The sequence below is a fragment of the Aliiglaciecola sp. 2_MG-2023 genome, from assembly GCF_030548145.1.
Classification (GTDB): Bacteria; Pseudomonadota; Gammaproteobacteria; order Enterobacterales; family Alteromonadaceae; genus Aliiglaciecola; species Aliiglaciecola lipolytica_A.
The window spans coordinates 1-230,686 of the sequence record NZ_JAUORY010000005.1 but is presented as its reverse complement, the minus strand read 5'-3'; the positions used below and the strand labels follow the sequence as shown (position 1 = coordinate 230,686).

At 39.7% G+C, this 230,686-nt stretch carries 190 protein-coding genes and 2 tRNA genes (1 of these 192 cut by a window edge); 65 read left to right on the top strand and 127 right to left on the bottom strand.

The window, feature by feature from the left end; translation table 11 throughout:
* Both ccoO and ccoN read right to left on the bottom strand, forming a co-directional pair.
* Positions 1-328: the 5' portion of a cytochrome-c oxidase, cbb3-type subunit II gene (gene ccoO, locus Q4567_RS07535; protein ID WP_216046633.1), read on the bottom strand. 278 nt of this gene lie to the left of the window's left edge; only the first 328 of its 606 coding nucleotides appear in the window; the start codon lies at positions 326-328; its stop codon lies beyond the left edge, outside the window.
* Positions 329-339: 11 nt separating this feature from the next.
* The gene (ccoN, locus tag Q4567_RS07530) at positions 340-1,785 is read right to left on the bottom strand and encodes a cytochrome-c oxidase, cbb3-type subunit I (RefSeq protein ID WP_216046632.1); all 1,446 of its coding nucleotides are present in this window, start codon (positions 1,783-1,785) and stop codon (positions 340-342) included.
* Between the two features lie 451 nt (positions 1,786-2,236).
* On the opposite strand from ccoN, the gene Q4567_RS07525 reads away from it, so the two are divergent.
* A complete protein-coding gene (locus Q4567_RS07525; protein WP_216046631.1) occupies positions 2,237-2,545 on the top strand; it encodes a hypothetical protein in 309 nt (102 codons plus the stop codon).
* A 12-nt stretch (positions 2,546-2,557) separates the two neighbouring features.
* Here Q4567_RS07525 and bfr (Q4567_RS07520) read toward each other — a convergent pair whose 3' ends face one another.
* The 3 genes from bfr (Q4567_RS07520) to Q4567_RS07510 form a co-directional block, all read right to left on the bottom strand.
* Positions 2,558-3,025, bottom strand: coding sequence for a bacterioferritin (gene bfr / locus Q4567_RS07520; protein WP_216046630.1), 468 nt, complete (start codon positions 3,023-3,025; stop codon positions 2,558-2,560).
* A 3-nt stretch (positions 3,026-3,028) separates the two neighbouring features.
* A complete protein-coding gene (bfr, locus tag Q4567_RS07515) occupies positions 3,029-3,505 on the bottom strand; it encodes a bacterioferritin (protein ID WP_216046629.1) in 477 nt (158 codons plus the stop codon).
* A 120-nt stretch (positions 3,506-3,625) separates the two neighbouring features.
* Positions 3,626-5,200 carry a cation:proton antiporter family protein gene (locus tag Q4567_RS07510; RefSeq protein WP_216046628.1) on the bottom strand — a complete coding sequence of 525 codons (1,575 nt, stop codon included), beginning with the start codon at positions 5,198-5,200 and terminating at the stop codon, positions 3,626-3,628.
* 455 nt (positions 5,201-5,655) lie between these two features.
* Here Q4567_RS07510 and Q4567_RS07505 point away from each other — a divergent pair, with 455 nt between their 5' ends.
* From Q4567_RS07505 to glgC, 4 genes are all read left to right on the top strand, one after another.
* The gene (locus tag Q4567_RS07505) at positions 5,656-6,078 is read left to right on the top strand and encodes a hypothetical protein (RefSeq protein WP_216046627.1); all 423 of its coding nucleotides are present in this window, start codon (positions 5,656-5,658) and stop codon (positions 6,076-6,078) included.
* Positions 6,079-6,253: 175 nt separating this feature from the next.
* The gene (locus Q4567_RS07500; protein ID WP_303499957.1) at positions 6,254-8,659 is read left to right on the top strand and encodes a PAS domain S-box protein; all 2,406 of its coding nucleotides are present in this window, start codon (positions 6,254-6,256) and stop codon (positions 8,657-8,659) included.
* Positions 8,652-9,260, top strand: coding sequence for a response regulator transcription factor (locus tag Q4567_RS07495; RefSeq protein ID WP_216046625.1), 609 nt, complete (start codon positions 8,652-8,654; stop codon positions 9,258-9,260). Before Q4567_RS07500 ends, Q4567_RS07495 begins: the two co-directional genes overlap by 8 nt.
* A gap of 540 nt (positions 9,261-9,800) precedes the next feature.
* A complete protein-coding gene (gene glgC / locus Q4567_RS07490) occupies positions 9,801-11,108 on the top strand; it encodes a glucose-1-phosphate adenylyltransferase (RefSeq protein ID WP_216046624.1) in 1,308 nt (435 codons plus the stop codon).
* Positions 11,109-11,158: 50 nt separating this feature from the next.
* On the opposite strand, the gene Q4567_RS07485 is transcribed toward glgC, so the two are convergent.
* Positions 11,159-11,686: a GNAT family N-acetyltransferase gene (locus tag Q4567_RS07485; protein WP_216046623.1), complete on the bottom strand. Its 528-nt coding sequence runs from the start codon at positions 11,684-11,686 to the stop codon at positions 11,159-11,161.
* A gap of 589 nt (positions 11,687-12,275) precedes the next feature.
* Here Q4567_RS07485 and Q4567_RS07480 point away from each other — a divergent pair.
* The 6 genes from Q4567_RS07480 (at position 12,276) to Q4567_RS07455 (ending at position 22,087) form a co-directional block, all read left to right on the top strand.
* The gene (locus tag Q4567_RS07480; protein WP_303499954.1) at positions 12,276-13,313 is read left to right on the top strand and encodes an HlyD family secretion protein; all 1,038 of its coding nucleotides are present in this window, start codon (positions 12,276-12,278) and stop codon (positions 13,311-13,313) included.
* A complete protein-coding gene (gene rbbA, locus Q4567_RS07475; RefSeq protein WP_303499952.1) occupies positions 13,300-16,071 on the top strand; it encodes a ribosome-associated ATPase/putative transporter RbbA in 2,772 nt (923 codons plus the stop codon). The genes Q4567_RS07480 and rbbA overlap by 14 nt, the downstream gene beginning before the upstream one ends.
* A 3-nt stretch (positions 16,072-16,074) precedes the next feature.
* Positions 16,075-17,199, top strand: coding sequence for an ABC transporter permease (locus Q4567_RS07470; RefSeq protein WP_303499950.1), 1,125 nt, complete (start codon positions 16,075-16,077; stop codon positions 17,197-17,199).
* Between the two features lie 160 nt (positions 17,200-17,359).
* Positions 17,360-19,102, top strand: coding sequence for a potassium/proton antiporter (locus Q4567_RS07465; RefSeq protein WP_216046619.1), 1,743 nt, complete (start codon positions 17,360-17,362; stop codon positions 19,100-19,102).
* Between the two features lie 326 nt (positions 19,103-19,428).
* The gene (locus Q4567_RS07460; protein WP_368509177.1) at positions 19,429-21,147 is read left to right on the top strand and encodes a cation:proton antiporter; all 1,719 of its coding nucleotides are present in this window, start codon (positions 19,429-19,431) and stop codon (positions 21,145-21,147) included.
* Complete coding sequence (locus Q4567_RS07455; RefSeq protein WP_216046618.1) at positions 21,134-22,087, top strand: universal stress protein; 954 nt, start codon at positions 21,134-21,136, stop codon at positions 22,085-22,087. Before Q4567_RS07460 ends, Q4567_RS07455 begins: the two co-directional genes overlap by 14 nt.
* A 111-nt stretch (positions 22,088-22,198) precedes the next feature.
* Here Q4567_RS07455 and Q4567_RS07450 read toward each other — a convergent pair whose 3' ends face one another.
* The 5 genes from Q4567_RS07450 to Q4567_RS07430 form a co-directional block, all read right to left on the bottom strand.
* On the bottom strand, positions 22,199-24,919 hold the full coding sequence (locus Q4567_RS07450) for a cation-transporting P-type ATPase (protein WP_303499947.1): 2,721 nt from the start codon (positions 24,917-24,919) through the stop codon (positions 22,199-22,201).
* A 213-nt stretch (positions 24,920-25,132) separates the two neighbouring features.
* Positions 25,133-25,723: a hypothetical protein gene (locus Q4567_RS07445; RefSeq protein ID WP_303499945.1), complete on the bottom strand. Its 591-nt coding sequence runs from the start codon at positions 25,721-25,723 to the stop codon at positions 25,133-25,135.
* 105 nt (positions 25,724-25,828) lie between these two features.
* Complete coding sequence (locus Q4567_RS07440; protein ID WP_216046615.1) at positions 25,829-26,149, bottom strand: YdbL family protein; 321 nt, start codon at positions 26,147-26,149, stop codon at positions 25,829-25,831.
* A 6-nt stretch (positions 26,150-26,155) separates the two neighbouring features.
* The gene (locus Q4567_RS07435; RefSeq protein ID WP_216046757.1) at positions 26,156-26,305 is read right to left on the bottom strand and encodes a YnbE family lipoprotein; all 150 of its coding nucleotides are present in this window, start codon (positions 26,303-26,305) and stop codon (positions 26,156-26,158) included.
* 26 nt (positions 26,306-26,331) lie between these two features.
* Positions 26,332-28,932 carry a YdbH domain-containing protein gene (locus Q4567_RS07430; RefSeq protein WP_303499943.1) on the bottom strand — a complete coding sequence of 867 codons (2,601 nt, stop codon included), beginning with the start codon at positions 28,930-28,932 and terminating at the stop codon, positions 26,332-26,334.
* 274 nt (positions 28,933-29,206) lie between these two features.
* Between Q4567_RS07430 and Q4567_RS07425 the strand changes: the two genes are divergently transcribed.
* A complete protein-coding gene (locus Q4567_RS07425) occupies positions 29,207-29,788 on the top strand; it encodes a 3'-5' exonuclease (protein WP_303499941.1) in 582 nt (193 codons plus the stop codon).
* A gap of 96 nt (positions 29,789-29,884) precedes the next feature.
* Here the strand turns inward: Q4567_RS07425 and Q4567_RS07420 are convergent, their stop codons facing one another.
* The 3 genes from Q4567_RS07420 to Q4567_RS07410 form a co-directional block, all read right to left on the bottom strand.
* Positions 29,885-30,379 (bottom strand): DUF3592 domain-containing protein, encoded by a 495-nt coding sequence (locus tag Q4567_RS07420; protein ID WP_216046612.1) that lies wholly within the window; start codon positions 30,377-30,379, stop codon positions 29,885-29,887.
* 8 nt (positions 30,380-30,387) lie between these two features.
* Entirely contained in the window at positions 30,388-30,768 is a 381-nt protein-coding gene (locus Q4567_RS07415) for a hypothetical protein (RefSeq protein ID WP_303499940.1), read from the bottom strand.
* A gap of 1,223 nt (positions 30,769-31,991) precedes the next feature.
* Positions 31,992-32,186, bottom strand: coding sequence for a CsbD family protein (locus tag Q4567_RS07410; protein ID WP_216046610.1), 195 nt, complete (start codon positions 32,184-32,186; stop codon positions 31,992-31,994).
* Between the two features lie 307 nt (positions 32,187-32,493).
* Here Q4567_RS07410 and Q4567_RS07405 point away from each other — a divergent pair, with 307 nt between their 5' ends.
* Positions 32,494-34,083 carry a Na/Pi cotransporter family protein gene (locus Q4567_RS07405; RefSeq protein ID WP_216046609.1) on the top strand — a complete coding sequence of 530 codons (1,590 nt, stop codon included), beginning with the start codon at positions 32,494-32,496 and terminating at the stop codon, positions 34,081-34,083.
* Between the two features lie 11 nt (positions 34,084-34,094).
* On the opposite strand, the gene Q4567_RS07400 is transcribed toward Q4567_RS07405, so the two are convergent.
* Complete coding sequence (locus tag Q4567_RS07400) at positions 34,095-35,189, bottom strand: glycerol dehydrogenase (protein ID WP_303499938.1); 1,095 nt, start codon at positions 35,187-35,189, stop codon at positions 34,095-34,097.
* A gap of 240 nt (positions 35,190-35,429) precedes the next feature.
* On the opposite strand from Q4567_RS07400, the gene Q4567_RS07395 reads away from it, so the two are divergent.
* Together Q4567_RS07395 and Q4567_RS07390 are read left to right on the top strand one after the other, a co-directional pair.
* Positions 35,430-36,377, top strand: a complete 948-nt coding sequence (locus Q4567_RS07395) for a DnaJ C-terminal domain-containing protein (protein WP_303499937.1) — start codon at positions 35,430-35,432, stop codon at positions 36,375-36,377.
* A gap of 1 nt (position 36,378) precedes the next feature.
* Complete coding sequence (locus Q4567_RS07390) at positions 36,379-36,678, top strand: chaperone modulator CbpM (RefSeq protein ID WP_216046606.1); 300 nt, start codon at positions 36,379-36,381, stop codon at positions 36,676-36,678.
* 481 nt (positions 36,679-37,159) lie between these two features.
* On the opposite strand, the gene Q4567_RS07385 is transcribed toward Q4567_RS07390, so the two are convergent.
* The 6 genes from Q4567_RS07385 to Q4567_RS07360 form a co-directional block, all read right to left on the bottom strand.
* Positions 37,160-37,966 (bottom strand): DUF1080 domain-containing protein, encoded by an 807-nt coding sequence (locus tag Q4567_RS07385; RefSeq protein WP_303499935.1) that lies wholly within the window; start codon positions 37,964-37,966, stop codon positions 37,160-37,162.
* Positions 37,954-38,535, bottom strand: a complete 582-nt coding sequence (locus Q4567_RS07380; RefSeq protein ID WP_303499933.1) for a gluconate 2-dehydrogenase subunit 3 family protein — start codon at positions 38,533-38,535, stop codon at positions 37,954-37,956. The genes Q4567_RS07385 and Q4567_RS07380 overlap by 13 nt, the downstream gene beginning before the upstream one ends.
* Complete coding sequence (locus tag Q4567_RS07375) at positions 38,535-40,220, bottom strand: GMC oxidoreductase (protein ID WP_303499931.1); 1,686 nt, start codon at positions 40,218-40,220, stop codon at positions 38,535-38,537. The genes Q4567_RS07380 and Q4567_RS07375 overlap by 1 nt, the downstream gene beginning before the upstream one ends.
* 265 nt (positions 40,221-40,485) lie before the next feature.
* Complete coding sequence (gene acnA / locus Q4567_RS07370; RefSeq protein ID WP_303499930.1) at positions 40,486-43,215, bottom strand: aconitate hydratase AcnA; 2,730 nt, start codon at positions 43,213-43,215, stop codon at positions 40,486-40,488.
* A gap of 268 nt (positions 43,216-43,483) precedes the next feature.
* Positions 43,484-44,155 (bottom strand): ABC transporter substrate-binding protein, encoded by a 672-nt coding sequence (locus Q4567_RS07365; protein WP_303499929.1) that lies wholly within the window; start codon positions 44,153-44,155, stop codon positions 43,484-43,486.
* 145 nt (positions 44,156-44,300) lie between these two features.
* The gene (locus Q4567_RS07360; protein WP_216046601.1) at positions 44,301-44,555 is read right to left on the bottom strand and encodes a hypothetical protein; all 255 of its coding nucleotides are present in this window, start codon (positions 44,553-44,555) and stop codon (positions 44,301-44,303) included.
* A 136-nt stretch (positions 44,556-44,691) separates the two neighbouring features.
* Between Q4567_RS07360 and fabA the strand changes: the two genes are divergently transcribed.
* A complete protein-coding gene (gene fabA / locus Q4567_RS07355; protein ID WP_216046600.1) occupies positions 44,692-45,210 on the top strand; it encodes a 3-hydroxyacyl-[acyl-carrier-protein] dehydratase FabA in 519 nt (172 codons plus the stop codon).
* A gap of 51 nt (positions 45,211-45,261) precedes the next feature.
* Here the strand turns inward: fabA and rmf are convergent, their stop codons facing one another.
* The 33 genes from rmf to Q4567_RS07190 form a co-directional block, all read right to left on the bottom strand.
* Complete coding sequence (rmf, locus tag Q4567_RS07350) at positions 45,262-45,438, bottom strand: ribosome modulation factor (protein WP_216046599.1); 177 nt, start codon at positions 45,436-45,438, stop codon at positions 45,262-45,264.
* A 311-nt stretch (positions 45,439-45,749) separates the two neighbouring features.
* Positions 45,750-47,504 carry a DUF3466 family protein gene (locus Q4567_RS07345; protein ID WP_303499926.1) on the bottom strand — a complete coding sequence of 585 codons (1,755 nt, stop codon included), beginning with the start codon at positions 47,502-47,504 and terminating at the stop codon, positions 45,750-45,752.
* A gap of 70 nt (positions 47,505-47,574) precedes the next feature.
* Positions 47,575-49,464 (bottom strand): ABC transporter ATP-binding protein, encoded by a 1,890-nt coding sequence (locus Q4567_RS07340; RefSeq protein WP_303499925.1) that lies wholly within the window; start codon positions 49,462-49,464, stop codon positions 47,575-47,577.
* On the bottom strand, positions 49,461-49,694 hold the full coding sequence (locus Q4567_RS07335; protein WP_216046596.1) for a glutaredoxin family protein: 234 nt from the start codon (positions 49,692-49,694) through the stop codon (positions 49,461-49,463). The genes Q4567_RS07340 and Q4567_RS07335 overlap by 4 nt, the downstream gene beginning before the upstream one ends.
* A 20-nt stretch (positions 49,695-49,714) precedes the next feature.
* Complete coding sequence (gene rlmKL, locus Q4567_RS07330; RefSeq protein ID WP_303499924.1) at positions 49,715-51,814, bottom strand: bifunctional 23S rRNA (guanine(2069)-N(7))-methyltransferase RlmK/23S rRNA (guanine(2445)-N(2))-methyltransferase RlmL; 2,100 nt, start codon at positions 51,812-51,814, stop codon at positions 49,715-49,717.
* A gap of 102 nt (positions 51,815-51,916) precedes the next feature.
* The gene (locus Q4567_RS07325) at positions 51,917-52,471 is read right to left on the bottom strand and encodes a cell division protein ZapC domain-containing protein (RefSeq protein WP_216046594.1); all 555 of its coding nucleotides are present in this window, start codon (positions 52,469-52,471) and stop codon (positions 51,917-51,919) included.
* 59 nt (positions 52,472-52,530) lie between these two features.
* Positions 52,531-53,541 (bottom strand): quinone-dependent dihydroorotate dehydrogenase, encoded by a 1,011-nt coding sequence (gene pyrD, locus Q4567_RS07320; RefSeq protein WP_303499921.1) that lies wholly within the window; start codon positions 53,539-53,541, stop codon positions 52,531-52,533.
* Positions 53,542-53,620: 79 nt separating this feature from the next.
* A complete protein-coding gene (locus Q4567_RS07315; protein WP_216046592.1) occupies positions 53,621-58,459 on the bottom strand; it encodes an NAD-glutamate dehydrogenase in 4,839 nt (1,612 codons plus the stop codon).
* Between the two features lie 251 nt (positions 58,460-58,710).
* Positions 58,711-61,026, bottom strand: coding sequence for an RND family transporter (locus Q4567_RS07310; RefSeq protein WP_216046591.1), 2,316 nt, complete (start codon positions 61,024-61,026; stop codon positions 58,711-58,713).
* Positions 61,023-62,054, bottom strand: a complete 1,032-nt coding sequence (locus Q4567_RS07305; protein WP_216046590.1) for a YCF48-related protein — start codon at positions 62,052-62,054, stop codon at positions 61,023-61,025. Before Q4567_RS07305 ends, Q4567_RS07310 begins: the two co-directional genes overlap by 4 nt.
* Before the next feature lie 62 nt (positions 62,055-62,116).
* Positions 62,117-63,484, bottom strand: a complete 1,368-nt coding sequence (locus tag Q4567_RS07300) for a DUF1329 domain-containing protein (RefSeq protein WP_216046589.1) — start codon at positions 63,482-63,484, stop codon at positions 62,117-62,119.
* Between the two features lie 12 nt (positions 63,485-63,496).
* On the bottom strand, positions 63,497-65,575 hold the full coding sequence (locus Q4567_RS07295) for a DUF1302 domain-containing protein (RefSeq protein WP_216046588.1): 2,079 nt from the start codon (positions 65,573-65,575) through the stop codon (positions 63,497-63,499).
* A gap of 178 nt (positions 65,576-65,753) precedes the next feature.
* Positions 65,754-65,975, bottom strand: a complete 222-nt coding sequence (locus tag Q4567_RS07290; RefSeq protein WP_216046587.1) for a DUF2835 family protein — start codon at positions 65,973-65,975, stop codon at positions 65,754-65,756.
* A 4-nt stretch (positions 65,976-65,979) separates the two neighbouring features.
* Entirely contained in the window at positions 65,980-68,571 is a 2,592-nt protein-coding gene (gene pepN, locus Q4567_RS07285) for an aminopeptidase N (protein WP_216046586.1), read from the bottom strand.
* A 50-nt stretch (positions 68,572-68,621) separates the two neighbouring features.
* Entirely contained in the window at positions 68,622-70,109 is a 1,488-nt protein-coding gene (gene nhaC / locus Q4567_RS07280; RefSeq protein ID WP_216046585.1) for a Na+/H+ antiporter NhaC, read from the bottom strand.
* Positions 70,110-70,122: 13 nt separating this feature from the next.
* Positions 70,123-71,460, bottom strand: a complete 1,338-nt coding sequence (locus tag Q4567_RS07275; RefSeq protein ID WP_303499917.1) for a sodium-dependent transporter — start codon at positions 71,458-71,460, stop codon at positions 70,123-70,125.
* 261 nt (positions 71,461-71,721) lie between these two features.
* Entirely contained in the window at positions 71,722-73,767 is a 2,046-nt protein-coding gene (gene prc / locus Q4567_RS07270; protein WP_216046583.1) for a carboxy terminal-processing peptidase, read from the bottom strand.
* Positions 73,768-73,771: 4 nt separating this feature from the next.
* On the bottom strand, positions 73,772-74,422 hold the full coding sequence (gene proQ, locus Q4567_RS07265; protein WP_216046582.1) for an RNA chaperone ProQ: 651 nt from the start codon (positions 74,420-74,422) through the stop codon (positions 73,772-73,774).
* 12 nt (positions 74,423-74,434) lie between these two features.
* Positions 74,435-74,737, bottom strand: a complete 303-nt coding sequence (locus Q4567_RS07260; protein WP_216046581.1) for a hypothetical protein — start codon at positions 74,735-74,737, stop codon at positions 74,435-74,437.
* Positions 74,734-75,204 (bottom strand): GAF domain-containing protein, encoded by a 471-nt coding sequence (locus Q4567_RS07255; RefSeq protein WP_252728702.1) that lies wholly within the window; start codon positions 75,202-75,204, stop codon positions 74,734-74,736. The genes Q4567_RS07260 and Q4567_RS07255 overlap by 4 nt, the downstream gene beginning before the upstream one ends.
* A gap of 203 nt (positions 75,205-75,407) precedes the next feature.
* Positions 75,408-76,091 (bottom strand): SIMPL domain-containing protein, encoded by a 684-nt coding sequence (locus tag Q4567_RS07250; RefSeq protein ID WP_216046580.1) that lies wholly within the window; start codon positions 76,089-76,091, stop codon positions 75,408-75,410.
* 1 nt (position 76,092) lies between these two features.
* Positions 76,093-76,350 (bottom strand): DUF3862 domain-containing protein, encoded by a 258-nt coding sequence (locus Q4567_RS07245; protein ID WP_216046579.1) that lies wholly within the window; start codon positions 76,348-76,350, stop codon positions 76,093-76,095.
* Positions 76,351-76,392: 42 nt separating this feature from the next.
* Entirely contained in the window at positions 76,393-77,622 is a 1,230-nt protein-coding gene (locus Q4567_RS07240; RefSeq protein WP_216046578.1) for a nucleoside recognition domain-containing protein, read from the bottom strand.
* Between the two features lie 134 nt (positions 77,623-77,756).
* Positions 77,757-78,890, bottom strand: coding sequence for an alanine--glyoxylate aminotransferase family protein (locus tag Q4567_RS07235; protein WP_216046577.1), 1,134 nt, complete (start codon positions 78,888-78,890; stop codon positions 77,757-77,759).
* Between the two features lie 488 nt (positions 78,891-79,378).
* On the bottom strand, positions 79,379-79,897 hold the full coding sequence (locus Q4567_RS07230) for a gamma carbonic anhydrase family protein (RefSeq protein WP_216046576.1): 519 nt from the start codon (positions 79,895-79,897) through the stop codon (positions 79,379-79,381).
* 28 nt (positions 79,898-79,925) lie between these two features.
* The gene (locus tag Q4567_RS07225) at positions 79,926-80,786 is read right to left on the bottom strand and encodes an acyl-CoA thioesterase II (RefSeq protein WP_303499912.1); all 861 of its coding nucleotides are present in this window, start codon (positions 80,784-80,786) and stop codon (positions 79,926-79,928) included.
* Between the two features lie 20 nt (positions 80,787-80,806).
* Positions 80,807-82,639 carry a protein kinase gene (locus tag Q4567_RS07220; protein ID WP_216046574.1) on the bottom strand — a complete coding sequence of 611 codons (1,833 nt, stop codon included), beginning with the start codon at positions 82,637-82,639 and terminating at the stop codon, positions 80,807-80,809.
* A 15-nt stretch (positions 82,640-82,654) separates the two neighbouring features.
* Positions 82,655-83,521, bottom strand: coding sequence for a 23S rRNA (adenine(2030)-N(6))-methyltransferase RlmJ (locus tag Q4567_RS07215; protein WP_303499910.1), 867 nt, complete (start codon positions 83,519-83,521; stop codon positions 82,655-82,657).
* A gap of 110 nt (positions 83,522-83,631) precedes the next feature.
* Entirely contained in the window at positions 83,632-85,221 is a 1,590-nt protein-coding gene (locus tag Q4567_RS07210) for a dihydrolipoyllysine-residue acetyltransferase (RefSeq protein WP_303499908.1), read from the bottom strand.
* 13 nt (positions 85,222-85,234) lie between these two features.
* Entirely contained in the window at positions 85,235-86,212 is a 978-nt protein-coding gene (locus Q4567_RS07205; protein ID WP_216046571.1) for an alpha-ketoacid dehydrogenase subunit beta, read from the bottom strand.
* Positions 86,205-87,398: a thiamine pyrophosphate-dependent dehydrogenase E1 component subunit alpha gene (locus Q4567_RS07200; protein ID WP_303499906.1), complete on the bottom strand. Its 1,194-nt coding sequence runs from the start codon at positions 87,396-87,398 to the stop codon at positions 86,205-86,207. Before Q4567_RS07200 ends, Q4567_RS07205 begins: the two co-directional genes overlap by 8 nt.
* A 335-nt stretch (positions 87,399-87,733) precedes the next feature.
* Positions 87,734-88,528 (bottom strand): DUF2189 domain-containing protein, encoded by a 795-nt coding sequence (locus Q4567_RS07195; protein WP_216046569.1) that lies wholly within the window; start codon positions 88,526-88,528, stop codon positions 87,734-87,736.
* A 222-nt stretch (positions 88,529-88,750) separates the two neighbouring features.
* Positions 88,751-89,278 (bottom strand): hypothetical protein, encoded by a 528-nt coding sequence (locus Q4567_RS07190; protein ID WP_216046568.1) that lies wholly within the window; start codon positions 89,276-89,278, stop codon positions 88,751-88,753.
* Positions 89,279-89,466: 188 nt separating this feature from the next.
* On the opposite strand from Q4567_RS07190, the gene Q4567_RS07185 reads away from it, so the two are divergent.
* The 11 genes from Q4567_RS07185 (at position 89,467) to Q4567_RS07135 (ending at position 103,759) form a co-directional block, all read left to right on the top strand.
* The gene (locus Q4567_RS07185) at positions 89,467-90,684 is read left to right on the top strand and encodes a pyridoxal phosphate-dependent aminotransferase (RefSeq protein ID WP_216046567.1); all 1,218 of its coding nucleotides are present in this window, start codon (positions 89,467-89,469) and stop codon (positions 90,682-90,684) included.
* Positions 90,685-90,899: 215 nt separating this feature from the next.
* Positions 90,900-91,502, top strand: coding sequence for a 5'-deoxynucleotidase (yfbR, locus tag Q4567_RS07180; RefSeq protein WP_303499903.1), 603 nt, complete (start codon positions 90,900-90,902; stop codon positions 91,500-91,502).
* 280 nt (positions 91,503-91,782) lie between these two features.
* Complete coding sequence (locus tag Q4567_RS07175) at positions 91,783-93,948, top strand: TonB-dependent receptor (RefSeq protein ID WP_303499901.1); 2,166 nt, start codon at positions 91,783-91,785, stop codon at positions 93,946-93,948.
* Positions 93,949-94,304: 356 nt separating this feature from the next.
* Positions 94,305-95,630, top strand: a complete 1,326-nt coding sequence (locus Q4567_RS07170; protein WP_303499900.1) for a sensor histidine kinase — start codon at positions 94,305-94,307, stop codon at positions 95,628-95,630.
* Entirely contained in the window at positions 95,630-96,277 is a 648-nt protein-coding gene (locus tag Q4567_RS07165) for a response regulator transcription factor (protein ID WP_216046563.1), read from the top strand. Before Q4567_RS07170 ends, Q4567_RS07165 begins: the two co-directional genes overlap by 1 nt.
* A 366-nt stretch (positions 96,278-96,643) precedes the next feature.
* Positions 96,644-97,963 carry an anti-phage deoxyguanosine triphosphatase gene (locus Q4567_RS07160; RefSeq protein WP_303499899.1) on the top strand — a complete coding sequence of 440 codons (1,320 nt, stop codon included), beginning with the start codon at positions 96,644-96,646 and terminating at the stop codon, positions 97,961-97,963.
* A 95-nt stretch (positions 97,964-98,058) separates the two neighbouring features.
* The gene (gene msrP, locus Q4567_RS07155; RefSeq protein ID WP_216046561.1) at positions 98,059-99,060 is read left to right on the top strand and encodes a protein-methionine-sulfoxide reductase catalytic subunit MsrP; all 1,002 of its coding nucleotides are present in this window, start codon (positions 98,059-98,061) and stop codon (positions 99,058-99,060) included.
* 11 nt (positions 99,061-99,071) lie between these two features.
* On the top strand, positions 99,072-99,695 hold the full coding sequence (gene msrQ, locus Q4567_RS07150; protein WP_303499897.1) for a protein-methionine-sulfoxide reductase heme-binding subunit MsrQ: 624 nt from the start codon (positions 99,072-99,074) through the stop codon (positions 99,693-99,695).
* 62 nt (positions 99,696-99,757) lie between these two features.
* A complete protein-coding gene (locus Q4567_RS07145; RefSeq protein WP_216046559.1) occupies positions 99,758-100,138 on the top strand; it encodes a hypothetical protein in 381 nt (126 codons plus the stop codon).
* 171 nt (positions 100,139-100,309) lie between these two features.
* Positions 100,310-100,780, top strand: coding sequence for a YchJ family protein (locus Q4567_RS07140; RefSeq protein WP_303499896.1), 471 nt, complete (start codon positions 100,310-100,312; stop codon positions 100,778-100,780).
* A 444-nt stretch (positions 100,781-101,224) separates the two neighbouring features.
* On the top strand, positions 101,225-103,759 hold the full coding sequence (locus Q4567_RS07135; RefSeq protein WP_303499894.1) for a TonB-dependent siderophore receptor: 2,535 nt from the start codon (positions 101,225-101,227) through the stop codon (positions 103,757-103,759).
* A 390-nt stretch (positions 103,760-104,149) separates the two neighbouring features.
* On the opposite strand, the gene Q4567_RS07130 is transcribed toward Q4567_RS07135, so the two are convergent.
* From Q4567_RS07130 to yceD, 18 genes are all read right to left on the bottom strand, one after another.
* Positions 104,150-106,033, bottom strand: coding sequence for a DUF885 family protein (locus tag Q4567_RS07130; RefSeq protein ID WP_216046557.1), 1,884 nt, complete (start codon positions 106,031-106,033; stop codon positions 104,150-104,152).
* Positions 106,034-106,119: 86 nt separating this feature from the next.
* Positions 106,120-107,571 (bottom strand): amidohydrolase, encoded by a 1,452-nt coding sequence (locus Q4567_RS07125; RefSeq protein ID WP_303499891.1) that lies wholly within the window; start codon positions 107,569-107,571, stop codon positions 106,120-106,122.
* A 2-nt stretch (positions 107,572-107,573) separates the two neighbouring features.
* Positions 107,574-108,746, bottom strand: a complete 1,173-nt coding sequence (locus Q4567_RS07120; protein ID WP_216046555.1) for a M14-type cytosolic carboxypeptidase — start codon at positions 108,744-108,746, stop codon at positions 107,574-107,576.
* A 216-nt stretch (positions 108,747-108,962) separates the two neighbouring features.
* The gene (locus tag Q4567_RS07115; protein ID WP_303499889.1) at positions 108,963-109,808 is read right to left on the bottom strand and encodes a 5'-nucleotidase, lipoprotein e(P4) family; all 846 of its coding nucleotides are present in this window, start codon (positions 109,806-109,808) and stop codon (positions 108,963-108,965) included.
* A 47-nt stretch (positions 109,809-109,855) separates the two neighbouring features.
* Positions 109,856-110,629, bottom strand: coding sequence for a glycoside hydrolase family 75 protein (locus Q4567_RS07110; RefSeq protein ID WP_303499887.1), 774 nt, complete (start codon positions 110,627-110,629; stop codon positions 109,856-109,858).
* 73 nt (positions 110,630-110,702) lie between these two features.
* On the bottom strand, positions 110,703-111,476 hold the full coding sequence (locus Q4567_RS07105) for a TatD family hydrolase (RefSeq protein WP_216046552.1): 774 nt from the start codon (positions 111,474-111,476) through the stop codon (positions 110,703-110,705).
* Positions 111,477-111,498: 22 nt separating this feature from the next.
* A complete protein-coding gene (holB, locus tag Q4567_RS07100; RefSeq protein ID WP_216046551.1) occupies positions 111,499-112,386 on the bottom strand; it encodes a DNA polymerase III subunit delta' in 888 nt (295 codons plus the stop codon).
* The gene (gene tmk / locus Q4567_RS07095) at positions 112,371-113,009 is read right to left on the bottom strand and encodes a dTMP kinase (protein ID WP_303499886.1); all 639 of its coding nucleotides are present in this window, start codon (positions 113,007-113,009) and stop codon (positions 112,371-112,373) included. The genes holB and tmk overlap by 16 nt, the downstream gene beginning before the upstream one ends.
* A gap of 20 nt (positions 113,010-113,029) precedes the next feature.
* Positions 113,030-114,028, bottom strand: coding sequence for an endolytic transglycosylase MltG (gene mltG, locus Q4567_RS07090; RefSeq protein ID WP_216046549.1), 999 nt, complete (start codon positions 114,026-114,028; stop codon positions 113,030-113,032).
* Positions 114,021-114,854: an aminodeoxychorismate lyase gene (pabC, locus tag Q4567_RS07085; RefSeq protein ID WP_303499885.1), complete on the bottom strand. Its 834-nt coding sequence runs from the start codon at positions 114,852-114,854 to the stop codon at positions 114,021-114,023. The genes mltG and pabC overlap by 8 nt, the downstream gene beginning before the upstream one ends.
* An 86-nt stretch (positions 114,855-114,940) precedes the next feature.
* Positions 114,941-116,179 (bottom strand): beta-ketoacyl-ACP synthase II, encoded by a 1,239-nt coding sequence (gene fabF, locus Q4567_RS07080; RefSeq protein WP_303499884.1) that lies wholly within the window; start codon positions 116,177-116,179, stop codon positions 114,941-114,943.
* Between the two features lie 77 nt (positions 116,180-116,256).
* Complete coding sequence (acpP, locus tag Q4567_RS07075) at positions 116,257-116,496, bottom strand: acyl carrier protein (RefSeq protein ID WP_008844663.1); 240 nt, start codon at positions 116,494-116,496, stop codon at positions 116,257-116,259.
* A gap of 178 nt (positions 116,497-116,674) precedes the next feature.
* Positions 116,675-117,415 (bottom strand): 3-oxoacyl-ACP reductase FabG, encoded by a 741-nt coding sequence (fabG, locus tag Q4567_RS07070; protein WP_216046546.1) that lies wholly within the window; start codon positions 117,413-117,415, stop codon positions 116,675-116,677.
* Positions 117,416-117,427: 12 nt separating this feature from the next.
* On the bottom strand, positions 117,428-118,357 hold the full coding sequence (fabD, locus tag Q4567_RS07065) for an ACP S-malonyltransferase (RefSeq protein WP_216046545.1): 930 nt from the start codon (positions 118,355-118,357) through the stop codon (positions 117,428-117,430).
* Between the two features lie 34 nt (positions 118,358-118,391).
* Complete coding sequence (locus tag Q4567_RS07060) at positions 118,392-119,351, bottom strand: beta-ketoacyl-ACP synthase III (RefSeq protein WP_303499883.1); 960 nt, start codon at positions 119,349-119,351, stop codon at positions 118,392-118,394.
* 3 nt (positions 119,352-119,354) lie between these two features.
* Positions 119,355-120,386 (bottom strand): phosphate acyltransferase PlsX, encoded by a 1,032-nt coding sequence (plsX, locus tag Q4567_RS07055; protein ID WP_216046543.1) that lies wholly within the window; start codon positions 120,384-120,386, stop codon positions 119,355-119,357.
* Positions 120,387-120,388: 2 nt separating this feature from the next.
* Positions 120,389-120,559 carry a 50S ribosomal protein L32 gene (gene rpmF, locus Q4567_RS07050; RefSeq protein WP_216046542.1) on the bottom strand — a complete coding sequence of 57 codons (171 nt, stop codon included), beginning with the start codon at positions 120,557-120,559 and terminating at the stop codon, positions 120,389-120,391.
* Positions 120,560-120,569: 10 nt separating this feature from the next.
* Entirely contained in the window at positions 120,570-121,103 is a 534-nt protein-coding gene (gene yceD / locus Q4567_RS07045; RefSeq protein WP_216046541.1) for a 23S rRNA accumulation protein YceD, read from the bottom strand.
* Between the two features lie 108 nt (positions 121,104-121,211).
* On the opposite strand from yceD, the gene Q4567_RS07040 reads away from it, so the two are divergent.
* Positions 121,212-121,805, top strand: coding sequence for a nucleoside triphosphate pyrophosphatase (locus Q4567_RS07040; protein ID WP_303499881.1), 594 nt, complete (start codon positions 121,212-121,214; stop codon positions 121,803-121,805).
* 23 nt (positions 121,806-121,828) lie between these two features.
* On the opposite strand, the gene rluC is transcribed toward Q4567_RS07040, so the two are convergent.
* On the bottom strand, positions 121,829-122,788 hold the full coding sequence (gene rluC, locus Q4567_RS07035; RefSeq protein WP_216046540.1) for a 23S rRNA pseudouridine(955/2504/2580) synthase RluC: 960 nt from the start codon (positions 122,786-122,788) through the stop codon (positions 121,829-121,831).
* A 723-nt stretch (positions 122,789-123,511) separates the two neighbouring features.
* Here rluC and rne point away from each other — a divergent pair.
* Positions 123,512-126,493 carry a ribonuclease E gene (gene rne, locus Q4567_RS07030; RefSeq protein WP_303499998.1) on the top strand — a complete coding sequence of 994 codons (2,982 nt, stop codon included), beginning with the start codon at positions 123,512-123,514 and terminating at the stop codon, positions 126,491-126,493.
* Between the two features lie 105 nt (positions 126,494-126,598).
* On the opposite strand, the gene Q4567_RS07025 is transcribed toward rne, so the two are convergent.
* Genes Q4567_RS07025 through Q4567_RS06985 form a run of 9 tightly spaced genes read right to left on the bottom strand, consistent with a single transcriptional unit; the run spans position 126,599 to position 135,339 of the window.
* Positions 126,599-127,060 (bottom strand): thioesterase family protein, encoded by a 462-nt coding sequence (locus tag Q4567_RS07025; RefSeq protein ID WP_216046539.1) that lies wholly within the window; start codon positions 127,058-127,060, stop codon positions 126,599-126,601.
* Complete coding sequence (locus Q4567_RS07020; protein WP_216046538.1) at positions 127,061-127,807, bottom strand: rhomboid family intramembrane serine protease; 747 nt, start codon at positions 127,805-127,807, stop codon at positions 127,061-127,063.
* A gap of 58 nt (positions 127,808-127,865) precedes the next feature.
* On the bottom strand, positions 127,866-130,109 hold the full coding sequence (locus tag Q4567_RS07015; RefSeq protein WP_303499879.1) for a molybdopterin cofactor-binding domain-containing protein: 2,244 nt from the start codon (positions 130,107-130,109) through the stop codon (positions 127,866-127,868).
* Positions 130,106-130,588 (bottom strand): (2Fe-2S)-binding protein, encoded by a 483-nt coding sequence (locus tag Q4567_RS07010; RefSeq protein ID WP_216046536.1) that lies wholly within the window; start codon positions 130,586-130,588, stop codon positions 130,106-130,108. The genes Q4567_RS07015 and Q4567_RS07010 overlap by 4 nt, the downstream gene beginning before the upstream one ends.
* A 15-nt stretch (positions 130,589-130,603) precedes the next feature.
* Positions 130,604-131,215, bottom strand: a complete 612-nt coding sequence (locus Q4567_RS07005) for an NTP transferase domain-containing protein (protein WP_216046535.1) — start codon at positions 131,213-131,215, stop codon at positions 130,604-130,606.
* Entirely contained in the window at positions 131,212-132,222 is a 1,011-nt protein-coding gene (locus Q4567_RS07000; RefSeq protein WP_303499877.1) for an XdhC family protein, read from the bottom strand. Before Q4567_RS07000 ends, Q4567_RS07005 begins: the two co-directional genes overlap by 4 nt.
* A 9-nt stretch (positions 132,223-132,231) precedes the next feature.
* A complete protein-coding gene (locus tag Q4567_RS06995; RefSeq protein WP_303499876.1) occupies positions 132,232-133,320 on the bottom strand; it encodes an RDD family protein in 1,089 nt (362 codons plus the stop codon).
* A 4-nt stretch (positions 133,321-133,324) separates the two neighbouring features.
* Complete coding sequence (locus Q4567_RS06990; RefSeq protein ID WP_216046532.1) at positions 133,325-134,503, bottom strand: VWA domain-containing protein; 1,179 nt, start codon at positions 134,501-134,503, stop codon at positions 133,325-133,327.
* Positions 134,503-135,339, bottom strand: a complete 837-nt coding sequence (locus Q4567_RS06985) for a MoxR family ATPase (protein ID WP_303499875.1) — start codon at positions 135,337-135,339, stop codon at positions 134,503-134,505. Before Q4567_RS06985 ends, Q4567_RS06990 begins: the two co-directional genes overlap by 1 nt.
* Before the next feature lie 246 nt (positions 135,340-135,585).
* Between Q4567_RS06985 and cysK the strand changes: the two genes are divergently transcribed.
* The 3 genes from cysK to Q4567_RS06970 all read left to right on the top strand — a co-directional run bounded on the left by cysK (position 135,586) and on the right by Q4567_RS06970 (position 137,782).
* Positions 135,586-136,554, top strand: coding sequence for a cysteine synthase A (gene cysK / locus Q4567_RS06980; protein ID WP_216046530.1), 969 nt, complete (start codon positions 135,586-135,588; stop codon positions 136,552-136,554).
* Between the two features lie 213 nt (positions 136,555-136,767).
* Positions 136,768-137,130: a hypothetical protein gene (locus tag Q4567_RS06975; protein WP_252728701.1), complete on the top strand. Its 363-nt coding sequence runs from the start codon at positions 136,768-136,770 to the stop codon at positions 137,128-137,130.
* Between the two features lie 13 nt (positions 137,131-137,143).
* On the top strand, positions 137,144-137,782 hold the full coding sequence (locus Q4567_RS06970; protein ID WP_303499872.1) for an NUDIX hydrolase: 639 nt from the start codon (positions 137,144-137,146) through the stop codon (positions 137,780-137,782).
* A 26-nt stretch (positions 137,783-137,808) separates the two neighbouring features.
* On the opposite strand, the gene Q4567_RS06965 is transcribed toward Q4567_RS06970, so the two are convergent.
* The 4 genes from Q4567_RS06965 to ggt all read right to left on the bottom strand — a co-directional run bounded on the left by Q4567_RS06965 (position 137,809) and on the right by ggt (position 141,279).
* Positions 137,809-138,168: a Fis family transcriptional regulator gene (locus Q4567_RS06965; protein ID WP_216046527.1), complete on the bottom strand. Its 360-nt coding sequence runs from the start codon at positions 138,166-138,168 to the stop codon at positions 137,809-137,811.
* Between the two features lie 85 nt (positions 138,169-138,253).
* Positions 138,254-138,538, bottom strand: coding sequence for a pyrimidine/purine nucleoside phosphorylase (locus tag Q4567_RS06960; protein ID WP_216046526.1), 285 nt, complete (start codon positions 138,536-138,538; stop codon positions 138,254-138,256).
* Between the two features lie 270 nt (positions 138,539-138,808).
* Positions 138,809-139,426, bottom strand: a complete 618-nt coding sequence (locus tag Q4567_RS06955) for a hypothetical protein (protein WP_303499870.1) — start codon at positions 139,424-139,426, stop codon at positions 138,809-138,811.
* Between the two features lie 104 nt (positions 139,427-139,530).
* The gene (gene ggt, locus Q4567_RS06950) at positions 139,531-141,279 is read right to left on the bottom strand and encodes a gamma-glutamyltransferase (RefSeq protein ID WP_303499868.1); all 1,749 of its coding nucleotides are present in this window, start codon (positions 141,277-141,279) and stop codon (positions 139,531-139,533) included.
* Between the two features lie 102 nt (positions 141,280-141,381).
* Between ggt and rrtA the strand changes: the two genes are divergently transcribed.
* Positions 141,382-142,029 carry a rhombosortase gene (gene rrtA / locus Q4567_RS06945; protein WP_303499867.1) on the top strand — a complete coding sequence of 216 codons (648 nt, stop codon included), beginning with the start codon at positions 141,382-141,384 and terminating at the stop codon, positions 142,027-142,029.
* Positions 142,030-142,051: 22 nt separating this feature from the next.
* Here rrtA and Q4567_RS06940 read toward each other — a convergent pair whose 3' ends face one another.
* Entirely contained in the window at positions 142,052-144,556 is a 2,505-nt protein-coding gene (locus Q4567_RS06940) for a prolyl oligopeptidase family serine peptidase (protein WP_303499866.1), read from the bottom strand.
* A gap of 154 nt (positions 144,557-144,710) precedes the next feature.
* Here Q4567_RS06940 and Q4567_RS06935 point away from each other — a divergent pair, with 154 nt between their 5' ends.
* Complete coding sequence (locus Q4567_RS06935) at positions 144,711-145,253, top strand: glutathione peroxidase (RefSeq protein WP_303499865.1); 543 nt, start codon at positions 144,711-144,713, stop codon at positions 145,251-145,253.
* Between the two features lie 244 nt (positions 145,254-145,497).
* Here Q4567_RS06935 and Q4567_RS06930 read toward each other — a convergent pair whose 3' ends face one another.
* Together Q4567_RS06930 and Q4567_RS06925 are read right to left on the bottom strand one after the other, a co-directional pair.
* Complete coding sequence (locus tag Q4567_RS06930) at positions 145,498-146,739, bottom strand: cystathionine gamma-synthase family protein (protein WP_303499864.1); 1,242 nt, start codon at positions 146,737-146,739, stop codon at positions 145,498-145,500.
* Positions 146,729-147,355 (bottom strand): 1-acyl-sn-glycerol-3-phosphate acyltransferase, encoded by a 627-nt coding sequence (locus Q4567_RS06925; RefSeq protein WP_216046519.1) that lies wholly within the window; start codon positions 147,353-147,355, stop codon positions 146,729-146,731. Before Q4567_RS06925 ends, Q4567_RS06930 begins: the two co-directional genes overlap by 11 nt.
* 274 nt (positions 147,356-147,629) lie before the next feature.
* Here Q4567_RS06925 and Q4567_RS06920 point away from each other — a divergent pair, with 274 nt between their 5' ends.
* The 5 genes from Q4567_RS06920 to Q4567_RS06900 all read left to right on the top strand — a co-directional run bounded on the left by Q4567_RS06920 (position 147,630) and on the right by Q4567_RS06900 (position 153,297).
* Positions 147,630-148,883: a serine protease gene (locus Q4567_RS06920; protein WP_342808129.1), complete on the top strand. Its 1,254-nt coding sequence runs from the start codon at positions 147,630-147,632 to the stop codon at positions 148,881-148,883.
* The gene (locus tag Q4567_RS06915; RefSeq protein WP_303499861.1) at positions 148,874-149,839 is read left to right on the top strand and encodes an FHA domain-containing protein; all 966 of its coding nucleotides are present in this window, start codon (positions 148,874-148,876) and stop codon (positions 149,837-149,839) included. Before Q4567_RS06920 ends, Q4567_RS06915 begins: the two co-directional genes overlap by 10 nt.
* A gap of 3 nt (positions 149,840-149,842) precedes the next feature.
* On the top strand, positions 149,843-150,610 hold the full coding sequence (locus tag Q4567_RS06910) for an NRDE family protein (protein ID WP_216046516.1): 768 nt from the start codon (positions 149,843-149,845) through the stop codon (positions 150,608-150,610).
* Between the two features lie 82 nt (positions 150,611-150,692).
* Entirely contained in the window at positions 150,693-151,883 is a 1,191-nt protein-coding gene (locus Q4567_RS06905; protein WP_216046515.1) for an amino acid aminotransferase, read from the top strand.
* 175 nt (positions 151,884-152,058) lie between these two features.
* The gene (locus tag Q4567_RS06900; protein ID WP_216046514.1) at positions 152,059-153,297 is read left to right on the top strand and encodes a DEAD/DEAH box helicase; all 1,239 of its coding nucleotides are present in this window, start codon (positions 152,059-152,061) and stop codon (positions 153,295-153,297) included.
* On the opposite strand, the gene Q4567_RS06895 is transcribed toward Q4567_RS06900, so the two are convergent.
* The 3 genes from Q4567_RS06895 to topA form a co-directional block, all read right to left on the bottom strand.
* Positions 153,294-153,749, bottom strand: a complete 456-nt coding sequence (locus Q4567_RS06895) for a YaiI/YqxD family protein (protein ID WP_303499858.1) — start codon at positions 153,747-153,749, stop codon at positions 153,294-153,296. The two genes, Q4567_RS06900 and Q4567_RS06895, sit on opposite strands and share 4 nt — an antisense overlap.
* A 54-nt stretch (positions 153,750-153,803) precedes the next feature.
* On the bottom strand, positions 153,804-154,367 hold the full coding sequence (locus Q4567_RS06890; protein WP_216046512.1) for a DUF2058 domain-containing protein: 564 nt from the start codon (positions 154,365-154,367) through the stop codon (positions 153,804-153,806).
* A gap of 76 nt (positions 154,368-154,443) precedes the next feature.
* Positions 154,444-157,080 carry a type I DNA topoisomerase gene (gene topA, locus Q4567_RS06885; protein WP_216046511.1) on the bottom strand — a complete coding sequence of 879 codons (2,637 nt, stop codon included), beginning with the start codon at positions 157,078-157,080 and terminating at the stop codon, positions 154,444-154,446.
* Between the two features lie 334 nt (positions 157,081-157,414).
* On the opposite strand from topA, the gene astB reads away from it, so the two are divergent.
* Positions 157,415-158,755, top strand: a complete 1,341-nt coding sequence (gene astB / locus Q4567_RS06880; protein ID WP_216046510.1) for an N-succinylarginine dihydrolase — start codon at positions 157,415-157,417, stop codon at positions 158,753-158,755.
* 62 nt (positions 158,756-158,817) lie between these two features.
* Here the strand turns inward: astB and Q4567_RS06875 are convergent, their stop codons facing one another.
* Complete coding sequence (locus Q4567_RS06875; protein WP_216046509.1) at positions 158,818-160,992, bottom strand: Ig-like domain-containing protein; 2,175 nt, start codon at positions 160,990-160,992, stop codon at positions 158,818-158,820.
* A 122-nt stretch (positions 160,993-161,114) separates the two neighbouring features.
* On the opposite strand from Q4567_RS06875, the gene Q4567_RS06870 reads away from it, so the two are divergent.
* The gene (locus tag Q4567_RS06870) at positions 161,115-162,476 is read left to right on the top strand and encodes a dicarboxylate/amino acid:cation symporter (RefSeq protein ID WP_216046508.1); all 1,362 of its coding nucleotides are present in this window, start codon (positions 161,115-161,117) and stop codon (positions 162,474-162,476) included.
* 52 nt (positions 162,477-162,528) lie between these two features.
* Here Q4567_RS06870 and Q4567_RS06865 read toward each other — a convergent pair whose 3' ends face one another.
* From Q4567_RS06865 to pnp, 7 genes are all read right to left on the bottom strand, one after another.
* Positions 162,529-163,770 carry a lipoprotein-releasing ABC transporter permease subunit gene (locus Q4567_RS06865; RefSeq protein ID WP_303499854.1) on the bottom strand — a complete coding sequence of 414 codons (1,242 nt, stop codon included), beginning with the start codon at positions 163,768-163,770 and terminating at the stop codon, positions 162,529-162,531.
* On the bottom strand, positions 163,767-164,456 hold the full coding sequence (lolD, locus tag Q4567_RS06860; RefSeq protein WP_216046506.1) for a lipoprotein-releasing ABC transporter ATP-binding protein LolD: 690 nt from the start codon (positions 164,454-164,456) through the stop codon (positions 163,767-163,769). Before lolD ends, Q4567_RS06865 begins: the two co-directional genes overlap by 4 nt.
* A gap of 10 nt (positions 164,457-164,466) precedes the next feature.
* Entirely contained in the window at positions 164,467-165,525 is a 1,059-nt protein-coding gene (locus tag Q4567_RS06855; protein ID WP_216046505.1) for a CNNM domain-containing protein, read from the bottom strand.
* Positions 165,526-165,530: 5 nt separating this feature from the next.
* A complete protein-coding gene (locus tag Q4567_RS06850; protein WP_303499997.1) occupies positions 165,531-167,561 on the bottom strand; it encodes a S9 family peptidase in 2,031 nt (676 codons plus the stop codon).
* Between the two features lie 189 nt (positions 167,562-167,750).
* Positions 167,751-169,088, bottom strand: coding sequence for a M14 family zinc carboxypeptidase (locus tag Q4567_RS06845; RefSeq protein WP_303499852.1), 1,338 nt, complete (start codon positions 169,086-169,088; stop codon positions 167,751-167,753).
* 126 nt (positions 169,089-169,214) lie between these two features.
* Positions 169,215-169,523, bottom strand: coding sequence for a DUF1244 domain-containing protein (locus Q4567_RS06840; protein ID WP_216046502.1), 309 nt, complete (start codon positions 169,521-169,523; stop codon positions 169,215-169,217).
* Between the two features lie 85 nt (positions 169,524-169,608).
* Positions 169,609-171,720, bottom strand: coding sequence for a polyribonucleotide nucleotidyltransferase (pnp, locus tag Q4567_RS06835; RefSeq protein WP_216046501.1), 2,112 nt, complete (start codon positions 171,718-171,720; stop codon positions 169,609-169,611).
* A 310-nt stretch (positions 171,721-172,030) separates the two neighbouring features.
* Here pnp and Q4567_RS06830 point away from each other — a divergent pair, with 310 nt between their 5' ends.
* Positions 172,031-172,765 (top strand): transporter, encoded by a 735-nt coding sequence (locus Q4567_RS06830; RefSeq protein WP_216046500.1) that lies wholly within the window; start codon positions 172,031-172,033, stop codon positions 172,763-172,765.
* A gap of 171 nt (positions 172,766-172,936) precedes the next feature.
* Positions 172,937-174,208 (top strand): O-acetylhomoserine aminocarboxypropyltransferase/cysteine synthase family protein, encoded by a 1,272-nt coding sequence (locus tag Q4567_RS06825; protein ID WP_303499850.1) that lies wholly within the window; start codon positions 172,937-172,939, stop codon positions 174,206-174,208.
* Positions 174,209-174,341: 133 nt separating this feature from the next.
* Here Q4567_RS06825 and Q4567_RS06820 read toward each other — a convergent pair.
* The 7 genes from Q4567_RS06820 to Q4567_RS06790 all read right to left on the bottom strand — a co-directional run bounded on the left by Q4567_RS06820 (position 174,342) and on the right by Q4567_RS06790 (position 180,593).
* A tRNA-Leu gene (locus Q4567_RS06820) sits at positions 174,342-174,426 on the bottom strand.
* 22 nt (positions 174,427-174,448) lie between these two features.
* Positions 174,449-174,796, bottom strand: coding sequence for a preprotein translocase subunit SecG (secG, locus tag Q4567_RS06815; RefSeq protein ID WP_216046498.1), 348 nt, complete (start codon positions 174,794-174,796; stop codon positions 174,449-174,451).
* A gap of 9 nt (positions 174,797-174,805) precedes the next feature.
* A complete protein-coding gene (gene tpiA / locus Q4567_RS06810) occupies positions 174,806-175,531 on the bottom strand; it encodes a triose-phosphate isomerase (RefSeq protein WP_216046751.1) in 726 nt (241 codons plus the stop codon).
* A 118-nt stretch (positions 175,532-175,649) separates the two neighbouring features.
* The gene (gene glmM / locus Q4567_RS06805) at positions 175,650-176,990 is read right to left on the bottom strand and encodes a phosphoglucosamine mutase (RefSeq protein WP_216046497.1); all 1,341 of its coding nucleotides are present in this window, start codon (positions 176,988-176,990) and stop codon (positions 175,650-175,652) included.
* A 4-nt stretch (positions 176,991-176,994) separates the two neighbouring features.
* On the bottom strand, positions 176,995-177,822 hold the full coding sequence (gene folP, locus Q4567_RS06800) for a dihydropteroate synthase (protein WP_303499848.1): 828 nt from the start codon (positions 177,820-177,822) through the stop codon (positions 176,995-176,997).
* A 93-nt stretch (positions 177,823-177,915) separates the two neighbouring features.
* Positions 177,916-179,859 carry an ATP-dependent zinc metalloprotease FtsH gene (gene ftsH, locus Q4567_RS06795; RefSeq protein ID WP_216046495.1) on the bottom strand — a complete coding sequence of 648 codons (1,944 nt, stop codon included), beginning with the start codon at positions 179,857-179,859 and terminating at the stop codon, positions 177,916-177,918.
* Between the two features lie 104 nt (positions 179,860-179,963).
* Positions 179,964-180,593, bottom strand: coding sequence for an SAM-dependent methyltransferase (locus Q4567_RS06790; protein ID WP_303499846.1), 630 nt, complete (start codon positions 180,591-180,593; stop codon positions 179,964-179,966).
* 94 nt (positions 180,594-180,687) lie between these two features.
* Here Q4567_RS06790 and yhbY point away from each other — a divergent pair, with 94 nt between their 5' ends.
* From yhbY to Q4567_RS06765, 5 genes are all read left to right on the top strand, one after another.
* Positions 180,688-180,984: a ribosome assembly RNA-binding protein YhbY gene (gene yhbY, locus Q4567_RS06785; RefSeq protein ID WP_216046493.1), complete on the top strand. Its 297-nt coding sequence runs from the start codon at positions 180,688-180,690 to the stop codon at positions 180,982-180,984.
* Positions 180,985-181,208: 224 nt separating this feature from the next.
* Complete coding sequence (locus tag Q4567_RS06780; RefSeq protein ID WP_354667853.1) at positions 181,209-181,769, top strand: GNAT family N-acetyltransferase; 561 nt, start codon at positions 181,209-181,211, stop codon at positions 181,767-181,769.
* Complete coding sequence (locus Q4567_RS06775; protein WP_303499844.1) at positions 181,756-182,562, top strand: SAM-dependent methyltransferase; 807 nt, start codon at positions 181,756-181,758, stop codon at positions 182,560-182,562. The genes Q4567_RS06780 and Q4567_RS06775 overlap by 14 nt, the downstream gene beginning before the upstream one ends.
* Positions 182,563-182,676: 114 nt before the next feature.
* Positions 182,677-182,898 (top strand): hypothetical protein, encoded by a 222-nt coding sequence (locus Q4567_RS06770; protein ID WP_216046490.1) that lies wholly within the window; start codon positions 182,677-182,679, stop codon positions 182,896-182,898.
* Between the two features lie 2 nt (positions 182,899-182,900).
* Entirely contained in the window at positions 182,901-184,622 is a 1,722-nt protein-coding gene (locus Q4567_RS06765; protein WP_303499843.1) for a GGDEF domain-containing protein, read from the top strand.
* A 51-nt stretch (positions 184,623-184,673) separates the two neighbouring features.
* Here Q4567_RS06765 and Q4567_RS06760 read toward each other — a convergent pair whose 3' ends face one another.
* The 3 genes from Q4567_RS06760 to Q4567_RS06750 all read right to left on the bottom strand — a co-directional run bounded on the left by Q4567_RS06760 (position 184,674) and on the right by Q4567_RS06750 (position 188,559).
* A complete protein-coding gene (locus Q4567_RS06760) occupies positions 184,674-185,462 on the bottom strand; it encodes a peptidoglycan-binding protein (RefSeq protein ID WP_216046488.1) in 789 nt (262 codons plus the stop codon).
* Between the two features lie 199 nt (positions 185,463-185,661).
* Positions 185,662-186,144: a peptidylprolyl isomerase gene (locus tag Q4567_RS06755; RefSeq protein ID WP_303499840.1), complete on the bottom strand. Its 483-nt coding sequence runs from the start codon at positions 186,142-186,144 to the stop codon at positions 185,662-185,664.
* A 27-nt stretch (positions 186,145-186,171) separates the two neighbouring features.
* Positions 186,172-188,559 carry a Lon protease family protein gene (locus Q4567_RS06750; RefSeq protein WP_216046486.1) on the bottom strand — a complete coding sequence of 796 codons (2,388 nt, stop codon included), beginning with the start codon at positions 188,557-188,559 and terminating at the stop codon, positions 186,172-186,174.
* 244 nt (positions 188,560-188,803) lie between these two features.
* On the opposite strand from Q4567_RS06750, the gene leuS reads away from it, so the two are divergent.
* The 14 genes from leuS (at position 188,804) to Q4567_RS06680 (ending at position 203,103) form a co-directional block, all read left to right on the top strand.
* The gene (gene leuS, locus Q4567_RS06745) at positions 188,804-191,407 is read left to right on the top strand and encodes a leucine--tRNA ligase (protein ID WP_303499839.1); all 2,604 of its coding nucleotides are present in this window, start codon (positions 188,804-188,806) and stop codon (positions 191,405-191,407) included.
* A gap of 4 nt (positions 191,408-191,411) precedes the next feature.
* The gene (lptE, locus tag Q4567_RS06740) at positions 191,412-191,927 is read left to right on the top strand and encodes an LPS assembly lipoprotein LptE (protein WP_216046484.1); all 516 of its coding nucleotides are present in this window, start codon (positions 191,412-191,414) and stop codon (positions 191,925-191,927) included.
* Complete coding sequence (holA, locus tag Q4567_RS06735; protein ID WP_303499838.1) at positions 191,927-192,949, top strand: DNA polymerase III subunit delta; 1,023 nt, start codon at positions 191,927-191,929, stop codon at positions 192,947-192,949. Before lptE ends, holA begins: the two co-directional genes overlap by 1 nt.
* 119 nt (positions 192,950-193,068) lie before the next feature.
* A complete protein-coding gene (gene rsfS, locus Q4567_RS06730) occupies positions 193,069-193,386 on the top strand; it encodes a ribosome silencing factor (RefSeq protein WP_216046482.1) in 318 nt (105 codons plus the stop codon).
* Positions 193,387-193,417: 31 nt separating this feature from the next.
* Entirely contained in the window at positions 193,418-193,888 is a 471-nt protein-coding gene (gene rlmH, locus Q4567_RS06725; RefSeq protein WP_216046481.1) for a 23S rRNA (pseudouridine(1915)-N(3))-methyltransferase RlmH, read from the top strand.
* Positions 193,889-193,890: 2 nt separating this feature from the next.
* Positions 193,891-195,804, top strand: coding sequence for a penicillin-binding protein 2 (gene mrdA / locus Q4567_RS06720; protein WP_216046480.1), 1,914 nt, complete (start codon positions 193,891-193,893; stop codon positions 195,802-195,804).
* A 9-nt stretch (positions 195,805-195,813) separates the two neighbouring features.
* Positions 195,814-196,932, top strand: coding sequence for a rod shape-determining protein RodA (gene rodA, locus Q4567_RS06715; RefSeq protein ID WP_216046479.1), 1,119 nt, complete (start codon positions 195,814-195,816; stop codon positions 196,930-196,932).
* A 95-nt stretch (positions 196,933-197,027) separates the two neighbouring features.
* Complete coding sequence (mltB, locus tag Q4567_RS06710; protein ID WP_303499995.1) at positions 197,028-197,987, top strand: lytic murein transglycosylase B; 960 nt, start codon at positions 197,028-197,030, stop codon at positions 197,985-197,987.
* The gene (locus Q4567_RS06705) at positions 197,984-198,805 is read left to right on the top strand and encodes a septal ring lytic transglycosylase RlpA family protein (RefSeq protein WP_216046477.1); all 822 of its coding nucleotides are present in this window, start codon (positions 197,984-197,986) and stop codon (positions 198,803-198,805) included. Before mltB ends, Q4567_RS06705 begins: the two co-directional genes overlap by 4 nt.
* Positions 198,806-199,064: 259 nt before the next feature.
* Complete coding sequence (locus Q4567_RS06700) at positions 199,065-200,237, top strand: serine hydrolase (protein WP_216046476.1); 1,173 nt, start codon at positions 199,065-199,067, stop codon at positions 200,235-200,237.
* 45 nt (positions 200,238-200,282) lie between these two features.
* The gene (gene ybeD, locus Q4567_RS06695) at positions 200,283-200,546 is read left to right on the top strand and encodes a DUF493 family protein YbeD (protein ID WP_216046475.1); all 264 of its coding nucleotides are present in this window, start codon (positions 200,283-200,285) and stop codon (positions 200,544-200,546) included.
* Between the two features lie 27 nt (positions 200,547-200,573).
* On the top strand, positions 200,574-201,215 hold the full coding sequence (gene lipB / locus Q4567_RS06690) for a lipoyl(octanoyl) transferase LipB (RefSeq protein WP_216046474.1): 642 nt from the start codon (positions 200,574-200,576) through the stop codon (positions 201,213-201,215).
* On the top strand, positions 201,208-202,170 hold the full coding sequence (gene lipA / locus Q4567_RS06685; protein ID WP_216046473.1) for a lipoyl synthase: 963 nt from the start codon (positions 201,208-201,210) through the stop codon (positions 202,168-202,170). The genes lipB and lipA overlap by 8 nt, the downstream gene beginning before the upstream one ends.
* 81 nt (positions 202,171-202,251) lie before the next feature.
* On the top strand, positions 202,252-203,103 hold the full coding sequence (locus tag Q4567_RS06680) for a peptidylprolyl isomerase (RefSeq protein ID WP_216046472.1): 852 nt from the start codon (positions 202,252-202,254) through the stop codon (positions 203,101-203,103).
* A gap of 9 nt (positions 203,104-203,112) precedes the next feature.
* Here the strand turns inward: Q4567_RS06680 and Q4567_RS06675 are convergent, their stop codons facing one another.
* From Q4567_RS06675 to Q4567_RS06650, 6 genes are all read right to left on the bottom strand, one after another.
* A complete protein-coding gene (locus tag Q4567_RS06675; protein ID WP_216046471.1) occupies positions 203,113-203,550 on the bottom strand; it encodes a MarR family winged helix-turn-helix transcriptional regulator in 438 nt (145 codons plus the stop codon).
* Between the two features lie 18 nt (positions 203,551-203,568).
* Complete coding sequence (locus Q4567_RS06670; RefSeq protein WP_303499836.1) at positions 203,569-203,853, bottom strand: putative quinol monooxygenase; 285 nt, start codon at positions 203,851-203,853, stop codon at positions 203,569-203,571.
* 113 nt (positions 203,854-203,966) lie between these two features.
* Positions 203,967-207,029, bottom strand: a complete 3,063-nt coding sequence (locus tag Q4567_RS06665) for an SMC family ATPase (RefSeq protein WP_303499835.1) — start codon at positions 207,027-207,029, stop codon at positions 203,967-203,969.
* A 10-nt stretch (positions 207,030-207,039) separates the two neighbouring features.
* The gene (locus tag Q4567_RS06660) at positions 207,040-208,167 is read right to left on the bottom strand and encodes an exonuclease SbcCD subunit D (RefSeq protein ID WP_303499834.1); all 1,128 of its coding nucleotides are present in this window, start codon (positions 208,165-208,167) and stop codon (positions 207,040-207,042) included.
* A 130-nt stretch (positions 208,168-208,297) separates the two neighbouring features.
* The gene (locus Q4567_RS06655; RefSeq protein ID WP_303499833.1) at positions 208,298-210,145 is read right to left on the bottom strand and encodes a DUF885 family protein; all 1,848 of its coding nucleotides are present in this window, start codon (positions 210,143-210,145) and stop codon (positions 208,298-208,300) included.
* A gap of 127 nt (positions 210,146-210,272) precedes the next feature.
* Entirely contained in the window at positions 210,273-211,607 is a 1,335-nt protein-coding gene (locus Q4567_RS06650) for a M24 family metallopeptidase (RefSeq protein ID WP_303499994.1), read from the bottom strand.
* A gap of 164 nt (positions 211,608-211,771) precedes the next feature.
* On the opposite strand from Q4567_RS06650, the gene ansA reads away from it, so the two are divergent.
* Positions 211,772-212,785: an asparaginase gene (gene ansA, locus Q4567_RS06645; RefSeq protein ID WP_303499832.1), complete on the top strand. Its 1,014-nt coding sequence runs from the start codon at positions 211,772-211,774 to the stop codon at positions 212,783-212,785.
* Between the two features lie 25 nt (positions 212,786-212,810).
* On the opposite strand, the gene Q4567_RS06640 is transcribed toward ansA, so the two are convergent.
* From Q4567_RS06640 to malQ, 10 genes are all read right to left on the bottom strand, one after another.
* Positions 212,811-215,621 carry a DUF349 domain-containing protein gene (locus Q4567_RS06640; RefSeq protein WP_303499830.1) on the bottom strand — a complete coding sequence of 937 codons (2,811 nt, stop codon included), beginning with the start codon at positions 215,619-215,621 and terminating at the stop codon, positions 212,811-212,813.
* The gene (locus Q4567_RS06635) at positions 215,611-215,892 is read right to left on the bottom strand and encodes a YeaC family protein (protein ID WP_216046465.1); all 282 of its coding nucleotides are present in this window, start codon (positions 215,890-215,892) and stop codon (positions 215,611-215,613) included. Before Q4567_RS06635 ends, Q4567_RS06640 begins: the two co-directional genes overlap by 11 nt.
* Positions 215,892-216,218, bottom strand: a complete 327-nt coding sequence (locus Q4567_RS06630) for a hypothetical protein (RefSeq protein ID WP_216046464.1) — start codon at positions 216,216-216,218, stop codon at positions 215,892-215,894. The genes Q4567_RS06635 and Q4567_RS06630 overlap by 1 nt, the downstream gene beginning before the upstream one ends.
* Before the next feature lie 85 nt (positions 216,219-216,303).
* The gene (locus tag Q4567_RS06625; protein WP_216046463.1) at positions 216,304-217,977 is read right to left on the bottom strand and encodes a sodium:alanine symporter family protein; all 1,674 of its coding nucleotides are present in this window, start codon (positions 217,975-217,977) and stop codon (positions 216,304-216,306) included.
* 64 nt (positions 217,978-218,041) lie between these two features.
* On the bottom strand, positions 218,042-219,169 hold the full coding sequence (locus tag Q4567_RS06620) for a M14-type cytosolic carboxypeptidase (RefSeq protein WP_303499993.1): 1,128 nt from the start codon (positions 219,167-219,169) through the stop codon (positions 218,042-218,044).
* Between the two features lie 218 nt (positions 219,170-219,387).
* Positions 219,388-220,833, bottom strand: coding sequence for a glyceraldehyde-3-phosphate dehydrogenase (locus Q4567_RS06615; RefSeq protein ID WP_303499829.1), 1,446 nt, complete (start codon positions 220,831-220,833; stop codon positions 219,388-219,390).
* A gap of 247 nt (positions 220,834-221,080) precedes the next feature.
* Positions 221,081-221,473 (bottom strand): peptide-methionine (R)-S-oxide reductase MsrB, encoded by a 393-nt coding sequence (gene msrB, locus Q4567_RS06610; RefSeq protein ID WP_216046461.1) that lies wholly within the window; start codon positions 221,471-221,473, stop codon positions 221,081-221,083.
* A 30-nt stretch (positions 221,474-221,503) separates the two neighbouring features.
* Positions 221,504-223,579, bottom strand: coding sequence for a glycogen debranching protein GlgX (gene glgX, locus Q4567_RS06605; protein WP_216046460.1), 2,076 nt, complete (start codon positions 223,577-223,579; stop codon positions 221,504-221,506).
* Positions 223,580-223,583: 4 nt separating this feature from the next.
* Complete coding sequence (glgB, locus tag Q4567_RS06600) at positions 223,584-225,767, bottom strand: 1,4-alpha-glucan branching protein GlgB (protein WP_303499826.1); 2,184 nt, start codon at positions 225,765-225,767, stop codon at positions 223,584-223,586.
* A 73-nt stretch (positions 225,768-225,840) separates the two neighbouring features.
* Positions 225,841-228,036 (bottom strand): 4-alpha-glucanotransferase, encoded by a 2,196-nt coding sequence (gene malQ / locus Q4567_RS06595; RefSeq protein ID WP_303499824.1) that lies wholly within the window; start codon positions 228,034-228,036, stop codon positions 225,841-225,843.
* A 451-nt stretch (positions 228,037-228,487) separates the two neighbouring features.
* Here malQ and gap point away from each other — a divergent pair, with 451 nt between their 5' ends.
* Positions 228,488-229,483: a type I glyceraldehyde-3-phosphate dehydrogenase gene (gene gap / locus Q4567_RS06590; RefSeq protein ID WP_216046457.1), complete on the top strand. Its 996-nt coding sequence runs from the start codon at positions 228,488-228,490 to the stop codon at positions 229,481-229,483.
* A 151-nt stretch (positions 229,484-229,634) separates the two neighbouring features.
* Positions 229,635-230,477 carry a D-hexose-6-phosphate mutarotase gene (locus tag Q4567_RS06585; RefSeq protein ID WP_303499823.1) on the top strand — a complete coding sequence of 281 codons (843 nt, stop codon included), beginning with the start codon at positions 229,635-229,637 and terminating at the stop codon, positions 230,475-230,477.
* Between the two features lie 132 nt (positions 230,478-230,609).
* On the opposite strand, the gene Q4567_RS06580 is transcribed toward Q4567_RS06585, so the two are convergent.
* Positions 230,610-230,686, bottom strand: a tRNA-Asp gene (locus Q4567_RS06580).

The following is a 230,686-nucleotide window of genomic DNA, read 5'->3' as shown; positions in this document are numbered from 1 at the left end:
AGTCAGGACCAGTTCGTTTTGAACCCCATAAAAATGGGTGTTCCCAAACTGATTCACCTGCGACAGAGTAGTGTCCGTAGCGTTCTGTTTCTGCTCTAAATGGACGAATCATCTGGCTATGACAACCAACACAACCCTCGCGAATATAAATATCTCGACCTTCCATTTGCAAAGCAGTGTAAGGCTTAAGACCTTCTACTTTTTCCATTGTTTGTTGTTGGAACATTAGTGGTGTAATTTCAACCATGGCACCAAAACTAATCGCGATTAGAATAAATATCGCCATCAATCCAATATTCTTCTCAACCAGCTCGTGAACGTTCTTCATCTCAAATCTCCTTATGCTGCTTGAGGTTGAGGTGAGTTTTCAGGATCTTTAGAAAACTCTTCATTAGGTGTACGTACGGTTTTGTAAACGTTGTATGCCATCAATAACATACCGGCTACTACGAACACACCACCAATAAAGCGAACAAAATAGAAAGGCTTAGATGCTTGTAGAGATTCAACAAAACTGTAAGTTAGAGTGCCGTCTGGGTTTACCGCGCGCCACATCAAACCTTGCAATACGCCTGACATCCACATAGCGACTATGTATAACACCACGCCAATTGTTGCTAACCAAAAATGCACGTTAATCCATTTAACGCTATACATAGCAGGTTTATTAAACAACACAGGGATAAGGTGATAAATCGAACCGATTGAAACCATTGCTACCCAGCCTAACGCACCAGAGTGAACATGTCCTATTGTCCAATCCGTATAATGTGATAGGGCATTAACTGTTTTAATAGCCATCATCGGACCTTCGAAAGTCGACATGCCGTAGAATGAAAGGGAAACAATTAAGAAGCGTAAAATTGGGTCGGTACGCAACTTATGCCAAGCGCCTGACAACGTCATAATACCGTTGATCATGCCACCCCAAGAAGGTACAAATAGGATGATTGACATTACCATTCCAAGAGACTGTGTCCAGTCTGGCAATGCTGTGTAGTGTAAGTGGTGAGGACCGGCCCAAATATAAAGTGAGGTAAGTGCCCAGAAGTGAACAACAGACAGACGATAAGAGTATACTGGTCTGCCGGCTTGTTTCGGTACGAAGTAGTACATCATACCCAAGAAACCTGCGGTTAAGAAGAAACCTACGGCGTTATGTCCATACCACCACTGCATCATAGCATCTACAGCACCAGCGTAAATCGAGTAGGATTTAAACAGTGATACTGGTATAGCCATACTGTTACCGATGTGCAATACCGCAACGGTTAACATGAATGCGCCGAAGAACCAGTTAGCTACATATATATGCGAAACTTTTCGGATAACTATAGTACCGAAGAAGTTGATAATGTACGCCACCCAAACCAAAGTGATTAAAATATCGATTGGCCACTCTAATTCTGCGTATTCTTTGGTAGTCGTTAAACCTAGTGGAAGAGTGATTGCCGCTGAAACAATAACCGCTTGCCATCCCCAAAACGTAAATGAGGCCAACTTATCACTGAATATCCTAGCTTGTGATGTTCGCTGCACTACATAATAAGAAGTGGCAAACAGCGCACATCCACCAAATGCAAATATAACTGCATTAGTGTGTAAAGGACGCAATCGAGAAAAGGTGAGGTAAGGAATGTCAAAATTTAAGGCTGGCCAGTAGAGTTGTGCTGCGATAAACACACCTACTGCCATCCCAATAATTCCCCATACGACAGTCATTATGGCAAACTGCCTAACGACTTTATAGTTGTATTCCGGATGTACTTGGCTGGCTACGCTCATATCAATGGATCTTCCACATCATTATTTATGACAAAAATAATTAACTATTTTTGTATTGTTTTGTTATGTGTATGTGACACTATTGTCACGGTTTTTACATTTCATTAACTAAGTCCCTGAATTCACTTCGGAACTTAGATTTTGCAGACGGGATCATAAAGTTTTTGCTTTGAAAAAGATAGCATAAACACCATTAGCTTGATCTTAATCAATAGATTTTCAGCATTTCTTGTTTTTATAGTAGTGATCATTCAAACTGACTTTCAATAAATCTCATAAACAGACAGTTAATAGGCACAACACTCTGATTAAACGCACCTTTCCTATTATAGTTGTGATTTTGATTCTTTCCGTTGTTTATTCATTAAATAATCAAAAAGACTCAATTTTAACTAAAAATCTTTGTTATCTCGAAGCGCAGTCCTGTCGAATTGAATTAGACGATTCAATAATGCAGGTGAGTTTTTCTGACTTTCCTATTCAGATTGAAGAGATGCTTAATTTATCGATAATTTACGATACGCATTACGTGGTTAGGCGAGGGTGGCTTGAAGGTACTAATATGTATATGGGTAAAACCCCATTGTTTTTGAAAACAAGTCGAATAGACAAGTTAAATAATCAAGTGAACTTAGATGCAGAGTTGTTTATTGGTGCTTGTAGTGAGTCGAATATGAGATGGAAATTAACCATAGAGTTGGAAGATATACAAACCAGTGATTTAAAAACGGTTTCAGTATTCTTCCAAACCCATGCTTAAGTAGAGATCTAATTACATTTGTGACTGCAAGTAGTTAGGTAAGCCAAGACGTTTGATTAGGCCTATTTGTTGTTCTAACCAATGTGCATGATCCATTTCGGTGTCTTCTAATAAGACCATTAGCATATCTCTGGTCACATAATCTTTTTCCGCTTCACACAGGGCGATTGTTTTCTTTAGTTCGTCTGTAACCGTGTATTCAACGCGCAAATCACTTTCCAACATTTCAAGCACGTCTTTACCGACTTTGAATCCTGAACGCACTGTCATGTCGGGAGTGCCTTCTAAAAATAACATACGTTCAATTAGCTTAGTGGCGTGACCCTTTTCATCATCAAATTCATGGGCAATACGCTCATGAAGTTTAGTTAATCCCCAATCGTCATACATTTGAGAATGGATGAAGTATTGATCCATTGCTGCCAATTCATAGGCTAACAAGCCATTTAATGAATCTATTATTATTTGATTACCTTTCATAACTTAATCTCCCGAGCCCACTTGCGTTTGCAAGTAATTTTCCAAACCTAACGCTGAAATTTGGTATTCTTGTGTTTCTAACCAATCCAAATGCGCTTCTTCATATTCCAATATTTCTTCTAATAAATCGCGAGATACGTAATCTTGTTCAGATTCGCAAAGAGCAATCACATTTTTCAGCTTGGGAATTTGTTCTAATTGAAACTTACTGTCGCACTGCAACATTTCAACGGTTTCTTCACCAATATATAGCTTTCCAAGCATTTGCAAGTTAGGCAGACCTTCTAGAAACAAAATACGTTCAATTAACTCGTCGGCTTGTTTCATGTCTTTTATAGACTTTTTATAACAAACTGAATTCAGTTTTTCTAATCCCCAATTTTTATACATCCTCGCATGCAAAAAATATTGGTTGATAGACGTAAGCTCAGTGGTTAGCACCTCATTCAGAGCTGCTAATATATTGGCTTGACCTTTCATTTCAAAATTCTCCTAAAACAGTATGTGGCAAGTATAGACCAACAATCCATGAAATGTAATATTTTCCTTAAAAAACAAATGGATACCCAATGCTAACAATTATCATTTTTGATTCCCTTATTACTTACTGGAAAGGGATAACATTTGTAAGCTCTCTTCAGCGAAACCCGTACCTGCCTCTGTGAAGAAGTTGAATACCTTGTCTGCCCCCGCTTTTTGGAGTAATTCGATTTCATCTTCATAGCGCGCAATGGATGCCACTGTTCCTTGATAATCAGCGTTCCTAAGTTGTTGAGTGATATTACTAATATCTTCTACTGATGGGACCGCCAACATGACGATATCGGTTTGACGTAAATCGAAATTTTCCCAAAAATCTACATCTTCACCGTCACCAACAAATACTTGCATGTCTTGTTTTTGCATTTTGCGTATTCGATTTGGATCAGCATCCATTCCCCAAACTTGTTCTTTCATAACGCTTTCCAATGCCTTATACGCACCTTTACCGACTCGGCCCATTCCAATGATAAGCACACGTGCATTATCTGGTAAGTTATAAATATCTTCTTTTAAGCGTTGCGGATGTTCATAATTTTTAAGTTTGTGTTTGATTCGGTTGTACTGTTGATGCGAAGAACGATAACCAAAACCGGTGAAAAGGAAAGAGATAGACACCGCCAAAGCCAGTACAACCAACCAGTGCTTTTCGACTAAATTTTCATTTACTAATAAGGCAACAACGATAAGTCCAAATTCACTGTAATTGGCCAATACCAAACTCGCTAAATACGAAGTTCTTGCTCGTAGACGTAAACGAGTAAATATACTGAAGAATAGTCCGAATTTAAGTGGAATGAGGCAGCATAGTAATAATGCAGTAAGCAACATTTCTAATGTGGGTAACGCGGTGAAACCGATTGACAAGAAAAAGCCGATAAGAAAAAGATCTTTGAAACTCATTAGTGATTTAGATAATTCAGAGGCTTTTGCTTGATTAGCTAACAACATACCAAGAATAAGCGCACCAAGATCGCCTTTAAGTCCCACTAATTCAAATAATTCATAACCACCAATTGCAATCAGAAACCCCATTAACGGTAATAACTCACCGTGACCGGCTTTATCTAATAACAATGACCAAATTGGTTTTGCTAATAATAATAGAAGCAATAACACCGCCCATATTGAAGGGATTTTACCGGTGGCAATTACCAGGAAAATCACCGCAAAAATATCCTGCATAACCAAAATACCAATCGCGACTTTTCCATGCCTTGTCCGAATTTCACCACTTTCTTCTAGTATTTTTACAATACAAACCGTGCTGCTAAAACTAAGTGAAAAAGCAATGAGAGCACCGGTTACAATATTTATATCCGCAAAATATCCAATTCCTAATGCGGTGAGGAAAACAAAACTCGAAGCGACGATGAGTACCCAAAGCATCATGTGTAAACTGCTGCCCATCCATACTTCTGATTTAATCAGATCTCTAATATTGAGTTTAAGACCTATAGTAAACAGCATTAGGGTAATGCCAAGGCTTGCTAATGTATCTAGAGATGCATCAGGTTCATAACCCATAAAATTTAAGCTAAATCCAGCAACCAAAAATCCAATCAATGGCGGTAAACCTATGATTTTCATAATTAAACCGCATAAAAATGCTACTAGGATGAAAGCGAATTCCATAATACTCCGACAATAGATATGTAATAGATAGATTTAATTAAATAATATACTCAGAGATAAAGATGCATTAAATAAATTAATTGTAATAACTTAGACATTGTTCAGATGGGTTATGTTTGTGTTAACCCTTAACTATTTTTATCTCTATCAAATTGGATACATTATTTAGATGGATTTTGTATAAATGTAGTGATCCCAATGTTTATTTTTTTGGGCGAAAAGCTCGTTATACCAGTTGGGCCCAACTATTTGCTATTGTTTGGCATCTTTAGGTGCACGTCATTTAAGTTGAATATATTAGAGCACAAATTTGATTAAGGTGAAATCTTACATTTATTAGAAAGTTTTATAAAAACTTCAATCACTTACCTTAATTAGCGTTATAATGTATTCAAACTAAGCATCTGCTTAGATATACATTTGCACAAATGGTTTACGACTTTTAAGGTAATTATATGAGTGATGATGCAGCCGCTTTTAAAATCACTCCCATGGGAGATATTCTTTTTATTGTTTTAAAAGGGCTTTGGACCATTCAGGCTGATCTTTCTTATATTAGTGAATTGTCACTATTAACAGGAAAGAAAAAAGGCCGTGATTGGGGGATATGCGTCGACATGACTAATTGGACGATGCCACAAGAAGTGTTTGAATCTCCATTTAAAAGTAAAATATCCTTGAAACGAAGAAATCAAATCGGTGAAAGTTGGGTTACTAAATCTTCAACCCAAGGACAAGAGTTGATGCCCTTTTTCGAAGACGTATCATTTACCCCGCAACGATTTGATGATCTTAACGATGCCTTGTCTTATTTAGAAAATCTTGGGTTGAAAGTGCCTAGTTCTGAATCGGTAAAAAAACACACTTTAATGGATTAGTGATAAAATACAATTTGCTTTACGCTCATTTAAGGCTAAGAAAAATATTCAACACAAGGTATTACAATCAATATATCTAAACGCTAATTTGCATTCCTTTAACTGGTCTCATGCAAGGAGCAATAACAAGTTTTTAAATTTTTACTCGTAAGTGTATTTATAGGCCAATGTTTAAATGGAAAAGAAAATAAACACCAACAAATGGCGTATTAGTTTTTCTCCACAGATCGCTATTCTTATTTATGCGGTTATCGCTGGCGCAGTTACTTCGGCACTAATCGCTTTTCTAATTTTGTACATTGAGACGCAAGAACGTGCTTATATCGACAATGTAACTCAAACTACCGCTAACAAAATTAAAATATTGTTAGAGGAAGATATAAACACACGAATTGTGTCATTGACAGAATTTGCTCAACTATCCAAAATATCGAATAATTTATCCGATGCCGATTGGAATTTAATTGCACAAACTTTGTATGATACGCAACAGGGTTATCAAGCAATTAGCTGGGTTGACAGTACTTTTCAAGTAAAAAAAGTGTTGCCCGTTGAACAGAACGAAATAGCATTAAATATTGATTTAAATGCTGTTTCAGCGTCGTTATCTGCAGCCGTGAAAGCTCAAAATAGCACTCATTCAGCATTCACAATTCCTATTTCTTCAGTGGATGGAAAATCCGGTTTCGGAATATACGCACCGGTTTTTAAAGGTCTTGGCAGCACAAAACAATTACAAGGTTTTATCGGCAGCGTGTTTCTTTTTAACACCTATTTTAAAGAAGTACTGCCTTCTTATTTATTGTCTGACCATCAAATACTGTTGACTGTAGATGGTCTACGTATCTATCCAAATACACTCACTAGTAATTTAATTGATACTCGATGGAATAAACACGCAGCATTTACACTTGAAGGCCAAAATTGGCAAATCAATATTGCACCTACCAATGAGTTTTTAGCCCACAAACATTATCGAATAATCAAAATTTTAACCTTGCTCGGTGTACTGCTCAGCTTTTTTGTGGCACTTGCTTTTTATGCTGTTTTGCTGTCACGCAGAAAAGAAAAATACATAAAGGATGATCGTAAAAAAACTGAGCATTTTTTAAAAATGTTACCAGGGATGGCATATCAATCCTTTAACGAAAAAGGATGGCCAATAATATTGGTAAACGAGGAATGTGAAGAATTAACTGGATATTCTAAAGATGAATTCGCAAGAGATAGCATTATTTGGGGACAAATCATTCATCCCGATGACTATGAACGGATTGTGAAATTAGTCGACAAGGCAGTAAAGCAACAACGACGCTTTGAATTTGAATATCGGATAGTGACAAAAAACAATGAAATTAAGTATGTTTGGGAAAGAGGAGAGCCGGTACGTTCCCATTTAACAGAAGACTTTATATTGGAGGGGTTCATAACCGATATAACTTCTATTAAACAAGCACAAGCTGACTTGATACATAGCCACGCATTTTCTGAGGCAATTGTTAATTCAGTGGTTGAGGCGGTTATTACCATCGACCAAAAGGGCAATATAAAAAGTTTCAATAAAGCTGCCCTCAAGATGTTTGGCTACTCTTTTAAAGAAATCAAAGACAAAAACGTAAAAATTTTAATGCCTCAGCGTCAAAGTGAGCAACATGATCAGTACTTAGCTAAGTACTTAGAAACAAATGAAACTCATATTATTGGAACTGGACGTGTGTTAACGGCCAAGCGCAAAGATGGTTCAATGTTTCCTATTCATTTATCGGTCAGTGAAATTGTTAATCCCGAGGGCAGAGTATTTGTTGGTTTAATTCGAGATATTACCGAGCAAATAGCTTCAGAAGATAAAACTCGTCGATTAACCGAACAATTAGCTCACTTTGATCGCTTAAATGCGTTAGGGGAAATGGCCGTTGCAGTTGCCCATGAAATTAATCAACCACTGACCGCAATAGCATTATTTTCAGCAACTGCTAAAAATATGTGCGAAAAACAAAATTTCGAAATGCTCCCTGAGTTATTAGATAAATTAACTCAACAATCACTTCGTGCTGGCAGTGTTTTGGAGCGTGTGCAAATAATGACTAGAAAAGGCGATAGTCAAAAAGAAGCGGTTGATAGCAATATATTAATCGAAGAGGTCATAAAATTAATTGAACCTATTTCACGCTTACATGAAATATTGATTCAGGTAGAAACGGGTGACCAGCATGTTGCTGTCTTTGTTGACCGAGTACAGATCCAACAAGTGATACTGAATTTATTGCGAAACGCCATGGAATCAATGCAAGCAATTGACTTTAAAAATGGTAATGTATTAACAATTAGAGCGTCTCAAAGCGAAGCAAACACGTTTCAGATTTCGATAGAAGATACAGGGTGTGGTTTATCTCAAAAGTTAAAAGACGAACTTTATACGCCATTTAGCACAACCAAAAAGAATGGAATGGGGATTGGGTTGTCAATTTCCAAATCAATTATTGAAGAACATGGTGGACACTTAATGTTCAAAGATAATAAACCATACGGGACCGTTTTTTATTTTACGCTACCCATTTCAGGAGGAAAAACACATGACTGATCAGCAAACGGTATATATCATCGACGATGACGAAGCTATCCGTGATGGAATGGAAATGTTGCTTGCATCGATTGGACTTAATGCTAAAAGCTTTGTGAATGGCCAGGAGTTTTTGAAAGAGTTCAATGACGACATGAAAGGGTGCATCGTACTCGATATTAGAATGCCGAAAATGAGTGGTTTAGAATTACAATTAAAGCTTAAAGAACTAAATAGTTTGTTACCTATCATTTTTATCACAGGCCATGGTGATATACCGATGGCAGTTGAAGCTATGCGAAACGGTGCTATTGACTTCATCCGAAAACCCTTTAATGATCAAAATTTAATTGACCGAATCAATGAAGCCCTAGCGTTAAACTCCAAACAAAATGCCAGTATTGATAATAAGCAGAAGGAAGTCAGAAAAATCAGTCTTCTGTCTAATCGAGAAAAGGAAGTATTCAATTTAGTTACCGAAGGGGCAATGAATAAAATGATTGCGTCTGAGTTAAATATCAGTGAGCGAACCGTTGAGGTTCATCGCTCCCACGTTATGGAAAAACTTGGCGCAAAAACCTTGGCGCAACTAGTGCGAATAAAAATACTGTCGGAACAGTAAATAAAAAAATGGAGTCCATCTATGGTTGGATGTGATGAACTCCAAAGAGGAACTGAAACCTTTGTTTCAGGTAGTTGCTGTGTATATGTCTACACAGGAATAGCTTAACTACTATCGCTTAATCAGAATATTGGGGGTTACCGCTAAATGCGCGAGACTAACCTGTGGAAATCCCTAATAGATATCGTAAAACTAAATCAACTATTTAGCTGTCGTTTTTAATTCCATGATTACATTAGATAAATTCCCAATTGCGCAAATTGTCTTTAATTTTCGGATGTTTTGGCTTTAATAAGCCGTTTTTTGACAAAAAACGGTTGGTAAAAAATAATCCCCACAAAAACATGATTCAAAAGTACGTATTTCCCACAATTAATTACGAGAAATCTCCAATAACCCAATCCTGATGTGAACCGTAAACTTAGTTTTATTGGCGTTACGACACCCCCTTAAAAAATTAACACTATATCTTCTACAGATGTTAACAACATTTTTCAAAATCCGAGCGTTAACTATATTTTTAGAAATAAAGGAAGGCAGATGGTAATTTCAAATAGTCGGTATGTAAGTCATTTAACACGGGATACGTTAGCTCTGGTTTTAGCTGGAGGGAAGGGAAGTCGTTTATGTGAATTGACACAACATCAGGCAAAACCGGCTGTTCATTTTGGCGGTAAGTTTAGAATTATAGATTTCCCGTTGTCGAATTGTGTTAATTCAGGAATTAGAAAAATAGGTGTAATGACACAATATAAGGCCTATAGCTTATTACGACATCTGGCCAGAGGTTGGGGACATTTGAATAGAGATTTGGGGGAATTTGTAGAATTACTTCCTGCGTCTCAACAATACTCATCAAGTTGGTATGCCGGTACCGCTGATGCACTTTATCAAAATATTCGGTTTATCCGTGAAAACGCCCCAAAATATGTGGTTGTATTATCTGGTGATCATATTTACAAAATGGATTACGGAGACATGCTTGCTCAACACGCACAAAGTGGAGCAGATATGACCATATCTTGTATTGAAATGCCAATTGAAGAAGCCGCAGGTAAATTCGGCGTAATGTCCGTTGATCAAAATAGCAGAATTACTGAGTTTCAAGAAAAACCAATTAATCCTTGGGTTATGAAAAACAAACCAGGTTCAACTTTAGCCTCTATGGGAAATTACGTATTTAGCACTGAGTTTTTGATTGAAAAGCTAATTGAAGATGCAAAAAATAACGAGTCTCAGCACGACTTTGGTCATGATATTATACCGAATGTGATAAAAAATAATCACGTAGAAGCGTTTGTATTCCGCTCAGAAAACCCAAATGAGGCAACTTATTGGCGAGATGTGGGCACTTTAGATTCATTTTGGCAGGCAAATATGGATTTAGTTACAGCAACGCCAGATATTGATTTATACGATAAAGATTGGCCAATATGGACTTATCAGAAACAATCTCCCCCTGCTAAATTTATTTACGATGAAGAAAAACAAAGTGGTTATGCCGTTAATTCCAATGTTTCAGGTGGATGCATAATATCGGGCGCTATTGTCAAACAATCTCTATTGTTTTCTGATGTGCACATAGAAAATAACAGCTTTGTGGAAGATTCGGTAATTCTTCCCCATGTGAAAATTGGTAAAAATGTTAAAATTTACCGAGCTGTTATCGACGCAGATTGTGAGATACCTGATGGTTTTGAAATAGGCATTGACACTAAGTTAGACAAAGCCAGAGGATTTCGAATAAGTCAGGGAGGAGTTGTGTTGGTAACAAGTGATATGTTAAGCGAACTTAATAAAGTCGAAATATATGAACAGAATAACCAACACAAAAGGTTAAGAGCTTAAACAACAGAGTGCTGGTTAGCTTGCATATTGTAAATCCATAGAGCCCCGTTTTAGCAGGGCTCTATACTGTATATAACCAGCGCATCATCTTCTGGATCTAATTCCATTTTCATTCCCACACTTTGTGCGAACTCATGCATTTTGGTATTACTGCGTAAATCAATGGAATACAGTCTTTTAATACAATTTGCTCTAGCATGCACATATAGATGATTAAATAACTCAGCGCCTATACCAAGGTGTTGGTATTTATCGGCTACAACGAGCGCCATTTCCCGTTCATTTTTTTGCTTACCATTCACATAGCGACACACACCAATTTCTGTTTCATTCCCATCTTCTTCAATGGTGGCAATGTAGGCCATATTATTTACATAGTCGATATCACACATTTTTTTCAACATTGATGGAGATAATTCTCTTATCCCTTCCATGAAACGGTTGTGTTTACTTTGCGCAGAAAGATTTTTAACGAATTCAGCTTCTATGTTTTGATCATCAATCGAAATGGGGCGAATTGTGACATCTAGTTTGCCAATTTTTAAATGGGAATGATCGGTGGTAAGTCTTACTGTCATAATTGATACTCTTTGGTAACAAAACACTCTCCTAATCGATTAGTATAGTATAGACCTCAACAGCAACAATAAGGGAATATGCAAAACATATTGTGGTTACTACTTAATACTTTGCTCAATTACCCCTTAAAAATTTCACTTATTAGCATAAATTATGAGCGTAAATTGATGGTTAACTAAGTAAATACGTGAAGTTTGCATAATTTGTTCTCTTCTATACGTAGTTTCCACATTTTAGTAAGAGGAATCGCTAATTTATAAAGGAGCCATTCAATATTAAAATTCCGTACATTAGACAAATTGTTGTTGATCTTTAACTTTGTTTACAGCTTCAATCTTGAGTAGTATCCACAATTATATTTCGCCTATGCACATTAAAACATGCTCAAGACCGTTTCGATTAAAAGCGTGTGAAATCACTCAATTTTCTCTCAACTTTATTGATTTTAAAAATGATAAAACCATGACTTAAACGAGTAGAGCATTGGTGACAAAGTGATTGAAGAACATAAACCACCTTGTAACCAATCTATTTTAGCGCTCCCGCTTGTCTAAGAAAAATTTTAAAAAGTAACGTTAAGGACAAACAATGAAGCAAGGTAATAAATTACCTTTTAGCGCAGTATTATTGGTAATCGTAGCGGTCGCGTTTTGGTTGCTTTGGGATTATATCCAACAACCTTCTTTACCTTCTGATTTCGCTTCAGGTAACGGTCGTATTGAAGCTGTACAAGTGGATATTTCAACCAAGATTGCCGGCCGCGTGCAAGAGGTCATTGCATCTGAAGGTGACCTTGTACAACCTCAACAAGCGTTAGCCCGTATCAATACCGACCAATTGCAAGCCCAATTACTGCGTGCCGAAGCCGATGTGGCTGCAGGTGAGAGTCTAATAGCTTCCGCTAAAGCCTCCATCGCACAAGCTAAAGCCCAACAACTTTTAGCTAAACAAGAGTTATCTCGGGCCAGTGATTTAATTAAAAAATCGGCCATTAGCAAAGAAACATACGACACTCGGGTAAGTGCTTTAGCGGTTGCTGATGCGTCAGTGGAGGCTGCTGATGCGATGCTTATTTCTCGCCAAAGAAATGTGGATGCACTTAAAGCTGGAGTGCATGAAATTCAAACGCAAATTGAAGATGCCACTTTAGTATCACCAAGTATTGGACGAGTGCTTTATCGTCTTGCAGAGCCTGGTGAAGTTTTAGGCAGCGGCGGCAAAGTATTGACCATCATTAATTTAGCAGACGTGTATATGGAGATTTTCTTGCCTTCTAGTCAAGTACATCGTATTGCTATTGGCGCAGAGGCGCGTGTCAAGCTTGATATTCTCGATTATCCTATTCCAGCCACCGTTAGCTTTGTATCTCCGGAGTCTCAATTCACGCCAAAACAAGTAGAAACGCAAAGTGAGCGAGATAAGCTGATGTTTCGGGTGAAAGTAAGAATTCCTCAAGAATTAGTGTTATCCCATATTGAACAAGTTAAAACTGGCGTTCGTGGGGTTGCCTATGTGCGTCTTGCGCCCACTGATAATGAGTCTCCGTCAGAATGGCCTGAGTATTTACAAAACTTTCCACCCGCTTTGAATTTATCTGAAAAAACGGTAACTAATGGAAAGCGCTAAGGCAGACACTCAGTCTACCGTTGCTAAGATTCGGGACGTTAGACATATATATAAAAATACTCTGGCCTTAGATGGTATAGAGTTAGATATTCCATCAGGTGTAGTGATAGGGCTATTAGGCCCTGACGGGGTGGGTAAATCTACCTTGTTAAGTTTAATTGCCGGAGCACGTAAGCTTCAACAAGGACAACTTGAGGTGCTCGGTGGCGATATGGGGTCGCAAGACCATCGCAATAGAGTTGGTCCGCGGATAGCGTTTATGCCTCAAGGATTGGGTAAAAATCTCTATTCAGAACTCAGTATCGAAGAAAATTTAGATTTTTTCGGTAAATTATTTGATTTAAGTGCCGCTCAGCGTAAAAGCCGAATTAAAAAATTAACCCTTGCTACTGGTTTAAATTCTTTTTTAGACAGACCTGCAGGAAAACTATCTGGCGGCATGAAGCAAAAGTTAGGTCTGTGCTGTTCACTAATACATAATCCAGACCTACTCATTTTGGATGAGCCCACCACAGGGGTAGATCCCTTATCACGACGTCAATTTTGGCAACTAATTGCCAATATTCGTCAAGAACGGCCTTCAATGACAGTGGTTGTGTCGACCGCCTATATGGACGAAGCTGAAGGATTTGATTGGCTAGTAGCGATGAATAATGGGGTTATATTAGAAACTGGCACCCCAAACGAACTGAAAACAAAAACCGGTACTGACAATCTTGAAGCCGCATTTGTTAAACTGTTACCAGAAGATATCCAGAAAAAAGACATCGAATTAGTTATTCCACCATTTGAACAATCAGATGCTACGCCGGCTATCGTCGCTGAGGGCTTAACCCGCAAGTTTGGTGATTTTACAGCGGTTAATAAGGTTAGTTTTGATATTCAAGCAGGGGAGATATTTGGCTTTTTAGGTTCAAACGGTTGTGGCAAAACCACCACAATGAAAATGTTAACTGGCTTATTGCCAGCTTCTGAGGGGAAAGCCTTTCTTTTTGGACAAGCTGTAGATGCGTCTGATCTGGAAACCCGTAAACGGGTCGGTTTTATGTCTCAAGGGTTTTCGTTGTATGGCGAACTTAGTATTGAAGAAAACCTCATCCTACACGCTAAATTGTTTCACTTACCTCGTACTAAAATGCGCAACAGAATTGATTCGTTGCTAAAACGTTTTGCATTGGAAGAGTTTAGAGCTTCACAAGCGTCATCATTGCCACTAGGCATACGACAAAGGCTGTCACTTGCTGTGGCTGTTATTCACGAACCAGAGATTCTTATATTAGATGAACCTACCTCAGGAGTAGATCCAGTTGCTCGCGATGGTTTCTGGGAATTGTTAATCGAATTGTCCCGACGTGACAAAGTTACCATCTTTATTTCCACTCACTTTATGAACGAAGCAATGCGCTGTGATCGTATCTCCTTGATGCATGCTGGCCAGGTATTAGTCTGCGATACGCCACAAAATTTGGTTGCTGAAAAAGCCGCAGATTCGTTGGAAGATGCTTTTATTGAGTATATTCAAGCTGCAATAGGCGAGAGCCAGACTAGCGATAAGAATTCAGAAATGGACGTGAAACTGGATATCGCCAGCGACTTGCCTAGTGAGCAAGAAGCCCATGTTCCTCCTAAGAAATTTAGTTTATTTAGGCTATTTGCATATAGTTTTTTAGAAAGCAAACAGGTCATACGTGACCCGATAAGATTAGCTTTTGCTTTTTTAGGCAGTGCGATCTTGTTAGTGGTGATTGCCTATGGCATTTCGCTGGATGTTGAAGACTTAACGTTCGCGGTCCTTGATCACGATCAAACCCCACAAAGTCGTCAATATATTAGTAATTTCCAGGGGTCACGCTATTTTATTGAAAAAGGCGAATTACACACCCAAGAAGAATTGGAATTGCGCTTAAAATCCAATGACATCACCTTGGCCATCGTTATTCCTCCAGGCTTTGGTAGAGACTTAAAAAAAGGTGAAACCCCTAGCGTATCTGCGTGGATAGATGGCGCGAATACCACACGAGCAGGCACCATTGAAGGCTATGTTGCAGGTGGTCATATTAAATACCTAACGTTGCTGGCCACCGAGGCCGGTATTGATGCCTCAGCTTATTACAATGTTACGTTAGAGTCGCGATATCGCTATAACCCTTCGTTTGAGACTATTTATTCTATAGGACCCAAAACGCCGGCAATGTTATTGCTACTTTTTCCGGCAATTCTGATGGCAGTTAGTATTTCCCGCGAGAAAGAAATAGGTACCATTACTAATTTTTATGTAACGCCCACCAGCACACTGGAATTTTTAATTGGCAAGCAATTACCTTACATTTGCATTGGGCTAATCAATTTTTTCATTCTGACATTGATGGTTGTATTCCTACTTCAAGTGCCACTAAAAGGAAGTTTACTGGGCTTGAGCTTAGGCGCGTTATTTTATGTTTGTGCTTCAACCGGTTTTGGATTGTTAATTTCATCAATGACGAAATCACAAGTGGCTGCTATTTTTGCAACCACAGTACTATCGGTAATGCCCACTATCCAATATTCAGGAATAATACAGCCAACCTCGACCTTAGAAGGGATAGGCCAATTTATTGGTTCACTTTGGCCTGCCACTTATTACATGCATATGAGTGTAGCGGCCTTTACCAAAGGTTTAAGCTTCAATGATTTAGCCCAAGATCTTTTTATTCTGGCTATTTTTGGTCCCTTATTTGTATTGATGGCCTCGGTCATATTGAAGAAACAAGAGGCGTAACCGATGAAATTGTGGTCGAACATTTTCTACCTCGGTACTAAAGAATTACGCACAGTCATGCGAGACTTTGTCGTAGTGGGGCTGGTCATCTATTCATTCAGTCTCGATATATACCTACAATCAACAGCCATCAGTGAGTCGGTCAATAACGCATCAGTGGCAATTGTCGATGAAGATAATTCAGCTCTGTCGAGAAGAATTACCAATGCACTCTATCCACCATACTTTAAACAACCAGAACTGATTAGTGCAGATCAGATTGATGAAGCCATGGATCATGATCGTTTTATTTTTGTCGTTACGATCCCGCCAAACTTTGAAGAAGATGTGCGCGGCCATCGACAACCGACTGTGCAAATCGATGTTGACGCAACAGCAGTTTCGCAAGCTAGCCTTGGAAATAGCTATATTCAGACTATTGTGAATAAAGAAGTTAATCATTACGTAAATCGATCGGACCAAGATACAACATATGCGGTGACGTTAGTCTCTCGACGTGCATTTAACGCAAATGGAACTGGTATGTGGTTTGGTGCAATTAATGCGTTACTGAATCAAATTACGATGCTTACAATCATACTCACAGGGGCAGCACTTTTAAGAGAGCGGGAACATGGAACCATTGAACATTTGTTGGTTATGCCTCTCAACTCTTTTCAGATAGCGATGTCTAAAGTGTGGGCAAATGGTCTTATCATTCTGATCGCGTTCTCTATATCTATGTGGTTGGTTGTAAGTACATTATTGGATGTGCCAATTACTGGTTCCCGATGGTTATTGCTTGCCGGTACTACGGTTTATTTATTTGCAGCAGCAGCCATTGGTATTTTCCTTGGTACTATTGCGCGTACTATGGCTCAGTTTGCATTACTGTTAATGATCGTGATTATCCCGATGATGTTACTGTCAGGTGGATTAACCCCCATAGAGAGCCAACCGGATATCATTCAACCTTTTACTATGCTTTTACCGTCTCGACACTATATGGCGTTCGCACAAGCTGTGGTCTTTCGCGGTGCTGACCTAGTCATTGTTTGGCCACAACTGCTATATATGATTGGGCTGGGTTCTGTTTTCTTCTTTTCAAGCTTGGCATTATTTCGCAGAAGCATTGCCGCAGAGCACTAATTCTTTTTGGTTATAAAATTAACCTTTTTCATTTATTATTAAGGAGCACTAGATAATTAAAAAATATGTAAGTGAAAGCGAATTTTAGTAAATTTAGCCTAATAAAATAGCGTTGTTAGGAAACAATACTTATCTGAAGTTTGGGCTAATTAGGAACATTATGACAATAGATCTCATATACCAAAATATATTTGGCGCGGCTATTCTCGCTTTACTTTGTGTTATTGCGACAGTGCTCACTCGTCGCATCGGGGCTCCAATTCTTTTAGTTTTTTTACTGTTAGGCATGCTTGCCGGAGAACAAGGTTTAGGGGGGGTGAAATTTGATGATTTTAGCCTCGCTTTCCTATTTGGAAATGTGGCATTAGCCATTATCATTTTTGACGGTGGTTTAGGTACTCGTAAAGACACTTTTCGTGTAAGCCTCAAGCCAGCGTTATCTTTAGCTACTGTTGGCGTTTTAATTACCGCCGGCATCACCGGTTATGCCGCCCATGCGATTTTAGGATTACCATGGCAAGAAGGTTTACTAATTGGTGCAATTGTTGGTTCTACTGATGCTGCAGCAGTATTCGGCTTATTGAGGAATGCTGGATTAGAACTGAAAGAGCGTACTGGAGCCACCCTCGAAATTGAATCTGGATCAAATGATCCCATGGCCATATTTTTAACCATTACTTTAGTACAAATTATACAACTTAGTGGTGATGGTAGTCAGGGTTGGACAATATTTAATGAGCTTTTCCGTCAAATGGGACTGGGTCTAGCCATAGGTTTTGCAGGCGGTTATGTGCTGTCACAATTGTTAAGACGCGTACCCCTGCCTGTTTCATTGTATCCATTATTGGCGTTAGCTGGCGGTATTAGCCTGTTCGGTTTGACCACACTTTGGGATGGAAGTGGGTTTCTCGCGATCTTTATTGCTGGGGTAATGATTGGTAATACTTCAATTCCTTATAGCAATGATATCCATAGATTTCATGATGGTATCGCTTGGTTGAGTCAAATTGGTATGTTTTTAATGCTAGGCCTTTTGGTTACGCCAAGTAATCTGGTCCCGATCATAATTCCGGCTATGGCAATTGCTTTTGTACTGATATTTATCGCCAGACCATTGGCAGTATTGATTTCGTTACTGCCTTTTCACTTTCCATGGCGGGAACAAACCTTTATTAGTTGGTGTGGGTTACGTGGTGCGGTTCCAATTATCTTAGCGCTATTCCCATCATTGGCCGGATTAGAGCACACACAGACCTATTTTGAATTGGTTTTCTTTGTGGTTTTAATTTCTTTAGTGTTACAAGGTTGGACAATGGCTCCAATGGCGAGATGGTTGCAAATTGAATTGCCGCCAACGGCAAAAGAGCCTGAATATTTACAGTTAAAGATAAAACATGAACAGGATAAAGAACTCCTTATATATCCTGTTCTAGCCGGGAGTCGCGCGGCTGAGTCGACTATTAAACAATTGCCGTCAGCTGAAGGAAGTCAGATTGTTGGGGTTATTCGCAGAGGTATTCTTGCCGATGTTGAAGAGCACGAAAAATTGTTAGGGGATGATCAAGTGATGATTTTGGCTACCAGTAGCGCAAGACCTGCATTTGGCCGTTTTTTCGCTTCTGCTGCGCATTCGTCCTTCTTAGAATCTGACCGTTTCTTTGGGGAGTTTGTTTTGAATCCAGAGGCACGCTTAACCGATATAGCTCACGTCTACGGGTTCGACGTCGCCCCGTCTAATGAAGGCGTCACTATAGAGCGTTACCTTATCAATCATTTTCACGGTAAGCCCGTGGTTGGAGATCATGTAAAACTAGGTCAAGTTAAGCTAATTGTTCGAGAAGTTAATGGCGATCATATTGTATCTGTAGGTTTAAAGTTAAAAGCGGTTGAAGACAAAATTTGACATGAATAAGCCTTCAACCATTATCAATTTACAAACAAAAGAGACGGTTAAAATAATTCTCAATAATGCGTTAGCTGGTATAATTAAAAGCTATTAATGAAACCTTAACTGACTAAAGTTGTTTCACTGAATTGGACAGTTTCTGCCGCTAAAAGCTGCGCTATTACTGGTTGGCATAAATTGCAGATGAAGACTTGATAAAGGGGGGGTTAGGTTTATTAAACTCTCAATGAGCAGCGGTGGTGCGTTGTACATTAAATGGATAAGTCAGGTTACTATCAATTAAATAATGAATCGACACGACTACAAGGAATAGGAATGCTGTTGTGAACATTTTTGATATTATTTCTCGATCATCTTTCGCAGAAATTGCGGCGCTCTTAGTGTTAGCCGCTTTGCTAGGCTTTATCGGCCTGCTTTTGCGGCAACCTCTTATTGTCAGTTTTATTGCTGTAGGTCTAGTCGCTGGCCCATCGGTTTTAGATATCGTCCATTCTCAAGAACAAATTAAACTCTTATCTGAATTGGGTATAGCGGTACTGTTGTTTCTAGTAGGCATCAAACTCGATGTTAAATTGATTAAATCCATTGGCGGGGTATCGGTTTTAACCGGTCTTGGGCAAGTTGCTTTTACTTCTTTAGTGGGATATTACATTGGTTTAGCCATAGGTTTAGATCAGATTACTAGTGTATATGTAGCTGTTTCACTCACTTTTTCATCCACCATAATTATTGTAAAACTTCTGTCAGATAAGCGTGAAATCGACTCCTTACACGGTCAAATTGCGTTAGGGTTTTTGATAGTACAAGATTTGGTCGTAGTGTTAGCTATGATCGTTTTGGCCGCCATCGGTATTGGTTCTGGTCATGGTGGTGATTCATCTGTCTTACAGGTAGCAGCTTCAGGAGTTGGCTTGGTTTGCTTTGTGATCGTTTTTGTTCGCTATATTGCCAATCCCCTTACTGAAATATTAGCAAAAGCCCCAGAATTATTGGTTATTTATGCTATAGCACAAGCAGCGTTATTTGCTGCAATTGGTGATCTAGTGGGGTTGGGCATGGAAGTAGGGGGGTTATTAGCAGGCGTTTCTTTAGCCTCTACGCCATATCGTGAAAGTATTGCGGCTAGACTCGCGCCCTTACGTGATTTTTTATTATTGTTCTTTTTTGTTGCGTTAGGTGCTTCGTTAGATCTGACCCTACTGGGTTCTCATTTTCAAGGCGCAATCCTATTTTCATTGTTTGTGCTTATTGGTAATCCTCTAATTGTTATGATTATTATGGGGATGTTGGGGTATCGCAAAAGGACCGGATTTCTAGCAGGTTTGACAGTGGCACAAATAAGCGAATTCTCATTGATTTTTATTGCTATGGGTATCAGCTTAGGCCATGTACCCTCAGATATTTTAGGATTAGTGACTTTAGTCGGCATTGTCACTATCGCAGCATCAACTTATATGATCACTTATTCCCATCAATTGTATGGATTTTTTGAACCCTTTATTAGTTGGTTTGAGCGTCCTGGGGCACCTCGAGAAAAAGCCACTGAACACCTTTCCGGTGAAGATTACTCGGTGATTATCTTTGGGCTAGGCCGTTTGGGGACCGCTATTGCCATGCGTTTGAAACAGAAAGGAATCAAAGTGTTAGGCGTCGATTTTAATCCTGCTGCGATAAAACGTTGGAATTATCTGGGTCTAAGTACCGAGTATGGCGACGCAACTGATGCCGAATTTATTCTTGAATTACCCCTCAAACGCGCTAAATGGGTGTTGTCAACCATCCCGCATCACCAAACTGGCTTATCAGCAGAAGACACACGAAGAACCATAGTTCAATTAACTCAAGTTGCTGGTTTCACTGGCAAGCTTGGCGCTGTTTCACATAGTAGCGATGATAGCGAAGAGTTAGCCATACTTGGTGTTGAACTGATTTTAGAACCCTTCCAAGATACCGCAGATCGGGCAGCTAGTGTTTTACTCGATGGACTTTATGTGCAATCAAATGAAAATGTAATAGGAGATACTCAATATGAAAAGGTTTAAGAACTTTCTATACGTAATGAGCAATCACATGAACGAACCTTCACCCGCACTAATGCGAACAGTTTCCCTTGCTAAAAACAACCAAGCAGATTTAACCTTGCTTTATGTGCTTCCTAAACTTTCTCTTCCAAAAAGTACAGGTATTGATAAGCACAAACTCGAAGAAAATATCCTCAATAGTGAACTCGAAAATTTACAACAGTTGATTGCTTCCTTGGATAACGAGGTAAACGCAAAAGCTCAAGTCAGAGTAGGTAAAAGGTATTTAGAAAGTATCCGAGCCGTTCTTTCTCAAAAATATGATTTGGTGGTAAAAGAGGCTGATAAAGTTAGCTGGTTAGATCGCTTAATCGGCAGTGATGATATGCAATTACTACGCAATTGTCCTTGCCCAGTGTGGTTAATGAAAAAAGATGAACAGGCTGAATATAAACACGTTATGGCGGCGGTTGATTTTGATTCAGAAGATGATGAAACCTGTAACGATGAATTAAATGACATGATCATTGAACTCGCAGGGTCAATATCCTTGTCTGAATTTGCCACATTGCACGTAGTAAATGCGTATGACGTGCCTGATGCTGGATTTATTAGCCTTTGGGTCGAACAACCAGAAAAAGTTGAAAGAGAATTATACGAGTCGGAGTACCGTAATAGAAAATTTAGGATGGATTCTATATTTGATGAGTTAAAACAAAAAATAGGAGAGGAGGCTTTCAATTTCTTATCCCTTCGCTCACACATAAGTAAAGGCAACCCCGGTCAGGAATTGCCTAAAATAGCCGATAGCATTAAAGCCGATTTAGTGGTTATGGGAACCGTTGCACGGACAGGTATTGCAGGGCTTGTTATTGGAAATACTGCTGAGACTATTCTTTATCAATTACAAAGTTCAGTGTTAGCGATAAAACCTAAAGGCTTTGTATCTCCGGTTTCGTAAGCATTAAAACGGTTATTTAAATGGTGGCTGTTGTTACTAATCTCCTTTACTAAAAATAGCTCTTATTAGTGCAGGAGATTAGCTGAATCAGTGGTTTAGATAATCGTTGAGTTAGTTGCTATTTTTTACTTTTGTAAACGCTAAACGTAGCTGTTTTTCAATTTCAATAATGGTAAATAGTGCAACCCCAACAGCGACAATTATCAGACCATCCCAAAAAGGAATTGCCACAGTATCAAATACAGCTTGTAGTGGTTTTAAGTAAGTGATGGCAAATTGAGCCAGTGTAATGGCTAAAATTACTGACCACACAAATTTCGTGCCGCGAATCGCCTTCCAGGTTAACGATGTGCCATAAATATTACGGATGAAGAAAAGGTGAAAAATTTCCATAACAACCAGCGTATTTAACGCGATAGTGCGAGCCAGTTCAATTGAATAACCTTTTTCAATTGCATATTGATAAATACCGAATACACCGCATAAAAATAACAGCGAGACCAACACCACATGCCAAATTAATCCAGCGTTCAATAGCGGCTCATTGCGGCTTCTTGGGGGTCGCTGCATAGTATCTTCTTCTGTTGGTTCAAAGGCCAATACCACCCCGAGTGTGATTGCCGTAACTAAATTTATCCATAAAATTTGTATTGGGGTGACAGGTAATGTCATTCCCATTAATAAAGCCACAATGATTGTCATGGCTTCACCGGCATTAGTGGGTAACGTCCAGCTAATTACCTTTTTCAAATTATCGTAAACGGTCCGTCCTTCCGCAACAGCTGCGACAATGGAAGAAAAGTTGTCATCAGCTAATACTAGGTCAGCTGCTTCTTTAGCTGCTTCGCTGCCTTTTTGTCCCATCGCAATACCGGCATCCGCGCGCTTAAGGGCAGGGGCATCATTCACCCCATCCCCCGTCATGGCAACTGTCATTCCATGGGATTGTAGGGCCATAACGAGTCGTAGTTTGTGTTCAGGACTTGTACGCGCGAAAATATCACAATCGAGGACGATTTGGCGTAACTGAGTATCATCCAGTTGGTCTAAATCTGCGCCAGTAAGGACCTTTTCAAGGTTGTGCAAACCGATTTGTTTGCCAATAGCCGCCGCAGTTTTAGTATGGTCACCCGTTATCATTTTGACTTGTATACCTGCGCGATGACATTCAGCTACTGCCTCAATTGCCTCTTGCCTAGGGGGATCGATCATGCCAACTAAACCTAATAAGGTTATACTGCCAGTTATATCCTGATGTTCCAGAACGGAATGCTCTGGCGGCATTGATTTTACCGCGAAAGCTAAAACCCGCTGACCTAAAGCTGCGATAGATTCTGATTGTTCATTCCAGTAGTTTTTATCAAGTGGTTCTGTTGAACCATCCGCGCCTCGTTGATTTTCACACATCGCTAATATTTGTTCAGGCGCTCCTTTGATAAATGCAAAAGCGTGTTGTTCGTGATCATGGTTTAGGGTAGCCATAAATCGATGTTTAGCGTCAAACGGAATAGCGTCTGTGCGTGTCCATAGGGCTTTTTCTTGGCGAATATCTAAATCCATTTTCCCAGCGAATGCTAATAAAGCGCCTTCCATAGGATCACCTTCTACCGTCCAGTTATCCCCAACCTCGCGAAGCGCCGCATCGTTACACAGTGTTGATGCTCGAGCTATTTCTTCGAGCATAGAATGTTCATCCAGAGTGACTGTATTGTCGCCTAATTTTAGTGTGCCCCTAGGCTCGTAGCCGTTTCCGGTTAGGGTAAATAAGTGCTTGTTGGTAAGAACAGACGAAACCATCATTTCATTGCGGGTCAGAGTTCCAGTTTTATCGGTACAAATGACAGACACAGAACCCAATGTTTCAATCGCTGGTAGTCGTCGGACGATGGCATTTCGACGAGCCATAGCTTGTACGCCAATAGCAAGTGTAATCGTTAATACCGCTGGTAAACCTTCAGGAATTGCCGCAACGGATAGGCCAACTACAGCCATAAACATTTCAGTAAAATCGTAGTTAGCGACAAAAGTACCAAATACAATTAATAAAGCTGCGATCACCAAAATGAACACCGTTAACCATTTTGCAAATATTCCCATTTGCGTAACTAGGGGAGTGGTTAGCGTTTCAACTTTATTCAATAACCCACTGATGCGTCCTATTTCAGTATCCGGCCCAGTAGCAACGACCACGCCTTTGCATTGTCCACTAGTAACTAATGTTCCTGAAAACGCCATACATGAACGATCGCCTAAGGATGAATTTACATCTACCAGTTGAATGTTTTTTTCTACAGGAACCGATTCACCGGTTAAAATGGCTTCTTGGATATATGCGTTATGCGCGCTGAATAATCTCAAATCGGCAGGGACTTTATCTCCAGCCTCTAAAAGCACGATATCACCAGGCACTAAATTTTCGCCATCAATGGTAATTCGTTCACCGTCGCGAATAACATTCGCCTTAGGTGCTAGCATGTGACGAATAGCATTCATTGCTTGTTCGGCTTTGCCTTCTTGGATATAACCAATAATGGCATTAGCAATCACAACCGTTAATATTACGCCGCTATCTATCCAATGCTCAAGCAACGCAGTAATGATTGCAGAGCCGATTAGTACATATATTAATATGTTGTGAAAGTGTGAAAAGAACCGTAGTAAAGGATTTCGCCCTGAAGTTTGCGGAAGTCGGTTAGGTCCATGATTTTTAAGCCTTTCGATGGCGTCGCTTTGGGTTACGCCTAACTCGTTTGAGTTTAATTTAGCAATAGATTCTTGTGCTGAAATAGTATGCCACAACAACTGAGTCCCAGCGGTTTTTACTTTTTCCATTCTAACCGTCCTTTCCTATTACAAACATCCACACTCTAAGTACAAATCGCTTTTAGGCAATTTGCTTTTAAAATTAGATAGGTGATTTAATGGGGTTAATTTCAGAATGGGGAAGTATAAAGGTTCGAAAAATCAGTCGATATAGGTAATAGTACGTATTATTTTCGTGGTTTCGATCGGAACCTTAAATGTCGAAGTGAGTTGTCTATATAGTTAGTTTTTTTTGCGTTTTCGCTTTCTAACTTGATGCGCAATGAATCTTGGGAGTAAAACAAAATTTAGAAAAATAGAAATAACTAAAATCGTTGCACTGAGAACGATTGTTCCTACCGCAATTATTTCTAATATAAATGGAGGATGATTAAAACCGAACCTCAAAAATTTTGCTAGTTCATAACGGTTAGCCGTGATCAAATCATCAAGCCAAATACCAAGGTAAATTAACCCTAAGCCAGGTAGTAATAGCCACAGGGCGTTGGAGATTACTACCATATAGTTTAATCTAGCATTTACTCTTTGAGCAACGGTTTCCGCGTAAAGAGTCGAGGTATAACTCTTAATTACCAACATTGACCCTAAGCCGACAGTAAAGATCATACACAGTAACCATAAGTGCCGCGTCATCTCTGGTAGTCGATCAGGCTCCCTTGAACTGCTTAAATCCGCAACGAACCAAATAGTAGCTAGATAAATCAGAAAAGCCAAAATAGCGAGTAAAAATATTGGAAAGATCCGTTTATTTTGTTTTTTTAATAATTGCTGATGTTGTTTATTTTTTTCTTCGAGACGTTTTAATGCATCCATGTATAAATCTCTGTTAGTTTGCTCATTGACCATATTGCGGTCGTGCAAGCTGAGGCTTTTGACAATCAAATGATGATATTTAGATAGTCAAAAACCCCCTGACCATTATTTTTTCACCCAATCACCATCATATTTGATGTAGTGGCCCTTAGCGGTTTTTTCGAAGGCTTTTTTAGCGGCTAATTTTTCAACTTGTGCTAAAGATATATTATTTTTATTTGCCAACTCAATGTATTTCGCTTTGCGTTTAACATTGATCTCACCAACTAATTCCATCACATCAGAGCGGTTTACTACCGCGCCTAAATAGCCGTTGTCTTGTTCGCCGACTAAACCACTTTGTTTAGCATCATCTAACTCTAGAGCAAATACAGCGCTACAAAAGAGTAGGGTACTTAACATTGTTATACGTAAAAATTTCATCATAACTCCTTAAAATAATTCACTGTCATCACTGAAGATATCATCTAATTCTTTGTCAACTTTAACCCTAATTTCATGGTCAACTTTAACGTTAATATTAATTGTAATCGGTTCTTTGGTTTCAACTTGCACTGTGTGCGTACAAGCAATGATAAACATTGCAGGAACCAATATGAGCAGTTTTTTCACAGATTCTTATCCTTATTTGATAATCTTTGTTGAATGCGTTTTTCAATGGAATTTTGAACTGAGTTAGTTATTCGCATTGACTTAAATAACGTGAAAATGTTTTCTTTATGGCTGTAATTAAAGTTTATTTCTTGGTTTTTTTCAGGGTTAATTCCATTTATTCCGATTTTCAAATCTAACCAGCCATCATCCGACAGAGATACTTCACTTGAAAGCTTGCTAAATTCGACATTTTCTAAAAAGGCCAATTGATCTTGCTGTTGTTTGATGGCGTTAAAGGCTTCGTTATTGCTTATTTTTAACTTACCAGGCCCATCGTTTAATAATATACCTTTGTCAATTGTGCTGAATCCAGAGTCCCAATAAATGGGTAGATCTCCAGATACTTCACCACTAACTTCGATACCTTCTTGATTTTGTAAATCTACCAGTTGCTTTAAATCAATATCATTAATATCCAGCATAAGTAATTGTTTTCGGTTGTCTAGCCAAAAGTCAGAAAGTGTCACTTGTCCGCCAATAATGTGGGCTTGGGCAAAATCTAACTTAGGCACACTATCGTGCATACTTAAACTTGCGTCAATCTGCGTCATGGGGACACCTACATTAATCTCTTCTATGTTAATTTTGCCATTGTTAAGCTGAATTCCAGATGAATCAAGTAGAAATGGAGCGTCAATTTGTGCATTTATTATCTGATAATCTTGGTATTCGGCGCTCAAATTATTCAGCATAGCCTTACCGTTGAAGTCACTTTCGTCATTTGCCTTTGTTAAACTCACCGCTAGTTTTCCGGTTAATAAATTCAGCTCTGGCGCTAACTGTTTCACAATGGAATTAAGATAGGTTACTGACTGTTCAGGCACTAAAACCGATATATTTTGCTCATCGTGAAATAGATTCCCTAATAAACCAGAAGGCAAAGTAAACTCATGGTTCCCAGCTAACTTGTAGGGTTGAATCTGGCCGTTAACTTGATGGTTAAAATCGATACTACTTATATTGACAGTATTTGCAGTAATGCCTTGTAATTTTGATTTCCCGTTGCCACTGATTTGTTGAAATTCAGCGAAACTAAGGCTTAGATCGTTACTAACCGTTTTCACCGCAAATTTATCATTTTGAATCCCTTGCAGCTTAGTTTTAAGATTAACGGTTAACAGAGCGATTGTGTCTTGCTCAATGTTAAAATCAGTGACCAGAGAACGAATAGTTAATGCTTTATTTGTTAACTCGTTAGCCTGAATCTGACCATTACCACTTGTTTTCCAAGGGCCATCAGCGCTTTTTAATAAAGCGAAATCGAAGCGAGTATTAACGGATTTAATTGTGCCTAAATCGGTTGTTACATCGCTAATCTGAAAAAGGTTCTCAGTACCGCTAATTCGAGTTTCTTCAGCCTCTTTTAAAATACTCCCAGAGGCCGTGATATTTAGTTTTGCGTCAATAGATTGAGCACTATCAGCACTTAAAATAGCGGTTGCATTGGAATTTAGTGTCATCTGATAATTTAATTTCACATCGTTTTGACTACTTATTTGAATATCATTCAACTTAATTTTTACTGGATTTTCCACTGCATTAGACATGAGGTTAATTTCTGGCAGCGTAATACCCGATTGAGATACAGTATTAAGTGCAGGGATGTCTATTAACCAAGAATCTAGATTGACTGCAGTGGTAACCGCTGTCGCCGAACTACATTGACTCGTTGTTACTTGAGTATGTAAAGAGCTGAGGTCTATTTGCAGTTGCAACGATGTCAAAATTAACTGGGTATCTATGACCCCATCAACTTGCAGTGGGATCGCACAATTATCAAATGTAATAACATTGCTGAGGTTAAACTCATGTTGGCTTTGAAGCATTGACCCTGAGTATTGAAAATGGCTTTGAATTGGCATTTCCATCAAACCTTGCCAATCTTTAATATAGCCTTGATAAGGCTGACTCATTATTTCAAGTTGCTGGCTTTGCGATAAAATTAACTTTCCAGACCAATTAAAATCGCCGCTAACATTGCCTTTAGCTATCACCAGATTTGCCTCTATGTCACCTCTAATGGCCAGTTCCGAGCGACTGGGTTGAAAAATGCTAATACTTAAAACGTGTTCAAAAAGATAAGAATCTATATTGATTTGGGCAATTTTAATCAGCGGCAAAAGCTCTGGCAGTGACCATAACTCATTGTTAGCTACTGTTTGCTCAAATGCGACAGGGCTTGCTTCAGGATCAGCGTCTGATGAGTAGGGGATTTGTTGATGGAGTACATCTATGCGTTCGATATTAACATTGGCTTGAGTAATAAAATTGCGTTTAGAAAACTCGCTTGAGGCAATAGTATATTCTGCGTTATTGATTTGAATCTCTATACCTTCGGCCTTGAGACATAATGTTTTGATGACTAATAAAGGATCCATACCAACGTCGAAGTCTAAACATTCTATGGAAACATCCTCTGTTAGCCAAAAGGAACTTACCCATTTTACCAACGAGTTTCTAAACACAAACGAAAACAGCAGCGCTAAAATAAGCACCAAACACAAAACGACGAAAGTTCGTATTACTTTACTGATGGTTGATTTCTTTTGTGTCACTTAGGTTATCTTCCTGATTTCTAATGCACTTTGTTAAGTCATTGTGTTAAATCATTATGCTCAGTCTTTAGATACGAATTTAAACTGAGTTTAGATAATTGAATATTAACATGGACATTACGCAACATAATTAATTCCTTAAGGTTTTTTTATATCTCCTAGATTGGCGCTTTGTAGGTAAGATATTCATTATTTATCGTCGAAGATGAGTTGCCCAAACAGGTGAACTTGATTTACGGTGTACTTCCTAAAACTTTCTAAATAGAGGTACCTAGTGGATAGGCCAACAAAGGATGAAATAAATCAATTACCGATATTTGTCGGCTTACCTGTAGATAAAGTAGAAGTTGTGACTACTGACAAACGAGCAAAACAAGTTTTACAAATACTAGAAGAGCATGTTGCACTTGGTTTTGATACTGAATCTAAACCTGTATTTGTTAAAGGGGAGGTTTCTGATGGCCCTCATTTAATTCAGTTATCCACGCTTAATAATTCATATTTATTTCAAACGCATTTTTTGGACGCGTTAACTGTAATTTTGCCTATTTTGCAAAATCCAGAGATTAAGAAAGTAGGGTTCGGCTTAACCGTTGATCGAAAGTTGTTGCGTAAAAAATTTGCTGTTGAATTGGTCAATACAGAAGAGTTGTCTAGTTCAGTGATGCAACATCTTAATCTAAAGGACAAGGTTGGGGCGAGATTAGCGGTTGCCATGGTACTGCATCAAAAACTCTCGAAATCTGCACAGAAAAGTAATTGGTCAAATATAACGTTAACAACAAAACAAATACTTTATGCATCCAACGATGCTTACGCGAGTTTATGTGTGTATAACAGGCTACAGCAGCATTAAATAAAAAATAGGGAAGGGTTATGGTTGTTGCATAACGCTAAATGAAAATCCACTAAAGTGCTGTTCTGAGGCGATACCTATGTGCTTTTTAAGACCTCAAGCACAGTATTCTTGAAAATATAACAGCAGCGGGATAACCGCGATACCGAAAGTGATAACCATACCAATAACGCCTGGTTTTAATAAATAGCTTTTAGCGGGTGCTTTAGGGTTATAAATTACATTTACGCTGCCATCTTCATTTTTTTTGATCTTATTTAACTGGGTTTTAAGGATGAATTTAGCATTGTGCGAGGCAATTATAATCCATGGAGACACTCGTTTTCCTTGATACACTTTACCTGAGACCTGATACGCATATAACGAGTTCACTTTATATTCTTGGTCGGATAAAAGAATTTGCGGTACTCCCGATTGTTCAACAGAGGCTGTTAATAAAGTACCTTTTGCTACAGGCCACTGTCGTATTAAAATTTGTTTGATAAAAGAATATAAGCACACTATCAACAGGTAGAGGACGACAAAAAAGAGTACACCTTGCTTTTCTCCTTCAGAGGCTAGCCCCCACATTTCTTTTGTATACTCAATCATCTGTTTAATTACCTCAATTGTTGTTTTATATCAGAAACAATTGAAGTGTAGATACGAAATGCCGAATTGCTGTCCTTTTTAGACAACTCCGATACTTTAAACTGGTTCAATCTATACGAGTTACTGTCTAAACTTAAATCCGCTACCAAGTTTGAAATAATGCTTTGATTAAAATCATTAGCAGTAACAATCACTTCACAAATGTCAGACTTAATATTATTTGCTGAACAATAATAAGATATTTGCGTTTGATTACTTTGTTTTATATTTCGGACACAATTGCTGGGCAATTCAATTTCCCGATCAAAAATAGCTATAACGGGTTTTGAATCAGACGCTTCAACACAAAACCCTAAAAATACCAATAAGCTGAGGTACCGTTGTTTCATAAATACTTTTTCACTACAAAAATCTAAATTATTTAGCTATAGCTAACAATAACTAAATAATTTAGCTAAAGGTTAATAAATTCGCAAAATATAACCATGATTCACTTACCACATTGAGAAAAAGTATTTATTTGCAGCTATTTAAACCCATGTAACACTCTAAACAATCACTTCATTTTAGCTATTGCTAGGCTGTCAATTTTCAAATACCAATAAAATGACACTCAATTATTCTTTTAAAATACTAATGTTTGAAATGCTAATCACAAAGTACTGAGATCACAGAGATAAACTAGAATAGGTAATCGAGAAATTTTTAAACAAGACTCGATTAACCACTAACTAGTAAGATTTACTAACTGGGCCTTGGTAGCGTTCAATAATTGAAACGTCAGTCGATGCTTGTAAGTTTCCGAGAAAGAAAAACACTTTCAATTATTAGCCAAAGAGTAATTTCTAGCTGTTTGTAGAAACAAAAGCAAACCATTCAATCAGATCATATTTCAACGATCAGTGTTTAAAAGTATATAGGGCTTTATAAGAAGTGAACCTATTAAATCATAGTATTCAATAATTGCCATTCAACAAGCCAACTCCAATCAAATTAAACGCAAGAGTTCCTACAAAAATAATTTAATTATTAAATTCAAAGAGGGGTGAAAAAATCTCATTTAGCCTCAATACGTCAATTCTGGTGGTGTCGGGCAGCGAGAGTAAGCACTTATTAATAAAACTATATTAAATTTAACATAATATACATTATACGAATAATGGTATTAATGTGGATGAGAGGGCTTCTCGGGCGTTTTTGATAAAATATGGGCTTATTTAACGAGTCTGTGTGCTTCTGCTTTTTGAATTTAACGTACCTAAGTTGTCAGAATTTACGTACGGTGCTGTTACTCTTATTTTTGTTTTGAGCAAACTAGATTCAATTAGAAGATTTGTTTTAGAGGAATTTATTTTCTGTGGCCATTTAATCTTTGTTGGATCATCACTTTATAAGCACTCATCCGTTTAAATTGAGTGTTTAGAGGTTCGAACATACTCTTATAAGATTCAGAGTTTTAAGATTTTGGGAATTGAGATTTAGGGTTTACTCAGGAATGATTCAGGAAGTTATTACATGAAGCTTTTGAAATATGGTTAATGATCGTTTCTTAGTACGGTATAAAAAGTGGTCGGTATTTACCGACCACTAGTTTTTTTAAAGTAACGAAAAATTAGCTATTAAGGAATTGATCGACTTGTTTTTCCGCTTCTTCTTTGGATTTTCCATAGGACTGCTGGACCTTACCAACTAACTCTTTACGAGTACCTTCCATTTTATCAAGGTCATCATTGGTAATCTTTCCCCAGTTCTTCTGTACTTTACCTTTTAACTCTTTCCAGTTGCCTTTAATTTGATCATCATTCATAAAATTCTCCGTTTAGTGTTGAAGTTAAATAAGACGTTTGTTGACTGCACTAGGTATGGAGCAAAGACTGGACCATGTGGACGTGGCAACTCGTTTGGTATGCTCAAATTGGCTAAATGCATTGATTTAAAAGAATTATTTTCTTACCTATCTTTTTTATTGGTTCAAAATTGTGTTTTCTAGACTAATCTAATATCTGCATCTGTGAAAATATTACAGTGTCAGGGTTACAAAATTGCATGATTAGAAGAGTTTCAAGCTGGACACATTGTGTCTCAGTAGCATGGATAACTTATGGGCAAATTGAATGACAGATAAATGGACACTATTTGCAGAGATTTTAGGCGGCGTCGGACTTTTCTTGCTTGGCATGATAGTTATGACTGACGGTTTAAAAGATCTCGCAGGTAAATTAATTAGAGTTCGTTTAATGGAATACACTCGCAGCCCCTACTCTGGCGCACTTTGTGGCGCGTTGAGTACAGCCATTTTACAATCCTCTAGTGCAGTAACTGTGGCAACGGTCGGCTTTGTAAGAGCTGGTTTAATGACTTTTAGTCATTCGCTAGGCGTTATATTTGGCGCTAACATAGGAACAACCATTACCGGATGGTTGGTTTTATTGTTTGGGTTTAAACTTAAACTCGGTGTAATTGCGTTTCCGCTTATTTTTAGTGGCGCTCTTCTTCGTCTGTTTGCTAAAACGAACTTAGCCGCATTAGGGCTAACTATTGCGGGTTTTGGACTTATTTTTGTAGGAATAACTGAACTCCAACAAAGTATGTCTAGCCTGCGAGATTTTTTCTCATTCGAAGGTTTGTCGGTTTCCACCTTATTGCAAAAATTAACGGTTTTAGGTTTTGCTATTCTTTTTACCCTCGTTATCCAATCATCAAGCGCCGGTGTCGCCGCTGCATTAACTGCGCTTTATTCCGATTTAATTGATTTTGAAGTAGCAGCAACCCTGGTGATAGGAATGGACATTGGCACTACTGTAACCGCACTAATGGCAACAACGGGGGCATCTATAGCCGCTAAACGTACTGGCTATTCTCATGTGATTTATAATCTATTTACAGGTGTAACCGCTTTAATGTTTGTTACGCCTTTTGTAGTGGCATGGGAATACCTTACGGCAGAGCCTATCGTTGAACATGCAGAAATAGCGCTAATTACTTTTCATTCGACGTTTAACTTACTCGGGATCATTATTGTTTTACCCTTTAGCAACGTTTTTGCAAAAGTGATAGAACGCTTAATTCGATCTAATCAAAAAACAAATTCAGATCAGTTAGACGACAGCATTCTTAATCAACCTTCAATTGCACTAGATTTAGCGCTGGATTCGTTAAGAAAACAAATGATTTCGTTATTAAAAACCACGTCAGAAATATTGCAAAAAGACACTTCAATGGCCACTAAACTGGTTGAACTACAGACCGATATTGATGTTTCTCGTGAATTTATAGATTCCATCCCGGTTGAAAACAGCGCGCAACAAGAACGTCTATTAAATATGATCCACACTTTGGATCATATGCAAAGGTTACATGAACGATGCGAAGAATTACCCAGTCAAAGGTTTTCTAATTCCCTACCCACTGAACTCAATGATTGGTCTATTAAACTAAACGAGGCAATAACAACATTAGTCAGCGGAATTGAGCAAAACCAATGGTCAACACCAATGAAAAAGGTGACTGAATTATACAAAAAACTCAATTCTGAACATCGGGAATTTAGGCATAATATACTTACAAGAGTAACCAACGATGAGTTTAACATAGTAGATGCGACTAACATGCTGGATGCTTTTCGCTGGTTAGTCCATGTCGCCCAACACATTGAAAGGTGTGCAAACCACTTGTCAGAGTCAAGGGCTTTGACAAATGGTTAACTCTATTAGATTTATAATTTCTTTCTACGTCTACCTTCGGCATCTGCGGCTTTAATGCAATGCATGACTTTTCTATGGGTTACTTCATAAGGCTCATTATGGATAGTTTCACCCTCAGCACATGCTCGTTTAGCAACTTTCATTAGATCATCTTCCGTGGGATCAATCATTCCAATATCCTCAAGACAAATAGGTAAACCGATTGATTGACAAAAATCGAATACTAAATCAATGGTTTTACTGGGCCTATCAGTGAGAAACATCATTGCTTGAAGTCCAATTGCGACTTTTTCACCATGATAATAATTGTGAGTAGCTGCGATAGTCGTTAATCCGTTGTGGATTGCATGTGCTGCTGCCAAACCGCCACTTTCAAAGCCTAATCCACTTAATAACGTATTGGCCTCAACCACATGTTCAAGTGCGGGCGTTACTATGCTGCTTTCACAAGCGCGTTTTGCATATAGACCATATTCAATCAAGATTTCATGACATAACTTAGCTAAGGCATAAGCACTTAATGGCCCTACTCTGCCGGTCATGTTTGTGCCGCGTTTTACTCTGCAATCTTCAGCTTCAAACCAAGTGGTAAATGCATCTCCCATGCCTGCCACTAAAAATCTTACCGGAGCGTGGGTTATGACATTAGTGTCGACTAAAACCACCTCAGGGTTATGTGGCAGTACTTCATATCGATTAAATGAACCATCGGAATTGTATATTACGGATAACGCGCTACATGGTGCGTCAGTAGAGGCAATGGTTGGAATTAAGATGATCGGACAATTTTGTTTGTAGCCGACAACTTTAGCTGTATCAAGTGTTTTACCACCGCCAATACCAATAATCACATCACTGGTGTCACCGGAAAACCGTTCACATAGCTTGGTTATTTCTTGGTCGCAACATTCACCACCAAAAAGCTGTAGTTTAGAATCATTTAATTGACCCAAAGCCTCTTTAAACATTCCATTATTACTATCAGTAACAAATTTATCAGCTATGATAAAAGCTCTCTTGCCGTGTCTTGCTACTTCTTCAGGCAGAATGCTTAGTGCTTGGTCACCTTGAACATAACGACCTGGGAATATCGAAGTGGAAATCATCTGAAAGGCCTCGCTGTTGTTTGAAGATGTATATTAATTTAAAGCAATAGCCACGTTTTATGTTGATCTACATCAACAACATTTGCTTCTTAGGGATACAAACTAGTAATACCATTTATATCGCGATCATGAAGGAACTATAATCAGACTGATACATACAAAATATGTATGAGGTCAAAGAATTATTACGCCGAACGATGTAAACATTATGTCGCTCTAACTATCGGGTAAGGAACATGTATGGATTTTAAAGATTACTATCAAGTTTTAGGTGTCAAAGATGACGCTGATTTAAAAGAGATTAAAAAGGCCTATCGTAAACTTGCACTCAAACTTCATCCCGATATGAATGCTGCTCCAGACGCAGAAGAAAAGTTCAGAGAAGTGGCTGAAGCCTACGAAGTATTGAAAAATGAAAACAAACGAGCCGAGTATGATCAATTAAAACGTTACGGTGCTCAAGGAGGACAAGGGTTTGATGTCCCGCCCGATTGGCAGCCTAGTGGAAACTATGAACATTCACCCGGTTCTGGAAGTGCTGATTTTTCCGACTTTTTTAATTCAATTTTTGGTGGTGCAAATCGTCAACATCGACAATCACGTCAAACAGAGTCTGACTTATTTAAGGGCCAAGATGTTGAATTAGAAGTACCACTGTTTTTGGAAGAATCTGTTAAAGGCATAGTGAAAAGAGTGGAATATACGGTTCCTAATTTAACCGGTAATAGAGTCGAACAGCTGAAGAAGTCACTTGAAGTTAAGATTCCTGAAGGGACCTCTGATGGCGAACGAATTAGAGTTAAAGGTCAAGGAGTACCAGGAAGTGAAAGCAAATTAAATGGCGATTTATATTTACATATTCGTTTAATACCCCACCCTTTATTTGATGTTCAGGGCCATAACCTATTACTTACCTTACCCTTAGCTCCTTGGGAAGCTGCACTTGGTACTAAACTCGAGGTGCCGACGTTGTACGGGAAAATTAGTCTTAATATTCCAGCTAATAGCCGCTCAGGACAAAAGTTACGTGTGAAAGGTAAAGGGCTTAAGCATAAACAGCAGCAAGGTGATCTTTTTGCCGTGATTAAAATAGATATTCCAAGCAAAACAACTCCTGAAACAGAAAAATTGTGGGCTCAATTAGCTGAAGCCGCTAATTTTGATCCTAGAGCAGATTGGAGCAATTAAGATGTCAGAAATTACACTTCACCTTTCAATTCATGAGTTATGTGAATACGACGAAATTACCCAAGACTCGATTTACGCAGTTGTAGAATACGGGATAGCCATACCCATTGAAGGAAATACTATTTCTGAATGGATTTTTGATTTAGACAGCGCTCACTGGATAAAAAAAGCCGTTCGACTTAATCAGCAATTTCAGATTGATTGGGTTGCTACTGCAATGGTCATTGAGTTAATGCGTCAAAAAGAACAATTAGAGAGAGAAAACGACCAACTAAAAACTAGAATAGAGCGTTTGCTTTAGTGTAAATATTTACGGTTTTAATAAGATAAAGGTCAACTATATTTGTAGTTGACCTTGTCTATTTCAATTAAATTGTATCCTCAAAAACGGCCAGTAAATAGAACAAAAAAGCGTTTTTCTGAAGGCGAATTTGCATCAAAGTCATTTAAATAATGCCCTTTTTAAGCACGTCTACTTGACACAAACGGCCCATTTTTATTTATAACTACTCGTTAAAAACAGCACGATAAAACACACTAACAATACGATTTTGAACAATTTGAATTCGAAAACCTATAATCCTTAAGGTCGAAGCAACTTCGCTTTGAATTGTTAGAAATTTCCATGGAAAGAATATTTAATCTATGCTGCTGTTGGCCTGCAAGAGTTACGCATAACCACGCGTAACTTCACATTATCATCAAAATCAAAATAAGACTGTCTAATTTAGTTAAAAAACACACTGTATAGCCTGATATTTGAACAATTTATTAGGCTTTTTTTAAGGTGTATTTTTTAATTCTCTAAGCCAAATATTTCTGAAACTGACTTTATTTCCGTGGTCTTGTAATTGAATTGGTGCGCAGCCATGAGCCTCATAACTTGGTGCTCCAATCCATTCTGTTTTACCTTTTATTTCGGTGTGGTTTTGTACAACAACTCCGTTATGTAAAACCGTAATAAAAGCAGGAGAAGTTAATCTATCCCCATTAAATTTTGGGGCCTTATAAATGATGTCATACACCTGCCATTGACCTGCAGGTCGCATTGCATTAACCAATGGTATACTTTGTTTATAGACGCTAGCTGCTTGTCCATTTACATAAGTTTGATTGTTGTATGAATCTAATATTTGAATTTCATATCTTTGCTGCAAAAAAACACCACTGTTGTGGCGTTGTTGTCCCTCAAGCCCCGCTACTTCTGTTGGCGTTTTCCACTCTAAATGCAATTGAATATCGCAAAATTCTTTTACAGTTTTAATGTCTCCTGCTCCAGGATTAACAGTCAAGCTGCCATTTTCAACTATCCATTTAGCATCTTCATTAGATAAAGATCGCCATCTAGACAAATCAGTCCCGTCAAATAATACAATTGCATCGGAAGGTGGACGATTCTCTGATGCCGAAATAACCTTAGGGACAGGCTTCCAAACCTCGGTTTTTTCAGCTTGTTGCCAAGGTTCAATAGGCGCTTCACCAGCAATACTTTGGCCCCCAGAAAGAGCAAAGCCTATCGCAAGCATTAGGGGGATTTTTGAAAAACAGGAAATGAATAAATATTCTGTTTTTGGGGTCATCTGGCCCATGCTCTATCTCCTTTTTTATAATCCAAATCGCCGTTATAAGATCCTGGGATCGCTACATGGCGTAAGACTTTTGTTGCTCCCAATTCAGAGCTAAAAAAACTAAACAAAACTAATTGTTTGAGCATCGTAAAATAGTGAATAGGAACGGATTTATTCGCTATTTGTTGTTTGTTTTGATGAATATATTGTTTAGCTTCGGTGTCGAGTTTAGTGAGTAACTGCGTTTGCTGATTTGCACTAAGAAGAAGGAAGGCTTGATTAAATTCATCACTAGCTTGTTTTTCAATCTCTATAAGCCCTTTTTTAAATATCTGTTGTTCTTCGGCCATATAACAATCTGTAATTATTATGGCTATGGTTAGACCTACATTGGCTTGCTTCGCGCCAGGAGTATCAGTTTGCGGAATAATGGTTTCTCCCAATTGGTTGAACAAGATAACGTCTTCTTGATTAAAGCTCGTATCAGTTAAAGATACCTTTGGCCGTAAGTCATAAGCCAGAGATTGACCACCAATAAATGCAGTGCCGGTGGCTGCAGCAATCATTTTTAGTAATTCTCGTCTTTGCATTACAAATTCCCTTTTTTAAGTTCTTCCACTGCAAAAGCGGCAGCTCTAGCGGTTAATGCCATATAGGTTAATGACGGATTGACGCAAGATGCAGAAGTCATACATGCTCCATCAGTTACAAACACGTTTAGTGCGTCCCAAACCTGATTATTTCCATTTAACACCGAGGTTTTGGGATCTCTGCCCATACGCGCAGTTCCCATTTCATGAATTCCCATTCCTGGGTAATAGCCTGCATCAAAGCCTTCAATATTCTTTAACTTTGCAGCATCAAAAAAATCGATTGCATCTTGTTGCATGTCTTTGCGCATTCGATACTCATTTTCCTTAATTTCAACGTCCATGGCTAAAACCGGTAACCCCCATTTGTCTGTTACTTTATGGTTTAAATAGATCCGATTTTTATGGTCAGGTAACATTTCTCCGAACGCAGTCATACCGATCCGCCAAGCTCCAGGTTCACTGATTTGTTCTTTTAAATTCGCTCCAATACCCATTTCCGCAACATCCCGCCCCCAGCCTTGACGGCTAGCACCGCCTTGATAACCAAAGCCTCTTAAGTAGTCTCTGCTATCACTCCCCCAATTTCGGTAGCGAGGAACATAAAAGCCACTGGGTCGGCGTCCGTAATAATATTTATCATCGAAACCTTCAACCTCAGCCGAGGCCCCTGCGCGAAAATGATGGTCCATAACATTGTGACCTAATTCACCACTACTGCTGCCAAGTCCTCCCTGCCAAATGTCAGTAGCAGAATTCATTAATAACCAGGCAGAGTTTAGTGCAGATGCATTAACAAACACGATTTTACTGTTGTATTCGATTGTTTGATTAGTCTGGGCATCTATGATCATTACGCCTGTGGCACGTTTTTTATCTTTGTCGTAGATTATTTCTTTTACAATGGAAAATGGGCGCAAAGTTAAATTGCCGGTTTTAACGGCGGCCGGCAATGTTGAAGACTGAGTACTAAAATAGGCACCAAATGGACACCCGTACCAACATTTATTGCGATATTGGCAGCCTGTCCTACCTTCACTGGGTTTCGCTTCTGTCATATTGGCCGTTCTACCGGGAATTAGATGACGAGTTCCTTTAAAAGCTTTTTTAATTCGCTTGGCGACTTCTTTTTCAACACAATTTAACGCCATGGCAGGTTGATATATCCCGTCAGGTAAAACATCTAAACCGTCACGATTTCCGCTAATTCCTGCAAATCTTTCCACATAGTCATACCAATCAGAGAGATCTTCATAACGAATCGGCCAATCCACTGCTACGCCCTCTTTTTGATTGGCTTCGAAGTCTTCTGCATTTAATCGATAACTTTGACGTCCCCACAATAAAGAACGCCCTCCCACATGGTATCCACGAAACCAATCAAACCTTTTATCTTCGGTATAGGGGGCATCTTTCTCATTCGCCCACATACCAAAAGTTGACTCATTTAATGGATAATCACGACTAAGCACCGGGTAGTCTTGTTTCATGTCTTGGGTTGCTAAATCTCTATGGGGGAAGTCCCATACTTCTTTGTGAGCGTTTTTATAGTCTTTGATGTGTTCTACGTTTTTACCTCGTTCTAACATCAAAACCTTTAAACCTTTTTCACACAGTTCTTTGGCCGCCCAACCACCACTAATTCCGGAGCCCACGACTATTGCATCATATTCGTTTGTCTTCATAGTTCGTCCTTTTAAGCTGTAGCTTCTTAGAAGGTAAATTTTTACTGCTTCGACATGACGAATGCACGATTACAAAGCATTTACGTATTATTTACTTATTTGTAATGTTAAACGTTTAAGAAAAGTTTGACTAGGGGGGCAATTCAGAAAATAAACAAGATAGTAAAATTAGTAATATTCTTAGTGGTTTTACTAGTTTTGTTGAAGCAAAAATCGTTTAAGCCAAGCTCCTAATTTAAGAAGCTTGGCCTATTCTTTTTGGGTTTTACAACAGTTTTCTGATCACGAACTGCAGGATTCCGCCATGTTTGAAATATTCAAACTCGTTGGGAGTATCGATGCGAATGTCAGCATCAAAACTAAAGGGTTGTTTATTGGCGCGGTGAACATTGACCACGACACTCTTCTGATCACTGGATATAGCATCAATGTCGTAGGTTTCAGTGCCATCTAGCTTGTAAGTTTCTGCACTTTGTCCTGATTTAAATTGTAATGGTAATATGCCCATTCCAATTAAATTTGATCTATGGATCCGCTCATAACTTTGGGCAATAACGGCTTTGATTCCTAGCATTAAAGGTCCTTTTGCAGCCCAATCTCTAGAACTTCCAGTTCCATATTCCTTGCCTGCAATAACGATAGTTGGCGTTCCACGACTTTTATAAACTTCAGCGGCTTCAAATACGGTCATTTCCTCAGACTCTGGCTGCAAACGAGTCCATCCACCTTCGGTTCCAGGTGCAAGTTGATTTTTTAAACGCACATTTGCAAAGGTGCCTCGCATCATGACCTCATGATTACCACGTCGTGAACCATAGGAATTAAAATCCGTTTTATTGACATTTTGTCGCTGTAGATATTTTGCTGCTGGAGTATCTAATCCAATAGTGCCAGCTGGTGAAATATGATCAGTAGTTACACTATCACCTAATTTTAGAAGACACTTAGCACCTTCAATGGGGTCAATATCGGTAGCCGTCGCTTTCATTTTTTCAAAAAATGGCGGGCGTTTTACATAGGTTGATTCTGGCCAATCATAAATATCGGAATCAACCGCTTCGAGGTCATTCCAAATCTCTCCACCGTCATAGATAGAGCCATACTTTTCAGTAAACATGCTTTTATCCACTACTTTTTCGACAATCTCGGCTATTTCCTCATTACTCGGCCATATATCTCTTAAGTAAATAGGTTTTCCATCTTTGCTGGTGCCTAGGGGTTCTGAGGTCAGATCTATATTCATGTTACCTGCAAGCGCATAAGCAACAACAAGAGGTGGAGATGCTAGATAGTTTGTTTTGACTTCTGGGTGAATGCGACCTTCAAAATTACGGTTGCCTGAAAGAACCGAAGAGACTGTGAGATCCCCTGAAGTGATCGCTTTCGATATAGGATTCGGAAGAGGACCTGAATTGCCGATACAGGTTGTGCAACCATATCCCACAAGGTTAAAGCCTAGTTGATTCAGCTCTTCAGTTAACTCAGCCTTATCTAAATACTCTGTCACAACTTGTGAACCTGGGGCAAAGCTGGTTTTTACCCAAGGATGAACATGCAAGCCCAATTTATTGGCATTTTTAGCCAATAATCCTGCGGCGACTAACACAGATGGATTCGAGGTATTAGTGCAGCTTGTTATTGCTGCGATGACGATAGCACCATCTTCGATGTCAAAGCTTTCACCATTGTATTGGCATTCGACCTTTTTACTAATGGGCTCTTGCCCCTGCCCGCCTTCATTTTCATAGCGGCCTTCGATGGTATCCTTTGGCGCTATTTTCAGATCAGATTGATCCGACACCCATTTTTTAAAGCTACTGGCAGCATCATTAAGGGCAATTCTATCTTGGGGTCTTTTGGGTCCAGCAATAGATGGAACTATGCTGGATAAGTCTAATTGTAATTTATCATGGTATTGGGCTTCACTTAGGCTATCTGAGCCCCACATTTTTTGCGCTTTGTTATATTGCGTAATGTACTCTATCTGTTCTTCGCTGCGACCGGTTAACCTTAAATAGGTTACCGTTTGTTCATCGATTGGAAACAAACCGCATGTGGCTCCGTATTCGGGCGACATATTTGCAATAGTTGCTCTGTCTGCGACCGTCAAATGTTGAATACCTTCACCGATAAACTCTACAAACTTCCCTACCACCCCAAACTCACGCAACTGCTGAGTAACCGCCAAGACCATATCGGTTGCGGTGACCCCAGGTGCAAGCTTGCCGGTCAATTCCATTGCAACGACTTCTGGAATTAGCATTGTCACTGGCTGTCCTAACATGGCAGCCTCTGCTTCTATGCCGCCTACGCCCCAGCCCATGACGCCAAGTCCATTTATCATAGTGGTATGTGAATCGGTGCCAACTAAAGTGTCTGGAAACAGAACTTTATTACTATCATCGGGATTTTCACTATCTTGTGCAAAGGTGACACGAGCCAAATATTCTAGATTGACTTGGTGAACAATGCCTTTTCCTGGCGGCACAACTTTGAAATTGTTAAAAGCTTTTTGTCCCCATTTTAAAAATTGATAGCGCTCTTTGTTTCTTTTTACTTCAATTGCAGTGTTATGTTTAAACGCATCTTTACTGCCGTACTCATCCACCATAATTGAGTGATCGATCACCAAGTCGACCGGCTTTAACGGATTGATTTTTTTAGGATCCCCTCCTAAATCATTCATAGCATCTCGCATTGCAGCTAAATCTACAACAGCTGGAACACCGGTAAAGTCTTGTAAAATCACTCGGGAAGGGACAAAGGCAATCTCGGTGGATGAGGCGGCGTTATTATCCCATTTTATTAAGGCATCAATATCTTCTGTTTGTACAAAATCGTTATGACTATGCCGGAGTAGATTCTCCAGAAGCAACTTTGCAGTTAATGGAAGGCGTTGAAGTTGTTCAGCTGAACCAGCTTTATTAATGTCGTAAAAAAGGTAATTTTTACCGTCAACAGAAAGAGTAGATTGATACTTTGAAGATGAATCCATGGTGCTTCCTTTTGTGTGCATTTAAAAATGGTACTTTGAAAGACTGAGAATTAAATCTAATAGCTTTTAGAGCGGGTTCCCATCAAAATCGTTCCATTAAATAAAATATTCTTTGTTTATGTTCTTTGAGTAATTCAAAGCAATTTGTTAGCCAATTCGGCAATGGCCATTTCTAGGGGAAGATAGAAAGGAAGAGTGTTTAAAGTGTATAAAAATTTTTCACCCATTGTAAAAATTACATTTTCCACAAAGGGTATATAAGTTGAAGTTAATCAGCGTAATATTGTTCTCTGATTCTTTTAAAATCTCCGTTTTGTTTAGCTGTTCTAATTATTTGTTCAATCTCTGCTTGTCTTTCGGTAAATTTAGAAGATTTACTTAGCCCAAAAAAGTAATTGCGCTGAGCTTCTGGCTGATAGAGTGCAGGTACAATAGTTACTTCACTTTTTACGGTTTCCAATAACTTATTGGTACTGTGAGCAAAATGCACAAAACCGTCTACCCTCCCTTTTTCTAGTAAACCTATTTTTTGTTTTAATGTAGATACTTTTACTGTTTGCGGCCTTTCAGTTAAGCTCAGTTCAGGAAAATAATTCCCGCGAATAGTAACCGCAAAAGTGGATTGTTTAAATTCCTCAAAAGAAGATAATCGATATTTATCTTCTAACTTCACGAATAAGGTGTTTTGAATTGATTCGTAACTCGGTTGCAAAATAATGAAGCCCTGATCCGGCGCAGCATAATGGTGGACTCCAACCACTAAATCTAAATGACCATTCCTGAGTTCAACTAATCGACGACCAAAAGATAATGGTGTTATGACAAGATCGGCATTCAATTTATCCGCCATATAATGTAAATACTGTGCATGCAATCCGTTGGGAAATTCTGGCGAAACGGAAGAGTGTAATATATCTTTCGCTGTGCTCTTTGTTGCCATCGTTAAACAGCTAAGCAGGATAAAACAAAACAATTGAAACTTTTTAATAACGAAATCCTTAGTACTCGAAACTACTTTGACTAATTTAAATTTTATTATCCGTTAACTATGCACAGATTTTTAAGTAATTTATGGCTATTTCTGATTAACGCTTATGATCTTTTAGCCATTCATTTAATAATTTAATTTGACCGCATTTATAAGCAGCATAAGTTATCCGCAGTGCATTAGACAAAACCTCATTGTCGGTCCATTTGGTTTTATCGCGGATTTCGTTGTAACAGCTCATCGCATCTTTGGTTACGTAACCACGAACTTGTTTATGACCCAACTCTTTTTGTCGTTGTCGATAGCGTTTTTGCTTTTCTGCGTTTGCGACTTTTTTCTGGTTTTTTTGCATTTAATATAATATCAATAAAATTTAACGTTAGAATAGCTACAAAATAACAGTTTGTTTGGAAAATTTCACTGTTCAGAGTTGTTTAGCTTACAAGTGTTCGCTAAATTAGACACTTTATAAACTAGAAGAAGCCTAAATGAGTAATTTTAAATCAAGTTTTAGCCGTGAAGATCTCTTAGCATGTAGTCAAGGGGAGCTTTTCGGGCCAGGTAATAGTCAATTACCCGCTCCGAATATGCTTATGATGGACCGTATTGTAACGATAAGCGAAACAGGCGGAAAATACGATAAAGGGTATATTTTAGCCGAGTTAGATATTTCTCCTGATCTTTGGTTTTTCGATTGTCACTTTCCTGGTGATCCAGTTATGCCTGGTTGCTTAGGACTCGATGCAATGTGGCAGTTAGTTGGATTTTTCTTAGGATGGTGTGGCGGACCAGGTAAAGGACGTGCCTTAGGTGTTGGTGAAGTCAAATTTACTGGGCAAATTCTTCCTACAGCCAAAAAAGTTACCTATAAAATTAATATGAAGCGGGTAATAAAACGTAAATTGTATATGGGAATGGCTGACGGTGTTGTTGAGGTGGATGGCAGAGAAATCTACGCTGCTGAAAACCTAAAAGTTGGTTTATTTCAAGACACTAGTAGTTTCTAAGTATTTTAAGAACCCACTAAAATACAAAAGCCCCTTTCGGGGCTCATTTTCCTAACGGCTGTTTAAACCAATATTACGGTCTTCGATAGCCTCTCGCCATCCTCCTAACCACTCGGAACGAGATTCAGTTGTTTGAAATGGACAGATTTCTTTAGAACGTCCTGAAATACCTGCTTGATAGCCTTTTGAATGAGCACGGGAAAGTTTGTCGCGTTTTTGTCTTTTCATTGAGTGACCTCTTGTTTAAACAAATACATGTGATTATCTGAACCACAATACTGAGACTATCTGAAACACAAAAGGGTTCAATATGTTACTGCATAAAAATTCCCAATTTATTAATAAATATATGATTAGTTTAGGTTTTTATCTTTACACCAATTTTGAATATAGGTTTGTTTTTTAAGACCAAATTAATATTTCAATTTTGTGACGTCAACGAATGCGCGGTCTAGATTGAAGTTAATCAAAAATCATAAAAAAGCCCCGAAACAAATGTCGGGGCTCAAAGTTAATTTTTGTTTAGCTCTAAAAGATGATTAGGCTTTAAATTTTTGTCTTAATCGACCACCGAAGACGAACAAAGCAAGTCCCAATATATAATATAAACTGCCACCTTTACGCTCAACAGTCTCTTTAACTAAATGACAATCATCTATACTACCGCCTGGAATAGGCACTAATTTAACTGCCACAGACATATTCTGGAAAATCGTATTACCACGAGCATCTAGTGCTAACTCGCCATTAATGGCGGTGCGCTCGCGATATATCACTGCTGTTGCGGTAATTTCATCGTTATCGTTAATATCAATGCCTTGCACGATGGTATAAGGGGTATCACAGCTTAATAAATCGTTTATATTGGTAAACTCTTCAGTATTGATATCGTAAAGAAAAGCTTCTTTTCGACGGCTACCGATCAAATCTGTGTCTACCTCACCTTCCCCAACAACTAAACCATTGTTGTTGATGCCTCTGGCAATACTTGACGAGCTTTCAAAGAAGTCGTCCGGGAAACTAAGAACGTCACCACGATAATCATAAACAAAAAATTTATTACGAGTCGCTGAGGTGATAATTTTATTGGCATAACCAACGACAACGTCATTATCATTTATATCTAAAGCGGTACTTTCTAAATATTCTTCATCACTGATGAATCCATGCACATCGTCTCCATCAAAAACAGCAGCTTTGTTTATCACTACCGTCTGTGAATCCTGATAAAAGTCATTAGAAACGCCTACTGCGATGCCATTATTATTGATGGCATTAGCGCGGCTTTCATAGAACCTAGTATCACCAGGTGCAGGTTCTAATATTGTGCCCAGCTCTCTACTATTTAGAAGTTCTCCGCTTGAACTAAACTCCCAAATGATCGCCCTACGCAAAAATGTTTCGTCAACTGGATCGCGATTACCCAAGGAATTAGCGAGTTTTGACCGCACTCTGCCTTGATATTCATCACGGAGTTGCCTTAAACAGTATTCTTGAGGAATGTCGCCTCTAGCTTCTTTGTCGTCACATAAATCCACAACGTCATCAAAGCCGTCGATAACATCCACAGATCCATATCCAGCGACTTCAAAACTATCATTGATATCATTTGCAACACTTATCCCTCCCAACAGATCTTCAATGGGAGGAACTTCGATTGTGACACCGTTGATATCCATAAAACCACGAACGAGGAAATCTTGAACGTGGTATTTTAGGTTCAAGCCGTTTTCATTTCGGTAGTTGATTTTTTGGAATGGAGCTTCTCCAAAACCTACGATAGCAGAAAAGTTATTAATTCCGGTGGCCAAAGTATCAGCACTTTTTGTTAAACCTTGAAGATCTTGTTCGATGACATCGAAGCCAATTTTTTCTTCTACTTCAGTATTTTCCAATACATAACTTTGCACAGTTGCAATTTGTTGTAGAAAGGGATTGGTTGAATCATTACTTTGTGGGTAAAAGATGTTAGTCGTTGTAGCGTCGGAAGTGATGAAACTATATAAAATCAGTAAGTCATCATCATTAATATTGCCCACAGATGCGCCATCTGCATCTGTTAACGTATTAATTAATGCTTCGCTTTCAAAGTTAATTAAATCAACATCTATTGGCGGATTAAAAGGATTAGCAATCGATGCTGCGACTTCACCTCGATCATTAATTGCTCTAGCATAGCTGTTAATCCCTTTATCTCTTAAAGGTAATTCCACAACTGTATATTTTGCTGCTTGCGCTGAACAAATGGTTAGCGCACAAAGGGTTAGCCCAGAGGCCAGCCGATTCATTTTCATTACGTATCCTGTAAATTACTACTTAATTAGCTAATTTCGGTATTTTGATATAGCAAATACATTTGGGTATCTACATACCTTCTAGCTCATCCCATCGTGCATACGCTTTTTCCAGCGAACTTTCACAATCTGCTAGTTCATTGATTGCGGTATTAAATTCATCTTGGGACTGCTTAAAAAATTCCGGATCATTTATTTTACTTTGTAAAGCTTGGACTTCATTTTCCAGCTTTTCTATTTCTAGTGGTAAAGAATCTAGCTCTAATTGATGTTTATAAGACAACTTTTTTGTCTTTTTTATTACCGGTTGAGACTTAGGACTCGCTGATTTTACAGAAGTTTCGTCTTCTGTGGTTTTTTTTTCTGTTTGATACCAAGTTTCGATATCAGTATAACCACCAACAAACTCTTTAAGCTTACCATTGCCCTCAAAAAACAGGCTAGATGTTACGACATTATCAACAAATTCTCTATCATGACTTACTAAAATAACAGTGCCTTGGTAACCGGAAATTAAATCTTCAAGTAACTCCAAAGTTTCCACATCTAAATCATTTGTTGGTTCATCTAGAATTAGTATATTTGAGGGCTTTAACAATAGCTTAGCCAACAATAATCTATTTTTTTCTCCGCCAGAAAGTGACCTAACCGGTGCGTTAACTCTATCTGGCGTAAACAAATAGTCCTGTAAATAACTCATAACATGCTTGTATTGGCCATTAACCAACAAATCACGCTTTCCGTCACCCACTACATCAATAACACTTTTATCTAAATCTAAGGCTAATCGGTGTTGGTCAAAATAGGCAACTTCTAGATTAGCTCCTTGTTTTACAGAACCCGACTGGGGTTGCAAACTACCTAATAACAAACGTATCAGGGTACTTTTACCACAGCCGTTGGGGCCGATTAAGGCAAGTTTATCGCCTCTAAATACATTTAATTCTAAATTATTAACAATAACTTTATTGTCAATTTCATAGTGCAAGTCGACGGCTTCAAACACAATCTTGCCGGAAGAGTTACTGGCACTAACGGTAGCTTTCGCTCTGCCTTGCAATTTATTCCTTTGCGAATGCTCTTGGCGCAGTGCTTTAAGCGCTCTTACCCGACCTTCATTACGAGTACGACGTGCTTTTATTCCTTGTCTAATCCATTGCTCTTCTTGGGATAATTTTTTATCAAACTCAGCGTTAGCATTTTCTTCGTTTTTAAGATCTTCGGCTTTTTTATCTAAATAGGTTTGATAGTTACCAGGATAACTGGTGAGGTTACCGCGGTCTAAATCGATAATTCTGGATGCCACAGCGCGGATAAATGCTCGGTCGTGACTGACAAAAACTACCGCGCCTTTGTATTCCTTAACAATTCCTTCAAGCCACTTAATCATGTGAATGTCTAAATGGTTGGTTGGCTCATCTAGCAATAATATGTCTGGGTTCCCCACCAAGGCTCTAGCTAGCGCGGCTTTTCGACGCCAACCACCAGATAAAGAAGATAATTGCTGATTACCATCCAAATCCAATAAAGTCAGTACCTGACTAATTTGTTGCTCAAATTGCCAAGCATCTTGATGCTCTAACTTATGTTGAAGCTGCTCTAAAACTTGTAGATTTTTATCAGATGGATCGGTAGTCACTAAATTTATTTGGTGGAAATAGGCCTTTAATAACTCACCTGTTTCAGCCATACCTTCAGCGACATAATCAAATAGTGTTGACTCAACACTTTCCGGCGGATCTTGCGGAAGACGAGATATTTTAACGTTAGGTGAAATAATTCGTTGGCCATCATCTAATGGCTGGTCACCTTCTAAGACTTTTAGTAACGTGGACTTACCACAACCATTACGGCCTACTAAACAAATACGTTCGCCAGGGTGAACCACTAATTCGCCTTTGTTTAAAATGGCAGGATGTCCAAACGACAGTTGAGCATTTTTTAATTGTAATAAGCTCAAGCTAAAAACTCCTTCAGTTGCATTAAATCAAATGGCCAGCCTAATTCTTTCTGGTTGTCTTGGCGTTGGATAACCGGAATTCGTGCGCCATATAAATGGTATAACTGATGGTCTGATTTCACGTCAACAGTGGTAACTTCCAAGTCATAACTTGTTGCTACTTCTGCTAACAAAGCATGAGCTAAGTCACACAAATGACACTGTTTTCCAGAATAGAATTTTAACTGCATGTATCAATTATCTCGTTTATCTAGTCTTGCTTGGTAAATATCCAGCAGTGGTGAATTTTAGGATTACGTTTGAAGTCTTCAGGCAATGTTTTTTGACTTATATTATCCACCGATAGCCCCAGTGACTTAACGGCACTTTCATCCAATTTAAAACTGCGTAGATTATTAGAAAAAATAATCTCACCCTTTGGATTTAAGCGCTGGTAGGCATGTTCAAGCAGTTGCATATAATCACGCTGAACATCCCAAGTTGAATCCATTCTTTTAGAATTAGAAAATGACGGAGGATCGATAAATATTAAGTCATAAGTTTGCTGATGGTCGGTTAGCCAATTAATACAATCCGCTTGAATAAATTGATTTGCGCAATTGATGTTGTTCAACTGAACGTTTTGTTTCGCCCAGCTAATATAGGTTTTCGACATATCAACTGTGGTCACTGATTTTGCACCACCTAATCCAGCGTGCACAGAGACACTTCCGGTATAGGCAAAAAGATTCAACACATCTTTATTGCTTGATCGTTGTTGCACAATTTGGCGGGTAATTCGATGATCTAAGAACAGTCCCGTATCAAGGTAATCAGACAGGTTAACTAAAAACTTAGCCCCATTTTCGTAAACCTCTAAAGTAACTTTCTTTTCAGCTACCTTTTGATACTGTTCACTGCCTTTTTGCTTTTGGCGTGTTTTCACTACAATTTGCGTTGAATTCACCCCAGTCACTTCGGGTAATGCCAAGAGTACGTCATGCAAGCGTTTACGGGTCTTTTGCTCTGGAATATCTTTTGGCGCAGCGTACTCTTGCACAACTAACCAATCAGCGTAACGATCTATTGCCACGTTGTATTCGGGCAAATCGGCATCATACAAACGATAACAGTTAGTATTTTGTTTGTTGAGCCAACGAGATAGGGACTTAATATTTTTAGCTAAGCGATTGGCAAAATCGGATTGCGGCTTCACCGACTCTTTAACAATGACATTCTTTTCATCTAATACGTAATTAACCAACTGACACTCAATAGCCCCGTTCATTAATTTGTAATCTTTATTGGCAACCAATTTCAGCTGTTTAAACAGGTCTCTATTAGCAGTGAGTAAACTTACTCGCCAACCTTGAAAGTGTTGTTTTAAATGTTCGCCCCATGATTGGAACACTGGTAATAGTTCAGTCAGCTCATTTAATCTTTCCCCGTAAGGTGGGTTAGACACTATGTAACCGGCTTCGCAATCAACTTGTAATTTAGTCGCATCAGAATTGAAAAAAGTAATGTGCTCAAGCATTCGGGCTGAATCGGCATTTTGTTTTGCAGTGTTTAAAACTCTTCTATCCAGATCATTAGCATATATTTTTGCCTCAGGCTGTACTTGAGCATCCAGTGCCTCATCAACTAATACTTGCCAAAGTTCAGCTTGATGTAATTTCCAATTGCTGAAGCCCCAGTGCTGTCTACCTAAGCCAGGAGCAATATTACATGCCATCAATGCCGCTTCGATGGCAATGGTTCCTGAACCACACATTGGATCAAATAATGGCTTAGAGCGATCATTATTCCAACCACTACGTAATAACATCGCACAGGCTAAATGTTCTTTTAAAGGAGCTTGTCCCGTTTGCTGACGATAGTGACGTTGGTGTAAGCTGCGGCCCGAAATATCCACGTATACCGCAAAATTTTCTCTGCGTACTCGAGCATGAATTCTTATATCTGGCTGAACTTTACTGATCGACGGTCTTTCGCCAAAATGATGGCTAAAGGTATCAACAATTGCGTCTTTAACCTTTAAAGCACCAAACTGGGTGTTATTAATCGTTCTATTGGTACCCACAAAATCAACCACAAAGGTATTTGAAACGCTAAAGTGATCCTGCCACGGCACAGTTGCAACAATATCATACAGCTCTTCGGCAGTATCTATTTTGCCTTCGGCCAATTGCACAAGAACACGATTCGCTAACCGAGACCACAGACAAACTTGGTATACATCTTTTAGCTCACCACTAAAATACACCTGACCAGGTCGCATTTTTAAACTGCTATTCGGTAATAAAGTCGTTAACTCGTCAAGCAATAGCCCATCGAGTCCCCTTGAGGTTGTAACTAGAATTTCAAACATGTATGTACCAGAAAATAAAATCTCGGCGATTATACGGGATAAAGGCAGAGGGTATAAGGGTTATTATTGAATAGCGGATTATATTTGTATAAAAAATGAAGATTAAAAATAAGAAAAATTGTCTGATTGTTCGTCGCTGTCATCTTCAAGTTGCTCTAAGCTCAACAATCTATCGGACAGCACATTTATTAACGAAAACTGACTATGTACTTTATTATCGGAGGTTGTAAACTCTTCAGATAAATTTAAACACAATACTGAACTACCCTGTTGTTGCAGAGTAAGCATCAGGTAACTTTCACCATTGCAGCTTAACCAAGCCAGTTGCTGCTCTTCACTATGCAAACAACAACTATTTTTTTGGTATAACCAGCTTTTGTTTAAAACCGGTTTATGAAAGCACTTCGCAGCAGTTGCGTTTAATGCAATTTGAGTCTTCACACTATCTTCGAAGGGTACATTGGAGTTATTTACCGCTTCAAGTGATTCAATGAAACATTGAGAATGCTGAATTTCAAAGTACAAATTCTCTGGAATCAGCTTTAACTGAGAATCCAAATAAGCAGTTTGAAACGATAATCCAGCATTTAACTCAATCATCAAAAAATGTGACTGTTTATCTATAAACCATTTCCAATGACCTGATGGCAACAACATAGAATATAAACTTCAGTAAAGGCTATTTTATCTAGTGTGAATTTATCACAATTACAGCCTTATACTAATCCTTTCACTATTTGTTTTATCAGTGGAGGTCCCTGATAAATAAAGCTGGAATATATTTGAACTAAACTGGCTCCCGCACTTAGTCTCTCATTTGCAGTAGCACTAGAATGAATCCCACCTACGCCAATGATAGGCATTGCACCATCTAAGTATTGCGCTAGTTTCTTAGTTATATGCAGGCTCTTATCAGTTAGCACTTCTCCACTTAACCCGCCAGCTTCTTTTGCATAGCGCAAGCCTTCTACAACAGAACGATCTAGCGTGGTATTGGTGGCTATGACCCCATCAATTCCGGTTTTAACTAAAGATGCAGCAATGCCCTGCACTTCCTCATCGGTTAAATCAGGCGCTATTTTGACCACAAGTGGCACATATTTACCGTGAAATTGGGATAATTGCTGTTGTTCATTTTTTAGGCCCAACAGTAAGTGATCTAATGCTTCACCATATTGCAACGATCTTAACCCTGGCGTATTGGGAGAAGAAATATTAACTGTGACATAATCTGCATAGGCGTAAACTTTTTTCAAACAGATTAAATAATCATCTAGGGCGTTCTTTTCTTCTGTTTGTTTATTTTTACCAATATTAATACCTAAAACCCCATCATATTGGGACTGTTTCACCTGCTCAACTAGATAATCAACACCTTTATTGTTAAATCCCATGCGATTAATGATAGCTTTCGCATCAGGCAATCTGAACATGCGTGGTTTTTCGTTACCAGGCTGTGCTAGAGGGGTTACGGTGCCAACTTCGATAAAGCCAAATCCCATGGCAGAAAATGCATCAATACATTCGCCATTCTTATCTAAGCCTGCGGCAAGGCCTAATGGATTTTTGAAGGTTAATCCTAAACATTTAACTGGATGGTCTTCTACCGTCTGCTGATAGGTTAGCTTTAATAAATTATGTTGAGAACGTTTCAAATAGTTTAACGTGAAGTCATGACTCCATTCTGGGTCACATTGAAATAGTGCTTTTTGCACAAGTGGATACATAAAAAGACCTCAACAAAAAGCCCTGATTAGCAGGGCTTTATTATTAAAAACAACTGGATATTAGTTTACCAATACCCCATTAACTGCTCGCGTTTATGCTAAGCAACATCAATTCTCTTAGTGCCACAGAGAATTTAGCAAATTCATGAGAATTACTGGTTTTGAATTCTGACATCATATGATACCAGCGTTCCAACAATATGGTATTGTTCTCCATCCATTTATTCAAAATTTCTTCAGGATCATTGTTATCTGGTGCACCTGATAACAATACAGTAGTAAGCGATCGTTGCTGCCAATCTAACTCTTCACGATAAGAGGCTCTGGCGAGTGCTTGCCAATGGTTGCTTACTGTTTGGTTGTTAATTTGATCAAGGAACCAATGTAACTGCAATTTTGAACCTAAATTGAAGTATAAGCTTGCTGCCACATCCAATTTTCGGTTTTCTGATTGGGTCATTTGGGCCAAATCTAAACTGCAGAACATATTGCTCAAACTAGCGACTTTGTAGGCAATATTTTTAGGAACACCTTGCGCTACATAATCTGAAGTGGATTTTTCCAATTGGCTATATTCTGTATCAACTAAGTAGTTTTCTAAGTTTTCACTTAACGCGCTAAAAGTAGAAACGTACAAGTTAACTGACTCGGTGATAGACAGATTTTTTTCACCGTGGCGCAAGAACCAACGTGATGCTCTGCGCATTGTTCTACGCATTAGATCGAGCATTCCCAATTGGGTTTTTGCTGAAACCTTGTTGTCTAAACTTTCTATTTCTTGCCACAATGCATCGATACCAAATACAGCTTTAACAACCGAGTATGCCGTCGCCACTTCTTCCACTGCAGCACCGGTTTCTTCTTGCATCCTAAACACAAAATTAAGCCCCATATCATTAACCATATTGTTGGTTAATTTAGTGGCGATAATCTCAGCTCGCAGCGGATGGAATTCCATCTGCGGTACAAACCTGTCTTGCAGTTTCTGCGGGAAGGCACTAACCAGTAATTGCTCATGGAAAGGATTGTTAGTGATCTGTTCGATATTTAACTTCTGTTTTAAAACCATTTTGCCGTAAGCTATCAATACCGATAGTTCTGGTCGTGTTAAGCCTTTACCCAAAGCTTGTCTATCCGATAATTCATCGTCAGATGGAATAAATTCGAGTTCTCGATTTAACGCCCCTTCTCGTTCTAAACCATGTATGAATCGCAGTTGCTCTTTAAGTAGCGTAGGACCGCCATATTCAGTAATGGATATTGATTGAGTTTGACGATAGCAATCTTGTATCACTAACTCGGCAACATCATCGGTCATAGAGTAAAGTAACTCATTGCGTTGTTTACTGGTTAAATCACCGGCGCGAACCAAAGCATTCAGTAAGATTTTTATGTTCACTTCGTTATCTGAACAATCAACCCCACCTACGTTATCGATAAAGTCGGTATTTACCCTACCGCCTTGAGATGCATATTCGATTCGGCCCATTTGGGTTAACCCTAAGTTACCCCCTTCACCAATAATTTTGGCGCGGACATCTTTACCATTTACGCGAGTATCATCATTGGCGCGGTCCCCAACTTCACTGTGGGTTTCTTTGCTACCTTTGACGTATGTTCCAATCCCGCCGTTCCAAATCAAATCAACCTGCATTTTTAATGCATTGTGAATAAGTTCATTAGGAGTCATAGCTGCCTGAGTCGTACCTAACCATTTTTTCATTTCATTGGTTAATTTGATCGACTTCGAGGCGCGACTAAAGATACCGCCGCCTTTAGAGATTAGCGATTTATCGTAGTCATCCCAGGTCAGAGATGGATTTTCAAACAAACGTTTTCGTTCTGCATAACTGTTTGCGGTGTTTGGATCAGGATCAAAGAATATGTGTAAGTGGTTAAACGCACAGATTAAACGTGTGTGTTTTGATAACAACATTCCGTTACCAAACACGTCACCTGCCATATCGCCGATGGCAACACAGGTAAAATCAGTGGTTTGACAATCAATATCAATTTCACGGAAGTGACGTTTTACTGATTCCCATGCACCTCTAGCGGTAATACCCATCTTCTTGTGGTCGTAACCGATACTGCCACCTGAAGCAAAGGCGTCACCAAGCCAAAAATTGTATTCATCGGAAATGCTGTTCGCAATGTCAGAGAAGGTCGCCGTTCCTTTATCTGCCGCCACAACCAAATAAGGGTCATCTTCATCAAGTCTAACCACATTTTTAGGCGGTACGACTTCACCATCAATAATGTTGTCAGTGATATCTAATAGGCTGCGGATAAATATGCGATAGCAAGCCTGCCCTTCTTTTTGAATCGCGTCTCTACCTTGATCCATGGGTAAGTTTTTACAAACAAATCCACCTTTAGCGCCCACGGGTACTATTACCGTATTCTTAACTTGTTGGGCTTTAACCAATCCAAGTACTTCGGTTCTAAAGTCTTCTCTTCTGTCAGACCAGCGCAAACCGCCTCGTGCTACTTTGCCACCGCGTAAATGCACACCTTCAATTCGAGGGGAATACACAAATATTTCATATTTTGGCAAAGGAAGAGGCATGTCTGGAATTAATTCAGGCAGCAACTTAAATGACATATAAGGTTTTTCGTTGCCATCTTCATCAGGTTGATAGAAGTTGGTTCGCAAAGTGGCCAAAATCATGTCTAAATAACGGCGAATAATTCGATCATCATCTAGATTAGATACTTGGTCTAGGCGCTCTTTAATATCACTTAAAATACTGTCGTTTTTCTTTTCACTGCGTTTTTTATTTGGATTGAATCTATTGGCAAATAATTCAATTAGTTTTTTTGCAATACTTGGGTAATTAGCCAGTGTGTTTGCCATGTAAGTCAAACTAAACGAACTTCCGGTTTGACGCATATATTTTGCGTAGGCCCGCAATATAGTGACGTTCCGTCCGGTTAAACCGGCACCTAAAACCAACCTATTAAATGGGTCGTCTTCTAAGGTGTTGTGCCATACTTTGGCAAACGCATCTTGAAACAATGCTTGCGCTGCTTCCATGTCTAAGTTTTGACTATTACTGTGCAGCATTGAAAAGTCCATAATCCAATGCACATCGCCATTTTGGCATTTTATTTTATAGGGACTTTCATCAATTACCCGCAAACCAAAGTGTTCAAGCATTGGCAATACAGCAGACAAATGAATGGGTTCCTTACGGTGAAACAGTTTTAGTTTAACCGCTTTAGAGTCGTGACCTTCTTCTTGAGGTCGATAAAACAACATATCCAGGGTATGAGATTCGGTAAGTTGTTCAAGCTTACTGATATCGACTAATGCAACGCTTGGTAAGTTTTGTTCTGTATAACTGCGAGAAAATGCATTACCGTACATTTGTTCTATGGCTTTACCAGCTGCTTCACCATAGGTTGCGCTAATAGAAGCTGCCAACCTGTCATTCCAACTTTTGGTTAGCTCGATAATATTCTTTTCAATTTCCTTCACATTAAATTCCGCATTGTTATCTTTCACTCGTGCAATGTAGTGAGTACGCGCATAAACAGACTCAGAAAAATAAGTAGTAAACTCTACTTGTTCTGTACTATTAAAAGACTTTTGTAATAATTCTTGGGTCTCTTTACGTAACTGCGTGTTGTAGCGTTCCCGCGGAACATAAACCATACAACTAATAAAACGACCAAATGCATCTTTACGTACGAATAATTTAGATATTCCACGTTCCTGCATTTGAAAAATGCCCAATATTATCTTGCCTAACTCTTCATCATCACCTTGTAGCAACTCGTCACGAGGATAAGTTTCGATAATATTGACGAATGCTTTGTACGCGTGTGAGTTTTTATCAAAACCGGAATGTCCACAAATGCGTTCAATTTTGCGTTGTAAAACAGGCAACTGTGTAGCGCTGCTATTGTAGAATGAAGCTGCATACAATCCTAAGAAGCGGTGTTCGCCAATTACATTACCGGCCTTGTCGAAACATTTAATACCTACATAGTCCATATACGCGGGACGACTTACTCGCGCCCTGCTGTTGGTTTTAGTTAAAATAAGCGGGTTTTTACTTAATGCTTCTTTTTGCGCCGATTGTGGCATATTAGATAAAATTCTATCGCGGTCGCTTATTGAATTTTTCATCAAACCGAGACTGGTTTCGTTTTTAGGCGTCCAACGATGATCACCTTCGATAGCGTTTACGTCATAGTAGCGATAGCCCATTAACGTAAAGTTATGATCATTTAACCAAGTTAAAAACTCCATGGCCTGAGTTTGTTCGTCTTTGCTGACGGGGCAATTTGATGAAGGAAATTCATCAATTATGCTGTTTAATTTGTCGCGCATTGACTCCCAATCTGAAACCGCTAATGATACTTCACCGACCACAGACAGTAGTTCACTGGTTAGTTTATTCAGCGCTTCTCTAGTGACTTGCCTATCAACTTCAATTAAAAAAACAGTTTCACGTATTTTTTGCTTAACTCGGCTTTTGCTAGATAAAAATGTATCTACTTCACCTTTATCATTTCGCTTTAGACTAATAGGACTATGTAACAATAAATGTGAGGTTATATTCAGGCGATTTAGAGTCATCCTGACAGAATCAACTAAAAACGGCATGTCCCTAACAATGATCTCAACGATAGTGTGAGAGGATTGCCAACCGTGTTTAGATATTTCTGGATTAAACACACGAATTTTTGGCTGTTGACCGTCATATTTAACAAACTCATTCCACAGACTTAATGTCGCACCATATAAATCGCTGTCATTGCGATTTTCTAAGTCGTCTATCGAAATATTCTTAAATAGTAAACGAGAAAATTGCTCCACTAATTCGGCATTGGATTTATCGATTTTTTTATTAATCAGTTTAAATACGTTTTCTAGCAGTACTGAATGTTGGCTATTGGCAACCGTCATTTTATTACCTTGTAATGATAAAAGTGCTAATTTTTCTTAACACAATAAATAGGTTCTTTTTAGATTAGTCAAAATGCTGAGATATATACAGTTTTTGACAATTTAGTTGCTCTATTTTCGCTAAAAATTGAAGCCTTTAAAAGGATTAAATTAACTATAAATTTACAATAAATATAAATATGCAAGGAATCTAATTAAAAAAGGGCCGAATGGCCCTTTCATTGAAGTTTAAGCAAATAATTATGCAAAAATTATTTTTGTTTTCGCCAGAAAACAGCGGCTAAAGCCGGTAAAACTACGATAGCACCCAACATATTTACGACAAACATGAAGGTTAATAGTATACCCATATCCATTTGGAACTTGAGAGAAGAGAATACCCAAGTACTCACACCTACCGCAAGCGTAATACCAGTAAAGAGAACGGCACTACCTCTTTCTTTCAATGCTTCAAAATAAGCCTGTCTAACCGGCATGCCTGATTTGAGCTTAATGTTCATGGTCGATAATATGTAAATACCGTAATCCACACCAATACCTACACCTAAAGCAATGACCGGTAATGTAGACACAGTAAGTCCAATTTCTAAAAATGTCATCAATGCCTGGGCTAATACTGAAACAACATACAGAGGAATAACCACTGACATTGTAGCCCGTAAAGAACGGAAGCTCAGTAGACATAAAATAATCACTGCACCAAACACATACATCATCATTGGATTCTGAGCATCATCGACAGCTTCGTTTTTAGCCGCCATTACGCCAACAGGGCCAGATGCCAAACTAAATTTAAGCTCATCTGTTTCGTAATCCTGTCTGAAGACTTTAACCGCATCAACCACGCGTTTAATGGTTTCTGCTTTGTGATCTTCCATAAACAAGATGATCGGCATAACTGAACAATTAGTATTGAGCAAACCAGAAGACGTTGGGATTTGTGCAATTGCCTGCACCAAGGTTTGCTGATTACGCGGAATAACACGCCATTTAGGATTACCTTCGTTGTAACCTGCGTTGACTAATTTCGCCACCGATGGGAGGCTAACAGTTGATTGTACTCCTTCAATGTTGCCCATTTTCCACTGCAATTCATCAATCGCATTCATTACTTCATAGGAAGTACATGCCTCAGGCGTTGTTTCTACTAAAATGGAGATGTAATCGACACTGATGGCGTACTTATCGGTTATCAAAAATGTATCTTGATTGTAGCGACTACTTTCGTGCAGCGCAGGCGCACCTGCATGCAAGTCACCAATTTTCATTTTTGACGATTGAAGCCAACCAAATACAAACAAAACGGCGGTCACAATTAAGATTAAATATGCCACTTTAGGAGTCGAACAATGAGCAATCGTATTCCAAAATTTATCGGAACGATTTTCTTTGTTCTTAAATTTGTTTTTATATGAATCACTAAATTTCACATAAGACATCAGCACCGGCAATAGGATCAGGTTGGTCAATATAATGACTGCAACACCCAAACTAGCGGTTATTGCTAACTCTCTGATGATACCAATATCGATCACTAACAGGGTCATAAAACCGACGGTATCAGATAGCAACGCAATACCACCAGGAATCAGTAAAGTTCTAAACGCACTTTCAGCTGCAAATAGCGCAGTTCCGCCTTCAACAACACGTTTGCCTACTGCATTAATCATTTGCACACCGTGGCTTACGCCTATGGCAAAGACTAAGAATGGTACTAAAATCGACATAGGATCTAAGCCAAACCCTAGAATGGTTAGCAAACCTAATTGCCAGACAACGGCTATCACTGAACACAGTAAAGGCAATATGGTGAGCATGATTGATTTGGAAAAGAAATAAACCATTACGGCAGTAATTGCTAATGCAATGGCAAAAAACAACAGTACGTCTTTGGCACCATTGGCAACATCGCCAATCATTTTGGCAAAACCAATTATATGAATAGTGGTATTTTCGTTTTCGAATTTACCCCGTAATTGCTCTTCTAATTGATCAGCCAGTACTAGGGTATCTAATTTTTCGCCCGTTGCTGGGTCAATATTAAGTAACTGCGCAGAAACCATGGCACATTTGAAATCATCTGAGACCAATTGCCCAACTATGCCGGCCTTATCGATGTTTTGAGAAACTAAGGCTAACGCGTCTGGGTTTGTTGAATCAAAGTCTGCAGGGATCACTGGACCACCAGAAAACCCACCTTCAACAATTTCAGTAAAACGAGTGGAGGACGAAAATAATGATTTAACTAAAGAACGTTCAACGCCGTTAATGAAAAACAACTGGTCATGTACGTTTTTCAGCGTATCGAAGAATTCGGTGTTAAAAATATCACTATCTTTATCACATACTGATACCAATATACTGTTAGCACCGCCAAAATCTTTAGCATGCTTCATATAGTTGACCATGTATTCATGATTCAACGGTATATTTTTAGTGAAGCCTGCGTCTAATTTAAGTTGCGAAGATTGGTAACCTAAAAACGCAGTGGTTAACGCAAACAGTATTATTACAATAATCCGATTTCGAAAAATTGTGTTTACACAAAAATCTATCAATTTAGTCATAGGTCTTTACTAATTCCTTCGCAAACTGACTCGCCTTCGTTATACAAAACACTTTTAATTCCTTCAGCTGTGGCCAAAAGAATATGGTTTTGAAAAGAAACAGCAGCATTTATCGCTTTGCCATCATCAAAATGTGCATTTGAAACATTTGTATCATCAACACACACAACGTTACCGCTATTACCCATCGCCACAAACTGGGATTGAGAAATAGGCATAATCACATTTAATGAGGAAGTTATCCCTGAGTGGATGGTCATCCAGTTTCCATCATTAGCAGTCATTCTGAAAATGTTGCCACGCAAACCAACTGCAACAATATCGCCATTATTCAACTGCTGTATATCGAAGAACGAACCATAATAGTTTACGTCCATACGCTGCCAAGTGTGTCCTTTGTCTTCGCTTTTAGCCAATAACCCAGACTCCCCAGCAATATAAATGACATCATCAACCACTAATATTTTATTTAGGTGAGGTAAAATAGAGACCAATTCAGATTGATAAAACTCTTCATCTTCTAAGCGAATTTCTTCTAAATAGTCAATATCATCTGGATGGAGGAAACCCTGGTGAACTTCTTTTTTCCAAGTAACTCCGCCATCAACGGTGCGCATGAAAGTGCCGTATGCACCAATGGCTAAACCTTCTTTAACATCTAAAAATGTTACATCTAAAAGTGGTTTCTCCAACTCCGGGGCAAACATTTGAATTTCCCAAGGTTGGCCTTTTTCCGACTGATGTAAAATGACCGCATCATGTCCCACTGCCCATAATTTATTCTCAATGGCAGTCACCGCGGTAAGAGTAGATAAGGTTGGAATTGCTTGCTGTTGCCATTTTTCACCATCCTCTGAAATCAGAACATGGCCACGCTCGCCAACAGCGACAATGCGTTGCGCGGTTTTAGTGACATCTAATAATAGCGATTCTTTTGCTAAAGGAGCCATATAAGACTCTTCAGAAGACGCTGAGAATGCACTTAAAGAACTCACAAACAAAATTGTTAAAATTTTACTTCGATTCATTTTCTTCTTTTCATCTTCAGTTACAAAAACGGCTGGCAGAGCCAACCGTTTTTTTTTGCTAGTTAGCGTATCCCTTCTCGCCTAAGGGCTTGGGCGGTAAACTCTTTCTCACTAGGTCTAACAGAGAAATCGTAGACTTTATCTTCATTATCAAGTCCTAATGCCAAATAACGTCTTGAATTAAGATCATGATATACATCTAGCGTAGACCAATGTGTGGGAACATCGTAGTAATTTAATCCATGAGCAACTGCTACCTTGTACAAATCGCCACGGTTGTCATACATATCCACGACTTGTACTTGCCAACTATCTTCGTCAATGAAAAATACTCGTTTAGAATATACGTGACGGAAACCTTCTTTTAAAGTAGCTTCAACAACCCATACACGGTGTTTTTCATAACGAGTTAAATCAGGATTGATATGTCCAGGTGTTAAAATTTCTTCGTACTTCACTTTATCACTATGCAGCGCATAGCTATTATACGCGACGTACATTTCTTTTTTACCTTTTAATTCCCAGTTATAGCGGTCAGGTGCACCGTTAAACATATCGAAATCGTCGGTTGTACGCAATCCATCTGACGCAGTTCCTGGCGCATCATAAGCAATATTAGGTGCCCGTCTAACACGACGTTGCCCTGTATTGTACGTCCAAGCTTGACGTGGCTCACGCACCTGATCCATGGTTTCATGCACTAACAATGCTGTTCCGGCTAAACGAGCTGGTGAAGTAATCGACTGTTTGAACTTCATTAACATGTTGTTTTCTAACAGTGCTTCAGGTGTTGCATCACGTTTTGCATATTCAACTAATAGTATTTCATCGAATCCTATTACCGTGTAATCACCAGAAGCTGTCGGTGCTGCTTGCCCACCATTTCGTTCAATGCCTTCGCCACGAAAACGTAAAATATGGTTCCAAATTGCTTCTACACCCGTTTGTGGAATTGGAAAAGGTACACCAATAGCGGCATTCTTTATTCCGTTTCCGCCTTGCACTAGCTCCGCCCGTGATGCGTTCGCTTTAGCAGCATCGTAAACATATTGAGGGTTAGAGGCAGTACGACGAGTTTGATATACGGGCATTTCGTATGTTTCTGGGTAAGTTTCAAAAAGTTTGATTTGCCCAGCACTCAAAAAGTCAGCATATTCTTTGTAATTTTTACCTGTAATGGTAAATAAAACCTTATCTCCTGGAAAAGGGTCAGGATGAAAGTCTCCCGGTGTATAACCTGCAGGAGGTGTTGTAATTCCACCATCCCAAGCTGGAATGCTGCCATCAGCATTACCCGCTTTTTCTCCGCCAAGTGGCGTGAGTTCAGTGCCAAGTTTCGCTGCTTGCTCTTGAGATACTTTCGCATGAGCAAACGAAACACTTAGTGCCAATGCCAAAGCAGAGGTTGTTACTACTAAATTCTTAATCATTTCGTTTTTCTCTTAAATCGAGTATTTAAAGTTGACTGAAACAAAGTCGCGATCTGAAAGTGCGTTCGAATTACCGATTCCACCCCAGAAACTGCTGTACCCTACCGCAGCTGAGAATTTACTCAAATAATCAAACTCGAAAGTTAAATTAGCTGATTTCACATCTTCGGTGAACAGGAACAATGGATCAGGTGTTGTACCCTCTACGTCATGAGAGAATGTCGCCCGTGTTCTGAGGTTTACTCCGGAAAACACGTTATTGAAGTCCGCTACCGCTAAGATCCGATATCCCCAAGCATAATCCGTTGGAAATGGATTTGTTTCAGGACCATTTGACAATCCAATGTGTAGACCTTCTCGGGTGGAAATAATATTACCACTTTCATCCCGTAAAGGCTCTAACGAAGGTGTTCTTGATGTGCCAGGTCCATTTAATCGTATAATGCTTGGATCAGGCATATCTTCAATGCTCACATAGCCTACTTCACCAAGTAATATTAAATTATCGGTTCCAAAGGCTGGCCCAAATACATGGGTTGTAGTTAATTGCATCTGAATAGTATCAGATAACACAAAACCTTCTGCTGTTTCGCCAGGACCAACCGAGCGACCGATATTACCCATCTGCGAGATACCCGCAAAATCTGGGCGTATACCTGCATTTGCCAACTGCTCAGGCATCGCGGTGTAAAGTAGTTCTACATCATCAATTTGTAATGGTTCATCAACACGATAAGCGATTTCACCAGCAACAGCAGTTTCACCAACGTTGGTGTTAAAACTGAAACCATACAACTTAATATCTTCAGGATACATAAATTGGCTTTCTGTGAAGGCGTCTAACGAGGTAATGTTGTCACGTGTGATTTCATTAGCGGCTAAGTAAGCAATATCTTGTGCAATACCTTCGGCAGTAAAATCGGATGTTGTACCGGAAATTAGCGGACGCTGACTATGGTAATTTATATGATAAATACTGAATTCCGTATCATTTAAATCAGCAGAATAGTAAGACATTTTAAAACCGTATTGACCTTGGTCATCGGCGTCGGTATGAGCTGCGTCACTATATCCTCTTACCGCTACTTTAGTAGGATAAGCCAAATAAGCAGCTGCAATTTGAGTCGAATCAGCACCGGCCAATAATGCCGAACGTAATCCATTTAGGCTCTCTAATAAGAAATCTAAATTAATATCTGGGTTACCGCTGAAGCCCAATTGAATATTTTGAGCCTGCCCGCCCTCACCTGCAAAATCATTAGTCGCAAAGTAACTACCTGCTTGCGGTAATCTACTGCGCTCCCACTCATACTGATAATACATCGACATACTTAAGTTTTCGGTTAAACCGAAGGAGGCGAAAACCATGCCGACAGGAATGAAAACTTCTTTTAGCTCTGCACCTGGAGCTTGTGCACGAGTCACATCCACAGGGTTAGTGGTGTTTATACCGTGTTGGATGAAAGTACTTTCCCCCCAACTAACTACCTGGTTACCAATACGCAAGGTGACAGGTACGTCACCAATATCGAAGTCCGCATAGAAAAATGCGTCTAACAATCTTACATCTGAACATAATTCTTCTGATGCTTGAGATGCAGCACATGGATCTTGGGTTTGACCGGTAATCGGATTCGCCCAATCTCTAGAGCTGTCGTTTAAAGCAAAATCGTAAAAATAGAGTCCGCGAGCAAAAAATCCCATATTGTCATAACGGATATCTAATTCATGGGTGCCTTTGAAAACCGTCGAAAAGGCTTCACCTTTATCAAAATTTAAATTTCCTAAGTCACCATTTGTTGAATAAGAGCCATCAGCGCTTGCCCACACATCAGATGATGGATAAATAACATTGGTAGCCGCATTATAACCTGTCCAATCAAAATTAGGGTGATTGCTGTTACCAATCAAAGAAAAGTCCCGCTCTTCAACTCGAATGCTCGTTCCTAGCGAAAAGTTTGAGTCAAAGTTTACTGACCAATCTCCACTCTCCCATGACGCGGCGTAAAGATTTGCGGAAGTCATAACAGAAACGGCGGCTATGCTAAGTGCAAGCGGTGACTTTTTAAACTTCAAAGGTCCACACTTCATATTTTAGTTCTCCCTAGTCGTCAGAAAATACAGACGACGTTTATTTAGTAGCAAATTATTCACAAAATCATTACATCATTTCGACCTGATAGCAAGAAGAAATCGTACCAGTTAACAATTTGTAAAAATCTACCATTTTCAATAGGTTGAAAATCAATCAATCGTTAACAAGGGTAAATTAGCTCACTTTTTCAAATGAAAAGACTTTATTTTCAGGAGTAATTATAAGACGAAAACGCCCATTTAACCCGAGTCGGGTTACAAATGGTCGTAAATTAAAGGTGGGAAGTTGAACACTCTCGCCGTTCTCAGAATAAAGAATAACGGCATTATTAGATGATAGATAAAGCTTCTCACACATTTCGTAAGAAGCTTTTAAATTAAAATAATATGTTCGCATAGTGTCATTGATAGCTAAGGCTTTTGCTCACTTTTTCAAATACGTCTTTACTTAAATTGGGAAGCGCCATTAATCGCGTTAATTGGTACTTCATTAAATCAGCCCGTATATCATCCATTTTACGCCATTGGGTTAAAGGCGTAACAATTCTAGCGGCTACCTGCGGATTTCTTGCATCTAACTTAAGTAAATAATCGGTTATATATTTATAGCCTGAACCGTCAATCGCGTGAAAACCAGTAGCGTTGTAGAACGCAAAAGTACCGATAACTGATCGAACTCGGTTTGGATTATCATGATTAAACTGTTTGTGACTCAATAATAAATCTAGACGCGCTAAAATATCTGGAACCTCACAACTTGCGTGCAACGCAAACCACTTATCCAGAACTAAGGGGTCATCAGACCATTTTTGTTCAAATTTACCCATTAGAATTTCAAAACAAGGAAGCACTGCAGATTGAGCGGCTTTAAGTGCGCCTAGTGTGTCAGTCATATTGTCTGATGATTCAAACTGTTTAGTTACTAGGCTATTACCTTGCTCAGTTTTGGCTAAATAATATAAACACAAATTGCGTAACTTACGCTTATTAACTTGTTCAGATTCATAGTCATAACCAGATTGTTGGGTCGTTTGATAAACAGTTGCAAAATACTCTGAAAACGTTTTGGCGATATAAATTTCCAGTTCTTTTCTAGCCTGATTTAACTCCACCACATAATAACGTGGGACTTGCTGGGCTAACGTTTCGATACTCGGTAGGGTTAACATTTCAGCGATCAACGCTAAGTCAGAGGATGCTTTTATGTCCTTCAGCAATCCATCGACGAGTTTATCAATGGCCTTATAATTAACACTCAATTTAGAACTTGCTGGCGTTTTGCCGTGTAAATATTCACTAAAAAGGGTTTGAGCAGCATCCCAACGAGAAAACCCATCTTGGCTAGATAAGGCGATTTGCAATAAAGCGTCGACTGAATAGTTAAATTCGAGTTTAACTGGGGCGGAGAAATCAGCTAATAATGCAACTGTCGGTTTTTGTTCAAACCCAGACTTAACTAGTGACTGTTGATTGAGTTTAAGATTGAACAGTTCAACCGTTGTTTCCCCGCCTTTAGTAATCAATTCTAAACGGATAGGTATGTGTAAATCTTGTTTGTCTTTTTGATCGGCGGTTGGATTATTGATTTGTTTGAACTCAAGAGCATACTCTCCTTTTTCAGCATCAAAACTCTCAGTAACATTCACAATAGGCGTGCCTGACTGTCCGTACCAACGTTTGAATTGTGACAAATCAACTTGATTAGCGTCTTGCATTGCGCTCACAAAATCATCGCAAGTAACAGCTTGTCCATCATGTCGTTTAAAATACAAGTCAATGCCATTTTTAAACCCTTCCTGACCCAACAAAGTGTGCATCATGCGGATTACTTCAGCACCTTTGTCGTAGACAGTGACAGTATAGAAATTATTCATTTCAATAACTTCGTCAGGTCGAATAGGATGAGACATGGCGCTGGCATCTTCGGCAAATTGATGTTCTCTCATCACTTTGACATTTTTTATCCGATTCACCACTGGAGAACTCATATCTGCACTAAACTGTTGATCGCGAAAAACCGTTAACCCTTCTTTTAAACTGAGTTGGAACCAATCTCTACAGGTCACACGATTACCTGTCCAATTATGGAAGTATTCGTGGGCTATCACAGACTCAATATTGAAAAAATCTTCATCTGTTGCCGAGGCACTATCGGCTAAAACATATTTACTATTGAATACATTTAAGCCTTTATTTTCCATCGCTCCCATGTTGAAAAAGTCCACGGCAACGATCATATAGATATCAAGATCGTATTCTAAATCAAAAACTTGTTCATCCCATGCCATCGCTTTCTTAAGGGAAGCCAATGCATGATGACCACGACTCGATTTACCTTTATCAACAAAAAGCTGTAATAAAATTTTTCTACCAGAAGCCGTTTTATAGTGATCCTCGAGGAGGTCAAAGTCTCCAGCAACCAAAGCAAATAAATAGCAAGGTTTCTTGAATGGGTCATGCCATTTAACCCAATGACGGCCATCTTCAAGCTTACCGCTGTCAACTTTATTACCGTTAGATAATAAGAATGGATAATTCTTCTGATCAGCATAGATAGTAACTGTATATTCAGCCAAAACGTCAGGTCTATCGATAAAATAGGTTATTTTGCGGAAACCTTCAGCTTCACACTGAGTGCAATAGGCGTTAGCAGTTTTGTACAACCCTTCTAACGAACTATTCGCAGCCGGATTAAGTTCTGTAAATATTTCTAAATAGAAGTCTTCAGGGACATTTTCAATTATTAACGACGTTGATGTTTGCTGATACTTTTCAACGCTTTTACCATTTAATTTAACATCGATCAGTTCTAACTCTTCACCATCCAAAACAAGTGGATGTTGATGTTCACCGTTACGCTTAATACGCAACTGACTCTTAACTTGAGTTTTTGGCTCTTCAAGTTTTACCGATAAATCTACCGTGCTAATGAAAAAATGGGGAGCTTGATAATCTAAACGGCGTTTTGCTTTGATAACACTATTGTCGGACATACTTTGACCTAATTGAAAATATAAAAATACCGAATTGCGCTCAGCAAAAGCTAACTTTTACTGGCAACCGGCTCTGCGTATGCAGGAATTGGTACTCTGAGAATTTTAATCCCTAAATAGGCATACACGATAGCTAAAATAGGATTAATCAGATTAAAAAAGGCATAAATAGCGTAATCTAGCGCACCGACCCCTAAAACACCGCCCATGTAGGCACCACACGTATTCCAAGGTATTAGAGGCGAGGTTAAGGTTCCGCCATCTTCTAAACTACGAGATAGGTTTAATTGATGCAAACCACGCTTTTCATACTCATTCTTATACATGCGCCCAGGCATCACTATAGCCATATACTGATCCGCCGTAATCACGTTAGTAGCAAAGCAGGTCAATATAGTTCTGGAGATCATGTCACCAGCCGATGTAGCACCTTTTAAGATAGCGCTGACAATTCGTTTTAATAGCCCGACTTTCTCCAGTACGGCACCAAAGGTAAGTGCGCACATAATTAGCCATATAGTATTGAGCATGCTAGACATTCCGCCACGACTTAACAAGTCATTCAACACATCACTATCGGTACTAAAATTAACCCCTGCATAAAGCGCTGTCCAAACAACAGTGATACTGGCAACGATTCCTTCGCGTTCATCTGTAGCAAAGCTTTGAACGACTTCCGGTTGAAAGGCAGCAGCCCAAATCCCCCCTAAAATGGCGCCAATAGATACCGCAGGGAAAGCTGGCACTTTTTTCAGTGCTAAAACAAGCAGCACGGCTAACGGGATAAGTAAATGTAATCCCAAGTTAAATTCAGACTCCAGCAGATTTTGCATATCCACAATACCTTGTGCTGATGCCTCTTGACTTGAGTTAAAGCCTAAAACCGTAAATATTATTAAAGTGATTATTATGCTTGGAACAACTGTCCACAGCATATATTGAATGTGTTCAAATAAATTTGTCCCGGCAATTGCTGGCGCTAAGTTAGTGGTTTCCGACAAAGGAGAAATTTTATCGCCAAAATAAGCGCCAGATACCACAGCACCAGCAGTAACAGCTTCCGACATCCCCATGCCATTGGCGACTCCCATCAAGGCAACACCAACAGTAGCGGCAGTTGTCCAACTACTGCCAATACTCATGGCTACAACAGAACAAATTAAACATGTTGCTGCATAGAACAGTGATGGGTTGAGTAGTTCTAATCCATAGTAGATTAAGGTTGGAACTGTACCAGATAACATCCATGAACCAATTAAAGCACCCACGGCCAATAAGATTAAGATCGCACCAAGGGATAATGAAATTCCACTGACAATACCCTTTTCTATTTCCTTCCAGGTATAGCCATTTTTAATCCCTATCATGGAAGCAATGAACATCGCGAATATCAAAGCGATTTGATTGGGACCGAAAGAAGAATCACTGCCGTACCAATAAACCGACGAAAATAACAAACAAATTAAGATTACGATCGGTATTAATGCATCGAGAATTGTCGCTTCTTTTATGACTTTTTTATTATTATTGTTGTCCATTGGATTGATTTCCTTATCCTGTCACTGAACGATAAAACATGATGAAAATGACCACAGGACATATAAATTTCACATACCAAGGCCAAATTTTCCAAAATAACGAATGTTCGACCTCTTCATCCCCTTTGCGAAGCTCAGTTAATATATGATCCCGACGCCATACCCAACCTGCAAATATACATAAAGCGAGACCTAATAGAGGTTGGCTATATTTAGTTGTTAAGCTGATCACCAGACCAAACAAACTTGAGAAATTAAAGATGATAATCGAACTTGCGACAAAAACGCATATCGCTAACAACCAAACCGCTTTGGTGCGCTTAACGCCTTTACTCTCCACGACATAGGCGACGGGCACTTCAAGCATTGAAATGGATGAGGTTAAGGCGGCAATTACCATCAATGCAAAAAATGCGAAAGCCACAAAAATGCCCACTGATCCCATAGTATCAAATAGTGCAGGCAACACGGTAAAGATGAGGCTATCACCTTCAATTAACGCACCGTTTTTAGAAAATATTTGTACACCGTTATGCAAGGCGACATACATAGAAGGGATAATTAGCATCCCAGCAAGTACTGCCACGCCAATGTCGACTAACGCAACTGAGGCGCCAAGTGACGGTAAACGTTCATTTTTACTCACATATGAACCGTAAACTAGCATAGTACCAACACCAAGAGACATAGAGAAAAACGCCTGTCCCATCGCATTAATAAGTAACCCTGGATCCATAATTCGGCTGAAATCAGGAACTAAATAAGCCTTCCAGCCCTCAATCGCACCATCTTGCAATGAAACGTAACCAATGAGTAATACAATAATAATCATTAGCGTTGGCATAAGTCTCACTGACCAACGTTCAATTCCTTTGCTAACACCTCCGGTTACAATAGCAGCGGTGAGAATAAGAAATGCACCAGAAAAGACTAAATTTCGGAAAATGGATTGGCTCGTCAACCAATTTGATAACGTATCTAGAGCGAAGAAATGGGTGACTGTTTCTAGGAAAAAAGCCAACATCCAACCGGCCACAATGGCGTAGAATGCCAGAATTAATGAAACCGTTATAAACCCCCAGACGCCAGTAGCTCGACCTAGTTTACTACCAGATATTTGCCCAAGGGCATCTACCATATTAGCTCTGGTAGCACGACCGATGATTAATTCAGCCATTAAAACCGGATAAGCCAAAAGGAAAGCTAAGACTATATAAACCAATACAAAAGCGGCTCCCCCATTACTGGCTACTTGGGTAGGAAACCCCCAAATATTACCTAATCCAACAGCTGAACCAGCTGCAGCGAGTATAAATCCAAGTCGAGAAGAAAACTCTCCACGTGCGTTCATTCCGTACCCTTTTATTATTATTGTGTTTAGCTAACTTTTTTAGCCATTTTGGGAATACTATACTATACCGCTATGACCTCAAAATACCCATATTTTGCAATTGATTATCCTACTTAAAAATAGCATTAAATGTCGTGAGTGACGATTTGCATAAATTTAAGTTCAGCTTGCAAGGTCTAATATTTTTTCGTATCGAAAAATAATTTATTGATGTTATAAAAAAAGGGCTATTAAAAATAGCCCTTTAATAGTAACTAAAAATTACTTTTTTGCTGAATGAGAAGCGTACATCCCAGATGATACTAAATCGAATGTGATATTAGCTGCTTCATCTAGGAATGGATCAATTTCATCCATGTCTTCTGGTAAATCATCAAGTTTTTCAACTTTTTCTTTGCCTGCTCTGACCAAGCGTTCATTCGCTCTTTTAAGACGCATAGCTTCTTGTTCGTCTTTTTCTTTTATCCGTTCAGATTCAACCAAAGAAATCGTCTTTTTATCTTTTTCTTTTTGATATCGTTGAATGTCTTCAAATATATAAGCAAATTCAGGATCATTTTGAATACGCTTCAAATGATTCTGTTCCATCACCGTGAGTACATTAGAAGTGTCACCGAAGGTGGAATAATTCACCCGCTCAATACTATCCCAAGGAAGCGCATTTTCTTCTTGGCTTTCGCCCCAATCTTCAGGATTAATTGCTGACGGAAATTTGATATCTGGAACAACACCCATGTTTTGAGTACTGCCACCGTTTATCCGATAAAACTTCGCAATTGTGTATTGAATACTCCCCAATGGATTGCTGTACAAATCGTAAATACGACCAAGTGGACGATGACGTTGCACCGTTCCTTTACCAAAGGTCTGTTCGCCTAGTACGACTGCACGACCGTAATCTTGCATAGCTGCAGCAAATATTTCTGAAGCCGATGCACTGTAGCGATCGACAAGTACGGTTAAAGGACCTTCATAATAGGTAATCCCATCGGTATCTTTCTCAGTTCTTGTGCGCCCTGAAGCATCATGTATCTGAACTACTGGACCTTGATCAAAAAACAATCCAGAAAGTAAGGTTGCCTCAGTTAACGAACCGCCACCATTACCGCGTAAATCGACAACAATTCCTCGTACCCCTTTTTCTTTTAAATCTGCCAACTCTTTCTTAACGTCGGTATGCAGATTGTTGTAGAACGAAGGTATGGTAATGACGCCAAGTTTTTCACCAGCGTGATTACCTGTTTCTGGTACATAAACCTCTGATTTAGCAGCTCTATCTTCTAGCTTAATTTTATCACGGGTCAAACTAACCACTTCTGGCACATTAGACTCAGAAGCACCTTTTAACACTTGCAGCTTAACCACACTTCCTTTTGGACCTTTGATTAATTCCACGACTTCATCTAAACGCCAGCCAATAATGTCAACAAAATCATCTTCGTCTTGGGCTACACCGACAATTTTATCTTCTGGCTTTATTTTTTTGGATAATTCAGCTGGACCACCAGGAACAACACTGCGAATAACAGTGTAATCGTCTTCGCTTTGCAGCACGGCACCTATCCCTTCAAAAGATAGATTCATTTCCATATCAAAACGATCTGTACTTTGCGGAGATAAATAACTTGTATGTGCATCGACACTACGAGCAAAAGAATGCATTACAGTTTGGAATACATCTTCGCTTTTAGTTTGTGATAAACGTTTAATTGCACGTTCATAACGTTTGGTTAAAAGATCTTTAATCTCTTCAGCTGTTTTACCTGCTAATTTTAAGTTTAAAGCATCATATTTAACTCTTTGACGCCATAACTCATTCAATTCTGCGGTAGATGCAGCCCAAGGCGCGTCTTCACGATCGAACTCTAATGAATCGCCCTTTTTCTCAAAGTCGAAAGGCTTATCAAGTAGCGTAATCGCATATTTAAAACGCTCTAAGCGGCGGTTTAAATTTATCGAATATACTTTGTACGCGTCATTTAAATTGCCTTGGGCGATAGCTTCATCGAAATTTAAACGATACTTTTCCATCTCTTCAATATCCGACTTCAAAAAGAAATTACGATTGAAGTCTAATGTTCTGATGTATCGATCAAAGGTTTTCGCTGACAAGCTATCATCAATTTTAATTGGCTTATAATGCGAGCGTAACAAGTGGGAGCTTATTCGTTTAGCTGAAGCTGAGTGCTGAGATTCCTGCTCTAGACTAGGAATATTGATCGCTTCACTCGAAGAATTAACCGCGATTGCACCAGCACTCAAACAAAACAATGCGCTACATACAGAAACGCGTACAAATTTATTCATATTACTACCTCTTTGGTCGAGCTAGGCGCAAATTATCTGCTTGCACTTTCACTATCATACCTGTTTGCAGTTGGACGTGAACTTCATCTTTTGAAATATCGGTAATGGTCGCAGGAAGTGGACTCTTTCCAACCTTAACGGTAACTTCGGTCCCTACCACTAAATTTGATTCAGTCAATTTTTCCGGTGGTGGTTGCTTTATTGGTTTATTTTTTGGAACTTTAGTTCCCTTAAATTGCGTTTGATTTGATTTTTCACGCTTTTCTTTGTGATTTTTCTTATCAGCGGCAGTCTTAGACGGATTATTTAGTTTGCGTTTTTCCGCTACCTTGGCCTTACTTTCAGCTAATTGTTTTATCGCATGATCAGCATGCTCTTTTTCAATTGCATCGCCTTGATTGCCATCTAAGTCAATTCGAAAGCTCCCCTCTTTGACACTGTGCAAATAACGCCAGCTATTTGTGTAATGTCTAAGTGATGCGCGTAATAATGTTTTACTAACCCTTTCATCGTCTTTCAAACGCTCGGAAAGCTCTTGAAAAATACCTATTTTTAAAGGTTTCGCTTCACCTTCTAAGGAAAAACATTTTGGGAAAGTTTGTGCCAAAAAAGTAATGACTTCTTTGCTGTTTGAAAATTTTTGTTGGTTTTCCATTCAATCTACTAATTAATAATTTTGTTCATAATCTTCATCGTGTTCTGCATCATCCCAAGTTGCCAACAGTTGGTCAACCCAGTCGTGCAAATCCGCGTCGTCGATTTCCAAGAGATAACTGTCTTCGTGCCAGTTTACCCATATATGATGTAGTATTTTTTCCAAGCGACTCGTGTCTATGTCTTCATCAGCAAGATCATAAGCCAAATGCAAAATCGTATTTAATCGTTCCGCTGCTTCTTCAGCGTCTTCATCCCAGTTTTCGAGATCCGCTGGCGTAGCCAACACAACATGAACATCTACAAGACTTTTCAAATGATAGTCTCTTGTAAAATATCAACGATCTGTTGTAAACCTAGCCCATCTACAGAATCGAAACGAGCTAATGAGGGACTATCTATATCTAACACACCAACTAAGCGCCTTCCTGATAAAATAGGTATGACTATTTCAGAATTACTCGCTGCATCACAGGCAATATGCCCTTCAAACTGATGCACATCGGTAATGATTTGCGTGGTTCTATTCATAGCTGCCGTTCCGCAGACACCGACTCCCATAGGAATTCGTATACAAGCAGGTTTGCCCTGAAACGGTCCTAACACTAATTCATCGTCTTCAAAAAGATAGAATCCTGCCCAATTAATGTCTTCTAAACTCATAAATAATAGCGCACTTAAATTTGCTAAATTTGCAATTAAGTTACGCTCATCACCTATCAAGGCTTGTGCTTGCTTTGCAAGGCTTTGATAAAAATCAGTTTTTTCTATATCTTTTGACATCTTTACCTTCAGGCTATCGGCTTATTTTTACAACGAGTCGTTATTTAAAGGGATTTTAACCTTCAATCACCAGAATTTCAGCGATTTTTTTAAGCTTTGTGATTTATAAACCATAGATAGCGGCTTGTTGAGAGATAAATTTGCTTAATCTCTCAACAAGCGCGGCGATAAATGTAAGTTAAAATGACGTGGGGATAAGGAGGCTATTTGGCAATACTAAATGACAGTGTCACACTCGCATTTATTTCATTTAATCCTGGTAAATATTGCGCCGCCTCATTAAAAACTGACAGTGAACGAGCAGATGGTTGTGGCGCAGGTTGATAACTCGATGTTTCCTCAACATTCACCACTGAGCCCAATCTGATCTGCAAATTCTTAGCTAAATGTTTGGCGCGCTCGTGACCGTCAGCGATCGCCGCTTCTAACGCATTCAGATAAGCTTGTTGTTGATCTTCTACTTCATAACGAAAGCCATCAATTCTGCTAACTTTCAAGGCAAATAGATCATCTAAAATTGCGGGGTAGTTTTTAAAATTTCGCAACGTAACATTAATATTACGATTGAACACATAGCCTTTTTGAATGTTTGATTGTCTCTCACGCTCATACCAAGGGTATAGACTCAAAGACATTGCTTGGATATCTTGTTCAGCAATTTTGTGTTTAGTTAACACCGACAATATCTTTTGCGTTTTTGAACTGACTAAATCATTTAAAGCCGCAGAATTATCACCTTTCTCCTCTACCGCAATCGTAAATTTTAGAATGTCTGGAGCTTGAAATATGCTGCCCTGCCCTCTAACTGTAATAATGTCACTGCGTGACTCATGGGCGGATATGGCAAAACTAGTTAATAATAAAAAACAAACAACAAATATACGCATTTTATTTTAATCCTTTTTGTGTAATCACAGCGGCTCTATCCATAATGAAGCTGACCTTGATATATTTGTCCTCTTCATTTCCCCATATACATGAGTGTGTGCCAATAACAGCCTCACAGTTATCGGCTTTTCCTAAAATCATTTCTACATCCGATTTTATCATGCCCATTTCAACTCTATCGTAATTTGCATATGTGACTTTTGAGCAACCCGCCAAAAAAACACAGACAATTGAAAACATGATTAGTTTACGTAACATACCTTTACCTTCTATAAAAATGTCTAATACCTAACCGTTAGTTTAACCAAAAAACCAATAGGCCACCAAAATTGCAGTAACAATACCTGCAAAATCAGCAGCAAGGCAGCAAGCAACGGCATAGCGACTATGCTTAATGCCTACAGCCCCTAAATACACGGCTAGAATATAAAACGTGGTTTCTGTTGAACCTTGCAACACCGAAGCAAGTCGCCCCGCAAAAGAGTCAGCTCCATGGTGTTGCATTGTTTCAATCATTAAAGCTCTGGCACCAGAACCGCTTAAAGGTTTCATCAATGCATTAGGTATTGCATCAACAAAACGATTATCGATACCGATGAAGTTTACACCATTGGCAATTATTCCCATCAAGATGTCTAACAAGCCGCTCGCTCTGAGCATTCCTATCGCAAATAACATAGCGATTAAATAAGGAATTAGTGAAATAGCTAATTCAAATCCTTTTTTAGCCCCCTCGACAAACAACTCATAGCAATTGAGCTTTTTATGCGCACCAACACTTAATACTATGACAATAAAAGTTAATAGCAATCCATTTGCAACTATAGAAGATTGCGCAGCCATTTGCTGAGCACCTAAAGAGGAGAAGTACAGAATTACGGCCGCAATTACGGAAATAATAGCAGCGCCATAAAAGAAGATTACACGGTTAAATAAATTAATTTTTTGTACCCAAGATGTGACCAATAAGCCAACCAATGTGGAAGCAAAAGTAGCCAATAAAATAGGGATAAATACATCCGTAGGGTTAAGCGCTCCTTGTTCTGCTCGGTATAGAAACACAGCGATTGGAAACAACGTCACCGAAGAGGTGTTCATCACTAAAAATATTATTTGCGCGTTGGTCAGACGTGATTGCTGAGTATTAAGGCTTTGCATATCTTGCATTGCTTTTATACCAAAAGGCGTCGCAGCGTTATCTAATCCCAAAACGTTAGCGGATATGTTCATAGTAATACTGCCGATGGCAGGATGCCCTTTAGGGATTTCGGGCATTAAGCGGCACAGCAAGGGCTCCAACACTACCGACAACTTAGTGACTAAACCAGAGCGTTCGGCTACTTGAAAAATCCCTAACCAGAAAGCAAGTACACCTATTAACCCAATGGAAATATCAACGCTCAATTTCGCCATCGAATAAACGGCGTCCATCACGTCTTTAAAACTGCCAATGTGATCATTAAAAATAACTTGCCAGAGTGTGGCGATGAATGCTGACAAAATGAACGCTAGCCAAATTCTATGTAACATAAGTAAGTATCGTATTTAGTAATACCAAGTAAATTACCATAGAATCAATAGGCTGTGAGCAAATCCTGTTTATTAGCTTTTAATAAACAGGACTTTTTATTGAGTTTGGGACTGAGAGTTGCGTCTTTTAGCGATTAATCGCTAGCATTAAGAACTGCTCTTAAACTATCGATGCAATAGTTCACGTTTTGTATATTTGAACCATATCCCATCAGACCAATTCGCCAAACTTTTCCAGCCAATGAGCCTAATCCTGCACCAATTTCTAAGTTGTATTCGTTAAGTAAGGTTTCTCTTACTTTGGCGTCATCAACACCATCGGGAATACTCACGGTATTGAGTTGCGGTAAACGATACTTTTCTTCAACAATGAACTTTAAGCCTAACGCTTGCAGTCCATCTCTTAGTTTAATGTGCATTTCTTGATGACGCTTCCAAGCGGCTTCTAGCCCCTCTTGTTGCAATATCAAAAGCGCTTCATGCAATGCATATAAACTGTTTACCGGTGCAGTATGGTGGTAGGCCCGTTTAGCACCTTTACCCCAATACCCCATAACCAACTCCATGTCGAGGAACCAGCTTTGAATCGGCGTTTTTCTAGCTTTAATGGCGTCGATCGCTAGCTGACTGAACGAAACGGGAGACAAGCCTGGCACGCATGACAAGCATTTTTGTGTACCTGAATAAATCGCATCGATTTGCCAATCATCCACTCTAAGTTCACAGCCACCTAGGGAAGTAACGGCATCCACTAAGGTTAAACAATTATACTGTTTCGCAAGTTTACACAACGCTTGGGCATCATTCTTAACCCCTGTTGAGGTCTCAGCATGTACAAATGCGACAATTTTAGTGTCTTTATTTTCTTCCAATGCTTGTTCTAGTTTTTTTATGTCCGTTGGTTTACCCCATTCGTCTTCAACCATTACGGCGATACCACCACAACGAATCACGTTTTCTTTCATACGCCCACCAAAAACCCCATTTTGGCAGACGATCACTTTGTCACCTGGCTCAACTAAATTAGCAAAGCAGGCTTCCATACCAGCAGAACCTGGCGCTGAAACTGGCATAGTTAATTGATTCTTTGTTTGAAATGCATATTGTAGGAGAGATTTAATCTCATCCATTAGATCAATAAATTGCGGATCTAAATGCCCAATAGTCGGTCTAGATAGCGCCGTCAGTATTCTTGGGTCAACATCTGAAGGTCCAGGCCCCATGAGAGTACGAACCGTTGGTATAAATGATGTAGCTAGTGAAGTCATAAATTACATTCTCAAAAGGTTAAAACTGCCTTAGTGTTACAGGTGACTGACTAAACGACAAGATCAGCATATCCACTATTCATAAAAAGAATGTATTTAGCCAACTGTATTCCCCATATTTCTTTTAATTAGCCAAAATATTGTTCAGTTCACACCAATGATCTGTGGATAAGCTGTAGACAAGGACTGTATAAAGTGTGGTTTAGGTGTTGATAAAGGATGGAAGTCATTTGTTTTTGTGATGCAGGACACTGATTTTAAGACGTTTTTAAATTTAGTTTCAAATTTGTTTAATTTTTGTGCAAAGTTGTTCTAAAATAAATATTCGAATCAATAATTTTGATTTTGAAGACTTCTCCCTGAAGAAGTTGAGTTAGCGCAAGGCTCTTTCCAAGAGCCATTCCCCTAAGCCCGGAACTAGTGATAGTACCGGGCCTTTTTTATAAGGGGGAAAAAAACCGCCAAAAAAGCAGTGTAAAATGCCTATACTATTCTTCGATCAGCTCACTCATGTAGCGTTTCGCATTATTCACGTAATGTTCGGCAGAGCCTTTTAACATTGCTTGCTGTTGCTCATTTAGGGTCTTAATAATTTTGGCTGGGCTTCCCATTACAAGGGAACCATCTGGTATTTCCATGTTTTCAGTAACCAAGCTATTTGCGCCAATTAAGCAATAACGACCAATCTTCGCCCCATTTAACACAACAGCATTGATGCCAATTAGGCTGTAGTCACCTATTTCACACCCATGCAACATCACTTTGTGTCCTACCGTTACACCTTTGCCTAGAATTAAGGGGATATCGTAATCCGTGTGCAAAACAGAGCCGTCCTGAATATTCGTATCTGGCCCCACTGTTATCTCGTCACAATCACCACGAATAACAACATTAAACCAAACGCTGCTATTTTCTGCCAAATTAACCGAACCAATCACATGACTACCAGGCGCGATAAACGCGCTCTTTGCAACAACGGCTTTGCGTTTTCCGATTGAATAAATCACATTAACTCTCCTTTAGCCTTTAGTCGCTTCACTTTTTAACTTGTCGCATTAGCCCTTCTTGCATGGTTGAAGCCACAAGAACCCCTTTTTGATTAAAGAACTGACCGCGAACTAACCCTCGTACGCCACCAGTAAATGGACTTTCAGCGACATATAATAACCATTCGTCAAATTTGAATGGGTGATGAAACCACATTGCATGATCTATGGTTGCCATTCTAAGTTGTTTATTTCTAACCGAAATTCCATGGGGCTGCAAACAAGTACCCAGAAAATGGTAATCTGATGCATAGGCCAGCATGGCATGATTTAAGTTTAAATTATCCGCTATGATTTCTTGTGCGCGCATCCATATATAACGCTTCGGCTCCGATTTAACCGGTTCCAAGGGATCTATGGTTTGTACAGTCCTGCTATCGATTGGCTTATGATAACTAATTGCTTCTTGCATTCGCTCAGATATTTGATCCAATGTACTTTCAAAAAAAGTTAAATCAGATTTCACTTCCTGCGGTGGCGGAACATCTGGCATATCGGCAAACTGATGCTCTAAGCCTTTCTCGGGTGTTTGAAAAGACGCAGTCAAATAGAATATGTTTTTGCCATTTTGTATTGCTTTTACGCGACGGGTTGAAAAGCTTCTACCATCTCTGACATTTTCCACATCATATAACACTGGATGGTTTGCATCACCGGGTAATAAAAAGTAAGAATGAAAGGAATGAGAAACTCTACCTTCTGGCAAGGTGTTATGGGCTGCGGCTAACGCTTGTCCCATAACCTGTCCGCCAAATAGCGCGCGGAATCCCAGATCCCAGCTTTGTCCTCTGTAGAGCGAATCTTCGATTTTTTCTAACTGCAATAATGACTTTAATGTCACTTCTGCCATGTACTACTCCCCGTATATTTTTAGCGCTTATTTGTTTTTAATTTTTTTGGATGAAACTTCTCTGGTAAACCCGAAGCATGTTCAAAGTAACGAGTGTCTTTATACGGCAATTTCATAAATCCTGAAATCCCCAACCCTTTAATTTCTGAAACTAAGTCGATAATTTTATTTAATAATGCCTTAAATTCACTCTCCATACTGTGATCCAGTAATGTGTAATAACTATGAATTTTAAGATGTGTAGGTAAAGCTTCAAATATAATGCAACCGGTATGATGAATACTATTTAATTGCCGAATAATTACCATCATATTGTCAGGAAGGGCTAATAACTCATCAGGATCTTCGCCATCTTCAAAATAAGAATGGTTACGACTCTGATCTTCTGTAATGGATGTTTGGCTCAATTCGTAAGGTATTTGCATATGGATATTGGGTTGGTAGGGTAAGTTTTCGTCTTCCCGTTCAATGTGTAAGGTATCTCGCGCATTAAACATACAGCTTTTAAACACCCCTACTCTATGAATCGCTCTTGCTAAAGTAACGACATTGTTCACAGAAACATCAAATGAACGTTTTAATGTTGGATTAAAAAGATTCAAACTAGAATCAATATAAACCCCTTCTGGCAGCCACCTAACTACTAATCCGCCAACAACGGGATATTTACCTAATCTACCCACCGCAGATATAAATGCTTTTTCTGTCTCTCCCATACCTTGCATGTAGTTTTTATAATAACGTTCAAACTGAGCGTCATTTACATAATGTAGGTCGGAAGTAATGTCGTTATTTTCTAGTTTTAAGAATGAGCGTCTAGAACTGTAAACTACCGTATCAATTTCTTTTTTCTTGGCAAAACTCCAAGTAGGAATAAGTGCAACATGATCTTCGACGTCTGTTTCACAAAAGACAATATTTTTCATGAATTTCATGTTTTTAATAAAATAGTCGCCACCCAATTTACGTTGTTTAGGATCTTCACTTAACATCGCGCTAAGCACTTCAGATAATTCCTTGGGTAAGCCGAGGGAATTTGGTTTTATAATGTGTCTACCGAAGCGGCTTGACTGACCTGACGCTAATGCATATAAGGTACTTGCCAGCCCTTGTTCATCGAATCTGGGACTGGATAATTCACCATTTAATTGTTCATCTCCGATGAAATAAACGTCCCCAAGGCGAGCATTGGTTTGTTGCAAATCACTCGACATTAAATCCATAACATTGTTAGCGATATATTGGCCTTGGTGATCCATTTGCGCAAAAACACTGGATCCCCAATCGATTAAGCCAATTGATTCAGTTTGCTCGTCGAACACAATATTGGAAGGTTTAATATCGCCGTGCACAATAGGTTTAGTGATACCTTGCTCTTGGTGTTGTCGTAAAAAAATTAAGATGTCACAAAGTTGTGCTGCGATTTTTGTAATTAGCCTCGCCGATAAAGGTCCTTTTTGCAGTGAATATACTTCTAAATCAACGCCCTTGGCTCTTTCCATTACCAAAATGGCTTGTTTTTTAATCCGTTGAAATTCGATTAGTGATGGTACGAAGGGGTGCTCTACCTGACTTAACATATAAGCTTCATCTTCCAATTGCTCTTGCACATGTTGAGGAAGATTGATCCGAGAAAACTTAAACACTAATTGATTCTGACGTGGATCTTTGCCCGCAAAAGCAAAGCCAAAAGCACCTTTCCCAATTAGCTCTATTTCACTGTAGCCCAATAACTCGAGCTGCTCTTTACACAGTTTTATCCAATCTTTTAACTTTTGTGCATCTTTGTGAGACAAAAGATAAATAGATTGTTCATCAGGAATATAAAAATGTTTTAGATCAGCTACAGTCATTTTAGATGGCCTTAGTTAGTCAGGCTTTTTCAACCATTCTACGTAAGCTTTGCCATGTGCATCATCACCGCCAAGATGCGCGACTAATTCAGGTAAAACATTCTCTAGATCAGTATCCAGTTGCCATGGAGCATTAACGATAATTAAACCAGACCCATACATACCCGCATCACCTTCATTTTCAGTAACATGCATTGCTACATTGAGCACGCTTTTACAATCAAGGGCAGCGATTTCACTGATCATTTTTTCACTTAATCCCGCCTTTTGACCTGCACGACTAGATAAAAGTGGATACCAAATTGCAAAAATGCCAACCGACCATTTCTTAATGGCTTTAGCGAGTGTCATCACAACCTGTTGATATTCGTCAGCGACTTCGTACGATGGGTCTATTAGGACTAATCCCCTTGCAGGAATCGGTGGCAATATTGCTAATAGTCCTTCATAGCCATCTCTGTGATGTACACCCACCTTTGCTAAAGATCCAAAATCCGCCAAATTATGGCGTAAATTGTCTATCTCCGTATTGTGCAACTCCATGCATACTATTTTATCCTGCTCACGAAGCATATTAGCAGCAATCAGGGGCGATCCTGGATACTGATTATTTTCAACAAAATCATGTGTAAGCTGTTGATATTCCGCTATATCTTGTTGTTCTGACTGGTATGCTTGCATAGCGGTTATGCCAGTTAAAAATTCTTTGGTTTTTTGCGCCTCTAGTCCTTGCAGTTCATACAAACCCGCACCACTGTGAGTATCAATGTAGACTGCGGGCTTAGCTTTGATTTTAAGCTTTTTGATGATCAACATCTGGGTAATATGCTTTAACACATCAGCATGATTACCTGCATGAAAACTATGACGATAACTTAACATTTGAATGGCTACTTATATAACTGAACATCAGCTAATGATACCCAAATAAGCCAGACTCACCAACGTTTAACCAAGAGGTGCCAGATAAAAATTATATGGCCCCCTACAACCTAACTTAAGTCAGTCAGCATACTTATTGGGTTTTCGAGATAAGATTTCCACAAATTACTAAACTTAAGCATAGTTGCGCCGTCAATTATACGGTGATCTCCAGACCAACTTATGTGCATTATATTGACCGGAATTACCTTATCATTTAGATCAAAACGAGGTAGTCGTTGAATCTTTCCGAGGGCAACAATTGCACTCTCAGGCTTATTAATTACTGGTGTCGCTGTAGTGCCACCAATCACACCCACATTGGAAATACTAATTGTACCGCCTTTTAAATCGTTACTAGAAAGTTTACCTTGCCTTGCAAGTCCTACTAATCGTTCGACTTCTTGCGCAATTTCAAACAATGAAAGGTTTTCAACTCCCTTGATATTGGGAACAAGCAAGCCTAATTTGGAATCAACAGCAATACCAATATTGTGTTGTTTGAAATAAGTAATTTCAGTGCATTGTTGGTTCACTTGGCTATTTATGATTGGGAACTGTTTTAAAGCCAAAGACAAAGATTTAATGAAAAATGGCATTAAACTTAACTTAGTGCCTTTATTCTCAAACTCCTGTTTAAGGTCGCTACGTACCTTCATTAAGTTATCCATTTCGATCTCGTCACTCACACTAAAGTGCGGAATACTGAACACAGAGTCTGTCATTTGTTTAGCCATTATCGCTTTAATTCCGCGAATGGTTTCAACCTTATTCTCGTGGCTGTCTTGTGATGCTGCATCCTCATTGGTAACAGCATTTTGTAAAGTTTGTGGTTGATTATTTTTGTTTAGATGGGCGGTTATATCATCTTTCAAAACGCGACCTTTTTTACCGCTTCCTAATACGCAGGTAATATCTAAACTATTTTCTCTAGCTAAACGCCTAACAGCGGGACTAGCTAAGGCTTTACGTTTTGCTGACGTGGTTTGGCCAACTTCAGGCGTAGTGCTTTGTGGTTCTGAAATTTTATTGCTATTTACCGAACTAGGCTGACTAGCTTGAGAACCTTCAGAAGTCACAAGAGAATACAATGGGCTATGGACTTTTGCTATCTCCCCTTGTTGATAATATAACTGACTTATGACACCGGAATATTTGGCGGGAATTTCCACAAGTGCCTTATCCGTCATCACTTCAACCACAGCTTGATCTTCCGCAACCGTATCACCTTCTTGAACAAGCCATTTTACGATTTCACATTCAACAATACCTTCACCTATGTCAGGTAAGATAAAATCAGTCGCTTCAGTAGATTGTGTCTGGATCCCTTGCTCTTGTTTGCTTGAAGCATGTGCTGGCTGAATCAATTCCTCACTTTTGTGCTGTTGTTCACTATCACTTTGTATTTTGCCTTGTCCACTCTCGGAACCACCATCTAAAGCGAATAGTGGTTCATGGACTTTTGCTATGTCACCAGCTTTGTAATACAGCTTAGTGACTTTGCCAGAATGCATTGCTGGGATCTGCACGGTTGCCTTGTCAGTCATGACCTCAGCAACAGGCTGATCTTCCTCTATCAGATCACCTTCGCTTACCAACCATTCAAGAAGTTCACATTCTACAATTCCTTCGCCAATATCAGGCAATATAAAGTCATTCATGTTGTTCTCCTGATTAATAATTGACTGAGCGCTTAATGGCTTCGTAGGTTTTTAAATGATCTGGCATGTATTCCTTTTCGTGTGACAACGGATAAGGTGTATCTAAGCCACATACTCGAGCTATAGGTGATTCAAGATTTAAGAAACATTTATCTTGCACTGTGGCTGCAATTTCACTGGCAAAGCCGCCTGTTTGTGGAGCTTCATGGTTAATTAACAAACGTCCGGTTTTCACCACTGACTCGCATACGGTTTCTACATCCCAGGGCAATATGCTGCGTAGATCGATAATTTCACAGGAGATACCGTCATTTTCAGCCATCTCAGCTGATTTTTGCAGTATTTCCACTTGCGCGCCCCACGCAAGTAAGGTTATATCGGTGCCATTTTTGACAAGTTCTGCTTTGCCTAGCGTTAATTCGTAATCTTCCTCTGGTACCTCGCCCACAGACGCTCGATAAAGGCGTTTAGGCTCCATAAACAACACTGGATTGTCGTCTCTAATTGAGGCCAATAACAAGCCTTTAGCTTGATATGGATTGCGAGGAATCACTATTTTCATTCCAGGGATATGTGCGAAAAAAGCTTCTGGAGATTGTGAATGATAATGGCCACCAGCAATCCCACCACCGTATGGCGTTCTAATCGTTAAACTACCGCAGGTAAATTGACCGCCAGAACGATATCTAAACTTGGAGGTTTCATTTACGATTTGATCAAAAGCTGGAAAAATATAATCGGCAAATTGAATCTCTGCTATTGCAGTTGAACCTTGTGATGCTAAGCCGTTGGCGAACCCTATTATCCCTTGCTCGGTCAACGGTGTATTAAAACAGCGCTGCTTACCGAACTTTTCTTGTAAGTTGCTGGTTGCTCTAAAAACGCCTCCAAAATGACCGACGTCCTCGCCAAATACCATCGCCGTTTTATCTGCTTCCATTGCCGTTATTAATGCATTATTAACGGCTTGTAACATGTTCATTTTAGTCATTTTTCATTCTCCCTGAAGTCTTCGGATAGGCATCTGGGTACTGACGAATATGTTGTTTGAGTAGTTGCAGTTGTTCTTTTAAATGCCATGGTGGCGTGTCATAAACATCCTCAATAATATCCTCTATGCTATTAATCGGTTCTTTTTCTACTTGTTTTAAGGTTTGCAAAACTTCTTGACGAGACTCGCTAGCGAAGTCTTTAATTGCTTGTTCATCAAACCATCCTTTACTTTTCATCCACTTTTCAAACCGTAAAATAGGATCTTTTAGTTTCCACTTGGCTTCCTCTTCTTTGGAACGATATCCGGTAGGATCATCAGAAGTTGAATGGGCTGCTAGTCGATACGTCATGGCTTCAATTAATACCGGACATTTTTCTTTTAAAGCAACTTCTCTGGCTTTTTTTGTGGCGGCATAAACAGCTAAAACATCATTGCCGTCAACTCTAATCGTGCGAATACCGTAGCCTATTCCGCGAGAAGCAATACCATCTCCAGCAAATTGTTCTTCTGCTGGTGTAGAGATGGCGTAGCCATTATTCCGACATAAGAAAATAACCGGACAATTTAACACTGCGGCCATATTCAGACCTGCATGAAAATCTCCCTCAGAGGCGGCACCTTCACCAAAATAGCAAATAGTTAAGGCATCCAACCCAGCCATTTTTTGACCGTATGAATAGCCTGATGCTTGTGGAATTTGAGTTCCTAATGGAGATGATATAGTCATGAAATTTAATGTTTTATCCCCATAGTGAATAGGCATTTGACGACCTTTGTTTGGGTCTTTTTGATTACTAAACATTTGATCCATAAACTGCTTAGTCGTATATCCGCGATACGCTAATGAACCTTGTTCACGGTATTGAGACATGATCATATCTTGCGGCTCTAACGCTGCGGCACTGCCTATTGTGGCAGCTTCTTCACCTGTACAGGCCAAATAAAAGCTGATCCTGCCTTGTCGTTGTGCGGCAATCATGCGTTCATCTAAAATCCTAATATAGTGCATCGTTTTTAGGATTCTTTGTGACACTTCTTGGTTTAACTCCGCGGACTCCTCGTGGTTGTGAACCTTGCCTTCGGGCGATAATAACTGCAGCATGGGAATATCGACTAAACCGTTGGTGATCATTTCCACGTTATGGACCATCCCAATATCGGAAAGATGATTTCTGTCTTTCATCTAAAAACCTATTTTTAAGAGTTAAATAAACTGTTATCAATATGTTAATTCTAGTTCACAAATAGCGGAGATGTGTTGCGAAAATGAATTGCAGAAATTGCACAAAGTACAGAAGTATTCTAATAAGCCCAATACAATTAGGATGTTTATCCTAATTGTGAATTTACCTAACCATATCTAGTTTATTTGCCTAACAAAGTAGGATTTAACCAATAAAAAGATGATTCAATCAGGGATATGACGATGCAGTTGTATGCTTGTTCAAATTTGCAGGAAGATTAAATAAAATCGGAAAAAAAGGGTCTAAAAATTAGACCCTTTTAAAACTAGTGCAGTTACTCAAACTTACGCTCGCGTTTAGTTTGTATTGTTTCTATGTAGCCATGCCAAGTAGCATAACCAATTAGCGGCATTAACAATACGAATCCAACAAACCCTGTGAGAAAGCCAATTACCACCGCGACAAATATAATCATCGCCCAAACAAACATTGGACCTTTGTTTAACCAAACAGCATTTACAGTAGTTAATACCGCAGTAGCCAAATCTACTTTACGTTCCATCAATATAGGTTGTGTAAAAGCGCTGAGTAAAAATACGATGCCAGTGAAAACGGCCCCTACGCAGGTCCCCAATACTAAGAATGGTAATAACTCTTCTAAGTTATCTCCTAGGTATGAAGGGTACAGTGCGTGGATCATTGAGGCTACGCGTAACCAAAATATCATCAACACCATTAACAATATACCAAATCCCCATTCATTAACTGCATTGCGTTTCACCGCTTTTACGGCGTGCCATAAAGTGGGCTTATGACCTTTACCAAATTCCCAACTGATATCATACAGGCCTGCTGCCAAAAAAGGCCCTATCAACATAAAACAAACCATCGCTGGCAAAATAACCAAGTGCCAACCTGTGAGTGCAACTAAATAAGTAATTAGCCAAGGAATTAGTGCAAAGAACACACCAAAGAAAACGGTTAAAATAGGTGCTCGTAACAGATCTCTAAATCCTAATGCAAGCCATTTAAATGGATCTGAAAACGCTAATTCATTACAAGGAATAACTCGTGCAATATTACTATCTGTTATTGCATTGTGAGGTTCTTCTTGGAAATGCTGTGACATACTTAACTCCAAAATTTTAAATCGATTCGGTTGGAAACACATCTATAATTCAAATTGGACATATCAATAAGTATAAGCAAGCAAGGGAAGTTTGCCATTTATCCGCTGAAATATTGTTCACCTAGATAATTTCCCAAGGTTTAAGATGTCCTCTATGAATATAGCTACAATTAACATATTTGTAACATTATTCAAATAATATTCGATTGGGAGTCGAAATGCTTAGCGATTAAAATCGGCAGGACGCCAACTCAGTGAGGAATTAAAATAACCAAAAAGTGCATTGTTGAGATCAGAAAAACTGGTGATTAATTCTTCTGAATTAGAAACACACCTCCAAACAAAACGATGGCAATTATTTTTGATCAAATCGTAGTCGCTATAATTGTACAATTTCGAAACGGCAGTTTTTGCGGCATGTGGTGAGATTAGCGCCTCTCCTAAATCGTTACAAACCACATAAATACATTCACCACTTCTTTTAGTTAAGAAACGTTGCGGTGAGATACCGCGTATTAAACCATTCCCTTTTAATTCAATAATATTGCCATCAACCCAAATTCCGGTATGTTCAAACACACCAAATATCCCACAACACACAATAGCGCCGTCTTGAAGGTGAACGAAGGATTGCTCTTCTCCAGGGTAATGTTTCACGTACTGGCGTTTAATTTTATTTGCTCGATGAACTTTGTCACCAGCGTACAGAGCTGCTATTCCAGCCCCTAACCAAATTAATGGAACAGGCATAATGGTGTATTCCTATAATGAACTGCAATTTCAGAGTGCTAGATCTTAAAAAATAAGACAACAATTAGTTTGTAAACAGATGTTATGCAAAAAACATGAGTCTTATATAAAAAAAATTATTAAATCCCTCTTAACACCAACCCCCAGGCTGTATTATTCTGTGTTATCAAATCAAGGTATGGGCATTCATGAAAATAATTAATAAATCCAACAAATTAGAGGGTGTGTGTTACGACATTCGAGGACCGATCCTGGATGCCGCTAAAAAAATGGAAGACGAGGGGCATAGGATCCTCAAACTTAATATAGGTAACCCTGCCCCATTTGGATTTGCAGCCCCAGAAGATATTCTAAAAGACGTTATTCATAATTTGCCTACCGCGCAAGGGTATTCTGACGCCAGTGGCATATACGCAGCTCGTGTAGCCGTGATGCAGTATTACCAGCAAAAGAACATTAAAAATATCTCGGTTGATGACGTCTTCATTGGAAATGGCGTCAGCGAATTAATCGTAATGGCAATGCAAGCTTTGTTGAACAATGGTGATGAAGTGCTGATTCCAAGCCCAGATTATCCATTGTGGACCGCGGCTGTTAGTTTATCCTCTGGTACCCCAGTACATTATAAATGTGATGAACAAGCCGGTTGGTTTCCTGATATTGACGATATTCGCAGTAAGGTCACCGCCAATACCAAAGCAATTGTGCTTATTAATCCAAATAACCCTACCGGTGCGGTATATAGCAAGGCGGTTTTGCAGGACATCATTGAATTGGCAAGAGAATTTAATTTGGTTGTTTTCAGTGATGAGATATATGACAAAATCTTATACGACGACGCCGAACATAATTGTATTGCTGCAATGGCTGACGATTTGTTTTTTATTACGTTAAGTGGTCTTTCGAAAAATTATCGAATTGCTGGTTTTAGAGCCGGTTGGTTGCTGGTTAGCGGAAATAAATTGATCGCTAAAAACTATATTGATGGAATTAACATGCTCGCTTCAATGCGAATGTGTGCCAATGTCCCCTGTCAGTATGCGATTCAAACTGCACTTGGTGGATACCAAAGTATTAATGATTTAATTGTTGATGGCGGTCGCTTAAAAATACAGCGAGATATTGCCACTAAAATGTTAAATGACATTGATGGTATCAGTTGCGTAGTACCAAAAGGTGCAATGTACTGTTTCGCCAAAGTTGATGCCGAAAAATTTAATATTACTAACGATGAACAAATGATCTTGGATCTATTAACCAAAGAAAAGATCCTGTTAGTACACGGAAAAGCATTCAACTTTAAAGATGGTTGCTACTTTAGGTTGGTTTTTCTACCCCATAAAGATGAACTGGAAACGGCCATTAATCGTATTGGTAATTTCTTCTCTTACTACAAGCAAGTGTAATTAAGCACAACTTCAAATGAGAGTGTAATTATCTACACTCTCATTTTTAAAACACTTACATTAATAATGTAGTTTGCAATACAAATAGCAGAAAAGTTCAACACTTCGATGTATCATTTACCCTAACTGCTAATTGTTTTCGTAAATAGGTGGATCTAAGCCTATTCCTTCATCAAAAACTCATTTATTACTTGGTAAAATCAAAGGTCGTTATTATGAACCAAAGTACATTTATGGCATGGATAATTAGAATGCCATTACTAGAGCGTTGGGCGTTAATGCATTGCTTTCAATCAGAAAATGTATCTGAGCACTGTCATCAAGTGGCCGTGATTGCGCATTTGTTAACAGTGATTAAAAATAAGCGCTTTAATGGCAAGTTAAATCCAGAAAGAGCCGCTACTTTAGCCTTGTATCACGAAGTTTCAGAAACCAAGCTGCAAGATATCAACACCAATACAAAGTACCATAACCCTGAATTCACTAAAGCATTTAAAATGCTCGAAGACCTAGCTGAAAAAGAATGTTTGTCAACGTTACCTGAAGATTTACGCAGCGAAATGGAACCTTTGTTAGTGCAGTCTGAAGTTGATCCTGAATATAAAGCCATTGTAAAAGCGGCTGATATTTTACAAGCCTATGTGAAAACTATGAATGAGCTACGTTTTCATAACGATGAATTTTTACACGTTAAAGACAAACTAGATAAAACCATACAAGAACTTATCGTTACCATGCCTGAAGTTGAATGTTTTGTAGAAATATTTTTGGACAGTTGCACTACAACCCTAGATAAGTTGTCTGAAACCCAGCTATAAACAACACTTCGCTCACAAAATTTAATCTTTAAGTGGCTTAATTCACAGATTATTGAGTCACTTAAAAGATACGTTCTCCCCATCCGTTGCGCTTAGCTCAAAGAAATAACGTCTTTGACTATTATTTTGTTAGCCTACTTCTGAGCCCTAACTACACCTTAGCTAATGTCAAAAAAAGTCAACTTTTGCGTTGTACTGTGGAACAGGAATTTTTCCTATATGAAGTTCATTTAGCGATGTATAGCATATGTTTTTTGTTAAATAAAAGTGAATAAAAAACATGACTCTGAAACTAACGCTAATCAGTACGGCGATACTGTCATCGTTATTACTGGCCTCATACCCCACTCAAGCTGTAGATAACATTGCGGACATTGAAAAGCTAACGGTTAATGGTATTTTGCCATCAAGGCTTGAAGCTGTTGCCGGCTCTTTTGATATTCTTGGAGAGGACTATTTACAGGCTCGTCGTCCAATTTCGGTAAATGAGCAGTTAAGAGCACTGCCAGGCATAATGGTTGTCGCAGATGGCAGTATGAGTTTTGATTTAAATATCGGTATCCGAGGACAAAACCCACGGCGCAGTGCGAAAGCGATGGTGATGGAAGATGGTATGCCTCTTCAGTTAGCTCCCTACACGGATCCGGTGAATCACTATGCTACGCCTTCAACATCGGTTACTCGAGTAGAAGTTGTAAAAGGTGCTGGTCAGATTTTATATGGACCTCAAACATTAGCCGGAGCAGTCAATTTTGTGACCAAAGCGGTGCCAAGAAATGGTGAAATTCAAGGTAGCTTTACATCTCGTTTCGGTAATCAAAATTTCCAAGGTTTACATGGGAGTATTGGTTATGGAAGCGACAAAGGTGGCCTTATGTTTGAACTGGCACAAACTAAAGGTGATGGTATTTTTTACAACAGTGACTACGACATCAAAGACTATCGATTTAAGGGCGAATACAACATTACCGATAAGCAAAAAATAGGGCTCAAGGTAGTTCACACAAAAGATCGTCGCAATCAAACGGAAAACTATCTCACTCGCGATGAATATGCAAACGACCCTTACGATCACCCTACGGCGGAGCTAGACAAATGGCAACAAGACCGTGACATTGTACAACTCACCCATACATTTGAGGTTAATAACAAGCTCACCTTGAGCTCTCAGGCTTACTACAGCGATATTTTTCGTAATGGTCTTCGGGGTTCGAATAGCGGCAGAGAGGTTGACGGAGTTTGGGAGTCTCGGCTACGTAACTGTGATGCTATAGGTGATACCAACGGCGACGGTAATATAACGGTTTCCGATATTGCTAACTCTGATATTAATTTATGCGGCGGTCGTCATGCTCCCCGTCAGTATTTTACTTGGGGCGCAGAAAGTCGCGCTGACTTTGCACATAAACTATTCAACCTTGAAAATGATGTGATTGTTGGGGTACGTTTTCATAAGGAAGAAATACATCGTCAACAAGTATATGCAACCACAACTGCACAGCGCTTGGATTACCAATTAGCCTTAGTCGAAGGCGACGATCTCGAAGGGGAGCGTTTCGACGGATACGCAGTGTCTTATTATGCGCAAAATACCACCTATATCGATAATTGGTCTGTTACAGCTGGTTTTCGCTTTGAAGATGTAACAACCAGAGACAGTGACGATTTCTCCACTAATAGCGTATCTGACGATTATACTAAGTTCCTGCCAAGCTTAAGTATCGCTTGGAATGGCATAAATAACACAACCGTTTTTGCAGGCGTTCACAAAGGCATATCACCAGCTCGAGCAGATCGCGATCTTGATGCTTCTGGAGCACGCGCCGTACCAGAAGAAAGTACCTTATATGAAGTCGGTATGAGGTCGAATTACGCAAAAGGGGTGATGTTTTCTGGCGCAATCTTCCATAACGATATTGAAAATACTATCGTTGATAATGGCGCAACATTTGATAACAGTGGCGAAAGCGAACAGCAAGGTATTGAACTAGCTGGTCGGATTAACTTTGCTGACATTTATGGGCAAACAAATAATGTCTATTTGTCTGGCGCTTATACTAATTTATGGACAGCTAAATACATCAAGGCTTCTGACCCAGATAATGATGGCAATCGAATGCAGTATGCTCCTAAGCAATTGATCAATCTTGATTTTGGTTATGAACATGCCAGTGGCATTGATGCAAGGATTGGCGTTCAGTATGTGGGAGAGCAATTTGTAGATGATGAAAACACCCAAGAAGAAAGTGCCAATGGCATTGAGGGGACAATATCAAGCTACACAATTTGGAATGCAACCGTGAACTACTATATTCCAGATACCCAAGTAACGTTATTTGCTAGCATCGAAAATGTGTTTGATAAAACTTATTTAGTCAGCCGAAATGAGGGCAAGTTAGCAGGTCGTGAACGTTTGTTCTTTGGAGGTATTACCTTTAATTTTTAAGCGGTTTAATTGCTACTCGAAGCAAACTCAAAAGGATGAACAAGTGCGGTTTACCACTCAGTACTTGTTCATCTTTAAATTTTTTAAAAAGAAGCACAAACATCCAATAATCAGCACACCGATAAATCCCTAAGACTCCTACACTTTATTGGCTACCTATAAACCTCATACTGGCCTCGATTATAAGAAAGCTAAGTATTGCAATAGCTAAAATAAATCTCCCTTTAACAACTCAAAACCAATCTTACCCCACTTTTCCCCCTTAGTTCCAAAGTATGAGAAATTTGAACCCAAGGAACAATGCCTATGGTGCCTGAGATGAGTATGATCAAAAGTACAGAATCAAGAGACGGATATTGGAATTCTACAAAATGAGTATGCGCGCTCTTATCAACTTTAGAATTATTGCCTCAGTCATAGTGATTTTAATTTTCAGTATTATTATTGCGGTATGGCAAGCTAGAGTCTCTGTTGAAAAAGAAGTTCGCTCATCGATTAACCTAGCCGTCCAAATGATTGAATTTGGGTTTGACCATCTGTCTTCCGGAAGCGAACAAAAGCATGCTTGGTTTGAGAAAATTGCCACTATGCAGCCAGCGAGGCACCTGAATATATCCATTGAAAACACCAAACGCTCAACCGTAAAGGGTGAAAGCCATTATCAAAATCCAGAAGAAAATGCGGCTCCACGCTGGTTTATTAAGTCTGTAATGGCGGATTTTCTAACTCATAATTACGATATGGAAATTGCAGATGGATCAGTAGAAACGATTTTCATTACCGCTGATCCTATGGATGAAATTAACGAAGCCTGGGGAGAAACGAAAGTATTTTTCGGCTCAATAGCACTGATGCTATCGGTAATATTCTTCACCGTAAACCTCGTTTTTAACTCCATGCTAAAAGCCGTTAAAGCGATTCTATCTGGCTTACGTCAAGTTGAAACTGGCCATTTTGATTTGCAATTACCGCATTTTAAAATTAGTGAATTTAATACCATTGCAATGGAAATTAACGGTATGAGTCGGGCGTTAAAAAACGCACAAACAAATAATCAAGCGTTAGCCCTGCACAGCATGAAGATTCAGGAAACTGAACGACAAAATATGTCTCGCGAATTACATGATGAAATGGGCCAATCTTTAACAGCAATCAAAGCGATGGCCGTAACATGCCAACAACCGAAAACCGATGTAAAGGCGATTACCGATTCTATTATTAAAATTTGTGACCATTTATCTGTTGTTGTTCGCTCAATGATGAAAACGCTTCACCCTCTTAGTTTGTCAGAGCTTGGTTTAGGCGCAACATTGTCGGAATTGGTCACCGAATGGCAGCGACGAAATGAAACATTATGCTTTGATCTTGAATACGACCCGTCATTGGAAAGCTTAAGTGATGAAATTGCGATCCATGTTTATCGAATAGTCCAAGAATGTCTAACTAACGTTGTGCGTCATGCAAACGCGTCAAAAGTAGAGGTTCTTATCAACAAAGACGCTGATCAGGTAAAAATTACAGTAACGGATGATGGTCAAGGTAAACAATTCAATCCAGCCGGGTTTGGTTTATTAGGTATGCGCGAACGGGCTGAAAACCTAGGTGGCCAATTCCATATTGAGTCCATCGAAAACTATGGTGTAAAAGTCACAGTGGAACTGCCTTATTGGGAAGACAAGTAATGCAAACAAATAAATTGAAGGTCTTGTTAGTAGATGATCATATGGTCGTGAGGGCTGGATTTAGAATGTTACTCGCCTCGCAAGATTTTATCGGTGATATTGTTGATATTGAACGTGGTGAATTAGCAACCAAAGAATATCGGCGTTTTAAACCTGATGTGGTTGTTATGGATTTATCGATGCCTGGAATTGGTGGTCTTGAAACCATACGTCGGTTATGCAAATGTTATCACGGTGCGCTCATTTTAGTGTACAGCATTCATGATGAGAAGATTTATGTAGAGCGCGCATTAGATGCAGGAGCAAAAGGTTACGTCACTAAAAACAGTGCTGCAGAAGTCTTAGCTGAAGCGGTTGCGGTTATTGCAAGTGGTAAGGAATATATAGAAAAAGGCTTGTTACCCAACAATACTGAAATACGCTTCAATGGACCGAAAAAGACCAAACATAAACTTAATCTCCTTTCGCCAAGAGAATTTGATGTTTTCAGGCTGTTATCTAAAGGTTTAAACGCTCACAACGTTGCCAATGAGCTTAGTCTGAGTTACAAAACAATTTGTAACTACAATACACAAATTAAAAACAAACTGAATGCTAGCACATCAGCAGAACTGGCGAATATCGCCATGGTTCATAATATTATTTAAATCCAACGAAATGAGAAAATGAGCTTAAATACTTCGCTATCAATATGCTGGTTAACGACAAGGTATTAAGCAATCGCCAAGTTGAAATGCAACTATGTTAAAAATAAACAGCTTATACGGTTGTTTTTCATCCGTTTTATATCCATAACAACCTCTGTAAATACAGAATAATTCTGCCCTGCCCTATAACTAACAGGCAAGTGACTTTGTAGTATAAATAGGTTAATTTAATCTTATAACCTGTGTACAAAAGGCTGAAGGGTTGCGGATGACATTCAACAGGGTAAATCAATAAAACCATGAGTTTGAGTAACAAAAATGAAAACTCGATGTATCAAAACGGATTAAATAAGTAGGATATTTTAGATGTGGACCCAAAGAAGAGAATCAAATCAATCTATTCGCACAGGCGATCATCGAAATCCCTATCAACGAGACAAAGCGAGAATATTACATTCTGCTGCATTTAGACGTTTACAGGCTAAAACCCAAGTTTTAGGTGTGGGCATGAGTGATTTTTATCGAACGCGATTAACTCACTCGCTAGAAGCATCACAAATTGGTCAGGGCATAACAGCACAACTCCGCAATAAATACCCAGAACTTACCCAGCAACTTGATGTAAATGAACAGCTAATCGAAGCACTCTGTTTGGCCCATGACATTGGACACCCACCCTTTGGGCATGGTGGCGAAGTGGCGTTACATTATAAAATGTACAAACATGGTGGTTTTGAAGGCAATGGGCAAACCTTTAGAATTGTCGGAAAATTAGAACCATACACATTAGAACATGGCATGAATCTGAGTCGTCGCACTATGTTAGGTTTAGTTAAGTATCCCAACTTTATCGATAATCTTACCAATCAGCGGATCGAAACAGATCAAGTGCCTCATCGCCAAGTTAAAGCCGATCTATGGCATCCACCCAAGGGTTTATACACTTGTGATACGGAAATGTTTAATTGGCTGTTAGAGCCATTGTCTGAGAACGATAAAAATAAATTTGTAGCCTTTAATCAGTTTGACGATAAACACAGTAAAACACGCTTCAAAACATTTGATTGTTCCATAATGGAATTGGCTGATGATATCGCCTACGGTATTCACGATCTTGAAGATGCTATTGTCATGGGAATCATTCACCGTGAGCAATTCCAACAAGAAGTTACTGCAAAAATTAAAGATTTAACGGATTTCGTTTTATCTGAAAATATAGATTCAATCACTAACAAACTATTTAGTGAATATCACCATCAACGTAAAGACGCCATTGGTGCGTTAGTAAACGCGTTTATCACCTCCATCGAGATCGTTCCCAAAACAGAACACTTTGATGAACCCCTATTAGCGTATGACGCGGCGTTCCCTATCTCTTGTCATAAGGCGTTAGGATTGTTCAAGACATTTGTATTTAACCGCGTTATTCGTAAGCCGGATATTCAATTAATTGAATATAAAGGACAACAGATTGTGATGGAACTGTTTGAGGCCATTCAGTCCGATCCAGCTCGGCTATTACCAGAGAACACAAGAGTTCGATGGCGAGCAGCAGAGTTAGAAAATAATGGAAACCGGGTTATTGCAGATTACATATCTGGCATGACCGATGGTTTTGCATCTAAACTCTACAGCACTTTGTTTTTACCCAAGTCTGGCAGCATTAACGATCAATTTAGCGGTTAAACAATTGTCTTTTTATTAAAAACATTGCAACTTTTTATCCAATTCTTCTTTCTATACGTATAAGCGAAGCGTAGTTTGAATATATTGGATGGTTAATGTTAATAAAAATTCCCAAAAATAGTGATGAATCTGAAAGTCAGGTAACACCCAAAGCAATTTATCAGCAGCGCAGAAGCATGTTGAAGGCAATGGGATTTTTAGGCACAAGTGCCCTACTTGCTAGCCAACCCGCCCGCGCATTAGGTTGGTTTTCTAATGATCAAGAAGGATTCGAAACCAAGCCCTTGTCATTTACTAAATCGACTCAGTTTAGTACTTCAGAAACACTGACACCATTGGACAAAGTTACCTCTCATAATAATTTTTATGAATTTGGAACCGCTAAATCGGATCCTAAGGAAAATGCCCAAAAATTCAAAGTTGAACCTTGGACGTTAAGCGTAGATGGCTTGGTCGAAAAGCCAATCACCCTAGATTACGATGCTCTGACTAAACTATTTCCACTGGAAGAACGAATTTACCGTCTTAGGTGCGTTGAAGCTTGGTCAATGGTCATACCGTGGATAGGTTTTCCTTTAGCTAGTTTGATCAAGCTTGCTAATCCCCTTAGTTCTGCTAAATATGTCGCCTTTGAAACCTTAGATGATCCTAAACAAATGCCTGGTCAAAAAAGTCGCTTTATTGGCGGCGGAATTGATTTTCCTTATGTTGAAGGTTTACGAATGGACGAAGCATTACATCCATTAGCGTTATTATCGGTTGGGCTATACGGTGAAACCTTACCACCACAAAACGGTGCACCAATTAGACTCGTAGTGCCATGGAAATACGGCTTTAAAAGTATCAAATCTATCGTACGAATCAAGTTGACCGACAAGCAACCGCCAACCACATGGCAAAAGCTAGCGGCCAACGAATACGGGTTTTATGCGAATGTGAATCCAGCCGTTTCTCATCCCCGTTGGAGTCAGGCAAGTGAGCGAAGAATTACTAGTGGTGGTTTATTTAATCAAACCCGTACGCCAACTTTACCATTCAATGGCTATGACGAAGTTAGCCATCTGTATAAAGGTATGGATCTAAGACAGTTCTTTTAAGTGATGTTTAAGTGAAATTAAAATTAACCAATAGACGTATATTTTGGCTAAAAGTGGCAATTCACCTGGCTGCATTAGTGCCTTTAATTTGGGTCTTTTATCAAGGCTTTATTGATCAGCTTGGCGGAGATCCAGTTAAAGAGCTTCTGCATTTTACCGGTATTAGCGCCTTTAATTTGCTGCTGATTTCACTTCTTGTGTCGCCCTTAGCAAAACGATTCAGGATAGCTGCATTAATTAGAGTGCGCAGGTTGATCGGGCTTTATGCGTTTGTGTATGCCTTAACGCATTTCCTGAGTTATATACTTTTTGAACTACAACTAGCTTGGCAACTTGTTATTTCGGAAATCATAAAACGCCCCTACATAACAGTTGGGTTTATTGCTTTTGTCATTTTGTTATTACTCACAATGACCTCCACTACATGGGCCCAGCGTAAATTAGGTAAAACATGGCAAACCCTTCACAATTTTGTGTATATCGCAGCAATTTTAATCGCATTCCATTACATTTGGTCGGTCAAGTCAGACATCCTTCAGCCTTTAATTTACTGGGCTTTATTGTTGCTTCTGTTGTTTTTCCGGAAACAAAAATTTATTCAATTGATTAAAAAATGTAAAAAAACACTTGCATGAACATATATACAGTACTACTGTATATACAACCACTGTATATTAATACACTATTGAGGTAGTTCATGGCACAGGTAGATTTAACACAACAACAATGTTTACCCAGCAATAATCAATTGCATTATCAAAACTATATGGCTCATTATGGTCTTAACGAGCTATCTGATGCTAAGTGGATGTATTTAATTTCTGACCGCGTTAGCTTTTCAGGTAAATTTGATAAGGCCATTCGATTAAACAAACCAGCACAAGATACTTTGTTCAATTGGCTAGAGAAAATTGTACTTGCTGGTCAATGTTCAGTTTTATTTGTAGAAAATCTGCCAGTTGATGATATTCGTACAGCTAAAATTAAATCCCTTTGCGAGCAAAACTTTATAACCTTGATTAATTTAACCTTAGACTCCAAGCTACCAGATAATTTAATAATTGGTCCTTGGCATTAATGTTTGTGGCGCACTGAGCTTGCGTCAAGCATTAAAAGTTGAGGGATAATACTAAGAGACTCATTTGCTTACCGCAAATACTCACAGTGTTGTTTTTCGTAAGCTATTGTTTGTTACTCAATACTAGATTAGATTTAAGATGTACCTGAATATCATAGAGTTGTTTAAGCTGTGCTGAATAGTAATCATGAATGCCCCTGTTGTAGTGGCGAGTCCTTTGAAAATTGTTGTAGACCTTTTATTTCAAAAACAAAATACCCTGATACTGCTGAACAATTAATGCGTTCACGGTATAGCGCCTATGCCAAAAATAATTACCAATATATTTTAGATACATACGCTAAAGCCTCCCGCCAAAACCTATCTATTAAAGATCTCCAGCAAAGTGACAATGAGACACAGTGGCTGTCCCTTGAGATTGTTAATTGCCCAAGTGAAAACATTGTAGAATTTAAAGCTTATTCTCGTTCGGACAAGACATTTTATTTACTTCATGAAGTATCTAACTTTATGTTAGAAAATGAACACTGGGTCTATGTTGACGGAGAAATAAAAGACGATACCGGTCAAGTCCAGCTAAATCGAAATGATCAGTGTCTATGTGGAAGCGGAAAAAAGTATAAAAAATGTTGCATGGGGTAACCCAGTGAATTACTCGCTAACATCATTTAGTCATTAGAATCATTGTCTAACAGTTTCAATTTGAGACTAACTAACAGACAGCCATTAAAGTAATTCTAAAGTCACTCTAAAATTACTATTTAAGTTTCTATATTTTTATAAATAGTTGCAACTATTGATGCTCAATATTGCGCTGCCACTTTATGTCCCATTACATTTACCTTTATGTTATTCCGTTGATTTAATTGGTTAAAAATTAGTCTTTGTCAAATTTTGAGAAAAATACAGATAAAAATCGCTCTGATTTGACGTTTAGTGCAATAAGTATTTGCAGTTAGATTTTAACAGTCTAAGATCATAAACGACCACTGCCACAATAATAATAATTTGAGCCTCAAAATAGAGAATAGATATCAAAAATACAGCGCAGGGTTATTTCATATTAAACATCAGGACATAACATACATGAAAAAAACACCTATATTCAAAGCCAAAGAACATTGGTTAAAAGTCGCGTTAATGATGAGTGCTTCAACAGCAATTTTTACAGCCTCACCCACTTTTGCTCAGCAACAGTCAGATCAATCAGCGAATAATTCGGTAGAAAAGATCAGTGTCATAGGTTCTCGTCGTCTAGGACGAACAGTGGAAGATAGTCCAGTTCCTATCGATATTATTGGTGGCGATGCCCTCAACACAACCGGTCAAACAGAAACAAATATGATCTTAGGCAGTTTGCTGCCAAGTTTTAACTTTCCTCAGCCTTCATTAACAGATGGCACAGATCACGTTCGCCCTGCACAACTGCGTGGTCTAGCACCTGACCACACGTTGGTTTTGGTTAACGGTAAGCGTCGCCATTCTAACGCTTTGCTTAATTTAAATGGCTCTACAGGACGTGGTTCCTCAGCTGTTGATTTAAATGCAATACCAGCTAATGCGATTGAACGTATTGAAGTATTAAGAGACGGCGCAGCTGCGCAGTACGGCTCCGATGCTATTGCCGGTGTCATCAATATTGTTTTAAAAAGTGCGAGCAGCGGTGGTTCAGCATCAGTGACCTATGGTGCCAACGTAACCACTATGGACGGCGTTCCTGATTTAAACGATGTAGGCATTGGTGAAGACGGTAATTTAAGCTTTACTGAAGGCAGCGATCGCGAATTAACTGATGGGCAAACTACGACGCTAAGAGGTAATATTGGTTTAGAGCTTGGAGATGACGGCTTTATTAATATTTCAGCTGAATTTCGCGACCGCAGTGCAAGTAATCGTTCTGACTACGATACTCGCGAAAACTACGCGCGCTTGGAAGACGGTTCACTCGACCCTCGCGAACTGACCTGGGATCGCTACAATCATAATTTTGGTAATGGTGACGTAGAAGATATGGCCGTATTTGTGAATGCCGGCCTAACATTGAATGCAGAAGCTGAATTATATGCCTTTGGCTCATACAGTACCCGAGAAGGTGAAGGCGGTGGATTTTATCGTAGAGCACAAGATAGCCGCAATATTGAATCTATTTACCCAGATGGATTTTTACCTATTATCACTTCAGATATAAATGATTATTCATTGGCCACTGGTATAAAAGGTGATTTGAGCGATTGGAATTATGATGTATCAGCAGTTTACGGTGAAGATGAATTTAAATTTGGGGTAATCAATAGCTTAAATACATCTCTTGGGCCAACTAGCCAGACAGAATTTGATGCAGGAACTCTAATTTACGACCAGTTCACTTTAAATATCGACCTAAGTCGAGAAGTTGACGTAGATGGATTAGCCAGTGGGGTTAACGTAGCGTTAGGCGCAGAGTATCGCCACGAAGGTTACGAAATTAAAGCCGGTGAAGAAGCATCCTATATCCAAGGTGAATTCGATGGTGCAGCAGGCTCGCAAGTATTCCCAGGGTTTACTCCTGAATCAGCTGGTGACAACAGCCGCCACAATATCAGTTTGTATGTGGATTTAGAGGCCTATGTAACCGATGACCTGAACGTGACTGTAGCTGCACGTTATGAGGATTATTCTGATTTCGGTTCAACAGTGAATGGTAAAATCGCTACCCGTTATACGCTTACCGAAGACATCGCACTTCGCGCATCTGTATCAACGGGGTTTAGAGCGCCATCTCTACAACAACAGTATTTCACCTCAATCGCGACAGTCTTTGTTGACGGTGAACCAACCGAAACCGGTACTTTCTCACCTAGCAGTGATGTCGCAATAGCCCTTGGTTCGCCGGGTCTAGATGCTGAAGAATCAGTAAACTACGGAGCAGGTATCACCTGGTCTCCTGATTCTAACGTGAGTGTGTCTGTTGATTATTACAACATTAAAATTGATGATCGTATCGTGTTATCTAACAACCTATCAGGTGCGGAAATTGAAGCCTTGTTAGCAGGTACAGGCGCTAACCGTGCACGCTTCTTTTTAAACGCTATTGATAGTGAAACTTCAGGTGTGGATGTAGTGGTTTCATATAACACTGACATTCAAAACTGGGGAGATATCGCCTTTAATGCGGGCTTTAACTACAATAAAAACGAAGTTACCGACATCATAGATCCGCCAGATGTGTTAGCCGGTGCAGGCTTTGATCAAGACAACTTATTTTCAGATGTAGAGTTACGTCGTTTTGAAGTTGGCTCGCCTAAAACCAAACTTAACCTAAGTGCAGTTTGGAGTATGGATGAATGGCATGCCACATTGCGAACCACTCGTTATGGGGAAACTCAAGAGCCATCAACAGATCCGGCAACAAATGAAGTATTACCTAACAAATGGGTGACAGACTTGGATGTCAGTTATGACGTATCCGACAATCTAACCCTTACCTTAGGGGCAAATAACTTGTTTGATGTATACCCTGATACTACCCGTGAATTAGTCGATGAAGTAAGCACCTTTTCACGATTGTTCCCATACTCTGGCTTTTCACCGTTTGGTTTCTCAGGCCGTTTTGTCTACGGTAAAGTTTCAGTTACTTTCTAATTTTTTCAATGAGTGACTTTTGCTGAACAGCAAAATGAGATTGAAACGCGAGAATATAAGTGGATACAGTGAATGCTGTATCCACTTTTTTATGGTTTTTCTGTTTAATCCATTGTGTTTCTGGGCAGACAAAATCATACCGACTTTAATTGATCGAGCTAATCACCCAGTATAGAGGTAAGCAATTTTTCGCCCACACATATCCCGTCAAATCTGAAACTGATTTTCTAAGGGGGCTTTTCTATAAAAGTAACCTTTCTTATTGTTTCGCTTTCGATGGTGTGTGAACAAAGGTGTTTATTTAGAATACCATTGATCATTTCAAGCAAACTGAAATGATCAATGTTCTTCGAGTAGCAATACAAGATTTTAATTCTTGCATATACAAATTTAGATTTTTGAATCTATCCATGCATGTATATTATCTGTCAATACAGTTAAGTTAACCGCGCCATGGATAAGTATTTGATCGTTAAATTCTGGCAAAGAAAATTTATCTCCCAATTTTTCTTTAGCCAATTTACGTAATTCAAGAATACGAATTTGCCCCAATTTATAAGAGGTCGCTTGTCCTGGCATGACAGCATAGCGCTCTACTTCTCTGGTTATGGATGCGACACTTTGCCCAGTATTTTTGTACATCCAGTCAATTGCCTGTTCTCTACTCCACTTCTTGTAATGGATTCCCGTGTCTACCACGAGTCGAGCGGACCTAAAAAGATCTGATTGCAATCGACCAATATCACCTAGAGGATCGTCATCGTATAAGCCCAGTTCTTTAGCAAGTAATTCTGCATAGAGCGCCCAACCTTCACCATATGCGCTAAACCACAGCATATTCCGAATCATAGGCATATCGTCAATTTCCTGAGCGATACTCACTTGTAGGTGGTGACCAGGGCTGGCTTCATGATAAACCAAAGTCGGTAACGAAAGGATTGGCCAGTCAGCCGTGTCCTTTAAGTTGATCCAAAAAATACCTGGGCGAGAACCGTCTAGGTTTGGTGAGGTATAATAACCACCAGGAGAGTTGTCTTGTTCATAAATTGATATACGACGAACTTCAACTTCGGCCTTTGGAATGGTGTTAAGAATATTAGGCAGTAATAATTCTACTTCTCGCATTTGTAAGTTGAGATCGTTCAACAACGTATTTCGCCCTTCATCGGTATTTTGATATAAATTGGCAGGATCTTCTGACAAGCTAATGACTCTTTCGATAACATCGCCTTGCGAGTAACCGACAGACTTTAGGAGTAAATCTAGTTCAGCCTTAATGCGTGCAACTTCGTTTAACCCTAGTTGATGAATTTGTTCGGCGTTCAAATCGCCAGCACCAAAGTTTTGCAGCGCTAAATCATAGCGTTTTTCACCATCGGGCAGCGCCCAAATACCTGGTTCACTTTGTGCTGAGGCTAAAGTGGCAGTAAGTGCTTGGTGAAGTCTGGCATAACCTGGATAGACTTTTTCCAATGTGATTTTTTGAGCACGTTTAACATAGTCTGCGCGCTCTGCATCACTAATACCTTCCACCGATTTTAAACGGTTATCTAACACCACTACTAGTGGGTTTTCAGCGGGAATGGAACTCGTCATGCCATTGATCACATTTAACGCACCTTCAATGGCAAATTTAGGTGGGATTACACCGTGTTTGGCATCTAAGCCCACAACATCAGCCATATCTGTAAACGCTTCTTCTAACAAACTCAATCTCGTCAGATAGTTTTCTACATCCGCTTTATTATTTAGTGGCTGTTCAGTTTGAAGGGATCTTGGTAAGTCTATGTGTATACCCGTTAACTGAGTTATTGAATAGGGGGTATAAATTGAAAGTGGATCAAATGCACCGAATACATAGGGTTCAAATCGTTTTGTCATTGCAATGGCATTAGCTAAAACATCATAAGTCGTTGCCGCAGTTCCAACTAATAGTGAACGGTCAATTTTCAATAATTCAGCTTCCATTGAATCTCGTAAAACTTTTGAATTGGCAATATTTTCAACGGAATAGTCTGCAAGTTTGTGGTTAAAGCCCCCCCCGAAATATTCTTCCGAAACACCTAAGGTTGTCGCCAGTGTTGGTGTGCGCTGCAATAACGCTTTAGTTTGTTTGTCCATCAAGGCTAAAAATGCAGCCGTTTCGTCTTGATTAGTTTGTTGTTGAACTACTAATTTAACGTCTTGCTTACTCTCTGGCATTTGAGGATTACTAAAACAAGCCACTAAGTTAAGTGTCATTGCTGTTGTGATGCATATTTTGAATAATTTCATATTTTCTTCCCTTGCTTTGGGTTTACTTTTGAGAAGTATTTACTTTTCTCTATCCTAAAAAATTAGCTTAATACAGCTATTAGCACTTATTTTTTTCTATATTCGAGAGCTGGAGCACGATCACCAATCATAGACTTATATTTCAACGAGTCTTTTCTTTCAAGGTATTCTTTTTTCGCTGCTTTAAGATTATCAGGATCCGCGAACAAACTGATTGCGGTTTTCGTTAATACATCACTGGCTAAATACATGCCCTTATATCCGATACCTGTACCACTCATTGCTGAAGCTTGCCAAGTATGGGGGGGTGTTCCTCTTACCCAGGTAGCACTTGAGATTCCTACGGTAGGCACCTGCCAACTAACATCACCCACATCGGTAGAAGCTGACCATACAGTAATTTTTTCACTAAATGGAAGCGCCGTGCTGTGCTCATCATCACTAAAAGAATGGTTTAAGGTTTGACTGATTTTTTTAGCAAATTGTTGTTCATCTTTGGATAATTCAATAGGTTTGGCAGCTAAGATAGCTTGGTCGGCTAACCTAGATAAGGCAACGTTAGGAAGCACACTCCATACACCACCGGTAACTTCGACCTCTACTTTGGTTTGGGTACCAAGTGCAGCACCATTTGCCGCATTAGTGACTCTATCCCACAGAGATAATACCACCGCAGGTTCTGGAGAGCGGACGTAGTAATATACTTCGGCAAACTCAGGAACAATATTTGGCGCTGTGCCACCATGGGTAATAACATAGTGAATACGAGTGCCGTCTGGAACATGCTCCCGCATTAAATTTACCATCATGTTCATAGCTTCCACTCCATCTAACGCAGAACGCCCTTTATCAGGTGCCGCGGCAGCATGTGCCGCTACGCCATAGAAACGAAACTTACCGCTTTTGTTGGCCAGTGAAGTATACGGAGCTGCTGTTGTGCTATCCGATGGATGCCAATGTAAGGCAACGTCCACCTCATTGAACAAACCTTCCCTCACCATATACACTTTACCAGAACCGCCCTCCTCAGCTGGCGTGCCAAACACTTTTATCCGACCTTGTTTGGGGTGTTCATCTAAATAATCAGCTAGCGCCAACGCAGATCCAATTACGCCACCTGCAAACAAGTTGTGGCCACAAGCATGTCCATCATGTACATGATCATTACTTACAATCGGCTGTTTATCAGGTGTATTATTGACTCCCATTCCTGGAAGCGCATCCATTTCAGCGAGTAAACCAATTACTGGTCCACTTTCACCGTATTGTGCAACAAAAGCAGTTGGCATTCCTGCGATCCCTGCTTTTACGGTGAATCCGCGTTCAGTCAGTACTTTTTGCATCAGCGCACTACTATTATGCTCAAGAAAGCCTAATTCAGGTGACTCCCACATGGTCTTAGCAATTTGTTTCATTACCGGTTGGTATTTGTTAGTGGACGTTACATCTTCTTGGTTTTGTGCCAGTGCAACATTTGCAAAACTAGTTATTACACACAATAAACTTGCTGCTATTCCCTGGTTAACTATTTTTTTCATGATTATTTCTCGCAGTTAGTTTGTTTGCAGTTATCGATATAAAAAGATTCTGGTGCCGTGGCAATAAGAGTACTGATCAACGTATTGGCAGCATGCCTAGCAACATAGCGGGTTTTTTCATCCGGTTCATTGTCACCCACTTCGTATGTCACACCGTGTACTTTATAAGTATCGGCAATAAATTGTTTAAAAACCCCTTTTCCAGGAGATGTGCCGGGTTTATCAACCACTTTAAATACACCTTTGGTTTTTTCTTGCAGTGCGGCTAACCAATCTATTACCAAAGATGTAGGAGCAATATTTTCTTCCATCGGAATGCTGTAAAAAACATTGTTATAAGTTGAGTGGAAGTCCATTCCCATCACTATTTTACCGCCGCCTTGGGTGATCTTATCTAAATATGTTTTCACCGCTTTGGTTTCAGGTTGCGAGAAGGTATTCCAATCCCGATTAAGATCTTTATGACCAAGATTATGTCGCCAATGCCCATTCGCAACACCATCAGGATTTAAATTAGGCACAACCAACACATTAAAACGAGATAGAAATGCTTTTTGGCTAGCTGTAGTGGTTAGGAATTCATCTAAAAAAGAAAACATTGCCACCGCCCCAGTTACTTCAGGTGGATGTTGACGGCCAATAAAAACAACCCATTCGGTATTATCTTTATTTTCCAATACGAAAGCTGAAATAGCACGACCTTCAGAAGAGTTGCCTAAACTAAAGGCTTGTATGTTAAATTTATTACCCGCTGATTTGAGCCAAGTTGTGTAAGCATCATTGGGAACGGGTCGTTGAGCTGCAACATAGGTTGGTGTTGAACTAACATCAAGTTCAACTAACATACCCTGCTCATTTGTATCAAATGCTAAACCATTCCAGTTAACTTGATCTTTGCTGACTTTAGGAAGGTACCTGGGTGTATATCCTTCAAAGGTTAATAATATATTTACGGTTTTAGGCACCTTTGTTTGAACACTAAAATAATACCAAGGACTGGGGTTGACGGTCTTATCTTCAGGCATAAAAGTTAGCACGTATTGCCCGCTTTGATTTAATTCGCAATTATCTAAACGTCCTGATTCAAAATTAGCTGAAAAAGACAGCTCCTCAAATTCGCAACCGTTGGCGATAACGGGAGCAAAAGCCAATATAACTAGTAGTATTCGAAACATGAATTCTCCATAAGGTAAACGCAGGTAGGATAATCTAAGCATGGTTATTTTATATTTAGTATTAAAGGTTAAAATTTAATGGCTAATATGGCTCTGTAACGAAAGTGTACAAAAGCCATAATTAGGAAATTTATGGTCAACGATGGTTAATTTAGAGCTTAGGCACATTCGTGCGTAAATTTAAAATGAATACCACATCGATTTTGTGACTAACAATCAAAGTCCCTTGAGGTTTTGAAGTGTTGGTTTGTCTAAAACCTGTATCCATGAACCATAAGTAGGATTGCCTAAAACAAACCATTTCACTCCCCAATTATCTTGGTATTGAGTGACTAATTCTTTTCGCGTAGTTGATGAAATAGCAGATTTCACATTCGGTAAAAAGTCGCCTAGATCATCACCGATCAACATGATGATACGATAGGACTGTGCAACCAATTCACGTCTTGATTGTTTTTCAGAACTCCAAGTTGATTTTTCTTTTTTTAGAAATAATTGCTTAGCATTAACCTGTTTTATGCCTACATTCTTTAGGTTATTTATGGTTTCCTGCTTTTGTGGACAGCTATCTGAAACACTTTTTCTGGCCTTACATTCTCGGTTGGTAATATAAATAATCTCTATACCCATTTGTTGAGCATGGTTGATAAATGCCACTGCTCCTGGAATCTCTGGTGCGGCTTGCATCGCCACCCATTGATCCCATTTTTTTGAGTCATAGGTGTGATTATGCAAAATCATATCAGCTTGAAACTGTGAGTTATCGAGCACTGTTTCATCTATATCTAATACAATAGCTGGTGGTAAATTAGCATAATTATTTTGTTGTTCTACGGCTGAAGTCCAAGTTGTATCATTTAACGCATTGGTTAATTGCAGCTCTGCCGCTTTATAGGTTTGTAGCGCGTTTGCTTGGTATTCTGCAGAGGTTTGCATCCACAAAGTACTATTCAAATTGCTTAACTCATTAGTGGTATCGACTGATGATTCCTTATGGATCACCACACAACCGCTAAGACTCACAACCACGGCAAGACTAAAAAGACCTACTAAAAATCGCATCTACAAAAACTCCTAACTATCTTCTATTTACCATCGTAATGGCACCTTTACATTGATGCTGAACAAGCCAAAAGACTTTCGGCACCACCAACCGATTCTACTAACTCTTTGCCAACACTATGTATTTCTTCAATATCTAATGGCCAAGGATATTTTTTCGACGAATATGGGAATAATACGTAAAGAATATTTCCTTTTGGTTTGCCAGCCCCATTTCGTGGATTTACATTCGTTCCACCAAGATTTTCGGCTAAAGCCATAGATATCTCTCCTAAACTGGCGTTCGAAGGACCCACATCTGCCACTACAAAGGCACTACTTTCACCGGATTTGAGGTTAAAAGCCATGCCAATATCACCTAGGCGGCCTGTCCCTTTTTTACTGTAAAATTTACCGGGAAAAACTAAATACGGAATTTTGGTTGCATCAACATATCGAGACACGTCCAACATATCTTTATTTTTATCAAACAAAGACGTTTTGGATATAAAATAGCCCGCAAACTCACCGTCTTCTTGAATATAGGGCTTTGTTGGATCATTTGGATCTTGAACTAAAACAGAATTCCACCAACTATGGTTTGGATAGCCTGCATTTAAATAATTATCTAACCCCGTATTATCGGGGTGATAAGCGTTTGGCGCACCGTCAGCGTCTATGGCTTTATGTTCAGTTTGAAAAATAAAGGCTGACTTAGATGAATTAAGTAACAACCTTTCTTGTTGGTAATTTTGCCAAGAATCAAAGTCACACTCTACTGCATGAACTAAAAAAAATGGTATTGATAAACAGACTAGGAACGTTTTTAAACGATTTTTCAACTGAAACGACTCCTAACGCTAAATAATTTAAGTACAAACTATAGTCTAAACTAGCCTTATCAGAGATTATTGTTTATCTACGGGTTATTCCATCAAACAAATCGTAAAAGTTTTGAGTTGTCACCGCTGCTAGTTCTTCAACACTCACGCCTTTAAGTTGAGCGATAAATTCGGCCACTTCGACCACATAACCAGGTTGATTTTGTTTGCCACGATAAGGTATTGGAGCCAACCATGGTGAATCAGTTTCAATTAACAACTTGTTTAATGGCAATGCTTTCACTACTGCTTGCAGCTCTTGAGCAGATTTAAACGTAACTATTCCTGAAATCGAAATATAAAAGCCCATTTCAATAGCAGCTTCCGCCATTTCTAAAGATTCAGTAAAACAGTGCAGAACGCCTTTAGTATGTTCAGCTTTGTGTTCTCGTAACAACGCTAAAGTATCTTCACGGGCATCACGAGTATGAATAATCAGTGGTTTCGATAACTCGTTGGCAACTTTTATATGATCAACAAAAGATACCAGCTGTACCTCTTTGGTGTCGCTACTGTAGAAGTAGTCTAAACCAGTTTCACCCACAGCCACCACCTCGGGTCTTGACGCCATGGCTAATAAGTCAGCATAACTGCATGCATCTTCTTGATGCAGTGGATGAACTCCGCAGGATACAGAAACGTCATCAAGTTCAGTGACTTTAGATAACATTTGTGGGAAGTCTTTTACCGACACAGCCACACATAGAAAGTGTTCAACTCCGCGCTGTTTAGCAAAGTGAATAACCTCTTTAAGTTCTGCGCTTGTTTTGTCTAATTTGTCTAAATGACAATGGGAATCAACAAACAAAAATAACTCCTCTTATAATTTTTTATTGGCTAATTAACCGACGATAATCCGTCAACATATCAGATAATATCAACAAACGATTCACGCCGGGATTTTGCAAAGCAATTGAGGCTTTTATTAATTTATCTTCTAGCTTCCATAACAAGCTATTATGCAGTCCCGTCATAGCTAGTTGTGACAAATCATATTGCAGCCATAAAACCACTTGTTCTGCTTCTTTTTGCCACTTTTCTGCGAGTGCTAAAGTGCTGGTTTGTGCTTTTTTTAACTCATCTAAAGACTGCGTGAAATCAGTAAAAGTAAAACCTTCTTTATTGGCCAGCTGAGAAATGATTTTTAATGGGCATTGACCATAAATACGAATTATATCGTCGTTAACACCTGCAACATTTTGGGAGGCTAACCACTGTTTACACTGCTGAAAACTCGGCGCGTGTAAATTGACTTTTTCGCAACGACTGATAATCGTAGGCAATAAGCGTTCAGGATAAGCGGAAACTAAAAATAAAAATGTATTTTCCGTGGGCTCTTCTAAGGTTTTTAAAAGTGCATTTGCAGCAGACTCAGTCATGCTTTCTGCCTGCTCTATAATTAACGTCTTATTACCCGATAGATGGGCTGTGCTAGTCAGCTTTTGAATCGCAACACGAATCAGATCCACACCAATTTGTTTCTCAGATACAACGCGATGCAAATCAGGGTGCGATTGTGCATCGAAAAGTGTACAAGATTGACAACTCCCACAAGGCTTGTTTGAGAGACTTTTACATAAAATGGATTTAGCTAATTGATTACAGAAATCGGTTTTGCCAATTCCCACCGGTCCCTTAACTAAAAGAGCATGATGCAAACTACTATTTTGCGCACGTTGACTAAGTTGTCGATAGGTTTCATCTAACCAAGGGTACACGATTGATCCTTTAAAAAGGTCGTTAAAGCCGTCTTAATATCTCGATGTACCAATTCGATTTTCTGCATTGTATTGATTGTGAAAATGCTGTCATCTTGCTCACACAATTGTAGATATCGATTTCTGGTCCGCTCAAAAAAAGAAATGTCTTCCAACTCTATTCTATCAAGCTCTCCCCTGCCTCTAGCTCGTTTCAAGCCTTCAGTTGGCTCAACATCCAAATACAACGTAAAGTCAGGTTTAAAGCCATTCAATGATAATTGACTTAAGGTAGTCATCTTTTGGCTTGAAATACCTCGTCCGCCACCTTGATAGGCTTGAGAAGATAAATCGTGACGATCACCAATCACCCAACGCCCTTGGGCTAAATTTGGTTTGATGACATTTTCAAGCAATTGCACACGAGCGGCATACATTAATAACAATTCGGCTTCAATTGTCACTTTTTCCTGCCAAGCATGTTTTACACATTCACGAATAGATTCAGCCATAGGCGTACCACCAGGTTCACGGGTACAAACCACCTCTAATCCCGATAGTTCGAGCTGTTCTTTGACCGTGGCGATTGCGCTGCTTTTACCCGCACCTTCTAGGCCTTCAATAACAATAAATTTACCAGACATTCAATTAGTTACTTTTACTTCTATTTAAGTTGATATTGCCTTACGGCTCGGTTGTGTTCTTTTAAGGTTTCTGAGAAATAATGGGTGCCATCACCTTTGGACACAAAATAGTATTCTTCTGTATACAATGGGTGCAATACGGCATCGATACTTAGTTTGCTTGGCATTGCTATGGGCGTTGGAGGTAATCGCTTAATAACATACGTATTATAAGGAGTAGCTTGTCTCAGATCTTTGCGTCTAATATTACCATCAAATGCATCGCCCATTCCATAGATTACAGTAGGGTCTGTTTGTAAACGCATTCCACGATTGAGCCGATTAACAAAGACCGCAGCGATTCTTGGACGTTCAATTGGCACCCCTGTTTCCTTTTCCACAATCGAAGCCATAATTAATGCCTCGTAAGGATTATTGTAGGGTAAATCCATTTGTCTGGTTTGCCATGCACTGGTTAAGTAGTTTTTTAATGCTACATGGGCCGTTTTTACAATGTCTTCTACTTTGGTGCCATTGGTAAAGTGATATGTATCTGCCAATAGCCATCCTTCTATAGACTGACCCGGTAAATCAGGGGACAACATCTCCAGCCATTGCTCGTCAGTTTTTGTTGATTTGATTAAATGCGGGTGATTGTTTAATTGCACTAACCAATCTTGCCAACGTAGGCCTTCAATTAAGCTTATTTGATAGGTTTTTTCCAATCCTCTGGATAATTTATCAAACATATTGCGCGCGCTCATTCCTAAACTCAACTCATAGGTTCCGGCTTTGATTTGACTTAGTTCTGGTTCGAGTTTTAATGCAGCTTTAATAAGCACCGGATGCTTTAGTATTGAGCGTTCATATAACTTATTTATTACGGAGTGGGCGTATTGTCCTTTTTCGACCACCAAAATTTGACTACCCACTATATTCAACGGGTTGTTAAACGCGGTGTTTATCTGATACACCAATACTATCATGACAGCAAAACTTAACACTATGGTCGCTAATAAAAACTTTAACCACCTACTCATTTAAAACTACCTCGTGTTGATTGGTACTGAACCAATCAGAAAAGACACTTTGAGTGCTATCTAACATTAATTTTTGTCCGTCAATAACGAAGGTTTTGACTTTGATAATTTTCATAAGGCTATTGGATATAAATGCTTCATCGCAATCGAGTAACGACTGCAAAGGATGATTTGATATGGCCAAAGGCACCTTAGATTTCCCCATTACATTAACAATATGGTTACGCATAACGCCGGAAACACCGCAATTATCTAAGTTTGGTGTAAACCACTGTGTTCCTTTGCGCCAAAACAGATTCGCTGCGCTACACTCAATAACATGCGAATCTGTGTCACACACAATAACATCATCAACCTGCATGTTTCGCATTTCGTGTTTAATTAATACTTGTTCTAATCGATTTAAATGTTTAATACCGGCTAATAAAGGTTGTTTAGCTAGTTGGATAGTGCTTAACCCTAGCGTCAAACCTTGTCGACTTAATTCTGCGTAGTGTTTAGGCATGTCAGAAACACTCAAATAGCAGTGTGGCGACGTGACTCCAGCGGTATCATAACCTCGGCCTCCATACCCTCTGGAAATGACTGCCTTTACAACCTGGTTTTCATGAATTAACCCAAACTGTTCAAGCTTACCTTGCAAACTATGCCAATTTGTAAAATCGATTTTTAATCGAGCACACCCCTCTTTTAATCTCGCTATATGTGCATTTAACAGTTCAATTTTATTATTTGTTACACACATGGTCGTAAAACAACCGTCACCATAGGTTGCAATCCTATCGCTGCTTGATATACGGTCATTAGAGGAAATTTCGATTATCATTTTTTACCAACAAAAAAGCCCAGTAAGAACTGGGCTTAATCTTAAACTATTGAATGTGCTAAGCAATAATTCAATTTAAAATGATACTACATTCTTTTAAATAACAAAGAACCGTTAGTACCACCGAAACCAAACGAATTACACAATGCATATTCCATACTAACTTTTCTTGCCGTATTAGCAACAAAGTCTAAGTCACAACCTTCACCTGGATTATCCAAGTTGATTGTGGGAGGCGCAATCTGATCACGCAAGGCTAACAGCGTAAAGATTCCCTCTACTGAACCGGCCGCACCAAGTAAATGACCTGTCATTGACTTAGTTGAACTGACCAGAACTTTATCTGTAGCAGCACCGAAAATACGTTTTACCGCAGCGACTTCAGCCTTATCACCTGCAGGTGTAGAAGTACCATGAGCATTAATATAACCGATTTCCGTAGCCGGTAGATTGGCATCGTTTAATGCATTTTCCATCGCAGCTGCTGCACCTTCACCATCAGGTGGAGGAGAAGTCATGTGGTAGGCATCACCGCTCATACCAAAACCAACTAACTCGGCATAAATGGTTGCACCTCTAGCCACAGCTTGTTCGTACTCTTCAAGCATAACAACCCCTGCACCCTCACCCATAACAAAACCATCTCGGTCTTTGTCCCAAGGGCGGCTAGCTTTAGTCGGGTCATCGTTGCGTGTTGATAATGCTCTTGCTGCTGCAAATCCACCTAATCCCAAAGGTGAAATTGAAGACTCGGCACCGCCTGCTAACATTGCATCGGCATCACCATAAGCGATAGTGCGAGCTGCTATACCAATATTGTGTACGCCGGTAGTACAAGCGGTAACAATATTTAAATTTGGGCCTTTCAGTCCTTCAAAAATAGATAAGAAGCCTGAAATCATATTAGTAATAGTGGCAGGAACAAAAAAAGGAGTTAGTTTTCGTGGACCACCGGCTAACATTTTCTTATGGTTTTCTTCGATAAGGCCTAAACCACCGATACCGGAACCAATTGCCACACCTACTCTTTTCGCATTTTCAGCTGTTATTTCTAACTTCGAGTCGGCTAAGGCTTGTTTTCCCGCAGCTATTCCTAATTGAATAAAGCGGTCCATCTTTTTTGTTTCTTTCTTGGGGATATAACTTTCCACATCAAAATCTTGAATCTCACCGGCAAACCGAGTGCTAAAATCAGATGTATCAAATGATGTGATGGGACCTATTCCACTTTTACCTTGTAAAATGCCTTCCCATGTAGTGTTGGTGTCTCCACCTAATGGTGTCAGCATGCCAAGACCAGTTACTACTACGCGACGTTTAGACACATAGGCCTCCGCATAAAATTCATTATTTTAAGTATAAAGAAGAAAACGGCCCAGATTGAGCCGTTTATAGGAGTATCTTACGCGTCTTTATTAGCGTTAACGTAGTCGATTGCAGATTGAACTGTAGTAATTTTCTCAGCTTCTTCATCTGGAATCTCAGTATCAAACTCTTCTTCCAAAGCCATTACCAATTCAACAGTGTCTAATGAATCTGCACCCAAATCATCCACAAATGACGCTTCAGCTTTTACTTCTTCTTCTTTAACGCCCAATTGCTCGACGATGATTTTTTTAACGCGCTCTTCGATGTTACTCATGATTCTAGTTTTCCCTATAAGTAGCTAGAGTTTAAATTTCCGGTAGTTTATTCAGCTAGCCTCTGTCTTGCAAGCAAGACAATTAACTTTTTATCTGGTCAAACCACCGAATCAAATTAGTCTAATAAACAATATATTATCAATCAACCTTAAAAAGCATGACTGTTTAATATGTCTATTAGCCCATATACATACCGCCGTTTACATGGATAGTTTCACCCGTAATGTAAGCAGCATTATCACTTACTAAAAAGCTAACAGCGGCGGCAATCTCTTTTGGCGAACCTAATCTGTTAGCTGGAATATCTTTAAAAATGGCTTCTTTTTGCTCGTCAGTCAATGACTTTGTCATATCTGTATCAATAAAACCTGGCGCGACAACATTTACTGTGATGCCTCGTGAAGCAACTTCACGTGCTGTAGATTTACTAAAACCTATCACACCCGCTTTAGCTGCAGCGTAGTTTGCTTGCCCTGCGTTACCAGTGGTTCCAACAACTGAACCAATATTGACGATTCTACCATTGCGTTTTTTCATCATGCCACGTAAAACCGCTTTAGTCAGTTTAAAAATAGGAGTTAGGTTAGTATTTATAATATCTTCCCATTCCTGATCTTTCATTCGCATCAACAAATTATCACGTGTCACACCTGCATTATTCACTAAAATATCGATTTCGCCATGATTTTCTTTAATTTTAGCTAATACTTCATCAAGAGATGCCTGATCAGTTACGTTTAACGTTAGACCTTGACCACCGAATTTAGACAGGTATTCAGTAATTGAGTCAGCACCTTTATCAGATGTGGCTGTGCCAATTACCACAGCTCCTTGTTCTGCAAGTGACTCTGCGATAGCACGTCCAATACCTCGACTTGCCCCAGTTACCAGAGCAACTTTTCCGTTTAAATCGTTCATTTTAATACCCTATTACAGTAGATTTTGGACTGATTCGACCGTGTTCAAAGCGTCTGTTTCTATGGATTTATTGATACGTTTTATAAGACCAATAAGTACTTTTCCCGGCCCGACTTCGTATATTTTTTCAACATTTTGACTAGCTAAAGACTCAATAGTCTCTGTCCATCTGACCGGACAATAAAGCTGTCTTACAAGTGCGTCTTTAATGCTATTTGCGTCTTTAGGTGAATTTACATCGACATTATTAATGACCGCAACACTCGGTTCTGCAAATGCAATTGACTCAATTAACCCAGCTAACTTTTCAGCTGCCGGCTTCATTAATGCGCAGTGCGAAGGCACACTAACCGATAGTGGTAAGGCTCTTTTTGCACCCGCTTCTTTACACAAATTTGCTGCGACTTCTGCAGCTGAGGTAGTTCCGGCGATAACCACTTGTCCAGGTGAATTAAAATTCACCGCTGAAACAACTTCACCAGTTTGTTGTTGCGCCTTTTCACAAGCTTCTAGAATTAAATCATCTGCCAAGCCTATGATGGCATACATAGCCCCTTCACCTGCTGGGACAGCTTGTTGCATGAATTGTCCTCTAGCTTCGACTAATTTGACGGCTTCTTTTAAGCCAATCACATCGGCACACACTAGCGCAGAATATTCACCTAAACTGTGCCCAGCCATATAGTCTGGCTTGGCGTAACCTAAATCCATGAGTAATCTGTAGATTGCCACGCTCGCTGTAAGGAGCGCAGGCTGAGTTATATGGGTTTGATTCAGTTGCTGATTTTCATCATGTTGCACTAAATCCCATAAATCATAACCTAAGGCTTCAGAAGCTTCACTAAAAGTCGTTTGAATTTGTGGATACTTCGCAGCCAGATCGGCTAACATTCCAACTGTTTGAGATCCCTGACCGGGAAACACAAAAGCTTGTTTAGTCATAAATCATACCTTGGGTGTATTTAAACAAAAGTAATTAATATTTTACGAGCGCTGCTGCCCAGGCGAATCCACCACCAAATGCTTCTAACAATAGATTTTGGCCACGTTGTATACGCCCATCTCGTATTGCTTTATCTAGTGCTGTTGGCACTGTTGCAGCAGATGTATTACCGTAATTTTCTAAGGTTAGAACAACTTGGTCCAAAGACATTTCTAACTTTTTGGCCGTTGCTTTAATAATCCGGAAGTTTGCTTGGTGAGGAACCAACCAATCTAAATCCGATTTTTCCATATTATTTGCTTTTAAAGTCAGCTCGACGACTTCACTAAGTTTAGTGACAGCGACTCTAAAGACTTCATTTCCTTTCATGCTACCCCAGTTTTCATGCACAGATTGTTCATTGCCATGTTCAACATGTCCAATTTGTAACAAGTCTCCGTAGGAGCCAGCAGCATTAATATGAGTTGACAGAATACCAGGCTCTTCACTGGCTTCAAGCAGTGTTGCGCCAGCAGCATCGCCAAACAAAATCAGCATTGATCGATCTTCGGGATTGATCATTCGAGACAAACAATCCGTCCCAATAACTAAAACCCGTTTAACCATGCCTGTTTTAATGTATTGATCTGCAACACTCAGGGCATAACAATAGCCAGCGCATGCAGCAGCGATATCAAACGCAGGGATGCCGTCAATATCTAATGCTTTTTGTATTTCACAGGCGGTGCTAGGAAGAGCGTATCGTCCGCTTGTCGTGGCACACACAATCATATCTATAGAGCGTTTATCAATACCTGCAGCTTCAATGGCTTTAAGCGATGCCTCATATCCCATTGTTGCAGCAGTTTCATCCGCTCCTATAATTCTTCTTTCTTTTATTCCCGTTCGATCGGTTATCCACTCATCAGTCGTATCTACCATCATCTCGAGATCTGCGTTGGTACGAACTTCTGCAGGGTAATAACTTCCAGTACCTATTATTCTTGAGTACATATTTTAAGAGCGCTCCATTAAAACGGATTCAATTTTATCTTTTATTTTTTTCGGAACTTGCCGTTGTACTTCTTGTTCAGCTTCCTTAATCGCAAACAAGAAAGCATCCGAAGAAGCATTACCATGGCTCTTGACCACAATTCCGCGCAATCCTATCAGACTAGCGCCGTTGTACTGGTCGGGGTTCACCCTTCGATAGATTTTTCTTAACAGTGGAAGGGCTATTTTGGCTAATAATTTTGTCCACCAGTTTTCATTGGATACGCGCTTAGCTTCTTCTAAAACAAGGGTCGCTAAACCTTCACAAGCTTTCAAAGCGATATTGCCAACAAAGCCATCAGTTACCACAACGTCAGCACAATTAGTAAAGATATCATTACCTTCGACAAAACCAGTATAATTTATTCCTGGGGCTTGTTGTAACAACTGGGCAGTAAATTTTACTTGGTCATTGCCTTTAATTTGTTCTTCACCAACATTTAGCAAAGCCACTCTTGGATTATCAACTCCAGCGACTTCCTGTGCTAAAACCGATCCCATAACCGCATATTGAAATAAGGTTTCTGAATCACAATTAACATTAGCCCCTAAATCCAATAGAAACAACTTATGATGATCATCAGTGGGTAATGCAGATACTAAGGCTGGCCGGTCAATACCTGGTAAGGTTTTTAACACATGATAAGCAATAGCCAATAGCGCACCAGTATTACCGGCACTAACGCATGCATCAGCATCACCGCACTCTACTCTTTCCAAAGCACGGCGCATGGACGAATCTTTTTTATTTCGCAGGGCTGAACTTGGTCTTTCATCCATAGCAACATGTTCTGAGCAATGCTGAATTTCAACACGTTCTTGGATTGATCTATTTTGGGTGCTAATAACTTTGGAAATGATTTGTTCATCACCACAAAGTATAAAATGCAAATGGGGAATTTCGTGCAGTGCTTTTAAAGCAGCAGGAAGAGTTACATGGGGGCCGTTGTCGCCCCCCATAATATCTAACGCAATGGTTAGACGGCTAAAAGTCATTGCTAGTCAGCGATAACTTTTTTGCCTTTGTAGTAACCGTCAACAGTCACGTGATGACGAAGATGCGTCTCACCTGAAGTTGAATCTACAGACAAAGTCGCTCCAGTCAAAGAATCGTGTGCACGACGCATACCACGCTTTGAACGAGTTTTCTTGTTCTTTTGTACAGCCATTACATTACTCCTAGTCTCGCTTAAGTTCTTTCAAAACCGCGAAAGGGTTTGGACGTTCATCGGCCGGTTCAATCTTACCAAACTGCATCTCATCCCGCTTTATTTTGCAATCCTCCTCTGCATGAAGGGCGACAATAGGCAAAGACAATATTAGTTCATCCTCGAACAACTGCAGTAGATTGATTTCTCCATGGTCATTGACCTCTACCGGTTCGTAAATGTCCGGCAATTCAACTGCATCATCTGTTTCAACTGCTTTCCGTCTAATCGGACTAAAACAAAATGATGTGTGAATTGAATGAGCAAATTGCTCATTACATCTCTGACAGACAAGCTCCACTGATGTTGATAGTTGTCCTTGAAAAAAATTCAGACCCTGCTCGTCTTTATCGAATCTTACTTCAGCTTCAACAGTATCAGCAGCGGTGGCCACTGCGCTAAGAAAACGCGCCATGTCAGAAGTCATCATCACACCCTGATAATCAGAGCGTTTTGTAGCACTTTTGACTGGTTCGATAAACTTGGGCAATTTCACTTTCTGCATAGGGCGCGCATAATATAGATTGTAAAGCCGTTAGTCAAAGGAAAATATAGCTAAAAGTACCCTATTCCCTATAATAATTAAGACTTTTTATTAACAGAACGGAAAATTGTGAAAATTGTACTCGCTTCCACTTCGATATATCGTAAAGCGCTCCTTGATAAACTGCAACTCGATTTCACTTGCCACAAACCAAATGTTGTTGAAAGCCGTAAACCTAATGAATCAGCGAAACAGATGTCGTTACGATTAGCGCAAGCAAAAGCTGAAGAAGTGGCTGAGCATTATAATAGCGGACTAATAATAGGTTCGGATCAAACCGCAAGTTTGGATAATGAGATATTAGGAAAACCAGGGAATGCTAAAAACGCTAAAGCACAATTGCAACAATGCCGCGGTAAAGACGTCACATTTTACACCGGTTTAAGTGTTATTGAGGCGGCCAGCAAAAAACAAATATCTATAGTAGAAGAATTCAAAGTAAGTTTTAGAGACTTAACTGACAAGCAAATTGATAGTTACATTGCCAAAGAAGCCCCTTTTGACTGTGCCGGTAGTTTTAAATGCGAAGGTTTAGGCATTAGTCTGTTTACCCAATTACAGGGGCGAGATCCGAATTGCTTAGTTGGCCTGCCACTGATTGCCCTATGCGATGTATTAGCTGAATTTAAAATCGATGTGCTTACATTAAACTCGCAAGTTTAGATTATTTCACAACGCAGTGAAATTTAGGCTTCTCGTTTTCTTAATTCTTTGAGCGCATTGCTTAATGAACTATCCAGATTAGCCGTGTGACTCATTTGCTTTCCGCTAACTGGGTGCACGTATAATATTCGATGCGCATGTAAAAATAATCTATTCAGACCTAGTTTTGTCATGTAATGATTAAACTCTTCGTCCTTATACTTGCTGTCACAGGCAATTGGATGGCCAGCGTGTTGACAGTGCACGCGTATTTGATGAGTCCGTCCAGTAATCGGTGATGCTTCAACTAATGTGGCTTGGGCAAACGATTCTAAAATACGAAATCGAGTTTCAGACTCTTTGCCTTCTGTAGAAACAGATACTATACGTTCGCCAGATTTTACAATATTTTTAAGTAATGGCGCTTTTACTTTAAAGCGATTTTCAGGCCAGTGCCCTTGAACCAATGCTTGGTATCGCTTATCAACCGTTTTTTCACGTAGTTGTTCGTGTAAGTGTTTTAGCGCAGAACGTTTTTTAGCTATTAATAGACAACCTGATGTATCTCTATCTAGGCGATGCACTAACTCAAGGAACTTAGCCGTAGGACGTAACGCACGTAACGCCTCTATCACTCCAAAACTTAAACCACTGCCACCATGCACTGCCATTCCGGATGGTTTGTTAACTACAATTAACACTTCATCTTCAAATAAAATGTGTGATTCTAAAGTTGCTACTTTATCAAGCTTAGTAGAAGGAGCTTGGTTATTGGATTCAGACACTCTGATGGGAGGTAACCGAATCTCATCTGCGTCAACTAATTTATATTCAGGTTTGACACGTTTTTTATTCACGCGTACTTCGCCTTTACGCAAAATTCGGTAAATCATACTTTTTGGAACGCCTTTTAACAAAGTACGTAAAAAGTTATCAATTCTCTGCCCCTCGTGCTCAGCGTCGATTGCTAAAAATTGTACTTTATCAAAGTTTGAATCCGTCATTTAAGGGCCCGTAGAATTTTGCTATATGAGTTTCGATTTAGCCTAACGCAGTTTGATTGCGACGCTGATTTGACAGCCCAGTGGTCAAACGCTAGCTTTTAGCAATATAGTCCATCAGGCTCAGCGCCTATTCTAACTTAAATATTTAAATTAGGTTTAAAATTTTAATTGCTTGCCAGAGTGTTAGGTTTAATGTGATAATCCTACCGTTTAGCTGGCTTTGCAGTTGCATAGCAGTAAACAATGCGATGAAAATTAGAATTTGTATGGCATCAACGAAATAAAATTCGTAACACATAATGATGCATTGCTGCTGTCGAAGTGAGTATTTTTTCGATTGGTTGAGCAAGCAAATTCACATCTCATCATGCGATATACAATAAAAAAGTACCAATCGCAGAATAGTAAGAATTGAATTTGGCAACAAACTGATGTGTTTTGTTTAACATCACGTCAGTTTGGAAAGATAGACAAAAAATTTATTGGGGTGAGGCGTTTCACCCAAGGGTCTGAAGTTAAAATTACAACTCGTAAAACTTTAGTTTCCCTAATGAAATCATATGCTTAAGGTAACACCTTGGCACATCCAAACGCGCACAAGATCTGTTTTTACAGTCGTGAGACTGAAAGTGATTTCAGCTTGATGCAGCTTGCAAGCCACGTTTTTCAGTTCTAAATTATTCCGCATTCGGTACTAAAACCGAGTCTTATACAATGAAAAGAATGTTAATAAACGCTACTCAACAAGAAGAGTTGCGTGTTGCATTGGTCGATGGACAAAAGCTTTATGATCTTGATATCGAAAGCCCTGGACACGAGCAAAAAAAAGCCAATATCTATAAAGGAACTATCACCCGCGTTGAACCCAGTTTAGAAGCTGCATTTGTTGATTACGGTGCAGATCGACACGGTTTCCTCCCTCTAAAAGAAATAGCAAAAACTTACTTTCCACAAGGTTATAAGTTTGACGGTCGCCCAAGCATCAAAGATGTGATTAAGGAAGGCCAAGAAGTTATCATCCAAATAGATAAAGAAGAGCGCGGACAAAAAGGTGCCGCACTGACAACCTTTATTAGTTTGGCTGGTAGCTATTTAGTATTAATGCCTAATAATCCTCGTGCAGGCGGTATATCTCGTCGTATCGAAGGTGATGAGCGAACCGATTTAAAACAATCGTTGAATAAGCTTGAATTACCTGATGGCATGGGCTTAATCGTTAGAACCGCAGGCGTAGGTAAATCCTTTGAAGAACTCGAGCATGATTTAAATGTGCTAATTCGTCATTGGAATGCCATTTCAGAAGCGTCTGAAACCAAACCTGCCCCTTTCCTTATTCACCAAGAAAGTAACGTTATTGTAAGAGCTATTCGTGACTATTTGCGTCGTGATGTAGGTGAAATCTTAATTGATAGCCAAGAAGTGTTTGAAAAAGCACTACAGCACATTCAACTCGTTCGACCCGACTTTGCCAGTCGCGTTAAGCAATATAAAGGTGATGTACCACTTTTTAGTCATTATCAGATAGAAACCCAAATCGAATCAGCTTTCCAACGTGAAGTGCGCTTACCATCAGGTGGCTCAATTGTAATTGACCCAACTGAAGCAATGATTTCAATTGATATCAACTCTGCACGGGCAACAAAAGGCGGCGATATCGAAGAGACAGCGTTCAATACTAACCTTGAAGCTGCTGATGAAATTGCCCGTCAATTAAGATTACGTGATGCCGGTGGCCTTGTGGTTATCGACTTTATCGATATGACACCTGTTCGTCACCAAAGAGAAGTAGAAAATCGTCTTAAAGATGCCGTCAGACATGACCGAGCAAGAATTCAATTGGGCCGAATTTCACGTTTCGGTTTATTAGAAATGTCTCGTCAAAGGTTACGTCCGTCCCTCGGTGAGTCAGCACATATAGTGTGTCCTCGTTGTAGTGGTCACGGTAATATCCGTGGTACTGAATCATTAGCGCTTTCTGTTCTTCGCATCATGGAAGAAGAGAGTATTAAAGACAACACCGGACAAATAGAAGCACAATTGCCCGTCAATGTAGCTACCTACTTGTTAAATGAAAAAAGACGTTCAATTCAATCTATTGAAAAGCGTCACGGTGTAAACTTACTTATTATTCCAAATCCTAATTTGCAAACGCCGCATTATCATGTAGCCCGCAGACGTCCAGACGATACAGTTACTGAGGCGAGTTATAATATTGAGTTAATGGAAACCCAATCTTCAGAGGTTGATAACCCTACACAGGAAATTAAACCTAAAGAGCAACCAGTATTACAAGGTTTAGCCGCGCCTCAACAAGCGCCTGTTACAGCCAAAGCTGAAGAGCCAACATTGATTGCTAAGGTTTCTAAATGGTTGTCAGGTCTATTTGAAAGTGAACCTGAAACAACTACCAAAAAACCAAGTACAAATACGCAAAACAAACGTCCACAGCGCAATAGCCGTAGTCGTAATGAGCGCTCTGGTAACCGCAAACCTAAAGCTTCTGATCGCAAAGACAAGTCAGATCGTAATGACAAACCTCAAGCTGAAAAGCGTGATCAAAAGCCAAAACAACGTCGCGACAATCGTAATAAATCTCAAGAAGCAAAAACAAATGATGCAGCTAAAGAGAACGTAACCAGTCAAAATCAACCGGAACGTAAAAACGAAAAAGTTGCTGAACGTAGAAAAAGACGCGATACCCGTCGAAATGTCCGTGGTGAGAAAACTGAAAATGAAAAAGCAGTAGCTCAGCCGCAAGCAGAGACAGCTAAAAACACGCAGCCTAAAGTAAAAGTTGAAGACGTTAAGAATGATGAACTAATCAATTCAACCCAAGCTGAAGCAAACAATTCTGTTGTGGATGAATCTGTCAATACAGAGACTAAAGACGAAGGGCAAACAGAGCGCAGTAGAAGTAGACGCTCTCCTCGACACATCCGAGCTGCGGGTCAAAAACGCAGAAAAGAAGGTGCAGGAGTTGAAGAAACAAATGAAACTGATAACGCCGAAAAGCCTGTTGTTGATGTAGCTCAAGACGAACTTAAGTTTGAGTCCCATGATACACCGTCTGAGCAACCAAACGATGCATCAGAAACAGCTAAAGCGGAAAAACCTAAAGCTAAACCTCGTACCAGAAGACGTCCGAAGAAAGTCGAAGAGAGTAACGCTGAGTCAACTGCTCCTGAGCAAAATAAAGATGAGTCTTCAAAACAGGATGTTGCTGAAGCGAAAGCTGAAACTGCTACTGAACAAGCAAAAGAACCGGTTAAAGCCGCTAAGCCTGTGAAGGAAAAAGCAGCTCAACCTGAGCAAGTGGAAATTCAGTTGGACGCAGATAATTCTGATGCGCCAGTTCAGCAGGCTAAGGAAAAAGTTGAAGAAGCGGCTCCCGCCCCTACCGAAACTATAGCGCCGATTAAAGTTGACGCTGAACAGCAACAAGAGACGCCAAAACCGACTGAAGTTGAAGAAGTAGCAAGCAAACCAAAGCCTGCGAAAAAACCTAAAGTAACGGTGACTAAAGCTCCTGTTTCACATCCAATGGCGAAGCCTAAAGCGATTGACACTGATTTCAATGAAATTGAAATTAAAGCATTAGCTGCAGATAAACGAGCGGGCCTGAAAGTATCAGGAAAAACCGCATCAATGGCTAATACTGCAAACAGCTCTGCTGCTGCAGCAACCAAGCCAGGATCTGTCGCCTAAATAGACACAAGCGTTAAACCTTAAAACGCCGGTGAATTTTCATTCACCGGCGTTTTTTTATGTGTACTAGTTGTTTTGTTTCTAAATTCAGCATTTGCTTAATATTTAACTATCAATAGAGCCGGCCAAGTTTACGCAAACTCCAGCAGAACCGTGAAGCAAGGTCTGTTTTAAATTTTGTTTAATTTCTGTCTTTTTATAAGTGCTAGCATCTACCATCACATAAATCACCTCAGCAAGGCATATAGGTTGCCTGCTACCCTGCTGACACATTTCAACATGTAATGTGAAAGAAGTATTCCCCACTTTTGAGACCCAAACACTCATTTCGATCACATCATCAAATTTTGCAGGGCTTTGCCAGCTTAAATTTAAATTAACAACTTGGTTATCTAAACCTTGTTCTAGCAGTTTATTAAAGCCACCAATTGCTGCCCGCATAAACTCGGTAGCAGCTAAATCGGCATATTCCGCATATCGACTATTAAACACAACTTGTTGAGCGTCACATTCAGCGTAACGAACTCTTATCAACACTTTCATCGGTATATTGGCAGAATTGGGCATCTAGTCATCCTCTGTTCGTATAGGGTTTGTTTTAACTTTTTCGGAATCGCTTACATCAGTTGTTAATTCAATTAAATCTTTTTCATCGTCGACGATAGGGTCGGATTGTCGAGCGCTTAACCACTGCTCACCGATTATTGGATCATCGGCATTTTCTGGATCTTCCCATTCGTATCTTTTAATTATCGGTTTAGGGTCAAGTTTTCGCCAAAGTAACGCACTAACTATTCCAGCAACAGCGCCAAATAAATGATATTCAAAAGAGATATTTTCTTGCCGTGGGAAAATGGTCATGGTCATTCCACCGTACATAAAAAATGCAGCCATCATAATGGCGATTGAGCTCTTATCTCGTCTAAATAAGCTAACAACAAATAAGTAGAAAAACACACCGTGGGTTAATCCACTGGCTCCAAGATGATAAGCATTTCTGGCGAAAAGCCATACGCATACGCCAGAAAATAACCAAACAAATAGGATGACTCGCCAGCGTGAACGGGGATATCCGTATATTAGGAATACTCCTAGAATCAGCAAAGACAAGGTATTATTAAATAGATGTTCTACTGATCCATGTACCAAAGGTGCGGTAATTATTCCCAATAAACCTTTTGTAGAATGTGGGTAAACGCCTAACCAACTAAGGTCGACATGAAATAATATTTCAAAGGATTTAATGCACCATAAAAAGCCAATAAAAAAGCTGATTGTAATGATACTTGTTTTAAAAGATGGCTTTGTCTTCATTGTTTAATGATATGGGCATTTTGCCTAAACAAAAGATGCCCATACAAAGCCATGATTTCTATACAGACATATAGTTTTTAATTGGTAAGTCTCGAATACGCTTACCACAAGCATGAAATATGGCGTTGGCTACACTTGCGGCTACTGGTGGAGTGCCTGGCTCACCAACCCCGCCAGGAGGCGCATCTGACTCGATTATATAGGTTTCTATTTTGGGGCATTGATGCATGCGCAATACCTGATAATCATGGTAGTTAGATTGCTCAACCGCACCATCTTTAGTTGAAATTTCTCCCAACAGCGCCAAAGACAAACCAAAAATCATTGATCCTTCTTGTTGCGCCCGAACACGATCTGGGTTAACCACAGTGCCAGCATCTATACTCGAATGCATCTCTAGTACTGTCACTTTGTTATCCACGACCTTCACTTTTGTTGCAACAGCACAATAACTGACAAAACTACGATGAACACAAATGCCCCACCCTTCGTTTTCCTGTGTCGGCTGATCTGCACCAGACTTTGCGATTACAACGTCAAGTGCGTGTTTTATGCGCTTAATATCGACAGGGAATACATCTTGCGGCTCACCATAGTTTTGATAATCAAAATCATCCGTTTTGGGGTCCACTAAACGGTTTTCGCCGAGTAATTGATGCCACATTTTATACGTCGATATACCGGCTTTTGATGCTAACTCATCGACAAAAGAACCCTGCGCAAAAGAATGTTGAATATTACACACAGAGCGCATCCAACCAATCCTAATATGACCAGTAGCCTTATGGGTTTCGCACGATAAATTGTCTACCGCGAATGGCAAATCACCAAACCCTAAAGACAATTCATTCATTTGCGGCTCATCAACTGTGCCGGTAAACGTCCACATAATACTTGGGAACGCAGTCCGCTGTAGCCACGATGTTATTTGCTTTTTGGCATCCATCGCTGCGGCCATATGTAGCACACTTACCGCATGGTAAAAGCCTTGTTGAATATCATCTTCACGACTCCAAACCACTTTCACCGGACGATTTAGTTGTTTGGCCAATAATGCTGCTTCTATGGAGTAATCTGGTTTAGCTTTTCTTCCAAATGCACCACCTAAAAAGGTGACATTTATAATCACTTTATCAAATTCAATACCTAGCGCTTGAGCCACGTTTTGCTGGGTTACTTGAGGAGATTGTGTACACGCCCAAATTTCACAAATACCGTTTTTAAATACCGCTGTTGCTGCAGGTGGTTCCATTGGTGCTTGTGAAAGGTAAGGGACACTATAAGTAGCACTGTGTGTATCTGTTGCTTGTTCAATATCTGCATAAACGTCGCCTTCTACACGAATCGGTTTGCCTTTACTGACGATACGACTTTTTAGCTCGGCAATATAATCCGCAGAAGTGTGTGCAGCATTTTCACCTAGCTCCCAATCAATATTCAACGCTTTACGACCTTGCAATGCCGCCCAAGTGCTATCGGCAATAACAGCAACCCCATTCATAGGATGAAACATAACCGGTAAAGGTTGGTCAGGCATTTGAATGGTATCGATAACCCCTTTGACTGACTTAGCTGCGTCAGCGTCAAACGACTTCACAGTCGCTCTCAACACTTTTGATCGTTCGATACTGGCATAAACCATCGACTCTAATCTAACATCCTGACCAAATTCAGCTTGACCAGTCACGATTTCAGCAGAATCGATACCAGTAACGGGCTTGCCAATCAGCTTGAAATCTTTTTTCGACTTGTAGGTTAAGGTTTCAGCTTTAGGAGGAGATAACTTACCGGCAGCTTCAGCAATGTATCCAAAACTCACTTTACGCTTTGAATCTTTATGATGTACATAACTATCTTCAGCATAAACACTGTTTACATCTACTTTCCACAAGTCTGCTGCTGCTTGTTCAAGCATCGTCCTAGCAGAAGCCCCCATACGTCTTAAGATCGTATAGAAATTACGAATTGAACGTGAGCCATCGGTGTTTTGACTACCATATTCTTTATTCGCCAATCCTTGTACCACAGATACTAAATTCCAATCTGCACATAGCTCTTCTGCAACTACCTGCGGTATAGAGGTACGAATCCCCTGACCCATTTCACTGCGGTGACATATTATGTTGACGCGATTATCGGATTGAATGCTGACAAACAGGTTAAGCTCGACATCAGCTTGGCTTGTTTGCGCCCATACAGGCTTGTAACCAGCTAGACTACTAGCGAGTACAAAACTACTAGCACCAATTCCTGAAACTTTTAAAAACTGTCGGCGACTGACATTTTCAATTTTATGGTTCATGCGTCATCTCCCACGTTTTTTGCCAGATCGGCTCCTTTAGCCACACTTTTTATTGCTGCTTTGATTCGAGGGTAAGTACCACATCGACAGATATTACCTTGCATGTAATTATCGATATCCTCATCACTGGGTGAAGCATTTTGTGATAATAAAGCCACAGCACTCATAATTTGTCCTGACTGACAATAACCGCACTGGGGAACGTTGTGCTCGATCCACGCTTTTTGGACAGGGTGCTCGCCAGATTTAGATAATCCTTCAATAGTCGTTACCTGCTTTCCCGCTACAGCTGAAATCGGCATAACACAGGCTCTGACTGGTTGCCCGTCAATGTGCACAGTGCAAGCGCCACATTGCGCCATACCGCACCCAAACTTGCTGCCAGTTAAACCCAAAGCGTCTCTAAGCACCCATAAAAGCGGCATAGTCGGTTCAACATCCACCTGTTGCTGTTTACCATTTACACTGAAATTAATCACATTATTGCTCCTAAATTAGCGGGAGGACAGATTGCACCAACGACGCATATCCTCTGAAGTATCTATATCAAATTGTGCTTCGGGCACCTTAACCCTAATTAAATCTTGCTTATGAGCCTGCAAGATTGATTTAGCACCTTTATGTAAATCTGTATTCGAACTGCCTATATTTAACAAATCAGAGAATCGTTTGGCTGGGAAACAAGCTGGCACACCCACATTTCCCCCATACTCTGATGTAACGATTGAATCTATGTTGTTTAGCGCTTTGCTACATAGTTTAGCAATTTGTGCTGATTGCACAGCAATTTGGTCTGCTAAACCAATGAAAATATGGCTGGCTTGTGGATACCGCTGATTAACGATAAAGTCGACACCAGTGCGAATACTTTCACTCATACCTAACTGCCAATTTTGTGCTACAACGACCTCAACCGATAGATCAATTTGCTGTTTGATCAGATTTGCGTTCGCGCCTAGAACAACAACGATATTATCTAACCCTGCGAGCCTATGTTGTGCAATAACCTTATTCAACATCGGTTGTCCTTGGACAACCGCTAATTGTTTTATGCTCCCAAAGCGTTTTGCTTCGCCGGCGGCGAGTATCAAGCTAATAATGCTCACACAACACCGCTTATTGACTTAGCGTCTTTTTGCGCAAGAAAACTGTGTACTTCAGCAATCATTGACAGTGCTATCGACTCTGGCAATTCGCCACCTAATCGCAATCCGATGGGGTTAGCAAAAGGAATAGCGAATTCTTCTCTAACTAATCTAGCCTGTTCAAACACGCGTTCTGTGCGGTGCAAAGGCCCTAGCATCCCAACGTATTTTGCTGAACTTTTTGATGCCAGTATTAAAGCTTGAGCATCAATAGTGATGTTATGGCTCATAATAATCATTGCATCAGTTTGCGCCAGCCAATTTGATTGTGCAGCTTTTTCGATTGTTGTTGTCATTGGTTGTTTAATTATCGCAAACGCACCCGGGAAATAGCTACTTCTTCCGTGGCTAGTTCGCGGGTCGAGCAACGTAACTCGCCAACCTAATTTAGCCGCAATGTCGACAACAGGACGAGCATCCACTCCCGCACCTACAATACACAAGTTGATCGGCGGACTAAGGATTTGTTTCAGAAAAACCCGTCCATTTCGTTCGTCTCTTTGCACACTCGCTTGTGCAGTTCGAGGTAACTCTGAGAATTCGACATTGGCAACACCACTGGCTATTTCCTGAGAATATAAACAATAGCCATTGTCTGCCAAACGACGGTAAACGTTGTCTAGTTGTAAGTAATGATTATCACTGCTGATAGGCTGCAGTAATATCCTTACTAAACCACCACAACCTATACCGAGCTGCCAAGCAAGATCCTGCTCTTCAGTCATATCGTATTCAACAATTCGGCCTTGGCCATTGTCCCAACATCTGCGAGCTTGGAGCATAATATCTGACTCCAAACAGCCACCACTTAAAAGCCCATAGTACTGACCTAAATCATTAATTAACATGTGCGCGCCGGACTTACGATACGACGAGCCCTGGGTCTCAAAAATAGTGGCTAAGACCCACTTACATTCGTCTTTCTTCGGATACCAAATATCTAGAATGCTAGAAAATGAATTTGCCATTCAAATCGCTTATTGTTTTGCTTTTAATCTAATCACTAAAGTTTCAGAAATCTTGTCTTGAATAGCTTGACGATTTGGATCCCAGTAAACTTGTAAAAAACCAAGCAAACCTGTGGCTAAACCGGCACCATAGCCCCCGTATCGCCCAAAACTTTCCCAAACATTCAAACTACTGCCATCGAGTTTAATCACTTTAATGCCAAATAGCTTTTTGCCAATAGTCTGGCCTTTTAATAACACCATTAATCCAGTGAAATAAACCGCTGCCCAACCAAAGCCTATGCCTAAATCTGAGGCGATACCTTTGAACCATTTTACGATACTGTAATCTTGAATCGATTTAGTCTTTGGTTTTACATCGACTATTGCCTGTTCTTCCTTGGCAACCTTATCGGCTTCTGCCTGCAATGTTTCAAACTGGGCTAATAATTTTGTTTCTAAACTTTGATATTGAACGTCACTTAACTCAGTACGACTTTTTTCAAAAAACTCATCCAACATTTCACTTTTTGCGGATTTGGGTATTGCCAATTCAACCAAGTCTTCAACAAATTCATCACCAATATTTGACCAACAAGTTTCTGCATCTGGACAATCGCCTTGTGCTACTTGTTTTTGAATTAAACTGGTTAACGCTGCGTATGTTCCAGTAAACACCACCACGTCAACGGCTTCTGCAGCATTAACTTCATGCTCATTACTGGACTGTGAATTAGACCAAATCGCGGTATCATTTCGGAATAGACCCAAAATCCCAGCGGCAATTAACAATGTGGCCAAAATCCGCACTAGCAAAATTGCTGATGGTAAACGATTTTCACGTTTTAAACGGCGACTCGTTACCCACAATAAAATCGCAACAAGTATTGCCAATGCGTTACCAGTAATACCAGACAGTATTGCAACCAAGATTAAATCGACAGACAGCGCTAGAGCGCGACGAGTGGGTGTAGCCAGAGGTGTACCAAATAATTCGGGGGACACTTCAAAGGCATAAGGTGTAATGACATCTCGTGTTTCTTGGCGTTGCTGGTGTTTAGAGGTGTGCGCTTGCGTTTCAACGTTTGCTTGTTGTGTTAATGTTTCCTTGGCATCCATATGTTTACCTTTTTGTGAGCGCTTTAATGCCCTCGCTTAGTCCTTCAATCGTTAATGCATACATCTTACCCTGCATTAAATCTTTTAATATTTGTATGGATGCATAGTATTGCCAATGTTTTTCCATTTGCGGATTTAACCAAATAGCGTGAGGAAAGTGATCTGTAAGTCTTTTTAACCAAACAGAACCGGGTTCTTCATTCCAATACTCAACGCTGCCACCGGGATAGGTAATTTCATAAGGTCCCATAGTCGCATCACCGACAAACACTAATTTATAATCGCTGCCATATTTATGAATGATATCAAAAATTGATATGACTTCATTACTACGTCGTTTATTGTCTTTCCAAACACCTTCATACACGCAATTATGGAAATAGAAATACTCTAAGTGTTTAAACTCAGAATGTACTGCGGAAAACAATTCTTCACAAGACCTAATGTGATCATCCATAGAGCCACCGACATCAAAAAACATCAATACTTTTATAGCATTACGACGTTCTGGTACCATATGAATATCTAGCCAACCAGCATTTTTTGCAGTTTTTCCGATTGTGGTCGGTAAATCTAACTCTTCGCTTGCACCAGTGCGCGCAAATTGACGTAATTTTCGTAACGCTACTTTAATATTACGAGTGCCAAGTTCGACATCACTGGCTAAGTTTTTATATTCTCTTTTTTCCCAGACTTTAACCGCTGAAGATTGACCTTTGCCTTTATTGCCAATGCTGATCCCTTCAGGATTATAGCCATGGGATCCAAATGGTGAGGTGCCTCCGGTACCAACCCATTTATTCCCTCCTTGGTGGCGTTTCTGTTGTTCTTCTAAACGCTTTTTGAGGGTTTCCATTAGCTTATCCAAACCGCCCATGGCTTCTATTTCTGCTTTTTCAGCATCACTAAAATGTCTTTCTAATTGTTTTTTCAACCATTCTTCAGGAATGTCTTTGCCAAACAGATCAATAGTTTGAACACCTTCAAAATAATCAGCAAAGGCCCGATCGAACTTATCAAAATGGCTTTCATCCTTTACCAGACACAGTCTAGACAAATAATAAAAGCCTTCGGTATCAGCAAAAACAACTTGCTGTTCCAACGCATTTAAAAGATCTAATAATTCTCTTACCGTCGCCGGAACTTGGTATTCTCTAACTTTAAAGAAAAAATCAACTAACATTAGCGTCTAGCCATAAATGCCAATTTTTCGAACAAATGAATGTCTTGTTCGTTTTTAATTAGCGCACCATACAGTGGAGGAATGCTGTTTTTGCCATCTTTGTTCTGCAACGCTTCTGGCGGAATATCTTCTGCAACCAAGAGTTTTAACCAATCGATCAATTCGCTAGTAGATGGCTTTTTCTTTAAGCCAGGCATTTCTCTTAAATCGAAGAAGGATTCGAGTGCTTGCGCAAGGAGATCTTTTTTCAAGTTAGGAAAATGTACATTAACGATTTCTTGCATCTGTTCTTTGTCTGGAAACTGTATGTAATGGAAAAAACAACGACGCAGAAACGCATCAGGCAATTCTTTCTCATTATTGGATGTAATAATTACGATAGGACGTTTGGCGGCTTTTATGGTCTGTTTAGTTTCATAAACAAAAAACTCCATTTTATCCAATTCTAAAAGTAGATCATTTGGAAACTCAATATCTGCTTTATCTATTTCATCAATTAATAAAACTGGGGGCTTTTCGGCATCAAATGCTTGCCATAGTTTTCCTTTGATAATGTAATTGCTGATGTCTTTGACCTTTTCGTCACCAAGCTGAGAGTCACGCAAACGAGATACCGCATCATATTCGTACAACCCCTGTTGAGCTTTAGTTGTTGACTTTATATGCCACTGAATTAATTCAGTTCCTAAACTACTAGCCAATTCTTCTGCCAGCATGGTCTTGCCGGTACCTGGCTCGCCCTTGATCAACAGCGGTCTTTGCAGTGTAATGGCAGCATTAACGGCGAGTTGCAGTTCTTTGCTAGCAATATAATTTCCGGTACTACTAAATGGCATCAATCACCTCAATAATTAAAAAATGTAAATATAAAACTAAGATATAGCAAAAAGCACTTTGAAAATTACTCGTTGAGCACAATCATAACAAGGTACAAAGTTAAGCAAACTTATTGAATTTTGCTATTTTCATGAAAACGAGTGCTTGTTAAGTACAACATTAACAGCCTAAAATAGTTATTCAAATAACAAAAACACATCAAAGGGTATCACTGAAAGTTACCTAAACCTATGCAAGGATATAGTATGCAAGTTTATGATGATAATTCGCTCGCCATTGGCAACACGCCTTTAGTTAAATTAAATCGTGTAGTTTCTACTGGCAACGTTTACGCCAAAATGGAATCACGTAACCCCAGTTTTAGTGTTAAATGCCGTATTGGCGCTAACATGATTTGGGATGCTGAAAAACGCGGTATCCTAACCAAAGACAAAGAATTAGTTGAGCCGACCAGCGGTAATACTGGTATCGCATTAGCATTCGTAGCCGCTTCTAGAGGTTACAAATTAACCTTAACAATGCCAAGTAGTATGAGCTTGGAGCGTCGTAAATTGCTTAAAGCTCTTGGTGCTAATGTGGTGCTTACTGAAGCGCCTAAAGGTATGAAAGGCGCTGTTGCCAAAGCACAGGAAATTGTTGCATCAGACCCTGGCAAATATATCTTACTTCAACAATTTGATAATCCTGCTAACCCTGAAATTCATGAAAAAACCACAGGCCCTGAAATCTGGAAAGATACAGACGGTAAAGTGGATATTTTTGTTGCAGGTGTAGGCACAGGCGGAACTATTACTGGTGTGAGCCGATACCTGAAAAACACCAAAGGTAAAAAAATCCTGACTGTTGCGGTAGAACCAACTGATTCTCCGGTTATCACTCAAGCTAAAGCGGGTGAAGAACTTACTCCTGGTCCACATAAAATCCAAGGTATAGGTGCAGGTTTTATTCCCGGCAACTTAGATTTAGATATTGTTGACCAAGTAGAACAGGTGTCGAATGATGAATCTATAGAAATGGCTCATCGTCTGTTAAAAGAGGAAGGCATATTGGCTGGAATTTCAACAGGTGCAGCTATGGTTGCGGCAAAACGCCTTGCAGAAAAACCAGAAAATGCAGACAAAATGATCGTGGTTATTTTCCCAAGTTCAACTGAACGTTACTTGAGTAGCGCTATGTTTGCTGGCGAATTTACAGACCATGAAGAAGTGCAATAGCACAAACTGCGTTTAGTAGAATAAAAAAAGCAGGCTTTAGGCCTGCTCTTTACTTTTAAACATAGAAAACGCAGACTGTACCTGTGTTCAATTTAACTCTATTTATTCATCATGATTAATCACCAGTATTTACGTTTTTTAACAATAAGTGTTTTGCTTTTATTCCTTCAAGCTTGTGATACGCAAAGCAAAAAAGGAGCCGGTAAATATGGCATGATGGATACCAACACTCCGGATTACGCTGCTGTAGAATTTTTCCAACATGTGTATAACGATAAAAACCTGAATAAAGCCATTGCCATGAGTTCTAAACGTATGGCGAAATTGCTTAAGTCTTATCGCACCAACCGCAATGTTCAAAGACACGTATTCGACCTTGTTTATGATGAAGTGGATATACAACCTGATACTGGTAACAGTATTGGACGTAACGAATTTGCAGAGTCAGCGGTTGTCACTCTATTTTTCACTGGTACCTTGTACGATGAACGAGTTGAAGATATTCGTGTTGTTGAAATGTTGCGGGTAGATGGCAAATGGTTGGTCGATAAGATTCAACCAGATAAGTACCTATAACAGTTTCATGGAAATGTCTGATAAAGACCACGCTTCCATTTGGCTTTCTCACGTTAAGCGACTCCACGCGATTGCCGAATCAGGTTTAGCATTTTCTCCTGAAGAATTTGACCGCGAAAGATTTACAGAGATTTCTCATATTGCGCAACAAATGATGAGTGATTTGGCGTCTGTACCCGTTAAACAAATTTCAGACTTGGTTACCCCTTTTCATCGTCGGTATGTGACACCACAAGTTGAAGTGCGCGGTGCAGTGATAAAAGACGGCAAAATCCTTTTAGTGCAAGAAAAAAGTGATAAGAAATGGACTCTGCCAGGTGGTTACGCTGATGTTGGCTTGACCGCAGTGCAAAATATCAAGAAAGAGATCGAAGAAGAAGCAAACGTCTATGTCAGTCACACTCGTTTGATATCGTTACGGCACAAAGCCTCAGGAGACTATGATCCTGACATCCGCGATTTTTATAAAATGCTATTTTTATGCGAGCCCATTGAGCCAATAAATCAAACAGCTGGGATGGAAACCAGTGGAGCTGACTTTTTTACTTTGCAACAAATTCCCCCACTCTCTACTGGCAGAACAATAATGCGCGATTTACAGGATGCATTCGCCTATCATGCTGACCAGAACAAACTCACCACCATTGAATAATCGTTTAAAGCAGATAGATTTTTAAATTAATGGAATAACCTGAGACGTTTATCCCAATTTCCTTGATGGCTCATTGCGCACGCTTCTTCGCTATCAAAAAATACATTATGTTTGGGATTCTTCAATAAAATCCCCACTTTTAATAATTGTTTATGGATTAATTTTCGTAAATAGGCATCTTGTTGCTGTGCTTTTGCATCGATAACCTGTTGTTCCGTTAAAAACACGCAAGTAATGACTAAACTAGACGGGAAGTTACTGTAATCGGCTGTGTGAGTTAACCAGTCAAATCCTTGAACAGTTCGTTTCGCTTCTTCGCACACTTTAGTCAGTGCCTTAACGGTATTTTCATCTAACTTTTTTACTGTTGATTTTGCAGAGGACATTTGACACTTAAATTAATTGAAAATTGGACACTTTTTTAAATAAAGTGCCCGTCAGTTTTAACTAAACTTTAGCAAATAAAAACCACTATTTACCGTATGTACAAAGATAAGCAGTATCTACTGTTACTTTTACTTGAAATTTCACATTTGCTTCAATGGTAAAGACCTGATTAGTTGTAAAAGTTTGCCATTCTGTTTGTCCTGGCAACAACACAGTTAACGCACCACTCACCACTGTCATGGTTTCAAATTCGCTAGTACCAAACTCATACTCTCCTGGCGCCATCACCCCAACCGTAGCGGGTAATGTAGCGGTTTGAAACGCCATAGAAGTTACTTTCCCTTCAAAATATTCATTTACTTTAAACATGTTAAACCTTTATCTAATTATTAATGGCGAATAACTTAGCAGTTTTCATAAAAAAACACACAATCAAAAACAGCTAAATTAGATTACCTAGCTCTAGAACAATAGGATTTTTTATCAACGAGTAGAATATATCAGTGGTAATCGAGGCTAAAGAAAGCGCACAGCGACGCTCAATTTTTCAAGGTTGAATGTTTATAAACAGCGAAGCTAAACAATATTTGTTTAGCTTCGGGGATAACCTGATACAAATAAGCGAACGATAGTGATCTACTACCCCGCCTCGCAAAGGTTCGTTTGGTGCAAATCAATATCGTTATCTTTGGCTTGTTCAATGACATCTACATCTTCTAAAAACAACATATAACCATCTTCTTTGACGGCTTGCAGAAACACATCTACTTCCAAGGATGCAAAGTTATTTAAATTACCAAAACAATTATTCTCAGTGCTGATGGCAAATTCTCCTCGTCCTTTAGCATCTAACGCTTTATATTGCTTGGCTTTAGCCAGTAAATCTTTCATTGCTTGGGCATCGCTATCAGATAACTTAAGAATAGTAACGCGCTCATTATCTTCAATGTCGTCTAACAAAATTTCAGGCATTTCTGAATGTTGATATTGCAGTATTTCCACACTAAAATTATGTTCTTCGTAAAAAGCAGGCAAGCTATCGTTTCCATCAGAACTGTAACTCATGAAAATTTTAGCTGCGCCATTTTTCACCTCGATACTTTTATCGGTGCGCAGTGCAATTCGTATATCCTGAGGCTCCATATCAAAAGGGGAAAATTGTGACATTTTGTACATGGTCGATATAGGCATACTCATGCAACCACTCAATATTACTGTGGCGACCATCGCACCGAACATTTTTAAACTAGACTTCATTATTATTCCTTTGGTTAAGACTTCTACGCCTCAAATTTTTTAAACTATCATTAGCTATTGCTACCGTGGATGCCTTTACATTAAGCATAGGTTTAAACAATGCTTTAATCTCCAACCGCGACACCTTCCCTTCTCGGATCCGCACCACCTATAATTTTTCCGTTTTTAAATTGAATTCCGTGAAGCCCGCTATTTAAATCAATGATCTTAACGTTATGGCCCATAGCACTCAATTTAGCTTCCCACTTCTCTAAAGAAGTGCCTTTTTCTAGCGCAGTATAATCATTTCGATTGGTGATTTTAGGTAAATTAATAGCCTGCTGAATATCCAATCCCCAATCGACTACACCTACAATAGTTTGCGCCACATAACTGACAATTCGACTGCCGCCGGGAGAGCCTATTACCAACATTAGTTGACCGTTTTGGTCAAATACCATAGTAGGACTCATGGCACTACGAGGACGTTTATTAGGTTCGACTCGGTTAAGGGCTGGACGATTATTAGGACTAGGATTCAATGAAAAATCAGTTAGTTGATTATTCAGTAAAAACCCTTCAACCATTAACCCTGAGCCAAAGCCAAATTCAATACTGGTGGTCATGGCAAGAGCGTTACCTTCTTTGTCAACAATGGAAACGTGACTAGTATTAGGTAATTCAAAGGATGTATCCATGCCAATCAAAGAAGCATTGATATAAGGTTCACCGGCTTCAGCCTTGCCCATATCTTTATCTGCTTTGATTAATTCAGCACGTTGCGACAAATAAGTTTGATTAATCAATGCGGCAAAGGGCAATTGCACAAAATCACTGTCCGCAATGTATTTATCCCGATCGGCATAGGCTAATTTGGATGCTTGTGTGAATAAATGAATAGATTCTAATGAGTCTGGATCCATTTTTGACAAGTCATAGTCTTCAAGCATTTTAAGTATTTGTAATACGCTTATGCCACCGGAACTAGGAGGAGCCATGCCGCAAATTTTATATTTACGATAGAATCCACAAATAGGGTCCCGTTCTTTGGCTTGGTAATTTTCAAGATCTTGAACACTTAATTTACCGGGGTTAATTGTTGAATACTGAACGGTTTTCGCGATTTTATCCGCCAATTCACCTTTATACAGATAATCGGCTCCTTGTTCTGATATTTTTTCGAACACTTTAGACAGTTTAACGTTGGTTTTATTTGTCCCTTCTTTGAGTTCTATACCATTTGGATAAAAATAGGTTTTAGGATTTAAAAAGGCTTCTAAGCCAGGATGAAAACGCAATGAAAGAAGCTTCTCTAAACGAGCCGAAACCGTGAAACCTTTCTCTGCTGTATTAATCGCATCAGTAAACAGTGAATTCCAAGGTAATTTGCCAAACTGTTTGTGTGCTTTCTCTAATGCTTTTAACGCGCCTGGTACGCCTACAGAACGCCCACCAACTACGGCATCTCGCCATTTTAAGGGTTTTCCTTCATGCATGAACAAATAAGCATTAGCTTCTGAAGGCGCCGTTTCGCGACCATCAAATGTATGCAGCTTTTTAGCTTTATTATCCCAGTATAAAATGAAATTTCCGCCACCAATACCTGATGATTGCGGCTCAACAAGGGTTAGCATCGCTTGAACAGCAATGGCGGCATCGATAGCACTTCCACCATTACTAATAATATTTTTACCTGCCCATGAAGCATATGGGTTTGCGGACACCACCATATATTCTTCAGCAATCCGTGCTTTTTTCTGACTAACACCAGTGGCGGCTTCTGGCTCGCGATCTTCCCTAGTCGTTTGCTTAGCGTTAACTTGGTTAAACGATATTAAACAGAGTACGCATATTACTTTAAACAATGATTTCACAGACAATCTCAATAAACGGCTTTTGGGATGATGGAAAGATAACGAGCCACAGATTAGGATGCAACACAAAATGTAGTTATTAAAGCATTCTTGTACGAAATCATGGATTTAGTTAAGGTGTTCAGCATTATTTATAAATATTATGTTGGCAACTTGTTAAATTTACCCATAAAATTTCAACAAATAACTGGGCCTATTTTTATCGCGCTCTTGTGCTGTTTATTGTGGCTATTTGAACCTACCACTTCGGCATATTTAGCATTGCAGCGAGAAATGGTGCTAAACGGCGATTGGTGGCAATTTCTCAGTGCTAATTTTGTGCACACCAATAGCAACCACTTATTGCTTAATATTGCAGGCATAGGCTTACTTTGGGCTATTCACGGACAATATTACACCCTTAAAAATTATCTATTAAGCACCTTGCTGCTAAGTTTGTTTGTCACCTTTGGCATATTCTTTTATTCACCTAATCTAGATTGGTACGCAGGCCTTTCAGGTGCATTACATGGCATCTTTGTTTACGGCGCATATTTAGACATCCGTCATAAAGTAAAATTTGGCTGGATTTTAATGTTAGGAGTTTGGGCAAAAATTATTTACGAACAACTATTCGGCGCAGACCAAATGATCACTGAATTGATTGCTGCAAATGTAGCTGTTGATGCTCATTTATACGGTGCAGTGGGTGGTTTAGGATGTATCTTAGTTTACTGGTTAAAAAATAAATATTTGCCTCAGAATACCTGAGGCAAATAGACAATTAATAAGTTTATAAGTTTTCTTCAAACAATTTAAAGATTCTACGATACTCGTCTAACCAAGAACTCGGTTCAATGAAACCATGAGATTCAACTGGATAAATAGCCGTTTCAAAGTTTTGTTTTTCTAATTCAATCAATCGCTGTACCAAACGCACTGTATCAACAAAAAACACATTTGAGTCAACCATAGGTGCATTGATAAGCAGTGGTTTAGTCAGACCTTCGGCAAAATAAATAGGTGAACTGCGTTCATAGGCAATAGGATCAACGTCGGGAGTATTTAGAATATTGCTTGTGTATGGATGGTTATAATGTGCCCAATCCGAAACAGGACGCAAGGCAGCGCCAGCTTGAAAGAGGTCGGGCTCAGTAAACAGTGCCATAAAGGTCATAAAACCACCGTAAGATCCGCCATAGGTCCCTATTCTATTTCGATCTACATTAACGTTGTTCACCATCCAATCGACACCATCAACCAAATCTTCTATTTCAGGTTTACCCATGTGTCGATAAATAGCCGTGCGCCAATCTCTGCCGTAACCTGCGGATGCACGATAGTCCATGTCTAAAACAACATAACCTTTTTGCACCAGCAGATTATGGAACATGAATTCACGGAAGTAAGTTGACCAACCTAGGTGAGAGTTTTGTAGATACCCTGCTCCATGATTAAATATTACAGCGCGTTTTTTCTCTCCTTCACCTGCATCTTTAGGCGCATATAAACGAGCATAAATGGATTGTTCAACATGAGAAGATTTAATCGGAACAATCTCGGGAATCGTCCAGTTGATTTGCTTAAATGCCTCACTAGTCGTGAATGTTACCTGTTGCGCTGGCTCCTCAGAACCTAGTATTTTCACGAATAGCTCTGGCGGCATGGTTAACTTAGAGTGAGTTAACAATAACTTGTTTTGAGCGTCATTAAGTAAATAGTCAGTGACACCATTTAAGTTAGTTAACTCTTCAATATCACCACTGTTTAAATCAACCCGATAAATTTCGTAAATGCCAGGATGTTTTTTATTTGCTTTGAAATAAATATATTGGTCATTTGCGGTTAAAGTTAACTCATCAACTTCGTACTCACCACTAGTGAGTTGTTTTGCATTACTATTTAAATCTTTTAAATAGAGATGCGCATACCCACTTTTTTCCGATAAAAAGTATAATTTTGATGAGTGATTCAACCATCCAAAACTATTGAAGTTATAATTAATCCAAGCATCATCGTGCAATCGATCTTGGGTCACTAACGTTTGCTTCGCAAAATCTACTGTGGTTAACCAACGATCCTTGTTATCCCAAGCTTCCAACATGATCGCAACATTTTCACCATCCGCTTGCCAAGCAATAGCGCTTTGATTCCATCCCCAATCTACCAATAAACCTATATCTCTGGGCAGTCGATTACTTTGATAGGTTAGTCCTTTGGCTTCTGCATTTTCTCGTTTAACCTGCTCTAAAACGTCTTCGTTATATCCGGGCAAGCTCTTATAGGACAGTTCTTTTTGTGTGCCCGTTTGTAAATCTAACAACCACAAATATTGGCTTTTGGGCTTAGCATCCGCCACCCGGTGCCTAACTTTCTCAGCTTTAATACGGCCATCTTCTTTAATGTAATTGGGCATAATATCGCCTTCATCTCGACTTGGCGTATCTTTTTCGATGGCTAAAATAAGATATCTACCATTAGGAGAAAGACTTGCATCGGCGGTTTTATTATCAACAGGGAAATAAAAAGGTTCAGGGTTGGTTGATTGATTCTGTTCAGAAATTTGCGCATTAAACTCGAACTTGTCTTGTGTGCGCTGCCTACGATCACGCAAAACTTCAATCAAATTCAATTGCTGCTGAGCGATATAATCTTTAGCGGGTTCGTTGGCTTGCGGTGCTTCTTTGAATTCCCAACTCACCAATTGTTCAGTTATACCTGAGGCAACATCGATGGCATAAATTTTGTTATAAACTCGATAACTCAACCTACCATCTTTTAAAAACTGTAAATTAGTTAAATATTGGTCACTGCGGGTAAGCTGCGAAATCTCACCTGAGTTAAGGTCTTGCATAAATACATTTTGTTTAAACACCCATGCAACTTTGTTTCTGCTTTGGTTAAAAACCTTATTCTTATAGGAAACCTGATGGTAATTTGCAATTGGAACTAAATTGGCCGTTTTCGATGATACCGGCTGTTGAAATAAATCTTTGACCACAGATCCTTCACGTTTCTGTGAATAGAAATAACTATTTCCATCTAGTGACCAATATGGAGATTGAGGTTGTCTACCAATCCAATCTGGATCAGCCATTATTTTTTGTAGGGTTAACTCCTCGTTATTATCACTCAGATAAGAGGCTTGTTGTTTAATTGGCTGATAAATTGAAGCAACTTCCCTATCTGTATTAACCAGATTAGATTCAGCGGGGGCTTCAGAAGTTTGAATTCCAGAACAAGCGAGTAAACTTGAGGTAATAGTAGAAATAATGAGCAGTTTAAAGCTTTTTTGCATTTTTGACTCTCTGCTTTTTGTTATAGTCAGTAGAACGTAAAGCACTATTAAAACGCATGAAAGTATTTAGGTAAACAAGTGATCTAAAATTGCTTAATAAAGATAGTAACGTTTAGCTGCCAAATTTTTGTTCTGTCAAAGCAACGGAGTTTTCATGAAAAAATTAGTATTACTATGTAGTTTAGTTGTTACCCCTATGTTTGCCTCTGCAAACGAATGCCCAGATGTTCTAAAATTTATGAAACGTAAATTAAACTCTCAGGAAACTGTAAACATGTGCAGTGAATACCAAGGAAAAACACTGCTTATAGTAAACACCGCTAGTAAGTGCGGTTACACACCTCAATTTGAAGGACTTGAATCCTTATACAGTGAATATAGAGATCAGGGGCTTGTGGTGTTAGGTTTTCCCTCACATGATTTTAAACAAGAATTTAGTGACGAGAGTAAAACCGCTGAATTGTGCGAACTTACCTATGGTGTGGAATTTCCAATGTTTGAAGTCACACGGGTAAAAGGCGCAAACGCCGATCCGTTATTCCGTAAACTATCCAAACAAAGTGGTATGGAGCCTGGATGGAATTTCTATAAATACTTAGTGGATAAAAATGGCAACGTCGTAAAAGGGTATAAATCCTCAACCAAACCATCTGATAAAGAATTTCGAAAAGATATAAAAGAAGCGATAGCAATCTAACTGTTTTAGTCTTGCTAGCCTTCACTGATATTTAAAATATCAGACAAAAAAAAGCCCCGATAAACGGGGCAATAAACACACATCACTTGGAACACACAATGAAATGTTTTACTGTTTTAGCAATAAAACACCTTTACAACTAATTATTAGTCAATGATAAAAATAATTAGTTCATAATATTTTGTGAAATTTAAATATTTTCATCCAAGTAATTGAATTTTATAGATTTATTTCGATTAAATAATTAGATCTTAGTAAATGCTTGTTCAAAGTCTGCAACAATATCGTCAATATCTTCGATACCGACCGAAAATCTAATCATATTCTCATTAATCCCCATTTGAGCTCGTTGTTCAGCGCCATTTTCATAAAATATTGTAGAGGCTACCGGCAAACATAAGGTACGAGTGTCACCTAAGTGCGTCGCTATCACTACAGTCTTCAATGAATTGAGAAATTTATGAATATCCAATCCAGGTGACAAATCCATACTAAATACACCACCATAATTACCATTAAACAATTCTCTGGCGATATAGTGTTGTGGATGGTCAGCTAATCCGGGGTAATAAACATTGGCGACTTTACTGTGCCCATGTAAATAAGTAGCAAGTCTTAGCGCGTTTTGACAGGTTCTTTGCAGTCGTAATGCTAAGGTTTCTAAGCCCACAGAAATTTGTTGCGCTGAATGAGGCGATAATGTCGCGCCCAAATCACGCAACCCTTTTTTACGAATTTGCGTCATTCCCCAGGTGGCAGGATCTCCCACTCGGTACAAATCAAAAATATTTGGATACGCTGACCAATCGTAAAAGCCGGTATCAACCACAGCACCACCTAATACATTGCCGTGACCAGCAATATATTTAGTCAATGAAGTAACCGTTAATGATGCTTTCACTGTTTTAGCATCAAATATATACCCTGGTGTCATAGTATTATCGATGATAAAGAGCAGTTTATTTGTTTCACAGAACTCACCAATAGCTTGTAAATCGGCAACCTGAGTCACTGGGTTAGCTATAGTTTCGGTAAATACCATTCTGGTATTTTCTTTAAGCTCTTGAGTTATCAAATTGATATTCGTGGTATCAACATAGCTAACTTGAATGCCTAAACTTTGCAATGTCACCATTAAACTACTGGTATTGCCGAACAAAAATTGGCTGACAATAATATGATCGTCTTTCTTCAATAGCGCCAACAGCATAGAGGAAATTGCCGCCATTCCAGTGGCAAAAGTAACTGCTGCTACGCCTCCTTCTATATCAGCCAACATATTTTGTAAGGCTGCGTTAGAAGAAGAAGAAGATCTCGAATATACATGTCCTAGTTTCTTTCCTTGAAAAACGGCAACTAAATCATTGACGTCTTCAAACTCAAAAAGTACAGAATTACTAGTAGGAGAATGAACAGAACCATCTTGGGGCTTGTTTAAAATGCGGTCTGCATGCACAAGCCGTGTTGTAAAACCTTTATTTTTCAATCGAACTCTCCGCGGGAAAGGCTACCTGGGAAGGAAATTTTGCGTGCACTTTAGCATAAAACCCATAAACTTTTTGCATTTCTAAAGAGTTATCTTCTTTAGGATGAAAAACCGGTCCTAAAACGATGGATTTATGACGATAATCTAAGCCAATTAAAAACACCGGAATATTCGCTTGTTTAGCAATATGTAAAAAACCACTTTTCCAAGGATAAATTTTACTGCGGGTGCCTTCAGGGGCAACCGCTAACAGCATTTTATCTTTTTGTTTAATTTTATCAATCATTTGATTCACTACCCCATGGGATTGTGAACGTTCTATTGGAATCCCTCCCCAACGGATTAACAACGATTTAAACGGTGGAATAAAAATACTATGTTTACCAAAAAAGGTGATTTTAAGCTTTAACGCAAACACAGCGGCCATGCCAATTACGAAGTCCCAATTAGAGGTATGAGGCGCTACGGCAATGACCATTTTACTATAGGCAGGAAATTCACCTTCAAATTTCCACCCCAAAACATGCAAGACGGTATCCCCTAAATATTGACTGAATCGATTACCTAAGCGAGGAAGATTTGCAGATAATTTTAGCTTTTTTAATGTTTTAGGCATGTAATAAAATTATTTAGAATATTAATTGCGTTCATATTCTCCTATTATACACTCAAACCAAAGGAATAAAGTTGTTACCCCACTTTGACCTCTTAATTAAATGCTAGTGCGCAACTTTTTGCGACCTACAGGGTCAAGTAAAGTAAGTGAGGGAGAATAGTAACTCCGTTTATTTTAGCAAGGACAAACACCCGAGATTAATCATTGCAGCAATTTTTAATCGGGATCCAAACAATTCCTTGTTTCCATCATCAGTTTTTTAATGGGATTTTTAGTGCTAAGAATTATTATTTTTATATCCTTGTTATATAGCCAACATACTTTTAGTCAGCAAACGGCTCAAAACCTGTTTAGCCAATACCGCAATTCACTCTATCAAATTCAGATGATTGATAAGGAGTCTGGTAATAAATCGTCCATCGGTTCTGGATTTCGAGTCAGCGAGGATGGCGATATTATTTCAAACTATCATGTCATTTCTGATTTTGTTTATTTCCCCGATAAATATCGAATTCAATATTTAGATTCAAATGGCAATACTGGCAGTTTGAAACTTAAAAATTTCGATGTAATCAATGACTTGTCGTTGCTGCAAATCGCCCCTGAACAAACAAGTGGTTTGCCGTTTAAGTTAGCTCAAGACCTACCTCTACAAGGTTCAAATATATATTCATTGGGTAACCCCCACGATTTAGGCATGATAGTGGTTCCAGGTACCTACAATGGTTTAAAAAAGAATAGTTTTTATCAACGTATTCACTTTACCGGTTCAATCAATCCAGGAATGAGTGGCGGGCCAGCGGTAAATGGGCTCGGTCAAATCGTTGGCGTCAATGTTGCTACAGCGGGCAATCAAATAGGATTTTTAATTCCGTTACCAAAAGTGAAAGCATTATTTAACTCACAAGAACAAATAGACGTCGAAGATTACAAATCACATATTCAAAAACAACTACAAAAAAACCAAGGGAAGATGATAGCTGAAATATTGTCGACACCTTGGTCTCACTCGCCTCTAGGCAAAGCGAGTGTCCCCGAAAAAATCTCAGACTTCATATCCTGTTGGGGTGGTTCAAACGCCAGTGAAAAAGATGTTAAGTTTTTATCGGTTTCAAGTCGGTGCCGAATCGGAGAAGCGATATTCTTAAACGGTAGATTACAAACCGGAGAAATCGAAATAGAGTTTGAATGGCTCACTAGTGAACAACTCAACACCTTTCAATTTCATAATTTTTTGACCCAAAAAATTGCCTTTACGCGACCAGGAAATCAGGCTGGTAAAAATGATGTGACCAACTATCGTTGTCAGCAAGATATAGTGTCAAATCAACACCAAGTTTCTCAGAAAAGTATTTTGTGTGCTCGAGCTTATAAAGATTTTGACGATTTATATGATGTTTTATTTATCTCCGCCAGCAATGACTACTCAGATGGAAGTTTAATCAGTCACTTTACCCTAGCAGGGGTGAGTGCAGATTCAATGAAACAATTTTCTAATCAATTTATGGATTCCATGTCATGGCAATAGTTGTTGAAGTACTGTCGAAAAACGGCAAGGTGTTAAGTTATCAAACTTTTGGAAAAGAAAAAATTTCGATTGGCAGAGCATACGATAATGATGTCCGCATTGACGACCCTTACGTGTGTCCAGAACATATCGTTATTCAGGCAGAGGATGATACCGAAGCTCTGGTGTTAACTGATGTTGATTCATTAAATGGTGTGAAAATTAACGGTTCTCCAGGTGCTAATGCATTAATTGGCTTTGATGACATAGTCACCATAGGTCGTTCTCGTTTGCGCATCTTTAAAAATACGCAAAAAGTTTCGCCGGCCATTGTTCTAAGTAAATTAGAAGAAAAAATGGAATGGTTATCCATGCGCAGATTATGCGCAGGTTTAGCCATTGTGTTCATTGCGCTTGTGTCTGCTAATTTCTATTTCAACAGCATCGTTGAGGTTAATGTTTCACAGGTAGTGAAAGTGAGTTTAAGCGCCGCTGCTGCAGCCTGTATATGGCCTTTTTCCTTTGCATTGCTATCAATTTTAGCGAAGAAAGACGCCCATATTGTGAGCCAATTTAATTTACTTTGGCTGTTTTTAATTAGTCATGAACTACTCAGTTATTTGCAAGCCATCTTGCAGTTTAATTTAAGTTCGGTGCAGTTTATTTACTGGTTTATTTTATTGATAAAAGGTGCGCTATTCTTTGCGTTTCTGTGGTTTACGTTATTTATTGCCTTCCACCAGTCGAAGAGAATGCGAAATAGCATCAGCATTACTGGTACAGCTTTACTGGCAATGTACGTGTTGGCTCCGCATTTGTTCAATACCCAAAACTTCGTCGCAGCGCCCCGATACACTTCGCAAGTTCTGTCTCCAATTTTCAGGATTACAGCACCAGAAACCACCGAGAAGTTTGTTGAGCGGTCCGACAAACTAATTGAAGGATTGAAACAAGAAGTTGAAAAGGGAAAAGAGTAAGCAATGTGTATTCTTTTCATCGCAGTTGAGCAACACCCAGAGTACCCGTTAATTATAGCGGCTAACCGTGATGAATTTCATCAACGGCCCACTGTACAATCTGATTTTTGGCAGGATCATCCGAGTTTGCTCGCGGGTCGAGATTTAGAAGCAGGTGGTACATGGATGGGGATGAATAAAAATGGTCGACTTTGCGCATTAACCAATGTCAGAGATCCGCAAAAAATTCTGAACAATGCGATTTCAAGAGGCCACTTGGTTAGTGAATTTTTGATTAACCAAGATTCTCAACAGGATTATTTGACTAAATTGCGTGACAGCAAACAACAATATAATGGCTACAATTTGATGTTTGGCGAATGGAATGACCTATCTGTTTACAACAATCATACCGATAACGTCAGTAAATTGGGGCCGGGTGTATATGGTCTGTCAAACGCTGACTTGAACAGTCCTTGGCCTAAAATAAATCAAGGTGTCACTAAACTGCGCGAGCATTGCCAACAAGCTGTATCGTTAGATACGGACAAATTATTTGAAATACTGCTTGATCAAACCCAAGCAAAAGATGAAATGTTGCCTAAAACTGGCGTTCCTATAGATTGGGAGCGAAAATTATCGTCAATTTTTATTCAATCTCAGGATTATGGAACTCGCTCTTCAACCTTGTTATTAGTGAATAAAAACAAGCATGTAACTTGGTTAGAGCATACATTTGACCCTCAAGGTATTAACCGCAAACAACGTGAGTTTAACTTTTACATTCAATAAGCTCATATATTACTCGAAATCTCTCTAATTACTGGCATAATAGCGGCTTCTTTTTTTGCCTGTTATTTATTGAGGAATTGCTGTGTTAGAAGTGTTACCAAAATTACCCGCTGATCCTATTCTAGGTTTATCTGCTGCATATCGTGAAGATCCGAATCCTAACAAGATAGATTTAGGTGTAGGTGTATATAAAGATGAAAACGGTAATACTCCAATTCTCAGTTCTATTGCGAAAGCTCAAAAAATTCTATTAGCACAAGAGACAACCAAAACTTATATCACTCCACAAGGTGTTCAAGGTTACATTAACGGTATGTTGCAACTACTTTTAGGTAAAGGTCACCCTGCCCTAATTGAAGATCGTGTTGCTGCTGTGCAAGCTCCAGGCGGATGTGGCGCATTGAGAGTTCTTTCGGAATTAATTAAACGTTGTAACTCAGAAACAACCGTTTGGGTAAGTGACCCAACTTGGGCCAATCACATCCCCCTAATCGGTAGTGCTGGATTAAAAATCGAAACCTATCCGTATTTCGATAAAGCAACTGCAAGCATTAAATTTGATGAAATGGCAGATTGTCTTAAGCAAGTTAAAAAAGGCGACGTAGTGTTATTGCACGGTTGCTGCCATAACCCAACGGGCGCAGACTTAAGCAAAGATCAATGGCAATCAGTGTTAGAATTAGCCCAACAACAAGGTTTTGTGCCTTTTATTGATGTGGCTTACCAAGGTTTTGGCGACGGACTAGAAGCTGATGCCTACGGTGTGCGTTTATTAACTGAAAACTTGCCAGAAGTAATTATTGCAGCGTCTTGTTCTAAAAACTTTGGTTTGTATCGTGAGCGTGTTGGTCTTGCAGTGGCTGTGACTAACAGTAATGCGGTTAGACAAAGCATGCAAACTCAAATTCAATCAATCGCTAGAGCGATTTATTCAATGCCTCCTTCATACGGCGGTGCGTTAGTAGATATAGTGCTAAATGATCCTATTCTAAAAACCGAGTGGCAGTCTGAAGTGGAAGATATGCGTGTTCGCATGCAGTCCTTACGTCAACTATTAGTCACTAAATTAGCCGAAAAAGGCGCAACCAAAGACTTTAGTTTTGTGACTCAGCAAAAAGGTATGTTTTCTTATTTATGTATCAGTCCTGAACAAGTTAAAGCAATCAGAGACAAGCATAGTGTATACTTTGTTGATTCAAGTCGAGTCAACGTAGCTGGTATAAGCTTAAAAAATGTCGATGCGTTAGCTACCGCTTTGGTAGATGTTTTATAAACACTCTTCAAAATGCGCTCTTCACTGAGCGCATTTCTTATCTTGTTAGCCAACGTGTTGTCATTTAATTAGCAAATAGCACTTCGGCTCAAATTATTTGTATTTTCTTGCGTTTAATACTTAGATATTAAGCAATGAACATATCACCTGTATTTTACTTAATAGAGAAACTTTAATGAATTTTAATACCCTTGGTTTAGGCCAAAACATTGCCAATGCCCTTATTGAAAAAGGCTACAATGAGCCTACGCCAATTCAAGCACAAGCCATACCTGCAATTTTAGACAATAAAGATGTCATGGCCGCGGCACAAACAGGCACAGGCAAAACAGCCGGCTTTGTACTCCCAATTTTAGAAAAATTAAGCCATCAACCCCGTCCTAAAGCGAATCAAGTAAACGCGTTAGTTTTGACCCCTACACGGGAATTGGCCGCTCAAATTGCGGATAACGTTAAGGCCTATAGCAAAAACTTAAACGTCAGACACACTGTTGTTTTTGGTGGCGTTAGTATTAATCCACAAATGATGGCATTACGTAAGGGTGTAGATATTTTAGTGGCGACACCTGGACGTTTATTAGATTTATATAATCAAAAAGCGGTGAAGTTCGATAATTTACAGATTTTGGTGCTTGATGAAGCTGACAGAATGCTCGATATGGGATTCATTCACGATATTAAACGTGTCATAAAATTGCTGCCACAAAAACGCCAAAACCTTTTATTCTCTGCTACCTTTTCTACCCAAATTCGCGAATTGGCTAAGAGCATTGTCAATAATCCAGTGCAAATTTCAGTGGCTCCGGCAAATAAAACGGCGGATAAAGTTGAACAATGTATCCACCCTGTTGATAAGAGCAAAAAGTCTGCTTTACTGTCTCACATTATTAAACATCAAAATATGGATCAAGTATTGGTGTTTAGTAGGACTAAACACGGCGCTAATCGCTTAGCTAAGCAATTAACTGCTAAAGGCATCATATCATCAGCGATACATGGCAATAAGAGTCAGGGCGCTCGTACGAAAGCGTTAGCGGAGTTTAAATCGTCAACCATCCAAGTACTTGTCGCTACCGATATAGCAGCTAGAGGTTTAGACATTCACCAACTCCCCTTCGTAATTAACTATGATTTACCCCACGTAGCAGAAGATTATGTGCACAGAATAGGACGCACAGGACGCGCCGGTGCCACTGGGCATGCCATATCGCTAGTTACTGTAGAAGATGTGAAGTTATTAAAAGATATCGAACGTGTAATCGGCGAAAAAATTAATAGAGTTGAAGTCAAAGGCTTTGAGCCAACAGAGAAGTTAACGGAAACGTCTGCCAACCCTCAGCCTAAAAAAGCACCTAGACCTAAAAAACCCCGTAAGCCAAGACCAGCAAGGCAAGCTAGACCCAAAGCAGATTAATTGGGGCGATGGAATTGCGTTAGCATCCGATCTAAGTGATTGGCAAAGTTTTGTCGGTCTGTTTGATTTAGCGCCGGAGGCCCGCCAGTGTTAACACCGCTGGCGCGCATGGTGTCCATAAAGTCACGAATATTTAGTCGGGAACGCACATTTTCCTTGTCCATCAATTCACCTCGAGGACTCAAAGCGTTACACCCCTTTTCAATCACTTCTGCCGCTAAAGGAATATCGCTGGTAATGACTAAATCACCGGCTTCACAACGAGCAACAATCTCATCATCAGCTACATCAAATCCTGAAGAGACTTGCACAGAAGTGATGTTTTTACTTGCTGGTACACGAATAAATTGATTCGCAACCAACGTCATTTCAACGCCAGTTCGTTGCGCTGCTTTAAATAAAATGTCTTTGATAACATTCGGACACGCATCAGCGTCAACCCAAATTTTCAAATTATCATGCTCCTACAAAATGTTGAAATACAAACTCAGCAAATTATTAGCCGTTTACCACACTAAATCATCAGGGATCTCATAGTCTGCATACCATTCGTCTTCTTCAGCGGTACTGGTAGATTTAGCTTCGGCTTGCTCTGCAGCATCCGCACGATAAACTACCGCGTCTTTGTCACGCAAGGCTATTTTATCTGCAACTGGCATAGGTACAATTTCGTATGCACCATCGAGCACCACTATCGCTAGCTTACCTTGGCTAATTCGATTACGGGTCTGTTGATTCACATACAGACGTTTGATCAAATTATCATGGCTAAAATTACACGGAATATCACCGTTGTCTTTGGGTTGCTTATTCAGCTCTACAAGCTGTTTAATCTGCGCCAATACCGCCTTAGATTCGGCTAAAGCTTTCGCTTCTTGGTTCAGTTTTCGGTCTTTTTCTTGCTTTTCACGAAGCGCTTTTTGAGCCGCAATTTGCGACTCATTTTTATTCACAACTTTATGTTTTTGTTGCTGTTTAACTTGCTTGTGTTTTTCTTTTTTAGCTTGCTTAACTTTGTTTTTATCGGTTAAACCGGCTTTCAATAATTGTTCTTGTAATGACAGTGCCATAATAAAATACTCTTTGAATATTCTAGAAATAAAAACGGCAGTTTTCACTGCCGCTAAAGGTAAATTGTAAACAAGGCTATTTGCCTTTTTTACGCTTATCTTCGACAACCCATTTACCATCTTGATACCAAGCTGACCAACCAGTTGCTTTGCCTTCTGCATTTTCAGACGTTACATATTGTTGTTTAGTTTTACGACTAAATCGAACCATTGTTGGATTGCCATCAGGATCTTTTGCAGGTGCATCAGCCAAATAATAAAACTTGGGTGAAATGCGATCCCTAAACCTGGCTAACTCATGCACCATCGGCGCTCTTGTTTCACGAGATTTGGGGAAATTATGGGCTGCCATAAAAATACCCGCAGCACCATCACGAAGCACAAAATGCGCGTCCGATTTTTCACATTCCAATTCAGGCAAATCAACCGGATCTTCTTTAGGTGGAGCAGCTTCACCATTTCTTAGTAATTTACGGGTGTTTTTACACTCTTCGTTTGTACAACCGAAATATTTACCAAAACGACCATTTTTAAGTTCCATGTTCGAACCACACTTATCACATTCGATAATAGGTCCATCATATCCCTTAATTTTAAAGGTCCCTTTTTCAACATAAGTACCCGGACAGGTCGGTGCATTACCACAAACGTGTAACTTGCGGGTCTCGTCAACCAAATAACTATCCATAGCTGTACCGCAAATATCACATCGACGCTTAGATCTTAATACTTCTGTTTCCAGTTCATCTTCATCATCCACTTTAATGACTTCGTCACCTGGGGTCAGATTTTTAGTACCAGTGCAGCGCTCTTTTGGTGGTAAGTTATATCCTGAACACCCAAGGAACACCCCTGTTGATGCAGTTCTTACATTCATAGGGCGACCGCAAAGATGGCATTCAACATCGGTTTCAATAGCTTGATTAAGGCGCATACCACCTTCTTCAGGCGGTAATTCAGCTTTCAGCAAACGTTGATAGAAGTCTTCATAAAATTCATTTAAGACATCTTTCCAGTCACGAATTCCATTGGCAACATCATCGAGTTGTTGCTCCATGTTGGCAGTGAAATCAAAACTGATTAAATCAGAGAAATTATCCACTAAACGGTCGTTAACGATCTCTCCCATTTTTTCTGCATAGAAACGTTTGTTGTCTAGTTTAACGTAACCACGGTCTTGAATAGTGGAGATAATACTGGCGTAAGTTGATGGACGACCAATTCCTCGTTTTTCCAATTCTTTAACCAATGACGCTTCATTAAACCGTGCAATTGGTTTGGTAAAATGTTGTTTAGGATCCAATGCTTTAAGATCAAGTTTCTGACCTTCTTTTACATCGGGTAAATTAAGATCGTTATCACCTTTACCTTTAACTTGAGTTTGAACCCGCGTCCAACCATCAAATTTCAATACCCGACCTTTGGCAACTAATTCGTACTCACCGGCCTTCACCTTGATAGTACTAGCATCGTATTTCGCCGGCACCATTTGACATGCCACAAATTGACGCCAAATTAATTCGTACAATCGTTGAGCATCACGCTCTACTTCAGTTAATGACTCAGATTTCACAATCACATTGGAAGGACGTATCGCTTCGTGAGCCTCTTGCGCCCCTTCTTTACTGCCATATGAAATAGGGTTATTGGGTAGATAGTTAGCACCAAATGATTCTTCAATATAACCGCGACAAGCATCCACTGCGTCTTTACTTAAATTGGTCGAATCCGTACGCATATAGGTAATATGCCCAGCTTCATACAGACGCTGTGCCATCATCATGGTTTTCTTAACACCAAAGCCTAAACGAGTACTTGCTGCTTGTTGCAAAGTAGAGGTAATAAAGGGAGCAGACGGTTTACTTTGAGTTGGCTTTGATTCGCGGCTAATGACTTCATAGGAAGCATTTTTTAATGCCTCTAAAGCGGTGTCAGCTTGCGATTTATTGATCGGTTTAAAAGCACTACCTAAGTGTTTAGACACTAACATACGCAAATCGGTTTGCTTGGCATTTAAGTCAGCATGAATATCCCAAAACTCTTCTGGAACAAAGGCTTTAATCTCGCGCTCACGTTCAACCACTAATCGCACAGCAACAGACTGAACGCGGCCAGCAGAAAGTCCACGAGCCACTTTTTTCCACAGCAGTGGTGACACCATGAAACCCACAACACGGTCTAGGAAACGACGTGCTTGTTGCGCATTTACTCGTGCAATATTGAGTTGGCCAGGATCGGCAAAAGCCTCTTGAATGGCGTTTTTAGTAATTTCGTTAAAAACCACTCGTTGATAGGTTTTTCCTTCACTACCTAGCAACTCCTGCAGGTGCCATGCAATGGCTTCCCCTTCTCTATCCAAATCCGTTGCGAGATAAATGGTGTCTGCATCTTTAGCCAGCTTTTTTAATTCATTTACTACTTTTTCTTTGCCCGCGAGAATATCGTAATGGGCTTTCCAATCGTGTTTTGGATCAATTCCCATTCGATCAACCAGCTTTTGGTATTCGAATTCGCGAAGGTAAGTTTCGCGTTTTTTCTCGCTCCACTCTTTTAGCTCTTTAGCTGGTTTTTTAGCCGGAGCTTGACCTAATGCCTTTGTTGGTAAATCTCTAACGTGTCCAACACTAGATTTAACAATAAAATTTTTGCCGAGATATTTATTTATTGTTTTCGCCTTAGCTGGCGACTCGACAATAACCAATGATTTTGCCATAAATTATTCATTAACCTTTGTTTTATATGGGTTTTACGCCATTTTTAGGGAGTTTCGTTAAACTTCCTGTCGCATTTTGCTTTTTTAACATATATCGGCAAAGTGAATAGAAAACAAGTTCTTCTTAATACTTATCTACTTTTTGAACTTTTAGCTGCACCAAATATGCTCAGAATTTATACAGGCGCATTGGCAAGTACATTAAAAGACGTATAATCGCCACCAATAGTAAACAGAGCAAGCCCATTTCGCCTAGTTTTTTATAAATTTATTAACGAAGACGAACGAATAGTGGGCAAGCTTGAGTGCATTTTTATTGCAATGAGGTGAGCGAGTGAAACAAGTTGAAGTCAATTTTGATGGTTTAGTGGGTCCAACCCACAATTATGCAGGTCTTTCGATTGGTAATGTTGCATCCCTAAGTAATGCAAAAGCGTTTAGTAGTCCTAAACAAGCAGCATTACAAGGATTACAAAAAATGAAAGCCTTGCATGATATGGGTATGGTGCAAGGAATATTAGCCCCACAAGCAAGACCTGATATTGATACTCTCAGACGTCTAGGTTTTACAGGCAACGATTCAAGTGTGCTTGAGCAAGCCTCAAAACGTGCTCCTGAGGTTTTCAGGGCTTGTTGCTCTGCTAGTAGCATGTGGACCGCCAATGCCGCCACCGTGTCTCCTAGTGCCGATACGAGTGATGGCAAAATTCACTTTACCCCAGCAAATTTGACCAACAAGTTTCATCGCTCTTTGGAACCTGAAGTCACTGGCAGGATATTGCAAGCAACCTTTTCCAATGACAAATACTTCCAGCATCACACCCACTTGCCAGACAATGAACACTTTGGCGATGAAGGTGCAGCCAACCACACCCGGCTTTGCACCGATTATGGTCATGCTGGTGTTGAGATGTTCGTATACGGTCGGTATGCATTTGACAGCAGCAAGCCTGCACCTAAGAAATTTCCAGCTAGACAAACCTTAGAGGCCAGTCAAGCGGTAGCCCGTTTGCATGGTTTGAGTGATGACACTACCGTGTTTGTACAACAAAACCCTGACCTGATTGATCAAGGTGTATTTCACAATGATGTGATTTCAGTGGGTAATCAAAATGTACTGTTTTATCATCAACAGGCGTTTCTTGACACGCAAAATGTGTTAGATGAAATTCAACGCAAATTTGGTGACCAAAAATTGCATTTCATCCAAGTGGATACCAAAACGGTCCCCGTTCAAGATGCCATAAAAACCTATTTATTTAACACCCAAATCATTACTCTGGCAAACGGTGAAATGGCCATCATCGCCCCTACTGAGTGTCAAGAAAATTCCACGGTTGCTAATTATTTAGAGGAGTTGATAACCCTAAATACGCCGATTAAAAAAGTGCACTATTTTGACGTAAAACAAAGTATGCGAAATGGCGGTGGTCCTGCTTGTTTAAGACTAAGAGTAGCAATGACCGGTTCTGAGCTAGAAGCAGTTAATCAACACACTTTGATGTCAGACGCAGTTTTTGCACGTCTAAACAAATGGGTTAATAAACACTACCGCGATCAATTAAGTGTTGACGATTTGCGTGATGCGGCTTTACTCGATGAAACCCGCAGTGCTTTAGATGAATTGACCCAAATTTTGAACTTAGGATCGATTTATCCGTTTCAACGACAGTAAATAACCACAATTTAGACATAAAAAAACCTCGTAATTACGAGGTTTTTTTTATGCTTCAGAGGTTAAAGAGCGTCATCACATGAAGAACCGGTTCCAAACGGACTGCTAGGCGGTGGTGAAGCTTCATCATCCAAATCGTCAGCGGCAACTGAAAAAGTGAAATATTGACTTTCAATAGCTTCACTGCCAGAAGATTGGCCAAATACTGCGACTTCAACATCTGCCCAAGCGCCATAAGCCCTTGGGTAACGAACTTCTAATTTTGCTTGACCGTTTGAATCAGTTTCATTGTTACCATCGGTAAAACCAATAGTCCCAACAATACCTGGAGTTAATTCTTCATCTCCATTGGTATCTTCACCACTGTCAAGAATCCCATTGCCATTGATATCTTCGTTGGCGCAAGTTGCAGTTACATTCATCACCCACACATCAGTACCGTAAACCCAAAACCCTTTTCGATAAACGCCATCTTCTGTGAATTTAACCGGTGTTAAAGATGCGGTTAAAGAAACATTTTCCACGGCTCGACCAACAGAGTCACTGACAAACACAGAAAACTCTTTTAAATAACTTGAATCATCTGGCGATACCAATAAGTTCCCTGTTCCTAATGAAATATCAAAGGCTCTATCACCCACAGTTAGGGTGGTAAAATCAGTCACAGATTCATCATCGGCAACGTCTGCATAAACAATGACTGCATCTTCACTGCTCACCGCATTAGAAGTATAAACAGTGGAAGCGATTCCGTTACTGTCGGTTGTTGCCGAATTTGGCGACACAAAACCACCACTAACATCGTCCACTCTGAAGTTTATGACCTTGCCTTTAACAAGATTTCCGGTGATATCACGTACGACAGCGGTAATGGTGGATGTTTGTCCATCTGGTCCGATTAAATCAGGTGAAGCATCAACAATGATAGTCGCCGGCTCAGTAGCAATAAATTCAAATTGCGTTCTGGCACTCACGGTATCCTCGTTTCCATCAGTCCCTAGCGCCGTAATAGAAGCTAATCCAGCATTGCTTGAATGTATCTCAAAAGAAGCAACCCCGTTGCTATCGGTTATCGCTGAAGAAGAAACAAATTCTCCACGCGAAGAACTCAAAGTGACTTCACCACCAACATATGCAATATTGTCTTTTAACCAAGTAACTTCCAACGTTGAGTTGGTATTAAGTGGAACATCTTCGGTTGGCACTGTGGTGAAGCTAAAGCTATCTTCTTGCACAGTAAAGGTTAAACTTCCTTCGGCATTTAACGCACTGGCGGTAATTTCATTTTCACCAGAAGTGGTGGCCACATATTGAATACTTACTTGCCCTTCTGTGTCAGTTGTTGCTGAGGTTGCGATATCCCCTTGTGACGCACTTAGTTGAACACTTTGATTCGCCACCCCGTTGCCATCGGAATCAGCCACTTTAATAGTGACATCTATGGTATCGCCTAGCACCACTGAAATAGGACCGTCTACATTCACTTCAGTGCCGACAACCTCAATATCGACTGTTTGATTAAAGGTACCCGAAGAAACAGTTGCGGTAATCGTTCTGTTTTCTGGATTATTGCGGCTAGTCAGCGTTGCTCTGGCGGTGCCATCTTCTGTTGAGGTGCCTTGTACAATTTGCAATTCCGCACCATTGTTAGCAGAAAAAGAAACATCTACACCGGATAACAAAATATTTTGTGCATTTTTCACTACGGCAATTAGTTCTATTTCATCAGAACCACTGGATGCCAGTTGAATTGAGCTAGCGTATAACTCAAGAGAAGCCGGTGTCACACCTGATTGCGAAGTACCAGAAGAACTAAAGCCCACTTGCCCTTCTGTCCCGTCTGAAAGCGCGCCAGTAACCAAACCATCACCAGAGCTTGCACCAACCAGCAAACCTATGGTGGCAACACCGTCAGCATTGGTCAACGCAGTGCCCGTATCGTTATCAAAGGTCGCTAGGCCGTCTTGGCTAAAGGTGAATGTCACTAATTGATCTTCTACACTACCACCGGAACTAGTTACTGTCGCAGTCACTATTAATGGTGAAGTGGAAGTCAGTTCGTTCACTGTATTTCCATTTTGATCAGCAATAGTTAATGTAACATCGTAAGTTACTGTAGTGTCGGTTCCGCCAGTGCTTGTACCAGAAGAATCACGCTCTACTGAACCTCCTCCGCCACATGCTGACAGAGTAAAAATCAATAGAGCTGCGAACAACATCTTCAAACGTGAAGTCATGCAATTTTTCCCACAAATAATGTTTTTCAATTCAAGTACCTGTTCTAAGTCATTTTATAGTTTTGCTGAAGACCTAAACTTGCTACGCTATCCAAAAATCAATAATAACTTTAGGACAAAAAATGCAGCAATCTCCAAAAAAACTTGGTCTCACCGCTAAAATCTTTATCGGCATGATTGCCGGGATAATTACCGGTGTTATTTTAAAATGGTCATTTGATGATAGCGGAGATTTAGCATTTAGTGTATTCGGGTTAACAGTTTCTACGTATGACGTTTTAGTCAATGGTATATTTAATGTAGTTGGCCAGATTTTTATTAACAGTTTAAAAATGCTAATCGTCCCCTTAGTCTTTGTATCTTTAGTCTGTGGGGTTTCTAACTTATCTGAACCAAGCAAGTTAGGACGTCTGGGCGGTAAATCTATTTTGCTGTACATCGGCACCACAGCGGTTGCTATTACCATCGCGATGGTTGCAGCGCTCATTGTACAACCCGGTGCAGGTGTGCCTATTCCTACTGATGCGGTATTCGCAGCAAAAGAGCCGCCCTCTTTGGCTATGGTGATTATCGATATCTTCCCATCGAATCCTTTTCAAGCATTTACTGAAGGGAAAATGTTGCAAGTCATAACCTTTGCGGTTTTATTTGGCTTAGCCATGGCCATGGTAGGCGATGCTGGTAAACGAGTAGCAGCATTATTTGAAGATTTAAATGCTGTAATTATGAAGCTAGTTACCATATTGATGAACTTAGCCCCCTATGGTGTGTTTGCGCTTTTGGCAAAACTATTCACAACCATCGATGAAGGACGAATTGCTTCTTTGGCCATCTACTTTGTATTGGTATTTGCAGTATTGATATTTCATAGTCTGGTTAACTATTCAATTATTCTTAAACTGTTGACCGGACTGAATCCCAAGTTCTTATTCTTAAAAATGCGTGAAGCCATATTATTTGCTTTCAGTACTGCAAGCAGCAGCGCAACTTTGCCCGTTACCATGGAAACAGCAACTAAAAAATTAGGGGTGAGTAAATCAGTTGCATCTTTTGTAGTTCCGTTAGGTTCAACTATCAACATGGATGGGACCGCAATCATGCAAGGGGTAGCAACCGTATTCATTGCACAGGTTTATGGTATCGACCTTTCAACTGCTGATATGTTAATGGTGGTATTAACCGCTACGCTAGCCTCCGTTGGCACAGCTGGCGTGCCTGGTGTTGGCACATTAATGTTATCTATGGTGCTAGTACAAGTTGGCTTACCTGTTGAAGGCGTAGCCTTGATACTCGGTGTAGACCGCTTGTTGGACATGACGAGAACGGCAGTCAACATCACTGGAGATTGTATGGTTTCTTGTGTTGTCGCGAAGAGCGAAAATGAACTAGACGAAGCTATGTATTACGATATGGATGCAGGTGTAGATTTTGAAAATGTGGACCTCCATGATTTTAAATCCACCGCACCAGAGTCGAAGGATTAATATTCCAGATGAAAAAACACTAAGCAGCAATGTATTCTACTTGAATAACTGCTTAGTGTTGCCCTAGTGCCTCTGCAGGATTTATTTTAGTTGCTTTGAAGGCCGGATAAATAGTTGCCAACAAACTCAAACAAATAGCGATTAACGCGGTAAAAAAGACTTCACTCCAGCGCAACTGTGAAGGTAAAAAATCGATAAAATAAACATCCCCTGAAAGAAATTTAACGCCACTGACGTTTTCAATAAAAATCGCTATCGGGGTTAAGTATTCTGCCAATAACACGCCACATATCACCCCAACCAAAGTTCCAATGATACCGTTTACCGCACCTTGCAATACAAAAACTTGAATAATTAATTTATCCCTTGCGCCCATCGTTTTGAGCATAGCTATCTCCGCTCGCTTTTCACTAACAGCCATAACCAAGGTTGAAATAATATTAAAGCATGCGACACCAATGACTAAAGTGAGCGCAACATAGACGACCGCTCTAACCAATTGAATATCTTGATACAAATGTCCTTGAGTTCGCATCCAATCAGACATAAACACGTGCTGTGTGAACGAAAAACCAAACTCCCGTATGGCACTATTGGCGATGAAAGGATCGTCGAAACGAAAACGTAATCCTTGCGCCCCAGTAACAGTGCCGAGAGTATCTGCCGCTAACTTTATGTGCATAAAACCTATTTGGGAGTCTAACTCGCCACCAATGGCAATTTCTCCAGCCACATTCAACCACACTGTTTTCGGAGCTGAAAACGACAAGTCATCGGAAATTTGCGGTAGCACCAATTGCACTTTGTCACCCACATTCACTGCAAGTTGTTGCATAATTGAGCGCCCTAATAACACACTGTTAGGGTCGGCTTTAAAATTTGCCCAATGATTTTTGCCCACTTGCTGTACTAGTCTGTTGTTTTGCGCGTAATGCAAATCAATCCCTACCAACTCAGGCACCGCTTTCATTTTATTGCCTTTTTGCAATAAGCCTGAGGCCTTAATATAAGGTTCAATCGAGGTTATTCTTGGATCGGAAGACAAGCGGTTGAGTTGTTCTTGCCATTTTTCCAGACCAGTGCCTTCATATGCATATATCTCACCGTGAGGGATATAGCTTAAAAGTTGATTTTTCAGCTCTCGTTCAAAGCCATTCATCACCGATAGCAACAATATCAGCACCATACACCCTAAAGCGATACCCAAGGTAGATGATGCGGAAATGAATGAAATAAAACCATTTTGGCGTTTACCTGAACGGAATCGCCAAGCTAATTGTGCCACTAAACTCATACAGCAGCGCCCTGCTCTACGAGTTTTCCATCAGTAATATTGAGGGTCCTATCTAATTTAGAGGCCAACTCGGTATCATGGGTTACCACTATAAAGCTGGTCGCTATTTGCTCGCGCAATTCGTTTAGTAAATGATAGATACTTTGCCCTGTTTTGTGATCCAAATTACCTGTAGGCTCATCCGCTAAAACGAGATCTGGCTGAGTTACAAGCGCCCGCGCAATGGCAGAACGCTGTCGTTCTCCGCCAGACATTTGTGACGGTTTATGGTCTAGTCTGTGGCCTAACCCTACCCGTTTTAGAATATCTTCTGCCTTGTGCTTAGCTAGGTCACTCTTGATTTTACCAATTAATAGCGGCATAGCCACATTTTCTAGTGCTGTAAATTCGGGGAGTAAATGGTGAAATTGATATACAAAGCCTAAGCATTTATTGCGAAAATCAGCTTGCTGTTTTTCATTAAATTTAAAGATGTCTTGCCCTTTAAACAAAACGTTACCTGAAGATGGCGTATCCAAGGCACCCAAAATATGCAATAAGGTGCTCTTCCCCGACCCTGAGCTGCCAAGTATGGCTACTTGCTCTGCTTTACCCACCTGAAAATTAACCTTATCTAAAACTTGCACTGAAGAGTCATTTTCTTGATAGGTCTTACTGACATTTTTACAGATTAACAACTGTGACATAATCTCTACTTTATTTTTGTTCTTGCTGTTGGTTAAACAATTCCCGTTCACGCCGTTTCCACATGAGCCTTGCAACTTTTTTCATACTAACGTGCTTATCTTTCTCATCGACAATTTCGAAACCTAAAAGACTCTCGAGCAAATCTTCTAAGGTCAAAATACCATCCATACCACCATACTCATCTACCACTAATAGTATGTGCGAACGTGATTGCAGGAAATGTGGGAAGGTTTCCGCAAGATTTGTGCTACTCAGCAGAGCAACCATGTCTTTGCGATATTCTGAAAGCAATTTAGACCCATTGCCCCGAGCTTGCGCTAATATCAAGTCTGATTTGAGCACGAAGCCACTGATTTTTTCAGGCTCTTCGTCTTCATACACAGGAATTCTCGAATACACTTCAGTTGCATGTTTATGATAGAAGGTTTCAACAGTCATATTTTCAGACACTTTAAATACCACAGTCCTGTGGGTCATCGCATCCCGGACTTTTAAGTCATCTAAACTCAGTAAACTCTGCAGTATATTGGCTTCTTGGTGATCCAATAGTCCTTCGTGTTTAGATAATTCGGTCATTGCGTGGAGTTCTCCACGACTCAGTCCTTTCAAAGGACTTTCTTCGGTGAAGCGACTGGTTAACGCATTCGCCATTTTTACAAAGGGGTACAAAATCCAAACCAGATATTTCAGAAAATAAGCTGTAATTGGCGCAAGTTGACGCCAATAAGTCGCCCCTAAAGTCTTAGGAATGATTTCTGAGAACACTAATATCAACAAGGTTAATATTGCCGACGCCGCACCTAGGTACGCATCGCCAAAAACCACTGCGGCTTGGGCTCCGGCTCCAGCGGCCCCCATAGTATGAGCAATGGTATTGAGAGTTAATATCGCCGCTAGCGGTTTATTAATATCGGCGGTTAAATCATGTAAAATCTTCCCTGATTTTTCGCCTTTATTCATGGATACAGATATGTATGCTGAAGAGATACTTAAAATCACCGCTTCAGCTACCGAGCATAAAAAGGAAAATCCCAGTGCAACAACTACGTATATTATTAGTAGCACCATAAAAATTAACTATCGCCCTCTTTTTTCGGTTTATGTTGCTCAAACCACCACAAAATGTATTCTACCTTCGCCATCAAATTACTCGGTTTACGGTAAATACTATGGGAGGCGTTTGGAATTCGAACCATCGCACTTTCCACACCTTGAATTTTTAGTGCCTGATAAAACTGCTCTGATTCAGATATGGGGGTTCTATGATCCGACTCGCCAGTTAATAACATGGTTGGTGTAGTCACATTGCCAACATAACTGATAGGTGAATATTTCATGTATTCGTTTAGATTATCCCAAGGTTTTCCACTAAACCAATATTGATAAAAGAATGGATAGAAATCAGCAGTTAACACAAAGCTGTACCAATTAATCACGGGCTTAGCTACTACGGCAGCAGCAAAACGTTGAGTGTGCCCAATTGACCATGCTGTCAGAGTGCCACCACCAGAACCACCGGTAATAAATAGCTGCTCAGTATCAATAAAGCCTTTTTCAATCAGGCTATCAACTCCAGACATTAAATCATCGTAATCTTGACTCGGATAATTTTTATCTATGCTATGAGCAAATTCTTTTCCGTAACTAGAACTACCACGAGGATTGAGATACAAAACAACGTTTCCTGCCGCGGCAAACAATTGTATTTCCATTGAAAAATGCGGTCCATAAGCAGTCACAGGACCACCATGGATCTCCAAGATTAATGGGTATTTTTTGCTCTTATCGAAACCAGGAGGATAAGCTATCCAACCTTGAATATCTTGATCATCTGCACTCGATTTAAACCAAATCTCTTCAATCTGGGCCAAGGTTTTATGGCCTAACGCATCATCATTGAGGTGGGTTAATTGCTTGGTTTGTTTATTATCTACAATGCCTACATCAGCAGGCCGCAAAGGATTGGAGTATGAAATCGCTACTTTGCCATTTTCACTAACTGCAAACTCTGCACCTGTGTAAGGTCGGCCATACGATTGGCCTCCTAATTTATCAGACAAAATGCTACGTTTATCTGCAGATTTTAGGGATTGCATGGCTAAAATTGTTTTGCCTTTGTCATCATATTGGATATACAGATTTCGACTTTTCTGATCCCAGGCGATAGCGTCTATACTGCGATCCAGTCCTTCTGATTGGAAAATAGTTTCACCATCTGAAAGTTGTTTAACATACACTTTAGCATTGTCATAATTTTTACGTTGGTCATCGAAACCAATATATGCAATGTATTTCCCATTCGGTGACACCTTAGGACTAGTGTCAGGACCATCACGATCAGTCACCTGCTTTATCGAACTATCGGTAATTGATAAAGCATAAATTTCACTATTTAGTGGCTCAAATTCGCGATTCTCTGAGCGATTGGCGGAAAAATATATGAATTGACTATCTTTACTCCAGCTTAAGTCACCACCATTATCAAACTCATCATTGGTTAACTGTCTGGGCGTACCACCGTCGGCGGATAAGATAAATAATTCGGTTGTCCCCGGAACGCTGTAGCCCCCACCATCAAATCGGTAATAAACATCATCAATATAAATGGCCTGCTCTGCCCATTTTGCCCCAGGTGGTTTACCAGAAAGGCTAACCGGTGATTTAGGTTTGCCATTTACGAACATACTAAAGGCGATGTATTTTCCGTCAGGAGACCAACTCAAACCGCTAGGAGAAGAAACCAAATTAGTCAGTTTTGCTGTTTTACCGCTTTCTAACCAAGTCACATAAATCTGAGGTTTACCTGTTTGAGTCGAGATATACGCGAGTTTACTGCCATCGGCCGATAAAACCGGGTTGAAATCTAACTGTTCGCCAGTAGTGACCGGAAGCATAACGCCAGTTTTAGTATCTACAGACCAAATATTGCCAAGCTTCCTGTCGCTTTGAATATCCATAAAATGACGGACAAAATATACTGTTTTGCCATCTTGGCTTATGCTTAAGTCTGCCGCATACTCAATATCAAATATATCCTGAGACTTGAGCACCTCTATCTCGGTTTTCGCATTAATTGTTGGAGAGATTAACCCACCAATCAACATAAAAGTGACTATAACTTTTTTCATTTTTATCCCTAACCTTTTTGGGCGAACAAATAGCTTATCGCATTTTCTAAAAAATGCCTTGTAAATACGACATTTAGCTTAAGAAATTTTAACGGTAATGAATGATAATCAAGACGTTTCTATAGGATTTGCTTAATTATGTATTGATAAGATGAATTCCGACATCTACTCCAAAACGATCAATTTCCCTTCTAATAACGCAGCTTTGACTTGGTCATTAAATAACATTAACCAAGTTGGAGGCATATTTTTACGCCAAAATCCGGCAGGTTCCGACTCCCCAGGTACTTTAATAATCGGCCAGTCAGTTAATTGATTAATTAAAGATATATCACCACTGAACCGACAAAATCCATTACGTAACAACGATATATATTTATCTTTGTTTAAATCAATGGGTTGGTTTACTTCAAAAGTATTGCCAGGTGCATAGCTAAAGTTATGGGCATTTAATACTTCATAAGCACCTAATTGTTGTAAGTCACCTAATTCACTAATAAGTGCTAGCTTTTGGTGCTGCTGTTTAATCGCCACATCGACACTGAAACTGGCATTTACGGTATCGACGTTCAAGCCCCGTATGATTAGATCGCTCAACCCGTTTTCAATATTAAATGGTAAAGAATTGTAATCGAACTCTAGCACTTTGTTGTATGACTGCTCGGCAATATGATGAATACTATGCAATAAACATAAAAAATTTAAGCGTCTAGCATTTTGTCTATTTGAATCGTTAAAAGTTGCCCCAGATTCGATTAACACGCAAGCAATTCCTTGGCTGCAAGCGAGATCACCAAAAGCCCGCGGTGAATAACTATCTTGATACTTTGCAACCTTTGCAAATAATTCATCAGACATATCTGAAAGCATCGCAGCGATTAATTTCATGGCATTACACCTATGTTCAGGGATACTTTCCTGAGCGTCGCCTGCGGGCGCGAGAAACGCCATTTCTACCGGCTTCAAAGTGTCCTCAATACGATAATATTTCGACTGATCGTGGAGGTTGAAAGCAAAAAGTGGCTTAATATTGTCGAACAATGATTTTAATACTTTACCTTCGGGGGTTTGTAACGCTGCAGCATCTCGGTTTATGTCGATGCCCTGTGCATTTTCTCTAGTTTGCTGCTGTGCACCATCTGGATTCAACATTGGCACTATATGCAAGGTAACTTTGTCTAGAATCTCGTTCAACCAAGGACGTGTTTTGTTTTGCTGGAAAAACTGAATTAAATCCAACAAAGCCGCGGTTGCCGTTGGCTCATCACCGTGCATTTGTGACCAAAATAAAATCGCTATGTTGCCTTTGCCAACAGTAACCTTTTGTATGGGTTGGCCTAAATATGAATGCCCCACAACTTGCTTGCTCATAAAATCAGTATCAGCAAAAAAGGGGTCGGCAAGGTATTCCAATAAATCTTGGGGAAATACGTGGGGTTTGTCTAATTGAGCAATTCTGGCGCTGCTATAAAGCTGTTCTAATACGTTATTCTCGGGGAACATGCTTACTCCGAACTGTCGTTACTTGTTATGTCTATGTATAGATTAGAACGGTTGACTAGATAATTTAAATAACTTTAGTTGCTAATAAGCATATTCGCAATTAACTAAGTTACCGTCATCAGTAACTTAGTTACAGCCGCCTTTTTGTGCTTGTCTGGCATCAAAAGCCGCTAATTGTTCTGGCGTTGCTTTGGCTTGGTATTTTTCCTTCCACTGTGCGTAAGGAATACCGTATATTTTTTCACGGGCTTGTTCGTAATCGATCTCTATCCCTTTTTCTTGTGCTGCAGCCTTGTACCATTTGCCCAAACAATTACGGCAAAAGTCCGCCAAAATCATCAGATCGATGTTTTGTACATCTTTATTATCATCTAAATGTTTCAACAAACGTCTAAAAGTAGCCGCTTGTATTTCAATTTCTGTTTGTTTATCCATTATAAATCCTGCGATTGATAATCAATTTAGTAAAAATCAAAAAAGGAGCTTAGCGCTCCTTTTTTATGTCATATAAATTTGAAGATTAGTCTTCAGATGGTGCTTCAGCAGCTGGTTTTTCTAACAGCTCTTTGATGCTTAAGCGCACACGGTTCTGACGGTCAATTTCCATTACTTTCACATCGACCATTTGGCCTTCAGAAAGATAATCAGAAACTTTATTCACACGCTCGTGAGCGATTTGTGAAATATGTACAAGACCTTCTTTACCTGGTAACACTTCAACGAATGCACCGAAATCAACAATACGAGTCACTTTACCGTGGTAAGTTTTGCCCGCTTCTACTTCAGCAGTTACTTGCTCAATTTTAGCAATCGCAATTTCTGCTTTAGCTAATTCAGTAGCAAATATCTTAATAGTACCGTCGTCTTCAATTTCAATATTAGTATCTGACTCTTCAGTGATCGCACGGATCATTGCGCCGCCTTTACCAATAACATCGCGGATTTTATCCTGGTCGATTTTAAGAGTATAGATACGCGGGGCGAATTCAGACATTTCATCGCGGTGACCACCAAGCGCTTCATCCATAACACCCAAGATATGTAAGCGAGCTTCTTTAGCTTGCTTAAGGGCTTTTTGCATGATTTCTTGGGTAATACCTTCGATTTTAATGTCCATTTGAAGTGCAGTAATACCATCAGTAGTACCAGCAACTTTAAAGTCCATATCACCTAGGTGATCTTCATCCCCTAGAATGTCAGATAAAACAACGAAGTTTTCGTCACTTTTCACTAAGCCCATAGCAATACCTGCTACAGAAGCTTTAATCGGAACACCCGCATCCATAAGTGCCAAAGATGTACCACATACTGAAGCCATAGAAGAAGAACCGTTTGATTCTGTAATTTCTGACACAACACGAACTACATATGGAAACTCTGCTTCAGACGGCATAACCGCTTGAATACCACGTTTTGCCAAACGACCATGACCAATTTCACGACGCTTAGGAGAACCAACAAAACCAGTTTCGCCTACACAGTATGGAGGGAAGTTATAATGCAACATGAAGCGACTGCTAGCCATGCCACCTAGTTCATCAATCATCTGTGCATCACGTTCTGTACCAAGGGTAGCAGCAACTAATGCTTGAGTTTCACCACGTGTGAAAAGAGCAGAACCATGAGTTCTAGGAAGAATGCCAGTATTAACATGTAACGCTCTGATCATATCTGGTTCGCGACCATCAATACGCGGCTCACCAGCTAGTATACGAGAACGTACAACATCACTTTCAAGATCGTGCAGCATTTCCGACACTTCTTTCGGGTCTTGCTCAGGATCAGCTTCTAAAATAGCGGCTACCGCTTTTTCAGTGACAGCAACAACAGCGTCTTTACGCACCATTTTGTCTGAAATCTGATACGCTTCTGTCATGCCAGCTTCAGCTAATTCTTTGATTTTGCTCTTAAGTTCAGTGTTTTCTTCAACAGCTGACCATTCCCACTTAGGCGTCGCAACTTCTGCAGCAAATTCACGTACAGCATTCACTACAGCTTGGCTTTGCTCGTGTCCGTACATTACAGCACCAAGCATCACTTCTTCAGAAAGAATACTAGCTTCTGATTCAACCATAAGTACTGCACTTTCAGTACCAGCTACAACCAAATCTAATTCGCTTGTTTCAAGTTCTGAAGTTAGGGTATTTAGAATGTACTCACCTTCTTTGTAACCAACACGTGCAGCGCCAACAGGTCCGTTAAATGGAATGCCTGAAATCGCAAGAGCCGCAGAAGTACCAATTAGAGAGATGATATCGGTAGGAATTTCTGGATTAGCAGAAACAACGGTAATGATAATTTGAACTTCGTTCATGAAGCCGTCTGGAAATAGAGGACGGATTGGACGGTCGATCAAACGTGCAATAAGTGTCTCACTTTCAGAGGGACGACCTTCACGTTTAAAAAAGCCACCTGGTATTTTACCAGCAGCGTATGCTTTTTCTTGGTAGTTAACCGTTAATGGGAAGAAGTCTTGCCCAGCTTTGGCATCTTTTTTACCAACAACACTGACTAATACAGAAGTATCGTCCATGCTGGCCATAACCGCAGCGGTTGCTTGACGAGCAATTACACCCGTTTCTAGCGTTACAGTATGTTGTCCATACTGAAATGTTTTAGTAATAGGAGTCACTATTTATCCTTTTTAATATTTTCTTATATCGCTTTCAAATGCGGCGCATAGTATAGCTATATGAAGGGCAAATCGACAGTGAAATTTATATTTAATCTAGGTTAATTTACGTTTTTCGGCATTTTTACTGATTAACTTCGTTCAAATAACAATAAGCAGAGGATCACTAAGCAATAGTTGAGTGATATATTTTAAACCTTGGTCTAAAGTAATAAGTAAATCTAGGTCGAAACCGCAAATTAGTTTTTGCACTAATAGTTATTTAGATTACACTCTCAGTTAGTCATAAAAACGTAACAAAAATGTAATAATGCCATCAATCAAGCGAACAAAGTTATCATTTAAAATTCTGTTTGTACTTTGTATTAGTTTTAATGCAAATGCGAATAACACCAGCGGTGTGACTGGTCCAATAGTAAAACCCAACGATCAATCCTTCCAATTTCGTGCTGCTTACACACCAAGTGAAGATGGTGAAAGAGAACAAATGGTAGCAAGAATGAACGTTCAAAAATCGATTAGTGATTCTGTGCGATTACGCTTAGTTGGTCAGGTACGAGATACTACAGGAAGCTATGAACTTGACTCTATTTCAGCTGATTTGTTATGGCAATTTCAGCACAAAGAGGATGGAATATGGGACAGTGCCGTTCGATTTGATATAAAAACTCGCAAAGCCCATCGAAGTGAAGGCTTATCGTTCAAATGGACGAATAGGTGGTCATTTGCTCCTAAATGGGCTCTGACCCAAGTACTTTCGTTTAGTTGGGATATAGGTGGTGACAACCCTGCCACTGGAACCTATTTAGAATCGCGCACTGGCATAACCTTTAAAACCGACAAAAACCTCTCATTAGGGCTCAGTTCCTTCAATCAGCTAGGTAAAATTGGTGATTTTGGTAGTACAAATCAATATAGCCACCAAATTGGTCCCTCGATTTCTGGCAAGGTAGAAGGCATTTCATATTCAGTTAGTTATTTAGCCGGCGTTTCCAGTGCCGCCAGAGATAACGTTTTTAGAATATTTATCGGAAAATCCTTTTAATTAATCATCTGTCAATCACTGCAGATTTCAATTGACAGGGTTATTAATTACCTTCTAACGGTTTTGAATGATTAATAACTAAATCGATTTTACTGGTAATACTTCCTTAACTATCATAAGTTTTCCAAATACTTAAATAAGTAGATCACCTCAACCTTACAGAGAAAAATAATGAAATTAGAGTCAATAGCATTACATGAAGGGTATAAATCAGAAGAAACCACTAAAGCCGCTGCGGTTCCAATATATCAGACCACCTCTTATACGTTTGATGATACACAACATGGCGCAGATTTATTTGACCTTAAAGTTGCAGGAAATATCTACACACGAATAATGAATCCAACAACTGACGTCCTTGAGAAGCGCGTCGCAGCAATGGAAGGTGGTATTGCTGCGGTCTGTGTATCTTCAGGTATGGCAGCCATTACCTACGCGATTCAATGCATCTGTGAAGCCGGCGACAACATTGTAAGCACAAGTCAATTGTATGGCGGTACTTATAATCTATTTGCCCACGCTTTGCCTCGTCAAGGTATCGAAACTCGCATGGTTTCATATGATGATTTTGATAACTTTGAAAAATCCATTGATGATAAAACTAAAGCGATTTTTTGTGAATCCATCGGCAACCCAGCAGGTAACGTGGTTGATATTAAACGCTTGGCAGAGATTGCCGACAAGCATGGTGTACCATTAATTGTTGATAATACAGTTGCCACCCCCTATTTATGCAGACCCTTTGAATTAGGCGCTCATATTGTTGTGCATTCACTCACCAAATACATTGGTGGACACGGAACGTCAGTAGGCGGAGTTATCGTTGATTCCGGTAAATTTGATTGGGTTAAAAACAAACAGCGTTTTGCAATCCTAAATGAACCTGATCCATCTTATCACGGTGTGGTGTATACCGAAGCCCTAGGTCCGGCAGCATACATAGGTCGTTGCCGTGTGGGTCCACTTAGAAATACCGGTGCAGCAATATCTCCTTTAAATTCATTTCAAATACTACAAGGATTAGAAACCCTTGGTTTACGGATGGATCGCCATTGTGAAAATGCAGAAAAGTTAGCGGCTTATTTACTCAAACACGATAAAGTCGAATGGGTGAACTATGCAGCCCTACCTGATAGTCCTTACCATGAGAACTGTAAAAATATCACTTCAGGCAAAGCATCTGGCGTCTTGAGTTTTGGCATCACTGGCGGCCTTGAAGCAGGCACCAAATTTATCGATGCATTAAACATGATCCTACGCCTAGTGAATATTGGAGATGCAAAATCATTGGCTTGCCATCCAGCATCAACGACCCATCGCCAGCTAAACGAAGAAGAACTGGCTGCTGCGGGCGTTAGCACTGATTTAGTCAGAATTTCGGTGGGTATTGAGCACATCGATGACATCATTGCCGATGTTAGCCAAGCTCTAGATAAAGTATAGAAACCTGCAAATACTCTTAGATCCTTACAGCGTTATTTTGGTTAAACTAAAATAGCGCTTTTTAATGCAAGCTAAAATGTTAAGTTTAAGCACAAAAAAAGGCCACAGCAATTACTGTGGCCATTTTTATATTTGGTGCGGATGGAGAGACTCGAACTCTCACGGCCTAAGCCACAGCCCCCTCAAGGCTGCGTGTCTACCAATTCCACCACATCCGCGATGTTTTATTTAATCAAATACTTAGTTAGGGATCTCGTTTGATTCTTTATTATTTTCTTGATTTGGAATATCAGAATCTACTGGCTGTTCAATTACCCCTAGGTTCTCAAATTCATCAACAGATTGGCTTTTATCAGCAGTTTGATTACCTAAAATTAAACTAATCACAAAAAACAAGGTGGCAAGTATGGCTGTTGTTCTGGTCATAAAGTTACCAGAACCCGTAGAACCAAACACAGTGTTTGAACCACCACCGCCAAAAGATGCTCCCATATCGGCACCCTTACCTTGTTGAATAAGGACCATACCTATCAACATCAAAGCAACTACTAAGTAAACTACTATCAAAATTTCGTAAAAATACGTCATGTTATGTCTCTAACCTTTTGCCGCTAAGCAAATATTTAAAAATTCCTGTGGTTCCAAACTGGCCCCACCTATCAACCCGCCATCAACATCGGGTTGTGAAAACAATTCATTGGCATTGGCCGCTTTAACACTGCCACCATACAAAATACGCAAACCACCGGCAACACTAGTGTCTAGCTTACTCAAATACTCACGAATAAATGCGTGCACTTCTTGAGCTTGTAAAGGGCTTGCCGTTTTACCAGTGCCTATCGCCCAAACCGGTTCATAAGCAACAACAATATTGTCAAAGTTAGCAATTCCAATCACATCAATTACAGCATCTATCTGCCCTTGGATATGATTAAAAAACTCACCACTTTCACGCACAGCTTCTGGTTCACCTACACATAATACTGGAGTTAAACCATGTTCTAAAGCCACACTCACTTTTTTCGCAACTAAGGCATCACTTTCGCCATTATCAGTTCTTCGTTCAGAATGACCGACCAGCACAAAGTCACAATTTAGCGATTTAAGCATTGAACCTGACACTTCACCAGTGTGCGCGCCAGAATTAAATTCGCTTAGATTCTGTCCACCAATTGTTCCGTCAAAGTGTTCAAAAGCGCTTAGAAACGGAAACGGAGGACATACCAAAACATCGACTTCCTGCAAACTGGCACCATTAAGAGTGTCCATCATCTGCTTGGCAAGTTCGATACTGCCATTCATTTTCCAGTTGCCTGCAACCATAGGGCGACGTTTGTTCTGCACTTTAATCTTCCTTAGCCCAGCGAAAAAGCGGGCGAGATATTAACTAACCCTAGTAAAATATACAAGTAGGCTAGCGTTAATTTATGATGCTAAATAGCTATTTGGTTAATTTACGCACTGCATCTGCAATAAATTCAGCCCAATTAGTCGAATCTTCTTGTTTTTCGGCCTCTACCATTACGCGAATAAGTGGTTCAGTACCACTTTTTCTTAACAACACTCGGCCGGTTTTACCCAAATTTGTTTCAGCTTCGATTACAGCTTCTTTTACTTTAGCGTTTTCTAACGGATTCTCGCCTTCCTCAAATCTAACATTCACCAATGTTTGAGGGTACATATCCATACCTGAGCATAATTCATGGAGACTCATTTGAGAACGCAACATTGCAGTAATAACTTGCAAACCGGCTAATATTCCGTCACCTGTAGAAGTAACATTTAAATTGAGTACATGCCCTGAGTTCTCACCACCAATTGCCCAACCACGTTCTTGCAACAATTCCATTACGTAGCGATCACCAACATTACTTCTTACAAAAGCTACACCTAGTTTGTTTAAGGCAATCTCTAACCCTAAATTACTCATTAACGTGCCAACCACTCCTCCATTCAAACGTCCCGATTTTAATGAATCTCGGGCAATGATATAAATGAGTTGGTCGCCGTCAATAATGTTACCTTTGTGATCCACCATCATAATGCGGTCACCATCACCATCTAAGGCAAAACCTAAATCTGCGTTGTGTTCTAACACGCTTTCCTGAATCGCTTTCATTGAGGTTGCTCCCACCCCTTTATTGATGTTTAAACCATCGGGAGTAGTACCAATTTCAATAACTTCAGCGCCTAGCTCCTCCAGTACATTCGGAGCTATATGGTAGGTCGCACCATGGGCGCAATCGACCACTATTTTTAAACTTTTGAGATTCAGATCAGAGGGGAAGTTACCTTTACAAAACTCGATGTATCGACCTGCAGCATCTTCGATCCGATAAGCCTTACCTAATTTATCAGAGGCAACGCATACCATAGGTTTTTCCATTTCCTTTTCAATAGCGAGTTCTATTTCGTCATCTAATTTATAACCATTAGCGGAAAAAAATTTTATTCCGTTATCGTAAAATGGGTTGTGAGAAGCACTGATTACAATTCCCGCTTCAGAACGAAAAGTTTTGGTTAAATAGGCTATAGCTGGAGTTGGCATCGGACCGAGTAGCCCAATATTAATGCCCGCAGCGGATAAACCAGCTTCCAAACAAGACTCAAGCATATATCCAGATATCCGTGTATCTTTACCGATCAGTACTTTGTTTGTACCTTGGCCTGCTAGCACCTTTCCAGCCGCCCAACCTAGCTTCATTACAAACTCAGGATTGATCACACTTTCGCCAACTTTGCCGCGAATACCATCTGTACCAAAATATTTTCTTGAGCCCATTACATTAATCCTTATACGCACTCAACGCTAATACTACTTTTACAGCATCAACTGTTTGTTTGACATCGTGCACTCGCAAAATCGATGCACCTTTAGTTAACGCTATTGTCGCAGCGGCTATGCTACCCGCTAATCTTTCGTCAACTTCTCTATCGAGTAGATTTCCAATCATCGACTTACGTGAAACGCCAATCAACATTGGTAAATCCAATTCTTTCATTTCTTCAAGTCTATCAAGTATTTGATAATTATGCGGTAATGTTTTACCAAAACCAAATCCTGGATCAATCATTAATAACGATTTTGGAATTCCTGCTCGCAAGCATAGTTCAATTTTTGATTGTAAAAATGTCATGACGTCGCGAACTACATCATCATAAGTAGGTGCCTGTTGCATATTTCTAGGTTGGCCTTGCATATGCATTAAACAGATTGCGGCTCCCGTTTTAGCGGCGGCTTTTATTGCCCCTTCTTCGGATAATGCGCGGATATCGTTGATCAGCCCTGCCCCAGCATCAACGGCATGCTTCATAACTTGAGGTTTACTGGTGTCAATCGAAACTACGACATCAAAATTAGCATGGATAGCCTCAATCACTGGAATGGTTCGATCAAGTTCTTGTTGAACACTGACATCTTGAGCACCGGGTCGAGTCGATTCTCCTCCAACATCTATAAAATCAGCGCCTGCTGAGATCATTATTTCTGCTTGAGTTAGCGCATTGTCAAGACCCACATATTTACCGCCATCGGAAAATGAATCTGGAGTAACGTTCAAAATCCCCATCACTCGAGGAATAGTTAAATCAATGTGTTTATCTTTAAACTGCATAACGTAATTTACACACTACAAAATGGAATAGTAAATACAAAAAAGGTCGAGTCAGCACTTGTCTGAGTCGACCTAATTTTAATAAGTAACGATTTAACTAGTTATATCGCCTGGCTTACCAACGGTTGGAGGAGGAGTACTTTTATCCTCATCCACGCTAACTGTGGCACCACCAGTGGGTTTATCATCGGAACCTGGGTCACGACTATCCCAATCAGCAGGTGGTCTTACAGGACGACGAGCCATTAAGTCATCAATTTGCTTAGCATCGATGGTTTCATATTTCATCAATGCATCTTTCATAGCATGCAAAATATCCATATTTTCGTTCAAGATATTCTCTGCACGTTCATAATTACGATCGATGATTGATTTGATTTCAGCGTCAATCGCACGAGCTGTATCATCGGACATATGCTTAGCTTTAGACATGCTACGTCCAAGGAACACTTCGCCTTCTTCTTCAGAATAAAGCATTGGTCCCATCTTGTTAGATAGTCCCCACTGGGTCACCATCTTACGGGCAATATCAGTGGCTCGCTCAATATCATTTGAAGCACCAGTAGTGACACCTTCTTCTCCAAGGGTCAGTGCTTCGGCAATACGACCACCAAATAAACTAGAAATCATACTTTCTAAATGCTGCTTACTGTGACTGTATTTATCTTGTTCAGGTAAATACATTGTCACACCTAAAGCCCGACCACGGGGAATAATAGAGACCTTATAAACCGGGTCGTGTTCTGGAACCACGCGACCAACAATCGCATGACCAGCCTCATGATAAGCAGTATTGGTTTTTTCTTCTTCAGACATCACCATAGATTTACGCTCAGCGCCCATCATGATTTTATCTTTCGCCTTATCGAACTCTTCCATGGACACAACACGTTTATCAGAACGTGCCGCAAACAATGCAGCTTCATTAACGAGGTTAGCTAAATCAGCCCCTGAGAAACCAGGCGTCCCTCTTGCAATAAGTGAGGCTTCAACATTGTCACCAATAGGAACTTTACGCATATGTACTTTAAGAATCTGTTCACGTCCGCGAATGTCTGGTAATCCAACCACTACTTGACGGTCAAAACGACCTGGGCGCAATAACGCAGGGTCAAGTACATCTGGGCGGTTAGTTGCCGCGATGACGATAATTCCTTCGTGACCTTCAAATCCATCCATTTCAACCAACATTTGGTTCAATGTTTGTTCACGTTCATCGTGACCTCCGCCTAAGCCGGCACCACGTTGGCGACCAACAGCATCTATCTCATCAATAAAGATTATGCACGGCGCTGATTTTTTAGCCTGTTCAAACATGTCACGTACCCGAGAAGCACCAACACCAACAAACATTTCAACAAAATCTGAACCTGAAATAGTAAAGAACGGTACTTTAGCTTCACCTGCAATGGCCTTAGCTAGTAGTGTCTTACCGGTTCCAGGAGGGCCAACCATCAACACACCTTTAGGTATTTTACCGCCCAATTTCTGGAATTTAGTAGGATCTCTTAAGAAATCGACTAACTCAGATACATCCTCTTTTGCTTCATCACAACCAGCTACATCAGCGAAAGTTGTTTTGATTTGGTCTTCACCTAACAAACGCGCTTTGCTTTTGCCAAAAGACATTGCTCCACGACCACCGCCGCCTTGCATCTGACGCATGAAGAATATCCACACACCTATTAGCAATAACATTGGGAACCAAGAAATAAAAATCTGAGATAGGAATGAAGGCGTTTCAGGCGGCTTGCCTTCAACTACAACACCATTGCTAATCAAATCGTTCATTAAATCAGGGTCTGTGTATGGAATATAAGTTGAAAACGCGTCTCCGCTGGTTGTAGTACCAGTGATCTCGCCTGTTTGTCTGTCTATGGTTGCTTGTCGCACAGTTTTTTGATCTACATTACGTACAAACGTAGTGTAATCAATTTTCGCCTTGCCTGTTTCGCCTGGCGTAAAACTATTAAACACGGACATCAACACAACGGCGATGACCAACCATAGGATTAAATTTTTTGCCATATCGCTCAACGCTTTTAACCTCTAAAAGTAAAATTCTGTCTGTAGGCTCACGCTTAATTCGATTACTTAACAATCAATCAAGTCTTTGCCCGGTTAGCAGTACTTCAAGAGTACTACAGTTTATATCCTGCCGCTACCAGATAAACCTCGTTTGATTTTGCTTGTGCGTAAATCAGTTCACTGGTATTCACTACGCTAAATGCGTCTTTCAACTCACTATAAAACTCATCAAAACCTTCACCTTTATATGCTTTGACTATAAAAACACCGTTTGGTTTTAATATTTGCCTACATAAATCAAATGCAAGTTCCGATAAATAGGTATTACTTGCTTGCACCGCCGTAGCAGAGCCATTCCCGTTAGTTGTTAAATCGGATAACACTATATCTACGGGTTTACCGCCTATTTTGTTCAAAAGTGTATTAAGTACCGCTTCGTCACGAAAATCACCTTGGATGAAATCAACTTTTTCAATTGGTTTCATATCCAAAATATCACAGCTAAACACTTTACCTGAATCACCAACTAAACTTGCAACATATTGTGACCATCCTCCAGGCGCGGCACCTAGGTCGACAACTCTCATGCCTAATTTGATGAAATTAAACTTCTGTTGGATTTGCTCTAACTTAAAAACATCTTCGAAACAGTCTCCTTGATTTTGTTGCTTTTGAACACTTAGATCATCAAAATGCTCTTTTATCCATAATTTACTGCTTACTGAATACGTCTTTTTTGCCATGCATGTCGTTTCTTATTAGGTATAAAAGCAAGATGGCGTTAGAATAGCTATTTTCAACCGTAAATTATCAATAAAATTGTAAGAAATAATCTAAATGAAGTTATCTAATAAACAGAAACAATATTTAAAAGGCTTGGCCCATCCTTTAAAACCCATAGTACAATTGGGTAATAATGGCCTTACCGAAGGCGTATTAGCTGAAATCGAAAATGCCTTAAGCTTCCATGAACTCATTAAAGTTAAAGTACCTTCTGATGATCGAGAAGAAAAACAACTTATTATGGATGCAATCATTCGTGAAACATCGGCGATTCAGTTGCAGGTAATTGGACACACATTAATAATGTATCGTCAAAGTGAAGAGAAAAAAATCAGTATTCCAAAAGTTTAACTGGTTTTTCTACGTTTCATCTATTACCTTTTTGCTAGGTACACTGTGCTGGGATTTATAATTTAGATCCCTTGTTAGCCTCCTTGCTCCAGTTCACCTTCTCATTTCACAGTTTACTGCTTGAATTTTGGGGTATTGGTATTGCCACTAATTACTGTACGTAAAATAGAATGTTTATGCATATACAAATTCTGTAACAATGTATGTAACTGCTTTGCTAATAAATGGATATGGAAATTCTAAAAACACAGTATCAATCGAAAAGATTTCGGTTTAAAACACTCATAAATGAAGATCTAGACCTGTTCTGCGAGCTATATTGCAACGACATTGTCATGGGTAAAATCATGCCCAAATTAACCCGCCAGCAAGCCAAATCTCTATTTCTAGGCATATTAAAAAAGCAACAACAATGTGCAAATGAATTTTGGCGTATTGAATGTATCGTATCGGGACAATCCATAGGTATCCAAGGTTTTATGGCCGATAAGAGCCAGCGAAAACACAATGATGCAGAATTCGGGATTCTATTAAGTCCTGAGTTTTATGGTAAAAATATCGCAACTGAATCGGTTACCGCGATGTTATTTTACGGTTTTAGACACTTAGGTCTGATGTCTGCCCACGCCTATTTTAATGCGGACAATATCGCTATTCAAAAAATTGCACATAGACTTAATTTCAAAATAGAGGCTGACAATAACCAAGCCAACAAAATGCGTTGTTCTATTAGCAAAGATGATTTTTTAAAATCTAATGAGGATACAAATCTTGTCATCAAATAGCCATAGTGAAAAAGCAGGCAGTATCGTGTGTGTGGGTCTAGGAATGATTTTAGGGTCGCATATTGCTCCTTTGTCGCAGCAATTTATACAACAAGCTGATGTGGTTTTTATGAGTGTCACCGATCCCTTAACCGAAGCATGGGTTCGTAAAATGAACCCTAAATGTCAAAGTCTGCAAATATTTTACGCTGATGGTAAAGATAGACGAAAGAGCTATCAGGAAATGGTCGACACTGTTATGGCTGAAGTTGAATTAGGCAAAAATGTGGTTGCTGCCTTTTATGGCCATCCTGGTGTTTTTGCTTGGGCTCCTCATAAAATAATCGAACTCGCTAAATTAAAAGGGTATCACGGCCACATGGAGCCAGGTATTTCTGCTGAAGATTGTTTGTATGCAGATATGGCAATAGATCCAGGTCGATGGGGGGCGGTACATCTAGAGGCCAGCCAATTTATGCTATATGAACGTAAAGTGGATGAATCGGCTTATTTAATTCTATGGCAGCTAGGCTTTGTAGGTGATCTCAGTATGTCAAAATATGAAACAGACGCTGCCTACCGTCATCTTTTACAAGAATTATTAACTGAATATTATCCACCGACGCATAAAATAGCGATTTATGAGTCACCTACTCTACCTACCGAAACTCCAAGAATTGAATGGTTTCCGTTAAATCAACTAAGCCAGATCAGTGTTGAACATTTTTCTACTTTAGTGATTCCACCGTCTATACCCAAAAAAATTGACGCTGAAATGCATCGAAAAATGAAAAACCTCTCGAAAGTACAATAAAAACCTGAAAAATAGCAGATAGTCCCTTCCACATGTATGACAAGTGTTTAATAATACGGGCCGTTTAAATTGTTTATTCATCCGATATTTTTTTAATCAAAATAAGGTGCCAATATGTCAGCGTTACAATTATTAGAACAACTAGCTGTTAACCCCGACTTTAAAAGAGAATTGTCTGAACAGGGACAACATCCTCTAGCCTTAAAAGCTAAAAAAGACATAGAAGAAATGCGTCAAAAACAAGGAAAATTTTGGTGTGCGTTGATGCCAGCAAAAGATGATGAGCAAAAAGAAGAGGAGTCTGAAGAACAGGAAGACGCACCAAAAGAGAGTTGAAAATGCGTTTTGTTGTAATTTCTGTTGTTTTTTTATTGAGCTTATCGATTCCACTTACGTCGCTTGCAGATGTAACGACGCTGTTGCATAAAGCAGATAAAATAAGAAGTTCTGATTTTAATGCTTTTGAAGCGCTAATGGCAGAGTTGGAAGAAACTGATGAACCATTTGAAACCCAGCAAAAGCATTTCTATCACTTGCTTAAAGGTTATCAACTTACTTTCAACGGAAAAGTGGATGAAGCCATCGAGCTGTATAAAAATATAGAAAGTAGTAATGCTTCGGAAACGTTAAAATTGCGAGCGCTAAGCTCTTTAGTTAATAATTACGCAGTTAAACGTGATTTTTACTTTGGGGCGAAGGCAATTAACCGTTTGTTCGACCAACGTGAAAAAGTACAGGATGAAGAGGCCTTAAACAGTAGCTTTGGCATTGTTGCAATTTTTTATAATCAAGCCCAGCAATATGAATTGGGATTAAAAGTAGCCAACCAACTTTTAGCAAGAAATACAACTAATCGAACTCAATGTTTTGCACGGCAAATAAAAGTTGAATCAGAATTTGAACTGGCAAAAGTGCTTACTGATTATCAGTATGCGCAAGAAAGTATTGATTTTTGTAAAAGTAACAATGAATTTTTAGTCGCAAATATCATTATTATGACGGTGGCAGAATCATTAACCAACGAAAGTCGCATCAAAGAATCCCTCAAATTATTGCAAGACGCCGAGAAACAGACTGTAGAGAGTAAATATCCACCACTAATTGGTGTATTTTATAGTTTGATGGCAAATAATTATTTACTTTTAGATCAGCCTGATTTAGCTAAAACATATGGTCTAAAAGCCTATGACAGTATTCAAAATTTTGGTTTAACCAAAGGCTTAGTAAGGTCATTGGGGGTGTTATATAAAGCTGCCGAAGCTCAGGGCGACTACCAACAAACCGTTGAATATTTAAAACGATTTAATGAAGCTGAAAAAGCCTATATAGATGACACTAAAGCTCGAGGTCTTGCGTTTCAACAAGCTAAATACGAAAAGTTGGAGCAAGACAATACAATCGTTATTTTAGATAAACAAAATGCACTATTACGCACACAAGCAGAATTAGCCGCCGAACAATCACGTAATAATCGACTTGCCCTTACTTTGGCTGTCTCTCTACTTATTTTGCTATTTGTTTGGTTATATCGCAGCAGAAAAATCCAAATAAAACTGCGAAAGTTGGCAGAGACTGATGAGCTAACGGGGATCAGTAATCGTCACCATTTCAATCATCGAGCGAAAAGAATAATTGACGATGCAGAAAATCAGAAACAGCCTGTTAGCTTTGTGTTGTTTGATTTGGATCACTTTAAAAAAGTGAATGATACTTACGGTCATCAAACCGGAGATTGGGCACTTAAAAAATCAGTAAAAGAAGCAAAATTAGTATGCAGATCAATTGATCTTATTGGCCGCATGGGTGGCGAGGAATTTGGCATTGTATTGCCAGGTTGTAACGTTGATGAAGCTTGTAAAGTTGCTGAAATCTGCCGTGCTGCCATTGCCAGCATCGATACCCACGAAACCGACCATCAATTTAAAATCACCGCTAGTTTTGGTGTTGCTGATGCTTCGACTTGTGGATACAGTTTAGAAAAACTATTTGCTGGTGCAGATACTGCTTTGTACGAATCTAAAGAAAACGGTCGTAATCGGGTTTATCAATTTAACCAATGATAACCCCGCCTCTACCGCAAATCTAAATACGCCTAACTAGGTGCTAACATGTTAAGCACCTAGTTTCTGCCAAGTGGATTTGCCCACAATACCATCTTCTTTCAAACCATTGTCCTTTTGGAACATGATAACGGCTCCTTCCGTGCCCGCACCGAAGTCATTATCAATTGACAGCACATAACCTTTGTCAGCTAGCATCTTTTGTAATTCCCCCACCTTATCACCAAAGGATCCGCGACGAAGAACCACTGCGTTATCGCCATCATTCAGCGCTATCCGGATACCTTCAATACTAGCTAAAGCTCGTTTGGCTTTTTGCAGGTATTTACGCCTATCATCTAGACCGTTAGTGCCACCATTTACAAGCTTTGTAACCCTGATTAGGTCGTCGAGATCAGCGGCAGCATTAATTTTTCTGGAACGCCAATATTCACAGGCAATTTTAAGGGAAATGGCCGGATCAGCAGCAATTTGAGGATCATCCTCCAAGGGCAAGTTGAGTTTTTTACCATACTGTCGATAATTGGCTCTGCCAGTTAATTGCAACAGTCCACGACCTTTGTAGCGTTTACCGTCACCAATTTGATCATTCCCCAAATCACTCCTGCCTTCATAGGCTGCACCTGATGCGAACTCTTCGGTGGTTCGAAAACCTGCACACTCATGGGTAACTTGTCCCATGAAATGAGCAATCCGCAGTCTGGTATTAATTTGATAACTGGCTAAGGTTGGCGCGAATATAGCTGAAAGCTGACCAACTATTCGCATTTGTGCTTCTGCTTTGTCACCTGAGAATCGCGGTGCAACCGCCAAGATGAAATCGCCATCCACTGGAATCATGTTAGATGTCCTTATGTAATGAAAACAAAGTGCATTCTAACTGCGATGCATTAATTACCTATCCATGTGAAGTAATGTGTTGTTAAAAAGGATAGGACTTAATTAAGATAGCGTAAATTCGCGAAATCGTTAAATATTTAGCGTAAATTTTTAATTCACGCTAAATATACTTGATGGTCGTTGAAATGAATAACTTCTGTTAGTGATGGTGGCCGCCAACTCCGTGAGCGTGTCCATGAGACAATTCTTCATCAGTGGCATCACGTACATCTTCCACTTTTAAATCGAATTTAAGGGTTTGCCCAGCTAACGGGTGATTAATATCCACAGTAGCCATAAATTTACCCATCTTAACAATGGTCACTTCCCTAGCACCGTTTTCAGTTTGCAAAACAGCTGTCATTCCCGGTTTCCATTTTTTAGCCCCTTGCAAATGCTTAACGGAAACCCGCTGTTCTGCATTTTTAATCACTTCACCAAAGGTTTCTTGGGCTGGAAGTTCAACGCTGAACTCATCTCCAACGCTTTTACCTTCTAGGGATTTTTCGATGCCAACCATCATATTGTTATGACCATGCAAATATGCCGCAGGATCACTAGCAAAACTCGTTTCTAACTCGTTACCTTCAAGATCATTAATTCGATAATGAAACTGAACCACTTTATCTTTACTGATTGTCATATTTTTCTCTTACATTTCATTGTGTTGTTAATCTCCGTCTGCACCGTTGACTATTGAAGCTATGTTATACAAGCGATTTACCGCCAAGTAATTCATAGTGCCTTTCGGATAGCGTCCTCTAGAATTTAGCTCACCGGCTTCTTTACCGGTCAACAAAGACAAAGCTTGGTCTACAGTGGCAACGGTGTAAATGTGAAATACACCTGATCTTACGGCTTCGATTACTTCGCTATTAAGCATTAAATTAATATGATTAGAATGCGGGATAATCACACCTTGAGTGCCATTCAATCCGCGATGTTGACAGAGCTTGAAAAAACCTTCAATTTTTTCATTTACACCGCCAATAGCTTGCACTTCACCATATTGATTTATTGAACCCGTAATGGCTAGGTCTTGTCGTGCTGGCACTTCTGTTAACGCTGAGATCAGCGCGACTAATTCACCTAATGACGCGCTATCTCCATCAATATGCCCATACGATTGCTCAAGGGCTATATTAGCAGACAGTGTTAAAGGGAAATACTGCGCATACTTGTTACCCAAATAGCCGGTAAGTAACATAACCCCTTTGGAATGAATGGGTTGGCCTAACTCGACCTCCCGTTCTATATCAACCACGCCATTTGCACCCGCGTACACGGTTGAGGTGATTCTTGCAGGTGTGCCAAAGACACTGTCACCAATTTCCAGAACCGTCAGGCCATTAACTTGGCCAATAGCGGTTCCTTCGGTCGCAATCAATATCTGACCTTGCTTAATATCTTCCAATAATGCCTGACTTACCCGCCCTGTCCTTTCAACTTTTGCCTTTAAAGCGGTTTCGATATGACTAGTTTGAATTTCACTTGAGTTTTCTAAACTGCAAAAATAATGAGCTTCATTAATTAACTCGATCACATCTGAAAAACGTGCAGACAGGTTCTGCTGATGTTCGGCAAGTCGTAAACTGTACTCGACCAAACGGTACATCGCCGAATCAGAAATACTATTCAAACCAAGTGATATCACATGATTGCGTACCCGGCCGACAAAATCATAAAGGGTACGTTTATTGAGCGGTATTTCATGATCGAAGTCGACTAATACACGAAATAATTCATCGAATTCTTCGTCATAATCTTGTAGTAAATAATATAAATCTCTGGACCCCAATAACACCACTTTCACGTTCAGCGGAATTTGTTGCGGATTCAACGTCATAGAATTAACCATTCCAACGTCAAGTTGCGGCAACTCCATTTTGAGCTGTCCAAATTTTAATGCGAGTTTTAAGGAATCCCAGACAAACGGTTGGTCAATCATTTTATCTGCATCTAACAAAAGATAGCCGCCATTTGCCTTATGCAATGCGCCACTTCGAATCATTCGATAGCTGGTGTACATCGAACCTTGCACATTTGTGTATTCAATTTTACCAAATAGACTTTGATGGGTGGGATTCGGTTCGTAAACTACCGGAGCCCCATCGTTTAAATGATGAGATACCAAAATATTAGGTAGGTATTGTTCTTCTAAAACATCACGTTTATCGTATTCATCTTGCTTATCATCTTTAATATCGCCAGCAAGTAATTCAACGATGGTATCGACTAAATGGGATTTCAATTGCCTTAAAAATTTTAGAATGGCTAATTCGTTGGCATACTTGTGCTCTAAGTCTTTTAATAGCGGTTTGATGCCTTGCTCAGCGGTATCACGCTTGAGTTTACGTAACTGTTCAGATGATTGACGTTTCCACTTAGGCAACTCCAACAAAGCTTCACTTAAATAATCCTCTAATTTGTCAATTAGTTGATAATAATGCTGACGTTGCTGATCATCTAATTTAGTGAAATCCGCATCTGTGATCGGTTTGTCATCTACAATTGGTGAAAAACTTATGGTGCCATTTTCTTCAAACAAGGCAACGTTTTTAGATTGTGCATACTGTTCTACCTTATCAATAGCCCTGTCATAACGTTGATCGAACTCTCTAGCAATGGCCGCTTTTTTACGTTGGTATCCAGGGTTATCGTAGGCGGCAGGAAAGGTATCTAAGAGCTCGTCAATTAAGCCCTCCATATCTTTATGTAGCAGCTTACTCTCGCCGGGTTTTAAGCGCAGAACGAAAGGTTCCCTTTCTTCTTCAAAGTTATTGATGTAGCACCACTCGTCTGGTGTAGGGACTTTATCTACTGATTTGGCAATATATTCTTGAACTAGGGTAAACCGGCCCGTGGCATGCTCCCCCATAACATAGAGGTTATAACCTTTGGCTTGTATGCCCAAACCAAAAGACAGTGCTTCTCTGGCTCTTTGTTGTCCGATAAATGTAGCCAACAATGCATTATCGTCGCGCAGCGCTTGATTAATCAAACGACGACTAGGGATTGCGGTTAATTGTTCAACACTAAGTGATGTAGGTTGCAGCATATGTCTATTTTGAAGTTAATTTGGCCACAGTGAAACCTTTATGTTGAATTGTGTCAACTGTCAAACCCCTTAGTAATTTCAGTTTCGGCTAATTAATAATCATACTAACCGTTTTTAATTGCTCTAAACTGCATTTCCGGTTGTTTGCATACGGCTAGCTAAGGTATTCTTGAAGGAATAACATTAAGAAGTCCTTTTCGCTTCTTTTAACAGATAAATATACTATTTTTGGAATTCCGTGTTAATGGCTGACAAACAATACGACCCGCAAGAAATTGAATCAAAGGTACAATCCCATTGGGAACAAAATGACATATTCCGAGCTGAAGAAGATGCTAGTAAGGAAAAATTTTATTGTTTGTCGATGTTTCCCTATCCAAGTGGTCGTTTACATATGGGCCATGTTAGAAATTATACCATTGGCGATGTAATCAGCCGTTTTCATCGTATGCAAGGCAAGAACGTATTGCAGCCCATGGGTTGGGATGCATTTGGACTGCCAGCAGAAAACGCAGCGATTAATAATAATACTGCTCCTGCGAAATGGACCTATTCAAATATTGATTACATGAAGCAGCAGCTCAAATCTCTTGGATTTGGCTATGATTGGAACCGTGAATTAGCAACCTGTAAACAAGATTACTACCGTTGGGAACAATGGTTTTTCACTCGATTATATGAAAAAGGCTTAGTTTACAAGAAAAATGCTACCGTAAACTGGGACCCGGTTGATCATACCGTATTAGCTAACGAGCAGGTGATTGATGGTCGCGGTTGGCGCTCAGGAGCCTTGGTTGAACAAAAAGAAATTCCTCAATGGTTTATTAAGATAACCGACTATGCAGAAGAGCTTCTGCAAGATTTGGAACAGTTGGAAGACTGGCCAGAGCAAGTTCGCACTATGCAAAAAAATTGGATTGGGCGTTCTGAAGGGGTAGAAATTAAGTTTGAGCTTGCCCAAGCAATCGATAATATCAGCGAATTTGAAGTTTATACCACCCGTCCTGACACGCTATTGGGTGTGACTTATGTTGGTATTGCGGCGACTCACCCTATTGCCCTAGCAGCAGCAAATAGTAATCCAGAATTGGCCGCATTTATTGAAGAGTGTAAAAACACCAAAGTAGCAGAAGCGGATATGGCCACTATGGAGAAAAAGGGCTGTGCAACAGGTTTGTATGCAGTACACCCTATTTCCGGTATCAAAGTCCCGGTCTGGGCCGCTAACTTTGTGTTAATGGATTACGGCTCAGGTGCGGTTATGGCGGTACCAGGACATGATCAACGAGATTATGAGTTTGCCACAAAATATAAACTGAATATTACCCAAGTAATTGAACCACTTGATAACAGCGGTCTTACCTGTGACTTAAGTGAAGCGGCATTCACTGAAAAAGGTAAATTAGTTAATTCTGGACATTTTGACGGATTAACCTCAGAACAAGCATTTGAAAAAATTAGTCAAGAATTAGAAACTCAAGGTAAAGGTCAGCGTAAGGTTAACTACCGTCTTCGTGACTGGGGTGTTTCGCGCCAACGTTATTGGGGTTCCCCGATTCCTATGCTGAATCTGGAGAATGGCGAATCTGTCCCCGTTCCAGAACAAGATTTGCCAGTTGTCTTACCCGAAGATGTCGTGATGAATGGTGTTGTTTCACCTATTAAGGCGGATCCAGAATGGGCTAAAACCGAATACCAAGGCCAACCTGCGCTACGTGAAACAGATACCTTCGACACCTTTATGGAGTCATCTTGGTATTATGCACGCTATACAAGTGCACAAAATGATCAAGCCATGTTAGATCCAGCACAAGCAAACTATTGGCTGCCAGTAGATCAATATGTAGGCGGTATAGAACATGCCATATTGCATCTATTGTATTCGCGCTTTTTCCATAAGTTATTGCGGGATGAAGGCTTAGTAGAGTCTAGCGAACCATACAAACGGTTGCTTTGCCAAGGTATGGTTTTAGCCGACTCTTTTTATCGCGAAGATGAAAAAGGCAAAAAGCAGTGGTATTCACCGGCAGATGTGGATACTCAAAAAGATGAAAAAGGCCGAATTGTTAGTGCAACATTAGCCAGTGACGGTAAAGAAGTTGAATTTGGCGGCATGACCAAAATGTCAAAGTCGAAAAACAACGGCATCGACCCTCAACAGGTCATTGATGTTTACGGTGCAGATACTATTCGTTTGTTTACTATGTTTGCTGCGCCACCAGAGCAGACGCTTGAATGGATTGATTCTGGAGTAGATGGTTCTAACCGCTTTTTAAGACGTTTTTGGAAATTGGTGCAAGATCATTTAGCCTTAGGACCCGTTGAAAGTTTATCTGTTTCAACCCTTAGCACTGATCAAAAAGCACTACGTCGCCATATTCACAAAACCATTGATAAAGTTAGCGATGACCTAGGTCGTCGTCAAACCTTCAATACAGCGATAGCGGCGATTATGGAACTGCTAAATCACCTACAAAAAGCGCCTCAAGATTCAGCCCAAGATCGTGCGTTGTTAGATGAAGGTTTACAAGCAATGGTACTTATGTTGAATCCTATAACACCGCATATATGCCACGAATTATGGGAACAATTTGGACACACAAGTGAAATTTCTTTTGAAGCATGGCCACAGGCGGATCAGTCAGCCCTTGTTGAAGACGAAAAACTTATCATTGTACAAGTCAACGGTAAGGTTCGAGCTAAAATGACGGTGGCGGCCGACATGCCAGAAGCAGAAGTTAAAGAACTCGCTATTGAGCAACCAAACGTAACCCAATTTACTGATGGTAAAACACTTAGAAAAGTAATTTATGTACCAGGTAAATTAGTTAACATAGTGGCAAACTAATAAGATGAAAACTCTTTCAACCCGTGCTTTTTTATTATTTCTTTTGATCTTTGGTATACAAGGTTGCGGCTTCAAACTGCGAGGTTCACAGCCTTTGCCAAACGGTATTCAGCAGGTCTACCTGTCTGGCCCTAAGGAATATTCACCTTTAAAACGCGCGGTGAAAGAACACTTCGATTTCTATCAGATAGCCTATGTGGCTAACATTCCTGTGCAACAAAAAGACAGCACTATTGCTATTTATTTGTATCCAGACAGCCTTGATAGAAGGTTACTTTCACTTTTTAGTAGTGGCCAAGTCGCGGAATATGAGTTGGTATTGACCATTAAACTGCAAGTCATTTTTCCTGATAAAGAACCGCAAATTGTAGAATTTGACATTACTCGGGAATACCAAGATGATCCCGATGCTATTTTGGCTAAATCTCGGGAATTAGACTTAGTGCTTAAAGAGATGCGTAATCAAGCCGCAGATCGCATTGTCAGAATGTTACCTAGTTTGGATAGCCGAGAACTTTAATGCAGGTCTATCCAAATCGCTTGGCCCAACATGTTAAAAAAAATGACCATAATTTTTATATGGTTTTTGGTGATGAACCACTGCAAAAAATGCTGAGTATTGAAGCAATACGCAAACAAGCATTACAACAAGGATTTGACGAGCGCCAGCAACTCACAGTAGACAATCAATTTCAGTGGTCCAGCCTAATCGAAGCAACCCAGACATTATCGCTGTTCAGCTCAAAACAGTTTATCGAATTAGAACTACCTACAGGCAAACCGGGAACGGAAGGCAGCAAAGTGCTTTGTGAACTCGCTGCGAATTCTCATGCCGATACTATCGTACTCATACACGGGCAAAAGATTGGACGTGATGTACAAAATGCTAAGTGGTTTAAAGCATTAGACAAACAAGGTATTTATGTTCCCTGTTTTGCCCTAGAAGGCAAGCAACTGCAGCAATGGGTTGCAGGTTATATGAATGAGACAGGCTTAAAAACCGGACCTGAGTCAATCAAACTGCTAAGTGATTATTGTGAAGGAAATTTATTAGCGGCCAAACAGGAAATCGACAAATTACTGTTGTTGTATCCTAACGGCGTGGTCACTGAACAACAAATCATTGAATCCGTGGTTGATCAGTCTCGATTCAACGTATTCCAATTAGTCGATGTCATGCTTTCAGGTGACGCTGATAGAATGGTCAAAATGTTGTATCGATTAGAAGCTGAAGGAGTAGAACCGACTATAGTGTGTTGGGCTTTGACCCGAGAATGGCAAGTTTTAAGCTCCTTTCTAGCGGATAAACAAGCAGGTAAAGCCATCAATTGGAACCAACATCGGATATGGAAAAATAGACAAGGGTTCTATATGAGTGCCTTGCAACGGATTTCCTTAGCAACCTTAGACAATATCCAGCAAAAACTGCAAATATTGGATCAACGAATAAAACAATCGCAAGTAATGCGTCCCTATGTTGAGCTGTGTCATTTGTGTTTATTATTTATTCCGTTTGACTTAACTTCTATACCATTAGAATAACTGCAATCGTTACGCGTAACGCTGCAACCCCTTTATAATTGAAGTAATAGATAGCTATGCTAGTTTGTTATTATTTCTGATACAATTCACGTTGAGAAAACGTTTTAAGAGGAACACAATTGGAAAGCGACGAATTCAAAAAATTTGTAATCGATAAAATCGAAGACCTTAAGGCCAGAGACATCGTTGATATTGATGTAAAAGGCAAGTCTACAGTAACCGACACTATGTTGGTTTGCTCGGGGAATTCGAAACGTCATGTGGCGTCAATTGCACAAAATGTAGTTTACGAAACTAAGAAAGCGGGCCACCCGCCTCTCAGCGTCGAAGGTCAAGCCGAAGGCGAATGGGTGTTAGTAGATCTTGGTGAAATTGTAGTGCATGTAATGCAAGATCAGACTCGTGATTTCTATCAGTTAGAAAAGCTTTGGGCATAGCGACTAAACTCAATCTAGGAAATTAGTTCTAATGCGCATTCAACTGATAGCAGTAGGCACCAAAATGCCCTCGTGGGTGGAAACAGGTTATCGAGAATATGAGCGCCGTTTTAACGGCGATTTATCGTTAACCTTAACCGAAATTCCTGCAGGGAAACGAGGCAAAAATGCAGATATTAAACGGATTTTGCAAAAAGAAGGGGAACTTACCTTAAATTCAATACCCAAAGGTAACAAAGTTGTCACCCTTGAAGTAACAGGAAAAGCCTTGACCACAACTGATTTGGCGCAAAACCTTGCCGCTTGGCAAATGGATGGCAGAGACGTGAGCTTATTGATCGGTGGTCCTGAAGGACTCGCGCCAGAGTGTATCCAAGCCAGTGAACAAAAGTGGTCGCTATCTGCCCTCACCTTGCCGCACCCTTTGGTTCGTATAATTGTTGCTGAGAGTTTATATCGTGCTTGGTCGGTGAATGCCAATCACCCTTATCACCGAGAATAGTTTTGGCTGTTAATCGCGTAACTATTAAAGACCATTCGGCCGAAGCCAACCTTTTTGCAAGACGCAGCTTCATTGCAATGCTATTGGTTTGCGTGGCGATGGTGTTAATAATAAGCAATTTATATTATCTGCAAGTATCAAAATTTTCCGACTATCAAACACGCTCCAATGGCAACAGAATAAAAGTGCTGCCGGTTGCTCCCAATAGAGGTCTTATTTACGACAGAAACGGGATTCTACTAGCTGAAAATCGACCTGTTTTTTCATTAGAGGTAATTCCCGAAGAGATAGAAGATCTCGATGCAACCCTTACCGAACTAACTAGTTTACTTAATTTAAGTGAAGATGAAATTTCTGACTTTAAAGCCAATATGAAACGAGTAAGACGGTTCAAACCTGTATCCTTACGTAATCGCCTAACGAATACTGATGTGGCTTTATTTTCAGCTAGCCAACATAAATTCCCAGGGGTGTCGATTGAAGCCAGATTAACCCGTCATTATCCTTTTGGTAGCGCACTTACTCATGCGTTGGGCTACGTAGCAAGAATCAATAAAAAAGACTTACAAAAACTCAGCGAAGCCGGGCAAGAAGACAACTATGCTGCTACCCATGATATAGGCAAGCTAGGTATCGAAAAGTACCATGAAGAATTACTCCATGGCGAAGTGGGATATCAAGAAGTAGAAGTGAATAGTAAAGGACGGATTATCCGTACGTTGAACTTTCAACCACCTGAACCAGGTCAAGACTTGATCCTCAATATTGACGTTAAAATGCAGTTAGAAATACAGAACATTTTGGGCGACACTCGAGGTTCAGTGGTTGCACTAGATGCAAAAACCGGTGGTGTTTTAGCGCTTTATAGTAACCCCAGCTATGATCCCAATTATTTTGTGCACGGTATCAGCAGTAAAAACTATTCAAAACTACTTCAATCAACCGATAGACCACTGATTAACCGCGCAACACAAGGTCAATATCCGCCTGCATCAACGGTTAAACCGCACTTAGCGTTAGCAGGCTTAGAAGAAGGTGTTATCGACAGCGAAACTCGTCTTTTCGACAATGGCCGTTATCAACTAAAAAATGTTAGCCATGTATGGCGAGATTGGATTCCTTGGGGTCACGGTTGGGTAGATGTCAAAAAGTCAGTAGAAGTATCCTGTGACTTTTTCTTTTACGATTTAGCCTACCACCTCGGTATAGATCGCATTAACGAAACCATGACAGAGTTTGGATTTGGTGATTACACCGGAGTTGATATTTATGAAGAATCAGATGGAAATATGCCAAGCCGCGGTTGGAAAAAAGCACGCTATAACGAACCTTGGTACATCGGCGACACCATTTCGGTAGGCATTGGGCAAAGTTATTGGACCGCAACGCCACTGCAATTAGCAAAGTCGGTGAATACGTTGGTAAATAAAGGTAGACGAATTGTTCCTCAAATATTACGAGGAAGAATTGTTGAAAATGAAATGGTTTTAGATCCACTAAAAGAACTCCAACCCATCCCCATAAAAAACAGTGAAAATTGGGATCTGGTTCTAGCGTCTATGTATGGAGTAATCCATGAACCTCATGGTACAGCGCGGGGCGCTTTTGTAGACGTTAATTATGAGCCTGCTGGCAAGACCGGTACTGCTCAAGTTGTGTCTATTGCACAAGATGCAAAATATGACGCTGAAAAGTTAGCAGAAAAACATAGGGATAACGCGATGTATATCGGTTTTGCGCCTTATGATGATCCGCAAATTAGCATTGCTGTCGCACTTGAAAATGCCGGTGGAGGTAGCTCCCAAGCTGCGCCAATCGCTCGAAAAGTGATGGATTTTTATTTTAAAGATAAACAGCATCAGTTGGTTAAAACTAACGTCGATGAATCTGAAACCGATAATCAGACACAACAATAAGCATTGACTATGTTAAGAACAAAATTAGAACCAAATAAACAATCCATTTTCACCAAAATACACATAGACGTTACTTTGTTGATTGGACTATTAGTTCTAATGGCTGTGGGTTTAGTCACTATATATTCTGCTGGCGGCCAAGATATGGCGTTGATACAACGACAAGTAATTCGACTTGGAGTCGCCCTATTAGTCATGTTCATGTTAGCGCAAATCCCCGTTTTGGCGTATCAACGAATGTCGGTGTATTTTTATATCGCAGGCGTGTTAATGCTGGTTGCAGTATTACTTTTTGGGGTGTCAGGAAAAGGCGCGCAACGCTGGCTAGATTTAGGGGTTGTGCGATTTCAGCCATCAGAAATAATGAAATTGGCCGTTCCGATGATGATTGCTTGGTATATTAGCCGCTACAACCTGCCCCCCAAAATCTGGAACATTTGTATCGGATTTTTATTTGTGGCTGTACCGACATTATTGATCGCCAAACAACCAGATTTAGGTACCTCACTGTTAATCGCCAGTTCAGGCGTATTTGTATTATTTCTAGCGGGCATGAGTTGGAGCCTGATATTAATGGTCACATTTTTGTTGTCGGCCTTTGCGCCAGTTATGTGGTTCTTCCTAATGAAAGAATATCAAAAGCAGAGAGTTTTGACTTTTCTTAATCCTGAGAGTGATCCCTTAGGATCCGGATACCATATAATTCAATCCAAAATAGCAATAGGTTCCGGTGGTGTTAGCGGCAAGGGGTGGTTGCAAGGAACACAGTCCCAATTAGAGTTTCTACCGGAAAGACACACCGACTTCATTTTTGCGGTATTTAGTGAAGAGTTTGGTTTGTTTGGAATATTGGCGCTGTTAGCCATATATTGCTACATCATAGTGGTTGGCTTGATGATCGCCATGCGAGCTCAAGATGCTTTCGCTAAACTACTAGCTGGTAGCATCACCTTAACCTTCTTTGTTTACGTATTTGTTAATATGGGAATGGTCTCTGGTTTATTGCCGGTAGTGGGTGTGCCTTTACCACTCGTCAGCTATGGCGGAACATCAATGGTGACTTTATTAGCCGGATTTGGCATTCTAATGGCAATCAGTACCCAAAAACGTCTGCTTTCCAGACAATAATAACTAAATAAACGGCCTAAGCGGGCTGATTTCCAAGCGGAGAGAAAATGCGTGCGCTAACAAAATGTATATTGTTTTCCATTTTATGCCTGAATATGACACAGGGATTGGCTAACCAAGACGTCGATTCAAAAGTTGATGCGCAAATAGAAGAGTTCATTACAATGATGGCTGAAAAGCATCAATTTGATCCCGACTTTATAAAACAAACATTAAACGGGGCTAACAAGAACCAGACTATTTTAGAAGCCATTGCTAAACCTTGGGAAGCCAAACCTTGGCATCAATACTTCCCTATTTTCCTAACTGAAAAGCGTCTTGCCAAAGGACTAGCCTTTTGGCAAGAGCACCAAGAAGATTTGCAACGAGCTGAGCAAGAAACCGGAGTCCCTGCTCAAATCATTGTCGCGATTATTGGAGTTGAGACCTTTTATGGCACATATAAAGGTAAATATTCGGTATTAGATGCATTGTATACGCTGGGTTTTTACTACCCTCCCCGTGCCACTTTTTTTAAAAGTGAATTAGCAGAATATTTTCTACTCACCCGAGAAGAAGGCTTCGATTTATCCGATGTTAAAGGTTCTTATGCTGGGGCCATGGGCTGGGGTCAGTTTATCTCTTCTAGCTATCGGCATTATGCAGTAGATTTTGATGGCGACGGCGTTCGCGATCTATTAAACAATCCCACAGATGCGATTGGCAGCGTGGCTAATTACTTTAAACGTCATGGATGGCGATCAGGCGAACCTATTGCATTTAAAGCAACAGTTGCAACATCCAGTAATAAAGTTGATGATTTAGTCAGTAAAAGTTTAAAATATAAGCACACATGGCAAGAGTTAAGTGACGCGGGCGTAAGACTAGATGACAAAACTTCCTTATCAGCACAACAAAGCGTGAAATTACTCGCATTTGAACAACCTGATAATACTGAGTATTGGGTAGGACTACCTAACTTTTACACGATAACTCGCTATAATCACAGCCCATTATATGCCATGGCAGTATTTCAGTTTAGTCAACAGCTACAACAAGCAATGGAATTAAAATGAGAATAATTGGTTGTTTGATACTTTGTGCGCTAATTGCGTCTTGTAGTAATACAGGTCGTTATAGCCAGCATTCAGATTCAAAACCAAAAACGATTAGTCGAGATATTGATTTTCGTGATGTGCAGCCTAAATACGAACCATATCTTGCCGCATCGATGCGACCGTACACTGTTTTAGGCAAATATTATAAACCTCTTACAACAGGAAAAGGCTACGTTAAACAAGGTATTGCATCTTGGTACGGACAGAAGTTCCACGGCCATTTAACCGCTAACGGCGAAGTCTACAATATGTTTGCCATGAGTGCCGCCCATAAAACCCTACCGCTGCCATCGATCGTCAAAGTGACAAACATAGAAAATGGTAAAATTGCTGTGGTACGAGTCAATGACCGAGGGCCATTCCATCACAATCGTATCATCGATTTATCTTATGCAGCAGCGATGAAAATTGGCGTGTTAGATACCGGAACGGCTCATGTGAAAGTAGAAGTAATGCACGTGGATCAAAATGGCATGCTGACTGTAGGTAATACACCAGCGCCATCAGCGTCTGAAATAGCATCAGCAAAAGCAGATAACCAGCTATTTATTCAAGTTGCGGCTTTACAAGATGCAACAAAAGTACAAGCATTAGCTCAAGGTCTTCAAAGCCAGTATCAAGTATCCGTCAACACACCAAACGAAAATGGTCTATTCAGACTGCATTTAGGTCCTTTGGATGATGAAAATCATGCAGAACAACTTTTGCAACAATTAAAATTAGATGGCTATAACAGTGCCTTTCGCATATACAGCCAAACGACTATGACCCCCTAATGAAGTTGTATACTGAGTTGAAAAACAAGTTAAACTTTTTTTAACTTTTAGTGGTCGTAACATGAGTTGTAATTAAGGGAGTTGTGGATATTTAGTGAATACCCATGCGTCTATTGTTGAGCCAAATATGTCGTCCGCCATAAAATCTAAACGATTAAACGAACTTGAAGATATTTTTCACGAAAGTGATTGGCAGAAATGATATATTACGCACCGCTCAAGAAACACTTTTTAAAAGATTAATAATAATGGTAGGTCAATGAACAATATTAAGTCTATTTTTTTCGGGTTGTTTTGCTCAGTAAGCACAGCCGTATTTTCGGTTAGTGCATTTTCAGCTGTAGTCATCCCCCCTCCTCCGACCGTTGCCGCTAAAGGCTTCTTGTTGATCGATCATAATACCGGTCATGTGATTGCAGAACTAAATGCGGATATACAACTTGCTCCAGCAAGTTTAACTAAAATGATGACCAGTTATGTTATCGGCAATGAACTCAAGTTAGGTAATATTTCAGAATCCGATATGGTGACGGTATCTGAAAATGCGTGGGCCAAAAACTTTCCAGATTCATCGAAAATGTTTATTGAAGTCGGTAAGCAAGTTTCAGTACACGATTTAAATCGCGGCATTATCATTCAATCAGGTAACGATGCTTGCGTGGCCATGGCTGAACACATTGCCGGAACAGAGAGTGCATTTGTTAGTTTAATGAATGCCCATGCTGAAAAATTAGGCATGACATCAACCCATTTTGTTAATAGTCATGGTTTGCATGATGCGGATCACTACACGTCTCCTCGTGATATGGCTATTCTTGCTAGTGCACTAATTAATGATGTTCCTGAAGAGTACGCTTTGTATGAAGAGAAAGAATTTACTTACAACGATATAAAACAATATAACCGTAATAGTCTGTTGTGGGACAAAAGCTTAAATGTAGACGGGATCAAAACCGGTCATACTTCTGATGCTGGTTACAGCTTAGTTACATCTGCTACCCAAGGTGATATGCGCTTGGTGGCAGTGGTTATGGGCGCTGATAGTGAAAGAGCCCGTAAAAATGAAAATAAAAAATTATTAAAGTATGGATTCCGTTTCTTTGAAACCGTCACGCCATATAAAGCGGGTGACAGCTTTGTTTCCCACCGTATTTATATGGGTGATAAAGAAACTGTAGACTTGGGAATTAACCAAGACACCCCCATAACTATCCCTAGAGGTCAGGTCAAAAATCTCAAAGCAAACTTTGAACTAGAAAAAAGTTTGGAAGCCCCCATCGCAAAAGGTGAAGTGGTTGGTAAGCTATTTTTGCAACTAGAAGGTGAAGATATTGCTGAATACCCGTTAGTCGCCCTGCATGAAGTGCAAGAAGGCGGATTGTTTGACCGGGCATATGATTATATAAAATTACAACTTGGATTTGGTGACTAGTCAATTCACTAGCATTCAAATCCCTAAATTAGTGAAGAGTAAAAAGTGGATACTAAATTCGATCAATTGTTGGATTTTCCTTGTTTGCAGACATTCAAAGTAATGGGAGTTGCTCATGAGCAGCTTCCTAATGATGTTATTTCTTGTTTGCAGAACCATGCACCAGGTGATTACAGCCCAACAGTAAAACCCAGTTCTAAAGGTACCTACCATTCGCTATCTATTAGCGTAAAGGTGACTAGTAAAGAACATATGGAAACCATTTACACTGAGTTATCTAGCTTAGAATTAGTAAGAGTTGTGCTGTAATGAAATCGGTAGTGGCGTTTGCGTAATATGTCTTTAGTTGTTCGTCAATTAGGTAAACAAAGTTATCAACCCATCTGGCAGGCAATGCAAGATTTTACCGATTCTCGAGACGCAACTGTTGCAGATGAAATATGGTTAGTTGAACACTTACCTGTGTTTACCCAAGGTCAGGCTGGTAAAGAAGAACACTTATTAGCACCTGGGGATATCCCCGTGGTGAAAGTCGACCGAGGTGGACAGGTTACTTATCACGGTCCAGGTCAGCAAACTATGTATGTTTTGTTGGACATTAAGCGGCGTAAGCTTGGTGTAAGGAACTTGGTAACTGCCCTTGAAAGCTGTGTTGTGAATACTTTGCAGGATTATGCAATCAACGCTTATCCTAAAGCTGACGCTCCTGGGGTATATGTTGACGAAAAGAAAGTCTGCTCAGTTGGGCTACGTATACGTAAAGGCTGCTCATTTCACGGCTTAGCATTGAATGTAAACATGGACTTGTCGCCATTTAATCGTATTAATCCTTGTGGCTATGCTGGCCTTGAGATGATAAATTGCGCAACTATTGGTGGCCCGCAATCTGTAAATGCAGCAGGCACTAAATTGGTTGAGCACTTTTGCAATTTGTTAAATATTGATCACAAAGAATATAAAGAAGGTTTTGATGAGTAACGCACGACCACAAGCTGGAGTAAAACTCCGCGATGATGAGAAAGTAAAACACATTCCCATTACGATTGTTCCCACAGAAAAAGAACAAATGTTGCGTAAGCCTGAGTGGATCAAAATTAAATTACCCCGTACAACGGAAAAAATTGATCACATCAAACAAACCCTGCGCAAAAATAATCTGTATTCTGTATGTGAAGAAGCAAGCTGCCCTAACTTAGCGGAGTGTTTCAACCATGGTACAGCTACCTTTATGATTTTGGGTGATATCTGTACCAGACGTTGTCCATTTTGTGACGTTGCCCACGGAAAGCCTTTACCTCCAAGTGCAGAAGAACCGATTAAACTTGCTAAAACCATTGCTGAGATGGGATTAAAGTACGTGGTCATTACGTCTGTTGACCGTGATGATTTGCGTGATGGCGGTGCTCAACATTTTGTCGATTGTATTAATGCTATTCGTGAACACAGCCCATCGACCAAAATTGAAGTACTGGTACCCGACTTTCGTGGCCGTATGGATCGCGCACTAGAAATATTTAAACAAGGTGTGCCAGACGTGTTTAATCATAACTTGGAAACCATACCTCGTCTTTATCGAGAATGTCGTCCAGGGGCAAACTATCAGTGGTCACTCGATCTTCTCAAAAAATTCAAAGAACAACATCCTGAGATCCCGACTAAATCAGGCTTAATGATGGGAATGGGTGAAGACAAGCAAGAGATAAGCGTAGTGTTAGACGATTTGCGTGCTCACAACGTTGATATGCTTACATTAGGACAGTATTTACAACCTAGTAAACATCATTACCCTTTAAAACGTTATGTACACCCGTCTGAATTTGACGAATTAGGTGACTATGCTCACAGCATTGGATTTACTCACGCAGCCTGCGGACCTATGGTGCGTTCCAGTTATCATGCTGACAAGCAAGCCGCTGGGGTCGAAGTAAAATAGCCAAAAACCTAATTAAGTTTACGGATTAAACAAAGCCCGTTAATGTAGTCATTAACGGGCTTTTTTATACAAGGAATAACCATGAAACCTTTCACTACACTTTTAATCGTTGTTGCATTCTTTTCTTGTTCAGCTTTGAGTAAAGTCCAAACAGAATGGCGTGCACCTAGATTAGAAAACCAAGTTTATATGCAAACTGATGAAGGACTAGTGATCATTGAATTAGCGCCGTTTATCGCTCCTGAGCATGTAAAACGCTTTAAAAACCTGATTAGTGAAGGTTATTACGACGGCTTAGACTTTTATCGGGTGATAGACGGTTTTGTTGCCCAAGCAGGTGATCTTGAGGATAAAAAACCAACTCAATTTAATAGTCCATTAAAGGCAGAGTTTACCCGCCCTATTCCCCCCATTAGTGCCTTTCAACTGGAACAAAAAAATGATTTCATGGCACCTGAAACTGGCTATTTACATGAATTTCCTGCCGGTCGAGATTTACAAAGTAAAGAAGAGTGGCTTCTTCACTGCCCAGGTAATGTAGCCATGGCCAGGGATGTAAATAAAGACTCAGCCACTACCCATTTTTATATGGTCATTGGCCAAGCTACTCGACACCTAGATCGAAACATGAGCTCCTTTGGTCAGGTTATCTATGGCATGCCTGCCTTGCAATCCTTAAAACGGGCAAGTGTCAATGAAGCGAGTGGCGTTATCGAACAAGCTGAGCAGCGTAGTAAAATACATTGGATTAAAATGGCAGAAAATATTGCCCCTGAAGAGCGCATTAAAATTGAAATACAAAAACAGGACTCTGACGCCTTCCAAAAACGTTTACAAAGCGCTCGTGGTTTAGAAAGTGAATTCTTTCACTTTAAGGCTAACGGTAACTTGGACATGTGCTACTACAAGCCCAAAACTTACATAAACGAATAACGGTTTTATCTACACCGAGTGGCTTTGAGCACTCAGAATGTCAAAATAGCCGGGCAATATTGACCTCAGTAATTCTTTACTTGTTGGAGTCAAAGATAGCAAAACTGCCCTTGCATCTTGCTTATCCTTTTTGGAAGACAATAACGAGGCTGCAATAAGCTTCTTTATGGCTCGACTCAATACCGGCTTTGATACATCTAACCTTTCTGTTATTTCATGGGCAAGGAGGTGATCACGATCCGGCTCACGATCAATCACCATCATGACTAAAAATCGTAATTGAGAAAGGTTGTGGCTAGCAAAGTAGTCCTCTAATTTTCGAATCAAAGTGCTGTATTCTCGCAGTCCTTGCAATTTTTTAGCGACATCTTCACTTCGCTCAGGAAAGTAATCTTCACTGTAGCGGTTTATCATTGCTTGAGTCGGTAGCTCTTTTAGAAAAAACATACTTTTAAACTTCTACCATTATTTAAGCAAAGCCATGGTTTTTATCTCAACAGGCTCAGCTAACCAGTCTTGATAAGCAGTAAACACCTGTTTTGTATAATCTTGCTGATAATGTTGTTCAAGGGCACTTTCATCCTGCCATTGTTCATATAAAAATAGCTGTGTTTCACTTTGATTTGTGTGGACGTCAAATTGCAAGCAGCCTTCTTCTTTTCGAGTAGCCCCTAATATTCCAAGGATAGCTTTTTTTGCATATTTAAAATATTGGGGCTTTGGTGTAATGGTGGCAAAGATACAATGCACAGAGCAGTCCTTAATCAAAACAATATAGTTACCATGGTAACTATATGCACTAAGTTGTCAAGCAGATATGTTTTTTTGTCTATTTATGCCATGGCTTTTTATATTCAGACTCGTTATGCAGTTAACACCTCAATTTGACTACCCGCTCTGCCTGATTTCACATCAACTCGCAGGGCCATTTGACTTTTTAACTCACTAACATGGGAAATGATCCCAATCATGCGGCCAGTGGATTGCAAATCGATTAAAGTGCGGATGGCTAAATCTAACGACTCAGAGTCTAAACTACCAAACCCTTCATCTATAAATAATGTATCCAGTCGAATACCACCTGAATAGGACTGCACCACATCAGACAAACCCAAGGCTAATGATAAGGCAGCCATAAAGGACTCTCCCCCTGACAGAGTGGCAACAGGACGCGATTTGCCGGTGTAGGCATCATCTACTTCCAGTTCAAGTCCAGATGCTTTGTTGCCTTTCGCACGCTCTTCCTTGCGAATAAGTTGATATCGGCCTTTACTCATTAACGACAATCGCTGTGAAGCCTGTATCAATACATCATCTAACAAGACACTGAGCACAAATCGCTGCAAACTAACTTTATCACCGGTGAGTCCGTTGGATACCTCGTATAAGGTTCCTACGGTTTGATATTGCACTTCAAGTGCTTGGTTCTTTTTATGGGCAGCAATTAACTTGGTTTGCACCGAAAGAAGCTGATTTTTGCGCTCTTCTAATTCCCGCCATATGCGATCTTTTTCATTAAGCACTGAATTAGCCAAGGCAAGTTCGTCTTGGATCACAACAAGGTTAGGTTTGCTTTGGGCGGTTAACTCAGATTTAAGTTGGGAAACCGCTCCGGTTAAATTATCCAGCCTAGTTTTAAACCCTTCAATATTGGTTTGTAACTCAAGTTGTTGTTGATCACTTAGTTGCGCGGCTAAAAAAGCGTCTTCATTAATAAACTCACTTGCCCCTAAAGCGGTTTCCCAATTTTTTTCGGCCTCTCGACTTTCGGTTTCCAACTCAGCTAAATTTGCCTGTAATGCCTGGTTGTTGGCATGACCTTGGTCGAATTGAGATTGGGCGACTTCTTTGTCTTGTCGAGCAGACACTAAGGCCTCATTAAGCTGGCTAATCTTACGTTTTAGACCATCTATATTGGATTCTAGCTCGGAAATATTACGTTGCTGAGAGGGGACTTGTTTTTCAAGTTGCGCAACATTCGCTTCAGCTGTGATCAAACCTTTCTCATCTACCGCTGCTTGGTCTTGCAAACCAGAGAGTTTAGCTTGGTACTCTTTGAGTGTGTTTTTATTGTTTTCTAGGTTTTCAGCTACAGTTGTCAGGTTTTTTTGAACCCTTAATAACTCACTGACTTTGTGCTGCTGAGTGTAGTGCTCAGTTTGCATCTCTTCTATGCTTTTAGATGCAATATCGCCTAACTCTTGGTTTAGGGAATCAATTAAGCTCTGTTTAACGGTTTCCTTGCTGACAGCGTTATCTAATAGTGTTTTTGCCTTATCTCGCGTGTTAGTTGCTTGTTGTTCTAGGGCTCTAACCTCATCGACTTTTTCTTTGCTGGTGAATTCAATAACACCTTGTGTCGTGGCAATATTAGGGTGCTGCAAACTACCACACACAGGACATGGCTCTCCGTCTTCTAACTCTTGGGCCAAAATAGCCGCTTGACTAGCATGCCAAGAAAACTCGGTTTTTTTAACTAAGCGTGAACTGTCTAATAAGCTATTTTGGGCTGAATCATAATCACGTCTGGCCAGAGTACTTTGCTGTTGCAGTTGCTTTAATTCGTCCCGTAATTTCTGTAAATTTTTACCCTTGGTCAAGTTTTGACTTAACTTTTCAAGTAATAGTTGTTGTGCTGCGATGGCGCTTACTTGCTCTGAAAGTTGCTGCCATTGTTGTTCTAAACCCATTATTTGTGAACTGATAGTGTCTATCTGACCTTGTTGCTTATTAAGTTTACTTTTACTCTCCGTCGCCTGTGATTGGGCCTTTTCTTTTAACACTGTGGCGGCGTTTAAGTTTTGCGCCACTTTTAAAAACTGTTCCAGTTGATTGAGTTGTTTTTGCACAGACTCAACTTGTTGCTGCTCAACTTGTGCGGCGCTAAATCTTTCTACTGCTTGTTTTAACTGGGCGTCATATTGGCTTAATGCCGATTGACTGTTAGCTAATTTTTCCTGCCCTTGAGCTAGTTTTGATGCCACGCTCTTTTTGTCTTTAAAAAGAGGTGCTAACTTTTGTGCAACTTGGGCAAGCCTCAGCTGTTGTTTTAGCTTGTCGAACGCGGGAATGGATTCTTTAAGTTGTTCTAACTCATGACTTTTCAACTCAAATTCGGTGAACTTTTTAACTAATTGATTAGCCGCTTCTAAGGCTTTTTCCGTTTGTTTAACCTGGCTTTGTGCATCTTGTTTTTGAGTAAATGCCAGTACAAGTTCTGGTTTTATCTGCACAATGCTTGTTTCAACCTGCTCTTCTGAGTTGACGTCAGCACTTTGCAATATGCCTTTTATTTGGTTCTGATGTTGCTCCACCGCTTTTTTAATCTCTGCAGCTTGGAGTTTTAAACCACCTTCAATCCTCTTATAGATGGAAGTTTGAAATAACTGGCTAAATATTTTTTCGCGATCTTTAGAGTCCGCTAACAACAATTCTCTAAACTTACCTTGAGGTAACACCATAACCTGACGGAATTGTTCAACATCTAATCCAATAAGACTTCTAATCTGGTTGTCTGCTTCTTTCACGCTAGATGAAACTAGTAGCCGATTGTTCTCGCTACCATCAAGCTCCCAAAGGCTGGCTTTGGAATTTTGCGACGTGGTGCCTTCTCCAACACTCTTAGCCCTCTCTTGCATAGGGATCCGAGAAATACGATAAGCCTTATTGCCCAAGCTAAAATCTAAGGTTACCTCGGTCAGTAAATTTATATCGGCGAAATCACAGCGCATTTGTGAGGCTGAGCGTTCAGCCCCGGTTGTTTGGCCATATAAGGCAAAACAGATGGCATCAAGTATGGAGCTTTTGCCCGCGCCTGTAGGGCCATTTATCAAAAATAAGGGGTTAGATCCCAACTCCGCAAAATCAATACATTCAGTACCAGAAAAAGGGCCAAAAGCATGTACAGTCAGTTTAAGTGGCTTCATGTTAATGTCCCTATTTGGTTAATCGATTAATTAGTTCGGAGACCAATTTATCTTGATCCTCTGACATGGCTTGGCCGGCAATTTGCAAATAGAAATCTCGAAACATATCCAGCTCCCCTTGCTTTAACGACTCTTGATTTAATTGTGTTGAGTTGGTTTCTAGCATGCCAGGTTTTTCAAGGTGCAACACATTGGGGTACACCTCTCTTAACTTACCCATGGGATCTAAGATTGCGTGCTTATCTGTTAGCCTAACTAAAAGATAATCGTCATTGTTGGGGTCGACTTTACCTTGTCCTAAAATAGTGCTTAATTCATCTTCAATAATACGCATGTCTCTGAGTGGCTTAAGCGCTAGGTGTGTCATTGATACTGGCATTTCAGAGTCGAATTCAACAAGGGTTACACCTTTTTTCTGGTGCTGCTCTGAAAAACTATATTTCATGATCGAACCAGAGTAACGGATATGTTCTTTTCCTTTAAACTGCGGACTATACAGGTGCCCTAAGGCCACGTAATCAAAGTCGATACAAGGTTGATAACTCACTCGGTCTGCACCGCCTATTTGTAATGGTCGTTCAGAGTCAGATTCGCTGGCACCATCAATAAAACAATGGCTGATCAACACATTTTTTTGTTTGTCTGACATCACTTTTTTAATTTCTTCGACCAAGTAACTGTGAGCCTCATCATAACTGCTAACCTCCACATCAAAGGTATTTCTAACCATTGCTGGCTCACAATATGGAATACCGTAAAAAGCAACTTCAACCCCTTTTATATCAATGATAGTTGGCTGTGTAATCTGCTGTAAATCACCGATAATATGCAGGCCAGATTGTTTCATGTGTTTTGCGCCAAACCTGACTCTTTCAGCACTATCATGATTTCCTGGAATCAAAATAGTTGGAATTTTTAAATCTATACAGATAGTTGTAAGGACTTGATCAAGCAACTCTACTGCGTTAGCTGGCGGTAATGCACGATCATATATATCCCCAGCTATAATTAGCGCATCAACTTCTTGTTGTTTAATGTACTCGATCAACTGATTAAGCACATATTGTTGATCTTCAAGTAGAGAAACGTTGTGGAATTGACGGCCAATATGCCAGTCTGAGGTATGTAAAAACTTCACAAAAGTCCTTTAAAATTACGATATTGGAAATTATTAAGGGAAATAAAAAGGCGAGACCTAAGCCTCGCCTATCATACTAACTCATCGAAAGAGCGCTGAAAACGCTGTAAAGCTAGCAACCCTTATGTGATTAACTTTTTTGACTCTCGATCCAACGATCAATTTTTGCTTCAAGAATTGGCATAGGTAATGCGCCATCTATTAGCACTTGGGTATGGAACTTACGCACGTCGAACTTATCACCCAGTGCTGCTGAGGCTTTATTGCGTAACATCCGGATATGTCGTTGACCTATTTTGTAAGCGAGCGCTTGGCCGCCGATTGAAATATAACGTTCAACTTCTGCAACAACATCGCTTTTGGCCATAGATGAATTGGCTAACATGTAGGCGATGGCCTCCTCTCTAGTCCAGCCGAATGCATGTAATCCAGTGTCGACCACTAAACGCATAGCACGCAATTGTTCGTCGCTTAGTCGCCCGTACCACATATAAGGGTCAGTGAAGAGCCCTAACTCTTTACCTAAGCTTTCTGCGTATAACGCCCAACCTTCAGCAAACACAGTGTAACCACCAAATTTACGGAATTTTGGAAGGGATTCTACTTCTTGCTGAATCGCGATTTGGAAATGGTGCCCGGGTGCCGCTTCATGAATACTTAAGGTTTCTAGTGAAAACTTTGGTTGGCCTTTTAGATCACGGGTATTAATATAAAAAATCCCCGGTCTCGAGCCATCCGGTGCCGGAGGCATATAACTGGCTCCTGCTTCAGAAGCTTCCCTGTATGCCTCAACCGGTTTCACCACGTAATCCGCTTTAGGAAATACTTCAAACAGTAATGGTAGTCTTTCATTAATCTTTTCTTTTACTTCTGTATAACCATCAATGATCCCTTGCTTAGAATCGAAGTAAAATTGGTCATCTGTACGCAAAAACTCGAAAAATGCAGGTAAATCCCCTTCAAAGCCGACAGTTTCTTTTACTTTAATCATTTCTGATAAAATGCGAGCCACTTCTTGCTTGCCAAATTCATGTATTTCTTCAGCGGTTAAAGGTAATGTGGTATTCGTTTCGATTCGGTATTCATACCATTTTTTACCGTTAGGAAGTGCCGATAAGCCAACAGTATCACGGCCATTTTGCAGATATTCGCCTGCTACAAATTTTGCCACCTTGGCATATGCAGGAATAATGACTTGCTTAATAACGGCAATATATTCACTTTTTAATTTAGCTTTTTCATCTTCGGATATATTTTCATTATCCTCTAACGCGGCTACTGGGCCGTAAAAAACGCTTTTGCTAACATCATCTACAACATGAGCACTTAATTGCGGTATCAGCTTTTCAATAATTGGCTTGGGATGGACTACACCTTTTTTAATGCCTTCTTGCATAGTCGTAATTACGCTGTCCATGTAAGCAGAAAAGCCAACCGAGCGCTTCATAAAGTTACGATAATCTTGCGCGGTATTAAAAGGCTGTGCACTACTGCCTGAGCCTAACATTGCAAAATAACTATGTACGCCACCGAACTGACTTATTGGCATCAAGTGTTCAGGCAATTCAAACTCTCTGATACCTACTTCAAGATCCCGTTTAAATACTTCATAGCTCAATAAATCCTGACCACTCAATTTACTTGAATCGATAGTATTAACAGCCGCTAAATATTTCTTCTCAAAGGCTAAACGTTTAGCGAAAACAGCTTCCGTTAGCGGTTCATCAAATTGATCGTTATATTTAGTTTCGCCAACAAAAGTAGAATAAATCGGATTAAACGCCATACTTTCATTAAAGTAATTTTCAGTTAATTCTTGGATTTTTTTCGACTCAGCTAATTGAGTCATTTTTTCAGCCGCCACCTGATTACCCGTTGAGTTGTCCGTGCTGTTACCTGCACAACCCGCTAAAGCAATTGATATAGACATAGCGATCAGTGCTTGTTTTATCGCCATCGGCTTAATTCTAATTTTCATATTTTTTTCCTGTGTTAGTGCGTGTTTTTATTGTTAGATGTCAAGCATAACAAAGCACTTCGAGACTAGCTTGATAATATAAATCCTGTAACACTTTTTATTTCTAGAAAGTGTAATAAATCATGCTCTATTTAGGCTGAATTAGGTGGAGTTTTGTTTGCCGGCCATCTAGGTAATGCACTCCGCTACTATCAAAAAATGCATTTTCCTCTAACATAATCCGAATTTCCTTTTTCCATTCTGGAATAAAAGAAGCGGCATTCAATTCGATGGAGTAAGCGGTGTTGAGGTGCAAGGGATAATCACCTGTGACCGGTACACCACCTTGAGAATCCCACATCCCAAGAGTGGTTCCAGCTGCATGACCATGATAACCAATTGGGTGAGTATAAATTGAGGGTTTAATACCCTCAGCAATAGCTTGCTCTCTAGACATCTTTAGTACTTCATTTCCCGTTCGTCCTGGTTTGAAGTTATTGGTAAAAATATCTTGTAATCGATTAGCTTTTGTAAATGCCTTTTGCAGATAGTCAGGTGCATCCGTCTCACCTGGTTTTAACACATAAGCATGCTGTTGTTGATCAGAATGTAAACGCAAATAAACCAATCCGAAGTCCACGTGCAAAAGGTCACCCGCTTGAATAACCTGTTCCGCATTGCTAGCTGTAAAGGCTTTTAAATGGTCAAACTTCACTGTACTTGAGCGTTGAATTGAAACGGATGGATGAAACCAATTGGTTAATTTTAGTTCTCTGCTTTTTTCCCTTAACCACCAAACCACATCTTCCGTAGTTGTTTCTCCGGGAGTAATAACCTGATTGGAAAAAGCCTCAGCAATTAAGCGATGACCGATTTTAATTAAGCTTGGATACAATTCCATTTCTTTGCCGCTACGGGTTTCTAACCACGCGATGGCTAAATTTTGTGATGAAACCACTTTGTTGGATAGCTCGGAAGGTAAAGCGTCCATTAACTCTTGGTATTCTGTTGCACTCAGACCATCAGCTAAAGCAAAATGAGCAGATTTATTGAGGGCTATTTTTTGTGGATTTTTTTGTTTTATTAATTCCACAAGGCGTTGCCATTGGTTGGGTTGTTTTTCTTTATCCCATCCTTTTCTAAACATGCTATCGACGTCGTATCGACTTACTGCAAGACGCTCTACAGCTTGTCCATTTCCGGGATTAAACAGCACCAAAATAGTTCTGCGTCTAGCCGATAGCCAGGTTGCTGGTAACATGGTTTTTAACACTGGATCTTCGTTATACTCCCTAGATATCAAAATCCACATGTCGATCCCTTCCCGCTCCATCAACTTGGGAAGCGTTCGCTCAAGACGATCTTTGAGTATGTCATCTATTAATGCCGCACGTTCGCGCATACTCAACACTTCTTCTGAGTGGGAAGTCGCTGCAAACAAAGTGCTTACTAGAATTATCGTTAATAAAGTAACTGTCTTTATATTAATCAAAATTTGTCCTTTGCTTTTGAAAAACTACCCTCTTTAGATAGTTAACTCGTTATCATCATTTTTGTAAATACTCAGTGAAATTACAACAATATATCGTCAATAAGAGAATATTTCAGGTTAGAATGTCGGCATTGCATTAATAGACATAAAAAATAATGACTCACACTAAAAAACGAATTTACGTGGCCTATACTGGCGGCACAATTGGTATGCGCCCTTCATCCCATGGTTATGTTCCAGTCTCTGGTTTTTTGACCGAGACCCTTAATAATATGCCTGAATTTCATCGCCCTGAGATGCCCGAATTTACGATTCAGGAGTATCAAAGTCTAATCGATTCTTCAGACATGAGCCCCCATGATTGGCAAAACATCGCCGATGATATCAGTGCTAACTATGCCGACTATGATGGTTTTATTATCTTGCATGGTACTGATACGATGGCATATACGGCTTCAGCGCTATCCTTCATGTTAGAAGACTTAGGTAAACCAGTGATTGTGACAGGCTCGCAAATTCCCCTTGCTGAATTGCGTTCAGACGGTCAAGTAAACCTGTTAAATGCCCTTTACATCGCGGCTAACTACCCTATTTCCGAAGTATCATTATATTTCAATAACCGTCTGTTTCGTGGAAATCGTAGTCGCAAAGTTGACGCTGATGGTTTTGACGCTTTTGGCTCACCAAATTATCCAGAACTACTTAGAGCGGGAATCGATATCGAACTTATTGCTGGGAAAATCAGCCAAGACAGCCAAAAAGTAATGAAGGTCAGCCCTGTAAATGCACAACCCATAGGTGTAGTAACCTTGTATCCGGGGATCAGTGCAGAAGTCATTAGAAACACCTTACAGCAACCAGTCAAAGCGTTAATTTTATTGAGTTATGGTGTCGGTAATGCACCGCAAAACCCGGCGTTGTTAGCACAACTCAAAGAAGCCCAGCAGAACAATATTATTGTACTAAATTGCACACAATGTTTTAGTGGTAAAGTGAACATGAGTGGCTATGCAAACGGTCATGTATTGCGTGAAGTTGGAGTGGTGTCTGGACATGATATGACACCAGAAGCAGCATTAGCGAAACTACATTATCTGCTCAGTAAAGAGCTTCCAGTGGAAGAAATAAAACGTCAATTAATAACAAATTTGCGCGGTGAATTAAGTTAATTCACCGGCCAATTTTTGCATTTAATTAATTGATAAAGTGAGATTTTACCCGTTCGAGTAACTGCCGATCTTTATCACTCGCCTCTGCAGCTAATTTCCCTTGTTGAATAAACTGTAATAGTAATGTGTCTTTATCTAGCTGTTCACCGTGTTGTAACTTATCGGTCATCATTTGTAACTGCAGATTTTTACGCAATTGATAATCCTCTTTTGGACTTTCTTCAGATCCAAGAATCTCCAACAAAACTGCAATTTGGTTACGGTTAAAATCAGTCACTTTATCACTAAGGTAAGCTTGTCTCCATGCTTGGGGTAACTGCTCTACTAAGTCTTTAGTTTCTTGCTCACTGATTGAGCCGCCTAACAATTCGAATACGGTATCTAACATTCGGCGCTGCTTATCACTAGTCACCGATCGTTTTTTGCTGGCGAGTTGTTTCTCAATTTTGATTAATTTACTGCTAAGCGACTTTAAGACCTGTTCATTATCATCAAGACTGGCTTTAAATTGCTGCAATTGTTCAATTACTTTCTCAATAGCAGATAAACTGTCGGCACCATCTGCTCCTTGTTGAATCACCTGCAAAGCAACTTCAGCTTCTTCAATGCCTTTTTGCAATGCTTGTTTATTGTTGTTTTGAATGTCATTGCGTTTTGCAAATAACTGGTCATTAACATGTCTAAATTGTTTCCATAATAAAGCGTCTTGTTTGCGACCAGCATTACCGATTTCTTTCCACTGATGTTGCAGCTTTTTGGCTTGCTCAATTGCTTCATTAATATCTTCATGGGTAAGCAACACCTGCGCTTTGCTAATTAGCATTTGCTTAGATTCTGCGTTGTCATGGTGGAATTGCTGAATTTGCGTTTTTAGTGGTTTGAGTGCATTTGAATATGCCTCATTGATTGTATCTAAAATCTTATAATCCACTTTACCAATACACTTCCACTGCTGTTGAATTTGACTGACTTCTTCCGCTATTGCACTGACTGATTTCTCTTCAGTTTGCAATAATTTGCAGCGCTCGATTAATGCTAACTTTTGCAGTTCATTGTCTTTGCGTTGAGACTCCATCTCAGCGAAATGTATGCGGCAAGGTTCAAATGCTTTTTCAATCGCCATATCAAAGGCTTTGTTAAGAATAGTGTCCGCCTCTGAGTCTGTATTGCCGAGACTATTCCAAGCACTTCTTAGGCGTTTAACCTCCGCGACTTGTTGTTCAACAGGCAATGGATGCAAAGCAATAGTTTCGGCTTCTTTGAGCACTGCAGGTTTACGAGGTTGAGCAATGTACTGCTGCCAATCTTTTAGATTTTCAACTTGTTCTTTAATTGCTTGGAGTTGACGGCTAACAAAATGTTGATTGCGTTCAGGAAGTTGCTCATACCAACTTGTGACTTTTTCATACAAGCCCATTGCAGCATTATATTTACCTTGGGAAATCAGTCCGTCGATGGCTCTTAACTTGGCTTTACAGCGATTTTCGTTCTGTTTAACATCATCTAAAAGCTTTTTTAATCCCGCGTTAAACGCTTTACGGCAATCCTGCCACTCAACTTCAAGTTCCTTAGGCCAACCTGAACCGTAAGGCGCAGACAACGCTTTCCAATATGATGTTTGCTCAGTTAAATACTCTTTAGAGGCACTAATCTGGCTTATATCTGTAGGCGGCTTGAGACGTTTAAATTGCTCAATAAACTCTTTACCAAGAGTCACCGCTTTTTTAAATTCAGGCAAACGTTCTAAGGTTGAACGGCATTGAATAATTTGTGAAGAAATAGATTCCCAAATTCGTTTTAGTGCAATATCGTGAGATAGTTCAGGAAATATTATAGTTAATTGTTGCTGACAATCTTGCAACGCATGTTCATAAGCTTCCACAGCCCCAAGAGTTACCTTTTCCACATCTTGTGACAACTCTTTATTCGCTTCAGCTAAAATTAAATCCACTTTTTGTGCAATTTTTTCTAGCTGTGCATTAAGCGCTTTAAATTGCTCTGCTGCTTCGAACTTGGGTGCTAATTGTTGAATTAAGCCGGTGATTTTGTGGCTAATTTCGTCGAAGCGCGTATTTAATTGCTCTTTTGTTTCGTCTTTTAAACAAGCAAAATCTTGTTGCAGAGCAGTAAATGAATCCGTCAGTTCTCGGTTTTGTTGTTTGATTAATGCATAGTCAGATTTATCTTTTAACGCCAATAAACGAGACAGTACTAATTTTGCGTCTTTCTCAATTTCTAAGGGCTTGAGTTTTGCTTCTTCGATTTTTTGAAGCTTACTGGTAATCGCGTCTTTTACTCCACTAAAAGCCGTTCTTTTTAACGCTTTATTTAGAGTAGCCTCATCATCTATCAATGCCAATAAACTCAGTTGTACCTTTTCATTATTGCTATTGATAAATTGTTGTTTGGTGACATGGGGCTTATTTAGCTTGTTTAATACCTTGAGCAATAAACCAGACTCATCATTTTTAACCGATGGTAATTGCAGCAGCTTTTCCAACAATGAATTACTTTTGCATTCAGCAATAAATCTTTGTCTTTCCTGATCGGTGATCAACAAATCACCTTGTTCAAACAAAGCATTTTCCACTGTGATCTGTGCCCGTTTCTTAACCCGTTCAGACTTGGCTGTTTCAGCCATTTTACACCACAGCGCGAAACTATTTAGTCGCGTTAAAGCAGCCAAACTTACATTTGGATCTTCGTCATTAAAGGCGAGCTCGTGTAATTGAGTCTTATGTTGAGATTCTTCTGGGATTAAGTTTGCAATTGCTTGGATTCTAACTTGCGGATTAGGATCCTGATATTTGGGTCGAAAAAAGTGTTTAAAAATCATCCTGCTTGAACCGTGCTATGCTGCTTTGTGGAGCAAACTGCTCTTTAAGTTGTTGACGGCTTTTATGATTAATTTGGCCATCAGCATTTAACGTCATATGTTGATCAAGTTTTAAAACTTTAACCTGATACATCATAACCGCTTGCATGCTGCTCTCTCGTTGGCTTTCTGTCAAGGGCAAACCATCAAGCCATTTTCCCGTTTCCACTGCTTGTAGCAGCTTTTCATAGGTATCTTTTGTCATTGACGACACTAACGCATCTATACTCACTAATTAGCTCGCTTTATAAAAATTAATCGAATTCGATTGACCACGTACCAAACAAAACCAGTAACGGAAACGGCAATCGCCATAGTATGTTGCAGGTCACCGGGTTGCGCCCCACCCCAATACATAAAACCAAAGCCAGCCACAAACATCAACATCGCCAGCAAAGACTGATTTTGAATACTGTGTTGTTTCTTAAATTTGTTTAAATTCTTTTTTCGTAACAGATCTTCAGCAGATGCATCGCCCACCGGAAAATCACAATGGGAACAAGTATCCGCTTTATCGGAAATTTTCTTATTGCACGAAGGGCAGTCTATCAGTGCCATATTTATACTCCAAATACAAAACGTTGACGGTAGTTTTACCTCCGTCAACGCTACACAAATCGATTATTGCTTATATTTTACTAAATCAGGATTTATTTTCTTTATTAAATCTTTCCCAATAATCCTTAACCGAACTTTTCATCTCTTTACTGAGCATTAAAATACCAAACAAGTTCGGTAAAGTCATGACAACGATAGCGACACTTGCCAATGTCCAAACTAACTCAGTGTCTGAAAATGAAGCCCAAACAAAACCGGCAACATAAACCACTCGGTATGGCATTACTGAGCGCGGCCCGAGTAAATAAGTCATTGCCCTATCACCATAATAAGACCACGCGATGGCAGTCGAAAAGGCAAACAACAATAGTCCAACAGAAACTATGTATTGGCCAAAATCACCGAAAAAGCCTTTAGTAAATGCAATAGTGGTTAAACGCGCCGAGTGTACCAAAGATTTCCCGGTTAAAATCAAGTTTTCTTTTACAATGCTGCCATCCACTATTTTGACTGAGCCGGTGAATAAATCTTCGTTTCCACCCACGGTAAACATCACATCTTCAGCCAAAGAACGAGCATGAATAATCGTAAAACCACTACTCACCGCTTTGCCAGATACAACTTGAATATCACCATTGTATTTTTCAACGCTTGAACTACCGATATTATTTAAATAGTGGTACAAGTTTTCTCTGTCTTGTGGATCTTCCTCAGAGTAACTACCTGCGACTATTTCTAAACTGGAGCGTTCGAATTGGTTGATATGTTTATCTTTCCAAACACCAGAAGATAAAATAACGAGACCGGTCAAAGTACAAATAACGATAGTATCGATAAACGGCTCTAATATTGAAACCATACCTTCAGACACAGGCTCTTTGGTTTTTGCTGCCGCGTGAGCGATGGGAGCTGAACCTTGACCCGCTTCATTGGAGAATAAACCACGATTCACACCTCGGTTAAATGCATACGCAATAGAAGCGCCTAAGAAGCCTCCCGTTGCTGCTGAACCGGTAAACAAATCTGAGAATATTGACGTAAATGAAGGTCCGATATTTTCTAAATTGGCGAAGATTACGGCTAAAGCTCCGATTAAATAAATCAGCGCCATAAAAGGCACAATTTTAGATGTAACCGCTGCTATACGTTGAATTCCACCTAAGATGACTAACGCAAGTAGAATCCCTAGTACACTACCAACAATCCAAGGTTCAAAGCCGAAGGTCTCTTCAATACTAGTGGCAATACCATTACTTTGCGGTAAATTACCTGTACCGAAAGAACTGATTACCGTTGCAATCGCAAATGCCACCGCTAACCACTTCATATTGAGACGTTTATCCATGTAATACATGGGGCCTCCAGCCATAGTGCCATCTTCGGTTTTTTCGCGATATTTATGAGAAAGGGTCACTTCAACAAATTTGGTAGTCATACCAAAAAATGCAGTCGCCCACATCCAAAACAATGCTGCTGGTCCACCGAGGAAAATAGCAAATGCTACACCACTAATATTTCCGGTACCGACAGTACCGGATAAAGCTGTAGTTAAGGCTCTAAAATGACTGGTATCACCGGGAGAATCATCACTATCAAACTTACCGGTAACCACTTTCCACGCATGCTTAAAATAACGTATTTGCGGAAAACCTAGAAAAATTGTAAAAAACAGACCTGTTCCCAACAAGATAAATGGAAACAGAGCATTGCCCCCTAAAAAACTATCTAATAGCTTTAAAAAATCATGAAAAACTTCCAAACGACTCCCCTTTTTTTATTGTTATATCGTGTTTAATACAAGTTTCTAATTGTGTTTTATTTCACTAACGTAAATCATCAATCACAGCATTCACGACTACGAGTAAATCTTCACCTAACTGTTTGCATCTTTCTGGAGACCAGCCATAAGCCGCATCTGGCAAAAGCGCATTATCTTTAAATGGCATTTCCAAGGTATAAGCTAAACAATCATATAATTGTCCAACCGCATTAGTCGCCACTGTCATATTACCTTCACCAGGTGCATCTTTGTCGTAACCAAACTCATCTTGGAATTCCGGTGTGACCGTTAAAAAAGCTGACTTAAACGCATTTTCTAACTTTTCGATTCTTTTACTGTAGCCGGGATTTCCTTCAGCACCGGCGACAAAATTATAAGGTAACGATTCGTCTCCATGAATATCTAAAAACAGATCTACCCCTGTCTCACGCATTTTCTGCATAACCAAAAAGACTTCAGGGCTTTTTTCTAAACTAGGAGATTGCCATTCTCTATTCAGGTTTGTGCCAACTGCATTAGTGCGCAAATGACCACGAACGGAACCGTCTGGGTTCATGTTAGGCACAACGTAAAATATTGCTTTGTCTAGCAATCTTCTGGCCACTCCGTCATCAGGATCGAAAAGACGCGTTAATAGCCCTTCAATTAACCATTCAGCCATGGTTTCGCCGGGATGTTGTCTTGCTGTTATCCAAACTACGGGTTTTTCTTCTTCGGCTTGCCCTATTTCTAACACTGACATGTCGCGACCATCCAATGTTTCACCTAAATGGTGCAATTGACAATCGTCATTCACTTGGGCGTTAGCTAATAAATCTAAATGTCGTTCGTAACTGTAGGGTGCAAAGTAAGCAAAGTAAGTGTGTTTATGCTCTGGGGTGAAGGAAATAGTTAGATTGTCACCATCAAAGACACTGTCGACTCTAAACCATTCCTGTCGGTCGTAAGACGCTACAGCTTGATAACCTTCCCACCCTTCAGGATAGGCAGATTTAGCCAAGTCACTAATTTTAATCTTATGCTCTAAAAAGGGAGTGGAATCTAATTTAAAATGAAACCATTGATAAAATTCAGACTGGTTGTCATTTCTTATTTGTAATTCGATTTGTTTTGGATTTTCTCCGTTGATTACGACGATATTGCCAGAATCAAAATTGCTGCTTATATTCACATTCAGACTCACTGATATTTTAACCGACATCAATCTATCATAATCTGATAAAAAATGGGTTAGGCTGAACCACTAATTTAGATAAAAAAATCAAATTGGCTCATAAATATAAATAACTAAAAGAGAAGTATTTCGCGCGGGGATATCGAGTAAAACAGCTTGCCGCCCTAATCAAATGGACTTTCTGACCAAAACGGCAAATCTGTGTATTTAATTTTTTAAGCTGGAATTGTTGGGTAAGTTAAACCTGCCATAGCTTGCACTACGCGCATAACCTGACAACTATATCCAAACTCATTATCATACCAAACATATAAGGTAGCACGATTACCTGCAACGATAGTGGCTTGCGAATCAACCACTGATGCTGCTCGTGAACCAACTAAGTCAGTAGATACAATTTCAATAGATGAAGTAAAATCTACCTGGTGTTGCAATGAAGAAAACAATGAAAGGTCGCGCAAGAAATTATTCATTTCCTCTTTATCTGTCGACTTATTCAAATTTAAATTCAAAATAGCTAGAGATACATTTGGCGTTGGTACACGTATCGCGTTGCCGGTTAATTTACCTTCTAACTTCGGATAGGCTTTGGATACGGCTTTTGCTGCGCCTGTTTCCGTAATAACCATATTTAATGCGGCACTGCGACCACGTCGCTCTGCTTTGTGGAAATTATCGATTAGGTTTTGGTCATTGGTAAATGAGTGAACCGTTTCAACATGACCGTTTTCAATACCAAACTGCTCATCTAAGGCTTTTAATACTGGTGTAATAGCGTTAGTTGTACAACTAGCGGCCGACAGAATAGTATCGTCGCTGGTAATATCACTATGGTTTACACCGTAAACAATATTTTTAACGTCGCCTTTTCCTGGTGCGGTCAAAATAGCCTTTTTAGTGCCTTTCGCTTTTAGGTGTAGACCTAAACCGTCGCGGTCACGCCAAATACCCGTATTATCAATGACAATGGCATCTTTTATACCAAATTGAGTGTAATCAACACTGTCTGGGGAGTCTGCGTAAATAACTTGAATAAATGAACCATTCGCCTTTATAGCATTGCGTTCGTGGTCAACTGTTATGCTGCCACTAAATGGACCATGAACAGAATCTCTGCGTAGTAAGCTGGCACGCTTTTCTAAATCACCGTCTTTTCCGCCACGAACGACAATGGCTTTTAGGCGTAACTTATTGTTTTTACCTTGACGCTCAATAAGCAATCGAGCCAACAGTCTTCCAATTCGACCGAAGCCGTATAAAACCACGTCTTGAACTGGGTGATTATCTTGCTTTCCTGCAATAGTAACTAGCTGTTCATCTAAGTAGGACTTGATGTCCATATCTTTAAATTTATCATCGTGATGATATGCGTAAGCTAATTTACCTAAATCAATGTGTGCAGGTGCTAATTGAAGCTTGCTCATTTCTTCTAGAATTGGCCAACTTTCTCTTAGTCGAAGTTTATCACCTGTATGACGTCTAACTTTACGGTGAGATTTTATAATGTCGATAGCGCTGGCACCTAACATAGGTCTTCCAAAAATCGAGATTTCAACAGCGCTGTCACGATATAATTTACCAAGTACAGGCTGCATCAATTCAGCGTATTCTTGACGCTCTTGCCAACTGCCCATGAGTTCCTGTTCAAACTGCTGATTCATTCTTTACTACCCTAATTTGTTAATAGCATCAAAAAACGCGGGTATTCTAAAGGTAGTTATGCATATCACCAAACTGGTATAAAGTTTCAATTTTTAGACAAAATAGTAATGAAAGCAGGTATTGAATGTAATTTTACCTCATAAATTTCCGTTATGAAGGAGAACAACGCCTTATGCAGGAAATTAGCTAGGAATTCCTGTAAAAATATTACAAAAATTATTTCTAACTATTTTAAAAAACTGCGATTTATTCCGCTTTTTCAGGTGAAAACTTAACGGAAATTGAATTGACGCAATAACGTTGGCCTGTAGGTGCTGGGCCATCGGGGAAAACATGTCCTAGGTGAGCTTCACAATTTTTGCACACTATTTCAATTCGTTGCATACCCAATGAATTGTCTTCATGGAACGCCACATTGTCATGTTTAGTGTGTGCGGAAAAAGACGGCCAACCACAACCTGAATCAAATTTATCTTCAGATGAAAAAAGAATACTGCCACAACAAGTACAGGTGTAGTCCCCAGTATCTTTATTATGCAGCAATTCCCCAGTAAAGGGTCTTTCAGTGCCTTTTTGTCGGCATACTCTATATTCTTCTTCGGTTAACTTTTCACGCCATTGCTCATCGGTTAATTTCATCGAAATCTCCAAAGTAGAATTTAATACTGATTAATTACAGCTTCGTTTAAATACAGTAACACTTCGATAGGCTTGCAGGAATACATTCGATATTTTGGTTTTAGGTTGTAACGACGGCTTCTTGTATCGTGTATCAAGTTCTAACGTCCAAATTCCGCTTGGTAGTTGAAAACGAACATCATGATCGTAGGTATTAAAAATTAATAACAAATGTTCGTCTGTATGTTTGGGGCATCCTTTCAATTCAACCGCAAAAGATTGTTTATGGGGATCTTGCCAATCCGAATCCAATTTATTTTCACCATCGGGTCGATACCAATTCACTTCATCAACGTTGTGATGAAGATTGTACTCGTCATCCTTTAAAGACAAGTCGGTTAAAATGATGCTGCTTTTTCGCAATGCAATCACTTGTTTACAGAATGCCAAAAAGTCTTGTTGTGACTCGTTTAATTGCCACTGTGACCAATTTACCTCGTTATCCTGACAGTAGGCATTATTATTCCCTTGTTGTGTTCGACTCAGCTCATCGCCACCTAACACATGGGGAATGCCTTGGGAAAGTATTAAGGTCGCGAATAAATTACGCTTTTGTTTTTCGCGCAATGCATTGATATTTTCGTCCTTCGTTGGCCCCTCAACACCGTAATTAGCAGACAAGTTATGCCCATGACCATCTCGGTTATCTTCTAAATTGGCTTCGTTATGCCGACTCGAATAACAAACTAAATCATGTAACGTAAATCCGTCATGATAAGTCACATTATTCACTGACGAATGAATTGAGCGCCGACCTTTTGGGAATATATCTCTGGATCCTAATAAGCGGGTTGCAAATTCTCCGGTTAAACCGACATCACCACGCCAAAAACCTTTAACCGTATCTCTGAACTTGTCGTTAACTTCTTGCCAGTTAGCAGGAAACTCTCCCAAACGGTAGCCACCATGGCCAATATCCCAGGGTTCTGCTATCAACTTAACGCCAGCCAAAATAGGATCTTGACGCAGTGTCGTTAAAAAGCCTGAAGTGCTTGAAAATTCATAAGGATCTCGCCCTAACCCAGCGGCCAAATCAAATCTAAAGCCATCCACGCCCATATAACTAACCCAATACCGCAATGCATCCATCGCCATCTTCATGACATAAGGTGAAGCCGTATTGACACTATTGCCGCATCCAGAATAATTGACGTAATGCTCGAAATTCCTAAGATCGTGTTCATCTTTCTCAAACAGATAAAAAGACGCATTATCAAATCCCTTAAACGACAATACTTGGCCATCAAAGCCCCCTTCCGCGGTGTGGTTAAATACCACGTCCAAAATAACCTCTAATCCCGCTTCATGGTATTTTTCCACTAAGGTTTTGAATTCAGCAATAGGGTCATCAATGGCATAGCGCATCTCAGGGCAGAAATAATTAATTGGGTTGTAACCCCAATAATTTGTCAGTCCTTTTTCAGTGATATAAGGCTCTGGCATAAACGCCATAACGGGTAAAAATTGTACAGCCGTCACCCCCAACTCTTTTAAATGCTGAATAATTGCTGGTTGGCAAGCACCAAGATACGTGCCTCTGAGGTTTTCAGGAACATCGGGATGGAGTTTTGTCAGGCCCTTAACATGGGCTTCGTATATGATAGTTTCGCTTAACGGAGTGCGAGGTCTTTGATGGTCGTCGGTTAAAGGCGGATTATTTTCAGCGACAACCACGCACTTTGGCATCATTAAAGCGCTATCACCTTCATACTTTTTGCGGTTCCAATGTAGCGCGCGATTTAATTGCTTTGCGTAAGGGTCGATCAATAATTTTTCTGGATGGAAACAGTTACCATTACAGGGTTTGTTCTCGCCTTGGGTGCGATAGCCATATAACTGGCCGGCTGAAACACCTTCAATATGGCCATGCCATACTTCACCAGTTTTTGCTTTCAATTCAAAATATTCTATTGGTTCTTCAGTGTCTTGCTTAAAAAGACAAAGCAACACTTGTTGAGCATTTGGACTGTGGACTGCAAAATTACAGCCCGTTTCTGTTAAAGTCGCACCTAAAGGAAGGCATTCACCTTCGGTTACTGAAAAACCATGTTGTTTTGAATTAGCCAAATTTTCACTCTGTTATTTGTAACATCAATGTAGCCAAAGGAGGCATATTAATACAAATAGAATAAGGTTGATTATTCCATTTTACCGCTTCAGATTGTACATTTTTAAGTACCTTGTAACCACTACCCCAATATTTTTTGTCGTCAGAATTAAGTATTAAATGGTATTCACCTTCTTCAGGAACCCCTACTCTAAATTCATCCCTTGGTACTGGCGTAAAGTTACTAACCGCAATCACCGTTTGCTGTCCATTTTTAGACTTTCTCAATAACGAAAGCATAGATTGCTCAGCATTCCCATGATCGATCCATGCAAACCCATCAGGATCATGATCACTTTCATATAGCGCAGGATAAGTGCGATATATGTTGTTTAGATCTCGATACAAAGATTGAATGCCTTTGTGTTTATCAAAATTAAGCAAATCCCATTGTAATGAAGCGTCATGATTCCATTCAGAACTTTGCCCAATTTCATTGCCCATAAAATTCAATTTTTTACCTGGGTGTGCATACATAAAGCCAGCATAGCATCTCAGATTGGCGGCTTGCTGCCATTCGTCACCAGGCATCTTTCTAAGTAATGCCCCTTTACCATGCACCACTTCATCGTGGGAGATAGGTAGAACAAAGCTCTCACTAAAGGAATAAACCATGCTGAAGGTTATTTCACCATGATGATAACGTCGGTAGGAAGGGTCTTTACTGATGTAATGCAACGAATCGTGCATCCACCCCATGTTCCATTTAAATCCAAAACCTAAACCACCTTCGAATACGGGTTTAGACACTTTAGGAAACGAAGTCGACTCTTCGGCGATGGTCATTGCCCGAGGGAACTTCTCATAAACGGCTTTATTCATCCATTGCAAAAAGCTGATCGCTTCGTAATTTTCGTTTCCGCCATCAACATTGGGGATCCATTCACCATCTTTACGGGAATAATCCAAGTACAACATAGATGCTACAGCATCTACACGCAGTCCATCAATGTGGAAATGTTCTATCCAAAACAATGCGTTGGCCACCAAAAATTGACGCACAGTATCTTTACCAAAGTCATAGATACAAGAGTTCCAATCTGGATGCCAGCCTTTACGCGGATCTTCGTACTCGTAAACATGAGTACCATCGAAACGAGCTAATCCGTGACCATCTTCGGGGAAATGCGCCGGTACCCAATCGATTATAATGCCAATACCATTTTGATGGCATTTATCTACGAAAAATTTAAAGTCGTCGGGATCGCCAAATCGACTAGTGGGTGAAAACAAGCCTACAGGTTGATATCCCCAAGAGCCATCGAACGGAAACTCAGAAATCGGCAATACTTCCAGATGAGTATATCCCATGTCTTTCACATAAGGGATAAGGTCATCGACCAATTCGCGGTAACTTAAATAGGTTTTATCTGGATCAGTTGGTCGCTTCCAGGAACCTAGATGCACCTCATAAATACTCATTGGCTGTAAGTATTTATCTGCTTTTGATTGCTCTATCCATTCAGCGTCATTCCATTGATAATCATTTTGATTAAATATAATTGATGCGTGAGATGGATACTGTTCAGCACTAAAACCCACAGGATCAGCTTTGTGAGGCAGTTGATTGCCATTCGCATCTTTAATTTGATATTTATATCGTTGGCCGGCAGATAAACCTGGAATAATTAAAACCCAATAACCCATTGACGTTTTTTGCATCGGATGGCAACTGCCATTCCAATAGTTAAAATCACCAATAACAGATACAGCCTTAGCGTTAGGCGCAAAGACCGCAAATCGAGTTGCCTCTATTTTTTTATCCAGTCCAACGTCTAAAGATATTAACTGTGCCCCCAATTGCTGATACACATTTTCAGGGGCATGATCAACATAGTGCACCGCATGGAATGCTTGTTCTTGAAACTGATAAGGGTCTATAAGGTCATAGGTAGTTTCTTTAGTTTCCACTTTCAAACCATAAACCAAATCTTCTTTGACCTTTTTAAACTGACCACAAAACAAATCTGTTTTGTTTTTTCGCTTTAGCTTGCCAACGTTTTTTCCAGAATCTAAGTCAAACACACTGACATTTTTTGCTCCGGGTAACCAAACATTAAATTGGGTTATTTCTTCAATGGTTTTTTTACCTAAAAATTCAAATGGTTCAGTACAATTAGCTTGCTTTAATTCTTCTTCTATTAACATTGATTCGCCTTATGGGTTAACGTCAGTTCAAAATATAGAACCTTAACCGTTTAAGTAAAGTATAATTACAGAATTACTTTGCGTTGTCTCTAGCCTTCGTTAGCTTTTTCGCTAAAAGCACAATATCGGGATCAGAGAATATTTGCTCTAAATCCTGATTTAGTTTGCGCTTCCAGTTTGGATATTCTTTGAAAGTACCAGGTATGTTGACAGGTTTATCCATTTGTAACCAGTCTTCAAGTTGCAAACTGAGTAATGCGCTAGACCCAGTTGCCATATGCACCTGCATGTCATAGTTTAACTCTTTGCTCATACCAAGATGATCTACTTGACGATCCATCCATTCGGGAATGGCATGATGTCCATGCAGACTATTCAAGATTTGCTGCTTATTACTGTGTCTACTGGTATACAGCCCCGACAATATTTCCTCAGTAGGATACAACCCCAGTTCTTTGCCAAGTTCTAAATCGTGACAATGCCAATATCCCGACAACGTTGGCATATCATGGGTGGTTAATGTTGACATAGATTGAACCGGATAATCTGATGGAGAATAAAAACCGCCGTCTTTAGCTTGTTCAAAAAAGAACACACGGTAAGAGTAAACACCGTTATCAGCTAATTTACTGCGGATTTCTTCAGGTACGGTTCCTAAGTCCTCACCAATGACTAAACTTTGATGACGCTGGCTTTCAAGGGCTAAGATACCTAATAAATCATCTACAGGATAATAAACATAGCCGCCATCTTTTGCATTGTCACCTTTTGCTACCCACCACAAACGAAGTAACGCCATCACGTGATCAATTCTTAACGCTCCGGCAGACCTCATATTTGAATCAAACAAATCAATAATAGGTTGATATTGCTGATGATAGAGTTTCTCTGGATCCATTGGAGGCAAGCCCCAGTTTTGTCCTAACGGACCAAGCACATCAGGCGGCGCGCCTACGCTAGCATCTGTGCAATACAAATCTTTATTTCCCCATATCTCTGCGCTGCCTTCACTCACACCAACAGCCAAATCACGATAAATACCAATAGACATGTTATTTTGTGTTGCGACTTGATTAGCTGCTTCTAGTTGCAGCGCGGCTTGCCATTGCAAAAACAAGTAAAATTTGACACGTTTTGCATTCTTTTTAACAAATTTAGATACCGCTGGCGACTGAAAATCAGCATATTCTTTGGGAAAAACAGGCCATCCCCAAGAGGGTTTTCCTTGGTTAGCCAAGTGCTCTTGCAAAGCATCATATGTGGCTAACATTTGCAGACTATCCCCCCCCTCTTTCACAAACTGTTTAAAGGCTTTATTCTGCTTAGTATTTTTACTTAAAAAGTGGCTATTTTGATTATCAAATACACGCTCAAGGGCACCTAATTTTAATTGAGTGACCGCTTCGTAATCCACATATTCCAAACTGCGCACATGATCTAGGCGCGATTGAAATTCTGCATTATTCACCAATTCTTGTACATCTGGACAGTTATAACCATCAATAGCTGTCACATCTAGATATATAAAATTAAGCCAACGTCTGGAAGAAGGTCCATAAGGGCTGCACGCATCTGGATTTGCTGGATAAAGTGCATGAATAGGATTCAAACCAATAAACTGTGCACCGTTTTTAGCAGCAGACGCAATCAATTGAGCCAAATCAGAGAAGTCTCCAACGCCCCAGTTATTTTCGCTTCGAAGGCAGTAAAGCTGTACGCTTAACCCCCAGACTTTGCGGCCATCTAGAATCGATTGAGGATGATAACAAGAAGAAGGTGCCATTATCATTCGCATTGCTGCAATCTGATCACCGTCATCCGCCAACAGTTTGAGTTGATGGTAACCTAGTGGTAAAGAATGATTTAGTTTAATTAGGTATTCTTGAAACTCTATATCTTCAATAATAGTCGCGTTGATTAAATCACCATCTATAGGTACAAACTTTTGTTGTAATGTACTTTTGTCTTCACAATCGATGGCGATGACAAAGTCATCATTAACTAATTCTATTGGAAGCCTAACCGTAATAAATAACTCATCCGTATCACGATTTACTTGAACTGGATTAAGTGGAGACATCCAAATTTGTTGAAACTCTGTTTCTACCTGAGCGATTAACGATTCCTCGTCATCAACTTGGTAACCCATGGCGCTCAATAATTTGCGTTTACTTTGTTGTTTAACTATTTCGGGTTTGCCCCATGCATCAATGTAGTTCGATTCTACACCTTTTATATCTACAAGCTTGTCGATAAGAGGAGAAGTCATGCCGCTTTGTGTCCTATTAATATAGTACTTTGACGAGTTTTAAGAATAGCCTCGTCTCATATAAAACTGAAATTTTACTTAATAAGTGGTAAATGTGCGTTGATATATTGTCAATTTTTTCATTTACTACCTAAGTAGCGAATTTAAAGACTCACCATCATGCTTGATTAAATCCCTATTCATTGATCTTCAAAGACTATTAAATAGAACTTCGTTTCTCAAGTCTATATGAAGTTAACAGACCAACAAGGTACTAATTTTACCCCACAGACTCTGTTATGATGGTGTCTACATTATCCGTCATAATGTTAATAAATCGTTATTGAATACGTTTGCAGTGAATATATCGTAATAAAACAACAAATTTCAGGGTTTTTTTTGCCTTATAGGCAATTATGATCCATAATTTTTGTAATTATCTTACAACCAAATGTGAAATTGAGGAACCTTCATGGCAATCAAAATTGGAATTAATGGCTTTGGCCGAATTGGACGGTTTGTATTTAGAGCTGCATGCGAACGCTCTGATATTGAAGTTGTAGCAATAAATGATCTTCTAGATCCTGATTATATGGCTTATATGCTTCAGTATGATTCTACGCACGGAAAATTTAATGGCACTGTTGAAGTAGTTGACGGTCATCTAGTCGTAAATGGCAATACAGTACGTGTAACTTCAGAGCGTGATCCTGCTGACCTTAAATGGAATGAAGCGGATGTTGATGTGGTAGTGGAATGTACAGGTTTATTCCTTACCGATGAAACTGGACGTAAACATATACAAGCCGGCGCTAAAAAAGTGGTCTTTTCTGCACCGTCTAAAGATGCGACTCCTATGTTTGTTATGGGTGTTAATCATGAGACATACGCAGGTCAGGACATTGTTTCTAACGCCTCTTGTACAACCAATTGTTTAGCGCCATTAGCAAAAGTACTGAATGATAAGTTTGGTATTGTTGACGGTCTAATGACCACTGTTCACGCAACAACAGCTACGCAAAAAACGGTAGACGGTCCATCGCACAAAGATTGGCGTGGCGGACGTGGTGCAAGTCAAAATATTATCCCATCTTCAACTGGTGCTGCTAAAGCAGTGGGGAAAGTAATTCCTGCATTGAACGGTAAATTAACCGGAATGGCATTTAGAGTACCAGTGGCTGATGTTTCAGTAGTTGATTTGACAGTTAATTTAGAAAAGCCAGCTACTTACGATGAAATTTGTGCCGCAATGAAAGAAGCTTCTGAAGGTGAACTAGCCGGAATTTTAGGTTACACCGAAGATGCAGTGGTATCGCAAGACTTTATTGGCGATGTTAGAACATCTATTTTTGATGCTAAAGCCGGTATTGCTCTAACCGACACTTTTGTAAAAGTCGTTTCATGGTACGACAATGAAATTGGCTACTCCAATAAAGTGCTTGATTTAGTGGCTCACATCAGTAAATAAGTTTAATAAAATTTTTAAACGTAATAAAGCGACCTTATGGTCGCTTTTTTTATGTTATTCCAATCTACTTTAGTTAATAATTCTTATAGATCATATTATTACCCATCCCAAGGGTATTAATAATTACAATGTTTAAAATAGGTATTTGAGTATGAACACACCATCTAGTATCTCGACCAGTAAAAGAGGTGAGAACGATATATTGGAAATCAACAATGATTTTGCGAAAGCGACAATTTCTTTATTTGGTGGGCATATTCTAAGTTACATTCCCAAAACAGATAATATAGACAGACTTTGGGTCAGCGACGCTGCGATATTTGATAACAAAACAGCAATACGAGGTGGGATTCCAGTATGCTGGCCTTGGTTTGGCGATGGGCATAAACAAAATAGAGATGACCTGCCCGCTCATGGATTTGTCCGCAACCAAATTTGGTCTTTGGACTCAGCCGAAGAAAATGACCAGGGTACACAATTGGTATTGACGCCCAAATCCACACAAGGGCCTGGATGGGCATTTAAAACCACTTTAAAACTCAAGGTTACTGTGGGTAAAACCTTGGTGCTAGAATTGATTACACGCAACATGGACGCTGAAGATATTCATCTTGGGTGTGCACTACATACGTATTTTAGTGTGAACGATATTGATGGGGTAACGCTAGCCGGATTAAGCGGTCCCTATTTAGACAAAACTCAAAACTATGAACAATTTGAAACACCAGAAACCTACCGAATAAAAGAAGAAACCGATCGTGTCCATTTACATCCAGCGGTATTGGTTGAAATCAACAATGGCCATCATATCAGCGTACGTTCAACAGGACACGACAGTATTGTAGTTTGGAACCCTTGGAAAGATAACTGCCTAAGGATGAAAGACATGCAGCCGGATAGCTATGAAACCATGATTTGTGTTGAAACAGCTATTACACAAGGCAAAATACTTAAAAGCAAAGAAGAAGTTATTATCAAGCAGCAAATAATTTAACTAACAGACTGGTAAGTAATGTTGTTGCTAAAAGGATTTGAGACTAAAACGGATTTAATATTAGAAAGGATTGTTCTTAGGTTTAATTGTGCTTAGATGTGATTGTAACTAGATGTCTAGTGTTGTTTTAAATGGCGGAGTGGACGGGACTCGAACCCGCGACCCCCGGCGTGACAGGCCGGTATTCTAACCAACTGAACTACCACTCC

Coding starts and splice junctions, on each gene's coding strand:
- ccoN (WP_216046632.1), bottom strand. CDS start 1,785: ATGAGCGTAGCCAGCCAAGTACATCCGGAATACAACTATAAAGTCGTT.
- Q4567_RS07525 (WP_216046631.1), top strand. CDS start 2,237: ATGCAGGTGAGTTTTTCTGACTTTCCTATTCAGATTGAAGAGATGCTT.
- bfr (WP_216046630.1), bottom strand. CDS start 3,025: ATGAAAGGTAATCAAATAATAATAGATTCATTAAATGGCTTGTTAGCC.
- bfr (WP_216046629.1), bottom strand. CDS start 3,505: ATGAAAGGTCAAGCCAATATATTAGCAGCTCTGAATGAGGTGCTAACC.
- Q4567_RS07510 (WP_216046628.1), bottom strand. CDS start 5,200: ATGGAATTCGCTTTCATCCTAGTAGCATTTTTATGCGGTTTAATTATG.
- Q4567_RS07505 (WP_216046627.1), top strand. CDS start 5,656: ATGAGTGATGATGCAGCCGCTTTTAAAATCACTCCCATGGGAGATATT.
- Q4567_RS07500 (WP_303499957.1), top strand. CDS start 6,254: ATGGAAAAGAAAATAAACACCAACAAATGGCGTATTAGTTTTTCTCCA.
- Q4567_RS07495 (WP_216046625.1), top strand. CDS start 8,652: ATGACTGATCAGCAAACGGTATATATCATCGACGATGACGAAGCTATC.
- glgC (WP_216046624.1), top strand. CDS start 9,801: ATGGTAATTTCAAATAGTCGGTATGTAAGTCATTTAACACGGGATACG.
- Q4567_RS07485 (WP_216046623.1), bottom strand. CDS start 11,686: ATGACAGTAAGACTTACCACCGATCATTCCCATTTAAAAATTGGCAAA.
- Q4567_RS07480 (WP_303499954.1), top strand. CDS start 12,276: ATGAAGCAAGGTAATAAATTACCTTTTAGCGCAGTATTATTGGTAATC.
- rbbA (WP_303499952.1), top strand. CDS start 13,300: ATGGAAAGCGCTAAGGCAGACACTCAGTCTACCGTTGCTAAGATTCGG.
- Q4567_RS07470 (WP_303499950.1), top strand. CDS start 16,075: ATGAAATTGTGGTCGAACATTTTCTACCTCGGTACTAAAGAATTACGC.
- Q4567_RS07465 (WP_216046619.1), top strand. CDS start 17,360: ATGACAATAGATCTCATATACCAAAATATATTTGGCGCGGCTATTCTC.
- Q4567_RS07455 (WP_216046618.1), top strand. CDS start 21,134: ATGAAAAGGTTTAAGAACTTTCTATACGTAATGAGCAATCACATGAAC.
- Q4567_RS07450 (WP_303499947.1), bottom strand. CDS start 24,919: ATGGAAAAAGTAAAAACCGCTGGGACTCAGTTGTTGTGGCATACTATT.
- Q4567_RS07445 (WP_303499945.1), bottom strand. CDS start 25,723: ATGGATGCATTAAAACGTCTCGAAGAAAAAAATAAACAACATCAGCAA.
- Q4567_RS07440 (WP_216046615.1), bottom strand. CDS start 26,149: ATGATGAAATTTTTACGTATAACAATGTTAAGTACCCTACTCTTTTGT.
- Q4567_RS07435 (WP_216046757.1), bottom strand. CDS start 26,305: ATGTTTATCATTGCTTGTACGCACACAGTGCAAGTTGAAACCAAAGAA.
- Q4567_RS07420 (WP_216046612.1), bottom strand. CDS start 30,379: ATGATTGAGTATACAAAAGAAATGTGGGGGCTAGCCTCTGAAGGAGAA.
- Q4567_RS07415 (WP_303499940.1), bottom strand. CDS start 30,768: ATGAAACAACGGTACCTCAGCTTATTGGTATTTTTAGGGTTTTGTGTT.
- Q4567_RS07410 (WP_216046610.1), bottom strand. CDS start 32,186: ATGAATGATGATCAAATTAAAGGCAACTGGAAAGAGTTAAAAGGTAAA.
- Q4567_RS07405 (WP_216046609.1), top strand. CDS start 32,494: ATGACAGATAAATGGACACTATTTGCAGAGATTTTAGGCGGCGTCGGA.
- Q4567_RS07400 (WP_303499938.1), bottom strand. CDS start 35,189: ATGATTTCCACTTCGATATTCCCAGGTCGTTATGTTCAAGGTGACCAA.
- Q4567_RS07395 (WP_303499937.1), top strand. CDS start 35,430: ATGGATTTTAAAGATTACTATCAAGTTTTAGGTGTCAAAGATGACGCT.
- Q4567_RS07390 (WP_216046606.1), top strand. CDS start 36,379: ATGTCAGAAATTACACTTCACCTTTCAATTCATGAGTTATGTGAATAC.
- Q4567_RS07385 (WP_303499935.1), bottom strand. CDS start 37,966: ATGGGCCAGATGACCCCAAAAACAGAATATTTATTCATTTCCTGTTTT.
- Q4567_RS07380 (WP_303499933.1), bottom strand. CDS start 38,535: ATGCAAAGACGAGAATTACTAAAAATGATTGCTGCAGCCACCGGCACT.
- Q4567_RS07375 (WP_303499931.1), bottom strand. CDS start 40,220: ATGAAGACAAACGAATATGATGCAATAGTCGTGGGCTCCGGAATTAGT.
- acnA (WP_303499930.1), bottom strand. CDS start 43,215: ATGGATTCATCTTCAAAGTATCAATCTACTCTTTCTGTTGACGGTAAA.
- Q4567_RS07365 (WP_303499929.1), bottom strand. CDS start 44,155: ATGGCAACAAAGAGCACAGCGAAAGATATATTACACTCTTCCGTTTCG.
- Q4567_RS07360 (WP_216046601.1), bottom strand. CDS start 44,555: ATGCAAAAAAACCAGAAAAAAGTCGCAAACGCAGAAAAGCAAAAACGC.
- fabA (WP_216046600.1), top strand. CDS start 44,692: ATGAGTAATTTTAAATCAAGTTTTAGCCGTGAAGATCTCTTAGCATGT.
- rmf (WP_216046599.1), bottom strand. CDS start 45,438: ATGAAAAGACAAAAACGCGACAAACTTTCCCGTGCTCATTCAAAAGGC.
- Q4567_RS07345 (WP_303499926.1), bottom strand. CDS start 47,504: ATGAAAATGAATCGGCTGGCCTCTGGGCTAACCCTTTGTGCGCTAACC.
- Q4567_RS07335 (WP_216046596.1), bottom strand. CDS start 49,694: ATGCAGTTAAAATTCTATTCTGGAAAACAGTGTCATTTGTGTGACTTA.
- rlmKL (WP_303499924.1), bottom strand. CDS start 51,814: ATGTTTGAAATTCTAGTTACAACCTCAAGGGGACTCGATGGGCTATTG.
- Q4567_RS07325 (WP_216046594.1), bottom strand. CDS start 52,471: ATGTTGTTGCCATCAGGTCATTGGAAATGGTTTATAGATAAACAGTCA.
- pyrD (WP_303499921.1), bottom strand. CDS start 53,541: ATGTATCCACTTGTGCAAAAAGCACTATTTCAATGTGACCCAGAATGG.
- Q4567_RS07315 (WP_216046592.1), bottom strand. CDS start 58,459: ATGACGGTTGCCAATAGCCAACATTCAGTACTGCTAGAAAACGTATTT.
- Q4567_RS07310 (WP_216046591.1), bottom strand. CDS start 61,026: ATGACTAAATTGATAGATTTTTGTGTAAACACAATTTTTCGAAATCGG.
- Q4567_RS07305 (WP_216046590.1), bottom strand. CDS start 62,054: ATGAATCGAAGTAAAATTTTAACAATTTTGTTTGTGAGTTCTTTAAGT.
- Q4567_RS07300 (WP_216046589.1), bottom strand. CDS start 63,484: ATGATTAAGAATTTAGTAGTAACAACCTCTGCTTTGGCATTGGCACTA.
- Q4567_RS07295 (WP_216046588.1), bottom strand. CDS start 65,575: ATGAAGTGTGGACCTTTGAAGTTTAAAAAGTCACCGCTTGCACTTAGC.
- Q4567_RS07290 (WP_216046587.1), bottom strand. CDS start 65,975: ATGCGAACATATTATTTTAATTTAAAAGCTTCTTACGAAATGTGTGAG.
- pepN (WP_216046586.1), bottom strand. CDS start 68,571: ATGTCCGACAATAGTGTTATCAAAGCAAAACGCCGTTTAGATTATCAA.
- nhaC (WP_216046585.1), bottom strand. CDS start 70,109: ATGGACAACAATAATAATAAAAAAGTCATAAAAGAAGCGACAATTCTC.
- Q4567_RS07275 (WP_303499917.1), bottom strand. CDS start 71,460: ATGAACGCACGTGGAGAGTTTTCTTCTCGACTTGGATTTATACTCGCT.
- prc (WP_216046583.1), bottom strand. CDS start 73,767: ATGAATAAATTTGTACGCGTTTCTGTATGTAGCGCATTGTTTTGTTTG.
- proQ (WP_216046582.1), bottom strand. CDS start 74,422: ATGGAAAACCAACAAAAATTTTCAAACAGCAAAGAAGTCATTACTTTT.
- Q4567_RS07255 (WP_252728702.1), bottom strand. CDS start 75,204: ATGTCAAAAGATATAGAAAAAACTGATTTTTATCAAAGCCTTGCAAAG.
- Q4567_RS07250 (WP_216046580.1), bottom strand. CDS start 76,091: ATGCGTATATTTGTTGTTTGTTTTTTATTATTAACTAGTTTTGCCATA.
- Q4567_RS07245 (WP_216046579.1), bottom strand. CDS start 76,350: ATGTTACGTAAACTAATCATGTTTTCAATTGTCTGTGTTTTTTTGGCG.
- Q4567_RS07240 (WP_216046578.1), bottom strand. CDS start 77,622: ATGTTACATAGAATTTGGCTAGCGTTCATTTTGTCAGCATTCATCGCC.
- Q4567_RS07235 (WP_216046577.1), bottom strand. CDS start 78,890: ATGACTTCACTAGCTACATCATTTATACCAACGGTTCGTACTCTCATG.
- Q4567_RS07225 (WP_303499912.1), bottom strand. CDS start 80,786: ATGGCAGAAGTGACATTAAAGTCATTATTGCAGTTAGAAAAAATCGAA.
- Q4567_RS07220 (WP_216046574.1), bottom strand. CDS start 82,639: ATGACTGTAGCTGATCTAAAACATTTTTATATTCCTGATGAACAATCT.
- Q4567_RS07215 (WP_303499910.1), bottom strand. CDS start 83,521: ATGTTAAGTTATCGTCATAGTTTTCATGCAGGTAATCATGCTGATGTG.
- Q4567_RS07210 (WP_303499908.1), bottom strand. CDS start 85,221: ATGAATGACTTTATATTGCCTGATATTGGCGAAGGAATTGTAGAATGT.
- Q4567_RS07205 (WP_216046571.1), bottom strand. CDS start 86,212: ATGACTAAAATGAACATGTTACAAGCCGTTAATAATGCATTAATAACG.
- Q4567_RS07200 (WP_303499906.1), bottom strand. CDS start 87,398: ATGAAAGACAGAAATCATCTTTCCGATATTGGGATGGTCCATAACGTG.
- Q4567_RS07195 (WP_216046569.1), bottom strand. CDS start 88,528: ATGTCACAGCATTTCCAAGAAGAACCTCACAATGCAATAACAGATAGT.
- Q4567_RS07190 (WP_216046568.1), bottom strand. CDS start 89,278: ATGCCTGTTCCATTAATTTGGTTAGGGGCTGGAATAGCAGCTCTGTAC.
- Q4567_RS07185 (WP_216046567.1), top strand. CDS start 89,467: ATGAAAATAATTAATAAATCCAACAAATTAGAGGGTGTGTGTTACGAC.
- yfbR (WP_303499903.1), top strand. CDS start 90,900: ATGAACCAAAGTACATTTATGGCATGGATAATTAGAATGCCATTACTA.
- Q4567_RS07175 (WP_303499901.1), top strand. CDS start 91,783: ATGACTCTGAAACTAACGCTAATCAGTACGGCGATACTGTCATCGTTA.
- Q4567_RS07165 (WP_216046563.1), top strand. CDS start 95,630: ATGCAAACAAATAAATTGAAGGTCTTGTTAGTAGATGATCATATGGTC.
- Q4567_RS07160 (WP_303499899.1), top strand. CDS start 96,644: ATGTGGACCCAAAGAAGAGAATCAAATCAATCTATTCGCACAGGCGAT.
- msrP (WP_216046561.1), top strand. CDS start 98,059: ATGTTAATAAAAATTCCCAAAAATAGTGATGAATCTGAAAGTCAGGTA.
- Q4567_RS07145 (WP_216046559.1), top strand. CDS start 99,758: ATGGCACAGGTAGATTTAACACAACAACAATGTTTACCCAGCAATAAT.
- Q4567_RS07135 (WP_303499894.1), top strand. CDS start 101,225: ATGAAAAAAACACCTATATTCAAAGCCAAAGAACATTGGTTAAAAGTC.
- Q4567_RS07130 (WP_216046557.1), bottom strand. CDS start 106,033: ATGAAATTATTCAAAATATGCATCACAACAGCAATGACACTTAACTTA.
- Q4567_RS07125 (WP_303499891.1), bottom strand. CDS start 107,571: ATGAAAAAAATAGTTAACCAGGGAATAGCAGCAAGTTTATTGTGTGTA.
- Q4567_RS07120 (WP_216046555.1), bottom strand. CDS start 108,746: ATGTTTCGAATACTACTAGTTATATTGGCTTTTGCTCCCGTTATCGCC.
- Q4567_RS07115 (WP_303499889.1), bottom strand. CDS start 109,808: ATGCGATTTTTAGTAGGTCTTTTTAGTCTTGCCGTGGTTGTGAGTCTT.
- tmk (WP_303499886.1), bottom strand. CDS start 113,009: ATGTCTGGTAAATTTATTGTTATTGAAGGCCTAGAAGGTGCGGGTAAA.
- mltG (WP_216046549.1), bottom strand. CDS start 114,028: ATGAGTAGGTGGTTAAAGTTTTTATTAGCGACCATAGTGTTAAGTTTT.
- pabC (WP_303499885.1), bottom strand. CDS start 114,854: ATGATAATCGAAATTTCCTCTAATGACCGTATATCAAGCAGCGATAGG.
- acpP (WP_008844663.1), bottom strand. CDS start 116,496: ATGAGTAACATCGAAGAGCGCGTTAAAAAAATCATCGTCGAGCAATTG.
- fabG (WP_216046546.1), bottom strand. CDS start 117,415: ATGAACGATTTAAACGGAAAAGTTGCTCTGGTAACTGGGGCAAGTCGA.
- fabD (WP_216046545.1), bottom strand. CDS start 118,357: ATGACTAAACAAGCTTTTGTGTTTCCCGGTCAGGGATCTCAAACAGTT.
- Q4567_RS07060 (WP_303499883.1), bottom strand. CDS start 119,351: ATGTACTCAAGAATAATAGGTACTGGAAGTTATTACCCTGCAGAAGTT.
- plsX (WP_216046543.1), bottom strand. CDS start 120,386: ATGACTTTTAGCCGTCTAACCATTGCGTTAGATATTATGGGGGGCGAC.
- rpmF (WP_216046542.1), bottom strand. CDS start 120,559: ATGGCTGTACAAAAGAACAAGAAAACTCGTTCAAAGCGTGGTATGCGT.
- yceD (WP_216046541.1), bottom strand. CDS start 121,103: ATGCAGAAAGTGAAATTGCCCAAGTTTATCGAACCAGTCAAAAGTGCT.
- rluC (WP_216046540.1), bottom strand. CDS start 122,788: ATGACGGATTCAAACTTTGATAAAGTACAATTTTTAGCAATCGACGCT.
- rne (WP_303499998.1), top strand. CDS start 123,512: ATGTTAATAAACGCTACTCAACAAGAAGAGTTGCGTGTTGCATTGGTC.
- Q4567_RS07025 (WP_216046539.1), bottom strand. CDS start 127,060: ATGCCCAATTCTGCCAATATACCGATGAAAGTGTTGATAAGAGTTCGT.
- Q4567_RS07020 (WP_216046538.1), bottom strand. CDS start 127,807: ATGAAGACAAAGCCATCTTTTAAAACAAGTATCATTACAATCAGCTTT.
- Q4567_RS07015 (WP_303499879.1), bottom strand. CDS start 130,109: ATGAACCATAAAATTGAAAATGTCAGTCGCCGACAGTTTTTAAAAGTT.
- Q4567_RS07000 (WP_303499877.1), bottom strand. CDS start 132,222: ATGGCAAATTCATTTTCTAGCATTCTAGATATTTGGTATCCGAAGAAA.
- Q4567_RS06995 (WP_303499876.1), bottom strand. CDS start 133,320: ATGGATGCCAAGGAAACATTAACACAACAAGCAAACGTTGAAACGCAA.
- Q4567_RS06990 (WP_216046532.1), bottom strand. CDS start 134,503: ATGTTAGTTGATTTTTTCTTTAAAGTTAGAGAATACCAAGTTCCGGCG.
- Q4567_RS06985 (WP_303499875.1), bottom strand. CDS start 135,339: ATGCCATTTAGTAGTACCGGAAATTATATTGCTAGCAAAGAACTGCAA.
- cysK (WP_216046530.1), top strand. CDS start 135,586: ATGCAAGTTTATGATGATAATTCGCTCGCCATTGGCAACACGCCTTTA.
- Q4567_RS06975 (WP_252728701.1), top strand. CDS start 136,768: ATGATGGATACCAACACTCCGGATTACGCTGCTGTAGAATTTTTCCAA.
- Q4567_RS06970 (WP_303499872.1), top strand. CDS start 137,144: ATGTCTGATAAAGACCACGCTTCCATTTGGCTTTCTCACGTTAAGCGA.
- Q4567_RS06965 (WP_216046527.1), bottom strand. CDS start 138,168: ATGTCCTCTGCAAAATCAACAGTAAAAAAGTTAGATGAAAATACCGTT.
- Q4567_RS06960 (WP_216046526.1), bottom strand. CDS start 138,538: ATGTTTAAAGTAAATGAATATTTTGAAGGGAAAGTAACTTCTATGGCG.
- Q4567_RS06955 (WP_303499870.1), bottom strand. CDS start 139,426: ATGAAGTCTAGTTTAAAAATGTTCGGTGCGATGGTCGCCACAGTAATA.
- rrtA (WP_303499867.1), top strand. CDS start 141,382: ATGGATTTAGTTAAGGTGTTCAGCATTATTTATAAATATTATGTTGGC.
- Q4567_RS06940 (WP_303499866.1), bottom strand. CDS start 144,556: ATGCAAAAAAGCTTTAAACTGCTCATTATTTCTACTATTACCTCAAGT.
- Q4567_RS06935 (WP_303499865.1), top strand. CDS start 144,711: ATGAAAAAATTAGTATTACTATGTAGTTTAGTTGTTACCCCTATGTTT.
- Q4567_RS06925 (WP_216046519.1), bottom strand. CDS start 147,355: ATGCCTAAAACATTAAAAAAGCTAAAATTATCTGCAAATCTTCCTCGC.
- Q4567_RS06915 (WP_303499861.1), top strand. CDS start 148,874: ATGGCAATAGTTGTTGAAGTACTGTCGAAAAACGGCAAGGTGTTAAGT.
- Q4567_RS06910 (WP_216046516.1), top strand. CDS start 149,843: ATGTGTATTCTTTTCATCGCAGTTGAGCAACACCCAGAGTACCCGTTA.
- Q4567_RS06900 (WP_216046514.1), top strand. CDS start 152,059: ATGAATTTTAATACCCTTGGTTTAGGCCAAAACATTGCCAATGCCCTT.
- Q4567_RS06890 (WP_216046512.1), bottom strand. CDS start 154,367: ATGGCACTGTCATTACAAGAACAATTATTGAAAGCCGGTTTAACCGAT.
- topA (WP_216046511.1), bottom strand. CDS start 157,080: ATGGCAAAATCATTGGTTATTGTCGAGTCGCCAGCTAAGGCGAAAACA.
- Q4567_RS06875 (WP_216046509.1), bottom strand. CDS start 160,992: ATGACTTCACGTTTGAAGATGTTGTTCGCAGCTCTATTGATTTTTACT.
- Q4567_RS06870 (WP_216046508.1), top strand. CDS start 161,115: ATGCAGCAATCTCCAAAAAAACTTGGTCTCACCGCTAAAATCTTTATC.
- Q4567_RS06865 (WP_303499854.1), bottom strand. CDS start 163,770: ATGAGTTTAGTGGCACAATTAGCTTGGCGATTCCGTTCAGGTAAACGC.
- lolD (WP_216046506.1), bottom strand. CDS start 164,456: ATGTCACAGTTGTTAATCTGTAAAAATGTCAGTAAGACCTATCAAGAA.
- Q4567_RS06855 (WP_216046505.1), bottom strand. CDS start 165,525: ATGGTGCTACTAATAATATACGTAGTTGTTGCACTGGGATTTTCCTTT.
- Q4567_RS06850 (WP_303499997.1), bottom strand. CDS start 167,561: ATGTTGATTGGTGGGTTAATCTCTCCAACAATTAATGCGAAAACCGAG.
- Q4567_RS06845 (WP_303499852.1), bottom strand. CDS start 169,088: ATGTTCCCCGAGAATAACGTATTAGAACAGCTTTATAGCAGCGCCAGA.
- Q4567_RS06840 (WP_216046502.1), bottom strand. CDS start 169,523: ATGGATAAACAAACAGAAATTGAAATACAAGCGGCTACTTTTAGACGT.
- Q4567_RS06830 (WP_216046500.1), top strand. CDS start 172,031: ATGCCATCAATCAAGCGAACAAAGTTATCATTTAAAATTCTGTTTGTA.
- Q4567_RS06825 (WP_303499850.1), top strand. CDS start 172,937: ATGAAATTAGAGTCAATAGCATTACATGAAGGGTATAAATCAGAAGAA.
- secG (WP_216046498.1), bottom strand. CDS start 174,796: ATGACGTATTTTTACGAAATTTTGATAGTAGTTTACTTAGTAGTTGCT.
- tpiA (WP_216046751.1), bottom strand. CDS start 175,531: ATGGTTGCAGGCAACTGGAAAATGAATGGCAGTATCGAACTTGCCAAG.
- glmM (WP_216046497.1), bottom strand. CDS start 176,990: ATGGGCTCAAGAAAATATTTTGGTACAGATGGTATTCGCGGCAAAGTT.
- folP (WP_303499848.1), bottom strand. CDS start 177,822: ATGCAGTTTAAAGATAAACACATTGATTTAACTATTCCTCGAGTGATG.
- Q4567_RS06790 (WP_303499846.1), bottom strand. CDS start 180,593: ATGGCAAAAAAGACGTATTCAGTAAGCAGTAAATTATGGATAAAAGAG.
- yhbY (WP_216046493.1), top strand. CDS start 180,688: ATGAAGTTATCTAATAAACAGAAACAATATTTAAAAGGCTTGGCCCAT.
- Q4567_RS06780 (WP_354667853.1), top strand. CDS start 181,209: ATGGATATGGAAATTCTAAAAACACAGTATCAATCGAAAAGATTTCGG.
- Q4567_RS06770 (WP_216046490.1), top strand. CDS start 182,677: ATGTCAGCGTTACAATTATTAGAACAACTAGCTGTTAACCCCGACTTT.
- Q4567_RS06765 (WP_303499843.1), top strand. CDS start 182,901: ATGCGTTTTGTTGTAATTTCTGTTGTTTTTTTATTGAGCTTATCGATT.
- Q4567_RS06760 (WP_216046488.1), bottom strand. CDS start 185,462: ATGATTCCAGTGGATGGCGATTTCATCTTGGCGGTTGCACCGCGATTC.
- Q4567_RS06755 (WP_303499840.1), bottom strand. CDS start 186,144: ATGACAATCAGTAAAGATAAAGTGGTTCAGTTTCATTATCGAATTAAT.
- Q4567_RS06750 (WP_216046486.1), bottom strand. CDS start 188,559: ATGCTGCAACCTACATCACTTAGTGTTGAACAATTAACCGCAATCCCT.
- leuS (WP_303499839.1), top strand. CDS start 188,804: ATGGCTGACAAACAATACGACCCGCAAGAAATTGAATCAAAGGTACAA.
- lptE (WP_216046484.1), top strand. CDS start 191,412: ATGAAAACTCTTTCAACCCGTGCTTTTTTATTATTTCTTTTGATCTTT.
- holA (WP_303499838.1), top strand. CDS start 191,927: ATGCAGGTCTATCCAAATCGCTTGGCCCAACATGTTAAAAAAAATGAC.
- rlmH (WP_216046481.1), top strand. CDS start 193,418: ATGCGCATTCAACTGATAGCAGTAGGCACCAAAATGCCCTCGTGGGTG.
- rodA (WP_216046479.1), top strand. CDS start 195,814: ATGTTAAGAACAAAATTAGAACCAAATAAACAATCCATTTTCACCAAA.
- mltB (WP_303499995.1), top strand. CDS start 197,028: ATGACACAGGGATTGGCTAACCAAGACGTCGATTCAAAAGTTGATGCG.
- Q4567_RS06705 (WP_216046477.1), top strand. CDS start 197,984: ATGAGAATAATTGGTTGTTTGATACTTTGTGCGCTAATTGCGTCTTGT.
- Q4567_RS06700 (WP_216046476.1), top strand. CDS start 199,065: ATGAACAATATTAAGTCTATTTTTTTCGGGTTGTTTTGCTCAGTAAGC.
- lipB (WP_216046474.1), top strand. CDS start 200,574: ATGTCTTTAGTTGTTCGTCAATTAGGTAAACAAAGTTATCAACCCATC.
- lipA (WP_216046473.1), top strand. CDS start 201,208: ATGAGTAACGCACGACCACAAGCTGGAGTAAAACTCCGCGATGATGAG.
- Q4567_RS06680 (WP_216046472.1), top strand. CDS start 202,252: ATGAAACCTTTCACTACACTTTTAATCGTTGTTGCATTCTTTTCTTGT.
- Q4567_RS06675 (WP_216046471.1), bottom strand. CDS start 203,550: ATGTTTTTTCTAAAAGAGCTACCGACTCAAGCAATGATAAACCGCTAC.
- Q4567_RS06665 (WP_303499835.1), bottom strand. CDS start 207,029: ATGAAGCCACTTAAACTGACTGTACATGCTTTTGGCCCTTTTTCTGGT.
- Q4567_RS06655 (WP_303499833.1), bottom strand. CDS start 210,145: ATGAAAATTAGAATTAAGCCGATGGCGATAAAACAAGCACTGATCGCT.
- ansA (WP_303499832.1), top strand. CDS start 211,772: ATGACTCACACTAAAAAACGAATTTACGTGGCCTATACTGGCGGCACA.
- Q4567_RS06640 (WP_303499830.1), bottom strand. CDS start 215,621: ATGATTTTTAAACACTTTTTTCGACCCAAATATCAGGATCCTAATCCG.
- Q4567_RS06630 (WP_216046464.1), bottom strand. CDS start 216,218: ATGGCACTGATAGACTGCCCTTCGTGCAATAAGAAAATTTCCGATAAA.
- Q4567_RS06615 (WP_303499829.1), bottom strand. CDS start 220,833: ATGAATCAGCAGTTTGAACAGGAACTCATGGGCAGTTGGCAAGAGCGT.
- msrB (WP_216046461.1), bottom strand. CDS start 221,473: ATGAAATTAACCGATGAGCAATGGCGTGAAAAGTTAACCGAAGAAGAA.
- glgB (WP_303499826.1), bottom strand. CDS start 225,767: ATGTTAATAGAAGAAGAATTAAAGCAAGCTAATTGTACTGAACCATTT.
- malQ (WP_303499824.1), bottom strand. CDS start 228,036: ATGACTTCTCCTCTTATCGACAAGCTTGTAGATATAAAAGGTGTAGAA.
- gap (WP_216046457.1), top strand. CDS start 228,488: ATGGCAATCAAAATTGGAATTAATGGCTTTGGCCGAATTGGACGGTTT.
- Q4567_RS06585 (WP_303499823.1), top strand. CDS start 229,635: ATGAACACACCATCTAGTATCTCGACCAGTAAAAGAGGTGAGAACGAT.